This is a genomic window from Geothermobacter ehrlichii, assembly GCF_008124615.1.
In the GTDB taxonomy this organism is placed as follows: domain Bacteria; phylum Desulfobacterota; class Desulfuromonadia; order Desulfuromonadales; family Geothermobacteraceae; genus Geothermobacter; species Geothermobacter ehrlichii.
Window position 1 is genome coordinate 111,836 of record NZ_VNIB01000003.1, and the last position, 165,253, is coordinate 277,088.

The following is a 165,253-nucleotide window of genomic DNA, read 5'->3' on the forward strand; positions in this document are numbered from 1 at the left end:
GACGGCCGCGACTGGCCCGGCATCCAATCCCTGTGCATCCCCCAGTACGGTCAGACCCAGAGCCTCAACGTCAGTGTTGCTGCCGGAATCGTCATGTACGAGTACTGCCGTCGATACGGGCGGACATGAAGTCGTTCAGTCCGGCAGGGCAAATGGACGCCATTGACAGCCTGACGAATCTTGTTAGACCTGAATCTGTCTCCTGCCGCTGAACGGAGTTCCCCATGCTCAGGATGCAATGCCGGATCTGCGGCAACCTGATCCGGTCGCAGCTTCTGACGGAAATGAAGTCGGTCTACTGCCGGCGTTGCGGCCATTTTCAGGGTGTCGGCGAACTCTACGTGACCGCCCGCGGATTTACCATGTTGCGCTCGCATCTGCTCGATCGTTTCCGACAGTGGGAAAGGCTGCTGCGGGATGCGCTGAAGGAACGCGAAATGCTCGAATTCTCCGAGCACGGTCATTCGGGGGATGCCGAGAGACTCGACTGGCTGATCGCCACCCTGCGCGAACTGCTGGATGGCGCCCGCGGCCACTTCCGGCTCTGTCTGGCGCTGCCGACGCCGGTTCGCTGCGACTGCCGGCGGGGAGAAGTCGCCGGTCAGCTGATCAATATCAGCATTTTCGGTGCTTGTGTGCAGTTGCACCAGGAGAGGGACGTGCCGGCCAGGGGAGAAGAGGTGGTCTTGCACTTCCACCTGCCGGAGGCGCCGCACGGGATGGAGACAGGCGGTCGCGTCGTTTGGGTGGCCGGGCGGCCGGGACGTCTTCCCACCCGTGAGATGGGCGTAGAATTCGAAGCCCTGAAAACGCCTGTGCGTAACAGTCTGTGGAAGTACATCATCGCCCACAAGGACAGGACAGACCCTTGCGGCGCCTGAGGGTGGCGAGAGGGCGAGGTTGTCGGTCAAGGGCGGGGTTTCAGGCCAGAAAGGCGGCCAGGGCCAGCAGCAGTCCACCGGCAAATATCAGGCCCGCGTCCAGGGAACGACGACGCACCAGCAGCAGTCCCGTTAGCGTAACCAGAAGGATGACAATGGCGACCATGTCGGCGAAAAACACCCATCCGGCCCCGGTTTTGAAGGCCTTGTGCAGCCGGTTCAGCCAGTTCCACGGCTGGCGGGGGTGTTTCTCGAAGCGTTCCATCGTGCCTTTCTGCGGATGGATGACGTAGGTGACCTTGCCATGCGAGCCGTAGAGAAATTCAATGCTCCCGTCCGGTCTGATGCGAATGACCGCCGGGTCGTCGCTTCGGCCGATCATGGTCTTGCAGTTTTCGATAAAGCGGTGCAGAGGCTCTGGATCGGACACCGGAATGCGGCTTATGGACGTTTCCCTGGCAATGAAATAGCCGAAACTGCCGCGATGGTTCAGCAACAGTCCGGTCAGGGCGTAAAAGACCAGAAAACCGGCCAACAGCAGCCCCCCGATGCGGTGAATGCGGCGCAGTACCTGGTTGGTTGTCTGTTGCATGGCGCTTTCTCCTGCCTGAGGCGGGTCACCCGCTGACTGCTTCCGGTCGCCAGTTCTGTCGGCCCACATGCACGATGAGCGTGGTCATGTAATTGAGTGGCGTCGGTCGCCAGTTCTCCAGATTGTCGACCAGCAACTCCCCGTCCCCCTGTTCGGTGCAGCTGAACAGACGGGCGGAGCCGAGCAGCTTACGTTCCGCGAGCAACGCCAGCAGGGGCTCGATGACCGGGCCTGCCTTGTAGAGCACCAGGGTTTCGCAGTGGTCGAGGGCCCCGGCGACCATCTCCAGGTCGGTGGCCGACATCAGCAGCAGGCGGTCCTCCTGCAGGGTGAGCGCTTCGCCGAAACGGCTGGCGCCGGTCTGAAAGGCGCTGATGCCGGGTACGATGTGGATGTTGTCCGCTGGCAGGCGATGCTGCAGTTCCTGCAGCAGATAGGAGCTGGTAGCGAAAATCAGTGGATCGCCCAGAGTCACCTGGACCACGGCGCGCTGGCGCCGGCAGTGGGCCGCTACCTGTTCGGCCAGCTTTTGCCAGCGGGCGCGGGTGGCCTGGTCGTCGCGCTGCATGGGATAGCTGACGCAAAGCAGTTGCTGCTCGTGCACAAAAGGGCGGATCGCCTCCAGGGCCAGACTGCGGCTGGCGCCTTTGGCCTGCGGGGCGATGATCAGGTCGGCGCTCTCGATGATCCGGGCGGCGCGCAGGGTCAGCAGGTCCGGAGCGCCGGGGCCGACGCCGACTGCGTAGAAGTTTCCGGGCAGGGCGGGGGGGGAATTCATCCGTTGTTTGCCTCCCTGAAGTAACGATTGAGCATCAGGACATTGTCGAAACTGCGGGTGTTGGCGCGGGAGAATTGCAGTTCGTCGACCCGCAGGAATCTGGCTCTGAGTCGATTCAGCGGGCCGCGTTTTCCGGGCGGGATGGGATTTTGGTTCATCGGTCCGACCTGGTAGATGTAGATGTCCGGTTGGTGGGCGAGAACCGACTCCGGGTTGAAACGGACCAGCTTGCGCCTGCCCGGGGCGAGCAGGACGCCCCCCGCCCGGGCGACGATATCGGCCACGATGTTACTGCTGCCGGCGACCATGAGCGGCATGGCCGTCACTTCGAAAATCACTTTCGGCGACGTGGCAAGCGGTTTGATGGCGGCCAGCTTCTGCTGCTGGCGGGCAATCAGCTGCCGGCCGGCATCCATTTTGTCCAGCAGCGCGGCCAGTTCGCCGATCTGCTGCAGGATCTCGTCGAGCGTGCGGGGATGGTAGGTGAAAACCGGGGCGCCGACCACAGCCGCCATCTGCTCGGAGAAGAACCGGTTGGAGGAGATGATCAGCAGGTCGGGGGCGAGCGAACGGATGATCTCCAGGTTGGGGCGGATGTGCGAGCCGACCCGCCGGGCGCGCGGGAATTCTCTGAGGCTGCGGGTCACCCCAACCACCTGATCCTCCGCTCCCAGTTTGAGCAGGATGTCGCCGGCGGCCGGGGCCAGCAGCACGATTCGCTTTGCGGCGGCAGCCTCAGTGCTGAAACAGAAAAGCAGCAGTACCAGTAGCAACCTGAACATCGTAGGTCTCCGCAAGCAGTTCGGGGGTCAGTTCGTCTCTGGGCACATCGGCCAGCAGCCGGCCGTTTTTCAGCAACAGAAACCGCTCGAAAAAGCGGTGCGCGAGGTTGATATCGTGGACCGGCGCGACGATGGTTTCCGTCCGCTCCCTGAGCAGGGAGAAGATCTCCAGGGCATGACGGATATCGAGGCCGGCGTTCGGCTCGTCGAGATAGAGCAGAGGGGCCTGCTGGTTGAGCACCCGGGCCAGCATGACCCGACGTTTTTCGCCTCCGGAGAGCTGGCTGAACGGCCGCTCGGCGAGATCGCTCAGATCGAGCAGGGCCAGCATCTCCTTGCTCAGCTGCCGGTCCGCGGCGGTGAAGGCATTCCCCTGCCGATGGGGGAAGCGGCCGAACAGGACCACCTCGAAGACGCTGAACGGGAAGATGACTTCGCTGAACTGGGGCAGCAGGGCGAAGAGCTGTGCCCGGCGGGCCATCGGGATCTTCTTCAGCGGCTTTCCGGCATAGCTCAGCGTGCCGCCGTCCGGCGGCAGCAGCCCGGCCAGCAGCTGCAGCAGGGTGCTCTTTCCGCAGCCGTTTTCCCCCAGGATGGCGACCTTCTCTCCCGGCGCGATGCGCAGCCCGTCCAGCTCCAGGCTGAAGCCGCCCCGCCGGAAGCGCAGCTTGTCGACTCTAAGTTCAGCCATGCCAGAATCCTTCCCGGCGGGTCTGCAGCAGGTAGAGGAAGAACCCGCCGCCGAGCAGGGCGGTGATGATCCCTACCGGCAGTTCGGCTCCGCCGGGGATGATGGTCCGGGCCAGGGTGTCGGCGGCCATCAGCAGCAGGGCGCCGAGCAGGGAGGAGTAGAAGAGGTTGTGGCGCATGTCGCTGCCGAACAGGCTGCGGCAGATGTGCGGGACAATCAGGCCGACAAAGCCGATGATACCGGTGTGACTGACGGCGACGGCGACCAGCAGGGTGGCGACGACAAAGGCGAAGCTGCGCAGCCGGTGGACGTTGACTCCCAGACTCTGGGCCGAGTGTTCGTCGAGGGCCAGCAGGTTGAGTTGCAGGGCCCGGCGGGCGAACAGCAGGTAGGCGGCGGCGAAGACCGGCAGGCAGACCAGCAGCTTGCCCCAGTCGACCACGAAGAAGCCGCCCATCAGCCAGAAGACGATCGACGAGAGGGAATCCTCGAAATAGTACTTGGCAAAACTGATCACCGCCGAGGCGACGATGTTCATGACGATTCCGGCCAGGATCATGTTCACCGGATTGATGAACCCTTCCTGACGGGCCAGACGATAGACCAGCAGCAGTCCTCCCAGCCCGGTCAGCAGGGCAACCAGCGGCACCAGCGGCAGGGGAATGCCCAGGGCGATGGCGAGAACCGCGCCCAGGGCGGCCGACGAGGCCGCCCCGGTAGTGAAGCTGTCGGCCAGGGGATTCTTCAAGGTCAGCTGGTAGACGCTCCCCGACAGCCCGAGCATTGCGCCGATCACGGCGCTGAACAGCACCCGCGGCAGTCGCAGCCCGAACAGGATGTCCCTCTCCACTGCCGTCAGGTTGAAGGGATGGATCACCGTCGAGCCGAGCAGGCAGGAGCCGAGCAGGGTCATGGCGAATATGAGCCAGAGCAGCCGCTTCATGCCTGCACCCTGGCGACGATCCGGCTGGCGAGCAGAAACAGGCCGACCAGCATGACCAGAAGCACCGGAAACAGGCCGGGCTCGACCGTTGCCCCCGGCAGCAGGGTCGAGCGGATCAGCCGGGTGGAATAGGTCAGCGGCGAGAGGCCGGCCAGCAGGCGGATCGGCAATGGCATCTGCGCCACCGGAAAGAAGGTTCCGGAGAGGAACATCATCGGCGTGATCAGAAAGGCGTTCATGGTCGCCTGATCGCTGTGGTTGCGCACCAGCAGGGCGACCACCAGTCCGAGCAGGGCGAAGATCCCCAGGTGCAGCAGCAACGCCAGCAGAAACAGCGCCCCGAAGTGCAGTTGTACACCGCACAGCAGGCTGTAGAGAGCGATGATCAGCACCGGAATCAGTCCTTTGGTGATGCCGTAGCACATTTCGCCGATGACGATCTCCCAGCGCCGGATCGGAGCCAGCAGGTACTCCTCGAATACCTTGAAGTAGAAGCGCGAGATGTTGATCTCGGTGGCGATCCCGTAGCTCTGGTTCATGCTGCTCATGGTCAGCAGCCCCGGCAGCAGAAAGGCCAGATACGCCAGCCCGTCCACCCTGGCGTCCCGACCGACCCCGTAGCCGAAGGCGATCAAAAACAGTCCCGGCGAGACGGCCGACGAGAGCAGGGTCTTGACCAGTTTCTTGCGCAGAATCAGGATTTCGCGCAGATAGATGCCACGGACCCCGTTGAGCATCAGTCCTCCAGTCGCTTGCCGGTCAGGCGCAGAAAGACGTCCTCGAGGGTCGTCTCGCGGATGCGCACCGGCATCTCGAGTTGCTTCAGACGCTCGAGGGCCTCTGCGCGGGTGGCGAAAAATTCGTTTTCCAAGGTTTCCTCCCGGTAGATGTCGAGGACGAAGTGGCCGGCCTGCTGTTTCAGTTCGGTCGGGGTGCCTTCGGCGATGATCCGAGCCCGGTCGATGATCATCACCCGGTCGGCGAGGCTGTCCGCCTCTTCGATGTAGTGGGTGGTGAGAAAGACCGTGCAGTGCTGCTCGTGGTTGATGCGGCGCAGAAAGGCCCACATGCGGCGCCGGCTGTGCGGATCGAGTCCGACCGTCGGTTCGTCGAGAAAGAGGATCCCCGGCCGATGGAGCAGGGCGCGGGCGATGACCAGCTTGCGCTTCATGCCGCCGGAGAGCTTGCCGGCCGGGGTGTCGCGTTTTTCGTTCAGGTCGGCGAAATCGAGGCAGAAGTCGATCCGCTCTGCCAGCTCCCGTCCGCCGAGACCGAACAGCCGGCCGTGAACCCGCAGGTTTTCACTGACCGTCAGCTCCTTGTCGAGATTGTTGTGCTGGGGGACCACGCCGATCATCCGTTTGACGGCCAGCCGGCCCGGGTCGAAGTCCTCCCCCCGATAGCGGATTTGTCCGCGATCCGGAGAGAGCAGGCCGGTCAGCAGGTTGATGGTGGTGGTCTTGCCGGCGCCGTTCGGGCCGAGAAAGGCGAACAGCTCCCCCCGGGCGACCCGGAAGCTGATGCCGTCAACCGCGCAGGTTTTTCCGAAGCGGCGGCAGAGGTCGATGACTTCGATTTCAGCGGGCATGGAGGGCAAGTCTATAGTTCCTCCAGCCGTTTCAGGCTTTCCTGCAGCTGGCGAATGTAATTCCGGTTGATTTTCTCATAGAAGCCGAGGCCCCGGAAGTAGGTTTTCCCTTCGTATTCCACGGTCAGGCTGTCGACCTCGATGCCGGCCTGTTCCAGCTCCATGGCCCAGGAGGGAACACCCTTGTCATCGGGCTTGGTGCCCATGATGTCGTTCATGATGTGATCGCCGGCGACATACATGAACGGTACCAGCCGCACGCGCTTCACCTTGCAGGCCCTGGCCCTGGCCAGGGCCTGTTCCCGGGTCAGGATGCCGTCCACGCCGCCGACGAAAACATTGTCGTATTTTTCGCTCAGGTAGCGGTCCAGACCGAGGTAGGTGGCGTTGGAGCCGGGAAAGGTCTCCGGGGTGCCATGGGCCACGAGCACGTTGCAGCCCTGGTCCGGGGGAAGGAAATAGGGTTCCAGGCTGTCGATCGTTTCGAACACCCAGGGCCATTCGTGCAGCAGGGTGCCGCCGTATTCGATTCGCAGGCCGATCTGCCGGAAGGCATCGATCTGCCTTTCCATGTCTTTGAATTCCTGACCGGGGAAGATGTGCAGGGACTGGATGGCGACCTTGCGATAGCCGTCGTTCTCCAGGTTGGCCAGCACCTGGGGCAGGCTGAGGAAACGTTTGTCGATCCCCTGCGCCTTGAACTTTTTGTTCGCCCGTTCACGGACGATTTCGGAAGTAAAGGCCCACTCGATTTTCAGCTTCTGGTATTTGGCCGGCAGTTCCCGGCGCAGCTGTTTTTCGAAGGCGTCGTAGGTCACCATGGCCCTGGTGGTGGTGCCGAAGGCGACGATGACGATCGCCGGTTCCCGCTTCAGGGTGCGGGTCATGCTCCAGGCCGAAGTTGTGTAGAACGGCAACAGGAGCAGCGCCAGCAGAAAGGGGAGCGCACGGGTCGTGCGTTCGAAATGGCGGATGGTCGCGGTCTTTTGCATCGATTGCCTCCCTGGGAGAGTCGGTCGTCTGATGACCCGTCAACAAAAAATCCGCACATCCCGAACAGGATGTGCGGATTTCCGTATTCAAATCCACCGCTGTCGTTGCCCTTTGCTCCCAGAGTCCCGGGGAGCTGCTTGCGGGCGGTTCGTTCCGGCAGGTCTTCTGGCTCGCGAATCGTCCTCCGGGCCGCCTTCCCGATCCTGCAGATCAGTGGCAACCGGCCCTTCGTCCTCGCTCACAGCGGCGGGTCCGCGGGGGATTTGCACCCCTCTTCCCTATTAAACCCTGGCGGGTACCGGCGAACGTTATTGTTTTTGGCTCGCTTTTAGTAGCACGAAGCCGACGCCAAGACAAGTCCGTATTGCGAAGGGCAGCGGCCCGACGTGTCGGTTCTCAGGGCAGAATCAGGCCGATCAGGGCGTAGAGGGGGGTCGGATAGATGCCGAGCAGCAGCGCCAGGAAGAGGCAGACCACCACGACGGCATGCTCGCCGGAACTGCCGGGAGAGAGACAGAGGTCGCGCTCGCGGGCGAGGAACATGACGATGACCGGCCGCAGGTAGTAGTAGAGCGAAACCAGCGAAGCGAGAATGCCGAGCAGCGCCAGGCCGGTGTAACCCGCCTGCAGCGCGGCGTGAAAGACGTTGAACTTGGCAATGAAGCCGGCGGTGGGCGGAATGCCGGCCAGCGACAGCAGGAAGAAGGCCAGGGCGCTGCTGCGGCGCGGATGGTGGTAGCCGAGGCCGCGCAGATCCCGGTAGTTCTGCGGCTCCTCCCCCTGGATGGCGAAGGCGGTCAGCACGCCGAAGGCGCCGATGTTGGCGGCAGTGTAGACCACCAGGTAGAAGATCACCGCCTCGCGGCCGGTCTCCCCCCAGGCGAGTAGCGCCGTCAGGGTGTAGCCCATGTGGGTGATGGAGGAGTAGGCGAGCATGCGCTTGATGTTGTCCTGGCGCAGGGCGCAGAAGGTGCCGACGACCAGGGAGGCTGCCGCCAGCGCCCAGAGAACCGGAATCAGCGACGCCAGATTGTCTCCGATGCCGAACAGCAGCCCGACCAGAGCGGCGAAGACCGCCCCCTTGGACCCGGTGGAGAGCAGGGCGGTGACCGGTGCCGGCGCGCCCTGGTAGACATCCGGTGTCCAGAGGTGGAAGGGCACCAGCGAAACCTTGAAGCCGATGGCGGTCAGCAGCATGGCCCAGCCGAGCAGACTGAGGGCGGCCGATCCGTCCTGCCGGACCAGGGCGGCATGAATCTCGGGAAAGTGGAAGCTGCCGGTTGCGGCGTAGATCAGGGCGATGCCGAAGCCGAGAAAACCTGTGGCGACGATGCCCATGATCAGGTATTTCAGGCCCGCCTCGGTTCCGCGCGCGCTGGTCTTGTCGATGGCGATCAGGATGTAGAGCACCAGGGTGAAGGACTCCAGGCCGATGAGCAGGCCGACCAGGGAGGTGGCCGCCGACAGCAGGGCCATGCCGGCGGCGGCGAACAGGACAAGGGTCGGGTATTCGCCGGCCGGAAAGCGCCGGGCGTCGCCGTAGCGGTCGGAGAGCATCAGGACCAGGGCGGCCAGCAGGCTCCAGAGGATGGTGAAGAATCGGGCATAGGGGCCGGCGCCGAACATGCCGCTGATCTCCGGCACCGGCGGCGGTACGGCGCCGGCGACCAGGGCGGCCAGCAGGGCGAGAACGACGCCGCTCAGCAGCAGCGGCTGCCGGCGCGGCCACCAGGCGCCGACCATCAGCAGGCCGGTGGCGCCCAGGGCGAGGATGAGAACGGGCAGCAGGGCCAGCAGTTCGGCGCCGCTCATGGCATCCCTCCGTTGACGGCCACAAGGGGCGCCGCCTGTTCCAGCAGCAGCCGGACCGGCTGGTGCAGCGGCGCCAGGAAGGTTTCGGGATAGAGTCCCAGCCAGAGGGTGAAGAGCACCAGCGGCGCCAAGGCGATGACCTCGAGCGCCGTCAGGTCGGGCCAGGGGCGCCCCCTGGTCGGGCGTTCACCCCAGAGCGAACCCTGCACCATGCGCAGCGTGTAGGCGGCGGCGAAGACCACCCCGGCCACTGCCAACGCTCCCCAGAGGGGGACGGTTCTGAAAGCGCCGACAAAGACCAGGAACTCGCCGCTGAAATTGGCCAGTCCCGGCAGTCCGAGTGAGGCCAGGGCGAAGAAGAGGAAGAAGCAGGAGAAGACCGGTGCCTCCTTCCACAGGCCGCCCAGGCGGTCGAGGTCGCGGGTGCCGGTGCGTCGGCGCAGCATGGAGACCAGGGCAAAGAGGGCGCCGGTGGTGACGCCGTGGCAGAGCATCAGCAGAATCGCCCCCTCCATTGCCGGTACGTTGGCCGACGCCAGGCCGAGCATGGTGACGCCGAGATGGGATACGGACGAATAGGCGATCAGCCGCTTGACGTCGTTCTGGACGTAGGCGCACCAGGCGCCGTAGAAGAGCCCGACCAGGGCCAGGGTCGCCAGCAGCGGCAGGCTGGCGGCGGCCGCTGCCGGAAAGAGCGGGAAGGCGAAGCGCAGAATGCCGAAAACGCCGGTCTTCAGCAGCAGCCCGGCCAGGTCGAGGGAGCCGGCGGCCGGGGCGACGGTGTGGGCGTCGGGCAGCCAGGTGTGGAAGGGGATGACCGGCACCTTGATGAGGAAGCCGAGCATGAAGCCGGCGTAGAGCCAGGGCTCCAGACCGCCGCAGTCGGTGGCTTTCAGCGCCTCGAGGGCGAAGCTGTAGTCGCCGGTTTGCCGGCCGTGCAGCAGGTAGAGGCCGATGATTGCCAGCAGCATCAGCAGCGAGCCGGCCAGGGTGAAGAGAAAGAACTTGACGGCGGCGTAGACCCGGCGGCCGTGCCCCCAGATGCCGATCAGGAAGAACATGGGGATCAGCATCATCTCCCAGAACAGGTAGAAAAGGAGCAGGTCGGTGGCGAGAAAGACGCCGAGAATGCCACATTCCATCAGCAGCAGCAGGGCGTAGAAGAAGGCCGGATGCTTCTTCTGATGCCAGGAGATGAGCACGGCGATCACCTGCAGAAAGGCGGTCAGGGCCACCAGCAGCAGCGACAGGCCGTCCATCTCCAGGGTCAGGCGGGCGCCGAGACGCGGAATCCAGCGGTAGCTCTCGCTCAGGATCCAGCCGTCGGCCGCTGCCGGAAAGGTGAAGCACCAGATGCTGAAGCCGAGAATCACCAGGGTGACGGCCAGGGCAATCTCCCGGCACAGGTCGGCCTGCCGGCGAAAAAGCAGGCAGAGAGCCGTTCCCAGCAGGGGAAGCAGCAACAGGGTTGTCAGAACAGGGAAGGTTGTCATTGCATTCCCGATCGCCAACGTTTGCAGTTCATGAGGTCAATCTGTTTGTCCTGCCCCGAGTTCAGGCGTTTTTCTCCTGACTTTTGGCTTCTGGCTCCTGAATCTCCAAGGCCTTTCATCTGACTGTTTCCAGCAAAAACCAGAGCAGCAGGGCCAGCAGGCCCCAGGCGAAGCCGTGAACGTATGTGGTCACCCGGCCGGTGACCGAGCGGCGCAGCAGCTCGCCCTGCCGGTGCGCTCCGTCGGCCAGCAGGCGCAGCCCGCCCTCGATCACCGTCTGGTCGAGACCGAGTCCGAAGAAGATCGCCAGGGCACGGAAGGGTTTGAGCAGCGTCCATTCGATGCCGGTATCGGCCTGCCAGCCGGCGAGCAGAAAGCGCTTGATTCCGTTCGGCTGGTCGCCGGGATAGCTCCGGTAGCGTCCCCAGGCGGCCAGCAGGCCGAGCAGGAAGAGGCCGGCCGCCATCACCGCCAGTGCGTATTCGGTGCCGTGGGGAACGTCGGCGGTCCATTCGTTCGCCACCGCGAGCAGGTGCTTCAGCATTTCATTGCCGCCCCAGGCCGGCGGCAGGTTGAGCAGCCCGCCGAACAGGCCGAGCAGGGCCAGCGGCGGCAGGGTCCAGCGCATCAGGGGCGAGAGCCGGTGCGGGTGCGTCCGCTGGCGCGCCTCGCCGGCGAAGACCAGGTAGAGCAGGCGGAAGGTGTAGAAACTGGTCAGAAAGGCGCTGACCAGGCCGAGCAACCAGACCAGCCGGTGGATGCCGTCGTCATGACTGAAACAGGCCAGCAGGATGCCGTCTTTGGAGAAGAAGCCGCCGGACAGGGGCATCCCCGCCAGGCAGAGCGCCCCGGCCAGGAACATCCAGAAGACGAAGGGACTTTTCTTTTTCACCCCGCCCATGCGATGGATGTCGTTCTCCTCGCCGCACAGGTGAATGACGCAGCCGGCACCCATGAACAGCAGGGCCTTGAAGAAGGCGTGGGTCAGCAGGTGGAACATGGCGCCGCTGACCGAGCCGGCGCCGACGGCGATGAACATGTAGCCGATCTGGCTCATGGTCGAATAGGCGAGCACCTTCTTGATTTCCCGCTGGGCGACGGCGCAGGTGGCGGCGTAGAAGGCGGTCAGGCCACCGACCAGAGTGATGGCGGCCAGGCCGGTCGGCGACAGGGAGACCAGCGGGAAGAGGCGGCAGAGCAGGTAGACGCCGGCGGTGACCATGGTGGCGGCGTGGATCAGGGCCGAAACCGGGGTCGGTCCGGCCATGGCGTCGGGCAGCCAGGTCATCAGCGGCAGCTGGGCGCTCTTGCCGCTGGCGCCCGCCAGCAGCAGCAGGACGATGGCGGTGACCGCCGCCGGCGCCAGGGACGGAGCGGCGGCGTTGATTTCCGGAATGCCGAGATGGCCGGTGGCGGTAAACAGCCAGAGCAGGGCGACGGCGAGAAAGACGTCGCCGACCCGGGTCACCAGGAAGGCCTTCTGCCCGGCGCGGGCGTTGTCCAGCCGGGCGTACCAGAAGCCGATCAGGCCGTAGGAACAGAAACCGACCCCTTCCCAGCCGAGAAAGAGCAGCAGCAGGTTGTCGGCCAGCACGATGCAGAGCATGGAAAAGACGAAGAGGTTGAGCAGGGCGAAGAAGCGGGCGGTGTCCTGCTCCTGTTCCATGTAGCCGACGGCGTAGAGGTGGATCAGGGTCGACACACCGGTGACCATCAGGGTCATCGAGGCGGCCAGCGGATCGAAGAGGATACCGAAGTCGGCCCGCAGGCCGCCGCTGGCCAGCCAGGTCGCCAACAGGGTGCGGGTCCCCTCGCCGGCGGACAGGGGCCAGGCCAGGCAGGCCAGGGCAAAGCTCAGCGCCACCGAGACGACGGCGATGCCGCCGCGCCAGAGCGGGCGCAGGCGCATGCCGACCAGGATGTTGACGGCCGCTCCCAGCAAGGGGAGCAGGGGTATGAGAAACAGCAGTTTCGGATTCATCCCTTCATCCCGTCGTAGGCATCGGCATCGATGGTTCCCTTGCGCCGGTTGAGATAGACGACCATCGCCAGCGAAATGGAGACCTCGGCCGAGGTCAGGGCCATCAGCAGTACCACCACCAGCTGGCCGTCGGCCTGCCGCCAGAAGGCCGAGGCCCCGACCAGGGCCAGGCCGACGGCGTTGATCATCACTTCGACGCCGATCAGGATCATGATCAGGCTGCGCCGGGTCAGAACGCAGGCCAGACCGAGGCAGAACATCAGGCCGGCGACGATGAGGACATGCTCCAGTGGTACGATCATCGTTCGTCCCCCCTCGCCCGCCGCCGTGCGCGCTCGCCCCGGCCGACGTAGAAGGCACCCACCGCGGCGAACAGCAGCTGGAAGGAGACCACCTCCACCGCCAGGGCGTATTTTTCGAACAGGGCGTAGCCGAAATCCCGGGGCGAGACGTAGAATTCCTGCAGCCTGCCGGCGGTGCGCGGGTCGGTGACGACCAGCAGCACGGTGCAGGCGGCGATGACACCGCCGAGCAGCATCACCGGCAGCCACTGCCGCCAGCCGGGACCGCTCACCCCTTCGCCCGGCGTTAGCTCCAGCATCATGATGATGAACAGGAACAGCACCATGATGGCACCGGCGTAGATGATCACCTCCCAGGCCGCCACCAGCGGCGCCCCGAGCAGGTAGAAAAGCAGCGCCAGGGCGAAGAAGGCGTGCACCAGGTAGATGACCGCATGCACCGGGTTCTTCCTGGTGATGGTCAGCAGCGTCGCCAGCAGGGCGGCGGCGGAGAGGATGTAGAAAATGGCAGCGGTCATAAGGTTTCTCGTATCGAGGAGTCAGGATTCGGGAGCCAGGAGAAAAACTTCTTGATTCTGACTCCTGACTCCGGGCCCCTGACTCCTCTGGTTTTTCACGGCAGCAGACTCTTCACGTCCGCCGGTGGTTTTTCGTCCTCGTTGCCGCCGCGCGGGCTGACGACGCCGATGCCGGCGTGGCGGTAGAAGTTGTAGTCCGGCTCCTTGCCGGGGCCGTCGATGAGCAGGTCTTCCTTCTCGTAGACCAGACTCAGCGAGTCGCGCCGGCAGATCTCGTAGTCGGCGGTCATCTGGATCGCCCGGGTCGGACAGGCCTCGGTGCACATGCCGCAGAAGATGCAGCGGGTGAAGTTGATCCGGAACCAGGCGGCGTAACGGCGGCCGTTTTCGTCCTCGGCCGCCTGCATCGAGATGCAGTCGACCGGGCAGGCGGCGCTGCACAGGTAGCAGGCGACGCAGCGTTCGCCGCCGTCCGGGTCGCGGGTGAGCACGATGCGCGCCCGGTAGCGCTCGAAGGGCACCCGCTTCTGTTCCGGGTACTGGATGGTCACCGGCCGGCGCAACATGTTGCGCAGGGTGACCCAGTAGGCCTGAACGATCGCCTTGATGTCTTGATACAGGTTCACTGCGTTCACCGCATCAGGCGCAGGGCTTTGGGCATCAGGCACCGGGTTTTTCCAGCGCCCGGCGCCCAGTGCCCGGCGCCTATTCCAACAGGAGCAATATTGCTCCGGTTATCATCACGTTCGCCAGCGCCGCCGGCACCAGCACCTTCCAGCCGAAGTGCATAAGCTGGTCGTAGCGGAAGCGCGGCAGGGTGCCGCGGGTCCAGATGAAGAAGAAGGCGACCAGCATCACCTTGATGAAGAACCAGACGATGCCGGGCAGCAGCGGGCCGTGCCAGCCGCCGAGGAAGAAGACGGTCATCATGCTCGACAGGATGATGACGTTGATGTACTCGCCGAGGAAGAAGAGGCCGAAGCGCATCCCGGAGTATTCAGTGTGAAAACCGGCGACGATTTCGTTCTCCGCTTCCGGCAGATCGAAGGGCGTGCGCTTCGACTCGGCCAGGATGCTGATCAGGAAGATCAGGAAGGCGACCGGGTTGAGCACGGCGAAAGGGACCGTCGCCTGGGCGTTGACGATGTCGGTCAGGGAGAAGGATCTGGCCATCAGCACCACCGGCACGATGGCCAGTCCCATCGAAAGCTCGTAGCTGATCAGCTGGGCCAGGGCGCGGATGCTGCCGAGCAGGGCGTATTTGCTGTTGCTGGCCCAGCCGCCGAGGGTGACGCCGTAGACCGCCAGCGAGGAGAGGCCGAGAAAGTAGAGCACGCCGATGTTCAGGTCGCAGATCACCAGCGGCACCTGGCGGCCGAACAGGGTGATCGGCGGGCCGAAGGGAACCACGGCGAAGGTGAGCAGGGCGGTGACGGCGGCGATGCCCGGGGCGATGAAGAACAGGACCCGGTCCGCCTGCGAGGGGATGAAATCCTCCTTGGTGATCAGCTTGACGGCGTCGGCCATCGGCTGCAGCAGGCCGAAGGGACCGACCCGGTTGGGGCCGTAGCGCAGCTGCATGCGGCCGAGCAGCTTGCGCTCGAGCAGCACCAGATAGGCGGCGCCGGTCAGCAGCAGGAAGAAGACGAAGCCGAGTTTCGCCAGGATCAGGATGCCGGTGAGCAGCCAGTCAGGCATCGTCCCCTCCTTTCTCCACCAGGCAGGGGACGGGAATACCGGCCGGAAAGAGTTCCAGCGGCGTCGAGCGCAGCCGGCCGGCGAGCAGCAGCCCTTTCGCCATGCGCGGCTCCAGTGCCAGCGGCAGGCTGAAGGGCTCCAGCTCGGTGCGCAGCTGCAGCAGGTCGCCCTGCTGCAGCCCGAGACCGGCCGCCGTTTCCGGGTGCATCAGCACCTTCGGCTGCGGTTTGACCGGGTCGAGCGCCGGCGAGAGGGCGGCGAGAAGCTCGCTGCCGAAGAGCTGGTCGACCACCAGCAGCGGCAGGCTTGCGGCCGGGGCCGTGGCAGGAAATTCGTCGCTCGCCGCCGGCGCCTGGACGCCGGCGCCGCCGACGCGCTTGCCTTCGTCGCCGGCGGCGAGCAGGCTGAGGCCGGCGAAGCGGCTGTCCCTAGCCTCCAGGCGCAGCCGGATCTGGTTCAGGGACAGGTTCTCCTGCTGCAACTGCGACAGCACCGCCCAGGCGGGACGCGGTGCGCCGCCCGGTGTGGTCGGGCAAAACTCGCGCGGCGGATGGGAGCCCTGTTCCGTCTCCCTGATGGGCAGCCCGGGCGCGAAGACGGAGCCGAAGGCCAGCATGCGTCCCTCGTTGTTCACCAGCGTGCCGGCGCTTTCGTAGAGGGCGGCCGTCGGCAGAAAGATGTCGGCCTGGCGGGCGGCCTGGTTCGGCAGGTTGTCGAGTACCAGCAGGAATTCCAGCTTGCCCATGGCCCGGGCCATCTGTGCTGGACCGTCGCGCAGGGGGTCGTTTTCGAGGCAGACCAGGGCGCGGATCTGGCCGGTGAGGATTTCTTCGCACAGCTGGTCGGCGTCCGGGCCGCTTCCGGCCAGCAGGGCGCTGCCGAAGCTGTTGGGGCCGGCCAGGGTGACGAACAGGCCGGCATCCAGCTTCGCGGCTGTTTCGGCCAGGGTGGCGACGCCCGTTTCCCCGAGCAGATCGGCTCCGCCACACAGAATCGGTTGTCGGGCCTGTTGCAGGGCCTGCGACAGTTCCTGCAGCTCGGCCGGAACATTGTCCCCGTCCAGGTTTTGGAGGCTTTCGACCAGTGCGTCCGGCGTCATCGGCCGGTGCTCGAAGGCGCAGGGAAGCTCGACCGGCCGCGGATCGAACACGTGGATGGCGGCGCCGCAGCGGGCCGCCTGCCGCAGGGCCAGGGCCAGCATCGGCGCCTCGTTGAGCGGGTCGCTGCCGGCCAGCACGATCAGGTCGCTGTGGCGGATGTCGTCCAGGCAGCGCGCCCGGTCGCCGAGACCGGCGGCGAGCCGGCGGGCGGCGCGGTCGCGACGGGGGACGGGTTCGGCGCAGAAACGGGCGCCGCCCAGCCTTTCGCCCCAGGTTTTCAGCTGCGCCAGGGCTTCCAGCGAGGAACGGGACGAACCGAGCAGGGCGATGGCCTGGGGACCGTATTTTTCGGCGATATCCTGCAGCCGGCGCCGGGCCGTGGCCAGGGCCTCGGGCCACCCGGTTTCGGCTCCCTGCAGGCGGGGCGTGCGGGGCCGGTCCGGGTGGTTGACGTGGCCGTAGCCGAAGCGGCCCCGGTCGCAGATGAAAAAGCCGTTGGTCCGGCGGTTGACACCGGCCCGCACCCGCTGCAGCTCCCGGTAGCGGGCGCCGGGAACGACGGCGCAGCCGAGCGAGCAGTGGGGGCAGATCGACGGCGCCTCCTGCAGGTCCCAGATCCGGCTGCGGAAACGGAAGGTCTTGTCGGTGAAGACGCCGGTCGGGCAGACATCGACCAGGTTGCCGGAGAAGGGCGATTCGAGTCTGCCGTCCCGGAAGCGGCCGAAGAAGACCCGGTTGCGCGAGCCCATCACCCCGAAGTCGGTGCCGCCGCAGTAGTCCTGGTAGGTGCGCACGCAGCGGTAGCATTGGATGCAGCGGTTCATCTCCTGGACGACGAAGGGGCCGAGATCCTGGTTGTGCCAGGTGCGTTTGCTGCCGCGATAGCGACGGATGCCGTGCCCGCCGGCGATGGTCATGTCCTGCAGCTGGCACTCGCCCCCCTCGTCGCAGACCGGGCAGTCGTGCGGATGGTTGAGCATCAGCCATTCGATCACCGCGGCGCGCAGCTCTTGCGCCTCGGCGTCGACGGTGGAGACCACCATCCCGTCCTGGGCCTGGACCATGCAGGCCATCTCGATGCCCTTGACCGGACCCTGCTCGAATTTCATGGCGCACAGGCGGCAGGAACCGACCGCCCCCAGCGCCTCATGGTAACAGAAGTGCGGGATGACGATCCCGAGCCGCTGGGCCGCCTCGAGCACGTTGGTGCCCTCGGGAACGGTGACGGTCTGGTTGTCGATTGTCAGTGTCGGCATCGTTTTTCCGGCGGCTACGCCAGAGGATCATCTGCCGGGTTGCCCTGCGGCATGAATTCGTTCGACGTACGGTGCACGTCTCTTAATCCATGTCTTGGACGCCTTGCCTCTGAACCCCCTGGCTGTGCCGCTTACGGCTTACCCAAAATTCAAAATCTTCAAAATCTTGTGCCCGGCGCCAAGCGCCTCAGGCCCGGAAGGGGCAACGCCCCTTCCTCACATGGTCTTCCAGTTCATCCCTGAACAGCCGCAGCAGTCCGTCCAGCGGCCCCATGGCGCCTTCGGCGAGGGCGCAGAAGGCGCGGCCGGTGATGTTGCGGCGCTGATGTTCGAGCAGTTCGATCTGTTCTTTGCCGCCGCGGCCTTCCTCGAGCTCTTCGAGCAGCCACTGCACATAGGATAGCCCGTCGCGGCAGGGTGTGCACCAGCCGCAGGATTCGCGGGCGAAGAAACGGATCAGGTTGAGCGTCACTGCCACCATGCAGGTGTCGGCATCGAAGGCGGTGACGCCGGCGGTGCCGAAGCGGCTGCCGACGGCGGCGATACTGTCGAAATCCATCGCCACGTCGAGGTGCTCGCCGGTCAGGTACGGTGTCGAGGCGCCGCCGGGCAGGCAGGCCTTGAACGGCTTGCCGCCGCGGATGCCTCCCCCGACCTCGAAGATCACCTCGCGCAGGGAAATGCCTACCGGCAGCTCGAAGCATTCGGTGCGGTTGAGATGTCCCGACAGTCCGAACAGCTTGGTCCCCGCTCCTTCCGGCGAACGGGCCAGGCACTTGAACCAGTCGGCGCCGCCGGTGATGATGTGCGGGATGTTGGCCAGGGTTTCGACGTTGTTGATGGTGGTCGGCCTGCCCCACAGCCCCCGGACCGCCGGAAAGGGCGGCTTGCGGCGCGGATTGGGGCGCACGCCCTCGATGCCGTTGAGCAGGGCGGTCTCCTCGCCGAGAATGTAGCGCCCGGCGCTGCGGTGGACGTGAATCCGCAGCCCCCAGCCGGAACCGAGGATGTTTTCGCCGAGATAGCCGGCCGCGCGCGCCTCGGCGATGGCCCGCTCCAGATGGCGTGCCTCCTGTTCGTAGGCATAGCGGATGAAGATGTAGGCTTCTGTCGCCTGCAGAGCCCAGGCGGAGAGAATCACCCCCTCGATCAGCTGGTGCGGATCGGCGCTCAGCAGCTGGCGGTCCTTGTAGGTGCCCGGCTCCATCTCGTCGCAGTTGCAGACCAGGTATTTCTCGCCCGGTTGGTCGACTGGAAAGAAGGACCACTTCAGCCCGGTGGAAAACCCGGCCCCGCCCCGGCCGCGCAGCCCCGACCGCTTGACCGTCTCGCGCACTTCCTGCGGAGTCATCTCACGGATGGCTTTTTCCAGGCCTGAATAGCCGCCGGTCTTGCGAAAGTCGTCGATGAAGACGGTTTCGTCGGGACGGCGGTTCTTGAACAGGATTTGCGGGTAGTCGGTCATATAAGAAACCTTGGGGAGTCAGGAGTCAGAATTCAGGAGGTTTTCCCCTGACTCCCGACTCCTGACTCCTGACTTCTGCTTTTTTCCTTCTCCAGTGCCGCGTCGATCTTCTCCGGTGTCAGCCTGCCGTACAGGGTCAGGCCAATCATCATCGCCGGGGCGTCGCCGCAGGCGCCGAGGCAGCAGGTCGGCAGCAGGGTGAAGGCACCGTCGGCGGTGGTTTCGCCGAAATCGATGCCCAGTTTGCGTCGCAGATAGCCGGCCACCTCTTCACTGCCGGTGGCCCAGCAGCAGATCGAATCGCAGACATGGATCACTTTGCGTCCCACCGGCTGGCGGAAGATCTTGTCATAGAAGGTGGCGATCTCCTCGATCTGCAACGGCGACAGGCCGAGAATCTCCGCTGCCAGCTCGATCCCTTCGTCCGGCACCCAGCCGTGATGGTCCTGGATGGCGCGCAGCAGATCGACGATCAGCTCCCGCGGGTGAGCACTGGCGGCCGCTTTGGCGCGGAAGGTGTCAAGTTCGGATTGTGAGAGCAGTTTATTCATACGTTTTAAATTCGCCGCCAAGACGCCAAGAGGATAAAGGCATTTTTAACGCAGGGCCGGAGAGGGGCAGAGGTGGAGAGAAAAACAAATGATCTGGTGGCTTATGTCTTCACCAGGTTTTTCTCTGCGAACTCTCCTCCTTGGAGCCTTGGTGTTTACCTGTCCAGATCCGCCAGCACGAAGTCGATCGAGCCGAGGATCGTGATCATGTCCGCCACCAGCCAGCCGCGACTCATCATCGGCATCATCTGTATGTGGGCGAAGCTCGGGGTGCGAATGCGCAGCCGGTAGGGGACGGTGTGGCCGTCGGAAACCAGATAGTAGCCGCATTCGCCCTTGCTCGACTCGATGGCCCGGTAGACCTCGCCGCGCGGCACGCTCGGGCCGCGGGTGACGTTGCAGAAATGATGGATCAGGCTTTCGATGTCGTGCAGGCCGTCCTGCCGCTGCGGATAGGCGTAGCGGTAGTCGTCGGTCATCCAGCGGCCGCCGGGCATCCTTTCCGCTGCCTGGCGGACGATCTTCAGGCTTTCGCGCATCTCCTTCAGCCGCACCAGGTAGCGGGCGAAGCAGTCGCCCCCTTCGGCGGTGACGATGTCGAAGTCGTAGTGCTGGTAGCCGGAATAGGGCATCTTGCGGCGCAGGTCCCACGCGAAGCCGCAGGCGCGCAGGTTGGGGCCGCTCATCCCCCAGTCGAGGGCCTCGTCGAGGCTGACCGGGCCGATGCCTTCGGTCCGCCGGCGGAAGATCGGGCCGTTGGTCAGCAGTCTGTCCAGTTCATCGATGCGGCGGTCGAAATCGCGGGTGAAGTTGTTCACCACCTGCTTCCAGCCGTCCGGCAGGTCACGGGGCAGCCCGCCGATGCGGAACCAGCTCGGGTGCATGCGGCCGCCGGTGATCATCTCGACGATGTCGAAGATCTTCTCGCGCGACTCCATGCAGTAGAAGACCGGCGTCATGGCGCCGACGTCGTGGGCGAAGGTGCCGAGCCAGACCAGGTGGTTGGCGATGCGGAACAGTTCGCAGAGCATCACCCGCACCGTTTCGGCGCGCGGTGGTACCTCGACGCCGAGCATGGTTTCCAGCGGATGCAGGTAGGCGAGATTGTTCTGTACCCCGGAGAGGTAGTCGATGCGGTCGGTGTAGGGGATGAACTGGCTCCAGTGCTGGCGTTCGCCGACCTTTTCCGCCGCCCTGTGGTGGTAGCCGAGATCGATGTCGAGATCTTCGATCTCTTCGCCGTCGAGCAGGGCGATCAGCCGCAGTATGCCGTGGGTTCCCGGGTGGTGCGGACCGATGTTGAGGATCATCGCCTCGAACTGTTCGGCGATGGGCTTGCCGCGGAAGAAATCGCCGCCCTCGCGCGGCTCCATCCGGCTCGCCGTCTCCCGGGTGTAGGGCGGCATTTCGGTGGCGCGGTAGGGATGCTCCTTGCGCAGGGGATGCCCCTGCCAGCCGTCCGGCATCAGGATGCGCCGCAGATCCGGGTGGCCGGCGAAGCGGATGCCGAACATGTCGAAGATTTCCCGCTCGTACCAGTTGGCGCTGGGCCAGACGGAGGTCAGGCTGGGGGCTTCCGGCCAGCCGCCCTCCAGGGGCGTCTTGACGCGCAGGTAGCCGGGCTCGTCGAAACTGAGCAGATGGGCGGTGAGGGTGAAGCGATGGCCGGTTGGTTGCCTGCGGGCGCTTTCGTCGACCGCCGTCAGGTCTTCGAGCCGGCGGTAGCGGACCGGGGCTTCCTCCTTGAGAAAGCGCATCAGCGCGACCAGGTTTTCCGGGGCGGTGACCAGGGTCGGCATGTCGCGGGCGTCTTCTTCGCGCACCGTGTCGCCGAACCGCTCCCTGATCGCCCGGCGCAGGTTGTGGACCGAGGCATGAAAGGCAAGGCGGGGCAGCGGCGGCATCCACATCCGGTCGGCCTGGCTGTCGCGGAAATGCGGGGGCTGCAGCTGGCTGCCGCGCAGCGGCGCATTGCCGTAGCCGGGACCTCGCGGGTCGCGGCTCTTGCTCCGGCCGTCGACCAGAAGCGGGCCTTCGGTTCCTTCGCTGCCGCCGGCCAGGCCCAGTACCTTGCGGGCTGGTCGCTCGCCCTGGCGGATCTTCTCCTGCAGCAGCATGATCCCCTGGATGAAGGCCTCGGGGCGCGGTGGACAGCCGGGAACATAGACGTCGACCGGCAGGATCTGGTGCACGCCCTGAATGACGCTGTAGGTGTCGTACATGCCGCCCGAGTTGGCGCAGCTGCCCATGGCGATCACCCATTTCGGGTTCGCCATCTGTTCGTAGAGGCGCAGGATGGTCGGCCCCATCTTCTTGAACGGGGTGCCGGAGATGACCATCAGGTCGGCCTCGCGCGGCGTGCCGCGCAGCACCTCGGCGCCGAAGCGGGCCAGGTCGAAACGCGGCGTCAGGCTGGTGGTCATCTCGACGAAGCAGCAGGACAGGCCGAAGAACATCGGCCAGATCGAATTGCTGCGGGCCCAGTTGATGGCGTCGTCGAGGGTGGTGAGGATCACATTGTCGGGAATCTCTTCGCTCATGTGTTCCTCTTGTCGTGGCGCTGCCGGTACCAGGCCCGCGGACCCCAGTCGAGGCCGCCCATCTTCCACAGGTAGATCAGGCCGAGCAGCAGGACGAGAATGAAGAAGCCGATCTGCAGGTAGCCGGCCCAGCCGAGCCGGTCCCAGGCCACGGCCCAGGAGACGATGAAGATCGCCTCGACGTCGAAGACGATGAAGAAGATGGCCACCAGATAGAAGGGAACCGGCTCGCGCAGCCGGGCCTGTCCGGTCGGAGCCATGCCCGATTCGTAGGGATCTTCCTTGACGCCGCCGCGGCTCTTGTGGCCGAGCAGCCAGGAGAGCCCCATCAGCAGCCCGATCATCGCCACCGCAATGCCGGCGTAGATGGCCAGGGCCGCCAGGTCGGAGGTCGGCGGCTGGCCGTTGGCGGCGGCTGTGGCAGCGGCTGTCAGAGGCATAAAGCTGACCGGAACAGTAAACTTCAAGTCGTTGAAAAGACCCGCCGGCGGGGAGGCGGGAGTCCATATCATGCGTGTCTCAGGATAGCATACTGTTCGGCAGGCGCAAGAGTGCCGGCGCCGGGCGAACGTCGACGGCACAGGGAAAACGGTACGGGAGCGGACAGGATGAGTTGTTGACATTGCCACTCATGAAGCATGACCGGTTTGTTGACTTGCACCCTGAAGAAATGTCTTTAGTGCTCGAAGACAGGGCAAGGCACGCGATTGGAGGCCATTTTTCGAGTGCCGGTACCACCGTCTGCATGCTGGCAGGCTTTCCCACCGGATGGAGATGTCTATGTCGTCGGATCCGATCAGCACAATGCCAGAAGCCAACTCGTGGTCGTCGAGGCCAGGCCGATGGAGACGGGTCTGGTCAAGGTGGACGCCAGGGCCCTGTTGAACGACATCGAGCGCAGCGGCCACGCCTCGATCTATGGTGTCCATTTCGACACCGGCAAGACCGACGTGAAGCCGGAGTCGAGGCAGGCACCGCCCTGTTCGGCGGCGAAGGCCTGTTTCTGGCGCGCTTGACGAGGCCCGGCCGGGTCTACCTGCAAAGCCTGCCCTTTTCGCGGCTGGCCGACCGGATCGCCTCGGTGGTGGGGCGCAACACCGGCTCCGGCGATGCCAGTTCGTGGGTCGGCGGATTGATAGGATGGTTTCTTAGCGATTGAGGGCGGGGACGCCGGTCAGCGGATTCCGCGCCGGTTGGCGATGGCCTCGCGGGCCAGTTCGTCGCAGCGCTCGTTTTCCGGATGGCCGGCGTGCCCCCTGACCCAGCACCATTCGATCTGGTGAATCTTTTCCAGCTCGAGCAGCCTTTCCCAGAGATCGCGGTTGGCGACCGGTTTTTTCTGGGCATTCTTCCAGCCGCGCCGAATCCAGCCCGGCAACCATTCGGTCATCCCCTTTTTCAGGTATTGCGAATCGGTGGTCAGCCGTACCCGGCAGGGGCGCTTCAGGGCCTCGAGGCCGGCGATGGCCGCAGTCAGCTCCATGCGGTTGTTGGTGGTTTCCGGCTCAAAGCCGGACAGTTCGCGGATATGGTCGCCGCAGCGCAGCAGGGTTCCCCAGCCTCCCGGGCCGGGATTGCCGCTGCAGGCGCCGTCGGAAAAGATTTCGACCAGTGGTGCAGTCTTTGCCATGAATACGCCTCCCTGGCCGGCCAGCATAGCAGATCGGGAGGGTCGGTCAAAGGATCGATGTTTCGTATCCGGACATTCAGTTTCGGGCGCCCCTGATCCGTTCGGCCAGTTTCCTGGCCAGCAGCCTGTAGCCTGTGGCGTTGGGATGGATGGCGTCGCTTTTCAGGCTGCGATCGGCCAGGATGCCGCTCAGCGTATCTTCCAGCAGGGGGAGGTGATTGTGCTTAGCCAGCTCTTCGTACAACGGCGCCGCCGACAGAAATAGCCCGGGGCGGGGAACGCCCATCAGCACGACATCCGCGCCCCGCTCACGGCAGAGGTCGATCATCGCCTGCAGGTTGGCCCTGGTTTCCTGCGGATCGAGTCGGCGCAGAAAGTCGTTGCCGCCGTGGATGAGAACGACCAGCCGGGGACGAATCCTGTCGAGCAGCCGCGGCAGCCGCTTCAGGCCTTCGGCGGTGGTCTCCCCCGGAATGCCGGCGTTGATCACCTCGTTTCCCAGCAGCTGTTCCAGCACGGCCGGATAGCTCTGTTCCGGCGAGGCGCCGGTACCGTGGGTGAGGCTGTCGCCGAAGGCGAGAATCCGGTCGCCGGCAGTCAGCGGACCGATGGCCGGCTGTCGGTCACAGCCGGCAACAGCGAGAAAGAGCAAAAACAGGAGGCACAGCGCGCGCATACCTGGTCATCATAGCAGACCGTTTCATTGCCGTGGCCGGTTTTCTCGACCGCGCTTGACGAAACGCTCCGGAGCGGGGATGCTTGATGGCGGAGGATAGGGCCTTGCCGCGGCTGCAGCGCTGCCGTGAGTTGCCAACCGGAAGGAGTGACGAGAATGAGCATCAAGGGAACCGAAACCGAAAAGAACCTGCTGAAAGCCTTTGCCGGCGAGAGCCAGGCCCGTACCCGATACACATATTTCGCTTCGGTGGCGAAAAAGGAAGGCTATGTCCAGATCGCCGACATTTTCGAGGAAACCGCCAACCAGGAGAAGGAACACGCCAAGCGCTTCTTCAAGTTTCTCGAAGGGGGCGACCTGGAAATCACCGCCACCTATCCGGCCGGCAGAATCGGCACCACCGCCGAAAACCTGAAGGCGGCCGCCGCCGGTGAGCACGAGGAACACAGCGTTCTCTATCCGGGCTTTGCCGAGATCGCGCAGAAGGAGGGGTTTCCGGAAATCGCTGCCGCCTGGCGCGCCATCTCGGTGGCCGAGAAGCAGCATGAAAAACGTTACAACGATCTGCTTGCCAATCTCGAGGCCGGCCGGGTTTTCAGCCGCGAGACCGAAGTGGTCTGGCGTTGCCGCAATTGCGGCTACCTGCATAGCGGCAAAAACGCGCCCGAAGCCTGCCCGGCGTGCCTGCATCCGAAGGCCTATTTCGAACTGCTGGGCGAGAACTGGTAGGGAGAATGCGAAGACGAGGGGGCGTACCGGACACACGTCCCCCGTCCGGTTTTCGTTATCTGAAAACGGCGATGGCGGGAGGTTGTTTTCCCGGTGGTCTTGCCGAGTGTTTCGTTCGGTTCAGAGCAGGGAGGCCTGCCGTCGTTCGTGGCCCTGGCAGGTGCCGTGTCCGGTACGTACCGGATCGATGCCCAGCCGTCCTCGCGCTGGAATTCGACGATTTTGCGGGTGCGGATGAGGTGGTCGAGCAGCGGCGGCCGCACCATGCGGGTTTCACCGTCAGGGTATCTGACGCGTATCATCATGGCGGGGACACCTCCTGTCCTTGACCCTGTTTTGCACTTATATCAGCCGACGGTGAGCCGGCAACCATGAACCTTTCTTTTTTTATCTCTGGCTGGTGATGGCTGAATCGGATGGTTGCAACGCGACTGTTGCAGGAGGTCGGAGAGCTGCGAACGGCGAAGGATATCTGCCGCCGCCGGGATGGCGGCCGGTCAATGATCCGCTCGGCACCGGTGGGGACTGGCTTCCTCTCTCCCGGGCCGAGAGTCGGGTCTGGTCGCTGGTACTGGCCTCACGCGGCATCCCCTACCGGCAACGCAAGGTTGGCGGCGGCCGGCTGCTGCTGGTTCCGGAATCCCTTTTCATCGAGGCTCGCAGGCAACTGGAGCTGTACCGGCTGGAGAACAGGGACTGGCCGCCGCCGTTGCCGGAATCCCGTCCGCTGCCGGAAAACCAGCTTGCCACCCTGGCGGTCTTCGGTCTGCTGTGCGCCTTCTCCTTTCTGATCGAGCTGCCGGCGGCCCGGGACTGGCTGCCCAGAGTCAACTGGCAGATCGCCGGCAGCGCCCGGGCCGGTCTCATTCTGGATGGCCAATGGTGGCGCACGGCGACGGCCCTGACTCTGCACACAGGCGGTCTGCATCTGGCGGGGAATGTCGTTTTCGGCATCCTGACTGTCGGCTGGCTGGCGCGCGAGCTCGGGTCAGGGCCGGCCTGGCTGCTGGTACTGCTGGCCGGCATGGGCGGCAACTGGCTCAATGCCCTGCTGCAGGCGCCCGCGCACGATGCCGTGGGAGCGTCGACAGCGGTCTTTGCCGCCGTCGGTCTCATTGCCGGGCTCAACCTTGTCCGCTACCGCCGGCCCCTGTGGCGCCGGTGGGCCCTGCCGCTGGCGGCGGCCCTGGGGTTGCTCGCCATGCTGGGTGCCGGCGACGGGCGGACCGATCTCGGTGCGCACCTTTTCGGTCTGCTGACCGGACTGGTTTTCGGTGTCGTCGCTGCCTGGGGACATGAGCGCCACGGTCGGCCCGGCCCCTGGCTGAACCGCCTGCTGGCGCTGGCGGCGGCCGGAATCATGGCGCTGGCCTGGTGGCTGGCGATACGCAGCTGAGGGCGGTGTTGCAGGTGCCGGCCCACAAGCCGGCCGGGCCCTGCGGCTTTTCGGTCAGACCGGGACCAGGGTGTGGTCCTGGCGGTCGATCCTGCGGTAGAAGCAGGTCTTGCGGCTTTTGCCGCTGGCCGGATCTTTCGTGTGGCAGGCGCCACCCTGGGGCTCGACCCGGTAGACGAGGGCGTCCTGGTCGCAATCGACCAGGATGTCGACGATTTTCAGAAAGTCTCCGGAGGTTTCCCCCTTGGTCCAGAGCGCGTTGCGCGAGGTCGACCAGAAGGTGGCCATCCCTTTTTGCAGGCTGGCTTCCAGCGCCTCCCGGTTGACGTAGGCGAGCATCAGCACCCGTCCGTCCGTCGCGTCCTGGACCACGGCCGGCACCAGTCCGCCTCGCTTGTCGAAATCGACTCGCAGTTCGCTGCCTTCTTCGAGCTGTTCTCTGTCCATGGGATCTCTCCGTATCGACGGCATGGGGTTAAGGCCCGTCGCGCCGGACACCGGTCCGGCCGACGGGCCGCTTGGGGCATTCTGCCAACAACGGGGAGAAACATCAACAGCCGCTGTTTGTCGCCTGCGCTCGCTCCGTTTCGAATCCCTCCCGGCGAAAAGGCAAAAGGCCCTTCCGCTTGCGCGAAAGGGCCTTTTGCCTTTTTTTGGCGTCCCCAGGGGGATTCGAACCCCCGTCGCCGGCGTGAAAGGCCGGTGTCCTGGGCCAGGCTAGACGATGGGGACTTGTAACTCAAGTACCCAGCGGGAAATGTCCCCGCGAATACGTTGCTGTTGAAAGTGGTGAGCCGCGTAGGGATCGAACCTACGACCATCTGATTAAAAGTCAGATGCTCTACCAACTGAGCTAGCGGCTCACGCAACGAGGATGACTTTATACTGGAATGCCCCCAGCAAGTCAACCCTTTTTTTGCAAAAAAATCTGTCATGAAACAGGCTTTTCATTTTCTGCGCTCGGGGTCGGAAAAGCCTAGTGATTTTAGCAGTCTACGCGGACAACTTGCCGCTTCGCCGTCAGGCGAACGGATTACTGATCTGAATGGTCTGGTCGCGGCGCGGACCGACCGAAACCAGCACCAGCGGGCAGCCGGTCACCTCCGCCAGGCGGTCGAGGTAGGCCCGGGCCGCCGCCGGCAGCTCGTCCAGGCTTCGGGCGGAGGAGATGTCGCTGCACCAGCCGTCCATCTGCTCGTAGACCGGCTTGCACTCGCGCAGGATTTCGAAGTCGCGCGGAAAGTCCTCCAGCAGTTCTCCCTGCCAGGAGTAGCCGGTGCAGATCTTGATGGTTTCCATTGCGTTCAGCACGTCGAGCTTGGTGATGGCCAATCCGGTCAGGCCACTGGTGCGAACCGCTTCCCGCAGGGCGACGGCGTCGAACCAGCCGCAGCGGCGCGGCCGGCCGGTGGTGGAGCCGAATTCCTGGCCGGCCTTGCGCAGGGCGTCGCCGGTTTCGTCTTCCAGCTCGGTCGGAAAGGGGCCGCTGCCGACGCGAGTGACGTAGGCCTTGGAGATGCCGATGACCTGGTCGATGTGGCGCGGGCCGATGCCGGTGCCGATACAGGCGCCGCCGGCGACGGTGGACGATGAGGTGACGAAGGGGTAGGTGCCGTGGTCGATGTCGAGCAGCGCGCCCTGGGCGCCTTCGAACAGCAGGTTGCGGCCGGCCCTGATCTCGCGGTCGAGCAGGGTGGAGGCGCAGCCCTGGTAGCGCCCCAGGATTTCGGCGTATTTGCCGTATTCGTCGATGATTGCCTGCCGGTCGAGAGGGGCCTTGCCGAAGAATTTTTCGAGCAGAAAGTTCTTCTCCGGCAGCACCTCGTCCACCTTGCGGGCAAAGACGTCCGGCCTGACCAGGTCGTTGAGGCGGATGCCGCGCCGGCCGACCTTGTCTTCGTAGGCCGGCCCGATGCCGCGGCCTGTGGTACCGATCTTGCGGTCGCCGCGCGCTTCTTCGCGGGCGAGATCGATGGCGGTGTGCCAAGGCATGATGATGTGAACGTTGCCGTCGATCACCAGCTGGCTGTCATCATGCAGGTAACCCTTGGCCTTGAGTCCGTCGATCTCCTTGATGAAGACCCGCGGATCGAGCACCACCCCGTTGCCGATGACGCAGCGCTTGCCCGGATGCAGGATGCCGGACGGGATCAGGTGCAGGATGGTCTTCTCCTCTCCCACCACCAGGGTATGCCCGGCGTTGTTGCCGCCCTGGAAACGGATGACGTCATCCGCGTACTCGGTATAGATGTCGACGATTTTTCCCTTGCCCTCGTCGCCCCACTGGGCGCCGACGATCACGATGTTCGGCATGTCTTTCAGCTCCTCTGGATGGCCAGGCCGATCTTTCCGGTTTCGATGTCGGCGACGCTGATGCTCGTTTTCTGCTCGTCGTCGACCCGAATCAGTTCGACCTGGTCGGATTGTTCCTCGATGACCATGACGTAGCGGTAGTCCATCTTCTTCGCGTAGTCCAGGCTTTCCGGCAGCGAGCGCGGATAGCTGTCGCGAGCGGCGGAAAAGCCTTGGCGGCGCAGCTGGGCGGCGATTTTCTGTGCCTTCTGTTTGTCTCTGCCCTGCTGGAAAAGCAGAAAATCGGTGCGCTGCAGGGCCGGCGCGCTCAGTTCCTTCTCCAAGGCGAAGAAGAGGTTCAGCAGGTTGAAGGTGAAGCCGGTAGCCGGCAGTCGGCGGCCGTAACGGGCGGTCAGGTTGTCGTAGCGTCCGCCGCTGCACACGGCGTGGCCGATGCCCGGCAGAAAGGCCTGGAAGGTGATGCCGGTGTGGTAGTCCAATCCCCTGATCTCGCCGAGGTCGAACAGCACCCAGGAATCGACCCGGTAGGTTTCCAGGGTGGCGAGAACCTCATACAGGTTGTCGAGAGCCTGGCGGGCCGCGGTCGATTCGACGACCGCGGCCGCCTTTTCGAGCACGTCCCGACCGCCGAAAAGGCGCGGCAGGGCCAACAGCTCTTCCTTGCGCCGGTCGGGCAGCGGCAGTTCCTCGAGCAGGTCGCGCAGGCCGGGAGCATCCTTGCGACGGATGTGGTCCCTGAGCCGGGCGAGCTGGTCCTGCTCGAGGTCGAGGTCGTTCATGATGCCGCGGACAAATTCGACCTGCCCGACATCGATGGTGAATTCCCGGGCGCCGAGGGTTTCGAGGGCCTCCACTGTCATGGCGATCATTTCGGCATCGGCTTCGGCCTGATGCAGGCCGACCAGCTCGACGCCGGCCTGGTAGATCTCCCGGTCCTTGCCCATCTGCTGTTCGGCGTGCCGCAGAACCCGGCCGCTGTAGCAGAGACGCAACGGCAGCGGCAGCTCATGCATGCGGGTGGCGGCGATGCGGGCGATCTGCGGCGTGATGTCCGGCGGCACGGCGACCAGCCGGCCGCTCTGCCGGTCGTCGAAGCGGACGGCGGTCTGTCGCAGGTCGGGCCCGAGTCCGCGTTCCAGCACGTCGAGATTTTCCAGGCCGGCCGGCAGCACCAGGCGGAATCCCCATCGGTGAAACAGGTCGAGCAGGGTGCGGCGCAGGTAGTCGATGCGGGCGGCGCGGGCCGGAAGAAAATCCTTGACCCCTTTGGGCAGTACAATGTCGGTGGACGAATGCAGTTCAGTCATGAAGGCTTTCGGACCTCGTTCAGAGTATGGCCTGGGTCACTGCGCGGATGGCCGGGTGTTCGCCGATCCGCGCCAGCAGCTGTTCGGACACCGGGCTGTCGATCCTGATGATGGACAAGGCTTCGTTCTCGCCGCGGGCCAGGTTCATGCTGGCGATGTTGACTCTGGCGTCGCCGAGCAGCTGGCCGATAAAGCCGACAACCCCCGGCTCGTCCCTGTTGTAGAGAATCAGCAGCGGACCGTCGGGCGTGGTTTCGACCGGATAGTCGTCGATGGCGACGATGCGTCCCTGACCGCCGAAAAAGGCACCGCAGACCGAGTGCCGGCCGCCGTCCGCCTCGACGGTGATGCGCATGAGAGCAGTATAGCCTTCGGCGCGGGAGCTTTTTGACTCGGTGATTTCGATGCCCCGTTCGCGGGCCAGGTGCGGGGCGTTGACGTAGTTGATCATCGACCCGACAGCTGGGTAGAGCAGGCCGTTGAGAACGGCGCAGGTCATGGGCGCCATGGGGTGTTCGGTGATGTCGCCGGCATAGTCGATGCGCAGGCTGCGGATGGCGCCTTCGCTCAGTTGGGCCAGCAGCAGGCCGAGCTTTTCGCCGAGCCGTACGTAGGGACGGATAACGGCGAGCAGTTCAGCGCTGACCGAGGGTACGTTGAGGGCGTTGCTCACCTCGCCGTGGCGCAGAAATGCGATGACCTGCCGCGCCGCCTGTACGGTGACGTTGACCTGGGCATCGAGAGTCGACGCCCGCAGGTGGGGCGTGCAGATCACCTGGGGCAGTTTCAGCAGCGGATTGTCGGCGGCCGGCGGTTCCTGGGCGAAGACGTCGAGGGCCGCGCCGGCGATCTGGCCGCCGGCGATGGCTTCGGCCAGGGCCTGTTCGTCGATGAGACCGCCGGTGGCGCAGTTGACGATGCGGCATCCCGGTTTGCAGCGGGCGAGAGTCTTGCGGTTGAGCAGGAACTCGGTCTCGGCGTTGAGGGGGATGTGCAGGGTGATGAAATCGGACGATTCCAGCAACGCATCCAGTTCGACCGGCTCGGCCCCCATCTGCCGGATCATCTCGGACGAAAGGTAGGGATCGTGGACCAGGACCTTCATCGCCATTGCCCGTGCCCGTTCGACCACCAGTCGGCCTATCTTGCCGGCGCCGACCACACCGAGGGTCTTGCCGGCGAGTTCGACGCCGAGAAAATCGTCCTTCGCCCAACCGCCGGCGATGGTCGAGCCGTGGGCTTGCGGAATGTTGCGGGCCAGGGAGAAGAGCATGGCCAGGGTGTGCTCGGCGGTGGTCGTGGTGCTGCCGAAGGGGGTGTTCATGACCACCACCCCCTTGCGATTCGCCGCCTTCAGGTTGATGTTATCGACCCCGATGCCGGCGCGGGCGATGACCCGCAGCCGTTCTGCGCGATCGAGCAGGTCGGCGCCGACCTGGGTACCTCCACGGACCACCAGCGCGTCGACATCGGCGATGGCCGTCAGCAGCTCGTCGGCGGTTATCCCTGGCTGGTAGACGAGTTCGATCTCTTCGGCTTCTTCGAAAAGTCGCAGGCCTTCGGGGGAAAAGGTGTCTGAAATGAGAACTTTCATCGGCAAAACGGATGCCTGGCGCCCGGTTTTGAGCACCTTCGCGGCAAACTCCCAATCTAGCAACCTGTCAGTTGCGTGTCAATGAAAACCCCGAATGGCGCTGGAGTTAGCCCGGTCGGCCGACCGGGCCAAAGGACCGGCAGGTGAATATCAGCAGAGGGTGACGTTCTGGGCCTGCAGGCCCTTGGGGCCTTCCACCATCTCGAACTGCACCAGGTCACCCTCGTTGAGGGTGCGGTAGCCCTCCATCCGGATGGCGGAGAAGTGAACGAAGATGTCCGGTCCCCCCTCCTGTTCGATGAAACCGAAACCCTTGGCATTGTTGAACCATTTCACGGTCCCTCGCATGGTCATGATGCATGTCCTCCTGGCGTTTTGGAGCATTCGGCCGGCAGGCCCAAGATGATATCAATCAGAAACTATAGCCGCTGCGACGAGACAATCAAGAAGATTTCGTTAAGAAGGACACATTGAACTGAAAAAAGGAGGGACCCTGCACTCGGCAGGATCCCTCTTTTTTCAGTTCGGCCGGGTCCTTTCTTCTTTCCTCTGCCTTTGCTGGTCCCCGACCATGGACGCGAGGCACGACGGGCAGATCGATGTGGTGTCGATGGCGCAGAGATCGGGGCCGATCTGGTGCCCCCTGGCCCGGTTGGCTCCCATGAATTTGCCGCACCAGCCGCAGTAACGTAGCAAACGCACCTCCTTGTGGTTTAGGTTTTCTCATACCACAATATATTGTGGAGTCAAGGAGGGCGTCGCCGATTTTGCCCGCTAGCGGCGGCTGAGGAAGTCGATCAGCAGCCTGACGCCGACGCCGGAGCCGCCGAAGGAACGGTAGTCTTCTTCCTGGTCTTTCCAGGCGGTGCCGGCGATATCGATGTGCGCCCAGCGGTTTTTGCCGACGAAAGCCTTGAGAAAGGCGGCGGCGGTGATGGTGCCGGCGGCCCGGCCGCCGATGTTCTTCAGGTCGGCGACCTTGCTCTTCAGCTGCTGGCCGTAGTCGTCCCACAGTGGCAGTTGCCAGAGCCGTTCGCCGCTCCGCTCTCCCGCCGCCAGCAGCTGGCGTACCAGCCCCTGGTTGTTGCCGAGAACGGCGCTGGCGTGGTGACCCAGGGCGATGATGCAGGCACCGGTGAGGGTGGCCAGGTCGATGATGGCTTCCGGTTCGAATCGGCCTGCCCAGGTGAGGGCGTCGGCCAGGATCAGCCGGCCCTCGGCATCGGTGTTGAGAACCTCGATGGTCTTGCCGGACAGCGAGGTGAGGATGTCGCCGGGTCGGTAGGCGGTACCGGATGGAAGGTTTTCCACCGCCGGCACGATCCCGACCAGGTTGATCGGCAGCCGCAGGCGCGCCGCGGCGCGCAGGGTGCCGAGCACGGCGGCGGCACCGGCCATATCCATCTTCATCTCGTCCATCTTTTCCGCAGGCTTGAGGCTGATGCCGCCGGCGTCGAAGACCACGCCCTTGCCGACCAGGGCGATCGGCTTCTGCCCGCTGTCGGCGCCGCGGTATTCGAGGGTGATCAGCCGCGGTTCGCGGCTGCTGCCCTGGGCGACGCCGAGCAGGGCGCCGAAACCTTCCTTTTCCAGCCGGCACCGGTCGAAGATGGTGCATTCGATGGCTTCTTCTTCGGCGAGCTGTTCCGCTTGGCGCGCCAGTTCTTCCGGTGCCTTGGCGTTGCCGGGGAGGTTGACCAGATCGCGGGCCAGGCGGACGCCGGCGCAGACGGCCGCGGCCCTGGCGGCCAGTTCGCCGAGCGGTGTCACATGGCGGCGACTGCCGGCCAGCAGCAGCGCCTCGCGCATGGGCCTGGGACGCTCCTTTTTCTCCCCGATGTAGCGGTCGAAGCTGTAGGCGCCGAGCAGCAGCCCTTCGATGACCGCCTGCCAGATTTCCTGCCGGTTGCGGACCGGATCGAAGGAAGGCAGGTGCACGGCCAAACGATCGAGCTTTTTCTCCCGCAGCAGCCGGATCGCCCGGCCGGCGGCGCGGCGGGCGGTTTCGGTGTCCGTGGGGCCTGGTTTGCCCAGACCGACCAGCAGAACCCGGTCGGGGGCGATTTCGTCGCCGCAGTGCAGCAGCAGCGTCTGGCCGGCGGTGCCGTCGAATTCGCCGTCCCGGCGGCTGCGGGCCAGCCGCCCGCCCAGCTGCCGGTCGAGCGATTTCAGGGGGTCGCTGGTTAAGCTGCCCTGCCTGACGGCCAGGACGAGGCAGGGGGTCTTCTGTTTCAGCGGATCGGTGGAACGTACCTGAAGTTTCATCGGTCGGTTTCTCCTGTGTCAGTTGGCAGGGAACAGATTTCCCTGCTCAGGTAATCCGTTTTCCATTGTTCGACGGTGTCCGGCCCGACGCCGAGTTCGGCGGCCAGCAGCCGGCATGTCGCCTCGAGGTCGGCCAGCCCCTGCCCCGGTTCGAGGGCTCTGGTGGTGCGGCGGCGCAGGATGTCGCCGGGGGTGCGTGCCGCCTCGAAGCGGGCAGCGAAGACGACTTCGCCGGTCAGCAGCGGAGAGTCGTCGGCGAGCGGCCGGCACAGTCCGGTATCGGTTAGCAACAGCTCTTCCAGCCGGGTCACCCGGGCGCCGTAGCGGTCGACCAGCGGGGCGGCCTGTTCGGGGCCGAGTCCGAGCCGTTGCAGGCGGCTGGTCCAGCGGGTCCGGAACTCGGCAAAGTCGCCGACGGCGCCGCCGGGAAGCGGAACCCGGGCGCTGAGTCCGTCTTTGCCGTGCCAGCCGAGATGTCGGCAGACCAGGCGGCCGACCCTGGCGGCCAGGGCACGATAGGTGGTGTACTTGCCGCCGGCCACCGAAAGCAGGCCGTCGATTTCCTGCAGAATCCGGTATTCGCGCGAAACCCGGCTGGCCGGCCCGTCGCCGTCGCGGACGAGGGGGCGCAGGCCGGCGAAGGCGGCAATGACATCCTGCTGCCGCAAGCGGCAGTCCCGCAGGCGGCGGTTGCTCTCCTCGATGAGGTAGGTGATGTCCTCGGGAACGGGGCTGACCAAGTCGGGGGAGCGGTCGAAATCGACGTCGGTGGTGCCGATCAGCGACATTTCGCCCCAGGGAATGACGAAGAAGAGCCGGTCGTCGCGGCCGGACGAGAGATAGAAGGCTTCTTCCCGCCGGTTGATGCGCGGCACCAGAATGTGTGTTCCCCGCGTCGGCCGCAGGCTTGGGGCGGTGAGACCGGCAAGGCGGCGGACCCGGTCGAGCCAGGGCCCGGCGGCGTTGACGACCATTCGCGCCGCCACCTCCGTCTGCCGGCCGGATTCCAGGTCGCGGACGGCCGCCGCGCCGATGCGGCTGCCCCGGCGAATCAGCCCCTCGACCGCGACATGGTTCAGGCAGACGGCGCCGAGGTTTTCCGCCGCCAGGATGTTCTCCAGGCAGAGACGGGCGTCGTCCATCCGGCAGTCCCAGTAGCGGGCGGCGCCGACCAGGCCTTCCTGCTTCAGGCAGGGCTCCGCCTCGGCGAGCTCGCCGGGAGCGCAGAGCTGGTGCCGGCGGGCGTTCTGCCCTAGGGCGAGCAGGTCGTAGAGGGTCAGACCGGCCCGGATCATCCAGAAGGGACGGCGGTCACCCCGGTAGCCCGGGATGAGGAAGGGGAGCGGCCGGACCAGGTGCGGGGCCAGCTTCTGCAGCAGGCGGCGCTCCCTGCAAGATTCGTGGACCAGGCCGAGGCGGCCGCCCTCGAGGTAGCGCAGGCCTGCGTGGATCAGCTTGGTCGAACGGCTCGAGGTGCCGCCGGCGAAATCCCCCTTGTCGACCAGGGCCACCTTCAGTCCGCGCAGGGCGAGTTCGCGGGCGATGCCGGCGCCGGTGATGCCGCCGCCGATGATCAGGACGTCAAAGGACTGGTGCTGTAGCCGGTGCAGTTTTTCGGCGCGGTCGACAGGCATGGAAATCCGTTTACTGGTCGCCAGGGGCGTTGGGTTGCCGGGCCGTTTTGACATTTTCCCCCGGCCCGGTAGACTTTCAGGGTGTCGTTGAAAGGATATAGAATATCAGGAGCTTTTTCCAGTCGGGAGGCGGGTGATGCGCAGGATCTTCTGGTTGTTGGGGCTGGTGTTGCTGGCAGGCTGCGTTGCGGGCACGGGAACGAAGGTTGCGGATGACAGTGCTGTAGGGGTGAGTTATGTCGACATGGACGGGCGGACCGGCCTGTCCGGAACCGTGGTGCTGAAGAAGAACGGCGAGCCGCTGGCCGGCGCCTTCGTCAACGTCTATGCCGACACCATGTCCAACCTGCTTGGACCTTCGCAGTACATCTCGCGCCCCTCGGACAAGGACGGGCGGTTCATGCTTGATATTCCGCCGGGCACCTATTACGTGGTCGCCCGCAAGCGGATGAGCGGCGAGCCGAGCGGCCCCCTGGCGCCCGGCGACTACTATTCGGAGCACCAGCGGGTCAAGGTCGAGGTCCGGCCAGGCTGGATGACGGTGCTGAATCTCGAGGTGGTGCCGATGAAGGCGCCGATGTTCTTCAAGAAGAGCCCGGTCGAGCGGCGGACTGATACCGGCATCCGCGGCCGGCTGGTCGATGCGGCCGGCAAGCCGATTCCCGGCAGTTTCGCCATCGCCTATGTCGATGCCGACATGAAGCGGTTGCCCGATTTCGCCTCCACCCTCTCCGACGCCGACGGGCGCTTCACCCTCTATCTGCCGGAGGGCGGTTCCTACTATCTCGCCGCCCGGGTGCACGCCTGGGACATGCCGCGTCCGGGAGAACTGTACGGCCGCTACGGCGGCGACAAGCCCCGGTCCGTTCGGGTGAAGAAGGGGGAATTCGTCGAGGGAATCACCCTGGTGCTGACTCCCTTTACCGGCGAATACAAGTCGGGCAAGAGCCGGCGCCCGTATTGAACGGCACTTCGCAAGGACGGCCGGGCTGACGGAAACCCGGCCGTTTCTGTTTTCGGAGCCGAAAAGTCCTGTTTGCTCAGCGCATGCCGATGCGGCTGAGCAGCAGGCCGAGATTGCGGTTGAGGAAGTGTTCTCGCGGCAGTGAGGAGATGGGCGGCGTCTTGCGTTGTCCCAGCGCAACCAGCAGATCGATGATCTGCTGGTTGCGTTCCATTTTCAGCCCCTGCCGCAGGGCGCGGATGGCTTTCTGTTTCTGTCCGGCCTCCAGGTAGGTCCGTCCCAGGTTCAGGTAGTGCAGGCTGTTGGCCGGTTCCTTCTGCTTCGCGGACAGGCACATGGCGACGGCTTTCTGGAACTGCTTCTTCTCCCGCGCCAGGCAGTAGGCGAGGCAGGATTTGGCGGTCGGGGTCTCGAACAGCTTGCAGGCGTCTTCGAACAGGACCAGGGCGAGCAGGGTGTCGTTCTTGTCCAGGGCGTCGAGTCCCTGCCGGAGCAGCATCCGGAAACGGTCGGTGGTCATTCCTTCTTCTGCCGGACCGGGGTCGGCTCGGTCCGCGCCCAAAAATTCTATCGCGCTTTGCTTCCGCCGCAACGGACCGGCCGGTAAAAAACCGGAAATGGCGCGGCGGCCTAGCCCATGCGCAGTTCGATGAAGCTTTCCAGGTCGCCACAGAGCAGGAAGGGATTGGTTTCAAGCTCGTGGGCGATGGTGGCGGTCGGTGTCGGCCCGTAGTCATGGCCGGGGTAGACGACGGTTTCCGGCGGCAGTTGCTTCAAGCGCTGCAGGCTGTGGTAGAGGCGTTTGACGTCGCTGCCCGGCAGGTCGGCCCGGCCGCAGCGGGAGACGAAGAGGGTGTCGCCGGTGATGACCGCCGCGTCGAGGCGGAAGACGATGGAGCCGGGACTGTGCCCCGGGGTGTGCAGAACCTCGATCCGTTCGGCGCCCAGCGGCAGAAGCTGACCGTTGTGCAATGGAACCTGCGCCAGCGGCAGGTCGCTGGGATGGGCCGCCAGAGGGGCGCCGGTGGCGGCCATGATCCGGTCGTTGCCGGCGATGTGGTCGCGGTGGCCGTGGGTATTGGCCAGAATACGGATGGTCAGCCCCCGCTTTTCGGCCTCCGCCAGCAGCAGATCGGGGGCGAAGCTGGGATCGACCACCATGGCGTCGTTTGTCTGCGGGCACCAGACCAGGTAGCTGAAGTTGTCGGCCCGGCCGGCCCGTAGCTGGACGATTTCGAGGGCCATGTCAGAGCCACTCCGGTTTTTCCGGCTCGATCTGGCCGATCTTGCAGATGACGCCGTCGACGATCTTGAAGCGGAAGCCGGTCTCGCGCACGGTCCATTCGTCGCCCTCTTCCGGCGGCAGGGGGAACTCCCGGCTGCCGAGATAGAGGTCCTCGTTGTCGATCAGCCCGTACCATTCGAGCTGGCCGGTCTGCCAGATTTTCGTTTTCAGTCCAAAAGCCATGGCGGGGTTGTTTCCTTCTTTTCGTGCGTCGGTTCGTTGGCGGATGTTTCCCATCATACCCGCTGCCGGCGATTTTGCGCAATGGGGGAGCCTGTTGGCGCGTTGAGGCGCGTCAGTCCGTCCTGGCCGAGCGCAGGCGCAGGGCATTGCAGATCACCGAGACCGAGCTCAGGCTCATCGCCGCCGCCGCGACCACCGGGCTGAGCAGGATGCCGAAGAAGGGATAGAGTACGCCGGCGGCCAGCGGAACGCCCAGGGCGTTGTAGACGAAGGCGAAAAACAGGTTCTGCCGGATGTTGGCCATGGTCGCCCGGCTCAGTTTGCGGGCGCGGACGATGCCGGTCAGATCGCCTTTGACCAGGGTTACCCCGGCCGACTCCATCGCCACGTCGGTGCCGGTGCCCATGGCGATGCCGACATCGGCCTTGGCCAGGGCCGGGGCGTCGTTGATGCCGTCGCCCGCCATCGCCACCCGGTGCCCCTCCTGCTGGTAGCGGCCGACGACCGCCGCCTTTTCGTCCGGCAGCACTTCGGCGACGATGTCGTCGATGCCGAGCTTTTTGCCGACCGCTTCGGCCGTCGCCCGGTTGTCGCCGGTCAGCATGACGATGCGGATTCCTTCGTCGTGCAGCTGCGTGATCGCCGCCGGCGTCGTATCCTTGATTGGGTCGGAGACCGCCAGAAGTCCGGCCAGGCGACCGTCGGCGGCGACAAATATGACCGTCTGCCCCTCCTCGCGCCGCTGTCGCGCCCGCTCGGCCAGGGCGGCGGTGTCGATGGCGAAATCGTCCAGCAGTTTGGCGTTGCCGAGCAGGACCTCGACTCCGTCGACCCGGCCGGAGACGCCCTTGCCGGTGTGCGAGGTGAAATCCTGCGCTTCGACCAGCGCCACCCCCCGTTCCCGGGCGCCGGCGACCAGGGCGGCGGCCAGGGGATGTTCGCTCCCCTGCTCCAGGCTGCCGGCCAACGTCAGCAGCCGGCGTTCATCCATGCCGGCGGCCGGCATCACGCCGGTCAGTTTCGGCTCGCCCAGGGTCAGGGTGCCGGTCTTGTCGACCACCAGCAGGTCGATTTTTCGCAGGGTCTCGATCGCTTCGGCGTTTCTGAACAGTACCCCCATGCCGGCGCCCTTGCCGGTCGCCACCATGATCGACATCGGCGTCGCCAGTCCCAGGGCGCAGGGGCAGGCGATGATCAGCACCGACACCGCGGCGATCAGTGCGTAGGCCAGGCGCGGCTCGGGACCGGCCAGCAGCCAGGTGACAAAGGCGAGCAGGGCGATGGCGATCACCGCCGGCACGAAGTAGCCGGCCACCCGGTCGGCCAGCTTCTGGATCGGGGCGCGGCTGCGCTGGGCGTCGGCCACCATCTGGACGATGCGCGCCAGCAGGGTGTCGCCGCCGACCTTCTCCGCCTGCATGATCAGGGCGCCGGTAGTGTTGACCGTGGCGCCGATCAGGGGATCGCCCGGTTGTTTGCTCACCGGAATCGGCTCCCCCGAGATCATCGACTCGTCGACGCTGCTGCTGCCTTCGAGCACGATGCCGTCCACAGGGATCTTTTCGCCTGGCCTGACCCGCAGCCGGTCGCCGGGGCGGACCTGCTCCAGCGGAATGTCCTCTTCGCTGCCGTCGGTATTGAGCCGGCGGGCCGTCTTGGGAGCCAGTCCGAGCAGGGCCTTGATGGCGGCCCCGGTCTGGCTGCGGGCACGCAGTTCCATCACCTGCCCGAGCAGAATCAGGGTGACGATGACGGCCGCCGCCTCGAAGTAGACGCCGACGGAGCCGTCCGGTCCGCGCATGGCGGGAGGAAAGATGCCCGGCAGCAAAACGGCGATCAGGCTGTAGATGTAGGCCATCGACACGCCGAGACCGATCAGGGTGAACATGTTCAGGCTGCGGTTGACGACCGACTGCACGGCGCGTTGGTAGAAGGGCCAGCCGGCCCAGAGAACCACCGGCGTCGACAGCAGCAGCTCCAGCCAGCCGAGGGTGCGCGGCGTCGCCAGCTCTTCGATCAGCTGTCCGCCCGGCAGCATCTCGCGCATGGCGATGATTACCAGCGGGATGGAGAACACCGCGGCGAAGACGAAACGGCGGCGCATGTCGTCGTATTCGGGGGTTGTCTCCTCGTCGCCGGCGACGAGCTGGCTTTCCAGGGCCATGCCGCATTTGGGGCAGTTGCCGGGGGTGTCCTGCGCCACCTCCGGGTGCATCGGGCAGGTGTATCGGGTTCGTGCAGTCGGCAGTGGAGACAGGGGCTCCAGAGCCATGCCGCACTTGGGGCAGTTGCCGGGGCCATCCTGCACCACCTCGGGATGCATCGGGCAGGTGTAGGTCGTGTCTCCGGTATTGGCCCGTGATGGTGGTCGTTCACGCCCGGTTCCGGTGTAGGCGCCGGGATTGTCCCTGAACTTGGCCAGGCATCTGTCGCTGCAGAAATGAAAGATGGTGCCTTCGTGTTCGTAGGGTTTGAAGGCGGTCTCGTCTTCGGTCTGCATGCCGCAGACCGGATCGACGAAGCGCCGGCCACTGTTGACGTGATGGCAATCTCCGTGTTGGTGATGCATGCTTTGCTCCTTGCTGGTCAGGATGACCTGAATTGAGGAATTGTCTGCACAGGCTGTCGAATATTCCCCATGTTCCCCCATGTTCTGATAGGTGACCTGCAATTAATCGATGCCTGACATGGATATTGAGCAAGTGCTGTACCATGCTTGTTGCGGGTGGCCCTTTTTCTGGGAAAATGAAAAGGGGCGACACGACGGGATCCATTCTTTCCTGTCGGCAATCGTGCATTGCCGGCATCGACACTTAGGAGCTTTATCATGGAGTATGTTTTCTGCAAGCGGATGAATCTGACTTTTGAACAGGCTCTGGAACGGGTCCGGGAAGAACTGGACAAGGAAGGGTTCGGCGTGCTGACCGAGATCGATGTCAGGGCGACGCTGAAGAAGAAGCTCGATGTCGACTTCAGAAACTATATCATCCTCGGCGCCTGCAATCCCCGTTTCGCCTACAGGGCGCTGCAGGCCGAATCCTGGATCGGCAGCATGCTCCCCTGCAACGTCGTGGTGCAGCAGTTCGATGACGGTCAGGTCGAGGTGGCGGCGGTCAATCCGATCGCCTCGATGCAGGCGGTGGAGAATCCGGACCTGCTGGAGGTGGCCACCACTGTGCAGGAGAAGCTGAAAGCTGTCATCGCCGCGCTTTAGCAGGGTGGAAAACAGCTTCCAAATGCTCATTTACAGGTGTTTGTAAGCTGCGCTTTTTCGACTGTTTTCGTCTTGGTCTGCCCCATGACGTTTTTCGTACGGGTCTAGGTACGCCTCATGCCTCGAGATTTCGGCTGCCCTGTATCCGAGACCTTTTGAACATTCTGGTCCGTAAGCACCCTGGATCGTGGCCAGCACTCATTTTCGATTTTGCAAATAAGTTGGCTTGATGTCAGAATCCGCCTTGGAACCGATCCGTTGCTGATTGTTCCGAGACACGCGTTGTCCAACGTACGTGATGTGCACTCTCCCGTTTCGGCGGGAGGATGACGTTCCCCGAACCGGAGTGACACCCATGAAATTCACCAAGATGCACGGAGCCGGCAACGACTATGTCTACGTCAACGGCTTCGAGGAAACGATCGACAATCCGGAAGAGCTGGCCGTTCGGGTCAGCGACCGGCATTTCGGCATCGGTTCCGACGGGCTGATCCTGATTCTGCCCAGCGATCGGGCCGACGTGCGGATGCGGATCTTCAACGCCGACGGCAGCGAGGCGGAGATGTGCGGCAACGGCGTTCGCTGTGTGGCCAAGTTCGTCTATGAGCGCGGACTGGTTCGCAAAGAGCGGTTGATCATCGAAACCGGCGCCGGCCTGCTGCCGGTGGAGCTGTTTCCCGATGCCGGCGGTCGGGTCGACCGGGTGCGGGTCGGCATGGGAGAGCCGCGGCTGACGCGGGGCGAGATACCGATGGCCGGACCGGCCGACGAGCGGGCGGTCGACATTCCCTTCGAGGTAGCCGGCCGCACGCTGCGGGCGACCTGCGTTTCGATGGGCAATCCCCACTGCGTCATCTATGTCGACGATGTCGACGCCTTTCCGGTGGCCGAGCTCGGTCCGCAGATCGAGCGCCACCCCCTCTTTCCGCAACGCACCAACGTCGAGTTTGTGCAGGTCCTGTCGCAGGGCGAGGTGCGCCAGCGGACCTGGGAGCGCGGCGCCGGTGAAACCCTGGCCTGTGGCACCGGCGCTGCAGCGGTGACCGTCGCCGGGGTGCTGACCGGCCGCAGCGGCCGCCGGATCGTCAATCACCTGGCGGGCGGGGACCTGGTGCTGGAATGGCTGGAGGCCGGCCCGGTGCTGATGACCGGGCCGGCCACCGAGGTTTTCAGCGGAGAGTTTCCCCTGTGAGCGACTGTATCATGTGCCGGCGCTGGCTGGAGGAGCCGGAGCTGCGCATCGCCGAACTCGATGTCTGTTGCGTCATGCTCAACCGGGACCAGTTCTTTCCCGGCTACACCCTGGTCTTCACCCGGGAGCATGTCACCGAACTGTTTCACCTGGACACGGAAACCCGGCACCGGCTGATCGACGAGGTCAGCCGGGTCGCCGGGGCCCTGAACACGGTCTTTCGTCCGGCGAAGATGAACTATGAGCTGCTCGGCAACATGGTGCCGCACATCCACTGGCACCTGATTCCCCGCTTTCGTGACGATGCGCTCTGGCCCACGCCCGTCTGGAGCCGTCCCCACGAGGAGGTCCTGCTGTCCGCACAGGAGCGGCGGAATCGCATCGCCGCCATCCGCGGCGCTCTGCAGGAGGAGCGATGAAGGCGGTTCTGTTCGATCTCGACAACACCCTCTATCCGCCGGAGCGGGATCTGTTCTCGCTGATCGACGTGCGCATCAACCGCTACATGGAAGAGGTGGTCGGCATCGCCGCTGCCGAGGTCGACGGATTGCGCCGCCGTTACTGGCGCGACTACGGCGCCACTCTGCAGGGGCTGGTGCGGCACTACGCCGTCGATCCCGAGGACTACCTGCACTATGTACACGACGTCGACGTGGGCAGCCGCCTGCGTCCCGACCCCGTGCTGCGCGACACCCTGGCCGCGCTGCTTCTGCCCCGTTACGTCTTCACCAACGGCTCCAGTGACCATGCCGAGCGGGTGCTGGCGGCGCTCGGGCTCGAGGACGTCTTTGCCGGAATCTTCGACATCCGCATCGCCAACTACCAGCCGAAGCCGAACCGGGATCCCTATGAAGAGGTGCTGCAATCTCTCGGACTGCAGGCGGGGCAGTGCATCATGGTCGAGGATTCCCTCGACAATCTGCACACGGCCAAAAAGCTGGGCATGGCCACCGTGCTGGTGGGCGAGGGGCCGGCGGCGGCCCATGTCGATCATCATGCGCCGGATGTCTGCAGCGCTGCCCGGGCAGTGGACGATCTGAGCCGCCGGGCGGGAGGGTGGTCATGAGCCAGCCGCTGGGCGTGCATGCCTCCATCGCCGGCGGCATCGACAGGGCGATTTCCCGCGGCGAAGCCGTCGGCTGCACTGCCCTGCAGATTTTCACCAAAAACGCCAGCCGCTGGGCGGCCAGTCCCCTTGCCGAAGAGGCGGCCGCTGCCTTTCGCAGGGCCTGGAAAGCGAGCCGCATCGGTCCGGTCTACGTTCATGACAGCTATCTGATCAATCTCGCCGCGCCGGACGAGGAGAAGTGGCGCAAGTCGCAGGCCGCCTTTCTCGACGAGATGCGTCGCTGCTCGGCCCTCGGCGTGCCGGGGCTGGTCATGCATCCCGGCGCTCATCTCGGTGCCGGCGAAGAAGCCGGGCTGCGGCGCATCGCCGTCGCTCTGCGGGCCGTTCTAGCCGAGGCGCCGCCGGATGTGCAGATCCTGCTGGAGACCACCGCCGGCATGGGCAGCCATCTCGGCTGGCGTTTCGAACAGCTGGCGCGCATCATGGATCTGGTGCCGGAACACGCCTTCGGGGTCTGTTTCGACACCTGTCATGTCTTTGCCGCCGGCTACGATTTGTCGGACGAAGCCGGATATGCCACGGTGATGGACGAATTCGACCGCCTGATCGGCTGCCAGCGGATCCGCCTGTTTCATCTCAACGACAGCAAGAAACCCTGCGGCAGCAGGCTCGACCGGCACGAGCATGTCGGCCGTGGCTGTATCGGCGAGACCGGCTTCACCTGCCTGATGCGGGACGAGCGCTTTGCCGGCGTGGCGAAAATCATCGAAACGCCGCCGGGTGAAGACCATGCCGACGATCTGCGCAACTTGGCGCTGCTGCGGCGGTTGGCGGGGGAGAGCTGAAAGAGATAACACGGTCACCAAGACGCCAAAGGCACCAGGAAAATCTATTTAACGCAGAAGCGCAGAGAGGGAAATGGCGCAGAGGAAAACAAATATCGATTTTGATTTAGAAATAGACAAAGAAGTTGTCTTATCTCCGCCTCTGCTTCTCTCCATCTCAGCGTTAAGCGAATTTTGACCTTCTTGGTGACCTTGATATTTTCGTGGTGAAATATTTTTGTGTGGCGAAAGCAATTACATCCAGAGGTTACTGAAATCATGCGCGCGGTATTGCAACGGGTCAGCGAGGCCCGCGTCAGGGTCGATAACGAAATCGTCGGTGAAATCGACACCGGATTGCTGGTGCTGCTCGGCGTCGGCCGGGAGGACGAGGAGCGGGATGCCGTCTATCTGGCGGAAAAAACGGCCGGGCTTCGCATCTTCGAGGATGATGGCGGCAAAATGAACCTGTCGGTGATCGATGTCGGCGGGGCGGTGCTGGCGGTATCACAGTTCACCCTCTATGGTGACTGCCGCAAGGGGCGGCGGCCGGGCTTTTCCGATGCCGCCCCGCCGCAGGAGGCCGAACGGCTCTACCGCTGCTATGTCGAGGGGCTGCGGCGGCTGGGGATTTCGGTCGCCACCGGTGTCTTTCGGGCCGAGATGGCGGTGGAGCTGGTCAACGATGGTCCGGTGACCCTGCTGCTCGACAGCCGCAGGCAGTTTTGAGCCGCCGTTCGAGCGGGAAGGAGGGGCCGATGTCCGAAGAGATGCGGCAGAGCCGGTCGGCGCGGAAACGGGCGGCCAAGCTGGTGGAAGCGCTGGCGGCGCGGCTGGTCGAAGGATCCGAGCGTTGGCTGGCCGGTCTGGATCTGCCTGCCGATCTGGCGGAAGAACTGGCGACCGCCAGGGCGACCAGGGGGCATTCATCGCGTCGCCGGGAGGTGCGTCGCCTGGCGGCCCTGCTGCGTCGGGAGCCGGAGCTGGTAGAGCGGATCGAACGCCACCTGGCCGGGGTCGATGCCGCCCACAACCGGGATCGTCGCCGGTTTCACCAGCTGGAGGCATGGCGTGACCGGCTCTGTTCCGGGCAATCGGCGGCAGAGGCGATGGCCGAGTTGCGGCGATGCTGTCCCGACCTGGATCACGGGGAGCTGGCGCGCCTGTCGCGTTCAGCCTGCAACGGCGACCGGGCGGCGGCGCGGAGCCTGTTTCGGCTTCTGCGCCAGAATCAGGACCTGTTGACTTGACCCGACCCCGGCGGCTGGTAAGGTCTTGACAGAAGGAGAAAGGTCGCCACCATGCGTTTACTGTTCCTGCTGTTGATTCTGGTCGTTTTTTCGTTCCAGTCGGCAGCCGCTGGCAGGTTGTATCCCTGTCGGGATGAGGAGGGAAGAATCTTTGTCACTGACCGGCCCTACCAGCTGCCGCAGGGGTGCGTGTTGCTCGGGCCGCCGCCGGAGGGAGGGGGGCGCCTGAGCATCGTGCCCCTTCCGGATGTCGAGAGTCCCGCCGCTCACGGGGCGATGACGGCGCCTTCGCGCGTGGAGCAGAAACGCATCTTGCTTGAAAACCAGTGGCGTAAAAGAGCCGAGAGCCTGTTGGCTGCCTGGAAGACCGCTGTTGGAGATGTCTACCGGGCCGGTCGCAGCCGGCAGCGCCGGCTGGCACGACGGGAACTCGATCGGCTCCGGGAGCAGAAGCGTGCGCTGCTGGCCGAGGTTCAGCAACAGGGGCGATCATCGTTTCTGCGCTGGATGGAGGAGCGGCTGGCGCCCGTCGAATAACCCGGTTTGTGGCCGACCGCTCTTTCACGGGGGTGGCAGCAGTCATATTGTCTTGCCGAGAGCCAGGATTCCGGTTATGCAACGAAAAAAGCCCCGCCGTGAGCGGGGCTTTTACCGATAATCGCTGGATCGGGGGAACTCAAAGGGCTTTCTTGATCAGATTTTCGAGCTGATTCTTGGGGACGGCGCCCACCACCTGGTCGACGACCTTGCCATCCTTGAACAGGATCAGGGTCGGAATACCGCGGACACCGTACTGACCGGGGGTAGCCGGATTTTCGTCGACATTCAGCTTGGCGACTTTCACCTGACCGTCGTATTCATCGGCAAGGCTGTCGACGACCGGGGCGATGGCCTTGCAGGGAGCGCACCAGGAAGCCCAGAAGTCGACCAGGACCGGAGTCGAGGATTGCAGAACTTCGCTGTCGAAACTGTTGTCAGTCAGTTCCATCACTTTATCGCTTGCCATATTCTGTTTCTCCTTTTTTTGACATGAGATCGCAGATAATCGCGTTTTTCAAATCATAAAGGAGCCGGCGGAAAAATCAAGGGGAATGCATCCCCCAACTCCACCATCCCTTTCGGGATTCGGCTGGCGGAACAGGCCCGTCTGCATCGTTGCCGGCATTGCTCAAGTGCTCGACGTGGCTCGTGCCATGCCTGCGCCGAACCGGCCGGTCGCCTTGCATCCGGACCCGTTTCGTCACCCCGGTCCGCAAAACGGGCGGGAAATGCCGGCGATGCTTGACAGCAGGTCGGAGGGGCTCCTATCCTGCCGCTACCATCCCCATCGGAGGAGAAGATGCCGCAGACAAAACTGCTCGATGCCTTGCAGCGTCACGCCGAAATGATTCGGCTGACCTTCGAGGCCCAGGCCGGCGAGTTGGTCCGACTGGCGCAGATGGTGGCCGGCGGCTTCCATCGAGAGAGCCGCCTTTTTCTTGCCGGATCGGGGAATCTCGGCCGCGCCGCCGATCTGACAGAGGCCTATTTCCTCGACCAGCTCCATTTCGAACGACCGCAGTTGCCCGCCTATTCTCTCAGTCACGACCAGGCACTGGCCGCCTCGCTCGATCGCCACGGCCGTCTCGGCGAGCTGTTCACCCGCCAGTTTCTTCTCATGGCGACCAAGGGTGATCTGCTCCTTCTCTTTGCTGACGGAACCCATGACCCGGCCCTGGAAAACCTGGCCCAGGCGGCGGTCGATACCGGTTGTACCACGGCGCTGGTTCAACCGGAAAAGCTGGACTGGACCGGCCCGCCGGTCGAGTTCTGCTTTCAGGTCAGGTCGGACAATACCGGCGAGATCGTCGAGGCCGCCCTGCTGTTCGGCCGTCTGCTCTGCGAACTGGTGGAACGGGAACTGTTCGGAATCTGATCCATGTCTCTCTACCCGGTCATGCTCGATCTGCGGGACCGGCTCTGCCTTGTCGTCGGCGGTGGCAGGGTCGGCTGTCGCAAGATACGGGGGTTGCTCGCTGCAGGGGCGCGGGTGCGGCTTGTCAGTCCGGCCTGCAGCGAGAGGTTGACCCATCCGGCGTTCGAATGGCGGCAGCGTCCCTATCGCCGGGGCGATCTGGCCGGAGCCCGTCTGGTTTTTGCGGCCACCGACGACCCCGCCGTCAATCGCGCGGTGGCCGACGAGGCGCGAAAGATGGGAGTGCCGGTTAATGTCGCCACCGGCGGCCATGACGGCGATCTGCTGCTTCCGGCGGTGCGGCGGCGCGGGGCGATCGTGCTTGCGGTCAGCACCGGGGGGGGCAGTCCGGCCCTGAGTGCCGTTGTCGCCGACAGGTTGTTTCAGCAGTTGGGTCCCGAATGGGAACGGGTACTGGAGATCGCCAGCCGTTTACGCCGCCGTTCGTTGACATCCCCGAAAAGTGCGGAATATAATCAATCCATTTTGCGCCAGCTGCTCGACGACGGTCTTGCCGGGCTGCTGCGCAGCGGGCGGCGCGAGGCCGTTGACGAGCTGCTGCGGCGCCATTGCGGCGTTGACGGGCTGGCTGAACTGGGCATCGACTCTTTGGAACCATTGCCATGAATGCCGATATTCTGCTCTACAAGATCACCCTCCTGATCTATTTTGTCGCCACGGTCCTCTATCTCATCGATGTTATCGGGCGCCGGCAGAAGGTCGGCAATCTCGCCCGCTGGGTTCTGGTCGGCGGCTTTCTGGTCCACTGTGCCACTATCGTGGCGCGCTATGTGGCGGCCGGACATGTGCCGGTGGTCAATTTGCAGGAGTCCCTCTCCTTCTTCGCCCTGGCCATCGTCGGCGCCTTTCTGCTGTTTGACCTGAAATACCGGCTGACCATCCTGGGCGCTTTCAGCTGTCCGCTGGCACTGGCGATGATGATCTTCGGCGCGGCGGCCAAAAGTCCGGTCTCGACTGCCAACCCGGCGCTCGACAGCTGGTGGTTTCCCATTCACATCAGTCTCGCCTTTGCCGGCTACGCGATCTTCGCTCTCGCCTTCGCTGCCGGGGTGATGTATCTGATGCAGGAGCGGATGCTCAAGAGCAAGCGTTTCTCCGGCCTCTATTACCGTCTGCCGTCGCTGGAGGTGCTCGACAGCATCAATTACAAGTGCCTGACGTTCGGTTTTCCCCTGATGACCATGGGCATCATTTCCGGGGCGGTCTGGGCCAACTCGGCCTGGGGCGGCTACTGGCGCTGGGATCCGAAGGAGACCTGGGCGCTGATTACCTGGTTTCTCTATGCGGCCCTGTTGCACGGCCGGCTGACGATCGGCTGGCGCGGCCAGCGGGCGGCCATCTTTGCCATCATCGGCTTTCTCTGCCTGCTGTTCACCTTCCTCGGCGTCAATACCCTGATGTCCGACCTGCACAGCTTCAACACCCTAGAAGGCAAGTAGGGGAGGCCCGGGGATTCATGAACATCATTGTTGTCGGACTCAGTCACCATACGGCGCCGGTTGAAATTCGGGAGCGGGTCGCCTTTGCTCCCGAAGCCATGGAAGAGCCCCTGAAGCAGGTTCTTGCTCTGCCCGAAATCGCCGAAACCATTATCGTCTCGACCTGCAATCGGGTCGAAATCTATGCCACGACCCGTGATGCTGAAGCGGGCATCGCGGTGTTGCGCCGCTTTCTCGCCCGTTACCATGGCCTTGCCGACGAGGTTCTGGCCCCCCATCTTTACGATTACCAGGGGGCGGAGGCGATTCGCCATGTCTTCCGGGTTGCTTCCAGCCTCGATTCGATGGTGATCGGCGAGCCGCAGATTCTTGGCCAGATCAAGACCGCCTACGGCTATGCCAGCGAATACCGGACGGTCGGCCTGATTCTCAATCGTTTCCTGCACAAGGCCTTCTCCGTCGCCAAGCGGGTGCGGACAGAGACCAACATCGCCGGCAACGCCGTCTCCGTCTCCTTTGCCGCCGTCGAACTGGCGCGCAAGATTTTCGGTAGCCTTGACGGCAAGGTGGTGCTGCTGATCGGCGCCGGCGAGATGTGCGAACTGGCGGCGCGGCATTTCATCAACAACGGCATCAGCCGGGTTCTGGTGACCAACCGCACCTTTGCCCGGGCCGAGAAGCTGGCCGCCGAATTCAACGGCCGGCCCATTCCCTTCGACGAGTACGTGGACCATCTTCCGGAAGCTGACATCGTGTTGACCTCGACCGGGACACCGAACTTCATCCTGGTGCGCAGCCAGGTGGAAAAGGTGCTCAGACAACGGCGCAACCGGCCGATGTTCTTTATCGATATCGCCGTGCCGCGCGATATTGATCCGGAGGTCAACGAGGTTGCCAATGTCTATCTCTACGATGTCGATGACCTGCAGGGCGTGGTGCAGGCCAACCTGAAGGAACGGCAGAAAGAGGCGAAAAAGGCCGAGGCGATCATCGACCAGGAGATCGGCCAGTTTCATGGCTGGCTGGCGACTCTCGAGGTCAAGCCGACCATCGTTTCTCTGCGGCGGAAATTCGAGGAAATCCGGCAGAATGAGGTCGAGAAGACCCTGCGCAATCTGAAACATCTCGGCCCGAAGGAAGAAAAGGCGATTCACGCCATGACCTCGGCCATCATCAACAAGATCCTGCATTCCCCCATCAGCCGTCTCAAACAGGCGCAGAACGGGGATGACGGCGATCTGTACGTCGACGCGCTGCGGGCCCTGTTCGAGCTGGAGGTGGTGCCGGCGCAGACGGAATTGAGGCCGTTGGGCGAATCCGGACAGGACTGACATCAAAGCACGGCAAGGAGCTTAGACAGAAACATGGCCAAAAAGAAGCTGAAAATCGGCACCCGCGCCAGTCAGCTTGCCCTCTGGCAGGCGAACTGGGTCAGGCAGCAGCTGGAAAACCGTTACCCCGACCTCGAGGTCGAGTTGGTCAAGATCAAGACCCAGGGCGACAAGATTCTCGACGTTCCGCTGGCCATGGTCGGCGGCAAGGGGCTGTTCGTCAAGGAGATCGAGGAAGCCATGCTGCGGGGCGAGGTCGATATCGCCGTGCACTCGATGAAGGATGTGCCGACCGTTTTCCCCGACGGTCTGGACCTTCGCTGTATCACCGCCCGCGAGGATGTGCGCGACATCTGCATTCTCAAGCCCGGCTACAAGAGCTTTCGCGACCTGCCGCCGGGAGCGCGCATCGGCACTTCGTCATTGCGGCGCAAGGCCCAGCTGCTGCAGCTGCGGCCGGATTTCAGGATGGTCGATATTCGTGGCAATGTCGAAACCCGCATCCGCAAGCTGACCGAAGAGGACCTCGACGCGGTGGTGCTGGCGGCCGCCGGCATGAAGCGGCTCGGTTTTGCCGAACAGATCAGCGAGTATCTGCCGGTGGATATCTCCCTGCCTGCCATCGGCCAGGGGGCTCTTGGTCTGGAAAGCCGCATCGACGACGATGAAACCAACGCTCTGATCGACTTTTTCAACGAGCCGGCCACGGCGGCGGCGGTGACGGCCGAGCGGGCCCTGCTGGCACGGCTCGAAGGCGGCTGCCAGGTGCCAATTGCCGCCTATGCCACTGTCGAGGGACAGACGATGACTTTGCGCGGGCTGGTGGCCAGTGTCGACGGGGCGGAAGTGATTCGCGGTGAAATCAGCGGCCCGAGCGGGGAGGCGACCCGGCTCGGTACCGCGTTGGCCGACGATCTGATTTTGCGCGGCGCCGGCAGGATTCTGAACGAGGTCTACGGCACCGAAACCTTTCAGCCGGACCGCGAAGACGTCTGATTCTGACTGCAGACTGCGATGATTGCTGAGCGCACAGAGACGGGCATGGTCTACCTGGTCGGTGCCGGACCGGGCGACCCGGGCCTGATCACCGCCCGCGGGCTGGACTGCCTGCGCTGTGCCGAGGTGGTCGTCTACGATTATCTGGCCAACCCGGTCTTTCTCGACGAAGTGCCTGCCGGGGCCGAGCGGATCTATGTCGGCAAGACCTGTGGTTGTCACCATACACCCCAGGAGCGTATCAACCGTCTGCTTGTCGATCGGGCACGGGCGGGCAAAAGGGTGGTCCGCCTCAAGGGTGGCGACCCCTTCATCTTCGGCCGGGGCGGCGAGGAAGCGCAGGCGCTGTTCGAGGCCGGCATCCCCTTCGAGGTGGTGCCGGGGGTGACGGCCGGGTTCGCCGCCGCGGCCTACGCCGGCATCCCTCTGACCCATCGGGATCATACCACCAGTCTCGGACTCTTTACCGGCCACGAAAAGCCGGAAAAGAAGCTCTCCAGCCTCGACTGGGAAAAGCTGGCCACCGGCATCGGCACCCTGGTCTTCTACATGGGCATGACCAATCTGCCGGTCATCTGCGAGCAGATGATGCGCCATGGCCGGTCGCCGCAGACGCCGGTTGCGGTCATTCGCTGGGCGACGACGCCCCGGCAGCAGGTGGTCGAGGGGACCCTGGAATCGATCGTCGACGAAGTGGCAAGAGCCGGCTTGCGGCCGCCGGCGGTCATCATTGTCGGCGAGGTGGTCGGCCTGCGCCGGCAATTGCGCTGGTTCGAGGATCGACCCCTGCTCGGCCGGCGGATTCTGGTCACCCGCGCCGCGGGCGGTGCCGGCGATTTCGGCCGTCTGTTGGAGCAGCGCGGGGCGGAAGCGGTGCTCTGTCCGGTGATCGCCTTCGCCGATCCGGCGGATTTTGCGCCGCTCGATGCCGCCATCGAGGCCTTGGCCGGCTATGACGATCTGGTTCTGACTTCGGCCAACGCCGTCGCGCGTTTTTTCGACCGCCTGCGCCGGCTGGGTCGCGACCTGCGGGCACTGGGCGGGGTACGGGTGGTGGCCGTCGGACCGAAGACGGCGAAGGCCCTGGAGGAGCGGGGGATTCTCGCCGATCTCGTCCCGGCCGACAGCCGGGCCGAGGGGGTGGTGGCCGAGCTGCTGGCTGCCGGTGTTGCCGGTCGTCGCATTCTCTATCCGCGCGCCGAGTTGGCCCGCACGGTCATTCCTGACGAACTGGGCAAGGCTGGCGCCAGCGTCGATGCACCGGTGCTCTATCGCACCCTGCCCGATGCCGAAGGCACCGCCCGGCTGCAGCAGGCCCTTGCCGGCGGGCTGGACGCGGTGACCTTCACTTCGTCGTCGACTGTGGTCAATCTGTTCGAATTGGCCGATGACGACCAGCGGCGGCAGCTGGCGACGCTGCCTCTTTTTTCCATTGGTCCCGAAACCAGCCGGACCCTGCGCCGGCTCGGTTTGCCGATTGCCGGCGAGGCGAAGTCGTCGACCCTGGAAGGGCTCGCCGAAGCCGTAACCGCTTATTTCAGCGGTTGACGGGCGCATAGCCGCCTGTTGGCCGCAGCGACTGGAGGTGCCAGATGTTTTTCCCCGAGTATCGTGCCCGAAGGCTGCGGCGCAGCGACCAGCTGCGGCGCATGGTGCGGGAAACCCGCCTGAGCGTCGATGACCTCATCTATCCGATGTTTTCCGCCCATGGTGACAATATCCGCAAGGAGATTCCCTCCATGCCGGGGATCTTTCAGCAGTCGATCGACCATATCGTCGCCGAGGCGCGCGAAGTGCACGAGCTCGGCATCCCGGCGGTGATTCTGTTCGGCATTCCGGAATGCAAGGATTCCCTGGGACAGGACGCCTACAGCGACAGCGGCATCATCCAGCGCACGGTGCGGGCGATCAAGGCCGAGGTGCCCGAGCTGGTTGTCATCACCGATGTCTGCCTGTGCGAATATACCGATCACGGCCATTGCGGCGTCATCCGTGACGGCGACGTGGACAACGACGAAACCCTGAAGCTGCTGGCGGCCGAGGCGCTCTCCCATGCCCGTGCCGGCGCCGACATCGTGGCCCCGTCCGACATGATGGACGGTCGGGTGGCGGCGATCCGTGAGCTGCTCGACGCCAACGGCTTCAGCCATGTTCCGGTGATGAGCTACGCCGTCAAATACGCCAGCGCCTATTACGGTCCTTTTCGCGACGCCGCCGAATCGACGCCGCAGTTCGGCGACCGGCGCTCCTACCAGATGGATCCGGCCAACCGGATCGAGGCGTTTCGCGAAGCGGCCCTGGACGTGCAGGAATGCGCCGATTTCCTCATGGTCAAGCCGGCACTGGCCTATCTCGACATCATTCGCGATCTGAAGGAGCGGTTCGACCTGCCTCTGGTCTGCTACAATGTGTCCGGCGAGTATTCGATGATCAAGGCCGCCGCCAGGGCAGGATGGATCGACGAAGAACGGGTGATGCTGGAGACGCTCACCGGCATGAAGCGGGCCGGAGCCGACCTGATCATCACCTACCACGCCAAGGAGGCGGCCAGGCTGCTGGGCGGCTGAATCCGCGTCCTGGATCGGCAAGCTTACGCCCTGCCCAGGTGGCAGGGCGTTTGTTTAGGGGATTACCAGGGATGTTCGGCCGCCTGCGCGATGGCCCGAAGCTTCGGAGCCAGACGCGGAAGCTCGGCGGCGGTGGTGTGAGCGGAGACTTGCCGACGGCTGTTGGCCCGGGCGTCGGCCTGGTCCTGCGGGTTGCACAGAAGCATGCCCCCCACCAGAAGCAGGGCGAGCAGGGTGACGCAGAGGGCGTATCCTTGCTGGTTCATGGCGTTTTCTCCGGTAAAGATGTGCGCTTTTTACCTTTTCGACATCCGGGTGGTAAAATTTTAGCAGCAAACAGTCTGCTATACTTGCAGCTGAACGGGCCGACAAGCCGGAAGGCGGAGTTTTCATGCCGGAATCGATGCAGGAGAGCCAGCCGCTCAGCCGCTCCGAACAGATCACGGCCATCTCCCACTACTACCGGGCCGAAGTGCAGCGCAGTCTCGCCTGGCGGGAGCGTCTGGACAGGACCACCAACTGGGCGGGAGCGACCGCTACCGCCTTTCTCGCCTTCGGGTTTTCGCATCCGGAAATCCATCATTCGATCTTCGCCTTCGGCTACGGCATCCTCTTTATTCTGCTTTTCATCGAGGCGCGCCGGTTCCGTTTCTTCGATGCCTACGAATACCGGGTGCGCCTGTTGAATCAGTATTTCATCTACGATATTCTGGCGCACGGTTCGCTGCCGACCGACTTCGACCAGGAAGACAGAACCTACTGGCGGGCGGAGCTGGCCTCGGATTTGCGCTATCCGCAGTACAAGATGGGATTGCGTTCCGCTCTTTGCCGGCGGCTGCGGGCCAACTACGTCTATTTCTACGTGCTGCTGGTCTGCGCCTGGATGGTCAAGGTCTGGATTCATCCCCAGGTGGCCCGGAGCTGGGACGACTTTTTGCGCCAGGGTTCCATCGGCGATCTACCCGGCACCATGGTCCTGCTGCTGCAGCTCGTCTTCGTTGCCTGTCTGCTGTGGTTCAGCCATCTCGGTCGCCGCAGCTACGGTGGCCGGGACATGCTGCATACCAAGTAAGGTTCGGAAATTCTATGCAGATCGAAAGCGAGCGCCTTGCCAACGGCCTGCGGCTGGTGGTGGTGCGGATGCCCCACCTGCACAGTGTCGAGATGGTCTGCTATGTCGGCGTCGGTGGCCGGAACGAAACCCGGCCAACGGCCGGCATCTCCCATTTCGTCGAGCACATGCTGTTTCGTGGTTGCGACGGCTACCCGGACAGCATCACCCTGGAGCGGGCCTTCGAGGATATCGGCGGCGGCGCCAACGCCACCACAGATGTCGAGACCACCTGCTATTTCAGCCGGCTGCATCCGGAGCGTCTGGAAGAGGGCGCCCGGCTTTTCGCCGCCCTGCTGCGCACGCCGTACTGGCGCGAGATGGAGACCGAGCGCCGGATCATCCTCGAAGAGGCGCGGGAGGACTGGAACGAACAGGGGGAGATCATCAACCCCGATACCCTGACCAACGCCCTGCTCTGGCCCGGCACCGCCCTCGGCCAGCCACTGATCGGTACGGCGGAGTCGCTGCAGGCGCTGGCGTCGGCGGATCTGCGGGGCCATCATGCCCGCTACTATGCGCCCGCCAACGTCGTGATCGTTCTCGCCGGACGGGTGGAGCCTGACCGGGCCCTGGCCGCCGTCGACAGGGCTTTCGGCGACTGGCGCGTCGCCGGGCCGGACTTCACGAAGGTGTCTCTGCCGACGATGCAGGGGCCGGCTTCGGTCTGGGTGCGCGATTCGGCTTCGCAGATCAATGTTCAGTTCGCCCTGCGCCTGCCCTGGGGGCGGGAAGGTTCCGGCGCCTTTCCCCTGCGCATCTGGCGTCGCATCCTTTCCTGGGGCGGCGGCTCGCGGCTGATGCTGCGGCTGCGGGAAGAACTCGGCCTGACCTACCATGTCGAGGCCGCGCTGCACCTGCTTGCCGACACCGGTACCCTGACCATCGATCTGGCGCTGCAGCCAGACAATCTGGTGCGGGGAGTGAGCGAGGTTCTGCTCCAGTTGCGGCGCATGGTGGAGGAGCCGCCGGCGGTGGACGAGCTGGCGCGGGCGGTGCGCAATTTCCGTTACGACCTCGACTACAGCCGGGATATCCCGGAAGAGATGGCGGTTCGCTACGGCTGGGGAGAACTGGTCGGCTACCGGCGCAGCATCGAACAGGACCTGGCGGCGGCCGAGGCGCTGACACCGGCGATGATGCGGCAGGTGGCGGAAGAGGTGGTCCGGTCCGACCGGCTGGCCCTTGCCGTGGTCGGTCCCTGGCGCCCGGAGCAGCGGGAGGCGGTGGAACGCCTGCTGCGCCAGCCGTTCTGAGGCCGGCGGGAAGATGTGAATGACGACGGGCCTGCCGGCATGTTGCCGGCAGGCCCGTCGTCGTTTGTGGCAGTCAGGATTCCAGGTAGCGGGGAATCACTTCGGCCAGGGTCTGGAAAATCCGGGTGAAGGTCTGCTCGTCCCGCTCCAGCAGGGTGATGCGGAACCCGAGTTCGGGGGTCGAGAAGGAGGAGAGGGGAACGACGCAGATGCCGGTCGAGGCCAGCAGGTAGTAGACGAAGCGTTTGTCGAGGGTCATGCCCGGTTCGGCGACCAGTTTTTCCACCAGCTGCCGGACGCCGTCGTTGTCGATGGGCAGGGTCTGGTCGTGGCGCAGCCGGCCGCGCTCGAAGATCACGCTCATGTAGAAGGCGCCGTTGGTCCGGTTGACCTCGATGCCGGGCACGTCCTTGAGCAGGTCGTAGGCGATGTTGGAGAACTTTTCGTAGCGCGCCTTGCGCTCCTCGAGCCAGCCGGGATATTTCGGATGGCTGAGAATCAGCGGAATCGCCTTCTGCGGCAGGGTGGTCGAGCAGACCTCGACCATCTTCGAGTCGACAATGCTCTGGATGTAGCGGGCGAAGACCGGATCCTTGTCGGCGTTGTAGACCTCGATCCAGCCGCAGCGCGAGCCGGGCCAGGGTACTTCCTTGCTGATCCCCTTCATCGAGATCGCCGGCACGTCCCCCACCAGGTCGGAGATCGGCCGGGACGACTGCCCGTTGTAGATGAGATTCATGTAGATTTCGTCGGCGATGATGAACAGATCGAACTCGCGGGCGATGGCGATCATTTCCCGCAGGATGCGCTCCGGGTAGACGGCGCCGGTCGGGTTGTCGGGATTGATGATCAGGATGCCGGCGATCGACGGATTGTACTTGACCGACAGCCGCAAATCGTCAAGGTCGGGGTACCAGTTGTTGTGGGGGTCGAGGCGGTAGGTGACCGGCTTCTGTCCCGAATGGGCTCCTTCGGCCGAGGAATGGGTCGAATAGGTGGGCGAGGGGCCGATCACCCGCGCCTCGCGCCGCAGCAGGCCGTAGACCTTCTGGATGGCGTCGCCCAGGCCGTTGAAGAAGATGATGTCTTCCGGCGTGATCTGGGCACCGCCGCGGGCGTTGTTCAGCTGCGCCAGAAATTCCCTGGTTTCGAGAACGCCCTTGGTGGCGCAGTAGCCGTAGGAGCAGTCCTTCATCGCCAGGTCGGCGACGATCTGCTTCATCCAGTCCGGAATCTTCTCCCCCTTGGCGATGGGGTCGCCGATATTCTCCATGTTGGTACGGATGCCGAGCTGCTGCAGCTTTTCGGCGATCTCGACGATGGCGCGGATTTCGTAGGTCCATTCCCCGGCGCCGATGTGGACGATGTTGTTGCGCATGTCAGTCTCTCCTGCTTTGATGGGGCGACAATAAAAAAGGCCATGGACGGTGCCATGGCCTGGTCAGTTCGTATCTGCCGTTATCAGCAGACGCTGCCATGAACACACCCGTTCCCTGCGGCGTTTGCGGCCGCGGCGGTGGTAGCTCGTGCTGCGTTGGCAGCCGGCGACGGAATGGCGGATGCTTTGACGATGTTCATGGCTCGCAATGTTATCGGGCTGGTTAGCACAGCCGGAACGTCTTTGTCAACCGGGAAGATGCGCCCGGTGCCTCAGAAGGGACGCCGCTTGCGCCGCGACAGCTTGCCGAGAATCCAGCCGAAGAAGAGCACACCGGCACCGGCGAGAAACCACTTGATGCTGCCTGTGGTCAGCAGGCTGGCGTTCTCTTCTTTGAGCCGCTCGACTTCTGTAGCCAGGTGGCCGTTCTCTTCCCGCAGCCGGTCGCGCTCCTGGGTCAGCTCAAGCAGATTGCGGGACGCTTCGAGCAGCTTCTGGTATTGCCGCGAGGTCTTGTCGAAGCGGGCCTTGTGCTGGGCCAGCTCCTCCTGCAGCCTGGCGTTGGCGGACTGCAGGGCAGCGAGCTGTTCGCGCATCTGGCTGTTGTCGTCGCTGGCGGCCGCAAGCTGCCGTTTCAGCTGTTCGATCTGCTGCGCCTGTTTCTGGATGGTGAACTTCTTCGGCGTCCGGTCGGTGATGTATTGCCTGAGGACGTAACCTTCCTTGCCGTCGGTGGTCCGTACCCGCAGAAACTTGCCTTCTTCGCCGAGAATCTCGACCCGGGTATCGGTCTTCAGATGGTCGAGGATTTCGTACTCGGCCGTCGGCGCCGAGCGGAGGGTCAGGACGAGCTGGTCAGTGACATAGCCGGTCTCCGCCGAGACGGCGGTGGCGGCCAGAAGCAGGCCAAGCAACAGGAAGGACAGGCGAAGCATGGCAACCTCCGGAGATGCGAAATCGAATCAGCGGCAAGCATAGGACGTTGCAGGGCGTTAATCAACCCCGAAAGCGCCTGCTGGTCCGCTTCGCACGTCCGGTTTGCATTCAGGCCGTCCCGGCTGGCGGAAACGGGGCGTTCGGACAGAAGGCGCTGCCCGGCCGTTGGTGGCAGCCTCCGGGTTCAGTTCTTTTGCCCGGTGTCGATCAGGTCGTCAAGAATGGCGGCCGCCTCGAGGGCGTAGGGATCTTTGCGCACGTTCTCACGCCAGCGCTCGAGCTTCTCGTCGTCGGTTCCGTCGAGCTCGTCTTCGCCCTGCATGCCGTCGTGGAAACGACCGTTTTTGCCCAGGCCGGCTTCCAGCTCTTCCCGCTGTTTGCGGGCCTGCTCCAGGTTGAGGCTGACTTCGCTCTTTTCACGCTGTTTTTTGGCCTCTTCGGCTTCCCGCGCGATCTGCTGGAATGCGTCGTTCTTGGTGACCCGTTCAGCGCTGCGGCGCTTCAGCTCGGCCGTGGGCAGGGGGAACGGTCGCCACGGTGTGTAGTCCGCCGGCTGCACGGTGTCCCAGGGCAGGGCGTAGTCGATGTATTTTTCGCCGCTTTCGACGTAGCGCATCCGGTCGGGCAGCTCCAGATCGGCCTCCACCCCCTTGGCCTGGGTCGAGCCGCCGCTGACGCGGTAGAATTTCTGGGTGGTGATCTTCAGGGCGCCGAGGGGCTTGTACTTGTCCATGTTGCGGAAGGGAATGGCCCGGTCGAGATCGAGAATGGTCTGGACCGTCCCTTTGCCGTAGGTGTGTTCGGAGCCGACGATCAGGGCCCGGTGGTAGTCCTGCAGAGCGGCGGTAAGGATTTCCGAGGCCGAGGCGCTGAAGCGGTTGACCAGCACCACCATGGGACCGCCGTAGACGATGTCGTCGTCCTGGTCCTCAAGGACGCGGATCCGGCCGTTGCTGCTCTTGACCTGCACGATCGGTCCTTCCTCGATGAACAGTCCCGAGATGTTGACGGCGTCGGTCAGGGCGCCGCCGCCGTTGTTGCGCAAATCGAGGATCAGCCCCGCCACCTTCTGCTTCTTCAGCTCTTCGAGGGCCTTTTTCACATCGTCGGTGACGTTACGCCCCGTCCCCCCCTGGAGCCGGCTTTTGAAATCGCGGTAGAAGCTCGGAATCTTCACGTAGCCGAAGGTGCGGCCGCTCTTCGGATCGTCGAGGGTGGTCCAGCGGACGAAGGTCTCTTCGATCTCGACTACGTCGCGGACGATGGCGATGACCTTGGTCTTGCCGCTCGGCTTGCGGACCGTCAGCCGCACCTCCGTCCCCTTGGGACCGCGGATCAGCTCCACCGCGTCGCGCAGCCGGGTGTCGGTGACGTCGACCGGATCCTCGTCTCCCTGACCGACGGCGAGGATGATGTCCTCGGCTTCGAGCTCGCCCTGGCGGGCGGCGGCGCTGCCGGGAATGATGCGGACCACCTTGATGAAGCCGTCCTCCTCCCTCAGGGTGGCGCCGATACCTTCGAGGGAGCCGCGCATGCCGATTTCGAAGTCTTCCTTCTGCTTCGGCGCAAAGTAGGTGGTGTGCGGGTCGAAGGCCCTGGCGATGGCGTTGAAGTAGCGGTCGTAGTGATCCTGCAGAGTGTCCTTGAGCAGACGTTCGAAAAAGTTGTTGAACCGCTTGCCGATCTTTTCGCGCGCCTCGGCCTGGGTCGGCGTTTTTTTGCCGCTGTCTTTCGCAGTTTTGTCGTCTTGCTCAAGGGTCAGCATGCGGACCAGAACCTGGTATTTGAGAATCTTGCGCCAGCGTTCCCGCAACTCCTTTTCGTTTTTGCACCAGTCGAGTTTTTCCGGGTCGGTTTCCATCCGCTCGTCGCGGCTGAAGTCGAACTTCTGCTGCAGGATCTCGCGGGCCATGGTCTGCACCTGGCGGATGCGTTTTTCGATCAGCTTGCCGGCGATGACCGGCAGTTCGATGCGTCCCTGGTTGATCTCGTCGTCGATGCGGTCGGCATAGACCTTCAGCTGCTCGACGTCGCGGGCGAGCAGAAAGCGTTTCTGGAAGTCGAGCTGTTTCAGATAGAGGTCGAAGGCGGCCTTCGACAGGTTGTCGTCGAAGGTCTTGCCGCTGAAATGGTGCTGGGTCAGCTGTTGGCGCAGAACGTAACTCAGCAGCCGGGCGCGGCTGGCGACCTGGTCGTCGCTTTGTTGGGGCTGGGCGAAAGCAGGGCCGGTGACGAGGGTGGCCAGCAGAAGGACGGGCAGGCAGAGACGCAGAAGTGTACGCATGTTCATTTTCCGTTTCGGCAGGAGATGTTCCGAAGGCGCTTTCGGCAAATCAATGCGAAAGACTACCACAGCAGAGGCGGCTGCGGCAAACGCAGCTGGGATCTTTGGGTCAGATTCTGACGCTGATTCGGGTGCGGACAGGCTTCTCCGGCGCGGCGTCGTCCGCCGGCAAAACGCCTCGGGCGGCGAGGGTGCGCCGGGCCTGCTTCGAAGAGATGGCGGGAGAAGATGCGGAGCTTGCTGCTGTCGGTGAGAGCCGGTCGTTTTCTGCCGCCAGCCTGCGGGCCTCGCCGCTGAGGCTGACCCGGTCGCGAATCGGGGGAAGGTCGCCGTTTCGGCCGCGGTTCGGGCCGTTTGCGGACGCCGGTCGGATGCCGGCCGGGGCGTCGGGGCCCTGCCCGGAGAGACGGACCCGGTAGGCCGGATTGAATCGGGAATCGAGGGTCATGGCGGCGGTTCGCTTTGCGGGAAGATGGTTTACCTCTGCTTGTCGGCGGCTGCGGAAAATTTCTTTAGCAGATTGTTGAAAAACTATTGCGGGTGGCGATACGGCGTTGAAAACAGCCTCCAAATGCTCATTTGCTGGTATGTAAACTGCGTTTTGTCGGCCGTTTTCGCCCTGTCTTGCCCACCCTCATCACGTTTTTCAACACCCTGTTAGCGGCATGTCGAAAGACGAGATCGCCGTGAAAGACGGACAGGTCGGTCTGTTGGGCTTTCATCGGGGAATGTCAGAACGGTTTCAGCTGTTTGCGGACGGCCTTGTCGAGCAGCGCCACCGGTTGTTCCGCGCGCAGGCAGCGCAGAAAGTCGGCCAGCGCCAGGGCATCGTCCAGTGCCCGGTGTCGGCTGACACAGGCGATCCGGTGCCGGCTGATGATGTTGTCGAGGTTGTGGCGGCGCTCCTGCGGGTAGAGCTGCCGGGAGAGTCTGACCGTGCAGAGGGTCGGGCAGGCGAGACTCTGGTCGAGGCGGGCGTATTCGGCCTGGAGAAAACCGTAGTCGAAGCGGACATTGTGGGCTACCAGCAGCCGGTTCGCGAGCCGCTGGCGCAGGCTCCCGGCGATCTCCGCGAAGGTCGGCGCGTCTTGCAGCATGGCGGTGGTAATGCCGGTGTAGCCCTCGATGAACGGGCTGAGCCGCCGCTGCGGGTTGACCAGGGTCGACCAGCGTTCTTCTTCTTCGCCGCCGCGCACGAGTATCAGGCCGATCTCGATGACCCGGTCGCGGGTCGGGCCGGTTCCGGTGGTCTCGAGGTCGATCACGGCCAGGGGCCGGTCGAGCAGGCAGGCTTCGTCGGTGCCGAACAGGCTGGGCTGATTCAGCACTCGAAGTCGACGGCGATGATCGATTCGCAGATCGACTTGACGTGGCCTATGACCTTCTGGTGCTCCGGATGCACCTGGTAGCGCTGCAGGGCCTCGAGGTCGTCAAACAGCGAGACGAGGGCGAAGTCGTAGGAGCGTTCCGACCGGACGATGTCGCGGCCGAAGAGATATTCGCGGATCTCCCCGATCTGTTCCGGCAGGGCGCTCAGCATGTCGAGCAGCCGGTCGATCTGTTCTTCGCTGGTGTCAGGACGGAATTTGAAGAAGACGAGATGTTTCAGCATGAGTCGAGCTCCGTAGCTGCCGGACAGGCCGGCCGGTTGTGGTTGCGGCAAGTTTGCCGCAGCTTGGGAAGGCTGACAAGTTTTTTTCCGTTACGGGATGAAGACGCTGCGACCCTGCCGGCATCCCGCTCTTCTGCTATGCTGAAACGAGGAACATCCTGTCAGAGTTGGAGTCTCCATGCCCGTGCGTCTGCCCTTCCGCTACCTGAAACCGGTCTTTTTCGGCGGCCTGTTCGACGACCCCCTGCTCTATGTCAAGATCCGCCCCTCGGGTCGCGGCCTGCTGTTCGATGCCGGCAAGATGCAGCATGTCGCCAAGCGGGTGCTCAAATCGCTGGACGTGGTCTTCGTCAGCCACGCTCATATGGATCATTTCATGGGCCTGGCGGCGCTGACCCGTTCCATGCATGTCAGTTCGCGCCAGCTCAGGCTTTACGGCCCGCCGGGGATTCTCGACCGGCTGTATCACCTGCTGGCCGCCTTCGACTGGAACCTGGCCGAAGACTGGTGGGGCAGCTGGCTGGCGCATGCCGTCGGCGAGCGAGCGATGAAAGTCTGCCATTTCGACGGCCGGACAGGCTTTGCCGCGGGGCCGGTCGAAAGCCGCATGCACGACGATGGCTGGATCTACCGCAACACTTACCTGCGGGTGCGCGCCCTGATTCTTGATCACAAGATTCCGGTGCTGGGGTTCTGTCTCGAAGAGCGGCCCGGTTTTGGTGTCGACCTGGAAGAAATACGACGACTGGGGCTGTCCCCGGGGGCCTGGATCGACACTTTGCGGCTGCTGGTGCGGGAGGGTCGGCTGGACCAGCCGGTCGAACTGCCGGCTGTGGCCGCGACGCTGGGACCGGCACCGACGGCCGGCCGGCTGTATCGGGCCATCGGGGTTCCCGGCCGGCCGGCATCCCTGGTCTACCTGACCGATTTCGGTATGACTGAAGCCAACTTTGAGCGGCTTTGCCAGCTGCCGGTTCGGCCGACCCTGCTGGTCTGCGAATGTGCCTTTCTGCGCGAGGAAAAGGAGCAGGCCCGGCGCAGCATGCACCTGTGCACCGAGGATCTCAACCTGCTGCTCGACCGGCTGCGTCCCGACTTCGTGCTGCCGATGCATCTGTCCAAGGCCTTTCTCGGGCGCAGTGCGGAACTTTACGCCGAGCTGGAACCGCCGTCAGGTACGCAGGTGCTCAGGCTGCCTGATTACTGCAGTCCGCGCCCGCTGTTGGCGGATGATGTACAATGGAGGTGCAGCCGTACCGGCGGCGGAGAGGAGCGGACATGGGACTGTTGATCGACGGGGTCTGGCATGACCGGTGGTATGACACCGAAAAGAGCGGCGGACGGTTCGAGCGCCAGCCGAGCCGGTTTCGCGACCGGATTACCGCCGACGGCAGCTCCGGCTTTCCGGCCGAGGCGGGGCGCTATCACCTGATCGTCTCCCTGGCCTGTCCCTGGGCGCACCGCACCCTGATCATCCGTCGGCTGAAAAAGCTGGAAGAGGTGATCAGCCTGGCGGTGGTCGATCCGATCATGGGTGACGAAGGCTGGGTCTTCGCCGGCGAAGGGGAGCCGGTGACCGGCGTGCGCCGGCTGTACGAACTCTACACCCTGGCCTGTCCCGATTACAGCGGTCGGGTGACGGTGCCGCTGCTCTGGGACCGGAAGACCGGCACCATCGTCAACAACGAGTCGAGTGAGATCATACGCTTTTTCAACCGTGAGTTCGACGCCTTCGGCGAGCGGAGCGTCGATTTCTGTCCGCCGGAGCTGCTGGCGGTGATCGACCGTATCAACGCTTTTGTCTACGAGCGGATCAACAACGGCGTCTACCGCTGCGGCTTTGCTACCACCCAGCAGGCCTACGAGGAGGCCTGCCGACAGCTGTTCGCCGCCCTCGACCAAATCGAGGAGCTGCTCTCCCGGCAGCGCTATCTGGTCGGCAATCGGCTGACCGAGGCCGACTGGCGGCTGTTCACCACTCTGGTGCGCTTCGACGCTGTCTATTACGGCCACTTCAAGTGCAACCTGCGGCGCATTGCCGACTATCCGCATCTTTTCGGCTATCTGCGCGAACTCTACCAGTGGCCGGGGGTGGCCGACACCGTCGATTTCGCTCACATCAAGCAGCACTACTACCGCAGTCACCGCCAGATCAATCCCACCGGCATCGTGCCGCTCGGCCCGGTCCTCGACCTGACGGCTCCGCACGGCCGTGACCGTCTCGGCTAGCGGCTGTTCAGGATTTGGTTGGCAGAGTGAAGAAGAGCCTGGCGCCTTCGCCGGGCCTGCCTTCGGCCCAGATCCGGCCACCATGGCGTTCGATGATGCGCTGGACCGTCGCCAGGCCGATGCCGCTGCCCGGATATTCGTTTCCCTTGTGCAGGCGCTGGAAGGGGAGAAAGATGCGGTTGGCGCAGTCGCCGGGAAAGCCGCAGCCGTTGTCCTCGAGACAGAAAGCGACGCCGGAGGCGTGCGGGACGGTGCCGAAGCGGATGATGGCGGGATCGCTGTTGGCGCTGTATTTCACCGCGTTGCAGACCAGGTTTTCCAGGGCCACGGTCAGCATCGCCTCGTCCCCCCAGGTGCAGAGGTTGGGGGTGACCTCATATTCGATGTGCCGGTGCGTGAGGGCCGACCGGCTGTGTTCGAGCCCCACGGCGACGATATGGGAAAGGTTGACCAGTTCCTTTTTCAGCGGCACCCTTTCCAGCTGGCTGAGCTGAATGAGGGCGGTGACGGTCCGTTCGAGTCGCTCGACCGACTGGACGATCAGCCTCGGGCTGGCGAGTTCCTTGCCGTCGAGCTCGTTCGACAGCACCTCGCTGGCGACGCGCAGACTGGTCAGGTTGCCCCGCAGGTCGTGCGCCAGAGCGTGACTGAACATCTCCAGGTCGCGGTAGGCCTGGCGCAGCTGCTGATGGCTCTGCTGCAGTGCCTCGGCGTTGCGGCGGGCCTTTTTCAGGCTGAACCAGCCGTAGCTCAGGCCGGCGCTCAGGGCCAGGCCCGACAGCAGCCGGATGGCAATTTCGCGGGGAGAAGGGCGGAGAATCTGCTCGATGAAGGTCCCCTTGTCGAAAAAGACGGCATCGAACAGGACGTTGAGGAGATAGTAGCAGACGAAGATGCCTATTCCCCAACGGACGAACTGCCGTCTGGCGACGGCACGCGGTGTCGGCAGCTGCTCACGGGCTGGCGTCATGGCCTGCTTTCCCCTCCTGTCGTGGCAGAAAGCCGGGCGAGTCTCTCCTGTCTTGACCGGAAATGACGGCGATGAGAACAGAACTATAGCCTTTTTATCATGATTTCGGGCCAATTTCAGAATTTAGGCGGAAAAAATGTGCGATCCGGCCGGGAATATCGCCGGCCGGAAGGCTGGCGACCGGAACTTCCGGCAGCGAACGGAGAAAGGTACGGCCGTAGCCCCGGCGCAGAACGCGGGTGTCGAGGATGAGAACCACGCCCCGGTCGTCGCGATGACGGATCAGCCGGCCGAATCCCTGTTTGAAGCGCAGCACCGCCTGTGGCACCGTGTAATCGATAAAGGGATCGCCGCCCCGGCGGCTGATCTCTTCGGCCCGCGCTTCCAGGATCGGCTCGGTCGGCACCCGGAAGGGAAGGCGGGTGAGGATGACCTGCTCCAGGGCGCGTCCCGGAACGTCGACGCCTTCCCAGAAGGAATCGGTGGCGAACAGAACGCTGGTCGTATCCTGCCGGAAGTGCCGCAACAGCAGATGGCGGGATATCTCCCCCTGCCGCAGGCAGCGGTAGCCGCGGGCCTCCAGGGTCGGCTTCAGCTGGCCGTGAATGCGGCGCAGCAGGCTGTAGGAAGTGAACAGGACGAAACTGCGGCCGTCGGCGGCGAGAATCGCCCGTTCGATCAGTTCGGCGGCCGGTTCGACGAACCGGTTGTCGGTCGGTTCCGGCAGGTCGGCGGGAACCAGCAGGCAGGCCTGGTTGCCGTAGTCGAAGGGCGAGGCCAGGCGCAGTTCGGTCACCCGGACCGGCTCCACCAGGTCGAGGCCGATCCGCCGGCGCAGGTAGCGGAAACTGTCGCCCACCGCCAGGGTGGCGCTGGTCATCACCAGACTGCGGTAGGGGTCGTAGAGAGCGTCCTTCAGGGTCTGCGCCACCTCCAGAGGAGCGGTCTGCAGGCGGACGATCAGTCCTTCACCGCGGCCGATGCGACCCCGGCGCAGCTCCATCCAGGTGCAGTTGGCCTCGTCGGCGGAGGTGAAGGCGAGCAGGTCGGCCGCCAGCGCCTCCAGCCGCAGGCTCATGCCGGAAAGATCGGTCAGCAGCGAGCTGACATCCTCGTTGTCGCCTGTCGGCAGGTTGTCGCAGCGCTGCAACAGCTTGCGGATACCGTCGGCCAGCTGCGCCACCTGGCCGGCGAGGCCGTTGAGTCGTTCTCCCAGCCGTTGCCAGCAGGGATGGCTGATTTCGTCCGGCAGGACGCGCAACTTCATTTCGTTGCGCTCCGGCGGGTCGAGCCCTCGCAGCTTGAGCAGGTCGGCCGCAGCTCTTTCCAGCTCTTCCGGGGCCTGCTGCTGCAGGGTGTCGCGCAGCAGCAGCAACTCTTCGATGCGGTCGGCAAGACCGCGGTAGAGCTCGTCGGCGCTGTCCGGCAGGGCGGTGGCCAGGGTCGACTGCAGTTTCGGCAGCAGCCCCTTGTGGGGCTTGCGGGGATGGCGCAGGCGGTTGAGCAGGCGGGAGATGCGGAAACGGTTGACCTGGCCGGCGAAGTAGCGGGTGGCGACATCCTCGAGGTGGTGTGCCTCGTCGATGATGACGCGGGCAAAGGGAGGCAGTACCGCCGCCGTGCTGTAGTTGTCGGTCTGTCGGCGGACCGCGAGGTCGGACAGGAGGAGGGCGTGATTGACCACCAGCAGGTCGGCGCGGGCCGCCTGCCGTCGCGCCCGGTGCAGAAAGCAGCGCTGGAAATGGCGACAGCGGGCGCGCCCGCACTGGTCGACCTCGCAGCAGACATCCTCCCAGACGTCATCGCGTGGCGGCGTCGGCAGCTCTTCCTTGGACCCTTCCGCCGACTGCTCCGCCCAGGCGATCAACTGGGCCAGCTCGGCGGCCTGTTCCTGATCGAACAGGCCGGGTTCACGGCGGGCGTTTTCCAGTTTGCGGCGGCAGATGTAGTTGTTGCGCCCCTTGACCAGGACGGCGCGAAACTCCAGGCCGGTTGCCCGCTGGAGGAAGGGCAGGTCCTTGCCGATGAGCTGCTCCTGCAGGTTGATGGTGTTGGTCGACACCACCACCCGCTCCCTGTTGCGCAGGGCCCAGAGCAGGGCCGGCAGCAGGTAGGCCAGGCTCTTGCCGGTGCCGGTCCCCGCCTCGATCAGGGCGATCCGGTCGCGGTTGAAGGCGTCCGCCACCGCCAGGGCCATCTGCGTTTGTTGGGGACGTTCTTCGTAGCCCGGCAGGTTGCGGGCGATGACGCCGTTCGGGCCGAGCAGCTCGCGGATCTCGTCCGGGTCGAGCGGCGTGCTCTCTTGCCGGGCGAAGGGCTCGATCACCGTGTAGCAGCTTTCGGCCTCGTTGTCGACGATGAGAAAGCCGACGCCCAGCTCGGCCAGGCGGCCGGCGATGTCGAGATCGGCCGAAGACGGTTCGAGGCGGCCGGACGGATGATTGTGCAACACCACGTCCCCGAAGCGACAGGCCTGCAGCACGGCCGGAACGGCGTCGCGGCGGCCCCGGGCCAGCACCTCGACGGAGATCAGTTCGCAATGATCGTCGGTGTGGCCGAGAAAGAAGACCTCGTTGCCGCCGGCTTCGCGGATGGCGTTGCGGATCTGGATGCTGACGGCCTGACTGAAGGGAACGGGCAAGCAGGGACTCCGGAAGGGTTGATTGGTTCGCGATTCATTATAGGTTCCCCTCGGTCAAAAGAAAACCGGATAAAAAAAGGGCGCCCTGAGGGCGCCCAAAGGAGGCAACGAGAGCCGTAGGTCCCGTTGTTGTTGCTCAGTTTTCGCCCCGGATCGCCAGGTAGCGGGTCGACTGGCCGTGGCGGACCAGCAGCAGGGCCTTGCCGCCGCGACTCTTCTTCAACGCTTCGCGTACCTGGGCCGGGGTAGTGACGGCGATGCGGTTCACTTCCTGGATCAGGTCGCCGCGCTCGATGCCGGCTTCGTCGGCCGGCGATCCCGGATCGACGCCGGCGACCAGAACGCCCTTTTCACCTTCGTAGCCGAGTTTTTCGGCCAGGTCGGCCGTCAGCGGCTGCAGCTGCAGTCCAAAGCTGCTGATCGAGCTGGTGCCGCTCTTGCCCGGTTTTTCATCCTCCATGGCGCCGATGGTGACCTTGATCGTCTTCTTCTTGCCGTCGCGGAGAATCCGCAGTCGGACCTTGGTCCCCGGTGCGGTCAGGGCGACGCGGTTGCGGAAATCGGCCACCTTGCCGACCGGGTCGCCGTCGATTTCGAGAATGACGTCTCCTCGCCTGATGCCGGCCTTTTCCGCCGGCGAATCCTCGATGACCTGAGCGACCAGAATCCCCTCGCTCTTGTCCAGGCCGAAGGAATCGGCCAGGTCGCGGGTCAGATCCTGGATGTAGACGCCGAGCCGGCCGCGGGTGACTTTGCCGTGCTTGACCAACTGGTCGCGGATCTGCTTGGCCATGTTGATCGGAATGGCGAAGCCGATTCCCATGTAGCCGCCGCTGCGGCTGAAGATGGCGGTATTGATGCCGATCACCTCGCCGTCGAGGTTGACCAGCGGGCCGCCCGAGTTGCCGGGATTGATGGCGGCGTCAGTCTGGATGAAGTTTTCATAGTCGTTCAGACCGATGCCGCTGCGCCCCTTGGCGCTGACGATGCCCGCGGTCAGGGTATGGGACAGGCCGAAGGGGTTTCCGACGGCCAGGACCCAGTCGCCGACTTCGAGCTTGTCGGAATCACCCAGCTTCAGAAAAGGCAGGTCGGTTTCGTCGATCTTGATCAGGGCGATGTCGGTCGCCGGGTCGGTGCCGATGGTGTCGGCGGTGAATTCCCGGCCGTCGAGCAGGCGGACGGTCACCTTGTCGGCGTCTCCGACCACGTGGTTGTTGGTCATGATCAGGCCGTCGGGCGAGATGATGAAGCCGGAGCCTTGGCCGATGGCGCGGCGCTTGTGCGGTTTCTGCCGGTGTTCCGGCATGGGCGGGGCGCCGAAGAAGCGGCGGAAGAATTCGTCACCGAAAGGGAATTCCGGCATGGTGACTTCCGATTCCTTTTCCACCTTGATGAAAACGACGGCCGGCGAAACCTTTTTCGCCACCGCCCGGAAGGCCTGGCCGGTCTGCTTCAGGCTTTCGATGCCGTCCTTCTGCGCCAGAACCGGACAGGCGGTCAGCAGGGCGGCAAAGAACAGGAGCAAGGTCGCCAGCAGGACTGACAAGCTGATTTTGGTGATGTTCGCTCGTGGTTGCATCTCGTCGACACCTCCAGTTTCGTTCGTCTGTTTAGGGATTCCCAGTTGCCTGTTCAGTGGACCGACGCCGGTCGCCGCGGGGGGCAATACTGGCGCACGGTTTCGACCAGAGCCTCGATGTCGAAGGGCTTGTCGAGTATCTTGACCGCGCCGAGCCGCCGCGCCTGCTCGTGAGTCGATTCATCGCCGAAGGCGGTCATGCAGATGGTTGGCGGACGGCGCTTGCTGTCGAGGGTGGCCTCCAGGACCTCGAGCCCGGTCATGGCAGGCATGCGCACGTCGGTGATCACCAGGTCGATTTCGGCGTTGGTTTCCAGGCGCTCGAGCAAGCTCAGGCCGTCGCCGCAGCTCGTAACCCGGTAACCGGCCTGATACAGGCAGAACGCAAGCAGATCACGCATGGCCGGATCGTCTTCGGCCAGAAGAATGTGTGGCTCTGATGGCTTGTTTGCTGCGTACATCGGCTCAACCTCTCTCGTCGTGCTGTTAACTGATAGACGCACGGCCCGTGCCAACAGCCGCAAACGGCCGGCTTCATTGCCTCCCGATGGAGAAATTGTCGTCGGTCACAAAGGAAGGAAACCGGACTCTCCAGATATAATGCATGGTTATGGGGCCATTGCAACTTATGCCTGTCGGGGAAGGGGCGTTTGTCTTTCGGCCGGAAAACGGCCAAAGGGTCATCTGACGAGCAGAGAAAGGGCGGGGCGGATTGCCCCCGCTGAGGCAAAATGCCTCAGCGGGGGCGTTCGCCGGCCTGGAGTTTGCGGTAGAGGGTCTTGCGGTCGATGCCGAGAATGCGGGCGGCAACGGTGCGGTTGCCACCACAGGATTCGAGAACCCGTTCAATGTAGCGGCGCTCCACCTCGGCCAGGGGGAGCAGCGGAGTGTCGGCGGCCAGTTCCGGAACCTGTCGGTGGTGGGTGTCCTGTTGCAGGCGCGGCGGGAAGTCGTCGGGAGTCAGCCGATCGTGCCGGGTCAGCGCCACGGCCCGTTCGATGACGTTGCGCAGTTCGCGGATGTTGCCCGGCCAGTCGTAGGCGAGCAGTCTGGCGGCGGCAGGCTCGGAGAGCCCCTTGACCGGTTTGCCCATCCGGTCGGCGAATTCGCTGCAGAAGGACTGGGCGAGCAGCAGGATGTCGTTGCCGCGGTCGCGCAGCGGTGGCAGCTCGATACTGATGACATTCAGCCGGTAGAGAAGATCCTCCCTGAACCGCCCGGCGGCGACCGCTTCCTCCAGATCCTGATGGGTGGCGGTGAGGATGCGGACATCGACGCTTATTTCCCGCCCGCCGCCGACGGGCCGGATGCGCTTCTCTTCGATGGCCCGCAGCAGTTTCGGTTGCAGGGCCAGCGGCATTTCGCCGATTTCGTCGAGCAGCAGGGTGCCGCCGTCGGCTTCGAGAAAGAGCCCCGGGCGGCTTTCCCGGGCGTCGGTAAAGGCTCCCCGGCGATGGCCGAAGAGCTCGCTTTCGAGCAGGGTTTCCGGCAGGGCGGCGCAGTTGACGGCGACGAAGGTCCCCTGTCTGCCGCTGAGCCGGTGCAGGGCGCGGGCGGCGAGTTCCTTGCCGGTGCCGCTTTCGCCGGTGATCAGGACCGAGGTGTCGAGCGGCGCCACCCGCCCGAGCAGGTCTTTCAGCTCGCGCATGGGGGGGCTGTCGCCCAGGATGTCGGTCGATGGCCGGCTGCGGGCGATTTCGGCGTCGAGCAGCTGAACCTTGCGCTGCAGCTCCCGGTGCTGGCGGGCGCGGCGCAGGGCATGCTCCAGCAGGTCGAGATCGATCGGCTTGGTGACGAAATCGTAGGCACCGGCGCGCAGGGCGTCGATGGCGGTTTCCAGGCTGCCGAAGGCGGTGATGATCAGCACCGGCAGGTCAGGCCGGTCCTGGTGCAACTGCCGGCAGAAATCGATGCCGCTGGTGCCGGGCATGTTGAGATCGGTCAGAACCATGTCGACATCATGTCCGGCGAGCAGTTCCCAGGCCCGACCGGCTCCATCGGCCGTCAGCACCTGGTAGCCCCGTCGCTCGAGATCTTCGTGGAGCATGTCGCGCATGGCGCTGTCGTCGTCGATCACCAGGACAGTCGCCGGTTGGTTCCTGCTCACGCCGTCATCTCCTTTTCATGCTGCTGGTCCGCCGGCAGATAGAGGGTGAAGCAGCTTCCCTCGCCGGGGGTACTTTCGACACCGATCCAGCCACCGTGATCACGGGCGATGCCCCATGCGATGGACAGGCCGAGGCCGGTCCCTTCGCCGACATCCTTGGTGCTGAAGAAGGGATCGAAGATGTGGTCGAGGTGGTCCGGTTCGATGCCGGTGCCGGTGTCGCAGATCGACAGGGCGACCCAGCCGGCGGCCGGAGCGACCTCTTCCGGCGGATTCACCTCGCCCGGATCGAAGACGCGAAAGGTGAGGTTGCCCCCCCGCGGCATCGCCTGAATGCCGTTCATGGCGAGATTGACCAGCACCTGCTGCAGCTGTCCGGCGTCGGCACTGACCCTGGGGGTGGGATGGTCGCAGCTCTGGTACAGCGTGATCCCCTGTTTTTCGGCCGTCGGACGCAACAGTTCGCAGACCGCGGCCGCCAGGTTGTCGAGGTTGAGGGGGGTTTTTTTCGGAGGGTTGCGGCGGGCGAAGTTGAGCAGCTGACGCATGATGGCCGTCATCCGTTCGGCCTGTTCGCCGATGATGACGGCGCTGCGGCGGACTTCTTCGTTGTCGGCCATGGCGGCCAGCATCTTGGCCCGTCCGGCGATGACGTTCAGCGGCGTTCCCAGTTCGTGGGCCATGCCGGCCGAAAGCCTGCCCAGGGTCGCCAGGCGTTCGGTGTGGCGCAGCTTTTCCAGGGCCTCGAGCCGCAGCTGTTCGGCATTGCGGGCCGAGGCGAGCTGGTCGCGCATGCGATCGAGGGCCAGGGCCAGTTCCCCGAATTCATCTTGCCCGAATCCCTTCAAGGGAGAGGAAAAGTCACCCGAGGCGATGCGGTCGGCTTCGGCTGCCAGCCGCTTGACCGGCCGGTCGACCCAGATGCTGCCGATGACGGTGATCAGCAGCAGGCTGCAGGCGATGCCTGCCGACAACATGAAGGCCGAGCGTCGCATGCTTTCGCTGACGTAGCCGCGCATCTCCTCCAGGGATTCGCTGACCTCGATGGCTCCCATGCGTCCTTCCGGAGTCGCCAGGGGGATGTAGGTGAAAAGATAGTCTTCCCCCGCGTGGGTTTCGGCGAGAATGGTCACCGGCTCGCCCACCTTGGCATCCGCCAGCTTTTCATCGTCTATGGGGGCGTTGCGCTCGTCGACGCCTGGACCGAGCCAGACCCAGCGGACCAGCAGGTTGCGGCCGAGATTGCTGGCACGGCGCAGAAACTGCAAGGCGGCTTCGGTTCCCTGGCGCTCCATGATTTCGTCGACCATTTTGGCCAGGGTGCGGGCGACCAGGCGGGCTTCCCGGCTGAGGCTGGCCTTGATCTGTACCCTTTCGCGCTGGACCGACTGCCAACTGTGAATAGAGAAGAAGATGGCCAGGGTCAGAACCAGGGCGAAGGCGATTTTGATGGTCAGGCGCATGGTCGGGCTCCGGTCCGGGGTTTTCCCGGCTGCTGGGCATTATGCGTTTTGCGTCTCGCTTTGTCCAGCCGCAGGGATGGTCGGAACGATCAGGGCCGGCGCCCGACTCGGCTCTCAGGTGGGCAGATAGCGGGTGATTCCTTCGAAAAAGGGTGTCGGTTCGATGCCGAAGGTCGTGGCCCACTCGCTGGGGTCGCACTCGTTCCCCTCAAGGAGCATGGTCAGCTGGCTGCTGGTGATGGGAAACTGGGGGAGCGATTCGAGCAGGGCGACGACCGGCTTCATGAAGAAGACCGGGTGGTGGAGCTTGCCGACCCTGTTTTTGCCCAGGGCCCGGCCGACCAGATCGAGAATCTCGTTGTAGGTAAAGCTCTCCGGTCCGCCACAGTGGTAGATCTGGCCGATGCTCTCTTTTTTTTCCAGGGCGCTCACAAAGCCTTTGGCGACGTCCTCGACAGCGACCGGGGTCATGCGGTAGCGGCCGTCGCCGATGACCGGCATCACCGGGTACCTGCGGATCATCGCGGCCAGCATGTTGACGAACTGGTCCCTGGCACCGAAGATCAGCGACGGGCGGAAGATGGTCCAGTCGAGGATAGAGTTTCGCACCGTCTCCTCACCCTGCCACTTGGTGCGGTGATACGGGGCAACGGCGTCCGCCCGGGTGCCGTTGGCACTCATCTGCAGGTAGCGCTTCACCTCCTGTGCCTCGGCTGCTTTGACTATGTTGCGGGTGGCTTCAAAATGGAGCCTTTTGAAGGTGATCCCTTTGGCTGGAAATTCGCGGATGATGCCGACCAGATGGATGACCGCGTCGCAGCCCGAGAGCGCCCCCTCGAGGCTCTCCGGCAAGGTGGCGTCCCCGCGGTGGAAGGTCACTCCATCGCGCACCGCCAGCTTCTTTTCCGAGCCGGGCCGGACCAGAGCGGTCACTTCATGCCCGGCATCGATAAGCTGGCGGATGATTTCGTTGCCGACAAAGCCGGTGCCGCCGGTGACAAAGACTTTCATGACAAGCCTCCAATTTACAGGCTCTCGGCTCAAGGCGCTGGGCCCTCGGTTCTCCCGGGAGCCTGATGCCTGGCGCCTCTAGCCCTTTATTACCGCCATCGGTCGCAGCCGCGCGACGATCTTGCCGATGCCGGCCTGCTGGACGACGTTGACCACATCCATGACATCCTTGTAGGCCTCGGGAATTTCCTCGGCAACGGTGGCCCGCCCGGCGGCGCGGATGATGATGCCCTGCTCGGCCAGTTCGGCGACGATGTTGTGGCCCCTGGCTCGCTTCTTTGCGGCGTGGCGCGACAACATCCGCCCGGCACCGTGGCAGGTGGAGCCGAAGGTCTCCTCGAAGGCGCCCTGGGTGCCGACCAGCACGTACGAATAACGGCCCATGTCGCCGGGGATGAGGACCGGCTGGCCGACGTGCCGGTAAGCTTCCGGAGTCTCCGGATGCCCGGGGGGGAAGGCCCGGGTCGCCCCCTTGCGGTGCACGCACAGCCGGCGCGTTCTGCCTGCCACCTGGTGGGTCTCCATCTTTGCGATGTTGTGGCAGACGTCGTAGATGACTGACAGGCGTAACTCCGCCGCGTTCTTGCCGAACACCTGCTCAAACGACTCGCGCACCCAGGAGGTGATCAGTTGGCGGTTGGCGAAGGCGAAGTTGGCGGCGCAGGCCATGGCCGCCAGGTACTGCCGTCCCTCCGGACTGCTCAAGGGGGCGCAGCAGAGCTGCCGGTCGGGCAGCTCGATGCCGTACTTCTGACTGGCCCGCAGCATCAGCCGCAGGTAGTCGTCGCACACCTGGTAGCCGAAGCCGCGGCTGCCGGTGTGGATGGTGACCGTCACCTGGCCGGGGTAGAGGCCGAGGGCCTCGGCCGCTTTTTCGTCGCCGATCTGATCGACCCGCTGCACCTCGAGAAAATGGTTACCCGAACCCAAGGTGCCGAGCTGGGCCCGGCCCCTCTCCAAGGCTCGCTCCGAGATCAGGTCCGGGTCGGCTCCGGGAATGACGCCGCCCTCCTCGATATGGCGCAGATCCTCCTCGTTGCCGAAACCGTGCTCGACGGCCCAGCGTGCCCCCTGCTGCAGGACCTGGCGCTCCTGGGCGATGGTGAGCTTCAGGTCGCGCCGCTTGGATCCGATCCCCGCCGGTACGTTGCGGAACAGGGTATCGGCCAGATTTTTGAGGTGCGGGCGGACTTCCTCGACGTTCAATGCGCTGCGCAGCAGGCGCACACCGCAGTTGATGTCGTAGCCGACCCCGCCCGGCGAAACGATGCCCTCGTCCGGGTCGAAGGCGGCCACTCCACCGATTGGAAAGCCGTAGCCCCAGTGGATATCGGGCATGGCTATCGAGGGGCCGACGATGCCCGGCAGGGTGGCGACGTTGCGCACCTGCTCGAGGGCCTGCTCATGGCGGAGCGTTTCCATCAACTGCTCGCTGGCGAAGATCAGTCCTTCGGTGCGCATCGCCCCTTCTTTGATAATGCGCCAGCGACAGTCATCGATTTTTTCTATCTTTAAAGCCATGAAAGTTTTGTCCTCTGCTTATGACCGGGCGTTGCCCGCTCTTGCGAAAAGTATTTTGTTACAGGTCAACGTAAACCCGCGCCCGCCATGTCCCGTCCCTCTCTTCCACCACGAGCTGATGATAGGTTGCCGCCTTGACCTCCCGTTCGACCGGATGCCGTGCGGGATCGAAACGTTCTCCACCGACCCGCACCCTCAGGTGTGTCTCATCCATCTCGTCGATGGCAAATTCGGCCGGGAAAAAGCCGCGGATCTCAAAGAGGTAAAGAATCTCGTTCAGCCAGTTGACCAGCAGTTCCTCTCGGTCGCCGCCAGTGATCTCGACGGTGATCTCTTCACTGACCGAACCGACGGTCTCACCGGTGATCATCTGGCGCAGGCCGCGTCCCGTTTCGACGAAAAGCTCCGCCAGGCTTTCCCCTTCGGCCTCGATGCCCATGTCGGCAGTGTGTTCCAGCAGGTGGTGTGTTCTCATTGATACCTTTAGGCCTCGTGGCAAATGACAAGAACCAGAGCAAAAGGCTTTCTCTGGTTCACGACGCATTTTTTCGTTTCCGCCGTCAGGTCAACCGTTGCCAGGTGACCCGACAGGTCGCCGGGTCGCCCGTCCAAGTGACCTTGAGCTTGCCCTGGTGGGCCCGGTGAACGGCCCGGCCGAGATGCTCGGCAAGTTTCTCTTCCGTGGTTTCGACGATCAGTTTGTCCCCCTCGCGCTCCATGCGCATGATCCGTTCCAGCGGATTCTGGGCCATGGCCCGCTGTTCTTCATTTTTCAGAATATTGCGGATCTCCTCTTCGTGATCCCACAGGTACTTTCCGCTCAGGGTAAAGATACCTTCCGCAAAGTGCTGGGCGATTTTCTGGCAGGCGGGGCAGGTGGTCCACTCAAAATCGCCTCCCTGTTTGCTTTCCTGGTAGGCTTTTGCATCGAGCAGCCAGCTTTTGTTGCGGTAGAGGGCGTGGCAGTCTTTGCAGAGCAGGGTGCCTTTCAGGCCGCTTTCCGGGGCGTAGGGATCGTCATGGGTGGCGGCCCGACCGCGCTTGTCGCTGGTGCCGAATTTGCCGACATCGCGTGTCATATTCAATCCCCTTTCCTTTTGTTCGTTCGTTCCTCCTGGTTTCAGTATAGCACCCGGTATTGTCTTGTGTGGGGAGCCGGGAATTCCAGCAGGCTTGCAGGTCATCGGCCGGGAGAAAAGGGGCCAGTGAGCTTGATCCGCGCGGCAGGAAAATCACGATTAATAATTAAAATTCACCTGTTTTCATCTGGCGATGTATACGGTACGTTCATTAGATATATGGTATAGTGTATACATCATTTTGTAAAAATCCCCTTGACACCCGAAAGAAACGGACAGTATTAACACTGTTGTATTTTGAAGCAAGATCTCGGCACGCCGAATGATTGGAATTAAATAATCTTTCCAAAACGGCACGTTGACATCATTTTTTTTTCGAATCGTGTTTGTGACAGGGGTTCTGCAAGACGAAAGGAGGAAGAGTCCATGAAACCTGGTCTGACGCCGCATGAGGGGTCCATTCCGGAGGAAACCCTCCAGAAGTGGGAGAAGCGCGGGGTCTCCCGGCGTGATTTCATCAAGTTCTGCACCGCGACCACGGCCGCCATGGCCCTGCCCATGAGCTTCGTGCCGAAGGTTGCCCAAGCTATCGAGGACAAGCGGGTTCCGGTCATCTGGGCCGAGTTCCAGGGGTGCTCTGGAGACTCCGAGGCCTTTTTGCGCGCCAACCAGCCGACGGCGGGCGACATCATTCTCGATGTCATCTCCCTCGAATACTCCGAGGTGATCATGGCCGCGGCCGGTCATCAGGCCGAGGAGGCCAAGAAACAGGCCATGCAGAAGTACAAGGGCCAGTATGTGCTGGTCGTGGAAGGATCCATTCCCAAGGGGGATGGCGGGGCCTATTGCACTGTTAGCGGCCAGAGCGCCGTTGACAGCTGCACCGAACTGGTGAAGAACGCCGCCGCCACCATCTGTGTCGGGTCCTGTTCCAGTTTCGGCGGCGTTCCGGCGGCCGCGCCCAATCCGACTGGCGCGGTTTCGGTCACGGACCTGGTTCCCGGCGCGCCGGTGGTCAAGCTGCCCGGCTGCCCGGTCAATGCTGTAAACCTGACGGCGACCATCGTCCATTTCATCACCTTCGGCAAACTGCCCGCCACCGACAGCCTCGGGCGGCCCAAATTCGCCTATGGCAAGCGGATTCATGACAACTGCGAGCGGCGGGGGCACTTCGATGCCGGCCAGTATGCCGAGACGTTCGGCGACGAGGGCCATCGCAAGGGCTACTGCCTCTACAAGCTCGGCTGCAAGGGACCGGAAACTTTCCACAACTGTCCGACGGTTCGTTACAACGAAGGTGTCTCCTGGCCGGTCATGTCCGGGCATGGCTGCATCGGCTGCTCCGAGCCGCAGTTCTGGGACACCATGAGCCCCTTCTACCGGCGGTTGCCGAAAGTTCCCGGCTTTGGCGTCGAAGCGACCGCCGACAAGATCGGTATCGGTCTGGCGGCCGCCACCGCCGTGGCCTTCGGCGCTCACGGTGTGGCCAGCTGCTTCCGGCGTGGCGACAATATGGAACAAGACAAGGTGATCGAGGAGGAATAAGACGATGGCCCAGAAAATAGCAGTTGATCCGATTACCCGTATCGAGGGGCACCTGCGCATCGAGGCGCAGGTGGAAGGCGGCAAGATCACCGACGCCTGGAGCTCTTCAACCTCCTTTCGCGGTATCGAAACCATTCTCAAGGGGCGTGATCCGCGTGACGCCCATCACTTCACCCAGCGTTTCTGCGGCGTCTGTACCGCGGTGCATTCCATGGCCAGTATCCGGGCCGTCGAGGACGCCCTGAACATCCAGATCCCGGACAATGCCCGTCTGATCCGCAATCTGATCATGGGCATCCAGACCGTGCAGGACCACGTCATTCATTTCTATCACCTGCACGCTCTCGACTGGGTCGACATCACCAGTGCCCTGCAGGCCGACCCGAAGAAGACCGCCCAGCTCGCCCAGTCGATTTCCGACTGGCCGAACTCGAGCGTCAAGCATTTCAAGGCGGTGAAGGAGCGGATCGCCGCCTTCGTCCAGACCGGCCGCCTCGGCCCCTTCCAGAACGCCTACTGGGGGCACAGCGCCTACCGGCTGCCGCCGGAGGCCAACCTGATGGCGGTCGCCCACTACCTCGAGGCCCTGGAGTGGCAGAAGGACGTCATCAAGGTCCACGCCATTCTCGGCTCGAAGAACCCGCATCCGCAGACCTTCCTGGTCGGCGGCATGGCGGTGCCTGTCGATCCCGACAGCCAGAACGCCATCAACGCCGACAAGATCGCCTACATGCAGAAGCTGCTGAAGAAGGCCCGCCTGTTTGTTGAGAAGGTCTACATCCCCGATCTGCTGGCGGTCGCTTCCTTCTACAAGGACTGGGCGGCCATCGGCGGCGGCGTCGGCAACTTCCTGGTCTACGGCGATTTCCCCATGGACAACAGCGGCGGCACCGACAGCCTCTACTTCCCGCGCGGCGTCATCATGGGCAAGGATCTGGCCAACGTCCTGGAGATGGACGAGAAGAAGATCACCGAGTACGTCACCCACAGCTGGTACACCTACAGCGGCGGTGACGACAAGGGCCTGCATCCCTACCAGGGCGAAACCAATCACAAGTACACCGGGCCGAAACCGCCCTATGACTTCCTCGACACCAACGGCAAGTACTCCTGGGTCAAGTCGCCGCGCTACAACGACCAGCCGATGGAAGTCGGCCCGCTGGCGCGGGTGCTGGTCGCCTACGCCTCCGGCAACGAAGACGCCAGGGCGATCGTCGGCCATGTACTCAAGACTCTGGGCGTCGGGCCCGAGGCCCTCTTCTCGACCCTCGGCCGCACCGCCGCCCGAGGTGTCGACTGCCTGATGCTGGCGCGGATGAACGAGAAGTGGCTGATGCAGCTGGCCGACAACATGGGCCGCGGCATCTATGAGACCCACAACCCCGAGAAGTGGGATCCCTCGACCTGGCCGAAGGAGGCCCAGGGCTTCGGCTACCACGAGGCTCCGCGCGGCGCCCTCGGCCACTGGATCCGCATCGAGAACGGCCGCATCGCCAACTACCAGGCGGTGGTGCCGTCGACCTGGAACGCCGGACCACGCGACGCCGCCGGCCAGATGGGCCCCTACGAAGCGGCCCTGATTGGTACGCCCATCGCCGATGAGAAGAAGCCGCTGGAGATTCTGCGCACCATCCATTCCTTCGATCCCTGCCTCGCCTGTGCGGTGCATGTCATGGATGGCAAAGGCAACGAGCTCATCAAGGTCAAGGCCCTCTAAGCAAGGAGACGCGTCATGTTGCAGATACGCTATGTCTGGGAGTGGCCGGTCCGGATCACACATTGGGTCAATGCGGTCAGTATTGTGGTCCTCTCGGTCACCGGATTCTACATCGGAAATCCATTCGTGACCGTCAGCAGCCCCAGCCAGTTCGTCATGGGTGTCATGCGTGTGGTGCACTACGGCTTCGCCTACGCTTTCGTCCTGTCGGTGCTGTCGCGCCTGATCTGGAGTTTCTTCGGCAACCATCACGCCTCGTGGAAGGAGTTCTTCCCCTGGGTGACGGCAAGCGGCTGGCGGCGGATCATCGGGACTCTCAAGTATTACACCTTTCTGGCCAAGAAGCCGCCGTATGAAGTCGGTCACAACGCCCTGGCGGCCATGGCCTACTCGGTGGTCTTCCTGCTCTACCTGGTGCAGATCGTCAGCGGCTTCGCCCTCTACGGTCAATACGCCCCGGGCAGCGGCTGGGACAGCATCCTCGGTCCGGTTCTGGTGGTTTTCGGCAACCAGGGACTGCGACTGGCGCACCATATCGTCATGTGGCTGCTGATCGGGTTCGCCATCCACCATGTCTACAGCGCCTGGCTGATGGACGTGAAGGAAAAGAACGGCACCCTCAGCTCGATTTTTGGCGGCTACAAGTTCATTGAGCCCGAGGACCTCTGATGCAGGTTCTGGTCCTCGGCATCGGCAACAGCCTGATGAGCGATGATGGATTCGGGGTGCGGGTGGTCGAGGAGCTGCAGCGCCGCTACCGTTTTCCGGAAAACGTCACGGTGCTCGACGGCGGCACGCTTGGTCTCGATCTTCTGCCCCATCTGGAGGGGGCGGACCGGTTGCTGATCATCGATGCCATCGACATGCGGGAGAAACCGGGGGAGATCTTTCGCCTCGAAGGAGAAGAGGTCCCCCGGGCCTTTGCCAGCAAGTTGTCGGTACACCAAATGGGCGTCCAGGACCTGCTGGCGGTAGCCGAACTTCAGGGCTACTGCCCGCCGGAGCTCGTGGTCTGGGGGGTTCAGCCCGACTCCATCGAAATGAACATGGAGCTGAGCCAGGCCGTCGCTCCGGCCCTGCCCAGAATCGTCAAGGCCGTGGTGGAGGAGCTATCGGCCTGGGGCTGTCCGCCGGAAGAACTTGCCGCCTGAAGAATCAATCAATGAAAGGAAACGGGGCCGCCGATGGCGGCCCCGTCCATTTTGGGAGGAGCTCATGCGCTGGCACCTGCTGTTGGTCCTGCTTGTGCTTGCCGCCTGTCAGGAACAGACCCCGACCTATCCCGCTCGAGTGGTTCCCACCGACCTGTTCATGGATGCGGACGTGGTTCGGGCGGGACGTGAGCTTTTTCAGCAGAAATGCGCTTCCTGCCATGGTCATTCTTACGAGGGTCGCTCACTCCGTGCCGTCTTTTTCGACCCGCCCGCCCCGACGTTCAGCGAACCTCGCTACCGCAGCGTCGATCCGGCCTATCTCTTCTGGCGCATCGAACAGGGCAAGGCCGTCGAACCTTTCAGCTCCCGCGGCTCGGTGATGCCGAGCTGGGGGGGGCTATCTCTCCGACGATCAGATCTGGCAGCTCGTTGCCTATCTTCGCTGGCGGGCGGATGGAAAAAAGCCCTGAAGCCCAGGCAGTCGCACATGACAGCCTGGCGACATGCCCCGGGGGCTGAAACGTCAAGCCTGCCGATCGGGTTCGCGGAACCGGCTTGACTTTTAGCAAAACTAACCTTTTTTATTTTTCTTAAAAAGGCTACAATGAATGGCCGAGGATAAAAAAGTGGGTTCAGGGTGTTGACCCTCGGTGGGAGCAGGCGTATTCTTGGCAACATTTGACGGCGCCTGACCTCCCATCCCCTTTCGGCGTCAGCAGACCAGCCTGATTTGCCGGGGCGAGCCGAGTGCAGGTGCTCGGTTCCTGGAATCGGGCTTTTCCTTTTCGGTACAATCTCCGCCAGCGGCGGAAAAAAACCAGGATGCAAGGGGGCAGAAATGCAAACGAACGGACCTGATGCCGCGCAACTTGGTCTCAAGAGCGTCGGCAAGCTCTACCACAACCTGAGCTACGAGGAACTCTTCCAGCACGAGCAGGACCGGAAAGAAGGGCAGGTATCGGAAAACGGCACCATGATGGTCGATACCGGCAAATTTACCGGCCGCTCGCCCAAGGATAAATATTTCGTAAAGCAGGACCCTTCCTCCGGCAACATCGCCTGGGGCAGCGTCAACCAGCCGGTTTCGCCCGAGATTTTCGATGAGCTTTACGCCGATGTCATCGACTATCTCTCGGGTAAAGATCTCTATGTCACCGATGGCTTCTGCGGCGCCAATCCGGCTACCCGCAAGCAGGTGCGGTTCATTACCGAATTCGCCTGGCAGTCGCATTTCGTCAAGAACATGTTCATCCGCCCTTCGGCGGAGGAGCTCCAGGCCTTCAAACCGGATTTCCGGGTCTACAACGCCAGCAACCTGACCAACGAGAAATGGCAGAAGCATGGCCTGAATTCCGAGGTCTTCATCATCTTCAACATCGAGAAGAACGTGGCCATCATCGGCGGAACCTGGTACGGCGGCGAGATGAAGAAGGGCATCTTCACGATGATGAACTACTGGCTGCCGCTGCAGGGGATTCTCTCCATGCACTGCTCGGCCAACGTCGGCAAGGATGGTGATGTCGCGCTCTTCTTCGGCCTTTCCGGTACCGGGAAGACCACCCTGTCCACCGACCCGAACCGCAAGCTGATCGGAGACGACGAGCACGGCTGGGATGACGACGGCATCTTCAACTTCGAGGGTGGCTGCTATGCCAAGTGCATCAACCTGTCGGCCGAGAACGAGCCGGAGATCTACAATGCCATCCGTCGCAACGCGCTGCTCGAGAACGTGGTCGCCAACGCCGACGGCGTGATCGATTTTGCCGATGGCTCCAAGACCGAGAACACCCGTGTTTCCTATCCGATCGAGCATATCGAAAACCACGAGCCGAGCCTGAAGGGCGAACATCCGAGGAACATCATCTTCCTCACCTGCGACGCCTTTGGCGTACTTCCGCCGGTTTCCAAGCTGACCAAGGAACAGGCGATGTACTACTTCCTCTCCGGCTACACCGCCAAGGTGGCCGGCACCGAGCGGGGCATCACCGAGCCGCAGGCGACCTTTTCCGCCTGCTTCGGCGAGGCTTTTCTGCCGCTGCATCCGACCGTCTACGGCAAGCTGCTCGGTGAGAAGATGGAGAAGCACGGCGTCAACGCCTACCTGGTCAACACCGGCTGGGCCGGCGGCGGCTACGGCGTCGGTCAGCGGATGAGCATCAAGGCTACCCGCGCCTGCATCAACGCCATCCTCGACGGCTCGATCAACGACGCCGAGTTCGAGCAGACCCGCTTCTTCAAGCTGAACATCCCCAAGGCACTGCCCGGTGTAGACAGCAGTCTGCTCAACCCGCGCAACGCCTGGGCCGACAAGGACGCCTTCGACGCCACCGCCCGCAGGCTGGCCGGCATGTTCATCGAGAACTTCAAGAAGTACCAGGTCGAGGGCGACGTCGACTTTGCCCAGTACGGACCACAGGTCGACTGACGTTTATTTCTGTTAAGACACAAAAAAGGGCGGCCAATTCGGCCGCCCTTTTTTCATGCGTGCGCCCGGCAGGGGCAGGAGCTGGTGAAATAGTGTTTGCAATAAATCCGGATATCCGGATATTATGTGTGCCATGAAAAGGCTCTGTGATCACCTCAAGGCCCTTGGCGACGAGACCCGCCTGCGGATTCTCAACCTGCTGCGCGATGACGAGCTCTGTGTCTGTGACCTGTTCGCCGTGCTCGGCCTGCCGCAATCGACCGTATCGCGGCATCTCGCCATTCTCCGACGGGCCGGCTGGGTGAACGACCAGCGCCGCGGCAGCTGGATGTACTACCGGCTGACCGACGACGCGCAGGCCCGGTCCCTGCTCGATCCGCTGCTCCAGCGCCTGGCAGGCAGCGAACGAAGCGTGGCCGACCTGGTGGCGCTGCGGCAGTATTTGCGGAAGAAAAGCGAAACGGAATGCCTGTAAGTCGCGCCCCTTTGGTCTCGCGCCCGTTCGCTTTGCTCACTCAAGACGCAGAGGCACAGAGAAAATCCAGGACTTTTGGGTTGGTAAACCCCAGATTCCAGGGTTTTTGACTCTACCCGTTTCCACATCTCTGTGGCTCTGCGCAAGACAGATTTGAATCACTGTGAAAGACTCTGACATGCCAAAACGTGTCCTCTTCCTCTGCACCGGCAACTCCTGTCGCAGCCAGATGGCCGACGGCATCATCAACCATGACTTCGCCGGACAGATCGAAGCCTTTTCCGCCGGTACCGAACCGCACGGGCTCAATCCAAAAGCGGTGCAGGTGATGGCCGAGATCGGCATCGATATCTCGAACAACTCTTCCGATCACCTCAGCCAGTACGAGGGGCAGAACTTCGATTACGTCATTACCCTGTGCGGCGACGCCAACGAGAAGTGTCCGCTCTTTTTCGGCGGCGTGCAGCGGATCCACATCGGTTTCGACGATCCGCCGAAAGCGACCGGCAGCGAGGAAGAGGTGCTCAATGTCTACCGCCGGGTGCGGGACGAGATCCGCGAGCGGCTGGGGGATTTTTTCCGTAAGGAACTGGAAAACGATTAGCCGTCAAGTCGCCAGGGACGCCAAGAGGGGCAAAGATTAATCTCGCGCCCGTTCGCTTTGCTCACTCAAGACGCAGAGGCACAGAGAAAACCCGGGATTTTCAGATTTTGACTAAAACTTAACGAAGTCCAGAGCTTTTTTGACTCTGCTTTCTCCGCGTCTTTGCGACTCTGCGCGAGATTGATTTTATGAAAGGTTTGTACATGGAACACGGACTGACGAAAAAACTCTCCTTCCTCGACCGCTACCTGACTCTGTGGATTTTTCTCGCCATGTTCATCGGTGTCGGAGCCGGCTGGCTCTTTCCAAGCGTGAAGGATGTCGTCAATACCTTCTCGGTCGGCACCACCAATATCCCCATCGCCATCGGCCTGATCCTGATGATGTATCCGCCGCTGGCCAAGGTGCGTTACGAGGAGCTGAGCGAGGTTTTCGCCAACCGGAAGATTCTCGGCATTTCCCTGCTGCAGAACTGGGTCATCGGCCCGGTGCTGATGTTCATTCTCGCCATCGTTTTTCTGCACAACTATCCCGAGTACATGGTCGGACTGATCATGATCGGCCTGGCGCGCTGCATCGCCATGGTCATCGTCTGGAACGAACTGGCGAAAGGAAATACCGAATATTGTGCCGGGCTGGTCGCCTTCAACTCGGTCTTCCAGGTCCTGTTCTACTCGGTCTACGCCTGGTTCTTCGTCACCGTCCTGCCGCCGCTGTTCGGTCTCGAAGGGGCAGTGGTTGAAATTTCCATCGGCCAGATCGCCGAGAGCGTGGCGATCTACCTCGGCATTCCCTTCGTTTCCGGGATGCTGACCCGTCTGGTGCTGGTCAAAAGCAGGGGGCGGGACTGGTACGAAAGGAAATTTATCCCCAGAATCAGCCCCGTCACCCTGGTTGCGCTGCTCTTCACCATCCTGGTCATGTTCAGTCTCAAGGGGGAACTGATCGTTTCGATACCGCTCGATGTGGTGCGGATCGCCATCCCGCTGCTGATCTATTTCGGCATCATGTTCCTGGTCAGTTTCTGGATGGGAGTCAAGGCCGGAGCGGACTACTCCAGGACCGCGACAGTGGCCTTTACCGCTGCCGGCAACAATTTCGAGTTGGCGATCGCGGTGGCGGTGGCGGTCTTCGGACTCGATTCCGGCGCGGCCTTTGCCGCGGTGATCGGCCCGCTGGTCGAGGTGCCGGCGCTGATCGGGCTGGTGAATGTCGCCTTCTGGCTGCAGAAAAAGTATTATGGCCGCAAGGAGCCTGTTTCTGCGGCCGTCTGAGCCCTCTTTTGTCTTTCGTTTTTTCGCGGCTGCCCCCGCACGGGGCAGTTTCCCCTTGCGATCCTTGCGCCTTTTGTTACCCTTTTTTTTGTTTGAAAATACATTCAATTGTAATTCGGTTCATATTTTGGACTGCAATTCGGCGCCAAGGTGCCATCTGACACCTGTCTGGAGGATCCATGGACAGCCGCTGGGCGGACAAATTCAAGGTGCTGGCCGATCCCAACCGACTGGCGGTGATCGGCGAATTGCTGCAGGGTGAGTTCTGTGCCGGAGAACTGAGCGAAAGGCTCGAAATCGAGCCAACCCTTCTTTCCCACCACCTCAAGGTTCTGCGCGAGGCCGGCTTTGTTACATCCCGGCGAGAAGGAAAAATGATCCGGTATTCCCTGGCAGAGGGACTGAGCTGTTCGGTCGACGGCAGGGCCCTCGATCTGGGCTGTTGTCAGATTACCTTTCGAAAGTAGGTGGTTATGATGCCTCTGATGCAGCGTTGCGTTGGAGAAGTGATCGGAACCTTTGCCCTGGTTTTTGCCGGAACCGGGGCGGTTGTTATCGACAAGGTTTACGCCGGCGCGGTCGGCCATGTCGGCATTGCCCTGACCTTCGGACTGGTGGTGACGGCGATGATCTACAGTTTCGGCGAGCTATCCGGCGCCCATTTCAATCCGGCCGTCACGGTAGGATTTGCCTGCACGGGACGATTTTCATGGCGCGAAGTTCCTGCCTACCTTGGTGGCCAGGTCACCGGTGCGCTGTTCGCCAGTCTGCTTCTGCATGCCACCTTCCCGCAAAATGCGGATCTGGGGATGACCCTGCCGAAAGTGACGCCCGAGTTGGCGTTTGTCTGGGAACTGGTTTTGACTTTTCTGCTGATGCTGGTGATTCTTCAGGTTGCCACCGGCAGCAAGGAACAGGGATTGATGGCGGGTGTTGCAATCGGTGGCACTGTCGCACTTGAGGCCCTTTTTGCAGGACCGATCACCGGTGCATCAATGAACCCGGCCCGTTCGTTGGCTCCGGCCCTGGTTGCTGGTCATCTGCATCTGCTCTGGCTTTATATTGTTGCGCCTGTTGCGGGCGCCTTGCTGGCGGTTCTCGCCTGGCGGTGCATGCGACGTGTTGAGTCGGTATCGGCTTGACGGGATTGTGAAAACAGTCAAGAGGGGATGGCGGCCGGAAGGCGCAGCCTGCACACCGGTCGCTTGCGCCCCCGGAGACCGTTTCGCCGCCACGCCTGCAAAATCAAAATCAAGGAGACGGTTTCATGTTCGACCCACAGACGACCATCGAGCAAGTCAAGGAGTACTACGGCAAGGTACTTTCCAGCCAGAAGGACCTGAAGACCAGCGCCTGCTGTTCCACCGAATCACTGCCCAGGCGGCATCGGGAGATTCTGGCGCAGATCGAAGACGAGATTCTCGAGAAGTTTTATGGCTGCGGCTCGCCGATTCCGCCGGCCATCGAAGGCTGTACGGTGCTTGATCTCGGTTCTGGCACCGGCCGCGATGTTTACCTGGCCAGCGCCCTGGTCGGTGAGCGGGGGCGGGTGATCGGCGTCGACATGACCGACGAACAACTGGAGGTGGCGCGCCGGCATGTGGCGACCATGACCAAGCGCTTCGGCTACAGGGAGCCGAACGTCGAGTTCCGCCAGGGCTACATCGAGGATCTGGCCGCCGCCGGCATCGAGGACAATTCGGTCGATGTGGTGATTTCCAATTGTGTGATCAACCTTTCTCCAGACAAGGAACGGGTGTTCAGCGAGATTTTCCGCGTTCTCAAGCCGGGCGGCGAGCTCTATTTCTCCGATGTTTTCGCCGGCAGGAGGGTGCCGGAGGCGATTCGTCGCGATCCGGTACTGCACGGCGAATGCCTGGCCGGAGCGCTCTACATCGAGGATTTTCGTCGCCTGCTGGCGCGGCTCGGCTGTTCCGACTACCGGCAGGTCAGCAGTCGCCGCATCGCCCTGAACAATCCGGAACTGGAAGCCAGGGCCGGCATGATCGATTTCTATTCGATCACCGTGCGGGCCTTCAAGCTGCCGTCGCTGGAGGATATCTGCGAGGACTATGGCCAGGTGGCGATCTACAAGGGGACCATCGAGGACCATCCGCATCATTTCGACCTCGACGATCACCACCGGCTGCTGACCGGCAAGCCGTTGCTGGTTTGCGGCAATACGGCGGCGATGCTGCAGGAAACCCGCTTTGCGCCGCATTTCGAAATTATCGGCGATCGCTCGGTGCATTACGGACCGTTCGACTGCAAGCCGGCGGCGGAAGCGGATACCAGCGGCGGTGGGTGTTGCTGAGGCCGTTCCCGGATGAGGGAAGATGCCCGTTCGCACGGTCCGGCGTTCGACTGTTTATTTTTCCCCGATGCGGTTGGCATGGGGCACGGCCATGGTATGAGTTGAAGGAAACCCATACATCGACCGAAGGAGCTGGACCATGAGAAAGCTGACGGTACTCTTGATCGCTCTTGTTCTCTTGCCGCCGTCTGCCGTTTTCGCAGCAGCGAGCGGCATGGCCGTTTACCAGAAAGCCTGCGGATTCTGTCATGACAGCGGCGTTGCCGGGGCCCCAAAACTGGGTGACAAGGTGGCCTGGAAAGAGCGGCTCGGCAAGGGCATCGAAGGATTGAGCGAATCGGTGCTCGAAGGCAAGGGGGCCATGCCGCCCAAGGGGGGAAACGCCAGCCTGAGTGAGGCCGAGGTCCGGGCCGCGGTCGAATATATGGTTGAACAGAGCAAGTAGGCAACAACAGCTCCCGGCATCTTTCAGATGCCGGGAGCTGTCTTCTCGTCGATCGGTCGGGACTATCTGTCTCCGGCTGTCAGGCGGCCGTTGGCGCCTTTACTTCAACGACACCCCTTTCCAGCTCCCAGGGCCAGCCGAGGATGCCGCCCTCAAGGTAGGCGACCTGATCGAAGCCGGCCGCGAGCAGTATGCGTGTCGCTTCGTAGCCGCGCAGGCTGATCTTGCAGAAGGGCACGATCAGCCTGTCCTTCGGCAGTTCGGCAATCTTGGAGCGCAGCTGGCCCAGGGGGAGCAGAGTGGCGCCGGGGATACGGACTTCGGCGTACTCGTCCGGAGAACGGACGTCGAGCAACAGAATTTTCTCTCCGGCGTCGAGGCGCTGCTTCAGTTGCAGCGGGCTGAGGCTGTCGGCAAGCCCATCGAGCTTGTTGCGCAGTGCGTTGGCTGCCTGATGCAGCGGATCCATCGCTGCGGAGTAGGGTGGCGCGTAACCGAGGTCGAATTCGGCGAGCTGGTCGAGGGTTGCGTCGAGACTCAGCGCGGTGGCGACCACGTCGATGCGTTTGGCGGTCTCTCCCGGGCCGACGATCTGCGCGCCGAGCAGTCTGCGGCTTTTGCGGTCGACGGTCAGACGGGTGAGGATCGGCCGTGCCGAGGGCATGGAATGAACCCGGTCGGGAGACGGGGCGAGGATGCTGACCGGCTCGAAGCCGGCCTTTTCGGCAGCCTCTTTCGACAGCCCGGTGCGGCCGACGTTGAGGCCGAAGACCTTGACCAGCAGGGTGCCGAGGACGCCAGAGAAGGCCGAGTCGATACCGCCGAGGTTGTCGGCAACCACCCGCCCCTGTTTGTTGGCGGTGGAGCCGAGGGGCAGGTAGAGGGGGGTGCCATTCAGCTGGTGGCGGCTTTCCACGCAGTCGCCGGCGGCATAGATGGCCGGATCGCTGGTCTGCATCCGTTCGTTGACGGCGATGGCGCCGCTTACGCCGATCTTAAGGCCGGCTTCACGGGCCAGCTCGACGTTCGGTTTTACCCCCAGGGCGAGGATCACCAGGTCGGCCGGGTAGCTTCCGGACGTGGTGATGACCCGCCCGACTCTGCCGTCTTTCTCTTCGATCCCTTTCAGGGCTTCGCCGAGATGCAGCTCGACGCCGTTCTGCCTGAGTGTCCGGTGAACCTGCTCCGCCAGGTCGGCATCGAGGATGCCGGAAAGGACCTGCGGCTGCATTTCCAGCAGGCGCACTTCCATATGCCGGGCACGCAGGGCTTCGGCCATCTCCAGTCCGATCAGCCCGCCACCGACAATGACGGCCCGGGCTTCGGGCCTGACGAGTTCGGCAATGGCGGCGGCATCCTCGACTTTTTTCAGTGCGAGAACTCCGTCCAGCTCCGTGCCCGGCAGCGGCGGGATCAGCGGACTGCTTCCGGTGGCCAGCACCAGGGCGTCGTAGGAAAGGGTCTGCCGGCGGTCATCATCGAGAAAGCGGACCTCCAGGCGCCTGTTCTCCCGGTCGATGCGAAGTGCTTCGCAACGGGTCAGAACCTCCACGCCCTTGACCCTGGCGAAAAAGGTTTCATCTCGCAGGGTGCCGTTGGTGGTGCGGCGCACCTCGTCGAGCTCACCGATCTCGCCGGCAAGGACGTAGGGCAGGGCGCAGGCTCCATAGGAGAGATAGTGGCCGCGTTCGATGACGGTAATCTTTGCCTCGGGGTCGAGCCGGCGCAGGCGGGAGGCGGTTTTCATTCCGGCGGCGACGCCGCCGACGATCAGGATCTGGCGTTGATTTTCGGACATGGTGGTCAAAAGCTCCTTTACAGGTTGGGATGAATGATTTTCTCCCCGCTCAGCAGGGTCTGCAGGATTTCAATCGGTGAAACTTCGAGACGGTCGGCGGCGGTCTTGAGGTTCTCCCCCTGATCGAGAACCCAGCCGCGCTCGGCCAGCTTGGTCGCGGCCCGTTCGGGAGGGATGGAGAACTCACGACACAGATCGGCCAGGGTCTTCCGGCCGATTCCGGTTCCCTCGAAACGCTCCTGCACCAGTTCTGGCGTATAGTGGTGTGGTGCCGCAGCGGTCCGTGCCGGTCTGATCAGGGCATAGACAGCGGCCGGTGAGCGGTGATTCGCGGTGGCGATCTGCTTAAGGGTCGCTGTCGCATCGATACCCTGGAGTCCCGCCTCCCTGAGCTTGGCCATGGCTTCGTCCAGGTCGATTTTCTGCTTGTCGCAGAGATCCGCCAGGGAACTCAGTTCGGCATGGCCGAAAGGCGGTTTCTGCGCAGCAGAGGAAATCCAGCTCTCCTTGACCCAGGCGTTGAAGTCGAACAGCTGGCGCAGTGGAGGCGGCTCAAGCACCGCGCCGATACTGAAAAAGAGCGTCAGGGCTGCGGCCGCCAGCAGCGGTCGTCGGCTGCGGAGACCGGTCCGGCGGCTGCTCAGGTAACTGAGCAGCGCTTTCCAGTTCAGGCAGGTGTGAATGATGCCGGCCAGCAGAAAGAGCAGGCCGGTGGCGATGTGGATGTTGCTCCAGGCCGGCTTGTCCAGGCCGAACAGGGACCAGTCGTTCCAGTAGGCGATCCGCCCCTGGGGCATGACGAAGGCGATCAGTCCCGAGATGGACATGACCAGGAAGCTGAACGCGGTCAGCAGAGAAGTGAAACTGCGCATCTGGTGGCTCCTTCCGAATTCTCCGGTTCAGATGTTCACATCGATTTTCAGCGCTTCGCAGTAACCGGTACATTCCAGGCACCGGGTGCAGACGCTGTGGTTCGGGGTTCGGGCCGGGTCGATTCCCTGCGGGCAGTGCCTTTCGCAGGCCCGGCAGTGGCTGCAGTCCTTGTTTTTCAGGTTCAGAAACAGCCCGGAGAACCTGTTGGCCAGGGCGCAGTTGGAGCAGCTCAGGAAACTGCAGGGAACAAAACGCAGCCAGGACAGAAACCAGGCGTTGGCCAGCACCAGGCTGGTGGCCTGTACCCAGCGGCGGGGCGCAATGCCCCTGAGCCATTCCTGGAAAGACTTGGCGGACATGGGATGTTCAGTTCTGGTGAGGACGGGTTCTGTGCGGGTAAGGGACCCGGGTTGGCATGCGGCCTCCGGGGAGCCTCACCCGGGAGAAATCGAGCGGCGACGCCTGTCGCAGGACCCGGGTCATGGCGGCCGGTTTCGGCTGCAGGTAACGGCCGAGCAGAAAGGCACAGACCAGCATGACCAGGACCCAGCCCAGACGTACTATCTTCTTCGTTTTCAGCGGCATGGTCAGGATTCTGCCGGGGATTCGACGGACGTACCCGGTTCTTCGGCGGTCAGCAGGACGGCTCGTCCCTCCAGCAGGGCATCGATCAGTTTCTTGCGGCCGCCGGCAACCAGTCGCTGCACCGTGCCGCGGGAGACGCCCATGCGTTCTCCGGCCTGCTGCTGGGTCAGGCCGAGGCTGTCGCACAGATGGAGTGCTTCGGTCTCGTCCGGGTAGAGAGTGGTTGTTTCCAGTTCCTTCAGCGGTGTACCTGCCGGTTTGAAGATCAGGCTGCCGAATTCCTGACGGACGCAGCAGCAGTTTCTCGGTTTTCGCGGCCGCGGCGTCATCGGTGTTCCACCACATCCCGCAGGATTCGTTCTTCTTCCGTGGCCACCTTGGCCATCACTTCGGTAATGGTTCCGCCGAACATTCTGCTCATCAGCCTGACATTCATCTTTGCCAGACGGACCTGGCCGTCGGCCGGGACGAAAACGCCAATGCGGCAGGGCATGATGCCGCTGACCATCTTGTTGGCGTCCTCCCGCAGGACCCGATAGGCGTGGTCCGGCTGGCACATGGAAATGATTTTCACCGGGGTCATGTCCTCATGCCCGGCCGTTCTGATGGTGTTCTGCAGGTCGTAGATCTTCGGCACATTCCAGCCGTGTGCCTTGGCTGCCTGCTCGATCGCCGCAACGGTTTCCTCAAATCCGAGCCTGCTCTTGTGGACCGTCAGCATCAGTTTGGGCATCAGTTTCCAGACCAGAACTCCGGTAATGACAACGCCTGCGATCAGCCCGAGAAAAAAACTGCCGGCCATGATGTCCTCCGAGTAGGAAAAGGGTTGTCCGCTATTTCGTTGATTGCGGGGGCGGCTGCTCAGTGGTGACAGCCGCCTCCGCCGTGTCCGTGGCCATGAGCATGGCCGCCGCAGGTCTGCGCCGGGGTCAGCTCGGGCAGGCCGTTTTCGACGAGGGAGGTGATGTTCTCGGCAACGGTCTTCGCCTGTGCCCGGTAAACGGTCAGTCCGGCCCGGTTCAGGCCCAGCAGGGCTCCGCTACCGATGCCGCCGACCACGACGGCATCCACTTCCTGCCCGGCAAGAGCCTTGAGGGGCTGGCAGGCACCGTGGGCGTGGTGCTGATCCCTGTTTTTCAGTGTCTTGACTTCACGGGTTTCAGTGTCGACGACAATAAACTGTGGGGCTGACCCGAAATGCCCGTAAACAGGGCTGTTCAGTCCCTGGTCCTCGGCGACGGGAAAACAGATTTTCATGCTGGCCTCCTGGGAATTTGTCCGGCTGTTTTGTGTATATGCACAAATATAGTTTTGCGATATATTGATGTCAAGATAATATTTCAACATATTTTATGCGGAAATAGGCTGGCAGCCTGGCGAGGAGAGATCTCCTCACCAGGCCGGCCCGGCGGGTTCAGGTTGAACTGCAACTGTCTCTGGTGCAGCCGCAGGTCGTAATGTCGCGCAGCGAACAGGGCGGGAAGAAGCTGACGGCTGTCAGAAGTGGAACAATGCTGGCTCAATCCAGCGGCTTGCTGAGGGTAAAGGCGCCGCGGAGATCTCCCTGGCTGAACCCGGTCGCCCGGTCGCCTGGATAGTTTTTCCGCAGGGCCTGACGTACGGCCGGAGCAATCTTTTCCCCGTGACAGACCAGGCAGAGCTTGCCGGTGGGGATGGCCTTGAGAAAACGGAAGCGCCGCCCCTGTTCATCCTCGACGATGGTGGCGCGGACAAGTTTCGCAGCCGGGACGCCCCGCCGGTGCTGTCGTTCGAACTCTTCGAGAGCGGCTTTTTCCCAGGCGTCCGGACGGTTGTCGGGATTGCGTACGCGCAGGCTGGTGCGCCCGACTTGCCAGCCGGTTGAACGGCTTATCTCTTCGGCGAACGCCGGCGCCTGCAGGCGGCAGGTTTCGATCGCCCGAACGGGTCCTCCTTCGGCCAGGGCACCGCGAAGGGCCCCTTTCAACCGGGTGACATAGGTTTTGATTACGGCATTGGCCTCGGCTTTCAGGGCCGCTTCATCGGCTGCCGGCAGCTGTCCGGGGCAGAGCAGCAGGATTGCCAGACTTATGGATGACAAGGAAATTCCGCGCATTCCTTCCTCCATCGGGTCAGGGTTTGAGCAGTTTTTCAATTTCGGCCGGGCTCGGCACCTTGCCGGACACCAGCACCTGCCCGTCGACCGCCAGACCTGGCGTCGCCATGATGCCGAACTTCATGATTTCATTGATGTTGGACACCTTGACCATTTCGTACTCCAGGCCGAGATTGTCGGCGGCCTGTTTGACGTTCTCCGCCAGTTTCTGACACTTAGCACAGCCGGTTCCGAGGATCTGGATCTTTTTCATTTTGACTCTCCCTTTTTTTTGGTGGTTTGAAAATCTGCCTCGCGCCCGTTCGCTTGCGCTCACTCGAGACGCAGAGACGCAGAAAAATTCGTAGAATTTTCAGGTTTTGATTCAAACAAAGATTCAATTTTTCCATTCATTTCGGTTCTTGCCCTCTCTGTGTCTCTGCGTCTCTGCGCGAGGGCGACTTTAAAAAATAGTCCCATAAATCAACCCGCTCACCGTCGCCATCACCATCACCAGCACGACGAAGACGACGGTTTTTTTCGTTCCCATGACGCTGCGGATCACCAGCATGTTCGGCAGGCTCAGCGCCGGGCCGGCGAGCAGCAGGGCCAGTGCCGGCCCCTTGCCCATGCCGGCACCGAGCAGACCCTGAAGGATGGGAACTTCGGTCAGGGTGGCGAAATACATGAAGGCGCCGAACACAGAGGCGAACAGGTTCGCGGACAGTGAGTTGCCGCCGACCAGGGAAGTGACCCAGTTGGAAGGAATCAGTCCTTCATGGCCCGGCCGGCCGAGCAGCAGCCCGGCGACAAGGACGCCGATCAGCAGCAGCGGCAGGATCTTCTTGGCAAAGTCCCAGCTCTCCTCGAACCATTGCCCCATTTCGCCGTCGCGGCTGTCTTTGAGGTTGCTCAGCACCGAAAGACCGATGACCCCGAAGGTGAAGGCGAGGGTTGGCTGTTGCGGTTGCAGGATCGCCAGCAGCAGTGCGGGCAGGCTGGCGATGAAGATACGCCCGAAACCGACTCCGAACCAGGTCGTCAGAATCACCGCCAGGGCGATGGCAAAGCCGCTGGTGATCCACCACTTGGCCGTGTAGATGGCGTACCAGAGCCCGCTTGGGTCATCGGTTCTGCCCCAGTTGGCGAAGACCAGGATGCCGATCATGCTGGCGAAGTAGAGCGAGGTCTGCCACAGCGGGCGCCCTTCATCCTCGTCGCCCATGACCGGCGCGGTTGCCGCCTTTTCGGCCTCTTCGCGGCGGAAGAAGAAGTGCATGGCGAGGCCGATGATGACGGCGAACAGGATGGCGCCGAGAGCCCGGGCGATGCCCATTTCCGGGCCCAGAATCCTGGCGGTCAGGACAATGGCGAGGATGTTGATCGCCGGGCCGGAATAGAGGAAGGCGCAGGCCGGGCCGAGCCCGGCGCCCATCCGGTAGATCCCGGCAAACAACGGCAGGATAGTGCACGAACAGACCGCGAGGATGGTGCCCGAGACCGAGGCGACGCCATAGGCGAGCGCCTTGTTCGCCCTGGGGCCGAGATATTTCATCACCGCCGCCTGGCTGACGAAGACCGCCACCGCCCCGGCGATGAAGAAGGCCGGCACCAGGCAGAGCAACACATGTTCCCGGGCATACCACCTGACCAGGTGCAGCGACTCCAGAATCGCTCCCTGCACCCGTGACGCCTCCACCGGCAGGAAGAAGCAGCCAGCAAAGACCGCGATGATCCAGATAAGGGGTTTCCATTCGCTTTTCCAGTTCATGATGCTTGTTCCCTATTTGGTCAAAAGGCCAAGTACTTAAACGAATTTGTCTCGCGCAGAGACGCCAAGGCGCAGAGAAAGACCATAAAATGATTCGTTTATTTCAAATCGATTTTGTTTTCTCTGTGTCTCTGCGTCTCTGCGCGAGGCAGGTTTTCTTCGTGACTTCGTGGTTGCCTTACCGGCCGCACACCGCCGAACTGCACCTGGCCTGTTCGCTCAGCACCGCCTCAATACAGTCGAAAAAGCCCGTCACGCAGGGGACCCGCAGGCGGTAGAAGACCTGGTTGCCGCGCTTGTCGTCGAGTACCAGTCCGGCGTTCTTCAGCACGCTTAGGTGCTTGGAAACGGTCGACATGTCCGCGCCGACCAGCTGCTGCAGCTCGCAGACGCAGCGCTCCCCCTGTTCCAGCTCCTCGACCATCAGCAGACGCGATGGGTGGGCCAGGGCCTTGAGAACCCGGGCGCGGGCTTCGAGTTGTTGGCGGCGTTGTTCGTTCATATTTGGCAAAATAGCCAAATGCTCTGTCTGGGTCAAGCTCCTTTTTTGACAAAAAGAGAGATGGCGCGATGGCGCCTGCCCTGATGGACCCCTGATAGTCTGTCCTGTATCGAAGCGTTCCGGCAGGGGCCGGAGTGGTTTGCCGCGCGGTGTGGCCGGGAGATTGACAGATTCCAAGAAATTTCCTAGGCTGAAACTCGGCTTTTTATGGAGTCTTGGAGGGGGGCACGCACCTGCCGAATCAAGTCGCCTGTTGGCGCTCTCTCCTTTCTTTTTATTCCAAGCAGTTACGGCCTTTGTTGCAGGCTTGTTATAGGTCGTTCCATTTTATCCAATAACGCGGAATCCGCTTTATCCAATAAAATCGATTCCGCCTAATCCCTGTTAGCTTTTAAGGGCATCATTAATGTCTAAGCTTGTCAATGAATTTGAAGATATCGGTATTTTCTTTGAACTTGAAAATCTTCGGTTGCACTGTGGGTTCACAAAAGACATTCTTGAAAAAGAACAGTCCGATTTTAAAAAGCGAGTTGACACAAAAGTAGAAAGTCTTACCGGTTCTGCTAGAGAGAATTATTTAGAATGGCTGACCGATAACCATTTTTATTTGTTCAATGTATTTCCTTCATTGCAATGGCTTTCCTTGTTTAATACAGCATATTCTATGTTTGAAAAAAATATGAATTATATTTGCCGACTGGCTGAAATTAAAACTAAATCAAATTTCAAACTGAAGGACCTAAACGGTCAGGGGATTCGGAGAGCAAAGTTATACTTAAAAAAAGTTGCAAACATTGAAAAACCATTCGTTGGACTGGAATGGAAAGAAATAACAGAGTACGCCGCTTTAAGAAATGTAATGGCTCATGCGACAGGTGAATTAGACTTATCGAGGGATGATCACAAAAAAGTCTTAGACTTTGCTCGACAGCGTTCAAATATTGAAATCATATACCATAATGGCAATTCAGAATTTCCGGAAATACGTCTTGGCCCAGATATTGTGTTTGAGTCAATACAAAACTATATTGATTTTCTTAGATTGCTTTCTAGGCAAGATTTATAAAAAGCTAACAAAATAGATGAACCGGACTGTTGATACATGGGCGATTCTCGTAAAGGTCTCTACTAGGTTAAACGACCAGTCGTAGCCGGTTATCATGAACCATTAGCCCAAAAGGAATAGTTTATGAAACTTGTCGAATTCCGCATCACGAACTTTCGGGGCTTAGGTGGCTCCGGCAACGTCATCACGTTCGATGGCAGCAATGTCATATTCCTGATAGGACAGAACAATGTTGGTAAATCGTCTTTCCTCCATGCATACGAGTTCTTTGTCAATTCTAGGCAGAAGGCAGCGGAATCCGACTTCTTCCAGTACAAGACCGACACAGCTATTGAAATGGAGGCGGACTTCCGCCGTGAAGAGGGTGACGACGAGAACCCGGATTTCTCGGGTGAACCTGACTGGATTGAGAAATGGGTGCAGACAGATACAGGCCTAATCACAATCAAGAAAATATGGACTGAAGTCGGCAAGGCCTTCACCAAGTATACCAAGGGCGCTGATGGCGAATTCGTTAAGAACGGATTCGGCGGGATGGATTCTCTGTTCACGAAGTATGCACCAACACCGATCGCCATAAACGCGATAGAAACCGTCGAATCACTTGAGAAGAAGGTCAATGAGATCATTGAGAAAGAGCACCTGAAGAAACTCAAAGAGAATTACACAACGGAATATGATGACGCAGTCACAGCAATCAGGAAGATCCAGGAGAAGGTGACCTCATCCGAGGCTATCCAGACCTATAACACCAATATCAACGCCTCATTCAAGAAGGTCTTCCCATCGCTCTCACTCAAGATTTCTGTGAAGGATGAGGGAGGTGGCATAGATGTCGTTAAAGCATTTAAGACCAACCACTCCATTGATGTGGCGAAAGATGGTGTTGATCGGAAGGAGACTTTTTCGCAGCACGGACACGGGGTGATCCGTCAGGCGCTGTTTAACTTCTTCGCGTTCCTGAAGAGTGAAACAATCGGCAATAGAAAGGAATACATCCTCCTCTTCGAGGAGCCGGAGCTATTCCTGCACCCGAAATCGACGCGACTATTACGAGAGGAACTTTACAGTCTGGCTGAAGACAGCCCATTCCAAATTCTCTGCTGTACACACTGTCCGCAAATGATTGACATCTCGAAACCTCATTGCTCGTTGGTTCGGATCTGCAAGGTGGAGAATGAAAGGACTGTTTCTCATCAAGTTGGTGAAAGCATATTCCAGAATGAAGTGAACAAAGACTTTGTGCAGATGATCAATCGATTCGATCCGAATGTTTGCGAAGCATTCTACGCGGATACTGTGTGTCTGGTCGAGGGAGACACAGAAGCGGTCATTTGTCGTGAACTACTCAAATCTAGTTACCCTTCAAGCGATATCTTTGTTCTCAATACCGGCTCTAAGAACAACATTCCCTTCTTCCAGCGGATATTGACGCACTTCCGAATCCGCCATGTTGTCATCCATGATTCTGACACTCGATACGCATATGTGGATAGAGATCGCACTAAGCCACGCACGAAGAAAGATGGCAACCCTCGAGCAAACTCAGCATGGTCTTTGAATGCATCGATTCAGGCTGAGCTAAGTGCTGCCAAGACGCAAGGGGTGCCTGTCGCTCGTCTTGTCTCAGTCTATGACTTCGAAGGCGAGAATGACTACGTGATGGATACGGATAAGGGCAAGCCTCTCTCCGCCTATGAATTTGCGACCACTCAGAAAGAAAATGCTGACTTGCCAATACGGAAGTTCCTCGAACAAATAGTAGGCTGGAATTTCGAGAAGGAGTGGTCTGGCGAGGAAGTGGATGCCATTGAGGAACCATGGAAGGGCTAACAATCGCATGCACCGGATGCTTACTACGCTGCGCTCCGTAAGCACCGGTGATGCGTGCCGTTAACAGGCAAAAACAGAAAGAATAATTGATGAATGAAATTGCGCTATCCACATTGAAGTACACTGCACCTTTCATAGCTGGATTCATAATAAAGTCATTTCTTGATTTTGAATCAGCAGCATTCTTAGTCAAGCGGCTAAGCTTGTTGCCAACACGATGGATTTACAGAAGTAAAGAAACCAACATTTCAGGAATGTGGGAACAAAAGTGGGAAGTAGAAAGTGAAAATTATCCAAAATCAACAGACCGGCATGGTCATACAGAAATGAAGCAATTTTTCAAATATTGCTATGCGGAGTTTTATTCAAGGGGTGAAAAATACGTCTTTTTTGGAAAACTAAACAAAGAATATTTAACAGGTCGCTGGTATAGCGCTGACGACGAAAATGGTTATTTTGGTACATTTGAACTCCTATTAAAAAACAGCAACAGCATGTCCGGCATGTGGATTGGTCACTCCAAAGAAACAAGAGTTATTAACACAGGTAAATGGCACTGGCGACGCTTACCAAAATAAAACCTGCTAACAATCTAATGATGAACCGGACTGCCGATACATGAAAGATAAAGGGGGCAGACTTGACAAGTTGACAAAATGTGTAGAGCTTGTATTTTCTGACACCACCCCTGCCAGGGTGACGAGCGCATATGAAAAAAACGGCCAACCGGCATTCGCTGGTTGGCCGTTTCCGCTTCGGGGGGCAGACCTTCGTACCTGGTCGCCCTCTTGTTTGCTGGCCGCGGGGTGCCGCAGCCGCTCAGCAGGAGATGCAGGAGCCGGTTGAGTGCTGGCTGGCGAAAGACGGCGGGAAATGGTTGCCGTGTTGGATGGCAAAGGCGGCGATGGCCAGTACTCCGGCCAGCAGACCGACCAGCAGCAACCTGCCGGGGGCGGACGATGTGGTGTCGGTCTGCCGTGGCCGATCGTCCGTTCCGATCCCAAGCGAACGTTGACAGCGCTGGCAGAAATTCTGGTCCTGGCGACGGGGCGAACCGCAGCCGACGCACTTGTCCAGGGCGCTCATGGTGTCTTGGGCTTTCATTCGGCCCTCCGCCGTTCGCTGTCCGGACGGGTGCCTTCGCCGCCCTGTCCACGAATGGGTTCCCTACCGGGAACCACCCAGCTTTCCTGCCGCCTGAAGGCCTGGATCCGGCCATTTACGATCAAGTGGTCGAGTTGTGAGGTTTTGACAATGTCGTAACGGCCGTCCGGGTATCTGATTGGGACCATCATGAAACCACCTCCTTCTGTGGGCATCTACGTGCTGCCGGTTCTTTACTGCAAATTGGAAGCCAACCGTTCCGGGGCGCGAAAAGGGGTTTTGGGCCAGCTGGACGTCCGGTATCTGTGGACTATTCAACAAGGCGGTGTTGAATATCCGGCGGATGGTAGGGGCGGGTTGTCGATTGCCGCCCGCAAGGCCGGATGCGGTTTCGTGGTCGGAAGGGAACGGACAAAAAGGGAATCATCGTCGGGAGGACCGTTTCCGTTCAGAGATGTGAATGCCACCCCACGGGCGTGGTTCCCTTTGCGGTATACTTGACCTGTCTCTTCATTGTAAAAATCCCCGGCGAACCGTAGGGTGCGCCTGAGGTTTTTGCAAAGAATCTTCAGCTCAAGCAGTTACACTTTTTATCTGCCATGAACCCCCGGATTCAGGCTTGAGTGAATCCGGGATCGATGGAGGCTTGAACCATGGACAGAAGAGAGCTCACCGGCCTGATTGGCGAGCTTGATCACATTCTCGGTGTCATCAGCCGTTACCGGAAACAGAACCAGTATGTCTACCCCCGTCCGTTCGAAAGCTGGTGCAACGGCTACAACCGCATCCTCGATCAGCTGGCGGATGCGGACCTGCCGGTGGCGCACTTCCGGCTGGAGAAGGACGACTATTCACCGAGCGGCAAGTCGATTCGGCCGGAATCGGTGGACCGGCTGGTGGAGAGTATCCGTGCACTGATTGCCCACCTGGAGGAGCGGGTCGAGGAGCTGACCCGGGCCCTCGAAGAGAAGCTGGCCGCGCCGCACCCGTTGGCGGAGTATTTTCCCCGAGACGCCGACGGCTCGCCGATCGAGCCTTCGCCGGTGAAGAACCTGGTTCTGGTCGCCGTTCCGGCTGGAGCGGTCGGGGAGCGGTTGCTGCGGGAGGCGATTCTGCCGGTGCTGGAAGCGCGGGGGCTGGACTGTTGCCGGGCGCAGGGATTTCTGGTGGACGAGGCCGCTTTCGCCGAGCTCTGCCGGCAACTCTGTGCCTGCCGGCTGGCGGTTTTCGCCCTTGCCCGTCGCGATCCCGGAGTCATGCTCGCCCTGGGGTTGGCCCGCGGCATCGGCAAGCCGCTGTTGACGCTGCAGCCGCGAAGCGAGGGGGCCGTCGCCGTGCTCGGTGAGGCCGGCCTGACCTACTCTGACGCGGAGGAGCTGAAGGCGGAACTCGGTCGGATGCTGTCTCGCCTGCTGGAGAGCGCGGAAGACGCAGAGAAGGAGAATGCCTGATGAGCAGAAAGCCCGCCAAGTTCTGCCGGGAATCGCGAGCTGTCAAGACGCTGATGGTGCTGCCCCCGGACACCAACAACTACGGGACCATGTTCGGCGGCAAGGTGATGTATCACATCGACGATATCGCCGCCATCGCCGCCACCCGCCACGCCCGTATTTCGGTGGTCACCGCCTCGACCGATTCGGTCGATTTTCTCCAGCCGATCCGCAACGGCCAGTCGGTCTGCCTCGAGGCCTTTGTCACCTGGACCCACCGCACCTCGGTTGAAGTGTTTGTCAAGGTGGTCGCCGAAGACATGCTGAGCGGCGAGCGCACGGTATGCGCCACTTCATTTCTGACCTTCGTGGCCCTCGACGTCAACGGCGAAAAGCAGATGGTTCCCGCCGTGATTCCCGAAAGCGAGCTGGAAAAGTTCCTCTTTGAAGGTGCCCCGGAGCGGGCCCGCAAGCGGCTGGAAAAACGCGAGCAGTCGAAGGCGCTGGCGGAGCGGTTCAGTAGCGAAGATCTGTAACCTCACTTGCTCCGCTGCGAATTCCATTCATTCTGTCACTTCGCTCTGCCGGCCGTTTTCCCCCATTCAAGGCCGGCTCTTCCATAGCGCTTCACCCGAATAGACGGCCAGTCCGGCCCAGATGAAGAGAAAGCTCAGCAGGTGACCGCGGCTGAACGGCTCGTGGTAGAGACCGACCGCCAGCAGAAAGTGCAGGCTGGGGGTGATGTACTGCAGAAAACCGGTGGTGGCCAGGCGCAGCCGGCGGGCGGCGCCGATGAAGCAGAGCAGGGGAATGGCGGTGACCACGCCGGACAGCGGCAGCAGCAGGTCCAGCCGCAGCGAACCGTTCAGAAAGGCGGCCTGGCCGCTGGCGGCAAACCAGAACATGCCGGCCAGCGCCAGCGGCGCCAGCAGCAGGGTTTCGACGGTCAGCCCGATCAGGGCGTCGACCCGGGCGATCTTGCGCAGCAGGCCGTAGATCCCGAAACTGCCCGCCAGGAACAGGGCGATCCAGGGGAGCCGGCCGTACTGGACGGTCAGGGAAAGCACCCCGGCCAGGGCGAGCAGGACGCTGAGCTGTTGCCAGCGGCTCAGCCGCTCGCCGAGAAAGATAAAGCCGAGCAGCACGCTGAGCAGCGGAGTGATGAAGTAGCCGAGGCTCGACTGCAGCACCTCGCCGATCTGCACCGCGTAGATGAAGACCAGCCAGTTGCCGGCGATCAGCAGGGTCGAGCCGCACAGGGTCAGCAGCATCGCCCGGTCGGCGAGGGTCGCGCGGATGGTGCCGAGCCGGTGGCGCAGCGCCACCAGCAGGGTGAGAAAGACCGCCGACCAGAAGATGCGGTGGCAGACGACTTCCAGCGGCGCGGCACCGGCCAGAGCCTTGAAGAAGACCGGGAAGGCCCCCCAGAGGGTGTAGGCCGTCAGGCCGAGGAGGACGCCCTGCCGGGAACGGTCGCTGGCGGTCGTTGTGGATGCGGAGGAATTCATGCGGAGAATGTACGCCGGGCCGTGCCGAAAAGCAAGTGTTCTTTGCGGGGTGGGGCAATTTTCGGCAGCCGGCGGAGGCGCCCCGGTTGGTTTTGTTCCCGAAAGGATGCGTCCGGGTTGTTGTTGGGACAGGTTACGAGTGTACGGTGCGGATGCAGCCAGTCGGCAAGCTCCGGCTCCGGAAAGTTCTTTCAAATTTATTCTGCTCGCCCCGGATATTCTGCACGGGGCAGTGGAGATCGGTCAGCTCGGCTTCGATATTCCAGTTGCGAAATGAGGGGACAGCCAGCCCCTTGGCCAGCGCTGGAAGATCGGCTCAATACTCTGCTGGTGGTAGGGAGGGCCTTAGGGGTTGTGCCGCCTTTTGCTCAATCTCCAATGAAGTCGTTTTTCTTTTCTTGCTCAATCTGCACACGTAGCCCCTGGATATAGCGCTCGACGTATTGCTTGTGCGGGAGGAGGTCCACTGTGTTCATGAGCGGCAACAACGATTCCCAATAGCTCACGTGTCCTTGCAGTACAGGTACCTGACTGCCACTCCAGGACCAGCTGCTAGACTCCAAGGAAAGGCGCTTGAATGCATCGAAACTCCTGTTTCGCTGGACGAATCGCTCAACAAACTGGCGTCTCCTCGCCGGTTGGAACTGCGCTATGACACCGAACAGGAGTACCATGAGGTCCACTTCTTCACTCCGCTCGTCGATGAGACGCAACAGGTAGGTATCCTGTTTCTCTCGCACCTCCCCCTCTGCCTCATTGTCTCCCCTGGCTTGGAAGAAGGTTTTGAGGTATGGATTTATGGAAACAAAGCTGTCTTGTTCGTAACCGTAGATGCGCTCGATCACCCTGTCCATGATGGCCTGGTGATCCGGCCGAGCCCAGATGAAACAATAGTTTCTGTGGTCATCGTGGCTACTCAACCATCCGCGCTCGGCATTCTCATACTTCCACGCGATGTACTCCGTGATGAAGGCGGGATCGAGATCTAAAAGTTGATTGAACACAGATCAAGATTCACCCCCTTCTCTTGGCAAACTTCGGCTAGTTCGTTTTCCTCCCCTGGATCGAGTTCTCCCGTAAAACAAAAAATCACCCTCTCAATTCTGCCAACGGGTACGCCGGTCTTGGATTCGTCAAAGCATTTGTCGAGATCGGCTCTTATCTTATTCAGCAGGCCTGACTGCTGGGTCGTGTGTTCAGCAAAGACGTAGTTTCCATCGGGTGTCGTGATGAGAGTGTCCGGAGTTCCTGTTTTGACTTTGTTAGCCGCGATGACAGAGCCGATGGAGTTGACGCGCCCGAGTCCTTTCTCCGCGAGGTATGCGTCAGCCAGTTTCTGGAACTCGCCTCCACTCATCTCAATGAGGGCTTTTTGGATTTGGTTAATTTTAGACATCCGAAGATTTTCCAAATGAGCGGAAGTTTTGTTTGGCTAGTAGTTTTGCGGGAGGCCGATGTACAAGTGGTTCGTGTCGCTGAAGTTACTCCTCGCCTTGTTGCGCCAGCTGTTTTCTTTCCCCGTCGGTCAGTCGGTATTTCTGCAACCGGCTGTTTGGCTTTTCCGGGATGGTCATTGCGATCACGCCAAGATTCAGCAACCGTTTGATCTGCTTGTGCAACTCGCCGGAAACGGTTTTGTGTCCGAGTTTTCTGGCAAGCTCTGCCTTGCCGGCTGGCCCTTTTTCCAGCAAAAGGACGATTTTTGCCGCCAGTCGTGACTCTAGCCGTGACTCTAGCCGTGACTCTAGCCGTGATGGGGCTCCGGGCTGGCTTGCGGCCTGGGAAGATTCCTGAACCGGGATCGCTTCTGCCAATGGAAAGACGAAACGCACCCGCAGACCCAGCTCCCGGATCACGGGGACCGGAAAGCCTTGCGCCGCGATCTGGCTGTAGATGCGCGGCACCCCGCTGCCCCATTGCTCGATCAGGTTCAGTTCCCGGAACACGCGGGCGATGACCGGGTTGCGGATTTTCGAGACTCCCTGCAACATGTCCTCAATTGTGATTCCCGGAGGCAGGATGCCCGGGTTTTCGATCTCGATGCGGTCGTCAAAGAAGGCCACACGGACGGGCGTGCCACGCTGAGACCAGTCGGCATGGACAAGGGCGTTGATCACCGCCTCGCGCAGAGCCTCCAGCGGAATGCTCCAGATGTCCCGTCGCCGAGTGTCGGAAAAGTCCGCACCGCGCATGGCGTGTTTTTTCAAAAACAGCATGATGCTGTCCACGGTCTGGGGCAGTGGCTCCTCGATCTCGATATGGTCGAAGATCTTTGCTTTGTCCGTACCGATGAAGCGGCCGCACTGGACCCAGCAATCGGGGAAGTGAAAGGTGCGGTTGCGGCCAAAGAGCAACATGCCGCCCCGGGAGGGAACAGTTCTTCCCTGATCCTGAACCAGAATCTTCAGCGTGCGCAGGTTCTGTTCATGCAGCTCGCGAACCCCGGCAAAGGCACGGCGGGCGGCGTCAAGATCGAGGTCGTCAATGGTACACTCCGGCATGGGCATCTCGTCGAAGGAGATTCCCTCGACGGTGCGCCGCAGCTCGGCGATCAGTTCCCGGTCCGCCTGGCGGTTGGTGGAGCCGAGCCGCACGTAAACGCCGTTTTCCGCGCCTTCGGCACGGAGATGGTGGGGACGGGTGCTGCTCAGAAACACCTCGGCCACCAGCAGGGTTTTCCCTTCCACCGTGAGCATCTCGATGTTCGGCACCAGCCGGGGAGCGATGCCGTCGGCGATCAGGTTGGCCAGTCGCTCTTCCTCGTCAAGGGGGTTTTCGACGCCGACCACCGACCGATCGTCGGCAATGCCGATCAGCAAACGGCCGCCGGCGGTATTGGCAAAGGCCACCAGGGTTTTCAGCAGGTTTCTGGGGGAGGAGAGATCCTGCTTGAATTCCAGGGTCTTGCCTTCTTCACGTTTGAGCAGATCGACGATCATCATTGCTTCCGCTGGTAGATGGCGTGGAACTTTTGGCTGGAAGCGAGAACCGGCAAAGGCGCTGTCGGGCGGTTGTCCGGAATGGTCATGATCCTCCCCTCCAAGAATCACGAAAAGACAGGCAAACTCAATATTGGACAGAGTAGCATTTTTCTCCCGGACCCCCCAAAAGAAAACAGACTCAGGCATTCGGGAATGTAGCTCTGTGCATTTGGGAGAAACATATCGTTTATCTGGGGAAGTCAGGTGCTTGAGCTACAGCAACATCAAGGGGTTCGGGATCAGGCGGCCGATCTGCTCAGCAGCCGGATGCCCGCCTCCAGCCCTTCCAGCGTCAGGGGAAACATCCGCCCCTCCATGATCTGCCGGATCATGCCGATCGACTGGGTGAACTGCCACCATCCCTGCGGGGTCGGATTGAGCCAGATGGCGGCCGGGTAGGTGTCGAGCAGCCGCCGCAGCCAGACTTCGCCCGGTTCCTCGTTGTGGTGCTCGACGCTGCCGCCGGGCATGACGATCTCGTAGGGGCTCATCGCCGCGTCGCCGACGAAGATCAGCTTGTAGTCGGAACCGTAGGTGTGCATCAGCTCCCACAGGTCGGTCCGTTCGGCCCGGTAGCGCCGGTTGTCGCGCCAGACGCTCTCGTAGACGCAGTTGTGGAAATAGAAGTATTCCAGGTGCTTGAATTCGCTGCGGGCGGCGGAGAAGAGCTCTTCACAGACCCGGATGTGCTCGTCCATTGAGCCGCCGACGTCGAAGAAGAGCAGCACCTTCACCTTGTTGTGGCGCTCGGGGACCAGTCGCAGGTCGAGGTGGCCGGCGTTGTCGGCGGTGGCGCGGATGGTGGCGGGCAGGTCGAGCACTTCCGGCGCGCCCTCGCGGGCGAAGTGGCGCAACCGGCGCAGGGCCAGCTTGATGTTGCGGGTGCCCAGCTCGACCGAGTCGTCGAGGTTTCTGAACTCGCGCCGGTCCCAGACCTTGACCGCCCGCCGGTGGCGGGAGCGGTCCTGGCCGATGCGCACCCCTTCCGGGTTGTAGCCCCAGGCGCCGAAGGGAGAGCGGCCGGCGGTGCCGATCCAGCGGTTGCCGCCCTGGTGCCGTTCCTTCTGCTCGGCCAGACGCTTCTTCAGGGTTTCCATCAGCTTTTCGAAGCCGCCCAGGGCCTCGACCCGCGCCTTCTCCTCCTCGGAGAGCACCAGCTCGGCAAGTTTGCGCAGCCACTGCTCGGGAATCTCCTTTTTCAGCTCTTCGTCGAGCTCGGTGATGCCCTCGAAATAGCGGGCGAAGACCCGGTCGAACTTGTCGAAATGGGTCTCGTCCTTCACCAGGCAGAGCCGCGCCAGGTAATAGAAATCCTCGACGCTGCCCCAGACCACCTGCTTTTCCAGGGCCTCGAGCAGGCTGAGGAATTCGCGGATGGTGACCGGGATTCTGGCCTCTTTGAGCTGCAGGAAGAAATCGACCAGCATCGCGTCAGCGGCGGCGGCCCACAAGCCGTTCGAACAGACCCAGATCCTGTTCGTTTTTCAGCAGCGCCCCGTGCAGCGGCGGCAGCGCCTTTTCGGCCTGCCGGTCGCGCAGGGTTTCGGGAGGGATGCCCTCGGCCACCAGCAGCCGGATCCAGTCGAGCAGTTCGGAGGTGGAGGGCTTCTTCTTCAGGCCGGGCACCTCGCGCAGGCCGAAGAAGGTCTCCAGGGCGGCTTCGAGCAGCCTTTTGCGGATGTCGGGGAAGTGGACCTCGACGATTTTCGCCATGGTCGCGGCGTCGGGAAAGCGGATGTAGTGGAAGAAGCAGCGGCGCAGAAAGGCGTCCGGCAGCTCCTTTTCGTTGTTGCTGGTGATGATGATCACCGGCCGGTGCTTCGCCCGGATCAGCTGCCGGGTCTCGTAGACGTAGAACTCCATCCGGTCGAGTTCCTGCAGCAGGTCGTTGGGGAACTCGATGTCGGCCTTGTCGATCTCGTCGATCAGCAGCACCGCCCGCCGTTCCGATTCAAAGGCCTCCCACAGCTTTCCCTTGACGATGTAGTTGCCGATGTCGTGCACGCGCTCGTCGCCGAGCTGCGAGTCACGCAGCCGGGAGACGGCGTCGTACTCGTAGAGGCCCTGGCTGGCCTTGGTGGTCGACTTGATGTGCCACTGAAACAGCGGCATGTCGAGGGCGCGGGCGACCTCTTCGGCGAGCATGGTCTTGCCGGTGCCCGGCTCGCCCTTGATCAGCAGCGGCCGTCCGAGGGTGATGGCGGCGTTCACCGCCAGGTTAAGATCTTCGGTAGCGACGTAGGAATCGGTTCCGGTAAAGCGCATGGTTTTCAGGGTAGCCATTGTTTGATGTCCAGTGAGAGAAACAGTTCGATGTCAAGGCCATCGCCGCCGACCAGCAGGGTTTTTTCCGGCGCGAAACTTTTCACGAAGGTGTCCATTCCCCCCAATGGGGCCGGTTGCTGGTGGCTTTTGATTTCGATGGCCAGCAGTTTTCCCCGGTGGCGGATGACGAAATCGACCTCCTGACCGCGTTCGCGCCAGTAGAACAGTTCATATCCATGTTCGTAGGAGCTGTTGAGCAGATGGGCACCGATGGCTGATTCGACCCAGCGTCCCCACAGCTCCGGGGTACTGCGGATGGCGGCGAAGTTCTGATTGGCGAGAGCCGACATGAGGGCCATGTTCATGACCTGCAGTTTGGGGCTCGAGCCACGTTGCCGGACTTTCTGCCCGGCGTATTTGTTGATCCCGGCCACCATGCCCGCTCCGGAGAGCAGCTCCAGGTAGTGGGCCAGGGTGGTGGTGTTGCCAGCGTCCTGCAACTGTCCGAGCATTTTCTGATAGGAAAGAATCTGTCCCGAATAGTGGCAGGCCAGGTAGAAAAGCTGGCGCAGCAACGCTGGTTTGTTGACCTGGGACATCAGCAGGATGTCCCGCGAAATGGTGGTTTCGATCAGGGCGTCCTGGATGTAGTGTCGCCAGCGTTCTTCATCTTCCCGCAGGGTTATTGCTCCCGGATAGCCGCCGAAGTAGATGTATTCATCCACAGAGAGCCCGAAAGCGTCCCGCATTTCGCTGTAGCTCCAGGGCCTGACCGGAATCAGTTCAAAGCGGCCGGCCAGGCTTTCGGTCAGACCCCGCTGCACGAGTAACGGGGCCGAACCGAGAATGACGACCTTCAGGGGCGTCTGCTTGTGGGTGTCTTCGTCCCACAGGGATTTGACGATTTCCGACCAGCCGGGAACCTTCTGCACCTCGTCGAGAATCAGCAATCCCTCCTGCGCCCGTCCGGTTGCCAATTGCAAGCGGGCGATTTCCCACTGGTTGCGGATCCATTGCCGGTCTTCGCCGGTCAGAGCGTCGGCAGAAGCGAAATGGACCGGCTGCGGCAGTTCTGCCATCAGCTGCCGGGCCAGGGTGGTTTTCCCCACCTGGCGGGGGCCTGCCAGAACCTGGATGAAGCGACGGGGCTCGCGACACCTTTGCAGCAGTTGCTGAAATTGCGGGCGGTGAAACATGCAAATGAGTATATTGACAATTTACTCAATGCACAAGGTAAATTTACTCAGTGCGTTGAGTAAATTGCAGGGTGCATGTTGTGCCGCGCATCAAAGCACGATCACCCCGGGAGCAGGCGGCTCGGCGTAGAGCCGCTCGACCAGCTTCCGGCGCCGCTGCAGGGCGGCGCGCTGGTTGATGTAGCCCTTGTCGGTGATTTCGCCGGCGTCGATGTCCGGCGGCTCGCTCATCAGCATGACGCGGGCGATGCGGGTCGAGCTGCCCTGCTGCCCGGCGTTGAACTTGCGCAGCGTCCGGCGCAGATGCTCTTCGATTTCGGGGCGGCGGATCAGTTCTTCCGGGGCGATGTCGTCGGCGACGTCCGGGCACAGCTGTTTGCAGGCGGCGAGGTTCGGCCAGCCGAGGATGCCGACAAAATCCCGGTCGTGCCCGGTCACCAGGGCGAACTGCAGCGCCGGGGCGGCGGCGGCGAGGACGGCCACCCGCAGTGGGCCGACCCGGACCCAGGTGCCGCTGCTCAGCTTGAAGTCCTCGGCCACCCGGCCGGCGAAGGCGATTCCCTTGGCCGGATCCTCGGGATCGACGAACCGGCCGGCGTCGCCGATGCGGTAGAAGCCGTCCTCGTCGAAGGCGGCGGCGGTCAGGTCGGGGCGGCGGAAGTAGCCCGGAGTGACGTTTGGGCCCTTGACGCGCAGCTCGAAATTGTCGCCGTTCGGCAGCATCTTCAGGGTGATGCCGGGGCAGGGGATGCCGATTACGCCGGCTTTTTCCAGCGGAAAATGGGCGGCGGTGGCCAGCGGCGCGGTTTCGGTCGCTCCCCAGGAGGAGGTCATGACCACTTTTTTGCCGGTGGCCCGGATGGAGACCTTTTCCAGCCGTTCCCAGAGATCCTGCGGCAGGGCCGCCCCGGCGTAGAAGATCAGCTGCAGCCTGCTGAAGAAGCTGCGGCGCAGTTTTTCGTCCTGCTCCAGGTGGGGCAGCAGCATGGCGTAGCCGACCGGGACGTTGAAATAGATGGTCGGCGAGATTTCAGCCAGGTTCTTCAGGGTCTTTTCCACCAGTCCCGGTGCCGGCTTGCCGTCGTCGATGTAGAAGGTGCCGCCCTGCTTGAGCACCAGGTTGAAATTGTGGTTGCCGCCGAAGGTATGGCTCCAGGGGAGCCAGTCGAGCAGCACCGGCGGGGTGCGGGTGACGAAGGGCCAGACCTGTTCGAGCATCTTCTGGTTGGCGCAGAGCATGCCGTGGGTGTTGATCACCCCCTTGGGGGTGCCGGTCGAGCCGGAGGTGTAGAGGATCTTGGCGATGGTATCCGTTCCGACCTGCGCGAAGGCCCGGTCGACGGCCGCGGTGACCGGTGTTTCGAGCAGGCTGGCGAAGGGCGTGGTGGCCGTGCCGGCGACCTCGCCCCGGCTGGCGACGACGTCCACGCCGTCCAGATCGAGGCTGGCGAGCGCCGGGGCGAAGGCTTCGCCGTCGGCGACATAGATCAGTCCCGGCGTGGTTTCGGCGAAGATGTGGCGCAGCTTGGAGAAGTCCCGGCTGAGCAGCGAATAGGCGACCGAGACCGGAACCACCGGCACGCCGCTGAAGAAGCCGCCGAGCATCAGCAGGGCGTGGTCGATGGCGTTGCCGGAAAGGATCATCAGCGGCCGCTCGCTGCCCAGGCCGCGGTCGAGCAGGGCCTGGGCGATGGCGCGGGCCTGCCGTTCGGCTTCGGCGTAGCTCAGCCGGCGCCAGGCGCCGTCGGCCTGCCGTTCAGCGAGAAAGATCCGCTCCGGAGCCTGTTCGGCCCAGTGGCGCAGCATCCGGCCGAGGCTGTCCGGATAGGCACCGAGGGGCTGGGGCGAGCTGAGCAGAAAACCGGTTTCGGCGGAGCCTTCGAGGTTGACCAGGGGCGGGGCGAAATCGAGGGGGGCGAATTCGGCGGTACTCATGGCTGACCTCCTGCGTGCAGACGAAAGGGACGACCGGACAAAGCTGGCTTGAGAAAACCGGGCCTCACCACAGGGGCACGGAGGTCAAAATCAGGGGAAAAGATGTGAAAGTTTCGTGTTTTGGACTTTCTATTCCTCTGTGGTCTCCGTGACTCCGTGGTGAGTTATCTGTCTGTTCCTGCCGCCCCGGCGGCGAAACAGCTGTTGGTCAAGTCAGAACGGGTACCCTCCCGTGTCACTGGTGGCCGCGGCCAGCAGACGTTTCGACTCCAGCAGCCCGGTTGTCGGACAGGCGCTGAGTCGGGAGACGATCGGTTGCATCCCGGCCGGATCCGCTTCGACAGCGGCATAGGCGGCGCAGCGGGCGGCGGCGGTGCCGATCCGGGCGGCGAGCTCGAAGCTGGCGGTGCGGGCGGCGGCCTGCAGCAGTTGCCGCCTGGCCGGGCTGACACGCGTCCGGGCCTTGTCCGTACGCAGCAGCACGCTCTCCAGGGCGAAGATGTCGATGGCCATGTCGCCCAGCGCCAGCAGAATCTCCTGCTCCCGGTGCCGTTGCCGAACCGCCCCGAGCAACAGCAGATAGAGAGTCTTCGTCTTCGCGAGCAAATCCTGCCCGCATTCCTCCAGCTTGCCGGTGGTGAGGTCGTCCTCGACCGTCCGGACCCGCTCCCAGAGTTCGAGGCGTTTCTCGTCGGCCCGGCGCAGCAGCAGGTTGGGAATCAGCAGCCTGTTGATTTCGTTGGTGCCCTCGAAAATCCGGTTGATGCGCTGATCCCGGTAGTAGCGCTCCACCGGGTAGTCGCGGATATAGCCGTAGCCGCCGTGGATCTGCAGCGCCTCGTCGGCGATCCGGCCCAGCGCTTCGCTGCAGAAGACCTTGGCGATGGCGCATTCGCCGGCATACTCCTCGATCGCCTGCCGGTAGCGCCGGGGATAGTCGTCGGTGTCGCGGTCGAGGGTCGCGATCCGGGCGTCGAGCAGTCCGGCGACCCGGTAGAGGACCGATTCGGCGGCGAACAGGGCGGCGCTCATGTCGGCCAGTTTTTCGCGGATGGCGCCGAATTCCCGCAGCAGCCGGCCGAACTGTTTCCGCTCGCCGGCATAGGTCGCCGCTTCGGCCAGGGCGCCCTTTGCGGCGCCGACCACCGTGGCGGCCAGCTTCAGCCGGCCGATATTGAGCACGTTGAAGGCGATCTTATGTCCCTGGCCCGCCTCGCCGAGCAGGTTCTGCCGCGGCACCCGGACATTGTCGAGGATGACCTGGGCGGTCGAGGTCCCCTTGAGGCCCATCTTCCGCTCTTCGGCGCCGACGCTCAGCCCGGGGCTGTCGCGCTCGACCAGAAAGGCCGAGAACTGCCGACCGTCGATCTTGGCGAAGACGGTGAACAGGTCGGCGAAGGCGGCGTTGGTGATGAACTGCTTGACCCCGTTGAGCAGGTAGCAGCTGCCGTCTTCGCTCAGGGTGGCGGTGGTGCGGGCGCTCAACGGATCGCTGCCGCAGTCGGGTTCGGTCAGGCAGTAGGCGGCGATCCACTCGCCGCTGGTCAGCTTTGCCAGGTATCTTTCCTTCTGCTCGGCGGTGCCGTAATAGACCAGCGGCAGCGAGCCGATCCCGGTCTGGCCGCTGGAGGTGATGGCGAAGGAGCCGCTCGGGCCGATCGTCTCCGCCACCAGCATGCTGGTCGCCTTGTCGAGCTCCAGGCCACCGTATCGCTCCGGGATGTCGACCAGAAACAGGCCGAGGTCGGCGCAGCGGCGCAGCTTGGCGCGCAGCAGGGCGAAGTCCTGCTCCTCCAGCCGGTCGAGGTCGGGGAGGATTTCGTTGCGGATGAAGGCTTCGGTGGTCTCGGCGATCTGCCGCTGCTCCAGGGAGAAATCCTCCGGGATGAACGGGACGGCAGTTTCGTCGAGCAGAAAGCCGCCGCCGGGCGGTGTGGCGTGAACGGTCATGACTCCCCCGGATACCGGAACGATGTCCCGGGCGGTTTGGAAATCGCGTTGTCTAGATGACCAGCACCGGGCAGTTCACCCGGTGGACGACGTAGTTGGCGACCTGGCCGAAGAGCAGGTCCCGCAGTTCGCTGACCGGATTGCGGCCGATGACCAGCAGGTCGTAATCGCCGCTGTCGGCGAGGGCGCAGATGACGTCGCGGGCGTTTCCTTCCCGGACCAGGGTTTCGGTCGCCATCCCGGCGTCGGCGAAGATCTGCTGTTGCCGGTCGATGAACTCCCGGGCCTCTTTCCGCGCCCGCCGGCTGAATTCGATGTAGTTCCTGTCGGGGAACCCCTGGCAGGAGAGACGTTCCAGGTCGAGGACGTGCAGCAGGGTCAGGGGTGTGGCCAGGTAGTCCTTCATGGCGATCAGGCCTTTGACCGTCTGGGCCGAGATGGGCGAGCCGTCGAGGGGCACCAGTATCTTCTGTTCGAGCATGCGACCTCCCTGCTTTTTCGCTGTGGATAGCGACGTCTTTGCCGTTCGTGGGCCCGGCGGCGTGCCGAGGCCGCCGGCGATTCGGGTCAGACCGTCGCTTGCGCAAACCGCAGCTGCTGCGGATGGGTGAATATGTCCATGCGCTGGCTCCGCAGGTAACCGACCAGGGTGATGCCGGCCTGCTGGCAGAGGTCGATCGCCTTGTCGGTCGGCGAGGTGCGCGAGGCGATCAGGCCGATGCCGAGCCGCGCCGCCTTGGCGACCATTTCGCTGGAGATTCGTCCGGAGCTGATCAGTATCCGGTCGCGCAGTTCGATTGTTCGGAACAGGGCCTCGCCGGCCAGCCGGTCGAGGGTGTTGTGGCGGCCGATGTCCTCGGCGTGCAGCAGCAGGCCGTCGGCATCGCCGATGGCCGCCGAGTGGATGCCGCCGTGGCTGCGGTAGTGTTCGGCCCGCTGCTGCAGTTCGTGCATGCAGCGCAGCAGCGCGTCGGCGTGGTAGAAGCGGGTTGTTGGTGACGGCGGACGGAGCAGGTTTTCGGGCAGGTTGAAGAAGATGCCGGTGCCACAGCCGGAGGTCAGGGTCGGTTGCAGCCGGTCGGGAACCTGCGTCCGCAGACGCAGTTCGGCCAGGGCGTCGTCCTGGCAGATGCCCATGATCAGGATGTCGTCGAGGCTGTCGATGAAGCCCTGCAGGCGCAGAAAGCCGGCGACCAGGAAATGGAGCTGGTGAGGTGAGCAGACCAGGGTCGCCAAATCGTGACCGTTGATGCGCAGACGCAGGGGATATTCTTCCACCACCTGCCGCTGCGTCGGTTCCGGCTGTCCCTGGACCACCCGTACGATCTTGCGTGCGAAAGGCTGCTTGGTCATCGGCAGAATGTCATCCGTGTCCCGAACAGCCGCCGCAGGATTCTGCTTGCGGCGGCGCCATCAGCGACTCGATCAGCACGTACGCGGCCTGCAGCGCCGAAGTGGGGCAGAGCGGAAAGCATTCCTTGCAGTCCCAGCATTCCTTGACGGCGATCTCCGGGATGAAGTTGATTTCGCGTTTCGCCCCCCGGTCGAAAAAGCCGACGGCGTGCTTCTGCTTGACTTCGGCACAGTATCGCACACAGAGGCCGCAGAGGATACAGAAAGAGGCCTCCTTTTCATAACGTCCGGGATCGGCGCCGTATTCGCCGGCCAGTTCCAGCAGCTCCTCCGAGTCGGGAGCGTGGGACAGCATCTGTTCGAGCAGCACCCGGCGGATTCTGTCCAGCTGTTCGCTCCGGGTCCTGACCACCTGGTCGGCTTCCGCCGGATGGGTGCAGGCGGCGACATAACCGGTTCGTCCCTGCGCTTCCAGCTCCACCGTGCAGATGCGGCAGGCCCCGTAGGGCTCCAGCTGTTCGTGGTGGCAGAGGGTGGGGATGGTGATCCCGGCCGTCTGGGCCGCTTCGAGAAGGGTCATGCCGGGCTTGGCGGCGACCTTCTTTCCGTCGATCTGCAGGAAAAAATCACTCATGGGCTGTCATCCTATGCATCGCTTCTCTTCGGGGAGAGGCTCGGGAACGGGCTGGCCGGACAGCTTGCTGACGGCGCCGAAGGCTTCGGGGCAGGCCTCCAGGCAGGCGCCGCACCTGGTGCACCTGTCCTGGTCGATGACGTGAATCCGTTTCTTGCCGCCGTCGATCGCTTCGGCCGGGCACTGGCGGAGACAGGCGCCGCAGGCCCGGCACTTCTCCGGATCGATATGGTAGGCGATCAGCTCCCTGCAGGCCAGGGCCGGACAGCGCTTCTCCCTGATGTGCGCCTCGTACTCTTCCCGGAAGTGGTTGAGGGTGCTGAGAACCGGGTTGGGGGCGGTCTTGCCCAGGGCGCAGAGGGAGGCGTACCTGGTGGTTTCGGCCAGCTCCTGCAGGCGCTCGAGGTCGTCCTCCTGCCCCTGCCCGCGGGTGATGTCGGTCAGAATCCTGAGCATCTGCCTGATGCCCTCGCGGCAGGGGGTGCACTTGCCGCAGGACTCGTCGCTGAGAAAGCCGAGAAAGTAGCGCGCCAGGTCGACCAGGCAGGTGTCCTCGTCCATGACGATCATGCCGCCCGAGCCCATCATGGCGCCGGCCCGGGTCAGCTCGTCGAAGTCGACAGCGGTGTCCAGCAGCGATTCCGGGATGCAGCCACCGGAAGGACCGCCGGTCTGCACCGCCTTGAACTTCTTGCCGCCGGGAATACCGCCGCCGATCTTGTAGATGATGTCGCGCAGGGTGGCGCCCATCGCCACCTCGACCAGGCCGGTGTTGTTCACCTTGCCGACCAGGGAGAAGATCTTGGTCCCCTTGCTCCCCTCGGTGCCGATGGAGTTGAAGAATTCGGCCCCACGGTTGATGATCAGCGGAATGTTGGCCCAGGTTTCGACATTGTTGATGTTGGTCGGCCGGTTCCACAATCCGCGGACCGCCGGGAAGGGCGGCCGTGGTTTCGGCTCGCCCGGCAGGCCTTCCAGGGACTTGATCAGCGAAGTCTCCTCGCCGCAGATGAAGGCGCCCGCGCCGCGATGCACCCTGACCGTGAAGTCGAAGCCGGAGCCGAGGATTTTCTTCCCCAGCAGGCCGTATTTTTCCAGCTTGGCGAGGGCGGCTTCGAGATTGCTGACCGCCAGCGGATATTCCTGGCGCACGTAGACATAGCCTTCGCTGGCGCCGATGGCGTAGGCGCCGATCATCAGCCCCTCGATCACCGCGTAGGGATTCCCCTCCATCAGCGAGCGGTCCATGTAGGCTCCGGGGTCGCCCTCGTCGCAGTTGACGACCACGTATTTCAGCTCGCCGGGCGCCCTGCGGGTGAATTCCCATTTCACGCCGGTGGGAAAGCCGGCGCCGCCGCGGCCGCGCAGGTTCGCCCGCTTCACTTCGTCGACGACCTGCTCCGGTGTCAGCTCGAACAGCGCCCGGCTCAGGGCCTGGAAGCCGCCGACGGCGAGATAGTCCTCGAGGCTCTTCGGGTCGATCTCCCGGTTCTGGCCGAGGATGAGCCGCTGCTGGTGCCTGTAGAAGGGAATCTCGGCTTCGCGGGCGATCTTTTCGCTGGTGGCGGGATCGGCGTAGAGCAGCCGTTCGACCCGCTTCCCGTTGACGATCGTTTCACTGACGATTTCCGGAACATCTTCCGGCTTGACCCTGAGGTAGCAGATACCCTCGGGCTGGATGACGGCGATGGGGCCCTGTTCGCAGAAGCCGTGGCAGCCGGTCCGGCGAAAATCGACCTTGTCGCCGAGCCCCTGTTTCTTCAGCTCCTGTTCGATCGCCGCGGCGACCGGACCACAGCCGGTCGCGTGGCAGGCGCTGCCGGAGCAGAGTGTGATGCTGGGGCGTTCCGACTCTCTCCGGGCGAGGATTTCGGTGCGGAGTTTTTCCAGGTCGGCAACTGATTTTATCCTGGCCATGACGTCCCCTTATTTGCAGGTGCAGTTCTTCAGTACTTTCGCCGTTTCGGCCGTATCGACGTTGCCGTGGTACTGACCGTCGACGACCATCACCGGTCCCAGGGCGCAGCAGCCGAGACAGTTGACGGTCTCGACGCTGAAATTCAGCTCGGGATCGGTTTCGCCGGGGCCGACGCCGGTCACCTCGCGCACGGTATCGAGAATCCGCTCCGCGCCGCGAACGTGGCAGGCGGTGCCCATGCAGACATGGACCTCGTGGCGGCCCCGGGGGACCAGGCTGAAGGTCTTGTAGAAGGTGGTGATGTGCCGGATGCGGCTCATAGGAACGTTCAGCCGCTCGCTGACCCTGACCAGTGCCTCGTGAGGCAGCCAGTTGTTCTTGCTCTGGATTTCCAGCAGCACCTGGATCAGCGAGCCGGCCTCGCCCTGGTGCCTGTCGATAATCTGATCGATGGTTCCGATGTCCATGGAGTTCCTCTTCATTCCGGAATCTGTGGCAAAAGCAGGTTGCCGTAAAGCCCGTCAGTGTACCCTCTCACGCCAGGGCGAAGCGTTTCTGCTTCTCGTCGAACCGGACCAGCCCGTACATGGTCGAATTCTTCAGGTGCCTGGCCGCCTCGGCTGGCGGCAGGTCGAGGGCCTGGGCGATTTCCCCGCTGGAGAGCTGCCGGTCCCGCAGCAGCAGCGTCAGCAGGGTGATGTTCAGCTTGTCGAGCAGCAGCTCCCTGAACAGCCGGTCGAAGTCCTCGCCGGCGAAATAGTCGGCATACTCCTCCTGGGTGGCGAATCTCACTCGCAGCCGTTCACGCTCCACCAGCTTGATGTAGGGCACCATCCTGTTCAGTGCTTCCAGCTTGAGCTTCAGGGTATCCCGGTCGAGGCCTTCGCCCTCGCCGAGCGGACCGAAGCCCTTGAGCTGCCTGCCGAAGTCGTTCATCACCTCGGCATAGCGGGCCCCTTCCGAGGCGGCGATCCATTCGAGCCGCAGCCGCAGCGGATTGACCCCGATCTGTTCGAGAAGCTTGCGGCACAGGTGCATGTTGAACAGAGCGTCGTAGTTCCCCTCGGTAACGTAGTGACACTCGCCCGGCCAGCAGCCGCCGATGAAGACCCCGTCCGCGCCCCGTGCAAAGGCGCGCAGCACGAAGGAGAGGTCGACCCGGCCGGTGCACATGACCCGGATGATCTTGGTTTCAGTGGTGTATTGTTGCCTGGAAACTCCAGACAGGTCCGCAGCCGCGTACGCTCACCAGGTGCACAGAAAGCCGATGACGTTGGGCCTGTACTCAAATCCTGCCATGGTTTCCTCCTTTCATGGGTAGGGCTGATGAAAAACGCTCATCTGCGGCGTTGCCCCCATCCCTTGTCAACGACGTATCTTTCGGTACGCCTTGTTCTCCGGGATTCCGGCCGCCCAGCATCCGGACATTCTTGATCAGCCTGTGGTCTTTTCACTCAACAGTCCATGAGCCGGTTGTCCTACGGAATCGCCTCGTCGATCTGGGCGATGATTTCGTCGTCGGTGTAGTGCTTCAGGTAGATCGCGCCGGTTGGGCACTTGGCGTTGCACAGTCCGTCGCCCTTGCAGAGCACCGGTTCGACCCGCGCCTTTTTCCCCTGTGGCGTCTGGTGGAAGCTGATCGCGTCGTAGGTGCAGGCGCTGATGCAGGCGCCGCAGGAGATGCAGGCGTATTCGTTGACGTCGCAGACCGCGCCCGAGGCGGTGACCGAGTCGCCCGACAGGATACTGACGGCGCGGCCGGCAGCGCCGTAGGCCTGGTTGATGGTTTCGTGGATATGCTTCGGATACTGCGCGGTTCCGCAGAGGAAGACGCCGTCGGCGGCGAAGTCGACCGGCCGCAGCTTGACGTGGGCTTCCTGGAAGAAGCCGTCGGGATTCATCGAGACCTTGAACAGCCGTGCCAGCTCCCGACTGCCCTTCGCCGGAACGATGGCCGCCGACAGGACGAGCAGGTCGGCTTCCAGCTCCAGTCGCTGCCCCAGCACCGGGTCGGGGACGGTGATCTTCAGCCCGTTGCCGGCCGCTTCGACCTGCGGCTTGTTGTCCGGCTCGAAGCGGATGAACTTGATGTCCAGCTCGGCGGCTCTGCGGTAGTGATCCTCCTTGAAGCCGTAGGTGCGCATGTCGCGGTAGAGGATGTGAATGTCGATCTCCGGGTTGCGCTCCTTCAGCTTCAGGGCGTTCTTGACCGCCTGGCCGCAGCAGACCCGGCTGCAGTAGTTTCGGCCCTCTTCGCGGCAGCCGACGCACTGGATCATGACCAGGCTGCCGGCGGCGTTGACCCGGTCGCTGTCGGTGACGATTTCCTTCTCCAGCTCGAGCTGGGTCAGGACCCGCTCGTTCTCGCCGTAGAGGTATTCGTCGGGACGGTGCTGTTCGGCACCGGTGGCGACGACGGCGATGCCGTGCCGGATCGTCTGCAGCCGTCCGCCCTCACGCTCGATGGTGGTCTCGAAGTTGCCGATGTAGCCGGTGACGTCGCGGATGCTGGCGTCGGTGGCGACATGGATGCGCGGATTGCGGTAGACCTTGCGGATCAGCTCCTGCAGGTGGGCCTGAACGTCCATCCCCTCGAGGGTGTAGTAGATGTTTCGCGCCATGCCGCCCAGGTCGGAATCCCGCTCCACCAGATAGATTTCGTAGCCCTGTTCGGCCATGTTCAGGGCACTGGTCATGCCGGCCAGGCCGCCGCCGATCACCAGGGCCCGCTTGTCGACCGGCAGCTCGAATTCCTGCAGCGCTTCCAGGTGCGCCGCCCGGGCCACCGACATGCGGATGATGTCCTTGGCCTTTTCGGTGGCGTTCTCCTTCTCCTTGGAGTGGACCCAGGAGCAGTGTTCGCGGATGTTGGCGAACTCGAAAAAGTAGGGATTGAGCCCTGCCTCGCGGCAGGTATCCCGGAACAGCGGCTCGTGGGTGCGCGGCGTGCAGGCCGCCAGCACCAGGCGGTTGAGGCCCTTTTCGACGATGGCGTCGGAGATCTGCTTGGCGTTTTCGGTGGAGCAGGCGAACAGGTTCTCGCCCGCCCAGGTGACGTGCTCCAGGGTGGCGGCGTATTCGACCACCGCCGGGATGTCGACCACCCGGCCGATGTTGGCCCCGCAGTGGCAGACCACCACCCCGATGCGGGGTTCTTCCTGCGAGACGTCCCGTTCCGGTGGATAGACCCGCTCGCGGCTCAGCCGGTGGCGGCGATGATTGAGCAGCTTGCCGCACAGGGCGTCGGCGCCGCTGGCGGTAACCACCGCCTCGGGGATGTCCATCGGCCCCTGGAAGGCGCCGCTGACGAATACCCCCTTGCGGCTGGTCAGGATCGGGTTGCGCGGGTCGGTCCTGCAGAAACCGTGCTCGTTCAGCTCGATGCCGAACTTCTGCGCCAGTTCCTTGTTGCCGGCCGGCGGATTCAGCCCGACCGACAGCACCACCAGCTCGAACTCCTCTTCCTTCACCCCCCCGTCGAAGGTCGAATAGCGGATGGTGACGTTCTTGGTCTTCGGATCCTCGCGGACGACGGTGACGTAACTGCGGATGAAACGGACATCCTCCAGTTTCTCGGCCCGCTGGTAGAAACGCTCGAAGTCCTTGCCGAAGGCGCGGATATCGTTGTGGAAGATGGTGGCGTCGAGCCCGCTGTCATGGTCCTTGGCCAGAATCACCTGCTTCTGGGTGTAGGTGCAGCAGACGGCCGAGCAGTAGCTGTTGCCGCCGGGAATCACCTGGCGCGAACCGACACACTGGATCCAGGCGATCTTTTTCGGGTGCGTCAGGTCGGACGGCCGCAGGACTTCGCCCTCGAAGGGGCCGGTGGAGCAGAGCAGCCGCTCGAAATCGAGGCTGGTGACGACGTTCTCCATCCGCCCGTAGCCGAAGTCGTTGCGCAGCTTCGGGTCGAAGGTGTCGTAGCCGGGGGAGAGCAGGATGGCGCCGACCTCGACCTCGAACTGCTCCGGCTTCTGGTGCAGGTCGATCGCCCTGGTCTTGCAGACGCCGACACAGATCTGGCACTTCTCTTCCTTCAGGTAGAGGCAGGTTTCGGGGTCGACGTAGGTGACCAGCGGCACCGCCTGCGAAAAGTGGATGTGCACCGCCTTGTTGGTCGACAGCCCCTGGTTGAAGGGATCGGGGATTTCGACCGGGCAGTAGTCGACGCAGATGTTGCAGCCGGTGCATTTCTCCTCGACGATGTAGCGCGGCTTTTTGCTCAGGGTGACCCTGAAGTCGCCCGCTTCGCCCTCGACCCGTTCGACTTCGGTGTAGGTCAGGATTTCGATATTCGGGTTGCGGGAACACTCGATGAACTTGGGCGACTCGATGCACATCGAGCAGTCGTTGGTGGGGAAGGTCTTGTCCAGCTGGGCCATCTTGCCGCCGAGGGCCGGCGACTTGTCGACCAGGAAAACCCGGAAACCCGAATCGGCGAGGTCGAGCGAGGCCTGGATGCCGCTGATGCCGCCGCCGACAACCAGGACATCGCCCTTGTCCGCGGAATGTCTCGCTGCTGGTCTGTTTGCCATGATTCTTCCTTCCATGCTCAGAGCACGGCCTGAACTATTTCCGTGAGATCCTTGATTTCCAGCGCCTCGTTCTCGTCGAGATCGAGACTGCTGTCGGTGAAGTTGGTGATGCAGTAGGGACACGAGGTCACCAGCACTTCGGCGCCGGCCTCGACCGCCTGTCTGACGCGCAGATCGGCGAAGCGGTCCTCCTTGGGGGTCTCCATCCAGATCCGCCCGCCGCCGCCGCCGCAGCAGAGACTGTTTTCGCGCGCATCGGCCATCTCGTTCAGCTGAAGGCCGGGGATCCTGCCCAGCACCTCGCGCGGGGCGTCGTAGATGCCGTTGTGCCGGCCCAGGTAGCAGGGATCGTGGTAGGTGACCCTTTTCGGATACTCGCCCTTCAGCTCCAGCCGCCCCTCGGCGATCAGCTCGGCGATCAGCTCAGAGATGAACATCACCTCGAAGTTGACCATGAATTCGGGATACTCGTTCCTGAAGGTGTGGTAGCAATGGGGCGAGGAGACCAGCACCTTCTTCACCCCGCGTTCGATGAAGGCCTTGATGTTGTCCCTGGCCAGGCGCTTGAACAGGTCTTCGTTGCCGGTCTTGCGGATGCTCTCGCCGCAGCAGTTCTCCGCGGCGCCGAGAATGCCGAAATCGACCCCGGCCTTCTGCAGGATGGCGGCGGTGGCGGCCGCGACCTGGCGCATCCGCGGGTCGTAGCTCAGGTAGCAGCCGGTGAAGTAGAGGATCTCCATCCCCTCGGAGTAGGGCTTGACCGCCAGGTCTTTGGCCCAGTCGGCGCGCTTTTCGCGCTCGCCGCCGAGGGAGTTGCCTTCGGAGGTCAGGCTGGCGACGACGTTCTGCACCGGGGCGACATGGCCCGGATAGACGTCGTATTCGGCGGCGATCCGGCGCAGCGCCACCCCGGCCTCGATCTGGTTCACTCCGCGGGGACAGCGCTGGGGACAGGTGCCGCAGGTCGAGCAGCGCCACATCTCTTCCTTGTCGATCTCGGTCAGGCCGAAGGTCGCCTGGCGGACGAGCTTGCGCATGCTGAATTGCCGCACCCGGTTCCACGGACAGACGGCGTCACACAGTCCGCACTGGTAGCAGTACTTGAACGAATCGCCGCCGTTCTCCTTGATGACCTCGATGATTTCCCGTTCGGGGGCTACAGTTTCCACGCTATCACCTGTTTCTGTTTGCAAACCTGCAAGTAAGTCCGCCACCAGGACGCCGGGAGCACCAGGTGGGAAAAAGTTTTTTTAACGCAGAGACGGAGAGAGGCGGAGACTGAGAGAAGAGGCAAAATTCTTATCTGCTTTATTGCGTTTCTCCGCGGGCTCTCCCTCTCTGCGACTCTGCGCTAAAAACGGTCTCCCTGGTGCCTGGCGGTCGACTAGCCCTTGTCTTTCGCCAGCTGTTCCACCGTGTCGAGGATCTTGTCGAGGCCGTGCTTGTTGATCAGGGTTTCCAGACCGATTTCGATCTCGTCCGGCGCTTCCTCCTCCTCGACTTCCACCTCTTCTTCCCGCTCCTCGTAGGTCAGGGCGTCGACCAGACACCACTTGACGCACAGGGGCTCCTCTTCGCCTTCGCACATGTCGCATTTCAGCGGCAGGCCGGAGTCGGGTTCCTTGAACTCCTCCCGCGACGGACAGGCGGCGCGGCAGAAGGCGCACTCGTCGTATTCCTTGCCGTCGATGACGTACTTGTCGCGGCCGGCGCACTCGGCGACGGTGTATTCGCCGGCGTAGACCGGAACGTAGATGTCGCGCAGCGGATCGTGGATCACCCGGATGCGCGAGCGGGCCGGATTGTTGCTGCTGTATTTCGGCACGGCGTGGAAGGCGGAGCAGATGACCTCGCAGGCCCGGCAGCCGTTGCACTTGTCGACGTCGATCTTGATGTTCTTGATCGTTCTCTTCTTCATGCTGGTCACGGTTCGCGTCCTCCCGGCTACTGGTTCGCTGTTTCCGTTACCGCCTCCCGGTTCTCGTCCGTGGCGGCCGTTTCGTCGTCGCTCAGGATCCCCCGCTCCAGGAACTCCCGGGCCACGTAGTCCAGGCCGAGCGACTCCAGGGTTTCCTTCGTTGGAATGCCCTCCTCGTTCCAGCCCTTGAATTTGTAGTAGGTGTCGAGCAGTTCCTTCTCCAGTTCCGGGAAGCGATGCTTCCAGTGGTTTTCCGGCGGCTTTTCGTCCTTGCGCCGCATCCCCCGGCGGATGTTGATCGCCCGCACCAGGGTCCGGTAGCGTTTCGCCGCCTCGGTCAGCTTCTCTTCGTCCATCGCAATGCCGGCGCCGGCGGAGATGAACTTTGGGTAGTTGTGGATGTGGTAGGGCGGCTTCAGCGGGAAGGAGGAGAGCCCGGCGCACTGGCCGAGAGCGTCGTCGATGTAGTGCATCCGCTCCTGCCAGTCGACGATTTCACAGGTCATCTGCACCGTCGGGTAGTAGGGGATCGAGTTCTCGCCGCGCGGTTCCCAGTCGAGGAAGTACTGCTTGAACTTCTCGTCCGGCACCTGGATCCAGTCCTTGACGAACTCCTCGCGCGCCTCGCGGCTGGGAAAGGGCGCCTGCGGAAACTGGCCCTCGATCTGGGTGATGTTGATCTTCTCGCCGGTGGAGTACATCAGGAAGTAGATCGGGTTGAGCATCGACAGCTTCAGGGGCAGCTGCTCGTGCTTCTTGATCGTGTTGTGGGCGTAGTCCTCGGCGCCGTTGCCGATCTCCTTCGCCGCCCAGTAGGTGCCTTTGGCCAGCGTGTCGCCGATGCCCTTGCGGTGGACGATCATGTCGAGCAGGTAGAAGAAGCGGCCCTCGTTGTCCTCAGGCATTCCGGGGAAGTCGTCCTTGCTCAGGATGCCGTTCTCCAGCAGCTCGAGGGCGAAGGCCATCACCTGCGGGGCGGAGAAGCCGTCCAGGCCGTACTCGGTGGCCTTCTGGGCGATGCGCAGGCCGAAATCGAGGTCCGAGTAGGCGGCCATGGTGTAGGTCAGCTTGGTGAAGCACTTCATCATGTAGGTCGGCAGCCCCGGCATCGAGATGGTTGCCCCGCACTTCATCGGGCAGTTGAAGCAGCTGATCAGCCGCGTGCGGGCCTTCTCCATGGTTTCGGTCCACTCTTTTTCGATCTCCTCGGTCCAGAAGCCCTTGCGGCGGGTGCGGGAGTTGCCCCACATGAAGTTTTCGGTGTGCCACTTCTCGTCGTGGATCTTCATCTCCTGCGGCGAGCCGAGCCCGGCCAGAATCGGCATCACCCCCGGGATCGGGTGTTCTTCGCGGTACTTGATGTACTCCAGAACCTCGTTGCACAGGGCCAAGAACTCCTCCGGCCGGGCGACGCTGATGTCTTTGGTGCCGCGCACCGCGATCGCCTTGACCCCCTTGTCGCCCATGACGGCGCCGATACCGCCGCGGCTGGCGCTCGAGCGGCCCTGCTCGATGGAGGCGTAGTAGACCCGGTTTTCGCCGGCCAGGCCGATGGCCGCCACCTGGGCCCTGGGCTCGTTCAGCTCCCGCTTGATGATTTCGGCGGTTTCGATGGCGCCCTTGCCCCGCAGGTGCGAGGCGTCGCGGATTTCGACCTTGTCGTTGTGGATCCACAGGTAGACCAGGTCGGGCGACTTGCCTCGCAGCACGATCTTGTCGTAACCGGCGTACTTCAGCTCCGGGGCCCAGAAGCCGCCCATCATCGAAAAGGCCATCAGGCCGGTCTGCGGCGAGATGGTCGAGACGATGGTCCGGTTGCAGCCGGTCGCCGGCGTGCCGCACAGCAGGCCGGCACCGAAGATCAGCAGATTGTCGGGGGAAAAGGCGTCGACCTCGGGGGGGACCCGGTCCCAGAGAAGCTTGGTATTGGTGCCCAGGCCCCCGAGATAGAGCTCGGTTTCTTTCGGATCGGTGGCCACCTTTTCTATGTTGCCCCGGGAAAGATCGATTTCGAGATTGATCCCTGTCTCTGCGTACCTCATCTTCCTACCCCTTTGGAGAGTCCGGAATGGCTGGTTTTCCGGCCATTGCTCATCGTCAGGCTGCTGTTGGAGAAACGGATGCAGGTAAAAAGGTACTGCAATGCTGAATTAAGGTCAAGACTAAAATATAACGGTGTTTGTGGTGGGGGCGATGGAGACGGGAGCTGCATGGGAATTCTCTTGTCGGCAACTGGTGTTTATGGTACCACAATACCAAGTTTTGAACGCCAGGGATATCCGAACATGGACATGACAGCACAGGTGACCATCCGCGACGCCAGGGAGAGCGATTTTGAGGCCGTGGTCGCGCTCGACCAGGCCGGCGTGCAGCACGAAAAGCCCGCCTACTGGCGCGGCATCTTCGACCGCTATGTTCGCGCCGGCCGTAACGACCGCATCTTTCTCGTGGCCGATATGGCGGGGGAGCTGGTCGGTTTCATCGTCGGCGAGGTTCGCGCCTGGGAGTTCGGCTCTCCTCCCTGTGGCTGGGTCTTCGCCCTGATCGTGGCGCCGGCGCTGCGGGAGCGGGGCGTCGGCCAGATGATGTTCGAGGAGATCTGCCGGCGGCTGAAAAGGGCCGGGGTCACCACCGTGCGGACCATGGTCGACCGGGAGGACAAGCTGACCCTGTCCTTCTTTCGCAGCCAGGGGCTGCGGACAGGACGCTACATCGAACTCGAAAAACCGCTTTAGCGGGGGCGGATTCATGTCATGAAACTGCACAAGGCGAGCCTGTTTGCCCTCTATGCCGTGCTCGAACTGGCCAGGGACCCCGAGCGCCAGCTCTCGGCCACCGATATCGCCGAACAGTACGGCATCTCGACCCATCATCTCGCCAAGGTGCTGCGCACCCTGGTACGGGCCGGGCTGGTGCAGGCGGTGCGCGGCGTAGGCGGCGGCTACCGGTTTACCGGCGTGCCCAACCGCACCACCCTGCTCGACGTCATCAGCCTCTTTGAAACCCTGGAATCGGAACTGGACGCGCCGAATCCCAGTGCCGAGGCGAGCCGGGCGGTGGTCGAGGAGCTGCAGAGCATCACCCGCGAGATCGACGACCTCACCAAGGCGGTGCTCGACACCATCACCCTGGAGACGGCCCTCAACAGCGTCCGGCTGCGTGCTGGACTCGGGGCGCCGCCGGACGGAGACCAGGCGCCGGAGGCGGCCGGTCAGGAAGGACGAACCCTTGCGACGCGCTGAGGGGGACGGAGCCGGCGGCCGTCGTGACGGTGTTTCGATGGGCCGGATCGGCGAGCGCCCCTACTGGGTGCTCTACCTTTCCCTGGTGCTGCGGGCGTTTCATCAGGTCGGCGCGGCGGTGTTTCTCGCCGCCTGGCTGTTCGACGCCCTTCCCGGACCGCCGCTGCCCTACCTGGTGATGGTCCTGGCCAGCGGCGTCGCGCTCTTTCTGACCGAATGGATGCGGCACCGGCAGCTTTACCGCGAACTGTCCGGCATCGTCAGCATGGCCAAGGTCCTGCTGCTGGGCGCGGCCGTTCACGGATTTTTGCCGGGGCGGCCGACGGTGCTGCTGGCTTTCGTTGCCGCTTCGGTTCTGGCGCATGCGCCGAAACATGTGAGGCATCGATTGCTTTTTTGAGGGTGCGGAAGTCAGGGGGCAGGATGACAATGGTCCCTGGCTCCTGAACGTGGGTGTTTTTTCGCAAGGGTTTTCCGTGACCATCGTCGATTCAGTTGCAGCCGTATTCTGCCACCAGGGGCGCATCTTTGCCGTGCGCCGCCAGCCGCACCTGAACGTCTTTCCGGGCTACGATTCCTTCCCCGGCGGCAAGATCGACCGGCAGGATTCCACGCTGCGGCACGCCGTGCCGATGCTGCGGGACTGTGACGGCCGGGCGGTCCATGCCCTGGAGCGGGAGATTCGGGAAGAGCTCGGCTACGACCTGGCGGCCGGAATCGCTACTGGCGAGGTGCTTTCGGTGCAGCCCCTGGCCACGGTGCTGGCCCCGCCCATCGTTCCCTTGCGTTTCCGCCTGCATTTCTTTCGCGTCGACTTGAGAAGCCGTCCGCGTTTCCGCCTCGACAGCGGGGAGCTCGCCGAAGGTTTCTGGCAGACCCCGCGCCAGCTTCTCGAGCGGTTCGAGCGGGGGGACGCCCTGATGGTGCCGCCGCTGCGCCGGGTGCTGGCGGCGCTGGTCAGTCAGCCGGACGGCGCCCGGTTCGGCGACCTCTCCCTGCGGCACGACGAAGAGAGCCGGGTGGTCCGGGTCGAACCGCTGAGCGGGGTGGAGGTGCTGCCGGTGCCGTCGCGCACCTTTCCGCCGGAACGCAGGACCAACGCCTTTCTGCTCGGCGACGACGATGCGCCCCGCATTCTGGTTGACCCTTCCCCCGAGTCGCCGCAGGTGTTTCGGAAGCTGCTGCGTACCCTGCAGTCCGAGCGCCTGGACGCCCTCTTTCTCACCCACCATCACCTGGATCACCACGAGCACGCGCCGCAGCTGGCCAGGCACCTGAACGTTCCGGTCTGGCTGAGCGAGGACACCCGGCAGCGCATCCTCGGGCAACACGGGGCCGACTACTTCTCCGGAATCCGTCTGGAAACCAGGCGGGAAGGGGACGAGCTGACGCGCTGGAAGGGGGAAGCGGTCCGGGTTTTTGAGCTGCCCGGTCATGACGCCGGCCAGCTCGGCCTGGCCCCTGAATCGCTGCGCTGGTTTCTGGTCGGCGACCTGGTGCAGAGTTACGGGACGGTGGTCATTTCCGCCCCGGAAGGGGACATGGCCGCCTATTTCCGGACCCTGGAGAAGCTCATCGCCCTGGAGCCCGCGGTGATCATCCCCTCGCACGGCATGCCGATGCGCAGCACCCTGCGCCTGCGGCAGACCCTGCAGCATCGCCGCCAGCGGGAAGCGGCGATCCTCAAGCTGCACAGCGACGGCAAAAGCCCCGCCGAAATTCTCGACCACGTCTACCAGGGGGTCGAGGACGAGCTGCGCCCCTATGCCCTGCGCAACATCGAGTCACACCTGGCCAAGCTGCGTCGGGAAGGGCGGATCTGAAACAGGGATCGAGGCCCCTGCGAACGAACGGGCTGCGGAATGTTATACTGGACTGCAAACAACAGCCCATTCGTCGGGAGGCCATATGTCGGAATTCACGAGCGAAGAATGCACGGACCCCGCCGGCCACAGACTGCATATCTGCCAGTTGAGGAAAGAGGGACGGGACGAGGAGGTGGCTGCCCTGATGGCTGATCCAGGGCACACCTGCCTCAACTGCAACGCCGTGGCCAAACACGCGAAGAACCTCTGCAACCCCAGCCCGTTTTCCCGGGCCTGAGACCGGGGCCCGAAGGCGGCCGTTGCTTTCACCGGCCGCCGCCATCCAGGTGCGCCGCGCCAACCGCTGGCGTTGGCGGCAGGAAGGTGGATGCGGTACGCTGGTGTTACGCGACAGATCTTTTCCCGGGAGGTGACCATGAATCCCGCCAACTGGAATCCGGCCGAACTGCTGAATCTGTCCGGCAGTTACTGGGCCACCTGTACCCTGCATGCCGGGGTCAAGCTGGATCTGTTCACGCCGCTGGCGGAAAAAACCCGGTCGGCTGGTGATCTGGCCGAGGCCAAAGGCCTCGATGTCCGGGCCCTGGAGATGCTGCTCAATGCCTTGGCCGCCATGGGGCTGCTGGAGAAAAGAGGCGACCACTTTGCCGCTGTACCGGCAGCAGCGCGCTACCTGGCCAAAAACTCCCCGGACTACCTCGGCTACATGATCCTGCACCACCATCACCTGGTGGCAAGCTGGAGCCGGCTGGACGAGGCGGTGCGTACCGGCGGGCCGGTGCGCGACCGGATTTCCCACGAACCGACCGACCAGGAACGCGAAAGCTTCCAGATGGGGATGTTCAACCTCGCCATGCTGATCGCGCCCAAGGTGGTGCCGAACATCGACCTTGCCGGCCGGCGGCGGCTGCTCGACCTCGGTGGTGGTCCCGGCACCTGGGCGATTCATTTCTGCCGGCACAATCCCGGACTCGAAGCGGTCATCTTCGATCTGCCGACCACCAGGCCGTTTGCCGAACAGACCGTTGCCCGGTTCGGCCTGTCCGACCGAATCCGCTTCGTCGCGGGTGATTTCACCGTTGATCCTTTGCCCGACGGCTGCGATGTCGCCTGGCTTTCCCTGGTGCTGCATGGGGAAAGTCCGGTCTCCGCCGCCCGCCTGCTGGCCCGGACCGTCGAGGCGCTCGAGCCGGGCGGCCTGCTGCTGGTCCAGGAATTCCTGCTCGCCGCCGACCGCATCGCCCCCGAGTTTCCGGCGCTCTTTTCCCTCAACATGCTGCTCGGCACCCCGCAAGGGCAGGCCTACAGCGAGCCGGAACTGGTGGAGATGATGCGCCAGGCCGGGTTGAAGGGCATCGAACGCCTGCCGCTGGAATTGCCCAACGGGGTGGGGATTCTTGTGGGGCGCAAGGGTTGAGTTATCTCCCCGGAATTCTACCCGGAGTTTTTCATGGGCAGTCCGACGGCCGCCTAGACATCGAACCTGATCCCCTGGGCCAACGGCATGGTCTTGCCGTAGTTGATGGTGCTGGTCTGGCGGCGCATGTAGGCCTTCCAGGCATCGGAACCGGACTCGCGGCCGCCGCCGGTTTCCTTTTCGCCCCCGAACGCGCCGCCGATCTCGGCTCCTGACGTTCCGATATTGACGTTGGCGATTCCGCAATCCGAACCGGCCGCGGACAGAAACACCTCCGCCTCCTGGAGACTGTCGGTGAACATGGCGGATGACAGCCCTTGGGCCACATCATTGTGCAGGGCGATCGCCCGGTCGATCTCTCCGCAGTAGCGGATCAGGTAGAGAATCGGCGCGAAGGTCTCTTCCTGCACGATCCGGTAGCTGTTTTCGGCCTCGACAATCGCCGGCACGACGTAGCAGCCGGACTCGTAGCCGGGCCCCTTGAGAACCTCGCCGCCGTACACGCGGGTGCCGCCTTCTGCCTCGACGCGGGCCAGGGCCTGTTGAAAGGTGTTGACCGCCTCTTTGTCGATGAGCGGGCCGACATGGTTGGCCTCATCCAGCGGATTGCCGATCTTCAGTCCGCCGTAGGCCTTGACCAGCGCGCTTCTGACTTTGTCGTAAATCGATTCATGGATGATGAGGCGCCGGGTCGTGGTACAGCGCTGTCCGGCCGTTCCGACCGCACCGAAGACAATCGCCGGCAGGGCCGTCTTCAGGTCGGCCCGCGCGGTCAGGATGATGGCGTTGTTGCCGCCAAGTTCGAGGATCGCCTTGCCGAACCTTCCGGCGATCACCTGCGCGGCGTGCCGACCCACCCTGGTCGATCCGGTGATCGAGATCAGCGGCACCCGCTTGTCGCTGAGCAGTTGTTCGCCAACCGACGCTCCACGGCCGACAATCAGGCTGAACAGCCCCTCGGGGAGGTCATTTTCGCGGATCACATCCGCCAGGATATGCTGCACGGCGATGGCGCTCAGAGGCGTCTTTGATGAGGGCTTCCACAGACAGGTGTCGCCGCAGACGGTGGCGAGCATCGCATTCCAGGACCAGACTGCAACCGGGAAGTTGAACGCGGAAACGATCCCGACGATGCCGAGTGGATGGTACTGTTCGTACATCCGGTGGTGCTCCCGTTCGGAGGCCATGGTGAAGCCGTAAAGCTGGCGGGACTGGCCGACGGCGAAATCGCAGATGTCGATCATTTCCTGCACTTCGCCCTTCCCCTCCTGCAGGGACTTGCCCATTTCGTAGGAAACCAGCGCCCCGAGATCATCCTTGTGTTCGCGCAGTTTCAGGCCGATCTGCCGGACGATTTCGCCGCGTTTCGGCGCCGGCACCATTCTCCAGGTCCTGAAGGCCTCCTGCCCCCGGGAGACGGCCTGTTCGTAGTCCTGCTCCGAGGCGAGGTAGACGCTCGCGATCTTCCTGCCGTCCACCGGAGAGACAACCTCAAGCTCCTCGCGGGGGGGCTTATCCATCCACTCCAGGCCGGTCGAGGCGCCGAAATTTTTCTCTTTGATCCCCAGTCTTTTCAAGAAGTCCATCATGACCTCCTCTGCCTGGCGTGACGCTAGGCCTTTGGGGCCGCAACGGCTACCGGCGGCTTCTGGCTGTCATTCCTGTTCCGCAAGCCTGCCTCCGTGAGGCCGGCCGGCGTAGAGACGTCCGCTGCCGGTCTTCAGGAAGGTTTCAAGGGGCACCTCCTCCTGCCTGATGAATCCCTTGTCGGGCAGGGTGCCGTTGCTGACCAGCTCGATGACGGCACAGACCGACGCGGCCGTGGTCCAGGATATCGCCCGCCAGCGGCGACCGGAAATCTCGAGCGGATAGTAGGCCCTGACGAACTCCTCGCGGGCCAGGGCGCCCTGTTGCCAGCCTTCCGCCGACGCGTGAACGTAGACCACGTCTTCGTTGACCGGCGGCTTGGCATTGACCAGGATCTCCCCGGCCCGGGCGCGGTCTTCACGCATCAGCAGCTCGTGGAAAAAGAAATTCATCAGCTTTGCGTGCCCCGGGTAGCGGATCGATTTGTAGTCAAGATTTTCCACCTTCCCGGCATAGGTCTGGCACATGGTCCCCAGGCCGCCCGAGGTGGTGAAGGCCTCCAGCTGGTTGCCGTTGATGACGATTTTTTCGAGCCACTCCAGGGGGGACACCAGCTTGCGCTGGCCGTTCTCGATCACCTCGCAGTCGTTGAGATACTCGTTGACCACACCCTCGGGCGACCAGTTGAACGCGTAGGAGAGCAGGCCGGTGGGATGGCAGGGAAGGGCTCCGACACGCAGCTTGATGCTTCTGATCTTGTCAAACTTGCCGGCCAGAAAGGCCCCGACAATGGCGATAAAACCCGGGGCAAGGCCGCATTGAGGGGCCATGACCGCCCTCGAGGATCTGCTCATGTCGATGATGGCCCTGGTTGTCGGCACATCTTCCGTGAGATCGAAATAGTGGACGCCATGCCGGTTGGCGAGGGTGGCGACGCCGAGGTTGAAGCGGTACGGCAGGCAGGAAACCACCGCATCCACGCTCCTGACGGCTTTTGCCAGCTGGTCCGCCTGACCCGCGTCCAGGGTCTTGACGGGGAAGGGATGTTCCTCGTGAATCCGGGTGTCGGCACCGGTGACCGCGAACCCGGTCTCCTTGAGCATGGAGGCCACCAGGGTGCCGACTTTCCCCAGGCCGAGAACCAGGATGGAATTGATTTTTCCCGGCATTCTCCACCGTCCTTGTCAAGGGTTGAATGACGTTTCCCGCACACTAAAAACTAGCATGGGATCGGCCGTTTTCGAGGTATGCTGCAGATTTTGCCCCGATGGGAGTCGCGGGCTTGACAAATAGGTGTTTGGCTGGACCGGGGTTTGTGTCGGATCTGTCTACTGCCCCTTGGGTTGCGGCAGGGCCCGTCTCAGTCGGCGAATCCGGTCCCACAGCAATGCCTTGGGCAGTTCGATATCCAGGGCTTTCAGGCAGCGGTCAAACCGGCCCGGACGCTCTTGCAGGCTCCGAATGGCCTTGTCCAGGTCGCGCACGATCGCATCACCGTACGCCGTTTCGGCCTTGGCGACTGCTTTCTTCAGCAACCGGGTCGATGGACACAGCATCGCCAGGTCGATCAGGTCGCGGCTGAAGACACCATCGTCATGCCAGCGGTCCGAATTTGCCAGCAGTTTGCTGACCGCCAGATCGAGGAATGACAGGGTCGATATGCCGCAGACTTCATCGTCCGGTCCCGGCGGCTCGAGCGGGATGCGCCCTTCCAGGATGATTTCGAACTTGATCTGCTGCCCGCCGACCAGCAGCATGGTGCGAATGCCATACTGGTCAGCCCTGATGTCACGTACGGTTTCAATGCCAGAGGCACCTGGGTCCAGGATGGCGGCAAGGCCTTGCCTGCCGGTCAATCGTTGGCGCAACTGACGGTATCCTGCCGGATTCGAGACAAGAAAATCGATATCAAGCGATTCGCGATACTCTCCCCGCCTCAGCACGATTGCGGTGCCACCGCCGAACAGGCAACCCAGTTCGCGCAACAGCGGACCGTTCAGCGACAGGAGGACCCGGGCGATGCGCTGGTGATGGGGACGTTCAAACATCCCGGACCTCATCGGCAAAGGCCAGGCGCAGGGCGTCTATCAGGGATTGTTCGTGTGGCATCAGGGCATCCAGGTCGAGGTGGCGCCAGTTCCGTTCATAGATTCCCAGCGCCTCGCGTGGCGACAGGTGCTCCACGCCCTGCAGTTGCCAGGCGAGTTGTTTCAGCTGGGGATAGTCGGCCAGAGCTATGCGCGCAGGAATCCAGCCTGCCTTATGCGGTTCCTCAGCCTCGTCCTCCGGGGTTGATGCGGCCGGCGCAACGACCTTCAGTTTCATGCCCAGAACCGAAATCGCGCTCAGGTAGGCGGCAAAGGTAACCGAGGGCTCTCCCTGTTCAATGCGATACCAGGTCACTCTCGACATACCGGCCGCTTCTGCCGCAGCCGCAGTACCGACTTTCAGCTCCTTGCGTCGGGCGCGTATCTGCTGCCCGATTATCGTGGCTTGTCCGGTCACATCTTCAGTTATGTTTGCGAGTCTGGCTGGCATTGCTCTCTCCTCTCTTGTGTTTCTCATTTTAAACAAATTGACTATTTTGTCAATATTGAGAAACAAATAAGGCCAAAGAGTCGAGATTGCTCCCCCCGAGCCAGATTCTTCAGAGGCTGGCTTTTCCGCTTCTGGCTTCACCTTTGCGGCGGTCTTCTCTTCTGCTGGTCTGAGTCCCACGCTAGGGACGGCTAGCTCCGCTCGAGGCTTTCGTTGGGGGTGATGGCCAGCGGATTGGTTTTCAGCTCGATCAGTGTCGGGCCGTCGGCGGCCAGCGCCCGCTCGAAGGCGGCGACGAAGGCATCGTGGTTGTCGACCGTCTCGCCGTGTGCGCCGTAGGCCCGGGCGAGGGCGGCGAAATCGGGGTTGACCAGGTCGGTGCCGCAGGTCCGGCCGGGATAGCGCCGTTCCTGGTGCATGCGGATGGTGCCGTACATGCCGTTGTTGCAGACGACAAAGACGATGCCCAGCCGGTGACGGACGGCGGTGGCCAGCTCCTGTCCGTTCATCAGAAAACAGCCGTCACCGGCCAGGCAGACCACCGGCCGCTCCGGGTGGACCAGCTTGGCGGCGATAGCCGCCGGCACGCCGTAGCCCATGGCCCCGCTGGTGGGAGCCAGCTGGGTGCGGAAGCCGCGATACTGGTAGAATCGGTGCAGCCAGGCGGTGTAGTTGCCGGCGCCGTTGGTGACGATCGCCTCTGCCGGCAGCCGGCGGTTGAGATATTCGATGACGGCGGCCAGATCCAGCTCGCCCCGCGCCGGGGGCGGCTGCAGATGGGCCAGGTAGTCTTCCCGCGCCTGGCGCAGCCAGTCCCGCCAGGCCGAGGCGTCGACCGGCGGCAGGTTGCAGACGGCGGCGGCGAATTCCGCCATGCCGGCATTGATCGGCAGGTCGGCCTGGTAGACGCGCCCGAGTTCCTCGGCGCCGGCATGGACGTGAACCAGGGTTTGCCGGGGACACGGGATATCGAGAAGGCGATAGCCGCCGGTGGCCGTTTCGCCGAGGCGCGGGCCGACGGCGAGCAGCAGGTCCGCCTGTCTGACCCGCTCGGCCAGGCGGGGGTTGACGCCGAGCCCCAGGTCGCCGACGTAGTTGGGCAGACGATTGTCGTACAGATCCTGCCGCCGGAAGGTGCAGACCGTCGGCAGCCGGTTGGCTTCGCTGAAGCGGCGGATGGCGGCACAGGCCTCGGCCGACCAGCCGCCGCCGCCCAGAATCAGCAGGGGACGTTTGGCGGCGGCCAGCCGCTGCCGCAGGTCCTGGAGGGCATCCGGCCCCGGATGGGCCTGGACGGGCTGGTAGCAACCGCAGTCGGGCACCGCGGCCACCGCGGACAGGACGTCCTCCGGCAGCGCCAGAACCACCGGCCCCGGTCGACCCGATACCGCCAGGTGAAAGGCGTGACTGACCATTTCCGGAATGCGTTCGACCCGGTCGATCTGGGCGACCCATTTGGTCATCTGGCCGAACATGCGGCGATAGTCGATTTCCTGGAACGCCTCGCGTTCGACCAGGCGGCCGCCGACCTGGCCGACGAAGAGCACCATCGGAGTCGAGTCCTGCCGTGCGGTGTGGACCCCGATGCCGGCGTTGGTCGCGCCGGGTCCGCGGGTGACGAAGCAGACCCCCGGCCGGCCGGTCAGCTTGCCGTAGGCCTCGGCCATGAAGGCGGCTCCGCCCTCCTGCCGGCAGACGATCAGGCGCATCCGCTCCTGCTCGTCATGCAGGGCGTCGAGTACCGGCAGAAAGCTCTCGCCCGGTACGCAGAAGACCGTGTCGACCTGGTGGATTTTCAGGGCGTCGACGAGAATCCTGCCCCCCTCGCGCTGGGGAATCGTCATGGTTGCACCTCGTCTGTCGGGCTGTTGTTGTCCAGCGAAATCATTTCCCCTCCAGAACGGCGCCCCGCTCCGCCAGCAGCTCGCGCAGCATCGAGCGGTGACAGCGCGCCTCGTTCTCGCAGTAACAGCCGACCGAAAAATCGGCCTGCCGGGAGAGGGCCGCCAGCAGATCGAGCAGCCGTATTTTGTCGGGGCTGCCATCTCCGCACGGTACCTCCTGGCGAAAGCGGCCCAGTCCTGCTCCGTTTCGGCCGCCCGGGCCAGCTTCACCAGCTCCGCCGACGGGGCCAGTTCCGGCAGCCAGAGATCGTACCAGTTCTGCGTCGCGTATTCACTCTTCGGAACGCCGCGCGGCGGATGCCGCACCGTGCCGATGCGCAGGCCTTCATTGGTGTGCCGCGGGGTGCCGAGACGAACGATCCGGACGGGCATGGCAGGCTCCTTTCGGTCCCGTATGCCGAAGCACGAGGAACGTTGTTGAAGGGTGAAGGACAGCTTCGCCCGAACCTGTCCCGAGACGGCGAAGCCCGATGGCCGTTGCGGGAATGCCGGTGATTTATCCGCCCCATAACGATGACAGCGGGGCCGCCCAGAGACGGTCGCCAAGGGGCATGGTTTCGGAGCCATCGTACAGAACGATTCCCAGCCGGGAATAATTGCGCAATTGTCCGGAGACTTGGGCCAGGGCCTGCACAAACCTGGGCAGCAGGTCGAGCTTGTCGACATCCGTCACTTCCTGTACGTCGCGCTGGATGATGGCATCGATATACTGGCGGTGCCATGCCATCCGGCGATGCGGTGTGACGCGAAAAACCGCTTCCGGGTAGCCTCCCCGAAGGACGATTTCACCCAGTTTCTCGCCCAGAAAACCTAGCGTGTGATTGGGATTTTATCAACCGATATTTGGGAATATACAGCCGTGTTTCGGGGAGCCATGCCTCGTGTCTTCGTCATGAGGGACGTTTCAACAAGCCCCATTCGCGATTCGCGAATAGCGCAAGTGGACAGTAAGCGAAAGAAGAGAGTCGGGTTGAACAAATTGACCAAACATCCCCGATCGTGCCCCGTTATTTTGATTGCGTCATCTGCTCCCGCGCCTGCCGCATGCCGGCGAAAACCGGTTCAGCGACGGCGGCGGGAAAGGTTGCGGGCAGCCGGGCCGCGACCTGCGCGATCACCTCGTCCAGTCGCGCCATCATTTCGTCGATAATGGCCGCCATCTCTTCCGCCGGAAACCGGCATTGTCCGGCCGTGGTCAGCCAGTGCCGGTAGAGCATCCGGTTCCATTCGTAGTGCCGGTTTCTGCCCGTGAGCGCCATGGCCATTTTCAGTTTCGGAACCGCCAGCTGTTTTTGGCTCACCAGCGGCCAGGCCGAGATGACATCGTAGTTCGGAGTGAGCCGAAACCGGTTCTCCGGCAGCAGGAAGATGCTGAAGTTCTTGGCGTGGCCGTCGATGGCCGCCAGCATCCAGAACAGGACGTTGGTGGCGATGAAGGTCCGGCGATCTTCCAGACTGGTCACGGAACCGAGCAGCAGGTCCATGATCGGTGCCATGCCGGGGCCGCCCTGGCTTTCGTACTTCAGGGCGGGGGGGATGTTCAGGGCCTGGCACATGTCCTCCTGCGGCAGGCGCATCAGCCAACTGCCGTCCGTGGCCCAGCGCCGATCGAAGCGCTCCACCACCAGTGCCTTGACATCATCGAACCGGGCCATCTCGACCCGGGCGACCGGCAGGCCATAGGCCTGGAGAATCTGGTGGCAGAGCCATTCGTTTTCGACGCTGTCGGACAGGTCGAGGCCGCTCTGCTCGATTCTGCCGATGGGGAGCTTGAAGATGTGACTGCTTGGCGTCGGCCCCAGGGGCAGATGCCATTGCCCGTTGACATGGAGAAAGGCGGTCTTTTCCTGGGCTCCGGCAAGTGAAATCCGGAAATCCTCGTCGTCCCGCATGCCCAGCGGCATGGTCCGGTAGTTTTTCAGGATTTCGGCTATCTCGCTGTCGCGCAGGGGGCGACAGGTTATCTTTCGCACTTCGGGCGCGGCTTTGTCGGGGCTGAGCTGCAGGGCTCCCACGCAGTCCCGGCCGATGTGCCAGAGCAGGTCGAAGCACCGGTCGGACGGGGCGCCGAACCGGGCCTGCAGGCGCCGCCGGATGGGGAGACTGTCGGGCAGCAGGTTGTCGAAGAAGTTTTCCACCACGCCTCCCCGGTAGGGTGGCAGCCGCAGGGGCATGGAGAGGGAAATCGGGCGGCAGCGATCCGACTGCAGCCAGTCGAGGTGGTAGGAAAAGGCCAGGACGCCGTTGGGTTGCCGGGTGAGGGTTCCGACCGTCAGGCCGTTCATGAAGACATGCAGGTCCGTTGTCTGTCTTCGGCGTCCCATCTACCAGGAGTCCTCTTCGCTGGAATTTGCCGCTGGCTGGCGCGGCTGCAAGACCAGTTCGAGGTCGAGGGCGGCCAGCAAACGAAAAAGAGTGTCGAGCCGGGTGCCGGGAGAGCCCTGTTCCACCCTGGAGACAGTCGGTTGATCCAGGCCGACGGGGCGGCCTGCTTCCGTCTGGCTCAATCCCTGCTGCCTGCGTGCTTCTCGTAATGCCGCGCCGAGACTTTCCGGCGAAATGACCTTGCGTATCATGTGTGAGGCTCCATGGTGACCATGTTTATGGTCATTGGGCCATAAACTAAAAATATTGTCAATAAGCAATAAATTGATTTTATTGCTTATTGACAATAGATGCGTGTTGCCGTCGCTGAACAGAAATGCTTCCGGCGCCGGTTCTCAGGGACGTTCCTGCCGTGGCTCGAGCGCCTTGCCGAGAAACCGGCGCGGATTTTCGGAAAAGATCCCCTGTTCGACCTCCTCCGGCAGTTTCAGCGAGCGTACCAGGTCGATGTAGTCGAGGACGATCTCCGGCTGATACAGCAGGGCGTCGGAACCGAAGCAGACCCGGTCCGGGTAGTGACAGATGAAGTCGCGGTAGCCGGCGGGGTTGGCGCTGATGTGCGGCAGCATGTAGGCGATATCGGTGTAGACGTTGGGGTAGCGGTCGAGAATGGGGGCGAAGGCCTTGCGGCCGATGCCGAAATGGGGAAAGTTGATCCGCAGGCGCGGAAAGTCGTCGAGCATGGCCCGCATCACATCGCCGTAGAGGCGGGCGTCCATGTGGTAGACGACCGGCAGGTCGTTGGCCTCGGCGAAGGCGAAGATCTCCCATTCGCGCCGGTGATACTGCCGCAGACTGATGCCGAAGACCGCGGGAACCCCGGCCAGCTTCAGGTCGTTGCGCTCGTCGGCCAGGTAGAGCCCCTTGAGCCCCTTGAATCCCTTGTCGAGCCAGCCCTGCAGCAGGTCCGGCACCTCGCCGTCGAGACAGCGGGTGTCGAGCATGGGAACCAGCATCCCGGCGTGCCGGAGAGCCAGGCGCAGCAGGGTGTCCGCCTCGTTGAAAAAAGGATCCCCGAGGTTGGGGAACCCCTCGGGGATCAGTTGCCGGATATCCCGGGGATTGGCGCGGGGATTCACCAGCCCCATGACGGTCAGATGGTTTACGCCGGCCTGACGCAGGCGCGACAGGCCGGCAGCAACCATCGGCCCCTGCTTCGGTCCGACGAAACAGTGGCAGTGGACGTCGATGATCTCCGGCGATACGGATTCAGGTGGTGACGCCAATCAGCGGTTCTCCCACGTCGGCTGGCGCTTTTCGAGAAAGGCGCGCAGGCCTTCGACGGCGTCGTGGGTCGCCATCAGTTCGGAGAGGTAGAGGGTTTCCACCCGCTCCAGCTTGGCGAAGATGCGCTGGCGGTATTCTTCGCGCGCGGCGCGCACCGCGAAGCGAAGGGTGCTGGCGCTGTGCGGCGCCAGGTGCTTGTCGAACCAGGCCAGCGCCGCCGCTTCCGGATCGTCGCTCAGATCGTCGATCAGCCTGGCGGCCAGCGCTTCCTCAGCGTCCATGCTGCGCCCGGAGAGGAGCAGGTCCTCGGCCCGGGCCTGACCGATCCGTTCGGGGAGCAGGCAGCTGGCCGCGGGGGCGAAGACTGCCAGCTTGATCTCCGGCTGGCCGAGCCTGGTGTCCGGAGCGGCGAACAGCATGCTGCCGGCGGCGGCGACTTCCAGTCCGCCGCCCAGGCACTGTCCCCTGATCGCCACCAGCAGCGGCAGAGGAAAGTCGAGCATGTCACGGATCAGGGCGTGCAGCGATTTCAGCATCTGCTCGCACTGCTCCGGCAGGTGCTCTTCGACGCTGGCGCCGAAGCTGAAGTGCGGGCCTTCGTGGTCGAGCAGCGCGGCGCGCAGCTCGGGCCTGTCCCGGTGTTCCGCCAGCGCCTGCCGCAGGGCGGCGATCATTGCCGCGTCGACGATGTTGGCTTTCGGCCGCGCCAGGCGCAGGCGCAGCAGGGTTCCGTCACGGTCGAGCCAGACTTTCAGCGGACTTTCGCTCATCGGTTTGTCCTTCCATCAGTCAGGTTGCTTGAATACATCGGCCTCGCGCCCGTTCGCTTCGCTTTCTCAAGACGCGGAGAGCGCAGAGGCAGAAAGAACTATTCATTCTCCGCGGACTCTGCGTCTCTGCGCGAGCCAGCTTTTGACCTTACTTGCCCGGCATCAGGCTCTCGATCAGCTCTTCGCTCCAGGGCACGCCCTTGGCCAGCGCCTGCCGCAGCTTGACGAAATCGATTTCGCGGCCGATCTCCTTGTTCCCCTCGTTGAAGGCGCGGAAGCCGGTGCGGGCCTCGTTCATCATGTTCAGCGCCAGCCAGGCGCGGGAGTTTTCCTTGTTGCGGTTCCAGGCATCGAGCTTCGGCTTGCGCAGCTCTTCGAGGCTCTTGGTCATGCACTCGGGGAAGGTCTCGATCAGCTTGGCGCAGAGCTGTTCGACCTTCTCGTCGAGCAGACTGAGGTCGACCTCTCCCTGCTTGAGCAGGGCGCGGCCCTGCTTGAACTCCTCGCCGGTCTTGAATTCGCCGTGGATGACGCGGCCGTATTCGTCGAACATCCGGTCGGTGATCACCGTCGGGTTGGGGACGAACCTGCCGTCGATCTTCAGGGCCGGCACCAGATCGCAGATGATGCCGAGCCGGGCCGCCTTGTGGGCCGAAAAGGGCTCGCACAGGGTGCCGGAGACCATCGCCTGCTCGCAGCCGATCATCACCGGCAGAAAGTCGGTGGCGCCGCCGATAGCCGCCGAGCCGTGCTTGGGACCGGCCTGGCCGAAGTTGGCGAGGTCCTGGGCGATGGAAAAGTCACAGGCCATGCCGATCTCCTGGCCGCCGCCGATGCGCATGCCGTTGACCCGGCAGATGACCGGCTTGTCACAGCCGAGGATGGCCGAGACCATGTCGTTGAACAGCCGCATGTACTGGCGGTATTCCTGCGGATTGCCGGCGTAGTACTCGGCGTATTCCTTGGTGTTGCCGCCGGTGCAGAAGGCCTTGTCGCCGACGGCGGTGAAGACCACGGCGTTGACTTCGCGATCGACCGAGGCCCGCCGGAAGGCGAGGATGGTCGCCTTGACCATGTCGGTGGTGTAGGAGTTGTACTGCTTGGGATTGTTGAAGATGATCCAGGCGTTGTAGAGCCCCTCGGCCACGGAGCCGTCAAGCCTTCTGGCGGGGCGTTTCTCGTAGCGCACCATGCCGTCGCAGAGGCTCTCGACATCCCGGTCGATCAGGTTGTGGTCGATCAGTTTGGCTGGGGCGGTGCGGGCAATGATGTCGTCTGTTGTCGCCATAGGTCGCATCTCCTTTTTGGATATCTGTTGGTAAAGATTCAAGGCAAGCTCTGTCTCGCGCTCGTTCGCTGACGCTCACTCAAGCCGCAGAATCACAGAGCAAAGCATTTTATTTCCTCGCTGTTCTTTGCGTCTCAGCGTCTCTGCGCGAGACCGGCTTAAGGCACCAGGATTGCCCGTTTGCTCATCTTGCCGTCGTGGACGGCGGCGAAGATTTCGTTGATTTCCTCCAGCGGCCGCTGTTCGATGAACGGCTTCAGCGCGATTTTTCCCTGCAACACCAGGTCGAGGGCGCCCGGATAGTGTTCCGGCAGGCAGCCCCAGTTACCCAGCGCCCGGGCGTGGAAGGCCATCAGGTTGGAGAGGCGGATTTCGACCTTTGCCATGGTGAAGCCGACCACGCTCAGGGTCGCTCCGTGCACCAGCAGACCGTAGGCTGTTTCCTGGCCGGCCTTGCTGCCGGAACATTCGAAGATGAACCATTCGGTGCTGCGCAGGCCCTGGTCCCTGACGAAGGCCGAGATCGCCTTTTTCAGATCCCGGCCGCCGATCTCCCTGGCGTTGAAGGTCTTCGCCGCGCCATGCTCGCTGATGGCGTCGAGTTTGGCCTGGTCGATGTCGATGGCGATCACCGTGGCGCCGAAGGCTTTGGCCATCTGCACGCAGTAGCTGCCGACGCCGCCGACGCCGATGACGATCGCCAGGTCGCCTTCGCCGACTCCGGCCTGGTAGACGGCCTGGTAGGGAGTGGTCACCGCGTCGGCGACCACCGAGACGTCGGCCAGCTCGAGACCGGCGGACGCCAGTTTCGCCTCGTCGACCGGACAGAGGTCGCGGGCCGGCACCACGATATGGCTGGCGAAACCGCCCTGGATGTCGTTGCCCGGCATCTTCTGGGCGCGGCAGATGGTTCCCTTGCCGCGCTTGCACAGGTCGCATTCGCCGCAGGGCAGGACCGCGGGAACGATCACCGCCTGGTCGAGCCAGGATTCGGCGCCGGCGCCGGCGGCCACCACCCTGCCGCTGATTTCGTGACCGAGGGCCAGCGGCAGTTCGGAGTTGGTGCGCACGCCGTCGTAGTAGAAACCGAGGTCGGTATGGCAGACCCCGCAGCCGGCGACGGCCACCACCACTTCGCCCGGTCCCGCCGTGGCGACAAACTCCTCTTTCACCAGCGGTTCGTTGACGGCTTTCATCATCCAGCGATAGGCGTTGATCGACATTTGCTTTCTCCTGTTGTTCAGTTGTGAAGTTCGGTCCCCTCGTGTCCCGATTCGGGGTTGCCGGTGCGCATGATTTCAGACAGACGATGGTGCGTGGGGCGAATTCATGCCCCGGCGGCTTCAAACCTGTTATGCAGCTCGTCCGGCAGCCGGCAAGGCCGCAGGCTGTCGCGCCTGACCCAGATGTGCCGGGTGATGCCGGTGGTCAGCAGTTCGTCCCCCCGCTCGATCCGGTAGCTGAACTGCAGGCTGCGCCGGTTGAACCAGTCGAGCCGGCAGCTCGCCCGAATCCTGTCGCCGTAGCGCGCCGCCCGGCGATAGTCCTGCTCGGCCCGGGTGATGATCATCAGGTAGCCGCGGGCCTCGATCTCCGGATAGGGCAGGCCGGCCTCGGCGCAGAAGCGGGTGCGGGCCAGCTCGAACCAGACCAGGTAGTTGGCGTGATGCACCACGCCCATCTGGTCGGTTTCGGCGTAGCGGACCTCGAATTCGGCGACGCCCCGGACCATCGCTGCTTCAGAGCCTTTCGATCAGGGTCGCCATTCCCTGGCCGTGGCCGATGCAGAGCGAAGCGATGCCGTACCGGCCGCCGCTCTGTTCCAGGCCGTTGATCAGGGTGGTGATCAGCCGGGTGCCGGTGCCGCCCAGCGGATGGCCGAGGGCGATGGCGCCGCCGTATGGGTTGACCTTTTCCGGGTCGAGCCTCAGTTCGCGGATACAGGCCACCGCCTGGCTGGCGAAGGCCTCGTTCAGTTCGAAGCGGTCGATCGTGTCGAGGCTCAGGCCGGTTTTCTCCAGCAGCCTGCGGATCGCCGGCACCGGGCCCATCCCCATGGTGCAGGGGTCGAGGCCGACCACCGCGAAGCCGGCCACCCGCGCCCGCGGCTTCAGGCCGAAGCGCTTGCAGGCGGCGCTCGATGCGAGCAGGGTCAGGCTGGCACCGTCGTTGAGGGGGGAGCTGTTGCCTGCCGTGACCGTGCCGTCGGCGGCGAAGACCGGTTTCAGCTGCGCCAGAGCCTCTAGGCTGGTGCCGGGGCGGGGCGACTGGTCCTGCCGCGCCGGGCCGTCCGGAGTGTCGATCGGCAGGATCTCGCGGTCGAAATGGCCGGCCTCGCGGGCGGCCAGGGCCCGGCGGTGGCTTTCGACGGCGAAGCTGTCCTGGTCGTGACGGCTGACGCCGAAGTCGCGGGCGACCTTCTCCGCCGTCAGGCCCATGTTGTTGAAAGGGAATTCGTAGCGGGACAGCAGCCCCCGGTGGTAATCGGTCGCCGCCTGCATCGGCACGTGGGTCATGTGCTCCACGCCGCCGGCGAGCAGCAGGTCGGCGTCACCGGCGGCGATGGTCGAGGCGGCGAAGTTGAAGGCCTGCAGACTGGAGGCGCAGAGCCGGTTGATGGTGACTCCCGGCAGGGTTTCCGGCAGTCCCGCCAGCAGCAGCGCCAGCCGGGCGATGTTCTTGCCCTGCTCCAGGTGCTGTCCGACACAGCCGATGTAGACGTCGTCGAGGGCGGCGGTCAGCTCCTCGCCGGTCTCCATTTCCGCCAGCGTCCGGCGCATCAGTTCGGCGAGCAGCTCGTCGGCGCGGACCTCGCGGAACAGCCCCTTGTCCGGGTGGGCCCGGCCGATGGCGGTCCGTCTGGCTTCGATCAGGTAAGCGTCCATTGTCGTCCTTTTGAATCAATCGTCAGCGAGGTGCCAGGGACACCGGGAAGACAAAGCATTTCAATGCAGAGCCGGTGAGAAAGCCGGAGTTTTTCGGGGCCTGCCAGGACACAGCTGGCCCCATTTTTTCTTTGCGTCTCTCCTCCTCGGCGGCTCTGCGTTGAGACTGTTTTTACAGCGACAGCAGCCCGCAGCTCTTGCCCCCGTCGACATGCAGCACCTGGCCGGTGATGAATTCGGCATCGTCGGAGGCGAGAAAGGCGACCGCGGCGGCGACGTTCTCCACCTTGCCCATCCTGCCGGTCGGCTGCATGCGGATCAGCCGCTGGCGTGCCTCTTCCGGCATCCCCCTGGTCATCGGTGTATCGATCAGGCCGGGGGCGACGGCGTTGACGTTGATCTGGAAGCGGGCGAACTCGAGGGCCAGGGTGCGGGTCAGGCTGACCAGCCCTCCCTTGCTCGCCGAATAGTTGGCCTGGCCGATGTTGCCGAGCCAGGCGCGGGAGACGATGTTGACGATCTTGCCGTACTGCCGGGCCTTCATGGTCGGGAACGCCGCCTGGCAGCAGAGGAAGGCCCCCTTGAGGTTGACGTCGAGAACCTGGTCCCAGTCCTCTTCCGACAGCTTGCTGATGAAGCCGTCGCGGATGATGCCGGCGTTGTTGACCAGCACGTCGAGCCGGCCGAAGCGGTCGACCACCTCGGCCATCAGCTGCCCGACGCGGGCCTTGTCGGTGATGTCGGCGCAGACCGGCAGCACGTCGCAGCCGGCCGCTTCCAGTTCGGCGGCGAATCCCTGCAACTGTTCGGCGTTGACGTCGACCAGGGCCAGCCGTTCGCCGTCGGCGGCGAACCGCCGGGCGATGGCGGCGCCGATGCCCTGGCCGGCGCCGGTGATCAGCACCACGCGGGGGGCTCTGTCCGCGGCCGCCGTCATCAGCAGGCCTCCACGGCCAGGGCGATGCCCTGTCCGCCGCCGATGCAGGCCGAGGCGATACCGAGCTGCTTGCCGTCACGATGCAGGGTTTTCAGGCAGGTCAGGGTCAGGCGGACGCCTGTGGCCGCCAGGGGATGGCCGATGGCGATGGCGCCGCCGTTGATGTTGAGCTTCTCCTCGTCGAGCTGCAGTTCCCGGGCGACCGCCAGGCACTGGGCGGCGAAGGCCTCGTTGATCTCGAAGCGGTCGATGTCCTGCAGCGCAAGTCCCATCTGGCCGAGCAGCAGCCGGATGGCCGGGGCCGGGCCGATGCCCATGATGTCGGGCCTCACGCCGGTGGCGGCGAAGCCGCGGATCTTGCCCAGCGGCTTCAGTCCGTGGGCGCGGACGTAGTCGCCCGAGGCGACCAGCAGGGCCGCGGCACCGTCGACGATGCCTGAGGCGCTGCCGGCGGTGGTCGGGCCTTCCTTGGTGAAGACGAAGGGAAGCTTCGCCAGCTGTTCCATGGTGGTCCGGCGCGGATGCTCGTCGGCGCTGACTTCCTCCCGGCTGTTCAGCCGGTACTTGCGCGGTTTGAAGTCGCCCATCTCCAGCACCCCCTTGGGGGCGACGGGAACGATCTCGCCGGAGAAGAAGCCGGTGTCTTTGGCCGCAGCGTAGCGCTCCTGGCTGCGCATGGCGAAGGCGTCGACCTCTTCCCGGCTCAGCTTGTATTCCCGTGCCAGGTTGTCTGCGGTGCAGCCCATGGGCACCGCGGCGGTGTCGTTGAGAGCCTCCCAGAGCAGGTCGACGAACTCGGGACGGCCCAGGGGGAAGCCCTGGCGCGCCGAGTAGGAGACCAGAGGGAAGCGGCTCATGGTGTCGGTGCCGCAGCCGAGCACCAGGTTGGCCTTGCCGAGGGCGATCTGCTCCGCCGACTGGCCCAGCAGCTCCATGCCCGAGCCGCAGATTCGCTGGGTGAGCAGGGCGGTGCTTTCCAGCGGCGCGCCGCTGTAGAGGGCGATGTGCCGGGGAAGGAAGAAGCAGTCGGCGCTGGCCTGGCCGATGTTGGCGACGATGGTCTGGTCGATGTCGGTCGCCGGCACCCCGGCCGCCTCGATGGCCGCGCGGCTGGCGAGAATGCCGAGATCGGTCGGCGAGACGCTGGAGAGACTGCCGGTGTATTTGCCGAACGGGGTCCGTCTCCCTTCGAGCAGGTAGATGTCCTCAAACAGAGCGCCGCTGCCGACTTGGCTGTCCCGAAAACCCTGTACGCTTGCTTTCATGGAGACTCCTTTTTTGTTTTCAGGGACTTTCCGTCCCCGATTCTCATTTGCCGATAAAGACCGGTTTCTGACCGGTGATGATGCTGCTCAGTCCGGTTTTCGCGTCCGCGGTGGCGAAGATGGTCTTCAGTCCGTCCAGCTCCAGCTGCAGGCCCGCCGCCAGATCGAGGTCGCGTCCCTTGTCGATCAGCTCCATGGCCATCTTCAGGGCGATCGGCGCCTTGCGGCGGATTCCCTTGGCCTGTTTTTCGAAGCCTTCCCGGTCGAGCAGCGGGCTGGACAGGTCGCCGTCGAAGGCGGCGAAGGCGGCTTCTTCCGGCGTTTCCTCGGTACGGCCGGCCTGGGGCCTGTCGATGCTGAAGCCGGCCAGCTCCCGCCAGTCGAAGGGGGGATCGATGACGGTATCGACCAGGCCGAAGGCGTAGGCCTGTTTGGCGTTGATGAACTGGCCGGTGGCGATCAGCAGCTTGGCGCGGGCGACGCCGATCAGCCGGCTGGTGCGCTGGGTGCCGCCGAGGCCCGGGTAGATGCCGATGCCGGTTTCGGGGAAGGCGAGCACCGACTTGCGGGTGCCGATGCGGTAGTCGCAGGCCAGCGCCAGCTCCAGGCCACCACCCAGGGTCAGGCCGTCGAGATAGGCGAAGGTGGTCTTGTCCGAGGCGCCGATCTTGTTCAGCACCCGGTGGCCGAACTCGGTGAAACGCTGGATGCGGTCCAGGTCGCCGGCGTCCATGGCGTCGAGGAAGAACTTGATGTCGGCGCCGGCGATGAAGGCCTTGCCCTTGCCGTGAATGATGATCCTGTCGATGTCGTCACGGGCGTTGAGCTCGTCGACGCAGCGGTCGAGCTGCTCCATGACCTGCTCGCCGAGGGGATTCATCCGGTCGGGCAGGTTGAAGATGATGAAGCCGGTGTCGCCGACGACCTCGGTGGTCACCCAGTCGAGACTGAGGGCCTGGCCGGCGGCCGCCTTCTCGAGACAGGCCGGAAGGGGCAGGTCCCAGGCGGAAAAGACGCTTTCGACCATCTCCCGCACACGGTCCGGGCCGAGCTTGCCGAGCAGTTCGAAGGGACCGACCGGCCAGCGCAGGCCGGCACGGGCGCCCAGGTCGGCGGAAGTGGCGTCGACCACCCCTTCGTCGACCATCTGCGCGGCGACGCCGAGGCTGGCGCCGACCAGGCGGCGGATGACGACCTCTTTCTGGTCGGAGCCGTCGTTCAGCGGCGTGCTGTCCTCGACGTCCCAGTCCTGTTTCGCTTCGACCTGCTTGCAGAGAATCTCCGCCGGGGCGTAGAAGGGGCCGAGCTTGCCGGCCAGGCCGTCGGCGGCGTGCATGGCGATCGGCACCCCGGTGGCGTTCATCAGTGCGAAGGGCCCCATGCCGACGCCGAAGACCTCGCAGGCGACCCGGTCGATGAAGGCGATGCTGCCGAAGCCCTCCTCAAGGAGGCGGGCCGCCTCGTTGAGCCAGGGAACGAAGAAGCGGTTGACGGCGAAGCCGGGCGCGTCCTTTACCAGGATCGGAGTCTTGTCGTAGTAGCTGTAGAAATTCTCCAGCGCGCTGACGATGGCGCCGTCGGTCTTCTCGCCGGGAATGATCTCCACCAGCTTGTTCTTGGCCGCGTGATAGAAGTAGTGGACGCCGACCACCCGCTCGGGGGTCTTCAGGTCGGCGGCGATGTCGCTGATCAGAAAGGAGGAGGTGTTGCTGGCCAGGATGCAGTCGGCGCCGACCACCTGCTCCAGCTCGGCGAACAACTGCTTCTTGACCTCCAGGTTTTCGAAGATCGCCTCCACCACCAGGTCGGCTTCGGCCAGCGCCGCCTGGTCGGTGGTGCAGCGCAGCCGGCCGAGGATCTGCTCTAAGCCCGCCTCGTCGATCAGCTTGCGCTGCATGGCCTCTTCCAGCGACGAGCGGATGTGTCCGACGCCTTTTTCCAGAAAGGCGTCCTGCTGGTCGAGCAGGATGACCGGCAGTCCCTTCATGATGAAGTGCTGGGCGATCGCCGAGCCCATGGTTCCCGCTCCGACGACCCCGACGGTTGTGATCGGTTTCATCTGTTGGCCCTCTCCGTTTTGATTGTGATGGTTTTGTTTTCGAACGGCGTCAAGACAGGTCTGTTTGGTCCCGCCTTGAGTTTCGCAATGCGAAATATAATTCCAATTTTTGTAAATCCTACCCGACAACACAGTGTTTGTAAACAGTAATTTTTCTGTCGGCCGCAGATTGGTTTTTTTATTTTTGATACAGGGCAGTTAGACGTTGTGTTGGGGGTGGTCTGATGAGATTTCGACGATTTTTTAACCCTTTTCGCGCAGGTTCCCCACGTTGTTAAATTTTGCAGTGCGAAATTAATTTTCAAAAAACAACGTTTTATTGCCTTGACATGGGCGGCGCTTTTACGGTAGAGATGGAGCACGCGAAAGCTGGCGTGCCCGCTTGTGGCGGCCGTCAGTCGCCGGAGAGGAAAGGTCGGGAAAGGACGCGATGAGCGAACAGGCAACCGATAAGTTGAAGTTGAAAGGCGGCCCGAAGTCGAAAGACGGCCGGGACGACCTGGTCGACCGGGATTACGCCTTCGGCATCGAGTCGGAGGATGCCGCCCAGGACCGCCGGTTCGTGACCGCACTGGCGCGTGGGCTGGAGGTGCTGCGCTGTTTCCGGCCGCACGACCGGCACCTGGGCAACCAGGATATCGCCCGCCGCACCGGCCTGCCGAAGCCGACCGTCTCCCGCCTCACCTACACCCTCACCAAGATGGGCTACCTGTACCACGACGAGAAGCTGGGCAAGTACCAGCTCGGCACCTCGGTGCTCTCACTCGGCTATTCCCTGCTCACCAACATGGAAGTGCTGAAGATCGCCCGACCGCTGATGCAGGAGCTGGCCGACTACTCGCACACGGTGGTTTCGGTCGGTACCCGCGACCGGCTGGGGATGATCTATCTCGACGGCCGGCACAGCACCGCCGCCACCGTCTCCTTGCGGCGGGTACCGGGTACCCGGGTGCCGATCGCGACTACCGCCATGGGCCGGGCGCTGCTCTGCGGCCTGCCGGAACAGGAGCGGGACCAGCTGCTCGACCATATCCGCAAGCGCGACGAGGCCGCCTGGCCGAAGCACAAGGCAGGCATCGAGCAGGCCCTGCGCGACTACGAGGAGCGCGGCTTCTGTTTCTCCATCGGCGACTGGCGCAGCGATGTCAACGCCGTCGGCGTGCCGATGCTGCCGATCGCCGGCTGCCGGCTGCTCAGTTTCAACTGCGCGGCGCCGTCCTTCGTGCTGCGGCCGCACATGCTGGAAGATGACATCGGCCCGCGGCTGGTCAACATGGTGCGCACCATCGAGTCGGAGGTGGCGCGCTACTGACAGGTCACGAAAAACAGGACGTGCATGAAGCGATGAAAAAAAATTAACGCAGAGGCGCCGAGATGCAGAGAGCGCAGGGGCAGATGGATTTTCAGATCCGGTGCCCCTCCGTCTCTGCGGCCTTTGCGACTTACGCGTTGGGAAAGAATCCTGAAGAATTCTTGCTCAGGAATCCTGGAACATGAAAAGGGAGCCGCCATGAATCTGACCACCGAAATGACCGATTACATGGGCCTGCAGGGCCTGCTGACCGATGAAGAGAAACTGGTGCGGGAGACCGCCCGGCAGTTCGTCAACGAGCATGTCCTGCCGATCATCGAGGAGTGCGCCCAGACCGAGACCTTTCCCGAGCACCTGATCCGTCCGATGGGCGAACTCGGCTTCTACGGTTCCAACCTGCCGGAAAAGTACGGCTGTGCCGGGCTGTCCAATGTCGCCTACGGCCTGCTCAATTACGAGCTGGAGCGGGGCGACTCGGGGCTGCGCAGCTTCGTTTCGGTGCAGAGTTCCCTGGTCATGTATCCGGTCTATGCCTACGGCACCGAGGCGCAAAAGGAGTACTGGCTGCCGAAGATGGCCACCGGCGAGGTGATCGGCTGCTTCGGCCTGACCGAACCCGATTTCGGTTCCAACCCGGCCGGCATGCGCACCAGGGCGGTGCGTGAGGGGAACGGCAAGTGGCGCATCAACGGCACCAAGATGTGGATCACCAACGGCAGCATCGCCCATGTGGCGGTGGTCTGGGCGAAGACCGACGAGGGGATCCGCGGGTTCCTGGTGCCGACCGACACCCCCGGCTTCTCCGCTCCGCAGATGAAGGGCAAGTGGAGCCTGCGCGCCTCGGTCACCTCCGAGCTGGTGCTCGAGGATGTCATCGTCGACGAGGAAGAAAGCCTGCTGCCGGGCGTGGTCGGCCTCAAGGGGCCGCTCGGCTGCCTGACCCAGGCCCGCTACGGCATCGCCTGGGGCACCCTCGGCGCCGCCGAGATGTGCTACCAGACGGCGCTCGACTACGCCCTGAACCGGATCCAGTTCGACCGGCCGATCGCCGCCACCCAGCTGCAGCAGAAGAAGCTGGCCGAGATGGTCACCGAACTGACCAAGGGACAGCTGCTCGCCTACCAGCTCGGCCGGCTCAAGGATGCCGGCACCTATACCCCGGCCCAGGTTTCCATGGCCAAGATGAACAACGCCAACATCGCCCGCGAGATCGCCAGCGCCGCCCGGACCATTCTCGGCGCCAACGGCATCATGGGCGAATACCCGATCATGCGCCACATGGCCAACCTCGAATCGATCTACACCTACGAGGGAACCCATGACATGCACACCCTGATCATCGGTCAGGAAATCACCGGAATTCCGGCGTTTCGCAGCTAACCGTTGCCCGGATGACGGGCCCGGCCGGGCCCGTCATCCGGGCGTTGCGGCACGGCGAGCCGTGCCATCGAGGCAAAAATGGCCAAACCTGTCTATGTCGGTCTTGATCTGGGGGCGTCGCGGACCAAGGTTGTCGTGCTCGACAGCCGGGCGACGCTGCTCGGCCACGCGGTGAAGAAATCGGGTGTCGATTTCGCCGCCGCCGCGGCCGCCTGCCTCGAGGACGCCCTGCGGATGGCCGACGCCGGAGCGGACGATGTGGCCGGGGCGGTCGCCACCGGCTACGGACGCAACAATGTCGCCTTCATCACCAGCCGGACCCGGACCGAGATCAGCTGTCACGCCCGCGGCTGCCACCACAGCTTTCCAGAGGCGATCACCATCATCGACATCGGCGGCCAGGACAACAAGATCATCAAGCTCGATGCCGCGGGGCGGCGTGACAGCTTCAAGATGAACCGCAAGTGCGCCGCCGGCACCGGCGCCTTTCTCGAAGAGATGTCGGCCCGGCTCGACATCCCCCTGGAACAGATGAACGAGATGGCCCGCCAGGCGACCGAGACGATCAGGCTCGGCAGCTACTGCACCGTCTTTTCAGCCACCGAGGTGCTGGAGAACATCCGGCGCGGCAAGCCGGTCGCCGACATCATCAAGGGCATCTTCTATTCCATGATCAAGCGGGTTCTGGAGATGGACTCGCTGACCGAAAAGGTCGTTCTGTGTGGGGGAGTGGTGGCCCACAACCCCTACCTGGTGGAGATGACCGAGGAGCTGATCGACCGGCCGGTGCTGCTGCCGAACCATCCCCAGCTGACCGGCGCCATCGGCGCGTCACTCTTTGCCTTGGAGGAAGCCGACCGATGCCTGTGAAATCTCATGGCGGCCGCCAGGATGCCATGAGCACCAAGAAGGAAAAAGAAGAAGAACTGCTGGAGGTAAGAGACATAAAGGTTTGAAGGTTTTCTTGGTGACCTTGGTGCCTGGAGCGAGTGGCGAAGAGGCCGGAAGGTTCACCAGGATGACGGACAGGTAGAACACGAAACAGCTTCGCGGGAGGAGTCATGGCGCAGGAGAAGCAACCGGCACGCAAGAAGATCGAATCCACCGGGCAGATGATGAAGATCATGTCCGAGTACTTCTACGACCTCAACGCCGCGGCCGCCTCCCCCACCCGCAAGGTCGCCTGGTGCACCAGCGTCGGCCCGGCCGAACTGCTGCGGGCGATGGGGTTTGCGGTGCACTTTCCGGAAAACCACGCCGCCATGCTCGGCGCCACCCGGATGGCGACCGAGCTGATTCCGGAGGCCAACGCCATCGGCTACTCGCCCGACATCTGCTCCTACCTGACCGCCGACATCGGCGCCTACCGCAAGGGGATCTCGCCCCTTTCCAAGGCCTATCCCGGCATCGAGGGTCCGCCCCGGCCCGACGTGCTGGTCTTCAATACCAACCAGTGCCGCGACGTCCAGGACTGGTTCTCCTGGTACGCGCGCGAGTTCGACGTCCCCTGCATCGGCATCACCTCGCCGAAGAATTTCACCGAGGTCAGCGAGATTCTGGTCGACGATGTCAGCCGGCAGATCGAGGCGCTGATCCCGACCCTGGAAGAGGTCGCCGGCAGCAGGCTCGACATGGAACGGCTGCGCGAGACGGTGGCCCTGTCCCGCGAGTGCACCGAGCTCTGGCGGCAGGTGCTGGAGACCGCCTCCGCCACCCCGTCGCCGCTGACCTTTTTCGACGGCACCATCCACATGGGGCCGGCGGTGGTGCTGCGCGGCACCCGGCAGGCGGTCGACTATTACCGGCTGCTGCTGGCCGAGCTGGAAGAGCGGATCGCTTCCGGTGTCGGCGCGGTCGATGACGAGCGCTACCGCATCTACTGGGAGGGGATGCCGGTCTGGGGCCGACTGCGGCAGCATTCCGAGATGTTCGCCGGGCTGCGGGCGAGTGTTCTGGTCTCCACCTACTGCAGCAGCTGGATCTTTCCCGACTTCGATCCGCAGGATCCGATCCGCAGCATGGCCCGTGCCTACCTGAGCCTGTTCATCGTCCGCTCCGACGCCTACAAGGAGCGCTACATCAAGCAGATGCTGGAAAAATTCCGCATCGACGGCATCATCTACCACGACGCCAAGACCTGTCCCTGCAACTCCAACAACCGCTACGGCATGCCCCAGCGCCTGGAGAACGAGACCGGCATTCCCAGCCTGGTGATCTCCGGCGATCTCAACGATCTGCGCTGTATTTCCGACGAACAGACCCGCACCAATGTCGAAGCTTTCATCGAACAGCTTGAGGAGAGCAAACGCCATGCTTGACGCCCTGTTTTGGCCCAAGGCTGTTGCCCTGGTCGGCGCCTCCACCAAGGAGCTCTCGATCGGCAACGTGATCATCCGCAACCTGCAGCGCTACGGCTACACCGGCCAGATCTACCCGATCAATCCCAAGGCGCCGGAAGTCTGCGGCCTCAAGGCCTATCCCTCGCTGGCCGAAGTGCCCGGCGAAGTCGACCTGGCCCACATCATCGTCCCCAGCCGCTTCGTCCCCCAGGCGATGAAAGAGTGCGGCGAAAAGGGGGTCAAGGCGGTGATCATCAACACCGCCGGCTTCAGCGAGCTGGGCGAGGAAGGGGCCAGGCTGCAGGCGGAGTTTCTCGAGCATGCCCGCGCCTACGGTATCCGGGTGTTCGGTCCCAACTGCCAGGGGATCATCAATTCCGATCCGAAGGTGAAGGCCTACTGCAACTTCACCTTCACCTATCCCGAGCCGGGCAGCATCTCGGTCGTGGCGCTTTCCGGCGGCGTCGGCGCCCTGATCATGCAGGCGCTGGACGACCTCGGCATCGGCCAGCGGCTCTACGCCTCCAACGGCAACGCCTGCGACGTGTCGATTCCCGAGATCATCCAGTACTACGGCGAGGACGAGGGGACGCGGGCCATCCTGCTCTACACCGAAGGCTTTGACAAGCCGCGCGAATTTCTCGAAGCCGCCCGCGAGGTGGCGGCGCGCAAGCCGATCCTGGCGATGAAGGCCGGCCGCACCGAGGAGGGCGCCAAGGCCGCCTCCTCGCACACCGGCTCGCTGGCCGGGGTCGATATCGCCACCGAGCTGATCTTCGAGAAGATCGGCATTCTGCCCTTCCGCGACGAGGGCGAGATGGTGCGCGCGGCGATGGCCTTCTCCAGCCAGCCGATTCCGAAGGGCAACCGGATCGGCATCATCACCAACACCGGCGGTCCGGCGGTCATCGCCACCGACGTCCTGGTCGATTTCGATCTCGAAGTGCCCAGACTTTCCGAGGCGGCCATCGCCCGCCTGCGGGAGACCCAGTTCCCCGAGGCGGCGCTGGAAAACCCGATCGACGTGGTCGCCACCGCCGGCGGGCCGCAGTTCAGGGCCGCCCTCGACGTACTGCTCGACGAGGAGCAGATCGACTGCATCTTCATCAATTTCGTCACCGCGCCCTTCACCGACACCGACGAGGTGGCGCGGCAGATCGTCGAGGTCAGCCGCCAGGGGCGCAAGCCGCTGGTCTGCAACTTCATGACCAATCTCAAGCTGGAGCGCTTCCAGAAGACGATGGCGATTCTCAAGGAAGGCGGCGTGCCTTTCTACGCCAATCCGGGCGACGCCGCCCGCGCTCTCGGCGCCCTGGTCCGCTACGGGCGCATTCGGCAGCGCGACATCGGCGTGCCGGAAACCTTCACCGACGTCGACGCCGCCCGCGCCCGGGAGGTGATCGAGCGGGCAGGGCGGGAAGAGCGGTCGGTGCTCTCGGCCGAGGAGGTCTACGCCATCTTCGAGGCCTACGGCATTCCGGTGGCGCCCTGGGCGATGGCCGACGACGCCGGCCAGGCGGTCGCCGCCGCCGAGCGGATCGGCTACCCGGTGGTGGTCAAGGTCGACTGCGCCGCCATCGATCACAAGAGCGACATGGGCGGCGTCGCCGTCAATCTCGCCGATGGCGAGGCGGTTCGCGCCGCCGTCGAGGAGATGCAGGCGCGTCTCGGCAGCCATGGCGAGCTGCGTTTCCTGGTGCAGAAGTTCATGCCCGGCGGCCGTGAGCTGATCGTCGGCGCCAGCGCCGAACGCGGACTGGGGCACCTGGTGATGTTTGGCCTCGGCGGCATCTATGTCGAGGTGCTCAAGGACGTGGTCTTCAAGATCGCTCCGGTGACCCGGACCGAGGCCGAGGAGATGCTGTCCGGCATCAAGACCGCCGCCCTGCTTGACGGGGTGCGCGGCGAGGCCGGCATCGACCGGGAGGCGGTGATCACGCTGATCCAGCGGGTGTCGCAGCTGCTGACCGACCTGCCGATGATCCGGGAGATGGATCTGAACCCGGTCATGGCCTTTGCCGACGGCGCCGTCGCCGTCGACGGCCGCATCCGGATCTGACAACGTCGCGGTGCGGGCTCTGTCCGCCGGCGACAGGAGCCAGGTGGTGGGCCCGGCCCACCCCGGAAGACGAAGGGGTTGACGATGCAAAAAGAGGCGATGGAACAGGGAGCTGACTGGCGAGAGGTGTATCGGTCGCGTATCACCACCCCGGACGAGGCGGTCAAGGCGATCAAGTCGGGAGACCGGGTCTTTCTGACCGGCAACGCCTCGGTGCCGCTGCCGCTGCTCGACGCCCTGGTCAGGCGGGCGCCCGAGCTGCGTGACGTCGAGATCTGCCATCCGCTGACCATCTGTCCGGACGACTACGTGGCGCCGGAGATGGAGGGTCATCTGCGCGTCAATTCGATGTTCATCAGCGCCAACGTCCGCCGGGCGATCAACGAGGGGCGGGCCGACTTCACCCCGGTGATGCTCTCCGAGTTTCCCCTGCTGTTCAAGAACGGCCACCTGCCTCTCGATGTGGCCCTGGTCCATGTCTCGCCGCCGGACGAGAACGGCGTCTGTTCCATGGGGGCGGAGTCGGGCCTGACCATTTCGGCGGCCGAGGTGGCGAAGACGGTGATCGCCCTGGTCAACGAGCAGATGCCGCGCACCCTGGGCGATACCGCTTTCCCCATCGAGCGGATGGACTACATCGTGCCGGCCGATACGCCGCTGTTCGAGATGCCGATGGGGGACGATGCCGACGGCGACGTGGTCGAGGGGATCGCCGCGCACATCGCCGGGCTGATTCCCGACGGGGCGACCATGCAGATGGGAATCGGGGCGATTCCCAACGCCGTGCTCAGGTTTCTCAAGGACAAGAAGGACCTCGGCGTACATTCCGAGCTGATCTCCGACGGGGTGATCGACCTGGTCGAGGCCGGGGTGCTGACCGGCGCCCGCAAGACCCTGCATCCGGGCAAGATCATCTGCGGTTTTCTGCTCGGCACCAAGCGGCTCTACGACTGGGTCGACAACAATCCGCTGGTCGAGCTGCACCGCACCGAGTATGTCAACGACCCCTTCGTGGTGGCGCAGAACGAGCGCATGGTGGCGATCAACTCGGCGATCGAGATCGACCTGACCGGCCAGGTCTGCGCCGACAGCATCGGTACCCGGATGCACTCGGCGGTCGGCGGCCAGCTCGATTTCATCTACGGTGCCTCCCGCTCCAGGGGCGGGGTGCCGATCATCGCCCTGCCGAGCACCTCGACCCTGCGGGACGGATCGGTGGTCAGCCGCATCGTCCCCACGCTGAAGACCGGCGCCGGCGTGGTCACCAGCCGCAACCATGTCCATTACGTGGTCACCGAGTACGGAGTGGCCGATCTCTACGGCAAGACCGTCCGCCAGCGGACCGCGGCGCTGATCGAGATCGCCCATCCGCGGTTCCGGGACGAGATCAGGGAGAAGGCGAAGGAGCTGAAGTATCTGTAACGACGTGTCAATAACAACAAGGGGTGGGAATCATGGCTTGGAGTAAAGAGGAGACCATCAGTCGCGACGAGATGCAGGCCATCCAGCTGGCCGGTCTGCAGCGGACAGTCCGTTACGTCTACGAGCGGAACGTCCATTACCGGAAGAAACTTGACGAGCTGGGAGTGTCCCCGGAAGACATCCGCTCGCTGGACGACATCCGGCGGCTTCCCTTTACCACCAAGCAGGACCTGCGCGATCATTACCCCTTCGGCATGTTTTGCGTCTCGCCCGAGGAGATCGTCGAATATCATGCCACCTCCGGCACCACCGGCAAGCCGATCGTGGTCTGCTACACCAGGCAGGATCTGGAGGTCTGGTCCGAGGCTATGGCCCGCACCTGCGCCGGCGCCGGCATCGGTCGCGACGACGTGGTGCAGAACATCTTCGGTTACGGCCTGTTCACCGGAGGTCTGGGGATGCACTACGGCGCCCTGCGTATCGGCGCCGGGGTGGTTCCCATCTCCGGCGGCAACACCCAGAAGCAGATCATGCTGATGGAGGATTTCGGCTCCACGGCACTCACTTCCACCCCCTCGTTCCTGATGCATATCCACGAGGTCGGCGAGCAGATGGGGGTCGATTTCCGGCAACTGAAGCTGCGGGTGGCCCTGTGCGGTGCCGAGCCCTGGAGCGAATCGATGCGCCACTCGATCCAGGACAGGTTCGGCATCAAGGTCTGCGACATCTACGGCCTGTCCGAAATCACCGGTCCCGGCGTCTCCTTCGAGTGTGTCGAGGAGCAGGACGGCCTGCACATCAACGAGGATTTCTTCTATCCGGAAATCATCGATCCCGACAGCGGCGAGGTGCTGCCGGCCGGCGAGGAGGGCGAGCTGGTCTTCACCACCATCAACAAGTTCGGGCAGCCGCTGCTGCGCTACCGGACGCGGGACATCTCCCGGCTCACCTACGGCACCTGCTCCTGCGGCCGGACGCTGGTCAAGATGGCCCGGGTCAGCGGGCGCAGCGACGACATGCTGATCATCCGCGGCGTCAACGTCTTTCCGTCGCAGATCGAGGCGGTGATCATGAGGCGCGAAGGGGTTTCTCCGCACTACATGGTCGTCGTCGAGCGCAAGGGGGCGATGGATTCGCTGCGGGTCAAGGTCGAGGTGACCGAGGAGTTCATGATCAAGGCGGCGGCCGACATTCTCAAGGGGGACGAGTTCGACATCCTCGAGGACGTCGCCGCGGTGCGCAGCAAGAAGCGCAACCTGCAGCACGACATCAAGGACGTCATCGGCATCAGCGTCGACATCGACCTGGTGCCGCCCGGCAGCATTCCGCGCAGTCAGGGAAAGGCGAAGCGAATCCAGGATCGGCGTCCTAAATAATCACAACAGGCTCCTGTTTGGAGCCCATCGAAAAGGGAAGGATTGAATGAAGAAGATCATTTCCGGCAATGAAGCCATAGCGCTCGGTTTTACCGACGCCGGCGGCGTTTTCGCCTCCGGCTATCCGGGAACTCCCAGTACCGAGACTCTGGAGGAAGTCGCCCGCCTGGGCGAGGTCTACTGCGAGTGGGCGGCCAACGAAAAAGTCGCCCTCGAGGCGGCCATCGGTGCCAGCATCGCCGGCGGGCGGTCGCTGGCGACGATGAAGCACGTCGGGGTCAATGTCGCTGCCGACGCCCTGCTGACCCTCTCCTACACCGGGGTCAACGCCGGGCTGATCCTGATGGTGGCCGACGATCCGGGCATGCATTCGTCGCAGAACGAGCAGGACAGCCGCAACTACGCCCGCTTCGCCAAGGTGCCGCTGCTCGATCCGGCCGACTCGCAGGACGCCTACGACATGGTGCGGGCCGGGTTCGAGATCTCCGAGCGGTTCGACACCCCGGTCATGCTGCGCACCACCACGCGGATTTCCCATGCCAAGGGAGTGGTGGTGCCGGGGGAGAAGCTGGCGCCGCGGATCGGTGACTGGCAGAAGGAGGTGCCCAAGTACGTGATGCTGCCGAACTTCGCCCGCCAGCGGCACGTCGTGGTCGAGGAGCGGATGCTCGCGCTGCGGGAATTCGCTGAAACCACGCCGCTGAACCGGGTCGAAATGCGCGATACCGAACTCGGCATCGTCACCTCCGGCGTGGCCTACCAGCACGCCCGCGAGGCCTTTCCGAACGCCTCCATCCTCAAGCTGGGTCTGGCACATCCGTTGCCGGAGCGGAAGATCCGCGAGTTCGCCGGCTCCGTACGCAAGCTGGTGGTGGTCGAGGAGATGGACGGCATCTTCGAGGAGCAGATCCGCGCCATGGGCATCGAGGTCGCCGTGGGCAAGGACAAGTTGCCGCTGTGCGGCGAGATCAACGCCGATCTTTTGCGCGCCGCCCTCGACGGCGGCGAGGTTGCCGCTCCCGCACCGGTGGAGGGGCTGCCGCAGCGGCCGCCGGTCTTCTGCCCGAGCTGCGCCCATCGCGGCCTGTTCACCATCCTCAGCAAGCTCAAGGTCTTCGTCTCCGGCGATATCGGCTGCTACACCCTGGGGGCACTGCCGCCGATGGGGGCCATGCACTCGGTGATCGACATGGGGGCCAGCATCAGCGCCGCCCACGGCATGGCCAAGGTCAACACCATCGCCGGCCGTGCGCAGAAGCCGGTGGCGGTGATCGGCGATTCCACATTCTTCCATTCCGGCATGACCGGGCTGCTGAGCATGGCCTTCAATGGTGGCGACGCCCTGGTCATCATCATGGACAACCGCACCACCGGCATGACCGGCGGCCAGGAGAATCCGGGAACCGGCCGGACTCTGGAGGGCCAGCCGACCCGGCAGGTGGAGATGGTGCCCCTGGTCAAGGCGCTGGGCATCGACAACGTTTTCGAGCTGAACACCTACGATCTCGCCGCCACCGAGGCGGCGATCAAGAAGGGGCTGGAGACGCCCGGTCCCTACGTGCTGATCGACCGCAATCCCTGCATCCTGCGCTACCGGATCCGCAAGCCCGCCATGACCGTCGACCAGGAGAAGTGCACCGGCTGCCGCGCCTGTCTCAAGGTTGCCTGCATGGCCCTGGGGCTGACCGCCACCGGCGAGAAGCCAAAGGTGCGGATTGATCCCAATGTCTGCAACGGCTGCGGGGTCTGTGGCCAGATGTGCAAATTCGACGCGATGCATGAAATCGAGGGAGCGAACAATGCCAATCTTTAATATCGTCATAGCCGGCGTCGGCGGCCAGGGAGTGCTGATGGCTTCCCGGGTGCTGGCGGAAAGTGCCCTGGCCAGCGGGCTGGATGTCAAGCAGAACGAAGTGCACGGCATGGCCCAGCGCGGCGGCAGCGTGATCAGCTTCGTCCGCATCGGCGAAGAGGTTGCCTCGCCGGTGGTCACACCGGGGACGGCCGATCTGCTGATCTCCTTCGAGCCGCTGGAGGCCCTGCGCTATATCCACTACCTGAAGCCGGCCGGCCGCCTGGTCTACAACCGGGTTCCGATCAATCCGAGCACCGTCGCCTCCGGCCTGGCGGTCTATCCGCCCGATGTCGAGCAGCAGATCGCCGCCATCTGTCCCGAAGCCAAGGGAGTCGAGGCGCTCTCCATCGCCCGCGAGGCCGGCAACGGCAAGGCGGTGAACATGGTCATGGTCGGCACGGTGATGAAGCATCTGCCGCTCGACGAAGAGGTCATCACCGAGGTCGTGAAGCAGGTTTCGAAAGACAAGGGGGTCGAGGTCAACCTGAAGGCGCTGGCCGGCGGCGCGGCGGCCTGATTCCGTCGACGACGAAGGAGTTGCCCATGAAGCTGAAACAGATTTCGATCTTTCTTGAAAACGCGCCGGGGCGCCTCTACGAGGCGACGCACGCCTTCGGCGAGGCCGGCATCAACCTGAGATCACTCTGCATCTCCGACACCTCTGGGTTCGGCGTGCTGCGCATTCTGGTCTCCGATGTCGCCAAGGCGCGGCGGATCATCATGGAGAAGCAGCTGCCGGCCCGGGTCGACGATGTGGTCGCGGTGGAGATCGTCGACGCCCCCGGCAGCCTGGCGAAGGTGCTGAAGGTGCTGATGGAGAACCAGGTCAACGTCGAGTACATGTATGCCCTGGCCGGCACCTCGTCCGGCAAAGCGGTGATGGTTTTCAGCTTCAGCGACAACGATCTGGCCATCAGGCTGTTGCAGGAGAGCAACATCCGGATTCTCGACGCCGATTCCTTCGGGATTCTTGAAAATCCGCAGTGATCTCAACCGTCAGCTTCCTCTGCATCGGGAGGTTTCATGAGTACTGAAAGCACCTATCAGCCCAGGCGGTTTGCAGTCATCGGCGCCGGCCCTGTCGGCAGCGTTGTCGCGGCGTTTCTTGCTTGGGGAGGGTACGAAGTTACCCTGTGTGACGTCATCCCGGATCTGCTCGAACCGGCGCTGAATCCCGGCATCCTCATCGAGGGCGTCGACAACCTGCAGGCCAGGGTTGCGCGCACTACCACCTCGGTGGACGATCTGGGCAACGATCCGCCCGACGTCATCTTCGTGACCGTCAAGGCGACCGCCCTGCCGCTGATCGCCTCCGCCCTGGAGAGCTTTGTCGATGAGGGGCGCTATGTCATCAGCTGGCAGAACGGCATCGATACCGAACAGGTTCTGGCCGAGCACCTTGGCGCCAGGGCGGTGATGCGCGGCGTGGTCAATTTTGGCTGCGTTCCCGTCCGGCCCGGCCAGGTTCGGCTGGCCTTCCATCACCGGCCGCACTACCTGCAGGAGCTTGACCCGCAGTCGCGGGACGCCGCCATAGCCATCGCCGGGGTGCTCACCGAGTGCGGGCTCGATACCCATCACACCACGGCGATCGCCGACATGGTCTGGCGCAAGACGGTGCTCAACGCCTGCATGAATCCGCTGTGCGCGGTGACCGGCATGACCATGGTCGAGATCATCAACGATCCGATCACCTTCGACCTGGTCGACTCCCTGATCAAGGAAGGGATCGCCGTGGCCCGGATCAACGAATTTTCCCTCGGTTCCAACTACTATCCCTTCGCCATCAACTACATCAAGAGCGCCGGCAACCACAAGCCGTCGATGCTGCAGGACATCGAGGCCGGCCGCCGGACCGAGATCGATTACATCAACGGCAAGATCGTCGAGTACGGTTTCCAGGCCGGGGTCGCCACCCCCTACAACACCATGATCCGCGGGCTGGTCAAGGCCCTCGAGCCGAAATAGGGGGGACGATGAAGCTGAAACAGCTCTCCATTCCGCTGGAAAACGCGCCGGGGCGGCTGCACGCCGTCACCAGGGCGATGGGGGACGCCGGCATCAACCTGCGGGCCAACTGCATCTGCGATTCCGCCCACGACTTCGGCGTGCTGCGGATCGTGGTCTCCGACCTGGCCGCCGCCCGGGCGGTGGTCATGGAGCGCCACATCCCGGCCCGGGTCGAGGATGTGGTCGCCGTCGAGATCGAGGATTCGCCGGGGCAGCTGGCCGACATCCTCGAGCTGTTTCTCGATTCGCGGGTCAACGTCGAGTACATGTACGCCGTGGCCGGGGCGACGGCCGGCAAGGCGGTGATGATCTTCAGCTTCAGTGATGTCGACGCCGCCATCGAGATTTTGACCCGCAACGGCAGAAAACTGCTCGACGCCGAGTCGTTCGGGATTCTCGAGGCGCGGACCTGAGGAGGGGATGTCAATGAGCGAAACGGGCGGCTACAGTCCGAAAAACTTTGCCGTGGTCGGCGCCGGGCCGGTCGGCTGTACCGTCGCCGCCTTCCTGGCGCGGGGAGGCTGCGAGGTCACCCTGTGCGACGTGGTGCCGGCACTGCTGGAGCCGACCCTCGACCCGGGCATCCGCATCACCGGGACCGATGATTTCCAGGCCCGGGTCGGCCGCTCCACCACCCGGGTCGACCTGCTCGGCGATGATCCGCCCGACGTGGTGATCGTGACCGTCAAGGCGACGGCATTGCCGATCATCGCCTCGGCGCTCGAACACTTCATCGGTGAGGGGCGCTATGTCGTCAGCTGGCAGAACGGCATCGACACCGAGCGGGTGCTGGCCGAGCGGCTGGGCAAGAAGGCGGTGATGCGGGCGGTGGTCAATTACGGCTGCCTGCTCGAGGGACCGGCGCAGGTTCGTCTCGCCTTTCATCACCGGCCGCACTACCTGCAGGAGCTCGACCCGACTGCCCGCGAGGCGGCTCTCGCCATCTGCCGGGTTTTCACCGCCTGCGGGCTGGACACCTGCCATACCGACAGCATCCGTAACATGGTCTGGCGCAAGACGGTCAACAACTCGTGCATGAACCCGGTCTGCGCCGTGACCGGCAAGACCATGTTCGAGGTGATCAACGATCCGATCCTGTTCGGTCTGGTCGATGCCCTGCTCAAGGAAGGAACCATGGTGGCACGGGCCAACGAGATCAGCCTCGGGTCCGATTTCTATCTCGACTGCATGGACTACATCAAGAGCGCCGGCCGACACAAGCCGTCGATGCTGCAGGATATCGAGGCCGGACGCATCACCGAGATCGACTACATCAACGGCAAGATCCGCGAGTACGGCCAGCGGGCCGGGGTGCCGACGCCCTACAACGACGCCCTGCGCAGTCTGGTCAAGGGGCTCGAGCCCGGCTGACGGCAGGTCGGCGGAAACATTCCGCAACAAGATAGAACAATTTTTGTTTTATAGGGTTTTGCATCGAAAATTATTTGTTTGAACACCAAAAATTACTGGAAATTCTATTATAAAACAGCGTATTATTTTTACTAGCGGATAGTGCCGTATGTCGGCGGCATGAACGTCTGTGAAATCAGATTCGGGTCAAGCCGTCTCCCGTGAACGGGCAGAGGCTTTGTCGGTTGTCGTCGGGTCAACAATTGTCCGGCCGTCGCTCTGTCGGCGCCGGGCACCATTCCAACCAGTGGAGGTGTCTGATGAAAAGAACGTCCGTTCTGATTGCCCTGTTACTCGTGACCCTGCTCGCCGCTCCCTGCTTCGCCGCCGAAAAGAAGAAAGACCCCCTGGCCGCCTGGAAGCCGAAATTCGATCCATCCGGTGCCAAGTACACCTACATCCTCTCCAACATCTCGCATCCGGTCATCGAGGGGATCGCCGTCGGCTACCGGATCCGTGACGCCGTCTGGGAAAAATCGGGCGGCCGGCTCTATGTCGATTTCCGTCCCCTGGCGCAGCTCGGCGGGGAGAAGGACGTCATCGCCAAGCTCAAGATCGGCGCCGTGCAGGGGATGATGGCCTCCTCGGTGGCCGCCGCCAA

163 protein-coding genes, 2 tRNA genes, 2 pseudogenes and 1 riboswitch (1 of these 168 only partly in view) are annotated in these 165,253 nt (G+C 63.2%); of the genes and pseudogenes, 63 read left to right on the forward strand and 104 right to left on the reverse strand.

Features of this window, described 5'->3' with window-relative positions; genetic code table 11:
• Together EDC39_RS04515 and EDC39_RS04520 are read left to right on the forward strand one after the other, a co-directional pair.
• A protein-coding gene (locus EDC39_RS04515; RefSeq protein WP_148895186.1) for a TrmH family RNA methyltransferase crosses the window boundary here: on the forward strand, positions 1–129 show its final stretch. 399 nt of this gene lie to the left of the window's left edge; the window shows 129 of its 528 coding nt (coding positions 400–528); its start codon lies off the left edge, out of view; it ends in the stop codon at positions 127–129.
• 95 nt (positions 130–224) lie between these two features.
• A complete protein-coding gene (locus EDC39_RS04520) occupies positions 225–881 on the forward strand; it encodes a PilZ domain-containing protein (RefSeq protein ID WP_148895187.1) in 657 nt (218 codons plus the stop codon).
• 40 nt (positions 882–921) lie between these two features.
• On the opposite strand, the gene EDC39_RS04525 is transcribed toward EDC39_RS04520, so the two are convergent.
• The 20 genes from EDC39_RS04525 to EDC39_RS04620 all read right to left on the reverse strand — a co-directional run bounded on the left by EDC39_RS04525 (position 922) and on the right by EDC39_RS04620 (position 22,404).
• Positions 922–1,473, reverse strand: a complete 552-nt coding sequence (locus EDC39_RS04525) for a PepSY-associated TM helix domain-containing protein (RefSeq protein WP_187426646.1) — start codon at positions 1,471–1,473, stop codon at positions 922–924.
• 25 nt (positions 1,474–1,498) lie between these two features.
• Entirely contained in the window at positions 1,499–2,251 is a 753-nt protein-coding gene (cobI, locus tag EDC39_RS04530) for a precorrin-2 C(20)-methyltransferase (protein ID WP_148895189.1), read from the reverse strand.
• Entirely contained in the window at positions 2,248–3,033 is a 786-nt protein-coding gene (locus EDC39_RS04535; protein WP_148895190.1) for an ABC transporter substrate-binding protein, read from the reverse strand. Before EDC39_RS04535 ends, cobI begins: the two co-directional genes overlap by 4 nt.
• Complete coding sequence (locus EDC39_RS04540) at positions 2,987–3,724, reverse strand: ABC transporter ATP-binding protein (protein WP_148895191.1); 738 nt, start codon at positions 3,722–3,724, stop codon at positions 2,987–2,989. The genes EDC39_RS04535 and EDC39_RS04540 overlap by 47 nt, the downstream gene beginning before the upstream one ends.
• Positions 3,717–4,667, reverse strand: coding sequence for a FecCD family ABC transporter permease (locus EDC39_RS04545; RefSeq protein WP_148895192.1), 951 nt, complete (start codon positions 4,665–4,667; stop codon positions 3,717–3,719). The genes EDC39_RS04540 and EDC39_RS04545 overlap by 8 nt, the downstream gene beginning before the upstream one ends.
• The gene (locus EDC39_RS04550; RefSeq protein ID WP_148895193.1) at positions 4,664–5,404 is read right to left on the reverse strand and encodes an ABC transporter permease; all 741 of its coding nucleotides are present in this window, start codon (positions 5,402–5,404) and stop codon (positions 4,664–4,666) included. The genes EDC39_RS04545 and EDC39_RS04550 overlap by 4 nt, the downstream gene beginning before the upstream one ends.
• A complete protein-coding gene (locus tag EDC39_RS04555) occupies positions 5,404–6,255 on the reverse strand; it encodes an ABC transporter ATP-binding protein (protein ID WP_148895194.1) in 852 nt (283 codons plus the stop codon). The genes EDC39_RS04550 and EDC39_RS04555 overlap by 1 nt, the downstream gene beginning before the upstream one ends.
• Before the next feature lie 11 nt (positions 6,256–6,266).
• Positions 6,267–7,247: a sirohydrochlorin cobaltochelatase gene (locus tag EDC39_RS04560; RefSeq protein ID WP_148895195.1), complete on the reverse strand. Its 981-nt coding sequence runs from the start codon at positions 7,245–7,247 to the stop codon at positions 6,267–6,269.
• A gap of 139 nt (positions 7,248–7,386) precedes the next feature.
• Positions 7,387–7,564: riboswitch (cobalamin riboswitch) on the reverse strand.
• A gap of 80 nt (positions 7,565–7,644) precedes the next feature.
• Positions 7,645–9,060 carry an NADH-quinone oxidoreductase subunit N gene (locus tag EDC39_RS04565; RefSeq protein ID WP_148895196.1) on the reverse strand — a complete coding sequence of 472 codons (1,416 nt, stop codon included), beginning with the start codon at positions 9,058–9,060 and terminating at the stop codon, positions 7,645–7,647.
• Positions 9,057–10,553: a complex I subunit 4 family protein gene (locus EDC39_RS04570; protein ID WP_148895197.1), complete on the reverse strand. Its 1,497-nt coding sequence runs from the start codon at positions 10,551–10,553 to the stop codon at positions 9,057–9,059. Before EDC39_RS04570 ends, EDC39_RS04565 begins: the two co-directional genes overlap by 4 nt.
• A 115-nt stretch (positions 10,554–10,668) precedes the next feature.
• On the reverse strand, positions 10,669–12,534 hold the full coding sequence (gene nuoL, locus EDC39_RS04575; RefSeq protein WP_148895198.1) for an NADH-quinone oxidoreductase subunit L: 1,866 nt from the start codon (positions 12,532–12,534) through the stop codon (positions 10,669–10,671).
• On the reverse strand, positions 12,531–12,836 hold the full coding sequence (nuoK, locus tag EDC39_RS04580; protein ID WP_148895199.1) for an NADH-quinone oxidoreductase subunit NuoK: 306 nt from the start codon (positions 12,834–12,836) through the stop codon (positions 12,531–12,533). Before nuoK ends, nuoL begins: the two co-directional genes overlap by 4 nt.
• Positions 12,833–13,354, reverse strand: a complete 522-nt coding sequence (locus EDC39_RS04585; protein ID WP_148895200.1) for an NADH-quinone oxidoreductase subunit J family protein — start codon at positions 13,352–13,354, stop codon at positions 12,833–12,835. The genes nuoK and EDC39_RS04585 overlap by 4 nt, the downstream gene beginning before the upstream one ends.
• Before the next feature lie 95 nt (positions 13,355–13,449).
• Positions 13,450–13,980, reverse strand: coding sequence for an NADH-quinone oxidoreductase subunit NuoI (nuoI, locus tag EDC39_RS04590; RefSeq protein WP_148895201.1), 531 nt, complete (start codon positions 13,978–13,980; stop codon positions 13,450–13,452).
• 79 nt (positions 13,981–14,059) lie between these two features.
• Positions 14,060–15,052 (reverse strand): NADH-quinone oxidoreductase subunit NuoH, encoded by a 993-nt coding sequence (nuoH, locus tag EDC39_RS04595; RefSeq protein WP_148895202.1) that lies wholly within the window; start codon positions 15,050–15,052, stop codon positions 14,060–14,062.
• The gene (nuoG, locus tag EDC39_RS04600) at positions 15,045–17,408 is read right to left on the reverse strand and encodes an NADH-quinone oxidoreductase subunit NuoG (RefSeq protein ID WP_148895203.1); all 2,364 of its coding nucleotides are present in this window, start codon (positions 17,406–17,408) and stop codon (positions 15,045–15,047) included. Before nuoG ends, nuoH begins: the two co-directional genes overlap by 8 nt.
• Before the next feature lie 187 nt (positions 17,409–17,595).
• Positions 17,596–18,873 carry an NADH-quinone oxidoreductase subunit NuoF gene (nuoF, locus tag EDC39_RS04605; RefSeq protein WP_148895204.1) on the reverse strand — a complete coding sequence of 426 codons (1,278 nt, stop codon included), beginning with the start codon at positions 18,871–18,873 and terminating at the stop codon, positions 17,596–17,598.
• A 32-nt stretch (positions 18,874–18,905) separates the two neighbouring features.
• A complete protein-coding gene (gene nuoE / locus EDC39_RS04610; RefSeq protein ID WP_148895205.1) occupies positions 18,906–19,424 on the reverse strand; it encodes an NADH-quinone oxidoreductase subunit NuoE in 519 nt (172 codons plus the stop codon).
• A gap of 155 nt (positions 19,425–19,579) precedes the next feature.
• Entirely contained in the window at positions 19,580–21,964 is a 2,385-nt protein-coding gene (locus EDC39_RS04615; protein ID WP_148895206.1) for an NADH-quinone oxidoreductase subunit B/C/D, read from the reverse strand.
• Positions 21,961–22,404 carry an NADH-quinone oxidoreductase subunit A gene (locus EDC39_RS04620; RefSeq protein WP_148895207.1) on the reverse strand — a complete coding sequence of 148 codons (444 nt, stop codon included), beginning with the start codon at positions 22,402–22,404 and terminating at the stop codon, positions 21,961–21,963. Before EDC39_RS04620 ends, EDC39_RS04615 begins: the two co-directional genes overlap by 4 nt.
• 402 nt (positions 22,405–22,806) lie before the next feature.
• Between EDC39_RS04620 and EDC39_RS15290 the strand changes: the two genes are divergently transcribed.
• A complete protein-coding gene (locus EDC39_RS15290; protein ID WP_187426648.1) occupies positions 22,807–22,980 on the forward strand; it encodes a hypothetical protein in 174 nt (57 codons plus the stop codon).
• Positions 22,938–23,123: pseudogene (locus tag EDC39_RS15695) on the forward strand (TIGR00266 family protein); the annotation flags it as partial. The gene EDC39_RS15290 and the pseudogene EDC39_RS15695, both read left to right, overlap by 43 nt.
• A gap of 15 nt (positions 23,124–23,138) precedes the next feature.
• Here EDC39_RS15695 and rnhA read toward each other — a convergent pair.
• On the reverse strand, positions 23,139–23,594 hold the full coding sequence (gene rnhA / locus EDC39_RS04630) for a ribonuclease HI (RefSeq protein ID WP_148895208.1): 456 nt from the start codon (positions 23,592–23,594) through the stop codon (positions 23,139–23,141).
• Between the two features lie 76 nt (positions 23,595–23,670).
• Positions 23,671–24,270, reverse strand: coding sequence for an arylesterase (locus tag EDC39_RS04635; RefSeq protein ID WP_148895209.1), 600 nt, complete (start codon positions 24,268–24,270; stop codon positions 23,671–23,673).
• 156 nt (positions 24,271–24,426) lie between these two features.
• Between EDC39_RS04635 and rbr the strand changes: the two genes are divergently transcribed.
• On the forward strand, positions 24,427–24,999 hold the full coding sequence (gene rbr / locus EDC39_RS04640) for a rubrerythrin (protein ID WP_148895210.1): 573 nt from the start codon (positions 24,427–24,429) through the stop codon (positions 24,997–24,999).
• On the opposite strand, the gene EDC39_RS15915 is transcribed toward rbr, so the two are convergent.
• Positions 24,969–25,304: a GSU3473 family protein gene (locus EDC39_RS15915; protein ID WP_407925431.1), complete on the reverse strand. Its 336-nt coding sequence runs from the start codon at positions 25,302–25,304 to the stop codon at positions 24,969–24,971. The genes rbr and EDC39_RS15915 overlap by 31 nt on opposite strands.
• 98 nt (positions 25,305–25,402) lie before the next feature.
• On the opposite strand from EDC39_RS15915, the gene EDC39_RS04645 reads away from it, so the two are divergent.
• A complete protein-coding gene (locus EDC39_RS04645) occupies positions 25,403–26,395 on the forward strand; it encodes a rhomboid family intramembrane serine protease (RefSeq protein ID WP_148895211.1) in 993 nt (330 codons plus the stop codon).
• A 54-nt stretch (positions 26,396–26,449) separates the two neighbouring features.
• Here the strand turns inward: EDC39_RS04645 and hisI are convergent, their stop codons facing one another.
• The 10 genes from hisI to EDC39_RS04690 form a co-directional block, all read right to left on the reverse strand.
• A complete protein-coding gene (gene hisI / locus EDC39_RS04650; protein ID WP_148895212.1) occupies positions 26,450–26,842 on the reverse strand; it encodes a phosphoribosyl-AMP cyclohydrolase in 393 nt (130 codons plus the stop codon).
• A 207-nt stretch (positions 26,843–27,049) separates the two neighbouring features.
• Positions 27,050–27,127, reverse strand: a tRNA-Glu gene (locus tag EDC39_RS04655).
• Between the two features lie 55 nt (positions 27,128–27,182).
• A tRNA-Lys gene (locus EDC39_RS04660) sits at positions 27,183–27,258 on the reverse strand.
• Between the two features lie 157 nt (positions 27,259–27,415).
• Entirely contained in the window at positions 27,416–28,708 is a 1,293-nt protein-coding gene (locus tag EDC39_RS04665) for an adenylosuccinate synthase (RefSeq protein ID WP_148895213.1), read from the reverse strand.
• 5 nt (positions 28,709–28,713) lie between these two features.
• Positions 28,714–30,015, reverse strand: a complete 1,302-nt coding sequence (gene hisZ / locus EDC39_RS04670) for an ATP phosphoribosyltransferase regulatory subunit (protein WP_148895214.1) — start codon at positions 30,013–30,015, stop codon at positions 28,714–28,716.
• Positions 30,016–30,034: 19 nt separating this feature from the next.
• The gene (gene serA, locus EDC39_RS04675; RefSeq protein WP_148895215.1) at positions 30,035–31,609 is read right to left on the reverse strand and encodes a phosphoglycerate dehydrogenase; all 1,575 of its coding nucleotides are present in this window, start codon (positions 31,607–31,609) and stop codon (positions 30,035–30,037) included.
• A gap of 150 nt (positions 31,610–31,759) precedes the next feature.
• On the reverse strand, positions 31,760–31,963 hold the full coding sequence (locus EDC39_RS04680; protein ID WP_281289723.1) for a cold-shock protein: 204 nt from the start codon (positions 31,961–31,963) through the stop codon (positions 31,760–31,762).
• A 165-nt stretch (positions 31,964–32,128) separates the two neighbouring features.
• On the reverse strand, positions 32,129–32,305 hold the full coding sequence (locus EDC39_RS15295) for a hypothetical protein (protein ID WP_187426649.1): 177 nt from the start codon (positions 32,303–32,305) through the stop codon (positions 32,129–32,131).
• Between the two features lie 78 nt (positions 32,306–32,383).
• On the reverse strand, positions 32,384–33,874 hold the full coding sequence (locus EDC39_RS04685) for a leucyl aminopeptidase (RefSeq protein WP_148895216.1): 1,491 nt from the start codon (positions 33,872–33,874) through the stop codon (positions 32,384–32,386).
• The gene (locus EDC39_RS04690) at positions 33,871–35,508 is read right to left on the reverse strand and encodes a glycerol-3-phosphate dehydrogenase/oxidase (RefSeq protein WP_187426650.1); all 1,638 of its coding nucleotides are present in this window, start codon (positions 35,506–35,508) and stop codon (positions 33,871–33,873) included. Before EDC39_RS04690 ends, EDC39_RS04685 begins: the two co-directional genes overlap by 4 nt.
• 136 nt (positions 35,509–35,644) lie before the next feature.
• On the opposite strand from EDC39_RS04690, the gene EDC39_RS04695 reads away from it, so the two are divergent.
• Positions 35,645–36,472 carry an MSCRAMM family protein gene (locus EDC39_RS04695; protein WP_148895218.1) on the forward strand — a complete coding sequence of 276 codons (828 nt, stop codon included), beginning with the start codon at positions 35,645–35,647 and terminating at the stop codon, positions 36,470–36,472.
• A 76-nt stretch (positions 36,473–36,548) separates the two neighbouring features.
• On the opposite strand, the gene EDC39_RS04700 is transcribed toward EDC39_RS04695, so the two are convergent.
• The 4 genes from EDC39_RS04700 to EDC39_RS04715 all read right to left on the reverse strand — a co-directional run bounded on the left by EDC39_RS04700 (position 36,549) and on the right by EDC39_RS04715 (position 40,509).
• Positions 36,549–36,992 (reverse strand): tetratricopeptide repeat protein, encoded by a 444-nt coding sequence (locus tag EDC39_RS04700; protein ID WP_148895219.1) that lies wholly within the window; start codon positions 36,990–36,992, stop codon positions 36,549–36,551.
• 110 nt (positions 36,993–37,102) lie between these two features.
• A complete protein-coding gene (locus tag EDC39_RS04705) occupies positions 37,103–37,717 on the reverse strand; it encodes an MBL fold metallo-hydrolase (RefSeq protein WP_148895220.1) in 615 nt (204 codons plus the stop codon).
• Between the two features lies 1 nt (position 37,718).
• Positions 37,719–37,940 (reverse strand): hypothetical protein, encoded by a 222-nt coding sequence (locus EDC39_RS04710; protein WP_148895221.1) that lies wholly within the window; start codon positions 37,938–37,940, stop codon positions 37,719–37,721.
• Positions 37,941–38,052: 112 nt separating this feature from the next.
• Positions 38,053–40,509, reverse strand: a complete 2,457-nt coding sequence (locus EDC39_RS04715) for a heavy metal translocating P-type ATPase (RefSeq protein WP_148895222.1) — start codon at positions 40,507–40,509, stop codon at positions 38,053–38,055.
• A gap of 258 nt (positions 40,510–40,767) precedes the next feature.
• On the opposite strand from EDC39_RS04715, the gene EDC39_RS04720 reads away from it, so the two are divergent.
• The 8 genes from EDC39_RS04720 (at position 40,768) to EDC39_RS04755 (ending at position 46,026) form a co-directional block, all read left to right on the forward strand.
• Positions 40,768–41,154, forward strand: coding sequence for a DUF302 domain-containing protein (locus tag EDC39_RS04720; RefSeq protein ID WP_148895223.1), 387 nt, complete (start codon positions 40,768–40,770; stop codon positions 41,152–41,154).
• A gap of 355 nt (positions 41,155–41,509) precedes the next feature.
• Complete coding sequence (dapF, locus tag EDC39_RS04725; protein ID WP_148895224.1) at positions 41,510–42,346, forward strand: diaminopimelate epimerase; 837 nt, start codon at positions 41,510–41,512, stop codon at positions 42,344–42,346.
• Complete coding sequence (locus tag EDC39_RS04730) at positions 42,343–42,765, forward strand: HIT family protein (RefSeq protein ID WP_246140178.1); 423 nt, start codon at positions 42,343–42,345, stop codon at positions 42,763–42,765. The genes dapF and EDC39_RS04730 overlap by 4 nt, the downstream gene beginning before the upstream one ends.
• A complete protein-coding gene (locus EDC39_RS04735) occupies positions 42,762–43,412 on the forward strand; it encodes a pyrimidine 5'-nucleotidase (protein ID WP_148895226.1) in 651 nt (216 codons plus the stop codon). The genes EDC39_RS04730 and EDC39_RS04735 overlap by 4 nt, the downstream gene beginning before the upstream one ends.
• On the forward strand, positions 43,409–44,260 hold the full coding sequence (locus tag EDC39_RS04740) for a deoxyribonuclease IV (protein ID WP_148895227.1): 852 nt from the start codon (positions 43,409–43,411) through the stop codon (positions 44,258–44,260). Before EDC39_RS04735 ends, EDC39_RS04740 begins: the two co-directional genes overlap by 4 nt.
• Before the next feature lie 258 nt (positions 44,261–44,518).
• Positions 44,519–44,968 (forward strand): D-aminoacyl-tRNA deacylase, encoded by a 450-nt coding sequence (gene dtd / locus EDC39_RS04745; RefSeq protein WP_148895228.1) that lies wholly within the window; start codon positions 44,519–44,521, stop codon positions 44,966–44,968.
• A gap of 29 nt (positions 44,969–44,997) precedes the next feature.
• Positions 44,998–45,489 carry a ribosome biogenesis factor YjgA gene (gene yjgA / locus EDC39_RS04750; RefSeq protein ID WP_148895229.1) on the forward strand — a complete coding sequence of 164 codons (492 nt, stop codon included), beginning with the start codon at positions 44,998–45,000 and terminating at the stop codon, positions 45,487–45,489.
• 51 nt (positions 45,490–45,540) lie between these two features.
• Positions 45,541–46,026 carry a DUF4124 domain-containing protein gene (locus tag EDC39_RS04755; protein ID WP_148895230.1) on the forward strand — a complete coding sequence of 162 codons (486 nt, stop codon included), beginning with the start codon at positions 45,541–45,543 and terminating at the stop codon, positions 46,024–46,026.
• Between the two features lie 139 nt (positions 46,027–46,165).
• Here the strand turns inward: EDC39_RS04755 and trxA are convergent, their stop codons facing one another.
• The gene (gene trxA / locus EDC39_RS04760; RefSeq protein ID WP_148895231.1) at positions 46,166–46,495 is read right to left on the reverse strand and encodes a thioredoxin TrxA; all 330 of its coding nucleotides are present in this window, start codon (positions 46,493–46,495) and stop codon (positions 46,166–46,168) included.
• Positions 46,496–46,828: 333 nt separating this feature from the next.
• On the opposite strand from trxA, the gene EDC39_RS04765 reads away from it, so the two are divergent.
• From EDC39_RS04765 to hemB, 7 genes are read left to right on the forward strand one after another with little or no spacing between them, the layout of a single operon-like run.
• The gene (locus EDC39_RS04765; protein WP_148895232.1) at positions 46,829–47,404 is read left to right on the forward strand and encodes a phosphoheptose isomerase family protein; all 576 of its coding nucleotides are present in this window, start codon (positions 46,829–46,831) and stop codon (positions 47,402–47,404) included.
• 3 nt (positions 47,405–47,407) lie between these two features.
• Positions 47,408–48,070: a precorrin-2 dehydrogenase/sirohydrochlorin ferrochelatase family protein gene (locus EDC39_RS04770; RefSeq protein ID WP_148895233.1), complete on the forward strand. Its 663-nt coding sequence runs from the start codon at positions 47,408–47,410 to the stop codon at positions 48,068–48,070.
• On the forward strand, positions 48,067–48,903 hold the full coding sequence (gene ccsB, locus EDC39_RS04775; RefSeq protein ID WP_148895234.1) for a c-type cytochrome biogenesis protein CcsB: 837 nt from the start codon (positions 48,067–48,069) through the stop codon (positions 48,901–48,903). The genes EDC39_RS04770 and ccsB overlap by 4 nt, the downstream gene beginning before the upstream one ends.
• A 17-nt stretch (positions 48,904–48,920) precedes the next feature.
• Complete coding sequence (gene hemA, locus EDC39_RS04780) at positions 48,921–50,234, forward strand: glutamyl-tRNA reductase (RefSeq protein ID WP_148895235.1); 1,314 nt, start codon at positions 48,921–48,923, stop codon at positions 50,232–50,234.
• A gap of 33 nt (positions 50,235–50,267) precedes the next feature.
• On the forward strand, positions 50,268–51,230 hold the full coding sequence (gene hemC, locus EDC39_RS04785; protein WP_148895236.1) for a hydroxymethylbilane synthase: 963 nt from the start codon (positions 50,268–50,270) through the stop codon (positions 51,228–51,230).
• An 18-nt stretch (positions 51,231–51,248) separates the two neighbouring features.
• Entirely contained in the window at positions 51,249–52,778 is a 1,530-nt protein-coding gene (gene cobA / locus EDC39_RS04790) for a uroporphyrinogen-III C-methyltransferase (RefSeq protein WP_148895237.1), read from the forward strand.
• Positions 52,779–52,822: 44 nt separating this feature from the next.
• Positions 52,823–53,797, forward strand: a complete 975-nt coding sequence (gene hemB, locus EDC39_RS04795; RefSeq protein ID WP_148895238.1) for a porphobilinogen synthase — start codon at positions 52,823–52,825, stop codon at positions 53,795–53,797.
• Between the two features lie 62 nt (positions 53,798–53,859).
• Here the strand turns inward: hemB and EDC39_RS04800 are convergent, their stop codons facing one another.
• Positions 53,860–54,063, reverse strand: a complete 204-nt coding sequence (locus EDC39_RS04800) for a hypothetical protein (RefSeq protein WP_148895239.1) — start codon at positions 54,061–54,063, stop codon at positions 53,860–53,862.
• A gap of 125 nt (positions 54,064–54,188) precedes the next feature.
• On the opposite strand from EDC39_RS04800, the gene EDC39_RS04805 reads away from it, so the two are divergent.
• Both EDC39_RS04805 and EDC39_RS04810 read left to right on the forward strand, forming a co-directional pair.
• Positions 54,189–54,869 (forward strand): DUF2270 domain-containing protein, encoded by a 681-nt coding sequence (locus EDC39_RS04805; RefSeq protein WP_148895240.1) that lies wholly within the window; start codon positions 54,189–54,191, stop codon positions 54,867–54,869.
• A 14-nt stretch (positions 54,870–54,883) separates the two neighbouring features.
• A complete protein-coding gene (locus EDC39_RS04810) occupies positions 54,884–56,164 on the forward strand; it encodes a M16 family metallopeptidase (protein WP_148895241.1) in 1,281 nt (426 codons plus the stop codon).
• A 73-nt stretch (positions 56,165–56,237) separates the two neighbouring features.
• Here EDC39_RS04810 and EDC39_RS04815 read toward each other — a convergent pair whose 3' ends face one another.
• From EDC39_RS04815 to EDC39_RS04840, 6 genes are all read right to left on the reverse strand, one after another.
• A complete protein-coding gene (locus EDC39_RS04815) occupies positions 56,238–57,542 on the reverse strand; it encodes a pyridoxal phosphate-dependent aminotransferase (RefSeq protein WP_148895242.1) in 1,305 nt (434 codons plus the stop codon).
• Between the two features lie 272 nt (positions 57,543–57,814).
• Positions 57,815–58,477 carry a TIGR04211 family SH3 domain-containing protein gene (locus EDC39_RS04820; RefSeq protein WP_148895243.1) on the reverse strand — a complete coding sequence of 221 codons (663 nt, stop codon included), beginning with the start codon at positions 58,475–58,477 and terminating at the stop codon, positions 57,815–57,817.
• Between the two features lie 185 nt (positions 58,478–58,662).
• Positions 58,663–60,762, reverse strand: coding sequence for a carboxy terminal-processing peptidase (locus tag EDC39_RS04825; RefSeq protein ID WP_148895244.1), 2,100 nt, complete (start codon positions 60,760–60,762; stop codon positions 58,663–58,665).
• Between the two features lie 109 nt (positions 60,763–60,871).
• Complete coding sequence (locus EDC39_RS04830) at positions 60,872–61,210, reverse strand: hypothetical protein (protein WP_148895245.1); 339 nt, start codon at positions 61,208–61,210, stop codon at positions 60,872–60,874.
• A 283-nt stretch (positions 61,211–61,493) separates the two neighbouring features.
• Positions 61,494–62,090, reverse strand: a complete 597-nt coding sequence (locus EDC39_RS04835) for a 3'-5' exonuclease (RefSeq protein WP_187426652.1) — start codon at positions 62,088–62,090, stop codon at positions 61,494–61,496.
• Entirely contained in the window at positions 62,084–62,374 is a 291-nt protein-coding gene (locus tag EDC39_RS04840; protein WP_148895247.1) for a Dabb family protein, read from the reverse strand. The genes EDC39_RS04835 and EDC39_RS04840 overlap by 7 nt, the downstream gene beginning before the upstream one ends.
• Positions 62,375–62,552: 178 nt before the next feature.
• Between EDC39_RS04840 and EDC39_RS04845 the strand changes: the two genes are divergently transcribed.
• Both EDC39_RS04845 and EDC39_RS04850 read left to right on the forward strand, forming a co-directional pair.
• On the forward strand, positions 62,553–63,665 hold the full coding sequence (locus tag EDC39_RS04845; protein WP_148895248.1) for an MBL fold metallo-hydrolase: 1,113 nt from the start codon (positions 62,553–62,555) through the stop codon (positions 63,663–63,665).
• Positions 63,653–64,603: a glutathione S-transferase family protein gene (locus tag EDC39_RS04850; RefSeq protein ID WP_148895249.1), complete on the forward strand. Its 951-nt coding sequence runs from the start codon at positions 63,653–63,655 to the stop codon at positions 64,601–64,603. The genes EDC39_RS04845 and EDC39_RS04850 overlap by 13 nt, the downstream gene beginning before the upstream one ends.
• Before the next feature lie 7 nt (positions 64,604–64,610).
• Here the strand turns inward: EDC39_RS04850 and EDC39_RS04855 are convergent, their stop codons facing one another.
• The 10 genes from EDC39_RS04855 to EDC39_RS04900 form a co-directional block, all read right to left on the reverse strand.
• Positions 64,611–65,573, reverse strand: a complete 963-nt coding sequence (locus EDC39_RS04855; protein ID WP_148895250.1) for a sensor histidine kinase — start codon at positions 65,571–65,573, stop codon at positions 64,611–64,613.
• 97 nt (positions 65,574–65,670) lie between these two features.
• Positions 65,671–68,214, reverse strand: coding sequence for a helicase C-terminal domain-containing protein (locus tag EDC39_RS04860; RefSeq protein WP_148895251.1), 2,544 nt, complete (start codon positions 68,212–68,214; stop codon positions 65,671–65,673).
• Between the two features lie 136 nt (positions 68,215–68,350).
• Positions 68,351–69,796, reverse strand: a complete 1,446-nt coding sequence (locus EDC39_RS04865) for a DegQ family serine endoprotease (RefSeq protein WP_148895252.1) — start codon at positions 69,794–69,796, stop codon at positions 68,351–68,353.
• A 53-nt stretch (positions 69,797–69,849) separates the two neighbouring features.
• The gene (locus EDC39_RS04870) at positions 69,850–70,257 is read right to left on the reverse strand and encodes a response regulator (RefSeq protein WP_148895253.1); all 408 of its coding nucleotides are present in this window, start codon (positions 70,255–70,257) and stop codon (positions 69,850–69,852) included.
• Positions 70,258–70,532: 275 nt separating this feature from the next.
• Positions 70,533–71,903 (reverse strand): sigma-54-dependent transcriptional regulator, encoded by a 1,371-nt coding sequence (locus EDC39_RS04875; protein WP_246140179.1) that lies wholly within the window; start codon positions 71,901–71,903, stop codon positions 70,533–70,535.
• Entirely contained in the window at positions 71,900–73,366 is a 1,467-nt protein-coding gene (locus tag EDC39_RS04880; RefSeq protein ID WP_148895254.1) for a sensor histidine kinase, read from the reverse strand. The genes EDC39_RS04875 and EDC39_RS04880 overlap by 4 nt, the downstream gene beginning before the upstream one ends.
• A gap of 114 nt (positions 73,367–73,480) precedes the next feature.
• Positions 73,481–74,377 (reverse strand): complex I NDUFA9 subunit family protein, encoded by an 897-nt coding sequence (locus EDC39_RS04885; RefSeq protein ID WP_148895255.1) that lies wholly within the window; start codon positions 74,375–74,377, stop codon positions 73,481–73,483.
• Positions 74,378–74,455: 78 nt separating this feature from the next.
• Positions 74,456–75,898: an RtcB family protein gene (locus EDC39_RS04890; protein WP_148895256.1), complete on the reverse strand. Its 1,443-nt coding sequence runs from the start codon at positions 75,896–75,898 to the stop codon at positions 74,456–74,458.
• Positions 75,899–75,956: 58 nt separating this feature from the next.
• Positions 75,957–76,373, reverse strand: a complete 417-nt coding sequence (locus EDC39_RS04895; RefSeq protein ID WP_187426653.1) for an archease — start codon at positions 76,371–76,373, stop codon at positions 75,957–75,959.
• An 85-nt stretch (positions 76,374–76,458) separates the two neighbouring features.
• A complete protein-coding gene (locus tag EDC39_RS04900; RefSeq protein ID WP_148895258.1) occupies positions 76,459–76,977 on the reverse strand; it encodes a BCAM0308 family protein in 519 nt (172 codons plus the stop codon).
• Positions 76,978–77,403: 426 nt separating this feature from the next.
• Here EDC39_RS04900 and EDC39_RS04905 point away from each other — a divergent pair, with 426 nt between their 5' ends.
• The 13 genes from EDC39_RS04905 (at position 77,404) to EDC39_RS04965 (ending at position 88,930) form a co-directional block, all read left to right on the forward strand.
• Positions 77,404–78,522 (forward strand): hydrogenase small subunit, encoded by a 1,119-nt coding sequence (locus EDC39_RS04905; RefSeq protein ID WP_148895259.1) that lies wholly within the window; start codon positions 77,404–77,406, stop codon positions 78,520–78,522.
• A 4-nt stretch (positions 78,523–78,526) separates the two neighbouring features.
• Positions 78,527–80,239 (forward strand): nickel-dependent hydrogenase large subunit, encoded by a 1,713-nt coding sequence (locus EDC39_RS04910; RefSeq protein ID WP_148895260.1) that lies wholly within the window; start codon positions 78,527–78,529, stop codon positions 80,237–80,239.
• 15 nt (positions 80,240–80,254) lie between these two features.
• Entirely contained in the window at positions 80,255–80,908 is a 654-nt protein-coding gene (gene cybH, locus EDC39_RS04915; RefSeq protein WP_148895261.1) for a Ni/Fe-hydrogenase, b-type cytochrome subunit, read from the forward strand.
• Positions 80,908–81,390 (forward strand): HyaD/HybD family hydrogenase maturation endopeptidase, encoded by a 483-nt coding sequence (locus tag EDC39_RS04920; protein WP_148895262.1) that lies wholly within the window; start codon positions 80,908–80,910, stop codon positions 81,388–81,390. The genes cybH and EDC39_RS04920 overlap by 1 nt, the downstream gene beginning before the upstream one ends.
• A gap of 64 nt (positions 81,391–81,454) precedes the next feature.
• On the forward strand, positions 81,455–81,952 hold the full coding sequence (locus EDC39_RS04925; protein WP_148895263.1) for a c-type cytochrome: 498 nt from the start codon (positions 81,455–81,457) through the stop codon (positions 81,950–81,952).
• 279 nt (positions 81,953–82,231) lie between these two features.
• Entirely contained in the window at positions 82,232–83,818 is a 1,587-nt protein-coding gene (pckA, locus tag EDC39_RS04930; RefSeq protein ID WP_148895264.1) for a phosphoenolpyruvate carboxykinase (ATP), read from the forward strand.
• Positions 83,819–83,951: 133 nt separating this feature from the next.
• Complete coding sequence (locus EDC39_RS04935) at positions 83,952–84,293, forward strand: ArsR/SmtB family transcription factor (protein ID WP_148895265.1); 342 nt, start codon at positions 83,952–83,954, stop codon at positions 84,291–84,293.
• A gap of 178 nt (positions 84,294–84,471) precedes the next feature.
• On the forward strand, positions 84,472–84,897 hold the full coding sequence (locus EDC39_RS04940) for an arsenate reductase ArsC (protein WP_148895266.1): 426 nt from the start codon (positions 84,472–84,474) through the stop codon (positions 84,895–84,897).
• 203 nt (positions 84,898–85,100) lie between these two features.
• Positions 85,101–86,171: an ACR3 family arsenite efflux transporter gene (gene arsB / locus EDC39_RS04945; RefSeq protein WP_148895342.1), complete on the forward strand. Its 1,071-nt coding sequence runs from the start codon at positions 85,101–85,103 to the stop codon at positions 86,169–86,171.
• Between the two features lie 179 nt (positions 86,172–86,350).
• Positions 86,351–86,638 carry an ArsR/SmtB family transcription factor gene (locus tag EDC39_RS04950; RefSeq protein WP_148895267.1) on the forward strand — a complete coding sequence of 96 codons (288 nt, stop codon included), beginning with the start codon at positions 86,351–86,353 and terminating at the stop codon, positions 86,636–86,638.
• A 9-nt stretch (positions 86,639–86,647) separates the two neighbouring features.
• The gene (locus EDC39_RS04955) at positions 86,648–87,313 is read left to right on the forward strand and encodes an MIP/aquaporin family protein (protein WP_148895268.1); all 666 of its coding nucleotides are present in this window, start codon (positions 86,648–86,650) and stop codon (positions 87,311–87,313) included.
• Between the two features lie 125 nt (positions 87,314–87,438).
• The gene (locus tag EDC39_RS04960; protein WP_148895269.1) at positions 87,439–88,485 is read left to right on the forward strand and encodes a methyltransferase domain-containing protein; all 1,047 of its coding nucleotides are present in this window, start codon (positions 87,439–87,441) and stop codon (positions 88,483–88,485) included.
• Positions 88,486–88,624: 139 nt separating this feature from the next.
• Positions 88,625–88,930, forward strand: a complete 306-nt coding sequence (locus EDC39_RS04965; RefSeq protein ID WP_148895270.1) for a c-type cytochrome — start codon at positions 88,625–88,627, stop codon at positions 88,928–88,930.
• A 79-nt stretch (positions 88,931–89,009) separates the two neighbouring features.
• Here the strand turns inward: EDC39_RS04965 and EDC39_RS04970 are convergent, their stop codons facing one another.
• The 11 genes from EDC39_RS04970 to EDC39_RS05020 form a co-directional block, all read right to left on the reverse strand.
• Positions 89,010–90,728: an FAD-dependent oxidoreductase gene (locus EDC39_RS04970; protein WP_148895271.1), complete on the reverse strand. Its 1,719-nt coding sequence runs from the start codon at positions 90,726–90,728 to the stop codon at positions 89,010–89,012.
• Between the two features lie 17 nt (positions 90,729–90,745).
• Positions 90,746–91,600, reverse strand: a complete 855-nt coding sequence (locus EDC39_RS04975) for a DUF4405 domain-containing protein (RefSeq protein ID WP_148895272.1) — start codon at positions 91,598–91,600, stop codon at positions 90,746–90,748.
• A gap of 27 nt (positions 91,601–91,627) precedes the next feature.
• Positions 91,628–91,960, reverse strand: a complete 333-nt coding sequence (locus EDC39_RS04980; protein WP_148895273.1) for a hypothetical protein — start codon at positions 91,958–91,960, stop codon at positions 91,628–91,630.
• 7 nt (positions 91,961–91,967) lie between these two features.
• A complete protein-coding gene (locus EDC39_RS04985; protein WP_148895274.1) occupies positions 91,968–92,186 on the reverse strand; it encodes a hypothetical protein in 219 nt (72 codons plus the stop codon).
• A gap of 2 nt (positions 92,187–92,188) precedes the next feature.
• The gene (locus EDC39_RS04990) at positions 92,189–92,515 is read right to left on the reverse strand and encodes a DUF134 domain-containing protein (protein WP_148895275.1); all 327 of its coding nucleotides are present in this window, start codon (positions 92,513–92,515) and stop codon (positions 92,189–92,191) included.
• Positions 92,512–92,988 carry a DUF302 domain-containing protein gene (locus EDC39_RS04995; RefSeq protein WP_148895276.1) on the reverse strand — a complete coding sequence of 159 codons (477 nt, stop codon included), beginning with the start codon at positions 92,986–92,988 and terminating at the stop codon, positions 92,512–92,514. The genes EDC39_RS04990 and EDC39_RS04995 overlap by 4 nt, the downstream gene beginning before the upstream one ends.
• Positions 92,989–93,047: 59 nt before the next feature.
• On the reverse strand, positions 93,048–93,443 hold the full coding sequence (locus EDC39_RS05000) for a NifB/NifX family molybdenum-iron cluster-binding protein (protein WP_148895277.1): 396 nt from the start codon (positions 93,441–93,443) through the stop codon (positions 93,048–93,050).
• A gap of 262 nt (positions 93,444–93,705) precedes the next feature.
• Positions 93,706–94,281 (reverse strand): Tll0287-like domain-containing protein, encoded by a 576-nt coding sequence (locus EDC39_RS05005; RefSeq protein ID WP_148895278.1) that lies wholly within the window; start codon positions 94,279–94,281, stop codon positions 93,706–93,708.
• Positions 94,282–94,297: 16 nt separating this feature from the next.
• On the reverse strand, positions 94,298–94,534 hold the full coding sequence (locus EDC39_RS05010; protein WP_148895279.1) for a thioredoxin family protein: 237 nt from the start codon (positions 94,532–94,534) through the stop codon (positions 94,298–94,300).
• 189 nt (positions 94,535–94,723) lie between these two features.
• Complete coding sequence (locus EDC39_RS05015; protein WP_148895280.1) at positions 94,724–96,031, reverse strand: permease; 1,308 nt, start codon at positions 96,029–96,031, stop codon at positions 94,724–94,726.
• A 178-nt stretch (positions 96,032–96,209) separates the two neighbouring features.
• Positions 96,210–96,533 carry an ArsR/SmtB family transcription factor gene (locus tag EDC39_RS05020; RefSeq protein ID WP_148895281.1) on the reverse strand — a complete coding sequence of 108 codons (324 nt, stop codon included), beginning with the start codon at positions 96,531–96,533 and terminating at the stop codon, positions 96,210–96,212.
• A gap of 406 nt (positions 96,534–96,939) precedes the next feature.
• On the opposite strand from EDC39_RS05020, the gene EDC39_RS05025 reads away from it, so the two are divergent.
• The 3 genes from EDC39_RS05025 to EDC39_RS05035 all read left to right on the forward strand — a co-directional run bounded on the left by EDC39_RS05025 (position 96,940) and on the right by EDC39_RS05035 (position 100,010).
• Positions 96,940–97,599, forward strand: a complete 660-nt coding sequence (locus tag EDC39_RS05025) for a hypothetical protein (protein ID WP_148895282.1) — start codon at positions 96,940–96,942, stop codon at positions 97,597–97,599.
• A 123-nt stretch (positions 97,600–97,722) separates the two neighbouring features.
• A complete protein-coding gene (locus EDC39_RS05030; RefSeq protein ID WP_148895283.1) occupies positions 97,723–99,432 on the forward strand; it encodes an ATP-dependent nuclease in 1,710 nt (569 codons plus the stop codon).
• 89 nt (positions 99,433–99,521) lie between these two features.
• Complete coding sequence (locus EDC39_RS05035) at positions 99,522–100,010, forward strand: hypothetical protein (RefSeq protein ID WP_148895284.1); 489 nt, start codon at positions 99,522–99,524, stop codon at positions 100,008–100,010.
• Between the two features lie 241 nt (positions 100,011–100,251).
• Here EDC39_RS05035 and EDC39_RS05040 read toward each other — a convergent pair whose 3' ends face one another.
• Both EDC39_RS05040 and EDC39_RS15920 read right to left on the reverse strand, forming a co-directional pair.
• On the reverse strand, positions 100,252–100,536 hold the full coding sequence (locus EDC39_RS05040) for a hypothetical protein (RefSeq protein ID WP_148895285.1): 285 nt from the start codon (positions 100,534–100,536) through the stop codon (positions 100,252–100,254).
• Complete coding sequence (locus EDC39_RS15920; protein WP_407925432.1) at positions 100,533–100,751, reverse strand: GSU3473 family protein; 219 nt, start codon at positions 100,749–100,751, stop codon at positions 100,533–100,535. The genes EDC39_RS05040 and EDC39_RS15920 overlap by 4 nt, the downstream gene beginning before the upstream one ends.
• Before the next feature lie 438 nt (positions 100,752–101,189).
• Between EDC39_RS15920 and EDC39_RS05045 the strand changes: the two genes are divergently transcribed.
• Positions 101,190–101,987, forward strand: coding sequence for a hypothetical protein (locus tag EDC39_RS05045; protein WP_148895286.1), 798 nt, complete (start codon positions 101,190–101,192; stop codon positions 101,985–101,987).
• Positions 101,987–102,502: an acyl-CoA thioesterase gene (locus tag EDC39_RS05050; RefSeq protein ID WP_148895287.1), complete on the forward strand. Its 516-nt coding sequence runs from the start codon at positions 101,987–101,989 to the stop codon at positions 102,500–102,502. The genes EDC39_RS05045 and EDC39_RS05050 overlap by 1 nt, the downstream gene beginning before the upstream one ends.
• 66 nt (positions 102,503–102,568) lie before the next feature.
• On the opposite strand, the gene rarD is transcribed toward EDC39_RS05050, so the two are convergent.
• The 19 genes from rarD to EDC39_RS05145 form a co-directional block, all read right to left on the reverse strand.
• Positions 102,569–103,474 (reverse strand): EamA family transporter RarD, encoded by a 906-nt coding sequence (rarD, locus tag EDC39_RS05055; RefSeq protein WP_148895288.1) that lies wholly within the window; start codon positions 103,472–103,474, stop codon positions 102,569–102,571.
• Positions 103,475–103,842: 368 nt separating this feature from the next.
• Complete coding sequence (locus EDC39_RS05060; RefSeq protein WP_148895289.1) at positions 103,843–104,478, reverse strand: hypothetical protein; 636 nt, start codon at positions 104,476–104,478, stop codon at positions 103,843–103,845.
• The gene (locus EDC39_RS05065) at positions 104,460–104,870 is read right to left on the reverse strand and encodes a hypothetical protein (RefSeq protein WP_148895290.1); all 411 of its coding nucleotides are present in this window, start codon (positions 104,868–104,870) and stop codon (positions 104,460–104,462) included. Before EDC39_RS05065 ends, EDC39_RS05060 begins: the two co-directional genes overlap by 19 nt.
• Before the next feature lie 85 nt (positions 104,871–104,955).
• Positions 104,956–106,413: an AlbA family DNA-binding domain-containing protein gene (locus EDC39_RS05070; protein WP_148895291.1), complete on the reverse strand. Its 1,458-nt coding sequence runs from the start codon at positions 106,411–106,413 to the stop codon at positions 104,956–104,958.
• 281 nt (positions 106,414–106,694) lie between these two features.
• Entirely contained in the window at positions 106,695–107,882 is a 1,188-nt protein-coding gene (locus EDC39_RS05075; RefSeq protein ID WP_148895292.1) for a vWA domain-containing protein, read from the reverse strand.
• 4 nt (positions 107,883–107,886) lie between these two features.
• Entirely contained in the window at positions 107,887–108,720 is an 834-nt protein-coding gene (locus EDC39_RS05080; protein ID WP_148895343.1) for an AAA family ATPase, read from the reverse strand.
• A 5-nt stretch (positions 108,721–108,725) separates the two neighbouring features.
• Positions 108,726–109,916 (reverse strand): ATP-binding protein, encoded by a 1,191-nt coding sequence (locus EDC39_RS05085; protein ID WP_148895293.1) that lies wholly within the window; start codon positions 109,914–109,916, stop codon positions 108,726–108,728.
• 90 nt (positions 109,917–110,006) lie between these two features.
• Positions 110,007–111,851, reverse strand: coding sequence for a feruloyl-CoA synthase (locus EDC39_RS05090; protein ID WP_148895294.1), 1,845 nt, complete (start codon positions 111,849–111,851; stop codon positions 110,007–110,009).
• A gap of 213 nt (positions 111,852–112,064) precedes the next feature.
• Positions 112,065–113,801, reverse strand: a complete 1,737-nt coding sequence (locus EDC39_RS05095) for an acyl-CoA dehydrogenase family protein (RefSeq protein WP_148895295.1) — start codon at positions 113,799–113,801, stop codon at positions 112,065–112,067.
• 52 nt (positions 113,802–113,853) lie between these two features.
• On the reverse strand, positions 113,854–114,282 hold the full coding sequence (locus EDC39_RS05100) for a universal stress protein (RefSeq protein WP_148895296.1): 429 nt from the start codon (positions 114,280–114,282) through the stop codon (positions 113,854–113,856).
• 86 nt (positions 114,283–114,368) lie between these two features.
• Positions 114,369–115,154 (reverse strand): formate dehydrogenase accessory sulfurtransferase FdhD, encoded by a 786-nt coding sequence (fdhD, locus tag EDC39_RS05105; protein WP_148895297.1) that lies wholly within the window; start codon positions 115,152–115,154, stop codon positions 114,369–114,371.
• A 10-nt stretch (positions 115,155–115,164) separates the two neighbouring features.
• Positions 115,165–115,788, reverse strand: coding sequence for a 2Fe-2S iron-sulfur cluster-binding protein (locus tag EDC39_RS05110; protein ID WP_148895298.1), 624 nt, complete (start codon positions 115,786–115,788; stop codon positions 115,165–115,167).
• Positions 115,789–115,794: 6 nt separating this feature from the next.
• A complete protein-coding gene (gene nuoF, locus EDC39_RS05115; RefSeq protein WP_148895299.1) occupies positions 115,795–117,705 on the reverse strand; it encodes an NADH-quinone oxidoreductase subunit NuoF in 1,911 nt (636 codons plus the stop codon).
• A 9-nt stretch (positions 117,706–117,714) separates the two neighbouring features.
• Positions 117,715–118,173 (reverse strand): complex I 24 kDa subunit family protein, encoded by a 459-nt coding sequence (locus EDC39_RS05120; protein WP_148895300.1) that lies wholly within the window; start codon positions 118,171–118,173, stop codon positions 117,715–117,717.
• 67 nt (positions 118,174–118,240) lie between these two features.
• Complete coding sequence (locus EDC39_RS05125) at positions 118,241–119,005, reverse strand: hydrogenase iron-sulfur subunit (protein WP_148895301.1); 765 nt, start codon at positions 119,003–119,005, stop codon at positions 118,241–118,243.
• Between the two features lie 179 nt (positions 119,006–119,184).
• Positions 119,185–122,241 carry a CoB--CoM heterodisulfide reductase iron-sulfur subunit A family protein gene (locus EDC39_RS05130; protein WP_148895302.1) on the reverse strand — a complete coding sequence of 1,019 codons (3,057 nt, stop codon included), beginning with the start codon at positions 122,239–122,241 and terminating at the stop codon, positions 119,185–119,187.
• A gap of 17 nt (positions 122,242–122,258) precedes the next feature.
• Positions 122,259–123,410: a (Fe-S)-binding protein gene (locus EDC39_RS05135; protein ID WP_148895303.1), complete on the reverse strand. Its 1,152-nt coding sequence runs from the start codon at positions 123,408–123,410 to the stop codon at positions 122,259–122,261.
• 215 nt (positions 123,411–123,625) lie between these two features.
• Positions 123,626–124,159, reverse strand: a complete 534-nt coding sequence (locus EDC39_RS05140; RefSeq protein WP_148895344.1) for a 4Fe-4S dicluster domain-containing protein — start codon at positions 124,157–124,159, stop codon at positions 123,626–123,628.
• Between the two features lie 26 nt (positions 124,160–124,185).
• Positions 124,186–126,201, reverse strand: coding sequence for an aldehyde ferredoxin oxidoreductase family protein (locus EDC39_RS05145; protein ID WP_148895304.1), 2,016 nt, complete (start codon positions 126,199–126,201; stop codon positions 124,186–124,188).
• A gap of 249 nt (positions 126,202–126,450) precedes the next feature.
• Between EDC39_RS05145 and EDC39_RS05150 the strand changes: the two genes are divergently transcribed.
• The 5 genes from EDC39_RS05150 (at position 126,451) to EDC39_RS05170 (ending at position 130,644) form a co-directional block, all read left to right on the forward strand.
• On the forward strand, positions 126,451–126,894 hold the full coding sequence (locus EDC39_RS05150) for a GNAT family N-acetyltransferase (RefSeq protein WP_148895345.1): 444 nt from the start codon (positions 126,451–126,453) through the stop codon (positions 126,892–126,894).
• An 18-nt stretch (positions 126,895–126,912) separates the two neighbouring features.
• A complete protein-coding gene (locus EDC39_RS05155) occupies positions 126,913–127,401 on the forward strand; it encodes an Rrf2 family transcriptional regulator (protein WP_148895305.1) in 489 nt (162 codons plus the stop codon).
• Complete coding sequence (locus EDC39_RS05160; protein ID WP_246140181.1) at positions 127,388–127,801, forward strand: hypothetical protein; 414 nt, start codon at positions 127,388–127,390, stop codon at positions 127,799–127,801. Before EDC39_RS05155 ends, EDC39_RS05160 begins: the two co-directional genes overlap by 14 nt.
• Positions 127,802–127,877: 76 nt before the next feature.
• A complete protein-coding gene (locus EDC39_RS05165; RefSeq protein ID WP_148895306.1) occupies positions 127,878–129,224 on the forward strand; it encodes an MBL fold metallo-hydrolase in 1,347 nt (448 codons plus the stop codon).
• Between the two features lie 418 nt (positions 129,225–129,642).
• Positions 129,643–130,644, forward strand: a complete 1,002-nt coding sequence (locus EDC39_RS05170) for a methyltransferase (RefSeq protein WP_148895347.1) — start codon at positions 129,643–129,645, stop codon at positions 130,642–130,644.
• 53 nt (positions 130,645–130,697) lie between these two features.
• Here EDC39_RS05170 and amaB read toward each other — a convergent pair whose 3' ends face one another.
• From amaB to EDC39_RS05260, 17 genes are all read right to left on the reverse strand, one after another.
• Positions 130,698–132,230, reverse strand: coding sequence for an L-piperidine-6-carboxylate dehydrogenase (gene amaB / locus EDC39_RS05175; protein ID WP_148895307.1), 1,533 nt, complete (start codon positions 132,228–132,230; stop codon positions 130,698–130,700).
• Positions 132,231–132,299: 69 nt separating this feature from the next.
• Positions 132,300–133,400 carry a saccharopine dehydrogenase family protein gene (locus tag EDC39_RS05180; protein ID WP_148895308.1) on the reverse strand — a complete coding sequence of 367 codons (1,101 nt, stop codon included), beginning with the start codon at positions 133,398–133,400 and terminating at the stop codon, positions 132,300–132,302.
• A 159-nt stretch (positions 133,401–133,559) separates the two neighbouring features.
• The gene (locus EDC39_RS05185; protein WP_148895309.1) at positions 133,560–134,279 is read right to left on the reverse strand and encodes a nucleotidyl transferase AbiEii/AbiGii toxin family protein; all 720 of its coding nucleotides are present in this window, start codon (positions 134,277–134,279) and stop codon (positions 133,560–133,562) included.
• On the reverse strand, positions 134,272–134,769 hold the full coding sequence (locus EDC39_RS05190) for a helix-turn-helix domain-containing protein (RefSeq protein ID WP_148895310.1): 498 nt from the start codon (positions 134,767–134,769) through the stop codon (positions 134,272–134,274). Before EDC39_RS05190 ends, EDC39_RS05185 begins: the two co-directional genes overlap by 8 nt.
• Before the next feature lie 191 nt (positions 134,770–134,960).
• Positions 134,961–137,045, reverse strand: coding sequence for a DUF488 family protein, N3 subclade (locus EDC39_RS05195; protein WP_222862838.1), 2,085 nt, complete (start codon positions 137,043–137,045; stop codon positions 134,961–134,963).
• A 124-nt stretch (positions 137,046–137,169) separates the two neighbouring features.
• Entirely contained in the window at positions 137,170–137,400 is a 231-nt protein-coding gene (locus EDC39_RS05205) for a hypothetical protein (RefSeq protein WP_148895312.1), read from the reverse strand.
• 280 nt (positions 137,401–137,680) lie between these two features.
• Positions 137,681–138,997, reverse strand: a complete 1,317-nt coding sequence (locus tag EDC39_RS05210; protein WP_148895313.1) for a type II toxin-antitoxin system HipA family toxin — start codon at positions 138,995–138,997, stop codon at positions 137,681–137,683.
• Positions 138,998–139,249: a helix-turn-helix domain-containing protein gene (locus tag EDC39_RS05215; RefSeq protein ID WP_148895314.1), complete on the reverse strand. Its 252-nt coding sequence runs from the start codon at positions 139,247–139,249 to the stop codon at positions 138,998–139,000.
• Between the two features lie 144 nt (positions 139,250–139,393).
• Entirely contained in the window at positions 139,394–140,284 is an 891-nt protein-coding gene (locus tag EDC39_RS05220) for an amidohydrolase family protein (RefSeq protein ID WP_246140183.1), read from the reverse strand.
• A complete protein-coding gene (locus EDC39_RS05225; protein ID WP_148895315.1) occupies positions 140,285–141,055 on the reverse strand; it encodes a cyclohexa-1,5-dienecarbonyl-CoA hydratase in 771 nt (256 codons plus the stop codon).
• Between the two features lie 148 nt (positions 141,056–141,203).
• On the reverse strand, positions 141,204–142,343 hold the full coding sequence (gene oah, locus EDC39_RS05230) for a 6-oxocyclohex-1-ene-1-carbonyl-CoA hydratase (protein ID WP_148895316.1): 1,140 nt from the start codon (positions 142,341–142,343) through the stop codon (positions 141,204–141,206).
• 158 nt (positions 142,344–142,501) lie between these two features.
• Positions 142,502–143,566, reverse strand: coding sequence for a 6-hydroxycyclohex-1-ene-1-carbonyl-CoA dehydrogenase (gene had / locus EDC39_RS05235; RefSeq protein WP_148895317.1), 1,065 nt, complete (start codon positions 143,564–143,566; stop codon positions 142,502–142,504).
• Positions 143,567–143,670: 104 nt separating this feature from the next.
• Positions 143,671–144,075, reverse strand: a complete 405-nt coding sequence (locus EDC39_RS05240; protein ID WP_148895318.1) for an acyl-CoA thioesterase — start codon at positions 144,073–144,075, stop codon at positions 143,671–143,673.
• Between the two features lie 7 nt (positions 144,076–144,082).
• Positions 144,083–145,228 carry a thiolase family protein gene (locus tag EDC39_RS05245; RefSeq protein WP_148895319.1) on the reverse strand — a complete coding sequence of 382 codons (1,146 nt, stop codon included), beginning with the start codon at positions 145,226–145,228 and terminating at the stop codon, positions 144,083–144,085.
• A 172-nt stretch (positions 145,229–145,400) separates the two neighbouring features.
• Entirely contained in the window at positions 145,401–146,165 is a 765-nt protein-coding gene (locus tag EDC39_RS05250) for an SDR family oxidoreductase (protein WP_148895320.1), read from the reverse strand.
• On the reverse strand, positions 146,165–147,430 hold the full coding sequence (locus EDC39_RS05255) for a thiolase family protein (RefSeq protein ID WP_148895321.1): 1,266 nt from the start codon (positions 147,428–147,430) through the stop codon (positions 146,165–146,167). Before EDC39_RS05255 ends, EDC39_RS05250 begins: the two co-directional genes overlap by 1 nt.
• A gap of 43 nt (positions 147,431–147,473) precedes the next feature.
• A complete protein-coding gene (locus tag EDC39_RS05260; protein ID WP_148895322.1) occupies positions 147,474–149,489 on the reverse strand; it encodes a 3-hydroxyacyl-CoA dehydrogenase/enoyl-CoA hydratase family protein in 2,016 nt (671 codons plus the stop codon).
• A 430-nt stretch (positions 149,490–149,919) separates the two neighbouring features.
• Between EDC39_RS05260 and EDC39_RS05265 the strand changes: the two genes are divergently transcribed.
• The 14 genes and pseudogenes from EDC39_RS05265 to EDC39_RS05330 all read left to right on the forward strand — a co-directional run.
• Positions 149,920–150,801, forward strand: coding sequence for an IclR family transcriptional regulator (locus tag EDC39_RS05265; RefSeq protein ID WP_148895323.1), 882 nt, complete (start codon positions 149,920–149,922; stop codon positions 150,799–150,801).
• A 198-nt stretch (positions 150,802–150,999) separates the two neighbouring features.
• Complete coding sequence (locus EDC39_RS05270) at positions 151,000–152,181, forward strand: acyl-CoA dehydrogenase family protein (protein ID WP_148895324.1); 1,182 nt, start codon at positions 151,000–151,002, stop codon at positions 152,179–152,181.
• Positions 152,182–152,259: 78 nt separating this feature from the next.
• Positions 152,260–153,051: an acyl-CoA dehydratase activase gene (locus EDC39_RS05275; RefSeq protein ID WP_148895325.1), complete on the forward strand. Its 792-nt coding sequence runs from the start codon at positions 152,260–152,262 to the stop codon at positions 153,049–153,051.
• Between the two features lie 191 nt (positions 153,052–153,242).
• Positions 153,243–154,499 carry a 2-hydroxyacyl-CoA dehydratase subunit D gene (locus EDC39_RS05280; protein ID WP_148895326.1) on the forward strand — a complete coding sequence of 419 codons (1,257 nt, stop codon included), beginning with the start codon at positions 153,243–153,245 and terminating at the stop codon, positions 154,497–154,499.
• Entirely contained in the window at positions 154,492–156,579 is a 2,088-nt protein-coding gene (locus EDC39_RS05285) for an acetate--CoA ligase family protein (protein WP_148895327.1), read from the forward strand. Before EDC39_RS05280 ends, EDC39_RS05285 begins: the two co-directional genes overlap by 8 nt.
• A gap of 99 nt (positions 156,580–156,678) precedes the next feature.
• Entirely contained in the window at positions 156,679–158,001 is a 1,323-nt protein-coding gene (locus tag EDC39_RS05290; RefSeq protein ID WP_148895349.1) for an acetyl-CoA hydrolase/transferase family protein, read from the forward strand.
• Between the two features lie 32 nt (positions 158,002–158,033).
• Entirely contained in the window at positions 158,034–159,377 is a 1,344-nt protein-coding gene (locus tag EDC39_RS05295) for a phenylacetate--CoA ligase family protein (RefSeq protein ID WP_148895328.1), read from the forward strand.
• Positions 159,378–159,423: 46 nt separating this feature from the next.
• The gene (locus EDC39_RS05300) at positions 159,424–161,190 is read left to right on the forward strand and encodes a thiamine pyrophosphate-dependent enzyme (RefSeq protein ID WP_148895329.1); all 1,767 of its coding nucleotides are present in this window, start codon (positions 159,424–159,426) and stop codon (positions 161,188–161,190) included.
• Positions 161,177–161,749, forward strand: a complete 573-nt coding sequence (locus tag EDC39_RS05305) for an indolepyruvate oxidoreductase subunit beta (protein WP_148895330.1) — start codon at positions 161,177–161,179, stop codon at positions 161,747–161,749. The genes EDC39_RS05300 and EDC39_RS05305 overlap by 14 nt, the downstream gene beginning before the upstream one ends.
• Before the next feature lie 26 nt (positions 161,750–161,775).
• Positions 161,776–162,219, forward strand: coding sequence for an amino acid-binding protein (locus EDC39_RS05310; protein WP_148895331.1), 444 nt, complete (start codon positions 161,776–161,778; stop codon positions 162,217–162,219).
• A gap of 36 nt (positions 162,220–162,255) precedes the next feature.
• Positions 162,256–163,200 (forward strand): ketopantoate reductase family protein, encoded by a 945-nt coding sequence (locus tag EDC39_RS05315; protein WP_148895332.1) that lies wholly within the window; start codon positions 162,256–162,258, stop codon positions 163,198–163,200.
• 8 nt (positions 163,201–163,208) lie between these two features.
• The gene (locus EDC39_RS05320) at positions 163,209–163,655 is read left to right on the forward strand and encodes an amino acid-binding protein (RefSeq protein WP_148895333.1); all 447 of its coding nucleotides are present in this window, start codon (positions 163,209–163,211) and stop codon (positions 163,653–163,655) included.
• 13 nt (positions 163,656–163,668) lie between these two features.
• Positions 163,669–164,613 carry a ketopantoate reductase family protein gene (locus EDC39_RS05325; protein WP_148895334.1) on the forward strand — a complete coding sequence of 315 codons (945 nt, stop codon included), beginning with the start codon at positions 163,669–163,671 and terminating at the stop codon, positions 164,611–164,613.
• A 299-nt stretch (positions 164,614–164,912) separates the two neighbouring features.
• Positions 164,913–165,253: pseudogene (locus tag EDC39_RS05330) on the forward strand (TRAP transporter substrate-binding protein); the annotation flags it as partial.

Coding starts and splice junctions, on each gene's coding strand:
- EDC39_RS04520 (WP_148895187.1), top strand. CDS start 225: ATGCTCAGGATGCAATGCCGGATCTGCGGCAACCTGATCCGGTCGCAG.
- EDC39_RS04525 (WP_187426646.1), bottom strand. CDS start 1,473: ATGCAACAGACAACCAACCAGGTACTGCGCCGCATTCACCGCATCGGG.
- cobI (WP_148895189.1), bottom strand. CDS start 2,251: ATGAATTCCCCCCCCGCCCTGCCCGGAAACTTCTACGCAGTCGGCGTC.
- EDC39_RS04535 (WP_148895190.1), bottom strand. CDS start 3,033: ATGTTCAGGTTGCTACTGGTACTGCTGCTTTTCTGTTTCAGCACTGAG.
- EDC39_RS04540 (WP_148895191.1), bottom strand. CDS start 3,724: ATGGCTGAACTTAGAGTCGACAAGCTGCGCTTCCGGCGGGGCGGCTTC.
- EDC39_RS04545 (WP_148895192.1), bottom strand. CDS start 4,667: ATGAAGCGGCTGCTCTGGCTCATATTCGCCATGACCCTGCTCGGCTCC.
- EDC39_RS04550 (WP_148895193.1), bottom strand. CDS start 5,404: ATGCTCAACGGGGTCCGTGGCATCTATCTGCGCGAAATCCTGATTCTG.
- EDC39_RS04555 (WP_148895194.1), bottom strand. CDS start 6,255: ATGCCCGCTGAAATCGAAGTCATCGACCTCTGCCGCCGCTTCGGAAAA.
- EDC39_RS04560 (WP_148895195.1), bottom strand. CDS start 7,247: ATGCAAAAGACCGCGACCATCCGCCATTTCGAACGCACGACCCGTGCG.
- EDC39_RS04565 (WP_148895196.1), bottom strand. CDS start 9,060: ATGAGCGGCGCCGAACTGCTGGCCCTGCTGCCCGTTCTCATCCTCGCC.
- EDC39_RS04570 (WP_148895197.1), bottom strand. CDS start 10,553: ATGACAACCTTCCCTGTTCTGACAACCCTGTTGCTGCTTCCCCTGCTG.
- nuoL (WP_148895198.1), bottom strand. CDS start 12,534: ATGAATCCGAAACTGCTGTTTCTCATACCCCTGCTCCCCTTGCTGGGA.
- nuoK (WP_148895199.1), bottom strand. CDS start 12,836: ATGATCGTACCACTGGAGCATGTCCTCATCGTCGCCGGCCTGATGTTC.
- EDC39_RS04585 (WP_148895200.1), bottom strand. CDS start 13,354: ATGACCGCTGCCATTTTCTACATCCTCTCCGCCGCCGCCCTGCTGGCG.
- nuoH (WP_148895202.1), bottom strand. CDS start 15,052: ATGCCTGACTGGCTGCTCACCGGCATCCTGATCCTGGCGAAACTCGGC.
- nuoG (WP_148895203.1), bottom strand. CDS start 17,408: ATGCCGACACTGACAATCGACAACCAGACCGTCACCGTTCCCGAGGGC.
- nuoF (WP_148895204.1), bottom strand. CDS start 18,873: ATGACCGACTACCCGCAAATCCTGTTCAAGAACCGCCGTCCCGACGAA.
- nuoE (WP_148895205.1), bottom strand. CDS start 19,424: ATGAATAAACTGCTCTCACAATCCGAACTTGACACCTTCCGCGCCAAA.
- EDC39_RS04615 (WP_148895206.1), bottom strand. CDS start 21,964: ATGAGCGAAGAGATTCCCGACAATGTGATCCTCACCACCCTCGACGAC.
- EDC39_RS04620 (WP_148895207.1), bottom strand. CDS start 22,404: ATGCCTCTGACAGCCGCTGCCACAGCCGCCGCCAACGGCCAGCCGCCG.
- EDC39_RS15290 (WP_187426648.1), top strand. CDS start 22,807: ATGGAGACGGGTCTGGTCAAGGTGGACGCCAGGGCCCTGTTGAACGAC.
- rnhA (WP_148895208.1), bottom strand. CDS start 23,594: ATGGCAAAGACTGCACCACTGGTCGAAATCTTTTCCGACGGCGCCTGC.
- EDC39_RS04635 (WP_148895209.1), bottom strand. CDS start 24,270: ATGCGCGCGCTGTGCCTCCTGTTTTTGCTCTTTCTCGCTGTTGCCGGC.
- rbr (WP_148895210.1), top strand. CDS start 24,427: ATGAGCATCAAGGGAACCGAAACCGAAAAGAACCTGCTGAAAGCCTTT.
- EDC39_RS15915 (WP_407925431.1), bottom strand. CDS start 25,304: ATGATGATACGCGTCAGATACCCTGACGGTGAAACCCGCATGGTGCGG.
- EDC39_RS04645 (WP_148895211.1), top strand. CDS start 25,403: ATGGCTGAATCGGATGGTTGCAACGCGACTGTTGCAGGAGGTCGGAGA.
- hisI (WP_148895212.1), bottom strand. CDS start 26,842: ATGGACAGAGAACAGCTCGAAGAAGGCAGCGAACTGCGAGTCGATTTC.
- EDC39_RS04665 (WP_148895213.1), bottom strand. CDS start 28,708: ATGCCGAACATCGTGATCGTCGGCGCCCAGTGGGGCGACGAGGGCAAG.
- hisZ (WP_148895214.1), bottom strand. CDS start 30,015: ATGACTGAACTGCATTCGTCCACCGACATTGTACTGCCCAAAGGGGTC.
- serA (WP_148895215.1), bottom strand. CDS start 31,609: ATGAAAGTTCTCATTTCAGACACCTTTTCCCCCGAAGGCCTGCGACTT.
- EDC39_RS04680 (WP_281289723.1), bottom strand. CDS start 31,963: ATGACCATGCGAGGGACCGTGAAATGGTTCAACAATGCCAAGGGTTTC.
- EDC39_RS04685 (WP_148895216.1), bottom strand. CDS start 33,874: ATGAAACTTCAGGTACGTTCCACCGATCCGCTGAAACAGAAGACCCCC.
- EDC39_RS04690 (WP_187426650.1), bottom strand. CDS start 35,508: ATGCCTGTCGACCGCGCCGAAAAACTGCACCGGCTACAGCACCAGTCC.
- EDC39_RS04695 (WP_148895218.1), top strand. CDS start 35,645: ATGCGCAGGATCTTCTGGTTGTTGGGGCTGGTGTTGCTGGCAGGCTGC.
- EDC39_RS04700 (WP_148895219.1), bottom strand. CDS start 36,992: ATGACCACCGACCGTTTCCGGATGCTGCTCCGGCAGGGACTCGACGCC.
- EDC39_RS04705 (WP_148895220.1), bottom strand. CDS start 37,717: ATGGCCCTCGAAATCGTCCAGCTACGGGCCGGCCGGGCCGACAACTTC.
- EDC39_RS04710 (WP_148895221.1), bottom strand. CDS start 37,940: ATGGCTTTTGGACTGAAAACGAAAATCTGGCAGACCGGCCAGCTCGAA.
- EDC39_RS04715 (WP_148895222.1), bottom strand. CDS start 40,509: ATGCATCACCAACACGGAGATTGCCATCACGTCAACAGTGGCCGGCGC.
- EDC39_RS04720 (WP_148895223.1), top strand. CDS start 40,768: ATGGAGTATGTTTTCTGCAAGCGGATGAATCTGACTTTTGAACAGGCT.
- dapF (WP_148895224.1), top strand. CDS start 41,510: ATGAAATTCACCAAGATGCACGGAGCCGGCAACGACTATGTCTACGTC.
- EDC39_RS04735 (WP_148895226.1), top strand. CDS start 42,762: ATGAAGGCGGTTCTGTTCGATCTCGACAACACCCTCTATCCGCCGGAG.
- EDC39_RS04740 (WP_148895227.1), top strand. CDS start 43,409: ATGAGCCAGCCGCTGGGCGTGCATGCCTCCATCGCCGGCGGCATCGAC.
- dtd (WP_148895228.1), top strand. CDS start 44,519: ATGCGCGCGGTATTGCAACGGGTCAGCGAGGCCCGCGTCAGGGTCGAT.
- yjgA (WP_148895229.1), top strand. CDS start 44,998: ATGTCCGAAGAGATGCGGCAGAGCCGGTCGGCGCGGAAACGGGCGGCC.
- EDC39_RS04755 (WP_148895230.1), top strand. CDS start 45,541: ATGCGTTTACTGTTCCTGCTGTTGATTCTGGTCGTTTTTTCGTTCCAG.
- trxA (WP_148895231.1), bottom strand. CDS start 46,495: ATGGCAAGCGATAAAGTGATGGAACTGACTGACAACAGTTTCGACAGC.
- EDC39_RS04765 (WP_148895232.1), top strand. CDS start 46,829: ATGCCGCAGACAAAACTGCTCGATGCCTTGCAGCGTCACGCCGAAATG.
- EDC39_RS04770 (WP_148895233.1), top strand. CDS start 47,408: ATGTCTCTCTACCCGGTCATGCTCGATCTGCGGGACCGGCTCTGCCTT.
- ccsB (WP_148895234.1), top strand. CDS start 48,067: ATGAATGCCGATATTCTGCTCTACAAGATCACCCTCCTGATCTATTTT.
- hemA (WP_148895235.1), top strand. CDS start 48,921: ATGAACATCATTGTTGTCGGACTCAGTCACCATACGGCGCCGGTTGAA.
- hemC (WP_148895236.1), top strand. CDS start 50,268: ATGGCCAAAAAGAAGCTGAAAATCGGCACCCGCGCCAGTCAGCTTGCC.
- cobA (WP_148895237.1), top strand. CDS start 51,249: ATGATTGCTGAGCGCACAGAGACGGGCATGGTCTACCTGGTCGGTGCC.
- hemB (WP_148895238.1), top strand. CDS start 52,823: ATGTTTTTCCCCGAGTATCGTGCCCGAAGGCTGCGGCGCAGCGACCAG.
- EDC39_RS04800 (WP_148895239.1), bottom strand. CDS start 54,063: ATGAACCAGCAAGGATACGCCCTCTGCGTCACCCTGCTCGCCCTGCTT.
- EDC39_RS04805 (WP_148895240.1), top strand. CDS start 54,189: ATGCCGGAATCGATGCAGGAGAGCCAGCCGCTCAGCCGCTCCGAACAG.
- EDC39_RS04810 (WP_148895241.1), top strand. CDS start 54,884: ATGCAGATCGAAAGCGAGCGCCTTGCCAACGGCCTGCGGCTGGTGGTG.
- EDC39_RS04815 (WP_148895242.1), bottom strand. CDS start 57,542: ATGCGCAACAACATCGTCCACATCGGCGCCGGGGAATGGACCTACGAA.
- EDC39_RS04820 (WP_148895243.1), bottom strand. CDS start 58,477: ATGCTTCGCCTGTCCTTCCTGTTGCTTGGCCTGCTTCTGGCCGCCACC.
- EDC39_RS04825 (WP_148895244.1), bottom strand. CDS start 60,762: ATGCGTACACTTCTGCGTCTCTGCCTGCCCGTCCTTCTGCTGGCCACC.
- EDC39_RS04830 (WP_148895245.1), bottom strand. CDS start 61,210: ATGACCCTCGATTCCCGATTCAATCCGGCCTACCGGGTCCGTCTCTCC.
- EDC39_RS04840 (WP_148895247.1), bottom strand. CDS start 62,374: ATGCTGAAACATCTCGTCTTCTTCAAATTCCGTCCTGACACCAGCGAA.
- EDC39_RS04845 (WP_148895248.1), top strand. CDS start 62,553: ATGCCCGTGCGTCTGCCCTTCCGCTACCTGAAACCGGTCTTTTTCGGC.
- EDC39_RS04850 (WP_148895249.1), top strand. CDS start 63,653: ATGGGACTGTTGATCGACGGGGTCTGGCATGACCGGTGGTATGACACC.
- EDC39_RS04855 (WP_148895250.1), bottom strand. CDS start 65,573: ATGACGCCAGCCCGTGAGCAGCTGCCGACACCGCGTGCCGTCGCCAGA.
- EDC39_RS04865 (WP_148895252.1), bottom strand. CDS start 69,796: ATGCAACCACGAGCGAACATCACCAAAATCAGCTTGTCAGTCCTGCTG.
- EDC39_RS04870 (WP_148895253.1), bottom strand. CDS start 70,257: ATGTACGCAGCAAACAAGCCATCAGAGCCACACATTCTTCTGGCCGAA.
- EDC39_RS04880 (WP_148895254.1), bottom strand. CDS start 73,366: ATGCGCCTGACCATCAAAATCGCCTTCGCCCTGGTTCTGACCCTGGCC.
- EDC39_RS04885 (WP_148895255.1), bottom strand. CDS start 74,377: ATGAAAGTCTTTGTCACCGGCGGCACCGGCTTTGTCGGCAACGAAATC.
- EDC39_RS04890 (WP_148895256.1), bottom strand. CDS start 75,898: ATGGCTTTAAAGATAGAAAAAATCGATGACTGTCGCTGGCGCATTATC.
- EDC39_RS04895 (WP_187426653.1), bottom strand. CDS start 76,373: ATGAGAACACACCACCTGCTGGAACACACTGCCGACATGGGCATCGAG.
- EDC39_RS04900 (WP_148895258.1), bottom strand. CDS start 76,977: ATGACACGCGATGTCGGCAAATTCGGCACCAGCGACAAGCGCGGTCGG.
- EDC39_RS04905 (WP_148895259.1), top strand. CDS start 77,404: ATGAAACCTGGTCTGACGCCGCATGAGGGGTCCATTCCGGAGGAAACC.
- EDC39_RS04910 (WP_148895260.1), top strand. CDS start 78,527: ATGGCCCAGAAAATAGCAGTTGATCCGATTACCCGTATCGAGGGGCAC.
- cybH (WP_148895261.1), top strand. CDS start 80,255: ATGTTGCAGATACGCTATGTCTGGGAGTGGCCGGTCCGGATCACACAT.
- EDC39_RS04920 (WP_148895262.1), top strand. CDS start 80,908: ATGCAGGTTCTGGTCCTCGGCATCGGCAACAGCCTGATGAGCGATGAT.
- EDC39_RS04925 (WP_148895263.1), top strand. CDS start 81,455: ATGCGCTGGCACCTGCTGTTGGTCCTGCTTGTGCTTGCCGCCTGTCAG.
- pckA (WP_148895264.1), top strand. CDS start 82,232: ATGCAAACGAACGGACCTGATGCCGCGCAACTTGGTCTCAAGAGCGTC.
- EDC39_RS04935 (WP_148895265.1), top strand. CDS start 83,952: ATGAAAAGGCTCTGTGATCACCTCAAGGCCCTTGGCGACGAGACCCGC.
- EDC39_RS04940 (WP_148895266.1), top strand. CDS start 84,472: ATGCCAAAACGTGTCCTCTTCCTCTGCACCGGCAACTCCTGTCGCAGC.
- arsB (WP_148895342.1), top strand. CDS start 85,101: ATGGAACACGGACTGACGAAAAAACTCTCCTTCCTCGACCGCTACCTG.
- EDC39_RS04950 (WP_148895267.1), top strand. CDS start 86,351: ATGGACAGCCGCTGGGCGGACAAATTCAAGGTGCTGGCCGATCCCAAC.
- EDC39_RS04955 (WP_148895268.1), top strand. CDS start 86,648: ATGCCTCTGATGCAGCGTTGCGTTGGAGAAGTGATCGGAACCTTTGCC.
- EDC39_RS04960 (WP_148895269.1), top strand. CDS start 87,439: ATGTTCGACCCACAGACGACCATCGAGCAAGTCAAGGAGTACTACGGC.
- EDC39_RS04965 (WP_148895270.1), top strand. CDS start 88,625: ATGAGAAAGCTGACGGTACTCTTGATCGCTCTTGTTCTCTTGCCGCCG.
- EDC39_RS04970 (WP_148895271.1), bottom strand. CDS start 90,728: ATGTCCGAAAATCAACGCCAGATCCTGATCGTCGGCGGCGTCGCCGCC.
- EDC39_RS04975 (WP_148895272.1), bottom strand. CDS start 91,600: ATGCGCAGTTTCACTTCTCTGCTGACCGCGTTCAGCTTCCTGGTCATG.
- EDC39_RS04980 (WP_148895273.1), bottom strand. CDS start 91,960: ATGTCCGCCAAGTCTTTCCAGGAATGGCTCAGGGGCATTGCGCCCCGC.
- EDC39_RS04985 (WP_148895274.1), bottom strand. CDS start 92,186: ATGCCGCTGAAAACGAAGAAGATAGTACGTCTGGGCTGGGTCCTGGTC.
- EDC39_RS04990 (WP_148895275.1), bottom strand. CDS start 92,515: ATGACGCCGCGGCCGCGAAAACCGAGAAACTGCTGCTGCGTCCGTCAG.
- EDC39_RS04995 (WP_148895276.1), bottom strand. CDS start 92,988: ATGGCCGGCAGTTTTTTTCTCGGGCTGATCGCAGGCGTTGTCATTACC.
- EDC39_RS05000 (WP_148895277.1), bottom strand. CDS start 93,443: ATGAAAATCTGTTTTCCCGTCGCCGAGGACCAGGGACTGAACAGCCCT.
- EDC39_RS05005 (WP_148895278.1), bottom strand. CDS start 94,281: ATGCGCGGAATTTCCTTGTCATCCATAAGTCTGGCAATCCTGCTGCTC.
- EDC39_RS05010 (WP_148895279.1), bottom strand. CDS start 94,534: ATGAAAAAGATCCAGATCCTCGGAACCGGCTGTGCTAAGTGTCAGAAA.
- EDC39_RS05015 (WP_148895280.1), bottom strand. CDS start 96,031: ATGAACTGGAAAAGCGAATGGAAACCCCTTATCTGGATCATCGCGGTC.
- EDC39_RS05020 (WP_148895281.1), bottom strand. CDS start 96,533: ATGAACGAACAACGCCGCCAACAACTCGAAGCCCGCGCCCGGGTTCTC.
- EDC39_RS05025 (WP_148895282.1), top strand. CDS start 96,940: ATGTCTAAGCTTGTCAATGAATTTGAAGATATCGGTATTTTCTTTGAA.
- EDC39_RS05030 (WP_148895283.1), top strand. CDS start 97,723: ATGAAACTTGTCGAATTCCGCATCACGAACTTTCGGGGCTTAGGTGGC.
- EDC39_RS05035 (WP_148895284.1), top strand. CDS start 99,522: ATGAATGAAATTGCGCTATCCACATTGAAGTACACTGCACCTTTCATA.
- EDC39_RS05040 (WP_148895285.1), bottom strand. CDS start 100,536: ATGAAAGCCCAAGACACCATGAGCGCCCTGGACAAGTGCGTCGGCTGC.
- EDC39_RS15920 (WP_407925432.1), bottom strand. CDS start 100,751: ATGCCCACAGAAGGAGGTGGTTTCATGATGGTCCCAATCAGATACCCG.
- EDC39_RS05045 (WP_148895286.1), top strand. CDS start 101,190: ATGGACAGAAGAGAGCTCACCGGCCTGATTGGCGAGCTTGATCACATT.
- EDC39_RS05050 (WP_148895287.1), top strand. CDS start 101,987: ATGAGCAGAAAGCCCGCCAAGTTCTGCCGGGAATCGCGAGCTGTCAAG.
- rarD (WP_148895288.1), bottom strand. CDS start 103,474: ATGAATTCCTCCGCATCCACAACGACCGCCAGCGACCGTTCCCGGCAG.
- EDC39_RS05065 (WP_148895290.1), bottom strand. CDS start 104,870: ATGTCTAAAATTAACCAAATCCAAAAAGCCCTCATTGAGATGAGTGGA.
- EDC39_RS05070 (WP_148895291.1), bottom strand. CDS start 106,413: ATGATCGTCGATCTGCTCAAACGTGAAGAAGGCAAGACCCTGGAATTC.
- EDC39_RS05075 (WP_148895292.1), bottom strand. CDS start 107,882: ATGCTGGTCGATTTCTTCCTGCAGCTCAAAGAGGCCAGAATCCCGGTC.
- EDC39_RS05080 (WP_148895343.1), bottom strand. CDS start 108,720: ATGCGCTTTACCGGAACCGATTCCTACGTCGCTACCGAAGATCTTAAC.
- EDC39_RS05085 (WP_148895293.1), bottom strand. CDS start 109,916: ATGTTTCACCGCCCGCAATTTCAGCAACTGCTGCAAAGGTGTCGCGAG.
- EDC39_RS05090 (WP_148895294.1), bottom strand. CDS start 111,851: ATGAGTACCGCCGAATTCGCCCCCCTCGATTTCGCCCCGCCCCTGGTC.
- EDC39_RS05095 (WP_148895295.1), bottom strand. CDS start 113,801: ATGACCGTTCACGCCACACCGCCCGGCGGCGGCTTTCTGCTCGACGAA.
- EDC39_RS05100 (WP_148895296.1), bottom strand. CDS start 114,282: ATGCTCGAACAGAAGATACTGGTGCCCCTCGACGGCTCGCCCATCTCG.
- fdhD (WP_148895297.1), bottom strand. CDS start 115,154: ATGACCAAGCAGCCTTTCGCACGCAAGATCGTACGGGTGGTCCAGGGA.
- EDC39_RS05110 (WP_148895298.1), bottom strand. CDS start 115,788: ATGAGTGATTTTTTCCTGCAGATCGACGGAAAGAAGGTCGCCGCCAAG.
- nuoF (WP_148895299.1), bottom strand. CDS start 117,705: ATGGCCAGGATAAAATCAGTTGCCGACCTGGAAAAACTCCGCACCGAA.
- EDC39_RS05120 (WP_148895300.1), bottom strand. CDS start 118,173: ATGGACATCGGAACCATCGATCAGATTATCGACAGGCACCAGGGCGAG.
- EDC39_RS05130 (WP_148895302.1), bottom strand. CDS start 122,241: ATGGCAAACAGACCAGCAGCGAGACATTCCGCGGACAAGGGCGATGTC.
- EDC39_RS05140 (WP_148895344.1), bottom strand. CDS start 124,159: ATGAAGAAGAGAACGATCAAGAACATCAAGATCGACGTCGACAAGTGC.
- EDC39_RS05145 (WP_148895304.1), bottom strand. CDS start 126,201: ATGAGGTACGCAGAGACAGGGATCAATCTCGAAATCGATCTTTCCCGG.
- EDC39_RS05150 (WP_148895345.1), top strand. CDS start 126,451: ATGACAGCACAGGTGACCATCCGCGACGCCAGGGAGAGCGATTTTGAG.
- EDC39_RS05155 (WP_148895305.1), top strand. CDS start 126,913: ATGAAACTGCACAAGGCGAGCCTGTTTGCCCTCTATGCCGTGCTCGAA.
- EDC39_RS05170 (WP_148895347.1), top strand. CDS start 129,643: ATGAATCCCGCCAACTGGAATCCGGCCGAACTGCTGAATCTGTCCGGC.
- amaB (WP_148895307.1), bottom strand. CDS start 132,230: ATGGACTTCTTGAAAAGACTGGGGATCAAAGAGAAAAATTTCGGCGCC.
- EDC39_RS05180 (WP_148895308.1), bottom strand. CDS start 133,400: ATGCCGGGAAAAATCAATTCCATCCTGGTTCTCGGCCTGGGGAAAGTC.
- EDC39_RS05185 (WP_148895309.1), bottom strand. CDS start 134,279: ATGTTTGAACGTCCCCATCACCAGCGCATCGCCCGGGTCCTCCTGTCG.
- EDC39_RS05190 (WP_148895310.1), bottom strand. CDS start 134,769: ATGCCAGCCAGACTCGCAAACATAACTGAAGATGTGACCGGACAAGCC.
- EDC39_RS05195 (WP_222862838.1), bottom strand. CDS start 137,045: ATGCCCGTCCGGATCGTTCGTCTCGGCACCCCGCGGCACACCAATGAA.
- EDC39_RS05205 (WP_148895312.1), bottom strand. CDS start 137,400: ATGGCATGGCACCGCCAGTATATCGATGCCATCATCCAGCGCGACGTA.
- EDC39_RS05210 (WP_148895313.1), bottom strand. CDS start 138,997: ATGGGACGCCGAAGACAGACAACGGACCTGCATGTCTTCATGAACGGC.
- EDC39_RS05215 (WP_148895314.1), bottom strand. CDS start 139,249: ATGATACGCAAGGTCATTTCGCCGGAAAGTCTCGGCGCGGCATTACGA.
- EDC39_RS05225 (WP_148895315.1), bottom strand. CDS start 141,055: ATGAGCGAAAGTCCGCTGAAAGTCTGGCTCGACCGTGACGGAACCCTG.
- oah (WP_148895316.1), bottom strand. CDS start 142,343: ATGGCGACAACAGACGACATCATTGCCCGCACCGCCCCAGCCAAACTG.
- had (WP_148895317.1), bottom strand. CDS start 143,566: ATGTCGATCAACGCCTATCGCTGGATGATGAAAGCCGTCAACGAACCG.
- EDC39_RS05240 (WP_148895318.1), bottom strand. CDS start 144,075: ATGGTCCGGGGCGTCGCCGAATTCGAGGTCCGCTACGCCGAAACCGAC.
- EDC39_RS05245 (WP_148895319.1), bottom strand. CDS start 145,228: ATGGACGCTTACCTGATCGAAGCCAGACGGACCGCCATCGGCCGGGCC.
- EDC39_RS05250 (WP_148895320.1), bottom strand. CDS start 146,165: ATGACGGCGGCCGCGGACAGAGCCCCCCGCGTGGTGCTGATCACCGGC.
- EDC39_RS05255 (WP_148895321.1), bottom strand. CDS start 147,430: ATGAAAGCAAGCGTACAGGGTTTTCGGGACAGCCAAGTCGGCAGCGGC.
- EDC39_RS05260 (WP_148895322.1), bottom strand. CDS start 149,489: ATGAAACCGATCACAACCGTCGGGGTCGTCGGAGCGGGAACCATGGGC.
- EDC39_RS05265 (WP_148895323.1), top strand. CDS start 149,920: ATGAGCGAACAGGCAACCGATAAGTTGAAGTTGAAAGGCGGCCCGAAG.
- EDC39_RS05270 (WP_148895324.1), top strand. CDS start 151,000: ATGAATCTGACCACCGAAATGACCGATTACATGGGCCTGCAGGGCCTG.
- EDC39_RS05275 (WP_148895325.1), top strand. CDS start 152,260: ATGGCCAAACCTGTCTATGTCGGTCTTGATCTGGGGGCGTCGCGGACC.
- EDC39_RS05280 (WP_148895326.1), top strand. CDS start 153,243: ATGGCGCAGGAGAAGCAACCGGCACGCAAGAAGATCGAATCCACCGGG.
- EDC39_RS05285 (WP_148895327.1), top strand. CDS start 154,492: ATGCTTGACGCCCTGTTTTGGCCCAAGGCTGTTGCCCTGGTCGGCGCC.
- EDC39_RS05290 (WP_148895349.1), top strand. CDS start 156,679: ATGGAACAGGGAGCTGACTGGCGAGAGGTGTATCGGTCGCGTATCACC.
- EDC39_RS05295 (WP_148895328.1), top strand. CDS start 158,034: ATGGCTTGGAGTAAAGAGGAGACCATCAGTCGCGACGAGATGCAGGCC.
- EDC39_RS05300 (WP_148895329.1), top strand. CDS start 159,424: ATGAAGAAGATCATTTCCGGCAATGAAGCCATAGCGCTCGGTTTTACC.
- EDC39_RS05305 (WP_148895330.1), top strand. CDS start 161,177: ATGCCAATCTTTAATATCGTCATAGCCGGCGTCGGCGGCCAGGGAGTG.
- EDC39_RS05310 (WP_148895331.1), top strand. CDS start 161,776: ATGAAGCTGAAACAGATTTCGATCTTTCTTGAAAACGCGCCGGGGCGC.
- EDC39_RS05315 (WP_148895332.1), top strand. CDS start 162,256: ATGAGTACTGAAAGCACCTATCAGCCCAGGCGGTTTGCAGTCATCGGC.
- EDC39_RS05320 (WP_148895333.1), top strand. CDS start 163,209: ATGAAGCTGAAACAGCTCTCCATTCCGCTGGAAAACGCGCCGGGGCGG.
- EDC39_RS05325 (WP_148895334.1), top strand. CDS start 163,669: ATGAGCGAAACGGGCGGCTACAGTCCGAAAAACTTTGCCGTGGTCGGC.